This is a genomic window from Neorhizobium sp. CSC1952, from assembly GCF_030378245.1.
Lineage (GTDB): Bacteria > Pseudomonadota > Alphaproteobacteria > Rhizobiales > Rhizobiaceae > Neorhizobium > Neorhizobium oryzae_A.
This window is the reverse complement of sequence record NZ_CP128416.1, coordinates 3,288,927-3,512,811: the sequence shown is the minus strand read 5'-3', so window position 1 is coordinate 3,512,811 and position 223,885 is coordinate 3,288,927. Positions and strand designations below refer to the sequence as shown.

The following is a 223,885-nucleotide window of genomic DNA, read 5'->3' as shown; positions in this document are numbered from 1 at the left end:
CAACGCGGGCGGCGTCAAGGAGGTGATCGACGATGCCGTCACCCCGGGCGACAAGGATTTCAGTGCGCTCACGACGCGCCTGAAAGCTGAGAATGTCGAGGTCGTCTATTTCGGCGGCTACCATCCGGAAGGCGGCCTGCTCGCCCGCCAGCTCTCCGATCTCGGCGTCAAGGCGACGATCGTCGGCGGCGACGGCCTCTCGAACAGCGAGTTCTGGAATATCGGCACGAATGCCGCCGCCGGAACCGTCTTCACCAATGCCTCCGACGCGACGAAGAACCCCGACTCCAAGGCTGCGGCCGAAGCGCTTGCCGCAAGGAACATCCCGGCGGAAGCCTTCACGCTGAACGCCTATGCCGCCGTCGAGGTCATCAAGGCCGGCATCGAGAAGGCCGGCAGCGCCGATGACGCCGAAGCGGTCGCCGCCGCCATCAAGTCCGGAGAACCGATCAAGACCTCGATCGGCGAGCTCACCTACGGTGAGACCGGCGACCTCACCTCGCCCGCCTTCTCCCTCTTCAAGTGGGAAGACGGCAAGATCGTCGCCGCGGAGTAACATCGGTCGGGCGCCTCTCGCGGGAGGCGCCGGCTTCCGAAACGGAACAGCGACAATGAACCCGAGACCGCCCGTACGAGATTACGGGCGGTTTTGTTTTGCCGGAATGTCCGCTTTCCCTTCCAGACGCTCCCTGGCAAGCTCCATGGCCGTCGCCTCGCTATCGGCGAACAGGATGCCGATCCCCATCGCCGAGGAAACATTCTCGATCGTCTTGCGGATCGGCAGAGCCACGCCGGAAGCCTGCCCGATCAGGATCATGCCGGCGCATAGACGCGCCATCTCGCCCTTGTAAGCCTTGAACATCCTGGCGTGTTCTCTGCGGCCTTCCGGCGTCGTTTCGGCGAGATCGGACGGCCGCGGCATTTTCTCCGCGATGAGGACGAAGCGTTCTCCCCGCGCGAGCAGTTCCAGAAACAGCTTGCGGTCGGCATCATCGTCATGGTCGTCACTGTGGTCGTGTTCCCGCGTCCAGATGATCGGGAAATTTTCTGCATCCAGTCGCATGAGGCCTCCAATTTAACGTTGTTAAACTGCTTAACACTGTTAAATTGGCACCGCAAGGAGATTCGCCATGAACCTCGACCGTCAACGCATCGTCGATGCGGCTCTGGAGCTGCTGGACAAAACCGGCATGGAGGGCCTGACGATGCGCAAGCTCGCCGATGCCCTCGAAGTGCAGGCGCCGGCCCTCTATTGGTATTTCCCCGGCAAGCAGGCGCTGTTCGACGAAATGGCCGAGGCTTTGGTGGCCGGCATTCCCGGCAGGATCACCGTCTCAGGCGACTGCCGGGAGGTGATGATAGACATCGCGACCGAGCTGCGGCTGGCGCTCCTCTCGAGACGGGATGGCGCACGCGTTTTCGCAGGAACGTTCGTCGCCCGTCCGAATGTGCTGCAGGTGGCGGAGATTGCACTGGCGGCCCTGTCGCGCGCCGGGTTCGGTACCAGAACGGCCGCACGAGCGATCGCCTCGCTTTTCTATTTCGTTCTGGGCTTCGTCATCGAGGAACAGGCGCTTGTCGAACAGTCACGCGGCACCGGCGGCACCCACCCGATGGAGGAGAAGTTCAGGGCGTTCTCTGCCTCAGACTATCCTCACCTCACCGCCGCCCTTCCCGATCTTCTGGAAACCGACCAGAACGCCCGCTTCGTCTTCGGCGTCGACCTCATTCTGAGCGGGCTTCTGAACGGAACCGCGCGAAACCGTTGAAGCGGTGGAATGTGGGCGCGGAATGGCACCTTTGCCTCCCCGGGGCCGCCCGCTAGAATGCCGAAAACGGAATCGGAGCCTGCCATGACGACCCGCCTCGAAACCCTCATCGACCAGGGCACCGGCCGCGAACCGGCCGATATCGTGCTGAAAGGCGGAAAATTCTTCGACCTCGTCACCGGGGAACTCGTCGCCTCCGACATCGCGATCTCGGGCGACCGCATCGTCGGCACCTGCGGCACGTATGCCGGCAAGACCGAAATCGACATCTCGGGAAAGATCGTCGTGCCGGGCTTCATCGACACGCATCTGCATATCGAGAGCTCGCTGGTGACGCCGCATGAGTTCGACCGCTGCGTGCTGCCCTACGGCGTGACGACGGCGATCTGCGATCCGCACGAGATCGCCAACGTCATCGGCACCGAGGGCATACAATTCTTCCTCGATTCCTCGCTCGAAACCATCATGGACATCCGCGTCCAGCTTTCCTCCTGCGTGCCCGCGACGCATCTGGAAACGGCCGGCGCCGATCTGGCTATCGATAAGCTCCTGCCCTTTCGCGACCACCCGAAGGTCATCGGCCTTGCCGAATTCATGAATTTCCCGGGCGTCATCCACAAGGACCCGGTCTGCCTCGCCAAGCTCGATGCCTTCTACGGCGACCATATCGACGGCCATGCGCCGCTGCTGCGCGGGCTCGACCTGAACGGCTATCTTTCCGCCGGCATCCGCACCGAGCACGAAAGCACGACGGCCGAAGAGGCGCTCGAAAAGATCCGCAAGGGCATGCACATCCTGGTGCGCGAAGGCTCCGTCTCGAAGGATCTCCACGCTCTGATGCCGATCATCACCGAACGGCTGTCGCCGTTCCTCGCGCTCTGCACCGACGACCGCAACCCGCTCGACATCGCCGAACAGGGCCATCTCGACTACATGATCCGCACGGCCATCGCGCATGGCGTCGAGCCGCTCGCCATCTACCGCGCCGCCTCGATCTCCGCGGCACGCGCCTTCGGGCTTCGCGACCGTGGGCTCGTCGCACCCGGCTGGCGGGCCGATCTTGCCGTCATCGACAGCCTCGAAAACTGCAAGGCCGAGATGGTCTTCTCCGCCGGCCGCAGGGTCACCGACGCGCTCTTCGCCACCCGCAATCCTGTGGCTCCGGTCGGCCTCGACAGCGTCAAGGCGCGCAAGGTGGAGGCCGCCCATTTCGGCGTGCCCGCGACGGAGGGCGAAACGCCGGTGATCGGCGTCATGCCGGGAAAGATCATCACCGAACACCGCCGCTACGAGCTCCCCTCCTCCGGCAACCAGACCGGCGTCGACCTTTCCCGCGACATCATCAAGGTGGCGGTGATCGAGAGGCACGGCAGGAACGGCAACCATGCCAACGGTTTCGTGCAGGGTTTCGGCTTGAAGAAGGGCGCGATCGCCTCGACGGTCGGGCACGACAGCCACAATATCTGCGTCGTCGGCGTCGACGAGGACGACATGGCGCTCGCCGCCAACCGCCTCGGCGAGATCAAGGGTGGCTTCGTGGTCGTCGAGGACGGCAAGGTCACGGGCGAGATCGCGCTCCCCGTCGCCGGCCTCATGAGCCTCGAACCTTACGAAGTGGTCCGCGACACGCTGCATCACTTGAGGAAAGCCGCCTATGCCCTTGGCACGACTCTCGAAGAGCCTTTTCTGCAGGTCGCCTTCCTGCCGCTGCCGGTCATCCCGCACCTGAAGATTTCCGACAGGGGAATGGTGGATGTGGACCGGTTCGCGCTGATCTGAGCTTGCCTATTTCCGATAGCTTGGCGCCTTCATCCAGCCTTCCGGAAGCTCGTCGCCTTCCATGGGCGGATTGTCGGGAACGTTTTCAAGAGACTTCAGGAAGTCTTCCGCTGTCGCATCACCGGCCCGTTTTTTAAGAAATTCCGCCGCTGTTTCGACCGCGCCGATTTTCTGAGCCACAGCCGAAGCGATCCACTGATTAAGCGATACGCCATCTTCCTTGGCGAGCCGCGCAGCAGCAGCCTTGATCGAGGCAGGGAGTTTTAACGGATATGTATTGGTGCTCATGTCCTCAATTCCTCCAACAGCTCGCTTGGCCTCAGAATGCGAAGCTTGAACTCTTTCCTCACCTGATCGAAATCCCGAACATTATGGGTCACCAAAGCATCGGCACGACCGTTTAATGCCGCCTCAAGCACGAGCTCATCCTTCGCGTCCGAAAGCTTGGGCCGCCATTGATAGTGAACATCGACCGCCTCCGCCAGGGTGAGGAAACCAGCCAGAGCTCTATCGATCTCCGCTGATGCCATCCGGTGAACAGCCACATGTTCTGCTCGTTTCAGAACCGCTTCATACTCGATAAACAAGGCGACCGTCACAAGGGGCCGGATCTGCCGAGCCCCGACGGCCTCCAGAAGGGCGAAAGATGCCCCAGTTCGGCTCCGATAGCCGGCAGCGAGGACGTTTGTATCGAGCACGACGCGCTTCATCGAAACAAAAGATAATACATCCCATGGGATGTATCAACACCACGTGTCGTAGCACTCCGCTCCCCACCGAAGCTGCTCGTCACGCCGAAGCCTGATCACACCCGCGCGCAGAACACGTCGAGCGCGTCGAGCCTCACGACACCCTTTTCGAGCCGCGACTCGAAGCCCGGCAGCGAGACCGGCAGGCAGTCACCGAGCCGCCTCGGCAGGGTGAAATCCTGCGGCTCCCGGGTGAGATTGAAGACGAAGAGCAGCTTTTCGCCGCCCTTTTCCCGCACGAAGGCGAGCAGGTCCTGGTTGGTGTCGAGAAAGGTCATGTCGCCGTCGATCAGCGGCGGATGCGCCTTGCGGAAGGCAAGCGTCGCCCGGTAGTGGTTGAGCACCGAATCCTTCAGCCCCTCCTGCGCATCCACGGCACGGGCGGCATGTTCGCGCGGCACCGGCAGCCAGGTCTTGGCACCCGTCGTGAAGCCCGCATGCGGCGCTGCCGCCTCCCACACCATCGGCGTGCGGCACCCGTCGCGGCCCTTGAAGGCCGGCCAGAAGCGGATGCCGTAAGGATCGCGCAGGTCCTCATAGGCGAGCTCCGCCTCCGTCAGACCGAGTTCCTCGCCCTGGTAGAGGCAGATCGAACCGCGCAGCGCCGAGATCAGCGTGATAGAGAGTTTCGCAACCCGGTCCTGCTCGCGGGCATCCTTGGTGAAGCGGGTGACGTGCCGCACCACGTCGTGGTTGGAAAAGGCCCAGCAGACCCAGCCGTTGGTCACCGTGTCCGCGACCGTGGTCATCACCTTGCGGATATAGGCGGCATCGAAAGCCGGCCCCAGGAAGTCGAACGTGTAGCACATGTGCAGCTTGTCGTTGCCGGTCGTGTAGAGCGCCAGCGTCGACAGCGATCGCGGCCCGTCGCCCACCTCGCCCACCGTTGCGCGGGACTCGTAGCTGTCGAGCAGCGCGCGCAGCCGCTTCAGGAAGCCGATATTCTCCGGCTGCGTCTTGTCGTAGAGGTGGTTCTGCATGGAATAGGGATTGGTATCCGTCTCCATGCCCGCGCCGTCGGTGTCGTAGACCATCGGCGGGTTGTTCCTGAGCTGCTTGTCGTGGAAATAGTAGTTGACGGTATCGAGCCGGAAACCGTCCACGCCGCGCTCCAGCCAGAATTTCACCGTGTCCAGCACCGCTTCCTGGACTTCCGGATTGTGGAAGTTCAGGTCCGGCTGCGAAATCAGGAAGTTGTGCATGTAATATTGCTTGCGCACGCCGTCCCATTCCCAGCCCGGCCCGCCGAAGATGGAGAGCCAGTTGGTCGGCACCGTGCCGTCCGGCTTGGGATTGGCCCAGACATACCAGTCGGCCTTGGGATTGGTGCGGCTGGAGCGGCTTTCCACGAACCACGGATGCCGGTCCGACGTATGGCTGATCACCTGGTCGATGATCACCTTCAGGCCCAGACGGTGGGCCTCCGTCATCATCTCGTCGAAATCGGCGAGCGTCCCGAACATCGGATCGACGTTGCAGTAATCGGAAACGTCGTAACCCATGTCGGCCATCGGCGAGGTGAAGAAGGGCGAAAGCCAGATCGCGTCGACGCCGAGCGAGGCGACATGCGGCAGACGCTGGGTGATGCCCTTGATGTCGCCGAGCCCGTCTCCCGTCGTGTCCTGAAAGGAGCGGGGATAAATCTGGTAGATCACCGCGCCGCGCCACCAGTTCTGATCGACTGCCTTTACCGCTTCCGTCGCCATATGTCCTTTCTCCTTTCTTGAATGTTCCAGCCCAACCTAGAGCCGCCCCCGCAAAAGACAACGCAAAAGCAGAGGCTTGCTCCTGCTCTTGCCATAACCCGAACTTCGGCCTATGCGACTTTCGAAAAGCACCGGAGGAACGGAATGGGCGGACGGCTTCTTTCGATCGGCGAATGCATGGTGGAACTGTCGCAGGCGGGCGAAGGCCTGCTGCGCAGGGGCTTTGCCGGCGATACGTTCAACACGGCCTGGTATGCGCGCGCCTGCCTGCCCGCCGAATGGTCGGTGGATTATTTCACGGCGCTCGGCGACGATCCGCTCTCGTCGGAAATGCTGGCGATGATGAAGGATGCCGGCATCGGCACGGGCTTCATCCGCCGTATCGAGAAAGGCACGCCCGGCCTCTACCTCATCACCCTGAAGAACGGCGAGCGCACCTTCAGCTACTGGCGCGATACGGCAGCGGCGAAGAAACTCGCCGATGACGCCGACCATCTGCGCAGCGCGATCGAAGCTGCCGACGTCGTCTATTTCTCCGGCATCACGCTCGGCATCCTGGCGCCTGAGGCGGTCGAGACGCTGCTTGCCGAACTGCGCCGCGCCAAGGCGTCGGGAAAACAGGTCGCCTTCGATCCGAACATCCGCCCGCGTCTCTGGCCGGACAAAGAATATATGCTGGAGACGATCGAGGCCGGCGCCCGCGCCGCCAATCTCGTCCTGCCGAGCTTCGACGACGAGACGACCCATTTCGGCGATGCGGCGGTTGGCGATACGGTCGCCCGCTACCACGCTCTCGGCGTCCGGAACGTCGCCGTCAAGAACGGCGAGGAAGGCATCACCCTGAGCTTCGGCGGCGCGACCGGGCATGTCCCGGCGGTCAGGACCGCGCAGCTCGTCGACACCACCAGCGCCGGCGACAGTTTCAACGGCGCCTTCCTGTCGCGGCTGGTGCGCGGCGCAACGCCGGCGGAAGCCGCGGCCTACGGCGCCGCGGTCGCCTCCGTCGTCATCGGCCACCACGGCGCATTGATCAGCCCGGCGTTGCTGCCGGGGTAATCCGAAACGAAACAGGAAATCCCTTCGTCACGGAATTCGCGACCGTGCACACGTTTCTCGCGCGATCGATCAGAACGCCTGTATCGGTGCCGTCGCTCGACGTGCAGATGACATCCAGATCGGCGCGCGTCGCGACGAGCGGTGTGCCCTCAAGCTGCAAGGTGACGCGGACGGCGATCTCGTCGATCTCGGCACCCATCTCGTGAGCGACATAGCGCAGGTCGTTGCAGAAGCAGCCGCCGATGGCGAGCGCCAGAAGTTGGCCGCCGTTGAAGCCCAGCCCGAGCCCGCCGGCCTTCCCTTCCGGACGATCGACCACGATCGTATGGCCGCCGGCCCAACCCATCGCCGCTTCCGTTCCGGCGACATTGCGAAGCTCGACGATCGAAGAGACCATGATCCACCCTCCCGTGGAGGTTCGATCATCCCACCGATCGGACGCCCGTTCAATCGGCGAGGCTTCGCCCCTTCATCCTCCTGTAACAATCCTTTACGATAGAGGGCCGAAAACGTGTCCGTGAGCGCCGAGTCGCTCAGCGGACCGGCAACCGGGTCCGGCCAATTCATGACCAGAATCACCATCGTGACGGATGCCTGGTATCCTCAAGTGAACGGCGTCGTCCGCTCCATCGAGAACACCAACCGGGAACTCGCCCTGATGGGCGTCGAGGTGATGATGGTCACCCCGCAGGATTTCACCAACGTCCCCTGCCCCACCTACCCGGAAATCCGCCTCTCGGTCGCGACCTATCGCCAGGTGGCCGGCGCGATCGAAGCCTCGCAGCCGACCGCCGTGCATATCGCCACCGAAGGCCCGCTCGGCATTCTGGCGCGCCGCTGGTGCCTCAAGAACCATGTGCCGTTCTCGACCAGCTATCACACCCGCTTTCCGGAATACGTGGCGGCGCGCTTCCCGATCCCGCTCCGCTGGCTGCACGCCTTCGTGCGCTGGTTCCACAATGCCGGCAACGGCTGCATGGTGGCGACGGCGAGCCTTGAGCGCGAGCTTTCGAAGCTCGGCATCAGGAACCTGCTGCGCTGGAGCCGCGGCATCGACCAGACCGTGTTCCATCCGATGGAACTCGACGAGCGCCCGTTCAACCTGCCGCGGCCGATCTTCATGACGGTCGGGCGCGTGGCGGTGGAAAAGAACCTGCCCGCCTTTCTGGATCTCGACCTGCCGGGTTCCAAGGTCGTGGTCGGCGACGGCCCCGCCCGCGCCGAGCTGCAGAAGCGCTATCCGAACGTGCTCTTCACCGGCATGAAGACCGGCGAGGATCTCGCCCGCGCCTATGCGCAGGCCGACGTCTTCGTCTTCCCGTCGAAGACCGACACGTTCGGCAACACGATCCTGGAGGCGCTCGCCAGCGGCGTTCCGGTCGCCGCCTATCCGGTCACCGGCCCGGTCGATATCATCGAGGAAGGGTCCGGCGCCGGCGCGCTGAACGACGACCTGCGCGAGGCCTGCCTTGCGGCGCTGAAATGCTCGCGCGAGAACGCCCGCAAGCTTGCCCGCAACTTCACCTGGGAAGCGGCGTCGAAACAGTTCCTGAACAACGTGCTGATCGCCCAGGGCCGCCTCCCGGCGCTGCCCCGGCCGCGCAATACGAAGCCTTCGACCGCCTGAGAGGCAGCGGGAATGCTCTCGAAATTCCGGGAAAGAAGGCCGGCCTCAATCGGCCTGGCGGTCGCGCCATACGAAAAAGGCGATGCTGCCGATTGCAAGACAGACGGATGCCAGAAGGCCGGCAATGATCATGAATTTCTCCTCCAAGCGCGAACTCCCGACCGCGCGATAATGTCGCAGTCGAGCATGGGCAGGAGAGAAAAGCAAGTCTACCTAATGAATTCGGCGAAGCACTGCCCCTACCGCTTCTTCTTCCGTCCCTCGAACGGGTTCTCGCCGGCCTTGAAATGCACCCGGATCGGCACGCCCGGCATCTGGAAATCGGCGCGCAGCCCGTTCACCAGGTAACGCACATAGCTTTCCGGCAGCGCTTCGGGCCTCGTGCAGGAGATCATGAAGGCCGGCGGGCGGGCCTTAACCTGCGTCATGTATTTCAGCCTGACGCGGCGGCCGGAGACGGCCGGCGGCGGATGCTGGATCTGCACTCCGTCGAGCCAGCGGTTGAGTTTCGCCGTCGAGATGCGCTTGTTCCAGACCCTGTCGGTGTCGATGATGTTCTGCATCAGCTTGTCGAGCCCGTAGCCCGTCTGGCCGGAGATCGGCACGGCGCGGATGCCGCGCGCCTGCGGCAGGAGCCGTTCGGTCTTTTCGCGCAGATCCGCCAGCACCGCCTGGGCATCCTCGACGAGATCCCATTTGTTGAAGGCGAGCACCGCCGCCCGGCCTTCGCGCAGGACCAGGTCGACGATCTGCAGGTCCTGCTTCTCGAACGGGATCGTCGCGTCGAAGACGATCACCACCGTCTCGGCAAAGCGGATGGCGCGCAGCGCATCGGCGACGGAAAGCTTTTCGAGCTTCTCCTGCACCTTCGCCTTGCGGCGCATGCCGGCCGTATCGAACATCTTGATGGTGCGGCCGCGCCAGTCCCATTCGACCGAGATGGAATCGCGGGTGATGCCCGCTTCCGGCCCGGTCAGCAGCCGGTCCTCGCCGAGGAAACGGTTGATCAGCGTCGACTTGCCGGCATTCGGGCGCCCGACGATCGCCACGCGCAGCGGCTTCGTCTCGTCATAGGCGGGCTCGGTCTCGTCCTCCTCCGCCTCGCCTTCGGCGCCGGCGACGGACTCCGATACGTCGACATTCGTCTCCGCTTCCTCGTCCGGTTCCGGAAAAGCTCTCTCCTCGCCGATCGCCTCGACGATCGCATCGCGCAAGTCGAGCATGCCCTCGCCGTGTTCGGCCGAGATCGGCACCGGTTCGCCGAGGCCCAGCGTGAAGGCGTCGTAGAAACCGGCGTCGGAGCCGCGCGCTTCCGATTTGTTGGCGACCAGCACCACCGGCTTGCCGCTGCGGCGCAGAAGCTCCCCGAACGTCTTGTCGAGCGGCGTGAGGCCGGATTTGGCGTCGACCACGAAGAGCGTCAGGTCGGCATCCTCGATCGCCGCTTCCGTCTGCGCGCGCATGCGGCCCTCGAGCGTATCGGGACCCGCCTCTTCGAGACCGGCGGTGTCGATGATGCGGAACTTCAGGTCCACGAGCTTCGCGTCGCCCGGCCGGCGGTCGCGGGTCACCCCCGGGGTGTCGTCGACAAGCGCCAGCTTCTTCCCAACCAGGCGGTTGAAAAGCGTGGACTTGCCGACATTCGGGCGTCCGACGATGGCGACGGTGAAGCTCATCCTGTTTCCTTGAAATCCTGCGGAAAGTTAGGGCGCCTTGCCGGACGCGGTGATGTTGTCGAGCATGATCTGTGCGCGGTTGGCGATGTTGCGCGGTGCTGCCGCATCGCTGGCGATCTGCTCGAACCACTGCTTGGCCTGGGCCATGTTGCCGGCCTTGTAGGCGGCAAGCCCCAGCGCCTCGCGCGCGGAATTGGCAAGCGGATTGCCCTGGTTGGTCATGGCCTGAACCTCCGCCGCCACCTGCTCGTAGGTTCCGGTATCGATCAGCAGCCAGGCGGCACGCATCTTGGCGAGATCGCGCATGGCCTGCGGCGCGCTCGTGTCGTTGCCCGCGGCCTGGAAGCTTGCTATCGCCGCCGCCGTATCGCCCCTGGCCTGCTGCACCGAGGCGGCGCGCAGCCTGGCGAGCAGCGGGTAGGAGCCCGTACCGTCCTTTTCGAGCGCTTCGAAGGCTGCAAGCGCCTCGTCCGGCTTGTTCTCGGAGGCGAGCCTGAGCGCCGCCAGGAACTTGTCGCCCGAGCTGGAGGAATTGCTGTTATCCCACCATTCGTAGCCTTCCTTGGCGATCGCACCGCCGACGATCAGCACGACGATCGCGATTATCAGCGGCCGGAAACGTGTCCATACGTATTTCACCTGGTCGGAACGGAGTTCCTCGTTCACCTCGCGGATAAAACTGTCGTCGTTGTTCGCCATCAAAGTCTCCGGCCCCGGGCGGCCCATTCTCGTAAGGCCCATTTTCGTAAGGGCCCATTCTCGTAAGGAAAGCGCCTTCTAGCCTATTTTCCGGGAGATGTAAGGCCCCTCGCGCAAAACTGAGAAGCTTGTTAACGGGCGGAATGTAGGAATCGGGATTTCAGCTTCTTCAAAGCTTCGCCTTATTCGCCCATCACAACACCGGCTCCTTTTGTCGTGATTCAGGTTTCTTGATGCGTCCGCATGCGTTCTTCGGCCCTCTGGCCCTCGCCCTCTGTCTTTCGCTTGCCCCCGTCGCGGCGAACGCTTCCGGCAAACCGAAGCAGCTGGTGATGATCTCCTTCGACGGAGCAGGCGCCAACCATCTCTGGCAGAGGAGCCGGGATACCGCAAAGCGCGTCAACGCCCATTTCACCTATTTCCTCTCCTGCACGCTGGTGATCGAGCGGAAGAACGCGAAGAGCTATCAGGGGCCGCACCAGAAGGCCGGCAGATCCAATATCGGTTTTGCCCAGACCGCGGATGAAGCCCGCGAAAGGCTCGGCCATATCTGGCAGGCGCACCTAGAAGGACACGACGTTTCCAGCCATACCTGCGGCCATTTCGACGGCAAGGACTGGACCGCCGCCGACTGGAGCGCCGAGTTCGCCACCTTCCACGACGTGCTGACCAATGCCTGGAAGACGGTCGGCGCCGAAGCGCAGGAGCCTGCCGGCTGGAAGGATTTCGTGGCGAACGATATCCGCGGCTTCCGCGCCCCCTATTTCTCCACGAGCCCCGGCATGGTGGAAGCGGAGAAGAAGGCCGGCATGCTCTACGACGCAAGCCTCGTCACCAGGGGACCCGCCATGCCGGAGGAGAAGAACGGCCTGATCCGCTTCGGCCTGCCGCTCATCCCGGAAGGCCCGTCCAGCCGGCCGATCATCGGCATGGACTACAATCTCTTCGTCCGCCATTCCGCCGGCATCGACAATCCGAGCCGTTCGGCCGAGTTCGAGGAGCGCGCCTACTCGGCTTTCAGGGCGGCCTTCGACCGGCAATACGAGGGCGACCGCATTCCCCTCCAGCTCGGCTTCCATTTCGTCGAAATGAACGGCGGCGCCTATTGGCGGGCCATGGAGCGGCTGGTGACGGAGGTCTGCGGCAGGCAAGACGTCGCCTGCGTCAGCTATTCGGAAGCGGTGCGGATGCTGAAAGATCGGGCGAAGGGCGGGGAGACGTCGGGGTTGTAGCCATCTCAAAACCCCTCCCGCCTGCCGGCACCCTCCCCACAAGGGGGAGGGAAACAAGCGGCCAAGCATCGCCTCCTTTATCTGGCACGATGGGACAACTTCTCCGTCGAGGAGGAATGCCGAAGAACGCGGCATATTTCCCTCCCCCTTGTGGGGAGGGTGCCGGCAGGCGGGAGGGGACTATCTCCTTGCTCCGAAAAATTCTCCCTCCGCTTTTCAACCGGTTAACCCCTCCATCTTCCCCCTCCCATCCCCGCCCCCGGGCCTTGCGCGATAATCCTCCCCGTCATCGGAAAGGAAACCGGGTTCGCGAACCGGCCTCCTCATCTGGCTCGAAGGGCGCGGTTCCGGTGATGGTTGCGAAGCGATCGACGAGGGCCTGGAAATCCTCCGAAGATCGCCGAAGCGATCGGGGCAGGCGGAAAGCCTGAATACCCAATACCCTTGAAATACCCCGCCTGCCCATTCCCGGCGGCATCGGCCCGAAGATCGGTCCTGGTTTTCGCAAGGCCCGATGCGTTTCAAAGCAAAACCGCGCCGGAGTGACGATCCGGCGCGGCCAAAGGTGTTGCTTCGAAAAGACGGATCAATACGGCCGGTCGGCCGCAAGTTCCCCGCCTTGCGCCTCGCGGTCCAGATAATGCTGGTCGATCTCCGGCAGCGGCTGGTCGTCGATCGCCGCTTCGAAGGCGACGAGACGCTTGTGGATGGAAAGCAGTTCGATGATCGTCGACCAGTAGTTCACGAGATACTGGAACGAATTGCTGACCTCGCCGAAGGCGGTGGCGATCTGCTGCCAGGTTCCCATGGTGATGCGGCCGGCCACGATGGTCGGAATGAGGATGAAGTTCAGGAAGATCGCGTCGACCTGGCCATAGGTGTAACGCGCGATGTTGAAGTAGCAGTAATGCCAGTACATGCGGAAATAGTTGCGCCGCACATTGGAGAAAAGCTCGCGCACGGTGATCGGCTGGGCGCGGTCCGCATGGTCCTCGCCATAGACCAGCTCCTTGCGGTATGCCGCCTCGACGCGCTGATTGCGGAACTGCAGGCCCGGCAGCTTGATGCCGGCCACGGCCAGAAGTGCGGTGCCGAACAGCGACCAGATGATCGCCAGCCAGAAGAGCGCATGCGGAACGGCGCCGATCACCGGCAGGTCGCCCACCTGTTCCGACATGCGGAAGAGCAGCGGCAGGAAGACGACGAGCGTCATGACCGAGTTGATGAGCGTTACGCCGAGCCCTTCCAGGATATTGGCAAACCGCATCGTGTCTTCCTGCACACGCTGCGAGGCACCCTCGATGTGGCGCAGCTTCGGCCACATGGACATGTAGTAGTCGTTCATGGCGGTGCGCCAGCGAAAGACGTAATGGTTGGTGAAGAATGCCGTTATGACGTTGAGGGCCACGCCGACCATGCCGATTTCGAGGAAGTTGATCTGCAGCGCGTAGAGCTGCCCCGCCGTCACGCCCCCCTGCTTCGACAAGGCCGCCTGGAAGAGGTCGAAGAACGGCCCCCGCCAGTTGTTGATGGCGACCGACACCTGCACCGCGAAATAGGCGATGAAGACGATGAAGGCCGAGCCCCAGATCGACCAGTTCGTCCAGGGATGATCCCTGGCGATGATCTTCCATATTCCCCCGAAGATCAGCACGAAGATCGTAAAGTATAGATAGAACCAAAGATTGTCCGGCGTGAAGAAATAGGCAAGCCCGACCGGCGGCGTTTCGCCCGGAGCAAGCGGCGGAAGCCCGATGGCGGCTCCGAGCTGCGGGCCGACAGTATACCAGACGACGATGCAGACGAGCGTCCAGATCGCGGCCGATGTGAAGAATAGTTTCGGTCGGGGGAAGAAGGAGTGGAACACGGAGCTTTGGCTTTCCTGAGTTCGAGAGCTCTGAAGGTCGGGAACGACTTTAGAGCGCGAAACTACGGCAGTTCCAAGGGGGCGGCAATGGCCGCATTTCATCGTTACGCAATTGTAACCGCGGGTTTATCCCGCGGTAATGAAATCAGCTCTGCCGGCGCGCAAGCGGCAGAGCCAGCAGGACGCAGACGGCAAGCATGCCGGCCGCGAGTACCGTCGGCAGCGTGAAACTGCCGCTCCCCTCCGCCACCCAGCCCGCCGCCAGCGGGCCGATGATCTGGCCGGTGCCGAAGGCGGCGGTCATGGAAGCGAGCGCCCGGCGCGGGCTTTCCGGCGAAAGCGCCCGGCCGATCTGCAGCCCGTAGGCGGTGATCACCATGAAGGTCCCTCCGAGCAGCAGCCCGCCGCCGAGCGCGCCGGCCGTGGGCGGCAGCATGACCGAGCCCAGCACGCCCGCCGCCTCGACCAGAAGTGCGGCGATATAGGCCTTCGCAAGCCCGAACCGTTTGACCGCCGGGCGCCAGAAGATGAGCGAGACGGCCGCCGCCGTGCCGGTCAGGAACCAGGCCAGGAACTCGACGACCGGCCCTGCGGAACCCATGCGGGCGATGGCGACGAGGAAGGTCGCGGTGATCACGTAGCCGAAGCCGAAAAGCCCGTAGGAGAGCGTCAGCAGCACGATCGGCAGGCGCCATCGGAGCGGCGGCTCCACGGCCGAGCCGGTGCCGAATGTCGGCCGCGGCAGGAGCCACGCGACGGCGGCAAGCGCGGCGAACACGATCGCCGCGCCGGCAAGCCAGTTCAGCCGCCAGCCATGCGCCCAACCGAGCGAATTGGCTCCGGCGATCGCGTTGACGCCAAACACCAGCGTCGAGGAGAGCGCGATGCCCGCTCCCACGCCGCCGAAATGCAGCGCGTTCACATTGTCCCGGCCGACCGCATGGGGCAGCACGATCGACGAGGTGAAAATCATGGCGAACGCGCTCGCGATGCCCGCCAGGAAGCGGATCACGGTGAAGGCGAAGACGGATGTCGTCGCCGCCATGGCGGCAAGCAGGATCGCGGTCGCCAGAAGCCCGCCGAGCGCCACCCGCCGCTCGCGCCCGGCCGCCCAGCCATAGGCCGACAGGATGGCCCCGGCGAGATAGCCGGCGAAATTGCCGGCGGCGATGTAACCGGCATCGGCGGCCGAAAGCGGTATGCCGCTCATCATGCCGGGCAGGATCGGCGTGTAGAAGAAGCGCCCGAAACCCATCGCGGCGGCCATGGCGACCGCGCCGGCAAAACCGATCAGCAGGGGGCGGCTGGAATAGTCCGTGTTCATCTGCAGCATGAAGCGGTTATCGCAGCCGCGGATGCGGCCGACAAATGAGGAATTGTCATTGCTGCAATGAATGCCGCTGATGATCCGGCACGCCGTTCACGCCGCTTCACGCAGGTGCCGCGACGATTTGATGCGGCGCATGATGGGAATTGTCTTGCTGCTGTCACGAATGGGGGCCACTCTCCCTTCCATCGTCATCGGGCCAATCGTCATCGGGCCAATCATCGGGACGGTGGAGGTGAGCCATGAAACAGGACCTGACCGTATCGGAAGTGCTTGTCGATCCTCTGATCGCACAGTTGCGCAAGGCCGATGCCGTGGGTTACGCCGCCTTCGCCCAATTGATGCAGAGCGCGGCCCGCGTCCATACGCGCCAGCTTCTCGGCCAGCTGCATGCCGAGCGCGTCGACGCCTTCTATCGCCGTGTGGATGACGTGTCGGAGAAGAGCAAGCTGAGCTGAGTTTCCGTCAGCCGATAAATCTTCATTGCTAAATGGCAGTTTTGGTAGGCTTCGGTCTGCAGCTTTCCTGATGCAGGAAACATGCCGAGGCGATGCCCCTCGACTTGCGCGGTTGGACGCGAAGAGAAGCCCTACCGGTGTGGGGGCAAAACCCAAGTTCTAGCGGTGCTGAACAAAGTGGCGATAGGCGAACATGCCGCCAACGATGGCCAATCCGATCAGCGGCGTGACGAGATAATAGATCTCAAACTGGCTCATCGTTTTTCCCTTCGGCTTCGTCGTCCTCGACCATGAATGTGGTGAGGTAGAAGTTGGAGCCTACCATATGGATCGCCCAGCCCAAGAAAAGCCAGAAGATACCGCTGACGATAATAGGGCCGGTCAAGTCCTCTTTCAAGGCGCGCTGAATGAACGGCAGGGACCCCGCCACGACAACGGCTGTCGCCAACTGGTTCGCCCAGGCGGCACGATGTTTGATGATCTCGTTATGCGCACCGACCTCGCGCTTTTTTCGGGAAACTTCAGATATCTCAACCATGCCTTGAAGATAGACCGGACAGCATTAAGACATTCCGAATTGTCGACGGATGGTGGGCGATTCACGCCGCCAGCGTCAGGATCAACGGGCCGTTGCGGGTGGCCACCACGGTGTGCTCGTATTGCACGGTCGGCGCCTTCGGGTCGCTGTAGAGCGTCCAGGGATCGCCGTTGCCGCCGTCCTCGGCCCAGTTGGCGCCGAGCGAAAGGAAAGGCTCGACCGTGAACACCAGCCCCTCCTCCATCGTCCGGGTCTCCTGCCGGTCCGGCCAGGTCGGGATCTCCTTCGGCTCGTCATGCAGCGTCAGCCCGATGCCGTGGCTGGAAAGATTGGTGATCAGCGTATAGCGGTTCTTCTTGGCGAAGGCGCCGATCGCGTTGCCGATGCCGGCGATGGGCCTGCCGGTCTTCACCTGCTGCAGCCCGGTCCAGAGCGCCCGGCGGCCGTCGCGGCAGAGCCTTTCGATCTCGCGCTTCACCGGCGGCACCGCATAGGATGCGCCCGTATCCCCGAAGAACCCGTCCTTCACCGCCGAAACGTCGATATTGACGAGATCGCCCGCCTGGATGACCCGGTCGCCCGGAATGCCGTGCGCCACTTCCTCGTTGACGCTGATGCAGGTGGCCGCCGGAAACTTGTAGCAGGCCTCCGGCGCCGATTGCGCGCCGTTGTCTTCGAGTATCCTGCGGCCGATATCGTCCAGTTCGCGGGTGGTGATGCCGGGCTCCAGCGCCTTGGCCATGGCCTCCATCGCCTGCGCGCAAAGCCGGCCGATCTCTTTCAGCTTCGACAATTCGTGTTCGGTGGAGATGACCATGATGAGCCTTGGGTGGGTATTGCGCCAAGCCGCCGGTTTCGCGCCATCGGCCCGGCCCGTCAATTCTTTTCTGACGTCCCGAGTTCTTTTCTGACGATGGGCGCGACTTTCGTGCCGTAAAGCTCGATGCCGCGCATGACCTGATCGTGCGGCATCGGCCCGATCGCCATCTGCAGCAGGAAGCGGTCCATGCCGAATACCTTGTGGGCGGCGACGATCTTTTCCGCCACCAGTTCCGGCTCGCCGACGAAGAGATTGCCGAGCGTCGAGCGCGACTGATCGAAATGCGCCCGGTTGGTCGGCCCCCAGCCTCGCTCGCGGCCGATGCGGTTCATCACCTCCGCCTGTGGACTGTAGAACTGGTCGGCCGCCGCCTCCGTCGTGTCGGCTATGAAACCGTGCACGTTGATGCTGGTCTTCAGCGTCGCGGGATCGTGGCCCGCCCGGCGCGCCGCCTCGCGATAGAGATTGAAGAAGGGCGCGAAACGCGGATATTCGCCGCCGATGATGGCGACTGCCAGCGGCAGGCCGTAGGCCCCCGCCCGCGCCACCGACTGCGGCGTGCCGCCGACCGCGATCCAGACCGGCAGCGGGTCCTGCAGCGGGCGCGGATAGACGCCGCGGCCGTGGATCGGCGCGCGCTTCCCGCCTTCCCAGGTGACGATCTCCTGGTCGCGGACGGCAAGCAGCAGGTCGAGCTTCTGCTCGAAAAGCTCATCGTAGTCGCCGAGGTCGTAACCGAACAGCGGGAAGGATTCGATGAAGGAGCCGCGGCCGGCCATGATCTCCGCCCGGCCGTTCGAGATGAGGTCGAGCGTCGCGAACTCCTGGAAGACCCGCACCGGATCGTCCGAACTCAGAACCGAGACGGCGCTGGTCAGGCGGATGTTCTTCGTGCGGGCGGCGGCTGCTGCAAGCACGGTTGCGGGCGAGGAAATCACATAGTCGGGGCGATGGTGCTCGCCGAGGCCGAAGACGTCGAGGCCGACCTGATCGGCAAGCTCGATCTCCTCGAGAAGGTTTTTGATGCGGCGCGCGCCTTCCGCGCCCTTGTCGGGCGCCGAGGCATCCACATCGCCGAAAGTATGCAGTCCGAGTTCCATCGTGAGAAAATCCGTTGGGTGATGTCCCATGAGATAGTGAGTGACCAGCCGGCACGCAAAGGCGAATCTTTCGAAGGATTCGATCGAACATTTGGATGGAAAGCGATGCGGCGAAGGATTTATCCGGAACAAATGCCCGTTGCCCGGCGTTCTGCTCGCGGCTCGGTCCGAGCGCGTGAGGGTGGATAGCCGGCAGATCCGGTTTCTCGTTCCTGCTTTTCGCGCGGGAGCTCTGCTGTGCGGCATCGGGGGAGAGCGCGAAGAATGACAGTATTTTCGAAAGCACGCTGATGGTGGAAGAACAGGACGTCTACGCCATCGGCGACGCTCTTCAACACGTTGCTGTTGCCGACCCGCTGGCCGCTCTCGATTTCGGGTTCGACGCCAAGCATCTGCGTCAACTGCTGGATGCCCTGCCGGTCGCGGTCTATACGACGGATGCCGCCGGACTCGTCACGTATTTCAACCAGGCTGCAGCCGATCTGGCCGGGCGGAGGCCCGCTCTCGGAACCGACGAGTGGTGCGTTACCTGGAAGCTCCATCTCCCCGACGGTACGCCGCTCGCGCACTCGGAATGCCCGATGGCGATAGCGCTGACGGAGAACCGTAGCGTCCGCGGCGTCGAGGCGATTGCCGAGCGGCCGGACGGAACGCGGGTTCCCTTCATGCCGTTCCCCACCCCCTTGCGTGACGAGAACGGCGAGCTCGTCGGCGCCGTCAACATGCTGCTCGACATCAGCGAACCCAAGAAGGCCGAACGGAGGCTGCGGCAGAACGAGGCCTGGCTCGCCGGCCAGAAGGAGGCGTTCCAGGCGGCCATGAACGGCGCGCCGCTGGAAAAGTCGCTCGGCATCCTCATCGAGACCGCGATGAAGCAGGCGGAAAGCGAACGCCGATGCGCCTTCTACATCGCCAATCCCGAGGGCACCGAACTGCGGCATGTCGTCGGCATGCCGGACGGCTACGTCAAATGCGTGGACGGCTTGGAAATCGGCCCCGGCTCGCTGCCTTGCGGTCTTGCCGTCCACCGCGGCGAACCGGTCATCATGCCCGATGTCCTGGAGGAACCCGTCTGGGAGCCCTGGGCGTGGCTCGCACGGGAATTCGACTTCCGCGGCTGCTGGTCCTTCCCGATCGAAACGGCCTCGGGCAAGGTCGTCGGCTCCTTCGCCATGTATTTCAAGGAGCCGAACGGAGCGGCCGACCGCGACCGGGAACTCGCCGCCGCCCTTGCCCACACGGCATCGATCATCATTTCCCGGCATCAGGAAAGCCTGGAGCGGGAGCGGATCAGCCAGGCGCTGCGGGAATCCGAGAGAAACCTCGCCGCCGAACTTGCCGCCGCGCGGCACCTGCAGAGCATCAGCACCTCCCTCATCCGGGAAGGCGACGTGGAGGCGCTCTATGCCCAGATCGTCGAGGCAGCCGGCGAGGTCATGCATTCGGACATGGCGAGCATCCAGGTGCTCGATCATGAGAATGACGCACTCCGCCTGATCGCCCACAAGGGGTTCGACGCTGAGGCCGAAGCCACGTGGCGCTGGATCGAACACGACGACGCGACCAGTTGCGGCCATGCCCTGAAAACGAAGACGCGGATCGTGGTTCCCGATATCGAGGCGGACGAATTCATGGCCTGTACGCCCGCTCAGGAACAATACCGCAAAGCCGGCATCCGGGCGGTGCAGTCCACTCCGCTCGTCGGCCGTGCGGGCCACTCGCTCGGCATGATCTCGACGCACTGGCGCATGCCGCATGAACCTTCCGAACGGGACCTGCGGATCTTCGACGTTCTGGCGAGGCAGGCGGCCGATCTCATCGAGCGCAAGGAATCGGAAGATGCCCTGCAGCGCCGGGCGGCGCAGCTGCGCCTGCTCCTCGACGAACTCAATCACCGGGTCAAGAACACGCTCGCGACGGTCCAGTCGATCGCGCACCAGACGTTGCGGCACGCCCCGACGATGGCGGAAGGCCGAAAGTCGCTCGATGCGCGCCTGATCGCGCTTTCCAGGGCGCACAACGTGCTGACCCGCGAGCACTGGGAGGGCGCGAACCTGCGCGAACTCGTCGCCGAGGCCCTGGCGGCCTATTCGAACGGCAGCGGCCCCCGCCGCTTCGACGTTTCAGGCAACGACATCAGGTTGCTTCCGAAGGCCGGGCTGGCGATCTCCATGGCCCTTCATGAGCTCGCCACCAATGCGGTGAAATACGGCGCCCTGTCCAACGAGAACGGCCATGTCAGAATCCGCTGGGGAGGAGGAGAGGATGCGCAGCTCTTCCGTCTCGAATGGAGCGAGATCGACGGACCGCCGATCGAACAGCCGCGCAGGCTCGGCTTCGGATCGCGCCTGATCAAGCATGGGCTTGCCCAGGATCTGGGCGGCGTCGTCGAACTCCATTTCGAGCCGGACGGTCTGGTCTTCGCGATCGACGCTCCCTTGAAGGAATTGTGCGGCGGCGACGACAAACCGCATCCGCGGCCCCTGGACGATCGATGGGAGAGGTAGAGAATTGCCGGCCGCGGAAAGCAGATTGACGGGCAAGCGCGTATTGGTCGTCGAGGACGAGGCATTGGTCACGATGCTTCTGGAAGAAGGGCTGATCGACATGGGCTGCGAGATCGCCGATACGGCATCGCGGCTGGATGATGCCCTGGAAAAGGCGAACTCCCTGCTCTTCGACGTCGCGATCCTCGACGTCAACCTGCACGGACAAAAGACGTTCCCGATCGCCGAGGTCCTGAGCAGCCGAGGCATACCTTTCGTATTCTCGACGGGCTATGAGGCCTCCAGCCTCCCCCTCTCGCTGCAGCAGGCGCCTGTTCTCCAGAAACCGTTCCAGCAACAGGACCTGGAGCAGGCGCTCGGCACCGCGCTCGGCGTGTAGCGCCGTGCCCGCCGGGACAGGCGCCGCATTGAATCGAAAACCGAGGAGATGTCCCCATCCCCTCGGAAAGATTCGCATTTCGAACGTTCAACTGGGATGCGCCTCAGAACGTCTTGGCGACCTCTTCGAGCTGGCCGGCGACGATGCCCCAGCCCTCATGGAAACCCATGTCCTCGTGGGCTTTCTTGTCTTCCTCCGTCCAATGGAGCGCCGTCGCGGTATATTTCGTGCGCCCGTTGCCGAGATCCTCAAACTCGACGATCGCCGTCATGAACGGCTTTTCGGAAGGCACCCAGCCTGCGGTATACGCATCGGTGAAGACGAGTTTCCTGTTCGGCACCACTTCCAGATAGACGCCGTAATTGGGAATCTTCTCGCCGTTCGGCCCCTCCATCAGGATGTAGCTCTCACCGCCGGGACGAACGTCGGAACGGGCATCGGTGACCTTCCAGGGCTTCGGGCAGAACCATTCGCCCATGCGCTCCGGCGTGGTCCAGGCCTTGTAGAGCTTTTCGGCGGGAACATTCATCTCACGCACGAGCTGCAGCGAGTGGGTGGCGGTGTTGGCAGTCATTTTCCTGTCTCCCTTGAGTTTTGAGCAACATCTCATCCGATGTTGCCCCAAGGACGCGCGGCCGGCATCGAATCCGACAACGGTCCGAATTTTTTCCCGTCATTCCACCGGAGAGGCGACGGCGCCGAGCTTGTCGATCTGCTGGCGGATATGGGCGCATTCGGCCGGCGAGTTGGCGAGCGCGATCGCCCGGTCGAAGGCCTCCCGCGCCTGCCTGTTGCGGCCGCCCTGCATCAGCAGCCCTCCCCTGACGCCGTGGAAATAGAAATAGCCGTCGAGCTTTTCGGCGAGCGGGGCGATCAGCTCCAGGGCCTTCTCCGGACCTTCCAGCTTGGAGACCGCCACCGCCCGGTTGAGCGTCACGACCGGCGACGGCTGGATGCGCTCCAGGAGACCGTAGAGCATGTCGATCTCCCTCCAGTCCGTCTCCTTGGACGTCGCGGCCCGGGCATGCAGGGCCGAGATCGCCGCCTGAACCTGGTAGGGGCCGGGCCGGCGGTGACGGATCGCCTTGTCGAGCAGCGCCAGCGCCTCGTTGATCAGTGCGCGGTTCCACAGGCTCCGGTCCTGGTCTTCGAGCAGAATGATCTGGCCGTCCTTGTCGAAACGCGCTTTCGCCCGGGAATGCTGCAGCAGCATCAGCGCGGCGAGCCCCATGATTTCCGGCTCGGCCGGGAAGATGCGCAGAAGCAATCGCGCGAGCCTGATCGCCTCCTCGCAGAAGGCGGCATTGTCCGGATTGGTGATGCCGGAGGAATAGCCCTCGTTGAAGACGAGATAGATCATCGAGGAGACGATGCCGAGGCGCTCGGCCCGTTCCTGCGCGCCCGGCGTCTCGAAGGGCACGCCGGCTTTCGCCACGCGCGCCTTGGCGCGGGTGATGCGCTGCTCCATGGCCGCTTCGCTGACGAGGAAGGCGCGGGCGATCTGCGGCACGCTGAGGCCCGAGACGATCCTGAGCGCCAGCGCGATCTGCTGGGTGTTCGGCAGGTCCGGATGGCAGCAGATGAACATCAGGCGAAGGATGTCGTCGCGATAGTTGGAATTGTCGAGCCGGTCGGCGATGTCGGTCTCGGCATCGGAAAGATCGGAGAGCACCTCCTCTTCCGGCAGCGGATCGTTCTTCGAGCGCTTGCGGACCGCATCGATGCCGCTGTTGCGGCCGACGAAGATCAGCCAGGCGGCCGGATCGCGCGGCGGCCCCTTGTCGGGCCAGGTGCGGATGGCGCGCAGGCACGCTTCCTGAAAGGCCTCTTCCGCGGTGTCGAGATCGCGGAAATAGCGCAACAGCGCGCCGAGCGCCTGCGGCCGGGCCGCCGTCAGCGCAAGTTCGATCCAGGCAATGTCCGTCGTCATGTTTTGATTTCCCCCGGATGGAAGACGTAGAAGGGCCGTATCTCGTAGGAGGTAGACCCGGGATTGACCTTGGAAAGCTCCTTCGAAAAGGCGACCGCCTCTTCGAGCGTCTCGACATCGACCGTATAGAAGCCGAGCAGCACTTCCTTGGTCTCGGCGAAGGGACCGTCGAGCACCAGAGGCTCGTCCTTGCCCTTGCGCACGGTGGTGGCGGCGGTCGTCGGCATCAGCCGGCCGGTGGGACCGAGCTTGCCGGCCCGCGCCATCGGCTCCTGGACCGCGTAGAGCTTGGCCATGACGGCATCCTCCTCCTCCTTCGACCAGGCGAAGACGGTTTCCTCATGGGCGTAGCAAAGGATGGCATAAAGCATGTCTGTCTCCTTCTCCTGTGAAAGACGAAGGAGTAGCGGTCTTCCCGACAGGACGCATCAAAAAATCTCAACCGTCGGCGTCTGGCGCATCTCGCAATGGCGGCTATAGTCGCGCCCGAACGAATGCCATCACCAAGGACATCCCATGGCCGATCTTTCAAGCTTCCCCATCGCCTCCAAATGGCCCGCCAACGATCCGAACGTCCTGCAGCTCTATTCGACGCCGACGCCGAACGGCGTGAAGGTGTCGATCATGCTGGAGGAGATCGGCCTGCCCTACGAGCCGCATTTCATCAATATCGGCGCCGACGAGACCTGGGGGCCGGAATATCTGTCGCTCAACCCGAACGGCAAGATCCCGGCGATCATCGATCCGGACGGCCCCGGCGGCAAGCCGCTCGGCCTTTTCGAATCCGGCGCGATCCTGCTCTACCTCGCCGAAAAGACCGGCAAGCTGCTGCCGGCCGATCCGGCCAAGCGCTACGAGACGATCCAGTGGGTGTTTTTCCAGATGGCCGGCATCGGCCCGATGTTCGGCCAGCTCGGCTTCTTCCACAAGTTCGCCGGCAAGGATATCGAGGACAAGCGCCCGCGCGACCGTTACGCCAAGGAATCGCACCGCCTCATCCGCGTCATCGAAACGCGGCTTCAAGGCCGCGACTGGATCATGGGCGACGAATACACGATCGCCGACATTTCCATGCTCGGCTGGGTGCGCAACCTGATCGGCTTCTACGGCGCCGGCGATCTCATTGAATACGATCAGCTGAAGCTCGTGCCGCAATGGCTGGAACGCGGCCTCGCGCGGCCCACCGTACAGCGCGGCCTCGACATTCCGAAACGCCCCTGACGAAACGCCCCTGACGAAACGCCGTAGCGGCCCTATCTTTTCGGGAAAACAGAGGTATCAGATGCCCAAGCCCACGCTCCCCATGGAAGGCGGATGCCGCTGCGGACAGGTCCGCTTCAGGATCAGCGCGGCCCCCATCCTCACCATGGCCTGCCATTGCACCGGTTGCCAGAGGATGACTGCCAGCGCTTTTTCGCTCTCCGCTGCGATCCCCGCCGCAGGCTTCGAGATCATAGAGGGCGAACCGGTGATCGGCGGCCTGCACGGCGCGGACGCTCATCACTATCACTGCCCTCATTGCAAGAGCTGGATGTTCACCAAGCCGAGAGGCATGGACTGGTTCGTCAATATCCGGCCGACCATGCTCGACGATGCAAGCTGGTTCGTGCCCTTCATCGAGACCTACACCTCGGAAAAACTCCCTTGGGCGGCCACCCCTGCGGCCCATTCCTACGAGGGCTTCCCGCCCTTCGAGACCTACGAGGCGCTCGTGAAGGAATTCGCGGAAAGAGCCTGACGCAATCCGGCGGATCAGCCGAGCCCTCTGACGTCCGAGAGGTTCGCGACGTCGACGGCCTGCTGCCCCGCCATCGTGTCTCGGTCGAGAAGTTTCCCGTCGAAGACCACGCCCGCCTTCGATGCGATCTCCGTGAGCGGCACCTGATGGCGCTTGAAGCGGCCGGGTCCGAAGCGTTCGATGCCGAACCGGTCGACCACGGTCTTCTGGCTGAGGATGAAGCCGAAGACTTTCAGCTGCTTGGCGCCCTTCGGGCCTTCCGCGACGCAGACGATCTTCCAGAACTCGATCGGATACTGGATCTCGCCGCGGCCGAAATCGGCGGAAGGGTCCTCGCCCGACAGGATCGGCCCTGCCAGGATGCATGCCTTGGTGTCGCCGTCCTTGCGGCTCTGCTGGATATGGTTCTCCAGCGCCCCCCACAGGCCCTCCATCCCGGCGTAGGACCGATTGTATGCACCGGGCGTGGACTGGTTGAAGGCCTCGTGCTGCGGCGTGCAGTTCGTCCAGTGGAACGTGTCGGAATTGGCGAACTCGATCTCCAGCTCCGTCTCGCCCCAGGCATTGTCCTGGCGCCGGACCATATGGCCGCGGTCGATATTGCCGGCCGGCTTGTAGAAATCCGCGTCGAATATCTGCACCGCCGCGGGAATGCGCGGATCGGGAATCCAGCGGTCCCGCCCGAACTCCTCGCGGTTCTTTTCGGATTTGTATCTGGGATCGTAATCGACGTTGACGGCCGACCACATCTGCAGCCGGCGCGGCTTGTTCATCATCAGCTCGAAATGATGGTATCTCAGGACCAGCGGCTTGCCGTCCTCGTCTTTCAGGATTTCATGCAGGCGCTCCTCGGCAACCGAGGGCACCGGCACCGAAATGCCGCTGCCGAGGAAATCCGGATCGTATCCGCCGCGGCTGTCGTAATCGGGATCGAAGCGGATCGATTTCTCCTCCGCTTTCGGCAGTTCGGGCGCTGTGACGGGAAGCGGCGCGGCGAGGACGGGACCGCCGCCCGCGTTCACGTTGATCGTCACCGGTCCGGTGAAGGTGAATTGCACGCCCCCCATGATGCTTTCCCCCTGTGGCACACCCTGTGCTGTCCCCTGCGCTGCCGATCCTGCTCCTGAAACGCCGATATTGACGGTCTGAACCGTTTCCTGGCCGCCGACGGCGTCCATCGCCTCCTGGACCGGATCGGTCGTGGTCGCCAGGAGGCCGTTCAATATCTGCTGTCTGGCGGTATCCTGCAGGGTCATGGCCGAAAGCCGCCTGACGATCGCGCTGACGCGGGCGCCCTCGTTGGCGATCCAGTGGACCTTGTCGTCGCCCATGTTCTTGGTCCAGAAGCTGCCGTCGCGGGCGACCACGCGCCCGTTGCGCATCTGCGGAATGGAGGCGTGGTGCAGGGCGACCAGCTCCCAGTTCTCGCTGAAGGCCGGCGAGCCGGACGAACCTTCCAGCGTATCGGTCTCGTAATGGAGAAAGCCTTCCGCATCGAGGATGTCGACCAGCCGGTTCTGCGAAATGGCGTATTGCTTCGGCCCGCCTTCCGGATGCTGGATGATGTTGACCGGATCCCCCTTGAGGATCTTCGGCGTCGCCTCGATCAACGTGTTCTGTCCGAGATCGGCAAGCGCCTCGCCGGTGATGGCCCTCGGCTTCACGGCGACGATGGCGAAATCGAGCTTCTGGTCGGTCACATAGAAGCGGTCGGCATCGATCTCGAAGACGATGCCGCGCTCGAGGCCGCGTTCCGTCTTCTCGTACAGGAAGTTCGCGGCGCAGTTCCGGCAGTCCGCCTCGCTCGGGAACACGTGCCAGTTCGTCATCAGCAGGCCCGGCGCGACGATGAAGCCCGTGGCGAACCCTTCCAGCTCGATGTCGCTGCCGCCGAAGGCCGCGATCCGGGCGACGGACCGGCCGGCCTTGCGGGCCGTGTCGCTCGGCACGACGTCGACGAAATCCAGCGTCGCGCCCATCTTGCGCTCGATGCCGAACGGCAAAGGTGCCGCACCCGACCGCAGCCGGTTGATGCACGAAACGCGCCGGCGAAACGTCATCTGGCGTTCGGGACTGTCTGCCGCACCCGGCCCGTTCTCGGCGATCCGCCGCTTGTTTTCCTCGCGCTCGGCGGTGCGCTGCTGATAACGCTCCACCGCGGCGCGCTGCACGACGAGACGCGCCTCCCGCAGTCGATCCAATCGCGCCATTCCCGCCCCCCAAAGTACAGCTGGATTTCACGACTATAGATGGAATACGTAACAGTTCAATGGCAGCTTCAGGCTGCACCAATACTTTCCATTCCCTTCGTTTTTTTTAATCGGCGCCTGTCGGAATTGGGTCGCGGCATCCGTCCTTGGTGAGGTTCGATCCGGACCTCGATTGAAGAAGGAGGGCGTTTCCATGAACGCGACAACTCAGACGAACGAAAACCAGGCGCAAACGCCGGTCCGCGGCGGACTGGTCGCCTATCTGCAGGTCGACGGTGCGATGAAGGCGGCCGAATTCTACAAGGACGCCTTCGGCGCGACGATCGAATCCTTCCATCCGCTCGACGAGCAGGGACGGACGATGCACATCCATCTCTACATCAACGGCAGCTCGCTGATGCTGGGCGATCCCTATCCGGACTACGGCTATCCGCTCGAAAAACCGCAAGCGTTCACCATGCTGCTGCCGGTCGACGACATCGATTTCTGGTGGAAGCGCGCCGTCGATGCGGGGCTCACCGTCACCATGGACCTGCAGGTGATGTTCTGGGGCGACCGCTACGGCCAGCTCCGCGATCCGTTCGGCGTCTCCTGGGCGATGAACGCTCCGGTGAAGGGTTGAACGTCGCGATCAATCCATCGTGACTGCTGCCTCGCGGGTTGCCGGAGAAAATTAACCTTCCGGCAACCCTCGCCGACTTCAATGCCGGGCAGCCAGCCGGACCGCCCGGCCGCTCGTCAGTCTCGTCGGATCAATGAAGCTCAGAACCCTCGTCCCCTCGGCGCTTGCCGCACTTGCCTTCCTCTTTCCCGTTGCCATGGGCCAGCCCCTGCAGGCCAAGCCCGCCTTCAACGAAGGCTGGAAGAAAGGCAGGGAAACCGGCTTTCCCATCCCCCGCTTCGTCTCGCTGAAAGCCGCAAGGGCGCATATGCGCGTCGGCCCTTCCACGGATTACCCGACGGCCTGGGTCTATTCCGCGCGCGGGCTGCCGCTCGAAATCACCGAGGAATACGGAAACTGGAGACGGGTACGCGACCACGAAGGCAATACCGGATGGATGTACGCGCCCTTGCTGTCGGGCAATCGCACCGCCGTGGTGGGGCCATGGGTGAGGCAGCCCATCCCGCTCCGCACCGCTCCTTCGCGAAGCGCCCGCATCGTCGCACGCCTCTCGCCGGAAGTCCGGCTGGACCTGATCCATTGCGATGGAAGCTGGTGCCGGGCCTCGCTGCAGGAGAGACGCCTCAGCGGTTTCGTCGAACAGGGGTCGCTCTGGGGCGTCTATCCCGGCGAGACGATCGAATGACGCGGCGAATGACGCGGCGCTATCGCACCACGAAGCAGCTCATCGACTTCGCCTGTAGGGCGGAGCAGGCGCGCGTGGCCGCATCCCGGTCCGCAAAGCCGACGAAACGTGCCCGGAAATACTCCCTTCCGCCATCCGCGTAGCTCTCGACGCTCGGAGCGACCGGGCCGAAACCTTCCGGAAGCAGCGGCAGCGCCCTCTGGAGCAGGGCCGAGGCCGCCTCGCGGCTGCCGGCGGCGGCGATCTGGATGCGCCAGAGCGGTCCGACGGGTTCCGGGGGCGTCGGGCCGAGGCTGGCGACCGCCGTTCCGGCGGGAGGATTGGCGAGCGTGATCTCCTTGCGCGGGGTCGTGAACGGCAGCGGCACCGTGCCCTCGCCAGGCCGCTTCTGCTGTTCGAAGGCGATGAGGCCGCCGGGCGCCGCACCGGTTCCGGGGACGTATTGATCCAGAAGCTCCGCCATCCGGTCGTCGCGCTTACGCGCGGTCTTGCCGCCGAGGACGACGCCGATCACCCGTCTCCCGTTCACGTCGACGGCACTGGCGATGTTGTAGCCGGACGCGTTGATATAGCCGGTCTTGATGCCGTCCATGCCGGGATAGCGGTACATGAGGTTGTTGTGGCCGGATATCCTCCTGCCGCGGAACTCGAAAGAGCGCAGCGAAAACAGCTGGTACTCCCTCGGGAAGTCGCGGATGAGCGCCAGCGCCAGCATCGCCATGTCGCGGGCCGTCGTCACCTGCGCCTTGTCGGGCAGGCCGGAAGCGTTGCGGAACACCGTCCGCCGCAGGCCGAGCGCCCTCGCCTTCTTCGTCATCATCGCGCCGAAGCGCTCCTCCGAACCGCCGAGATGGTCGGCCATCGCCGCCGCGGCGTCGTTGGCCGAGCGCACCGCCATGGCATACACCGCCTCGCGCACGGTGATCGTCTGCCCCGCCGGCACGCCGAGCTTGAAGGGGATCTTGCGCGCTGCGTTCGGCGTCATGACGATCTCCTGGTTCCATCCGAGCCGTCCGTCGCGCAGCGCCTCGAAGGTCATGTAGAGCGTCATCATCTTGGTGAGCGATGCGGGATGGTTGAGCGTATCGGCGTTTTCCGAAGCCAGGACCCGGCCGCTTCTCGCGTCGTAGATGAAGTGCGCGTATCCCGCCTCGGCCGTCCGGCTGATCAGGAAGAAGGCGTTCAAAAACACCAGGAAGGCCAGAACAGGCGGAATTCTCAGCATTGCTACCCTCTCCAAGTCGCGACGAAGATAAGGCAAGGAAGGTGGTGCGAACATGGCGCTTTCGAATTTAATTCAAATTCTCGGCCGATGGTTAACCGGAAATAAAGGATCAACCCTCGGTCAGCGTCCTTTTCACGGCGTCCTTCCAGCCGCGGATTTTCGCCGCGCGCGTCTTTTCGTCCATCTCCGGCTCGAAGCGGCGCTGCCGGGCCCAGCTCTTGGCGAAAGCCTTCCGGTCGGGCCAGACGCCCGCCTTCGAGCCCGCCAGCCAGGCAGCTCCAAGCGCCGTGGTCTCCAGGATCGTCGGCCGGTCGACGGGCGCGTCGAGCAGGTCCGAAAGCCGCTGCATCGTCCAGTCGGAGGCGACCATGCCGCCGTCGACGCGCAGCACCGTCTCGCCGTTGGAATTCCTCCAGTCCTTCCGCATGGCGTCGAGCAGGTCGCGGGTCTGGTAGCAGACCGCCTCCAGCGCCGCGCGGGCGAATTCCGCAGGCCCCGTGGCGCGGGTGAGCCCGAAGATCGCGCCCCGCGCCTCCGCGTCCCAATGGGGCGCGCCGAGCCCGGTGAACGCGGGCACGAGATAGACTTCCTGCTGGGGATCCGCTTCCCGGGCCAGTTCGCCGGTCTGGGACGCTCGTTCGATGATGCCGAGCCCGTCGCGCAGCCATTGCACCGCAGCGCCGGCGATGAAGATCGACCCTTCAAGCGCATAGGTCGTCTCGCCGTTCAGCCGGTAGGCGATGGTGGTCAGCAGCCGGTTCTTCGAACGGCACATGTCCTTGCCGGTATTGAGAACCGCGAAGCAGCCGGTGCCGTAGGTGGATTTCAGCATGCCGGGTTCGAAGCAGGCTTGGCCGATCGTCGCCGCCTGCTGGTCGCCGGCGACGCCGAGGATCGGGATCGCCGCGCCGAACAGGTTCTTGTCGGTGATGCCGAAATCGTCGGCGCAGTCCTTGACCTCCGGCAGCATGGCGGCGGGAATGCGCAGGGTTTCGAGCAGGTCCTCGTCCCAGCGGTTGTCGGCGATGTTGTAGATCAGCGTGCGGGACGCATTGGTTGCGTCGGTGACGAAGCTCTTTCCGCCGGTGAGCCGCCAGATGAGGAAAGTGTCTATCGTGCCGAAGCAGAGTTCGCCCTTCGCCGCCCTCGCCCGCGCGCCTTTGACGTTGGCGAGCATCCAGGAAAGCTTCGTGCCGGAGAAGTAAGGATCGAGCAGCAGGCCGGTACGGCGGTTGAAGAGCTTTTCGAGCCCCTGCCGCTTCAGCTTGTCGCAATAGCTTGCGGTGCGGCGGTCCTGCCAGACGATGGCGTTGTGGATCGGCTTGCCCGTTTCGCGCTCCCAGACGACGACCGTCTCGCGCTGGTTGGTGATGCCGATCGCGGCGATGCCGGAGGCTTCGATGCGCGCTTCCTTCAGCGCCTGGCGGACGGTCCACAGCACGCTTTCCCAGATCTCCTCCGGATCGTGCTCCACCCAGCCGGGCTTCGGAAATATCTGGGTGAATTCCTTCTGGCCGATGCCGGCGATCTTCATTTCACCGTCGAAGACGATCGCCCGCGTCGAGGTCGTCCCCTGATCGATCGCCAGAACATAACCCGCCATGCCGCTCCTCCCTCGCTCATGCGATGCAACTCGGGCCACGGTTTGAGCAGAAGCCGGGAAAGCCTGTCAAACGAAATTGGTCGGAACGGGAATATCCGGCAGGATCGGCATGCTTGCGGGCCACTTGACTTTCTTTTTCCAATGATCTTGCAAAGAGCGGTTGTCCTCCCGCGACAATGATGATCAAAGCCGCTGACAGCTCTTGACGTCGGATGATTGCGAATCCGGCGCTACCGACGCCAACCAGGAACGGAATTCATGGCAGATGTTTTGGCCGCGAGCGGCGGCGTAAAACAGGTGATTTGCATCAATTGGGGTACGAGATACGGCCCGCCCTTCATCAACCGCCTCTACGCAATGGTGAAGCGCAACATCACGCCCCCCTTTACCTTCACCTGCTTCACGGACAGCAGGGCCGACCTGAACCCGGAGATCCTGTGCGAGGACCTGCCGCCGCTCGACGTGCCCAACATGCCGGTGAAGACCAAGGGCATCTGGCCGAAAGCGCGGCTATGGGGACCGAAGCTCGGCAACCTCCAGGGTCCGGTCCTGTTCCTCGATCTCGACCTGGTCGTCACCGGGTCTCTGGACGATTTCTTCGAGGTCGGCGATGCGAACGACGTCGTGATGGCGCGCAACCAGACGACGCCGTTCGAACGGCTTGGACAGACTTCCGTGTTCCGGTTTCCCGTCGGCAAGCTCGTATCCCTGCAGGAAAAGTTCCGCGCCGATCCGCAGGGCGTGGCCGACAAATATTCCTTCGAACAGCGCTTCGTGACGCGCAACGCGCCGGGCGGCATCAAGTTCTTCCCGCGGCGCTGGGTCCTGCATTTTCGGCAGGATTGCCGTTGGCCGGTGCCTTTGAACTACTTCCTGGCGCCAAGGCTGCCTGCGAGCGCCCGGGTCGTCCTCTTTCCCCGCGGCTTCTATCCGCAGAATGCCGTGGAAGGGAAATTCGGCAAACTGGGCCGGGCGGCAACGCCGCTCGAACATATCCTCGGGGTTTTCGATGCGGAGCGGCGGGACAAGAAATCGCCGCTGACCTATCTGCGCCACTACATCCGCCCGACCCCTTGGGTTGCCGAGCATTGGCGGGAATAGAAGGCAGGCCGTTCTTCCCGATTGCCACTTCACCTGATTTGCGCATAACCTGCGGGACATGCTGCGGCGCAGAAGAAGGCGGCATTTCAGGGAGATAAGCGGATGAGCAGAACCGTCGTCGTCACCGGCTCCACGAGCGGCATCGGGCTCGGCGTCGCAAGGGCATTTGCGACGGAGGGCGCCAATGTCGTCATCAACGGTTTCGGACCGGCGGATGCGATCGAGGCGACCCGCAGGGAGCTCGACGGCTTGAGCTCCGGCACGGTGCTCTATCACGGCGCCGACATGACGAAACCAGCAGAGATCGAGGACCTGATCGCGACGGCGGCGAGGAATTTCGGCACGATCGACGTGCTCGTCAACAATGCCGGCATCCAGCACGTGGCGAAGATCGAGGAATTCCCGCCGGAAAAGTGGGACCAGCTCATCGCCATCCTGCTCTCCTCCGCCTTCCACACGATGCGCCACGCGATTCCTCTCATGAAGAAGGCGGGTCATGGCCGCATCATCAATGTCGCCTCGGCCCATGCGCTTACGGCATCGCCCTTCAAATCCGCCTATGTCGCCGCAAAACATGGTATTTTAGGCCTGACGAAGACGGCAGCCTTGGAACTTGCCGAATTCGGGATTACCGTGAACGCGATATGCCCGGGTTACGTGCTGACCCCGCTGGTCGAGAAGCAGATCCCCGATACCGCCCGCGAGCGCGGCATCTCGGAGGCCGAGGTCAAGAGCGAGGTGATGCTGAGGCTTCAGGCCACGAAGGAATTCGTCTCGATCGAGGAGGTGGCGGCCGCCGCCATCTATCTGGCGAGCGACGCGGCGCGAAGCATCACCGGCACGCATATCTCGATCGACGGCGGCTGGACGGCTCAATGAGGGCCGGTGGCCCGGAAGGTGAATGAACAGAAGCCGGAAACGGCGGACGAAGGAGACAAATGAGCGAAGCCATCCGCTTCATCCTGAACGGAGAAGAGGTCACCCTTGGAAATTTCGGGCCGACGGAAACCCTTCTCGACTATCTGCGCCTGAGGCGGCGGCTGACAGGAACCAAGGAGGGTTGTGCGGAGGGCGACTGCGGCGCCTGCACCGTGCTGGTCGGGCGGTTGACGGAACAGGGCCTGCGCTACGAAAGCGTCAACGCCTGCATCCGCTTCCTGGGTTCCCTGCACGGCACCCATGTGGTGACGGTCGAACATCTTGCCGGGCGCGACGGGGAACTGCATCCGGTGCAGCAGGCGATGGTCGATTGCCACGGCTCGCAATGCGGCTTCTGCACGCCCGGTTTCGTCATGTCGCTCTACGGCTTGTGGCTTTCGAACGGCGAGCCGACGCGGGCCGATATCGAGAGCGCGCTGCAGGGCAATCTCTGTCGCTGCACCGGCTACGAGCCGATCGTGAAGGCGGCCGAGCAGGTTTCCCGAAACCGGCCGAGCTCGCTCTTCGATCCGCTGGAGCGCGACCGCATCCAGATCATGGCGAGGCTCTGGGCCATCCATGCGGAGGTCGATACGATCGTGGTGGAAAAGGACGGCGCGCGCTCGATCGTGCCCGCCTCCGCCGCAGCCTTCGCCGACATTCTGGCCGAAGAGCCCGAAGCGACGATCGTCGCCGGCGCCACGGATGTCGGTCTCTGGGTCACCAAGCAGATGCGGCAGCTCGATCCGGTGATCTTCATCAACCACCTCGCCGAACTGCAGTCCGTCACGGCGGACGAGACCGGCATCACCATCGGCGCCGGGGTAAGCTACACGCAGGCTTTCGATGTGCTGTCGGAGGAAATCCCGCCGCTCGGCCGGCTGATCGACCGGATCGGCGGCCAGCAGGTGCGCAACATGGGCACGATCGGCGGCAATATCGCCAACGGCTCGCCGATCGGCGACACGCCGCCGCCGCTGATCGCGCTGGGCGCGGAACTGACGCTGCGCACCCATTCCGGCCGGCGCACCATTTCCCTCGAGGACTTCTTCCTCGCCTATGGCAAGCAGGACCGGCTGCCGAGCGAATTCGTCGAGAAGATCTTCGTGCCGCGCCCGGCCGAAGGCAGCCATTTCGCCGTCTACAAGATCTCGAAGCGGCGAGACGAGGACATTTCGGCGCTCTGCGGCGCCTTCAACCTGACGCTCGACGGCGACGGCAAGGTGGCGAAAATCCGCATCGCCTTCGGCGGCATGGCGGCGACGCCGAAACGGGCGAAGCATGTGGAAGAGGCGCTTTTCGGCCAGGTCTGGAGCTGGGGCGTCATTTCCGCGGTGCGCGACCTCTTCGACGAGGACTACGCGCCGCTCACCGACTGGCGGGCGACGGCGGAATACCGCAGCCTGACGGCCAAGAACCTCCTGACCCGCTTCTTCCTGGAAACCGCCGGCCAGAGCCACGAACTGCGCCGCTTCGAGCTGGAGGAGGCGTGATGGCCAGCATATCAAAAAAGTTCCCCTCTGGCCTGCCGGCCATCTCCCCCACAAGGGGGGAGAAAACCCGTTGCACGACCTTCCTGCAAAAGCTGCGGGTGAGCATGGCGGTCAAGCCCCTCCCCCTTGTGGGGAGGGGTTGGGGAGGGGTTTTGACCCGCAACGCAGGAGGTCTCCTCTGATGGACAAGTCGACCTTCGAAACCAAACCCGTCATCGACGGCCGGATGCATGTCGCGCTGAAACATGATTCGGCGCATAAGCACGTCACGGGACAAGCCGAATATATCGACGATATTCCCGAACCCGCCGGCACGCTCCACGGCGGCCTCGGCCTCTCCGACCGGGCGCATGCGGAAATCGTCTCGCTCGACCTTTCCGCCGTGAAGGCCGCGCCCGGCGTTCTCGCCGTCATCACGGCGGACGACATTCCGGGCTTCAACGACGTCGCCTCGACCGGCCAGCACGACGAGCCGCTGCTCGCCACCACCGAGGTGCAGTTCCACGGCCAGCCGATCTTCGCCGTGATCGCCGAGACCCGCGACCAGGCCCGCCGGGCGGCAAAACTCGCGCATGTCGAATACCGCGACCTGCCCCACTGGACCGATATCGACGGCGCGCGCGAGAACGGCGCCCCCTTCGTCGTCGAGCCGATGACGCTGAAGCGCGGCGAGCCGGAAACGGAGATCGACAAGGCGCCGCTGCGGATCCAGGGCCACATGTATATCGGCGGCCAGGAGCATTTCTATCTCGAAAGCCATGTCGCCATGGCGATCCCCGGCGAGGACGACGAAGTGACCGTCTGGTCCTCCACCCAGCACCCGAGCGAGGTGCAGCACATGGTGGCGCATGTGCTCGGCATCGCCAACAATGCGGTGACGGTGATGACGCGGCGCATGGGCGGCGGCTTCGGCGGCAAGGAGACGCAGGGCAACCAGTTCGCAGCCCTTGCGGCGGTCGCCGCCAAAAAGCTGAAGCGCGCGGTGAAATTCCGCCCCGACCGCGACGAGGATATGTCGATCACCGGCAAGCGGCACGATTTCCGCGTCGATTACGACGTCGCCTTCGACGAGGACGGCCTGATCCATGCGGTCGACGCGACCTTCGCGGCGCGCTGCGGCTTTTCCGCCGACCTTTCCGGCCCGGTGACCGACCGCGCCCTCTTCCATGCGGATTCCAGCTATTACTATCCGCATGTGCGCCTCACCTCGCAGCCGCTGAAGACCCATACCGTCTCCAACACCGCTTTCCGCGGTTTCGGCGGGCCGCAGGGCATGCTGGGCGGCGAGCGGATCATCGAGGAGATCGCCTATGCGACGGCCAAGGACCCGCTCGACATCCGCAAGCTGAATTTCTACGGCCCGCGGGGCTCCGGGCGGACGGTGACGCCCTATCACCAGGAGGTCGAGGACAATGTCGTCGCCCGTATCGTGGACGAGCTGGAGGCGTCGTCCGACTATCAGGCCCGGCGCCGGGCGATCCTCGACTTCAATGCCGCAAGCCCGGTGATCCGCAAGGGCATCGCGCTCACTCCGGTGAAATTCGGCATCTCCTTCACCATGACCGCCTATAACCAGGCGGGTGCGCTGGTGCACATCTATCAGGACGGCTCGATCCACCTGAACCATGGCGGCACCGAAATGGGCCAGGGCCTCTATACCAAGGTGGCGCAGGTCGTGGCCGATACGTTCCAGGTCGATATCGACCGGGTGAAGATCACCGCGACGACGACCGGCAAGGTGCCGAACACGTCGGCGACGGCGGCCTCCTCCGGCTCAGACCTCAACGGCATGGCGGCCTACGACGCCGCCCGCCAGATCAAGGAACGGCTGATTGAATTCGCCGTGCGGCAATGGAAGGTGGCGCGCGAGAAGGTGGAATTCCTGCCGAACCGGGTCAGGATCGGCGGCGAGATCGTGCCCTTCGACACGCTCGTCAGGGCCGCCTATTACGACCGCGTGCAGCTTTCCGCGGCCGGCTTCTACAAGACGCCGAAGATCCATTGGGACCGCAAGGCCGGGCGTGGCCGACCCTTCTATTACTTTGCCTATGGGGCGGCGGTTTCGGAAGTGGCGATCGACACGCTGACCGGGGAATATCTGGTCGAGCGCACCGACATCCTCCACGACGTCGGCAAGTCGCTCAACCCGGCGATCGACATCGGCCAGGTGGAAGGCGGTTTCGTGCAGGGCATGGGCTGGCTGACGACGGAGGAGCTCTGGTGGGACGACCGGGGGCGGCTCAGGACCCACGCGCCGTCCACCTACAAGATCCCGCTCGCCTCCGACCGGCCGAAGGTCTTCAACGTCAAGCTGGCGGAATGGTCGGAAAATGCCGAACCGACGATCGGCCGCTCCAAGGCGGTCGGCGAACCGCCCTTCATGCTGGCGATCTCGGTCTTCGAGGCGATCTCCATGGCGGTCGCGAGCGTGGCCGACTACAAGATCTGCCCGCGGCTCGACGCGCCGGCGACGCCGGAACGCGTTCTGATGGCGGTGGAGCGGCTGAAGGCGATGTGATGGCAGCGATCGCGGCATATGCAGGTGTTTGGAAAGAACACCCCCTCTGGCCTGCCGGCCATCTCCCCCACAAGGGGGGAGAGACCAGGAGGCAAGGCCCCGCTTCTAAAAACAACATGGAAAGCTGCCGAGGCTTCTCTCTTATCGGAAGGGAAGAACGGTGCGGCATATTTTCTCCCCCCTTGTGGGGGAGATGGCCGGCAGGACAGAGGGGGACTTGCTTGGGAGACACGACCCGCCATGCCTGACCTTCCCCTCCCCGCCTTCCTCGCCGCCCACCCCCGCATGATCCTCATCGAGATCGCCGAGGCCAAAGGCTCCACCCCACGCGAGGCCGGTGCGTTCATGATGGTGACGGAAAACGCCATCTGGGGCACGATCGGCGGCGGGCAGTTCGAATATATGGCGATCGACAATGCCCGCGCCATGCTTGCAGGCGGCGGCGATGGCATGATGGACATTCCGCTCGGCCCGGAGATCGGCCAATGCTGCGGCGGACGCACGCTGCTGAGTTTCCATCTCATGACGCCGGTGCTCGCGGAAAAGCTGGAAAGCCGGATGAGGAGCGAAGAGGAAGATCGGCCCGCCGTCTATCTCTTCGGCGCCGGCCATGTGGGCCGTGCGCTCGCAAGGGCGCTCGCCCCCCTGCCCTTCGCGGTCACCGTCGTCGAAACCCGTGCCGAAGCGCTTGAGGACCTGCCTGCGGAAGCGGAAAAGCACCTGACCGCCATGCCGGAAGCCTCTGTGGACAAGATTCCGGCGAACGGCGCCGCAATCGTCCTCACCCACGACCACGCGCTGGATTTCATGATCGCCGGCCGGGCGCTGGCGCGGACCGACCTCGCCTATGTCGGCATGATCGGCTCGGCGACGAAACGCGCCACCTTCGCGCGCTGGCTGAAACGCGAGGGCGGCGAAGAGGCGATGCTCGCCCGCCTCGTACTGCCGATCGGCGGCTCCACGGTGAAGGACAAGCGTCCGGCGGTGATTGCCGCACTTGTCGCAGCCGAATTGCTTGCCGCCTATGCCGCGCGACAGGACCAGCCGTCAAAGCGGCAGGTCCCGAGCGCCTGATCGGCGCCTCTGCTGCCAGAAGGCTTCCGTGCGGCTTTCCGGCGGGGCCTCGGGGAGCCCAAGATCACCCCGCAGATCGTCCGGCAAAGTCGGAACCCGCGGCCGCGCGGGCCTGAGGAGACGGAAAAACCGGAGAAGCCCGCGCCGGAAGAAGCCCGGACGGACGGATTTCAACGGCATAGGAAAAGCGTTTGCGGACAGCATGATCGCTCCACATCGACAGGAAGGTTGAATGGATACGGTGATGAATGCAGCCGATTGCCGGGGAATTCCAATTCAAATACAATCGGCCGCGATCAAGAGAGCTTATCGATGAAATTATCGCGCCGGTTTCCGCTCAATGCGCTTCGGGTCTTCGAGGCGGTCGCACGCCTGGAAAATTTCACCCGTGCGGCGGAAGAACTTGGCATGACCCAGACGGCGGTGAGCTATCAGATCAAGCTTCTGGAGGATCATCTTGGCGACACCGTCTTCCTGCGCAAGCCGCGGGCGCTGCAACTGACGGAAACCGGCCGTCGTCTGCTGCCCAAGGTGACGGAGGCATTCACGCTGCTTGGCGACGCCGTGCAATCGGCCCGCAGCATCGCCGACGAAACCCTCGAAATCCATTCGCCGCCGACCTTCGCCTCTCATTGGCTCTCGCCGCAGCTGCTCGCCTTCCAGGCCCGGCATCCGCAGATCGCGGTCCGCCTCTTGCGCCAGATGGACGGCACCGACCAGCACCGCACGGCACCCGACGTCGCCATCCACATAGCCTCCGAGCCTCTGGAGGGCATGATCTGCCATCCCATCCTGCGGCTCGAATACTCCCCCATGCTGGCGCCCCGGCTGGCCGAAAACCTGGACGGCCTTCGCGAACCGGCGGACCTTTTGAGGCTGCCCTGGATTTCCGACACCAGAGGATGGTGGCGCGAGTGGTTCGAAGCGGCGGGGATCGATCCCGCGCCGATCAGGCGCACCAGCCTCAACGCCCTCGGCGCGCTCGAACTGGAGGCGAAGGCCGCGATCGCGGGCCATGGCGTGGCCATGCTCAGTCCGTTTTTCTTCAGCGACGAGTTGGCGTCGGGGCGGCTCGTCCAGCCGTTCGATCTCTGCGTGGGCGACGGCAAGACCTATTGGCTCGTCTATCAGCCGGCGCGACGCAACGCGCCGAAGATCAAGGCCTTCCACGCCTGGATCGAGGATGCCCTCGCCCATGATCTGGCGACGAAGGCCGTCAGGCCGGTCGAGACGCCACCCGCAGCGTGAGGCACGGCGTTAGCACCTAAAGATTCCGCTGCGAATAGATGAGCCGGGCGGCGCGGAAGGCACCCTCCTCCGCCGGGCAGCGCCGGTCGCGGCCGTCCATCAGGCCGATGTCGCGCTGCCAGGATTCCGGCATTTCCTCGATGTCGAGATCGTTCCGGCGCACCGTCAGCCGCCGGCGGATCACGTCCGCAAGAGCGAGCCTCGGCAAAAGCCGGTCAACGACGAGATTGACGTTCGAAAACATCACTTGTCTCCTCGGGATACCCCGTTTTCATTTGATCGATATGGAGGTAATTTGCGCCCTTAAACATCGGTAATCCAATCGAATTACCGTCTCTATGGATCAAGAGAGATTATCCATGAAGATGTCGAGGCAGTTCCCGCTGAATGCGCTGCGCGTGTTCGAATCCGCCGCCAGGCAGATGAGTTTCACCAGGGCTGGAGAGGAGCTGGGCCTGACCCAGACGGCGGTGAGCTACCAGATCAAGCTCCTGGAGGATACGATCGGCGAACAGCTCTTCCTGCGCCGGCCGCGGCAGGTTTCATTGACCGAAGCGGGCGAGAGGCTGGCGCCCAAGATCGCGGAAGCCTTCTCGATCATCGACGAAGCCGTCACCAATCTGAACGACACGTCGGAAAGCACGCTGATCATCCATTCGACGGCGACATTCGCCTCCCGCTGGCTGGCGCGCTATCTCGGAACGTTCCAGCTGGAGAATCCGGGGATCGCGGTGAGGCTTGAGACCTCGCAGGAAGTCATCGATTTTTCGAGAACCGAAGCCGACGTGGCGATCCGCACCGGCAAGGGAGAGTGGCCGGGCCTGCGCGTTCATTTCCTGATGAAGAGCCATTTCACGCCGATGCTCAGTCCCGGCCTGGCGGCAACGATCGGCGGGGTGAAGACGCCTGAAGATATTCTGAAGCTCCGGATCATCGATCCCGGCGATCCCTGGTGGCGCATCTGGTTCACGGCCGCGGGCATGCCGGATGTCGATCTCGGCGGTCGTCCCAGCAGCCGGTTCGGCGCCCAGGCTTTCGAGGCGGCGGCGGCCGTTGCCGGCCAGGGCGTCGCCATCCTGAAGCCCGAGTTCTACGCCGACGATGTGGCGCTCGGGCGGTTGATCCAGCCGTTCGACCTGTTGAGCGACGACGGCACCGATTATTGGCTCGTCTATCCCGAAGCCCGAAGGAATTCCAAAAAGATTCGCGCCTTCCGCGATTTCCTGCTGAAGACCATACCGGCGGTCGGCAACTGACAGTCAGTTTTCTATCCGTCGCATTTCCGAAGGGAAAGCTGACCGGCTGTTTCCGATGCAGCCCTTAGTAACTCATGTCCGGCGCATAAAAGCAGCGGAGCGTATCCTCGGTCGGATAAAGGCAGAGATGATATTCCTCGTCCTGGCTGCGCCGCGCCTGGCTTTGAGGCAGCGTGAAATGGTGCGGGCGGGTGATCAGCCTGTGATCGCCCGGGGCAAGCGAAATTTCGTAACCGCCCTTGGTGACCTTGACGTTCTTGGTCGAGATCATCTGGCAGTCGCCGCTATGGTTGTCGCCGTTGCAGCAGAAACCATCGTATTTCCATGTTACGCCAGTGGGGCTGTGGGCTTCATGGGCTTTGGCCGAACCGATAGATACGCAAGACGCATACGCGATCATCACACCTGTCAGAATACCACGCATGAGCTTAGTCTCCGTTGATGATGCCATCCCCGGCGAGCTTTTCACGCAATACCCGGACTTTCGCCGGTTGACTTGCATTTGTCACAATACGTGAGTCGCCTTAGCCGGCTAACCCCCAACTGTTGCAATGCACAAGTAAGCACATTCTACATTTGTGAAATTGGAGGATCACGGGCAGTTGAACTCGAAGGGATGAGGATCGGTTCCGCGGGGGAACAAAAATCTACCCGGCGATAATCCCTTTCCTCTTGTCGGTTTTTTTCGCAGAGTGACGAGTCGGGGGGCAAAAAGGGGAAGATTGAATGTATGAATATGCCGTCGCCTGGGAATGGCTGAGTTTTGCCGCCCGCTGGTTCCATGTCATCACCGGGATAGCCTGGATCGGTTCGTCCTTCTATTTCATCGCGCTCGATCTCGGGCTCGTGAAGCGCCCGCACCTGCCGCCAGGCGTCAATGGCGAGGAATGGCAGGTGCATGGCGGCGGCTTCTACCATGTCCAGAAATACCTGGTGGCGCCGGCCGAGATGCCCGAGCACCTCACCTGGTTCAAATACGAGAGCTACTTCACCTGGATTTCCGGCTTCCTGATGCTCTGCATCGTCTATTACGGCGGCGCGGACCTCTTCCTGATCGACCGGACCGTGATGGATCTCACGCCCTTGCAGGCGATCGGCATTTCGCTCGCGTCGCTGGCGCTCGGCTGGGTGATCTACGACCAGCTCTGCAAGTCGCCGATCGGCCGGAACACCTGGGGGCTGATGATCGTGCTCTATATCGTGCTGGTCGCCATGGCCTGGGGCTATACGCAGGTCTTTTCCGGCCGCGCCGCCTTCCTGCACCTCGGCGCCTTCACGGCGACGATCATGTCGGCCAACGTCTTCTTCATCATCATCCCAAACCAGAAAGTGGTGGTGGCGGACCTGATCGCCGGCCGCACGCCGGACCCGAAATACGGCGTCATCGCCAAGCAGCGCTCGCTGCACAACAACTACCTGACGCTGCCCGTCATCTTCTTCATGCTGTCGAACCATTATCCGCTGGCCTTCGCGACCTATTTCAACTGGGTGATCGCAGCCCTCGTCTTCCTGATGGGCGTGACGATCAGGCACTGGTTCAACACGACGCATGCGCGGAAAGGCCGGCCCACCTGGACCTGGCTTGCGACGGTCGTCCTCTTCATCGTCATCATATGGCTTTCGACCGTGCCGAAAGTGCTGACGGGCGAGACGGAAACCTCCATGACGCCGATGCAGCAGAAATTCGCGGGCAATGCCCATTTCGGTGCGGCGCGGGACGTGATCCAGGCACGCTGTTCCATGTGCCACGCGGCCGAACCCGTCTATGAAGGCGTCACCTTCACGCCGAAATCCGTGAAGCTGGAGACCGACGGGGAGATTGCCGCGCATGCGCGGGAAATCTATATCCAGGCGGGACTGAGCCACGCCATGCCGCCCGGCAATGTCACCGGCATTTCGCCGGAGGAGCGCAGGCTCATCACGGCCTGGTATGAAAGCGCGATATCCGAATGACCGAGAAACTGATCCCCAACAAGCTGATCCCCAACAAGCTGATCAGGGGACGATTGCTCTCCTTCAAGCGGGCGCCGCTCAGCCTGACCGATACGGACAGCTACAGCTACGAGCACGACGGCGCGCTGCTGGTGGCGGACGGCAGGATCGCCGCCTCCGGCGACTATGCAACCGTCAAGGCCGGGGCGCCGGAAGAGGTCGAGGAGATCGATCACAGGCCGCATCTCATCCTGCCGGGCTTCATCGACATGCACCTGCATTTCCCGCAGATGCAGGTGATCGCCTCCTACGCCGCCGACCTCTTGGAATGGCTGAACACCTATACCTTCCCCGAGGAATGCCGTTTCGTCGAAAGCGGGCATGCGGCGCGCATCGCCACGCATTTCTACGACGAGCTCCTGCGCCACGGGACGACGACGGCGGTCGCCTATTGCTCCGTCCACAAGGCATCCGCCGACGCCTTCTTTGCCGAGGCCTTGAAGCGCGGCATGTGCATGGTCGGCGGCAAGGTGATGATGGACCGCAACGCGCCGCAGGGCCTGCTCGATACGCCGGAGATGGGCTATGACGAGACGCGCCAGGTGATCGCAGACTGGCACGGCAAGGGGCGCAACCACGTGGCGATCACGCCGCGCTTCGCCATCACCTCGACGCCGGCGCAGATGAAGGCCGCCCAGGCGCTGGCGGAAGAATTCCCGGACCTCTTCATCCAGACGCATCTTTCCGAGAACCACGAGGAGATCCGCTACACGCTGGAACTCTATCCGCAGGCGAAGGACTACACGGACATCTACGCCCATTACGGATTGCTCGGGCCGAAGACGCTGCTCGGCCACGCGATCCATCTTTCCGAGCGCGAGGCGGACGCCCTCTCGGAAACCGGCGCCGTCGCGGTCCACTGCCCGACCTCCAATCTCTTCCTGGGCTCCGGCCTCTTTCCGATGAAGGCGCTGATGCGGCGGGAAAAGCCGGTGCGCGTGGCGGTGGCGACCGATATCGGCGGCGGCTCGAGCTATTCGATGCTGAAGACCATGGACGAGGCCTATAAGATCCAGCAACTGCTGAGCGAGCGGCTGAACCCACTCGAAAGCTTCTACCTGATGACCCGCGGCAATGCCGAGGCGCTGTCCATGACAGACAGGATCGGCACGCTGGAGCCCGGCACCGACGCCGACCTCACGGTGCTGAACGCCGCGGCCACGCCGGCCATGCGGCTCAGGATGAAGACGGTAAAAACCCTGCCCGAAGAGCTCTTCCTGCTCCAGACCATCGGCGACGACCGCGCCGTGGTGGAGACCTATGTGGCGGGGGAAGCGATGAAGAACGGGCTGGAGCAATCTGCCGCCTGAAATTTCCGGCCGTGCATGCAACTGGATGAATCCGCTGGCGATATGCCTTGGATGTGGTAGTTCTCCGACGACATTCCGGAGGAAAACGATACGATGTCCAAGCCGCTGACCATTGCCGACCTGAAGACCCTTGCACGGCGTCGTGTGCCGAAAATGTTCTTCGACTATGCCGATAGCGGCGCCTGGACCGAAGGAACCTACCGGGCGAACGAGGAAGACTTTTCCAGGATCAAGCTGCGGCAGCGCGTGCTGGTCGACATGACCAACCGTTCGTTGGAAACCACGATGATCGGCGAGAAGGCTTCGATGCCCGTGGCGCTCGCCCCGACCGGCATGACCGGCATGCAGCATGCAGACGGCGAGATGCTGGCCGCCAAGGCCGCGGAGGAATTCGGCATTCCCTTCACGCTCTCGACCATGAGCATCTGCTCGATCGAGGACGTCGCCGCGGTGACGACCAAGCCCTTCTGGTTCCAGCTTTACGTGATGAAGGACCGCGGCTTCATCGAGCGGCTGATCGGCCGCGCCAAAGCGGCGAAATGCTCGGCCCTCGTCGTCACCGCCGACCTGCAGATCCTCGGCCAGCGCCACAAGGACATCCGCAACGGCCTGTCGGCGCCGCCGAAGCCGACCCTGAACGCCGCCCTGCAGCTCATCACGCGCCCGCGCTGGTGCCTGGAAATGCTCGGCACCAAGCGCCGCGGCTTCGGCAATATCGTCGGCCATGCGAGCAACGTCTCCGACCTTTCCTCGCTGGGCGCATGGACGGCGGAGCAGTTCGACCCGAAGCTTTCCTGGGACGACATCCGCTGGATCAAGGACCTCTGGGGCGGCAAGATGATCATCAAGGGCATTCTCGACGAGGAGGATGCGCGCGCCGCGGCCGATACCGGCGCCGACGCGATCATCGTCTCCAACCACGGCGGCCGGCAGCTCGACGGCGCGCCGTCTTCGATCAGCATGCTGCCGAAGATCGTCGAAGCCGTCGGCGACCGGATCGAGGTGCATGTGGACGGCGGCATCCGCTCCGGCCAGGACGTGCTGAAGGCGGTGGCGCTCGGCGCGCGCGGCACCCATATCGGTCGCCCCTTCCTCTATGGCCTCGGCGCCATGGGCAAGGATGGTGTCACGACGGCCTTGGAAATCATCCGCAACGAACTCGACATCACCATGGCGCTCTGCGGCAAGCGGGACATCCAGACAATCGACCGCAACATTCTCGCGAACGCGCCGTTCTGACTTTGGTCCTAAGGCGGCCGAGCTGCCGTGTCAGCACCAGCCGCCTTTCGCTCCCGGTTTGCGCGCGAGACCTTCGCGAACGAGAACATCCGACAGCGAGATGCCGTTCCGCGTCACCTGCCTGAGCTTGTGGCCGTCGATTTCCGCGTCGTTGCCCTGCCAGGTAACGAGCTCGAACGGCCCGGAATCGAGGAAGGCGCGCACGCGCAGTTCCGCATCGCTCGCCTTGATCCGCTCTTCCTCGCAGGCCGGTTTCTTGATGTTCGGCACCTCGATGCCGACGAGACGGATTTTCTGGCCGTGGAAGACGAAACGGTCCGCCGCGACGACGCAATCATCCTGCTTGGCCGAGCCGCAGAGATAGAATTTCGCTTGGTAGGCACCGGCAAGCTTCTCATCCGCTCCCGGTGTTTCGGCCGGCTTGGAAACCGCGTCCGCGATCGGCTTGCCGATCGGCGCCGGGGGAATGATCGCAGCGGTATGGCTCTGATCGGGCAGCATCGCCGGCTTCGGCGTCACCGGGCGGTGAGCGGCGGAGGCTACGGGCTTCGGCGGAACCGGCCTTTCGGGAGCAGATGCCGGCTTCGCGGCGACCTGCACCGGCTTTCCGGCCGTCAGGCCCGCCACGAACCGGCGCGCGGCGGCCGAATTGTCATAGAGCGCGATACCCCCGCCGATCACGCCAAGTATGGCGAGCCAGGGCAGGAGCGACGAATTGGAGCCGCCCGACGACCGCTTGCCGCTTTTACGTCGTGAGCGTGATTTTCCGCGCGATTGGGCCATGGGAATCTCTCCTGTCGAATCGAGGAGAAGTATCGAGCCCAAGGATTTCCGAAAGGTTTCTTCCGGCCGACGTCGAACTTGATGTTGTGTATTGATGTGTATAAATTCAAGCCATGAAAAGTGCCGAGGTGATCGCGCTGCTGCGCAAGGACGGCTGGACGGAAGTGGGCCAGAAAGGTAGCCACGTTCAATTCAAGCATCCTCACAAGCCAGGGCGCGTTACCGTTCCCCACCCGAAGCGCGATATTCCGCTCGGCACGCTGCGGAGTATAGAGAAGCAAGCCGGGCTGAAATTGAGGTGACAATGAGCAACTATATCGGCCTTATCCATAAGGAAGCGGACAGCGATTACGGCGTGTCCTTTCCGGATTTCCCTGGCGCCGTGACGGCAGGCTCGACGCTGGACGAGGCCCGTCGGATGGCCGAGGAGGCGCTCGCCTTTCATGTGGAAGGCATGATCGAGGATGGCGAGACCATTCCCGAGCCCTCAAGCCTCGAAAGCGTGATGGCAGACCCGGATAACCGTGACGCGGTAGCGATCCTTGTCAGCCTGAAGACGCAAGCCGCAAAGGCCGTGCGCATCAACATCACGCTGCCGGAGGATATCCTGCAGCGGATCGACAGGTTTGCGGAGGCGAACGGCCTCTCCCGCTCCGGTTTTCTGGCGCGTGCCGCGCGGCGCGAGATCGAGCGGAATACGACGCCTAACTAACCAACCCTGCCCGTCGCCAGCGCCGATGCCCAATCGGGTCGGCCGTTTTCGGCTGCAAGCCGCGACATCGCCATGTGATCGTAGGCCACATGCCGGAACTGGGGCACCCAGCCCCTCCCCGTCTTTTCGAGCACCGCATAGCAAGCCATCGCATGGCCGGTCTCGACCTTGTGGAAGACCGGCTGTTCGTCGTCATAGGCCTGGCAGCCGACGCTTCCGGGATTGACGATCAGCCGTCCGTCGGAAAGCTGCACGACCCGCGCAATGTGGCTGTGCCCGCACAGGATCAGCGGCTGCTCTATACCCTCCGCCATGGCCTCGATTTCCTCTTGGCGCCTCAGGCATACGTGGCCTTCGGGAGAAACCTTCTCCAGCCAATAGAGATTGTCGTCCGCGGGCGTCGCATGGCAGAGAAAGACGTCGTCGCGATAGACCATGCTGGCGGGCAGTTTGCGCAGCCAGTCGAAATGCCGCGGCGCGAGCTGCCGATGGGCATGCGCATCGGAGGCACCGAGCGCGGCGGCGGGCATTTCGAGAAGATAGCGGTCGTGATTGCCGCGCACCGTCCGGGCCGCCTCCATGTCGAGAAGCAGCATGAGATCGGCGGTACGGCCGGCCTCCAGAGGGCCGCCGAAGCAATCGCCGAGATTGACGATGTCGCGGATGCCGAGCGCGGCGATGTCGGCCAGCACCGCTTCCAGCGCTGCGCAGTTTCCATGCACGTCTGCGATCGCGGCAAAGCGCATCAGCTCCCCCGGTAAGTGGAATATCCATAGGGCGAGAGGAGCAGCGGCACATGGTAATGGGCCGTGACATCCGAAATGCCGAAACGGATCGGGATCGTGTCGAGGAAAGCGGGCTCCGCGAGCGTGACGCCGCGGGCGCGAAGATAATCCCCGGCATGGAAGACCAGTTCGTATTCTCCGACGGTAAAGGTCTCGCCGACCAGGATCGGGCCTCCGTCGACGCGCCCGTCGCTGTTGGTGGTGACGGATTTGATCTTCTCGCGCCCGTCGCCCGCCAGCCTGTAGAGGTCGATCGTCAGGCCTTGCGCGGGCGTGCCGCTCGCCGTGTCGAGGACATGGGTGGTGAGGCCTGTCATGGGCGGGGCTCCGCGATGAAGTAGGTTTTCTCGAAAAAGAATTCTTCGTAGTTTTCCGGCGGGTTGTCCCTGTCCACCACGAGGAAATCGCTGACGGCACCGAGCGCCATCAGGGGGTGGTGCCAGACATCGGGAAAATAGTTGACGCCCTGGTGCGGCTGGACGAGGAAGACCCTGGGCTTGCCGGGCCTGCCTCCTTCGTCGTCCGAGACGGCGGCGAGGAACGGCCGGCCGGACAGGGGCGTAAAGCTCTGGCTTGCGAAAGGGTGCCGCTCCATCATGGTGACGGCATAGGGGAATTGCCTCGGCTGGCTGCGGAAGATGTTGAAGATCAGGCGCACGGGTTCGCCCGTCACGACCGGTTCCGCCAGTGCGTGGTAGCGTTCCGTCGTGCCGCCGTTGATCAGCCGCATGGTCGAAGGATCGGCCTCGATGACATCGCCATAGGGTGCGAAGGCTTGCTTGGTCAGCGGCAGGATTTCAAGATATTCGGTCACGTCATTCTCTTTGTTCATTCGCCCTGGGCACGCCAGTTGCGCAGGGAATCGAGTTGGGAAACCAACATCGGCAGAGAGGTTTTCACCGTATCCAAAACGATCGGGAGTTCCAGTTCGTAATAGTCATGGATGACGAAATTGCGCATGCCCTTGATCTTCGACCATGGGATTTCAGGATGATCGACGGCGAAATCGGGATGATGGATCATGATCCTCGAAGCGCTCTCGCCGATCAGGACCAGAGCCATGCCGACAGCCATCTGCGTGCGTACGTCGGAGAGAAATGCATCCTGCTCCATGCCGGCCGCAAATTCGCAGGCCAGGAGTGCCGCAGATCGCATCTGATCGAGATATTCCTTCAGGCGATCCGCACTCATATGGCTGTAGCTTCCGACAGAATCCGCTCGCGCATGGATTTCCGGATACCGCCCGACGTCACGAGATCGACCTTCACCTGGAGGAGCGTTTCCAACGTGTCTTGCAGACCGCCGAGGTCGAACAGGGTTGCGCCGGGTAGCGCGTCCACCAGAATGTCGATATCGCTGTCCGGGCCGTCTTCGCCGCGGGCCACCGAACCGAAGACGCGCGGGTTCGCCGCGTTGAAGCGCTTCGTCGCTTCGCGGATCGCTTCCCGGTTCTGCTCCAAGACTTCCGACGGTTTCATCGCGGCGTCACTCCTGATGCCCGTCAATATAAGCGACGGAACGTGGTGAGGAAAGAAGCGGCCTCCTCAGCTTCGGATCGAAGCGAGCTGACCTACTAACTCCGGTATATTTGTCGTCACCGTACGCCAGACGGTGTCAATATCGACTTCAAAATACTGATGTGCAATGCGATTTCGCATGTTCCGGATATCCCGCCAGGGAATTTCCGGATGTTCGACGACGAAATCCGGGAACCGCTCCATGATCTTCGTGGCGCATTCGCCGATCGCCATGATGTTCGCGATGACGGCATCCTGCTTTATTTCATCAAGGACGAATGCATCCCGGCCCATGCCTGCGACATAGCGCATGGCCTTGCTTCCCGTGACGATCATCCGATCGAGATAGGCGTCGAGGCGCTCCACATTCATATAGCGGCGGCTTCCGCGATGATGCGTTCCCGTACCTTCGGCGGGAAATCGCCCGGAACCTTCACATCGACCGGCACTCCAAGCGCCTCTTCCAGATCTCCCTGAAGCCCGCCGAGCGTGACAAGGGATGTCGTCGGTGACGGGTCGACCAGAATGTCAAGGTCACTATCCGGCCTGTCTTCCCCGCGCAGCACGGAGCCGTAGACGCGGGGATTGGAGACCTGTCGGCGGGCGACGATCTCCCTGATGATCTCCCGGTTCTGCTCCAAGACTTCCGACGGTTTCATCGCGGCGTCACTCCTGATGCCGCCAATATAGGCGACGGAACGTATCGAGGAAAGAACTCACGCCTTCGTCCCGTAGAGCCGCAGCCGCATCGTGCCGCCGTCGGGATGCATGGCGTAGCGAACATGGGTGACGGGGCCGATATCGGCGACGGTGCCGGGGCCGTATTCGTGGGCATGGTCCATCTCAAGCTTCTGGCGCGGTAGGATCGGCTTCCAGCTCTCCGACGCGGCGATCTCGGCCTCTGTCAGCGTGTCGCCGAGTTCCGGCAGATAGGCGCCGAGCAGCTCGCAGGTATCCGGGAAATTGCCCTTGAAGAAGTGGGTATCCACGACCGCGCGCCGGATCGCGCCCGGATGGCCGAGGCGGATCACCGCCCAGTCGTGGCCGGGCCCCCGGCGGCGCTTGGTCTCCCAGCCGTCGCCCATGTTGAGGCCGCGGCCCGGCCCCAGCATCTTGTCGGGATGGCCGTAATGGGCGTCCGACCAGGCGAGCGCCTTGGCGCCGTGGAAGATATAGGCAAGGTCGATCTCCTCGCTCGGGCCGACCTTTTCCCAGTCGAAATGCGCAGAACCGTAGACGCGCAGGCGTGCTATGCCGCCGTCCGGATAGATGTGCAGGCGAAGATGCGTCCAGACCTTCTCCTTCCCCGCATTCTCGAAGAAGTGGTGCGCGCCGGGTCCGAGCGCCGATTTGCCGAGGATTTCCGTCCATTGGGTGGCGTCGGTCGGATCGCCGTTTTCGACGAACGCGGCCTCGATCGAGCAATGGGGCGGATAGTTGCCGGTGAAATAGCTGGTATCGACGTCGAAGCCGAAGATCCGGCCCGGCATGGCGAGCTTGATTACCGAGAAGTCATGGCCGGGAACGCGCTTGCGGCGGCTTTCCCAGCCGTCCATGTATTTGCCGTTGTCGTCGTAGAGGTCCGGGTCGAAGCTCGCCGGCGCATCGTTGAGCATGCGTTCGAGCGGCGCGAAGAACTCGTCGGTCGCATAGAGACCCCTGGCGCCGAGACGCGCCGACGCGAGGTTGATCGCGCCGATTGCGAAGGATGGCAGGGTGTTATCGGTCGTCTCGGTCATTCAATTCTCCGGAAGTATGGATTGCAGGCGCAGAAGCGCGATTTTCTCCACCTGGGCGGTGGCGGTCTCGAATTCCTCCTCGGCACCGTTATGGATGCGCTTTTCGAAGGCGGCGAGGATGTCTTGCCTGTCGAGCCCCTTTACCGCGATGATGAAGGGAAAGCCGAATTTTTCCGTATAGGCGGCGTTGAGCTCGGTGAAACGGGCATGTTCTAATGGCGTGAGGCGGTCGAGCCCGGCGCCGGCCTGCTCTTGCCTGCTGTCTTCGGTGAGCTCGCCCGCGATCGCGAGCCTGCCGGCGAGATCGGGATGGGCGCGGAGCACGCCGAGCCGTTCTTCGCGGCTCGCCTTCCGGAAGATCGAGACCAGCGCGGCATGCACGCCCTTTGCCGTCAGCGGCACGAGGATGAGGCCTGCGTCATAGGCGCGCTCGGCGATGAACGGCGAATGCTCGAACACGCCGCCGAATTTCTCGATGAAGTCGCCCCGCGCGCTCAAAGCTCACCTGCCGGCTTGTGGTTCTCGTGCCAATGATTGGCGATCTCGATGCGGCGCGGCACCCAGACCTTGTCGTGGGAGAGCACGTATTCCATGAAGCGGCGCAGCGCCGCCACCCGGCCCGGACGCCCGACGAGACGGCAGTGGAGACCGACCGACATCATCTTCGGACTGCCCTCCTTGCCCTCCTGATAGAGCGTGTCGAAGGCGTCTTTCAGATAATTGAAGAACTGGTCACCTGCATTGAAACCCTGCGGCGTCGCAAACCGCATGTCGTTGGTTTCGAGCGTGTAGGGGATGATCAGGAAAGGCTTGCGGTCGAGGCCCGGCACCCAATAGGGCAGATCGTCCGCATAACTGTCGGAGGAATAGAGGAAACCGCCCTCCTCCATGACGAGGCGCAGCGTATTGTCGGACGGCTTTCCCTGGTACATGCCGTAGGGCCGCTCTCCGACGAGCTCGGTATGCAGCCGCACGGCCTCGCGGATATGCTCGCGTTCCTTCTCCTCCGGAAAATCCCTGTATTCCAGCCAGCGATAGCCGTGGCTGGCGATCTCCCAGCCGGCTTCCTTCATGGCGGCGACCGCTTCCGGATTGCGCGCCATGGCGAGCGTCACGCCATAGACGGTCGCCTGGACTTTCAGCCCGGTGAACAGCCGCCAGAGCCGCCAGAAGCCGGCGCGCGAGCCGTATTCGTAGATCGACTCCATGTTGAGGTTGCGCTGCCCCGGCCAGGGCGCAGCGCCGACGATTTCCGACAGCAGGCATTCCGAGGCCGGATCGCCGTCCAGAATGCAGCTCTCTCCACCTTCCTCATAGTTGATCACGAACTGGACGGCGACGTGGGCGCCGCCCGGCCATTTGGGATCGGGGGTGGAACGGCCGTAGCCGACCAGGTCGCGCGGATAGTCTTGTCCCTGCATCAAATCACCTTGAACACATGATGCCGGACGGTAGCGCACCCGTTCCGCCGATGTCGAGACAAAACGCGACCTACATGCCGAGCGCCCGGAGAACGGCCACGCAGGCGACGCCGAGTGCCACGGAAACGAGCATCGGCAGACGGAATGCCGCAAAAGCGGTCACCGCGCAGGCGATTGTTTCGGCAATGCCGGTGGCGAAGGCGGTCGGCGCGACGACGGCCATCAGGACGGCGGGCGGGATCGATTCGATCGCCTTGCGGCGGCTGCCTTCGAGCGAGACGTAGCGGATGAGGAAGAGGCCGCCGACGCGGGTCAGCATCGTGGCGGCCGCCATGGCGAGGATGGCGGCGAGCGTGGCGAAGTCGATGCTCATGACGCCGCCTCCACGCTGCGGCGGCTGCCGGCGGCGACGGCGGCGAGAAGGCCGGCGAGGGCGCCCGCCGCGATATACCAGACCCCCGGCACGAAATGCTGCGTGAGGACGGCGGCCGCACCGCTGGCGAAGAGTACGGCGCCGGTTTCCGGCCCCTTCCAGAAGCCCATGACCAGCACGATGAAGACAGCCGGAAAGGCGAAGTCGAGCCCGAGCACGACGGGATCGCCGAGAAAGGCGCCGAGGGCGGCGCCCGCGACGCCCGACACAATCCAGGCGAGATAAAAGGGAGCGACCAGGCCGGCGAACCAGGCAGGCGTCAGCCTTGCCGCCTTGGCCCGGAATTCGGCCATGGCCCATATCTCGTCGGCGAGGAAGAGCATGGAGAGATAGCGCGAGCCCGGACCGAAGGCCTGCATCCTCGTACCGAGCGACGCGCTCATCAGGACATGCCGGATGTTGACGAGCAGCGCAGCGAAGCCGACGCCCGTCCAGGACGCCGGATGCGTCCAGATATCCATTGCCACGAATTGCGAGCCGCCGGCAAAGACCAGCGCGCTCATCAGGCCCGCTTCGGCCGGCGTGAGGCCCTTGGTGGCCGCCACCGCGCCGAAAACGAGGCCGATCGGGATCACCGCGGCGATCAGCGGCGCGATCGCCCGCATCCCGCCGAGGAAGTCTAGCAGTCTTGCATTCTCATTCACGTCGAAAACCTTTGATTTCATGTCCAAGCACGTCGCCCCCTCACCCGGCCTCCGCTCCGCTCGGCCACCAACCGGGGACGGGTCGACGGCCCCGTCCCGTCCTCCGGACCCCCGAGGGGAGAGGAGGATCGGAGACGCCGCGGCAACTCCCCTTCTCCCCTCGGGGAGAAGGTGCCGGCAGGCGGATGAGGGGGATGCCTAGAGCGTATGGTATCTGCCGTCTTGAACGAAAGTGACGCCAGCAAGCAAGGCGGCGGCAAATGCCACCGACCGGAGACAAACGCTACCGCGCCCGGTATTGCCCCGGCGTCAAACCCGTGCGCGCCTTGAAATGGCGGGTGAAATGCGCCTGGTCGGAAAAGCCGCATTCGAGCGCGATCTCCGCCGGCAGGCCGCCTTCGCGCAGCCGCCTGCGCGCCGCCCTGATGCGGATATCGGTCAGGAAGGAATGCGGCGTGATGTGGAATTCCCTGCGGAAGGCACGGATGAGATGGGCGCGGCTGAGCCCCGCCACGACGGCGAGTTCCTCCAGTCCCACATCGGTGGCATAGCGCTCGACCAGGTAGTCCCGCGCCCGGCGGACGGCGGATCGTTCCGCGGTGTCGGTCGGCACGAGGATGGAGCTGCCGTGCCGGCGGAACATGGCGTCCAGCACCAGGAACATGGGCTGGCTCGTCTCCAGCGCCCCGCCCCCCTCCTCCAGCGTGCGATGCGCCTCGTGAAACGCGTCGGCCAGTTTCCGGTCGTGGAGGATCTGCCTGCCGAAAGCGGGCGTGCCGTGGAAGGGCTTGCCGGTGACGTCCTCGAGAATCTCGCGGAAGAGCGACAGGTCCGGGTAGATCATCCGGTAGCGGTAGCCGCCGCGCGAAGGCGCGCCGTCGTGGGTCTCGCCGGGATTGATGAGGTAGAGATCGCCGGGACCGGAAGCCTCGCGCGTGCCGCGGATCGTCGCCACCTGACTGCCGCTTTCGATCGCGCCGATGCTGAACGTATCATGCGCGTGCGGGGCGAATTCATGGGTCAGGAAGGTGGCCGTCAGGCATTCCATGCCGCCGAAACGCGTATCGCGCCAGAAGCGGGTGGTTTCCGCCTGCGCCAGCGGCATGTGATCGGCGGCCTGTTCCTGGGAGATGTTCTGCATCTCCCCGATATAGCATTCGGGTGCGCTGTTTTCTTGAACAAAAGTGACCGCCTGCCGTCGCCTTGAAGCCGTACCCGCTTCCGGGTTGGCTTCAAGCGATCTTCCGCGCCGCCACCCGGCCCATCGGATGCAGGGAATGCACCTGGAAGGGCGCGCCGGGCTCCTCCTCCACGAAAAGCGCCAGATTGGCGACCTCGACCGGCTTCCTCAGATAGGGATCGAAATATTCCCTGAGCGCCAGTTCGAAACGCGGCATCTCGACGGGCGAGAGCGGTCCCGTCAGCGTCATGTGGAAGCGGAATTCGTCCATCACGTAAGGGTTGCCCCAGCGGTGGAGATTGGCGAATTGCGGCGCGGAGAGGTCGCCGGTATCGCTCCGCTCCAGCTCGGCTTCCGTGAGCGGCGCGCGGAAGGCGTCGAACTCCTGCACCACGGAGGCGGCGAGGAAACGCATCGCCTCGCAGGGAATGACGGGCGCAAGGCCGAAGAAATTGCCGAGCCGGACGACTTCGAGTCTCGGCAATTCGAACGGATCATGGGCGCCTGCAAACCGCATCAGGTGGCGCAGCAGCATGGGTTCTGTGACGTCGGAGGCGAGACGGAAGGGCGCCTTCAGCGTCGCATGGAAACCGTTGCGGCGTGGCAGCGCGGTATTGAAGGCGATGTCGTGGAGGCCGATGCCGCGGATCGCCGGAGGCTCCATGGCCTCGCCGGAAAAGGCGTTGCGGCCGAGCCACTGGGCCGCCGCAAGCGTCAGCGGATCATGAGCCGGGGGCGTGAAATGAATGGCATAGCGCATGCGTCACCTTCTCGTGCTTCCTTTCCCGGCCCTGATGTTTACGCATTGCTCAACAATCCCTGCGGAGGGGGTTAAGTGATTTGCGTGACAGATTGACGACGAAAGGTTGAGCGTTTCGCGCTTAACGCGAAGCGGCAGACAGGTGATTTTGAAGCGTGAATGACGCCGGAAGCCGTATTTCACCGGACTTTACGGCGCCGAGCGCCGCATCCGAAAGCCTGTGGGCGAGCCCGAAGCTGACTTTGAAACCACCTGTGAGGGCAATCACGTGCGGGTGATCGGGATGCGGCCCGACCATCGGGTCGCGGTCGATCGCCTTCGGGCGCAGGCCCGCCCAGCGCTCGACGACCGGTGCCTGCCCCAACGCGGGCACGAGCGCCCTGGCACGGACGATGAGATCGTCGAGCCGTGAATCGGTCGAAAAGGCATCCTCGAAAGCGTCCTCGCTGGTGCTGCCGACCGCGACGTGGCCGCCCTCATGCGCGACGACGTAAAGTCCGTTGAGGAAGATCACCGGCAGCGAGGGATCGACATCTGCCCTGAGCAGCGCCGCCTGTCCCTTGACCGGCTGGCCGATCGGAAGCGGCAGGGCCGGCGAGATGGCTTCCAGCAGCGGAAAGGAACGATGACCGGCCGCGACGATGGCATGGCCGAAGGCGATGCCTTCGCCGCTCCGGAAGACGACCCTGTTGCGCGCGGGGTCGATCCGCTCCGCCTCGAGGCCTTCGACAATCCGGACATGCCCGGCAGAACGCAGGAAGGCGGCGAGCACCGAAACGAGGCTGCGGGGCGAGACGCGGGCGGCAAAGGTATCGTGGACGAGGCCGGCCTCGGCGAAGGAGGCGTCCGGCCAGCCATCGTCCGGCGGGCGATCGATGACATGCCAGTGGAAACGGCGGCCGCCTTGCCGCCAACGGGTTTCGGCATCCGCGGAATGGCGGAGCGCGATCGTCCTCAAATGCGGCTTCGGCAAGGGGATCAGCCGGCCGGAACGGCGGTAGCCGCAGGCGATGCCGGTCACCGCCTCGATATGGGCGATCTCGTCTTCCAGTGACAGGAGAGCATCGAACTGGAACTGCTTCTTGTCGTTCCACTTGTCCGGCATGTGCGGCATCAGCGCGCCCAAGAGCCCGCCGCTCGCCCCCTGCCCCGGCCGGCCGGCATCGACGAGCACCGTTTCGATGCCGTGGCGCTCCGCCTTCACCGCCGCCCAGAGACCCATGATGCCGGCGCCGAGGATGACGAGGTCGGCCCGCGCGGGAAGAGCCGGAGATTGGCCGCGAGAACCCGATTGACCCCGGGGGTCGGCAGGATTATCCGCATGTCCCATGAGCGACCGTGATCCCGACATTCTTGCAACCGCCGGCCGGACGCCGGACCGCCAGCCTCTCGACTGGCACGACGGCGATATGCCCTATTCGCAAAAGTTTGGCGATCACTTTTATTGCCGCACCGACGGGCGGCTGGAATGCGGCCATGTCTTCTTGGCCGGCAACGGCCTGCCCGAACGGTGGTCACCGGGCGGAGACTTTCGGATCGGCGAACTCGGTTTCGGCACCGGACTGAACTTCTGCGAGACATGGCGGCAGTGGAAGCTTTTCCGCAAGCCCGGCGCGCTGTTGCATTTCATGTCTTTCGAACTCTATCCGATGAAAGGCGATGAAATCGGCCGGGCGCTCTCCCGCTGGCCGGAGATCGAGGCGGAGCGCAAGGCGCTGACGGCCGCATGGCCGGACGAGCCTGCCGGCATGGTCGATCTTCAGATGGACGGGCAGACGCGGCTGACGGTCGTCTGTGGCCCGGCGCCGGAAGGCGTCGCCAATGCGCAACCCGGTTTCGACGCCTGGTTTCTCGACGGCTTCGCGCCGTCGCGCAATCCGGACATGTGGTCGCCCGAGCTGATGCAGGCGATTTACGGGAGAACCGTGCGGGGCGGAACGTTCGGCACCTATGCCGCCGCCGGCTTCGTGCGTCGCAACCTCCAGGCCGCAGGTTTTACCGTCGAACGCCGGCCGGGTTTTGCCGGAAAGCGCGAGATGCTGTGCGGGAGAAAACCGGAACCGGCCGAGTAACATCTTAGAGCGCCGTGCGTCCGAACGGACGCACGGCGCTCTAACTTATTGAATCTACGCATCGTGCTTACCGAAAATCGATTCCGATTTTCGGGCCGATGCTGTAGCCGTCGTCAAGGCAGCCGTATGAACGACGGCCTTGACGACGGCTTCATGCGGCTCTGTCAGCTCGACCGGACGATATCCCGATCAAGCTTGCGGATTTCCCGTTGCAATTGCTGATAGTTCCGGCCGGGAATCACCCCGTCGTGCCGATCGGCCACCGCCATCGCCTGGGCGCGGATATCCGCTTCCTCGTGCCTGGCCGAATTCGCCGCTACGGGCCTCAGCCTGTTGATCCTGCGATCGTAGACGCGCAGTTCCGACAGGACATGCGTCAGCCGCGGCCTTTCGGCCATGGTGCGATGGATGCTCGATGTCGTCATGGGAGCCATGCGCGGGATCGGGGGATTGAGCGCATCCGCATGCGGATCAATTCCTTCATAATAGTCACCGGAACTGTCGTCGATGCCGCCGCTCGCCGCGAAGGCGCCGCCGACCAATGTTGAGAGCATGAGAGCGGAAAAGACGGTTGTCTTGATGAAACTGCGCATGGCGCGTCTCCTTCAAAAAACGGAAGCGGGCTTCCGAAAGGCTGTCTCAAGCCGTCGCGTCGCGGCAATTGCCGCCGGCGGCATTCAGCCTGCTTGAAGGTCTAGCGCTCGCCGCCAGCCCCGTCACGTTAAAGTAAAGTAATTTCCCCGCAGCCGACTTTGCCCCAATAAGGCCTGATTCCGGGAGGTGCGGGCATGTATGGGGCGAGCGCGGAATACCCGCACGGAAAACTAGAAGAGGACGTGCCCGGCCTCGCTCAGAAAAAGCCGTGAGCGCTCGACATCCGCAGTCTTGATCAGCAGATAGTCCGTGTCGAAGGTGGATACGAGAAAAATGCCGACGCCCTTCTCCGAAAGCGGCCGGATGACCGCAAGCGCGATACCCGTTTCGCTGAACGCGAATGGCCCCTGGAACTTGAAACACGTCCAGCCTCGGTCCTGCCTGACATCGACAGGGACACGCTCCTCGCGGCAAACAACCGACAGTTCGTCCTCCGTCCGGCTGATGCTGAGAAAACCGGCACCATCGGCCCAGTCGGGAATGGGACTGTCCGGTGGCTGCCGGGCGATCGCGTGACGTCCCGCAAGCTGCTTCAGCGTGATGCTCACCGGGGTCAGAGTCCTCCCCGGACCACCACCGCGCCGCCGAGCCAGGTGCGGATCTTGGCTTCCAGCGCCTCGGGGCTGATCGGCTTGGAGAGATAATCGTCCATGCCTGCCTGGAAGCAGAGTTCCCGGTCGCTTTCGAGCGCATGCGCCGTGACGCCGATGATCGGCGTATGGGTGCCGGTTTCCTGTTCCATCTCGCGGATCTTCCGGGTCGCCTGATGCCCGTTCATGACCGGCATGGAGACGTCCATGAGGATCACCGCCGGATCGTGTTCCTTCCAGGCGTCGACCGCTTCCGCGCCGTTCTTGACGATCTGGAAGAGCCAGCCGGTCGTCTGCAGGATCTGGGTGAAGACGATCTGGTTGACCTCGTTGTCCTCGGCGACCAGCACGTCGAGCGTCGCCGCCGGGCGGACCGGCAGCGTCGAGGACGGTTCTTCGGCAAAGATCGGCGTCGAGACCACCGGAGCGGGAACGGCAGCCGGAGCGGGCGTCGGGAGCTGCGTGGCAGCCGGAACGGCTGCGGCAGGCTGCGGCCGGGCGGCGGCCGGCAGGTTTTCAAGCGCGCGCCGTTTGGTGCGGATCGAACGGACGACGTCGATGATCGTGCTGCGCAGGAGATTGGCGCGGGCGGGCTTCATCAGATGGGCGTGAATGTTCAGGGCGGCGAACGTGCTGTCGTCGCCCGCCATGTCCATGGAGGTCAGGAAGACGACGCCGGTGCCGTCGAAGCGCGGATCGCGCCGCATCTGCCTTGCGAAATCCAGCCCGTTCATTTCCGGCATGTGATAGTCGAGCACGATCACGTCGACCACGACACCGATGCGGGCGGCCTCCCGGATGATCGCCAGCCCCTCCGCGCCGCTTTCCGCCGCGACGGTATCGAAACCCCACATGCTGAGCTGTTCGGTGAGGATGCGGCGGTTGACGGCGTTGTCGTCGACGACAAGGATGCGCGCGCCGCTCGTATTGATCGGCAGCGCCGTCTGGACGTTGCGCTCGCTGACCACCTGGAAGGGCAGATGGACGGTGAAGACCGAGCCGCGGCCGAGCTCGCTTTCCACCTCGATGTAGCCGCCGAAAAGCTCCGTCAGCCCGGCGGTGATGGCGAGCCCGAGGCCGGTGCCCTCGTGGCGGCGGGTGGAGGACGTGTCCACCTGCGAGAATTTTTCGAAGACCGATTTCAGCTTCTCGTCCGGAATGCCGAGCCCGGTATCCTCGATGCGGACCGACAGCATCATCTCGCCCGGACCGGTCGGTTTCGAGATGAGGTCGATGAAGACATGGCCCTTTTCGGTGAACTTCACCGCATTGCCGACGAGATTGGTGATGATCTGGCGGAAGCGGCCGGCATCGCCCATCACCGTCTCGCGGATCGAGGCGTCGCCCCGGACGATGAGCTCGATATCCTTCTCGGCGGCGGAAGAGGAAAGCAGCGTCGCCACGTCCTCGATCGCCTCGACCGGATCGAACGGCGCCTTGCGGAGCTTCATCTGGCCGGCATCGATCTTGGAGAAGTCGAGGATGTCGTTGATGATGGTGAGCAGCGCGTTGCCGGATTTGACGATGATGTCGATGAACGTCTTCTGGCGGGTGTCGAGATTGGACTTGGCGAGCAGTTCCGCCATACCGAGCACGCCGTTCATCGGCGTGCGGATCTCGTGGCTCATGTTGGCCAGGAACTCGGACTTCGCCCGGTCGGCCGCCTCGGCGCGCTGCAGGAGCCGCGTCAGCTCCTCCTCGCGGCCCTTCATCTCGGTGACGTCGGTGAAGACCGCCAGCCAGTGATCGCTGCCGGTGAGGTTCGCCTCCACCTGGATCCATTTGTGCCCGTCGATGCGGAAGGACGCGTGCACCGGCCTGCCGGCCGCGACATTCTCCTCCCACGCCCTCAGCGTTTCCGCCGCCTCCTCGGGCGTGCCGAGATCGCCGCGTTCGACGCAATGGCGGAAGATGTCCCGCCACAGGCTTCCGGTCGCCACCATCCCGGCCGGGATGTCGAGCATGGCCGTCAGCGCATCGTTGGAGAAGATGACCGTGCCGTCATGCAGGATGAGCAGCCCCTGCGACATGGCGCTCGTCGCATCGCGCATCAGCGCGCCGTGGCTTTCGAGCGCGGCGCGGGCCTCGTGCACTTCCTGCTCGCGCTTGCGGATCGCGGTGATGTCCATATAGGTGAGCAGCGTCTTGTCGCCGGAAAGCCGGGTGCCTGAGATTACCAGGGTCCGGCCGTTGCGGCTCCTCACCTCGATCGGCGGCTGATCGATGTCCTCCCTCAGCGCGGCGATGCGTTCGTCGTAGATCTGCTCGAAGCTCCGGGCCGAGCCGGAATAGATGCCGTGCTCGAAATTGACCTTGAGGAAGTCGCGATAGGAGCGGCCCGGCAGATCGAACTGCTCGCCGGCGTCCCAGAAATCGTAGAAACTCGGATTGGCGTATTCGAAATCGAACGCGGCATTGAGAATGGCTATCCCGACCGGGATGGCATTCAGCATCGTCTCGAGGTCCTGGCTGAGCTTCTCCGCCTTGTTCTGCGCCTCCTTGATGAGGGAGACGTCCGTGCGCGATCCGACGAGATGATGGGCGCCGTCCTCTGTGGTGATGCGGCGCAGGCGCGTGATCACCGATACGACCGAGCCGTCGGGGAAGGCGACGTCCTCCGACTTGTCGATCTCCTCGCCGTCCATGACGCGATCGTTTTCAAGGCGGTAGCGTTCGGCCGCATCCGGGAACATGTCGCTCTCGGTCTTGCCGAGGAACTGCGCGCGCGGGGCACCCAGCATCGCCTCGTAGGCGGCATTCGCATAGGTGAGCTGGCGGTCGCCGTTGCGGACGAAGACCGGCACCGGCAGGTCTTCCAGAACCGCGCGGAGAAGCCTGGTCTCCGAGATCTGCGTGCGCAGGAGCGTTTCCTGCTCCTTGAATTCGGTCACGTCATGCCTGATGGCGATCAGCAGGCCGTTTTCCAGCCGCTTGTTCACGCTCCTGAGCCATCGCCCGTCCGCAAGTTCGTCGATGCTTTCCGAATAGGGAAGCTCGAAGGGCTTCATCCGCTGCGCGATCCACGCTTCCTTGTCCGGCACGTGAGGCCCGAAGCTTTCCGGCGACAGGCGATGCCGCCGGTCATAGGCGTGCCCCAGGATTTCCCGGAGCGTGATGCCGGGCTTGAGATCGACCGAGATGGACGAGAAATAATCGATCAGCTGCGAATTGCAGTAGAGCAGCGCGTTGTTCTTGTCGTAGATGCCGATGCCCATTTCGAGCATGTCGAGCGCGTCGTCGAGAAGAGTGCTGTTGAAAAGCGAGATCGGCCCCGACTTGGTAGCCACGGCAGGCCCGGCCTCGCTGCCGGCTTCGGCAGCGGCGCCGAGGTCCGACGCCGATACGAAGGACCCGAAGAGATAGGTGTGATCGTCCTCTGTGAGGAAGCGCTCGATGCGGATCTCATGGCGAATGACGCCGGAACGGTCGAAGCAGAACGCCGTCTCGTCCGTGCCGAACACGATCGCCCGGCACTCCTTCTCCTTGCGGTCGGCATCCTCCGGCGCGCCCGACAAACCGCGGCTGGACTTGCCCACGAATTCGTCCGGCTGCATGCCGAAAAGGCGCGCATAAGCCTTGTTCACCGCCACGTAAGTGAGGGCGCTGTCCTTGATGAAGGCAGGCTCCGTGAGATCGTTGATCCGCTCGCACGCCGTTTTCAAGAGTTCGCTTTCCGTCTCCACAGTCCCCCGCTTCACCGCTCCGGCCGATTGCCGCTTCGATTCGTTTTGTCCCCCAATTAATTGATGAAACCATGGCGGGCGTTAACAACGTGTTGTTGAAACCGGGCAAAGGTTCGCAATTCAGGCGGCTCATCCGACTTTCGGCGCGGGACTGCGGGAACGCACTCGTCGGACCGATGCCGCCGGTCGATGAGAACGGGGCACGTGGACGAGCGCGCCGAAAGTCACGCGGGCATGTTTTCAAGGCTGCCCGAATTCCTCCTCACCGTTGCCGCATTCCCGCCGCAATATCGATTGGCGATTGTCTTGCCTCGACGGAAATCAACCTCAGACGGCATCAAGCTGAACAGCCGTTCAGACAGAGCCATTGCCGGTCTCCATCAATCCGCCGCCTTTCCGCACGACGCTTTCTGCGTGCCCTTGATCGACAAAAGGGGAAAGGAACACGACCATGTCCGTAATGAAAAAGACCCTATCGGCAGGCCTCATCGCATTGTCCGTCGCAGGCGCCCTGACGGCGACTGCCCCCGCGGCCGAGGCCCGCGACCGCCACCACGACGTCTGGCCGGGTGTCGCAGCCGGTCTCGCAGGCGGCCTCATCGGCGGCGCGATCATCGCCGGATCGCAGCGGCCCGTCTATGTCGAACCGGAATACGAATACGTCCCGCCGCCGCCTCCGCCGGTCTATCACCGCACCTACTACCGCGCTGAATACGTGCCGCGCTGCCATTACGAGTGGGTGGAGAACGAATGGGGCGAGGCCTACCGCGCCCGCGTTTGCGACCGCTATTGATCTGATTTGATCAACCATCTCAAAACCTGCTTCCGAAAACCCGGAGGCAGGTTTTTTGCATTTCAGTAATGGATGAACTGGCCGTGCGGCGCGAGTTGCTGGATGAGGTCGAACTCGTCGCGATTGCTGGTCAGCACCGGCAGGCCCGCCTTCGCTGCCGTCAGGAAGATCAGCGCGTCGTTCAGACATTCCTTGCGTTGATGCGGTTTGAAATTTTGCGTGCGCGCCAGCGTGCCGGCGATCAGCCCGGCTTCGGTCCAGATTTGCGGATCGGGCGTGAGGAGGCGGACGGCGGGGATGGTTGTGACGAAATGGCTGTAGTGGTCGCGAAGCTCCCGCCAACCAGGATGATATGGGTCTGCGTTCGCAATGCCTGTTGCCAGTTCCGAAATACAAACAGAACAATGGAATGCAAGACTTTCAAGCATGAGCGCTAGGACCGGCAACGGAAGAGAGCCCGCGGCAAAGCGTATATAGACATTCGTGTCCGGCACGATTTTCGCCGGCGTATCGGCGAGATATTCCGATGCGGAAAGCAGCGCCCCCATCGGGCGGGGCCTCAACTGGCTTCGCCTTTTCTCAGGCTTAATCCGTCGGAGGCCGGCTGAGAAATCAATAGTCAAGCGTGTGATCTTTGCCAAGCCTGCCGTAATTTTCAAAAAGGAACTTCACGGAGGGATCGGGCTTGGCCAGCATAGCGAGCGCTATCCTGACGAGTTCGGTGGGCTTGTCCGTGCCGGCTTCCAGCTTGGCGGCATCGACCAGTGCTTTGGGCAGGCGCACGCTCAGGTGTTCCGTCGCCTCGCCGTCGAGCAATCCGGCACGGCGTGCGTCCTCCATCACCACGGCCGCGCGGGAGATCGGCCGGACAATATGATCCGTCTCGGCCGAGGTAACGGTCTTTCGGGCCTTGCGTGCGGTCATGGCGAAACTCCTTTGTGTGCAGAATAAAGCAAAACCGCACACAAATCCAGAAAGCCTGCCCGTCGTCCTTCGCTTCGCAGTTGCGAAACATTCACTTGACTTTTGCCCTGAAACCTACCAAATGCGCTTCAGCTTTCACCTTCCGGCCGCCGCGTGAGCTGGCCCCGCGTCAATAGAACCGCGAAGAAGGAACAAGGCGCACAGATAGATCGCCCTCGCCCGAGGGTTCAGCGCTGGAAAGCGATTTCCAACTTACAAGTTCCCACTTCACGCGGGGTTCTTGACGCCAAAGGCAAGCCGGACAGCATGGTGCTGACCCGGGCGATGGCTTTTGGCGCCCCCGAAAAGGTATTCGACTTGACGAATTTCCATGAGCTTGGCCTCGCCAAGCAGATCGTAGCCACCCTCTCGCAGCTTGGTTACGAAACGCCGACGCCGATCCAGGCGCAGGCGATCCCCGAACTTCTCAAAGGCCGCGACATGATCGGCCTTGCCCAGACCGGCACCGGCAAGACCGCCGCCTTCGGTCTCCCGATCATCGAAATGCTCCTGAAGGAAGGCAAGCGTCCCGAGAACCGCACCACCCGTGCGCTGGTGCTGGCTCCGACACGCGAACTGGTCAACCAGATCGCCGTCAACCTCAAGAACTTCATCCGCAAGACGCCGCTGAAGATCAACACGGTCGTGGGCGGCGCCTCGATCAACAAGCAGCAGTTCCAGCTCGAACGCGGCACCGACATCCTGGTCGCGACGCCCGGCCGCCTGCTCGACCTGATCAACCGCCGCGCCGTTTCGCTCGGCCAGGTGACCCATCTCGTCCTCGACGAGGCCGACCAGATGCTCGACCTCGGCTTCATCCACGACCTGCGCAAGATCTCGAAGATGGTGCCGGCCAAGCGTCAGACGCTGCTTTTCTCCGCCACCATGCCGAAAGCGATCGCCGATCTCGCCTCCGACTACCTCACCGATCCGGTGAAGGTGGAGGTCACCCCACCCGGCAAGGCTGCCGACAAGGTCGAGCAATACGTCCATTTCGTCACCGGCAAGAACGACAAGACCGAGCTTCTGAAGGACTCGCTGACCGAGAATCCGGATGGCCGCGCGATGGTCTTCCTGCGCACCAAGCATGGCGCCGAAAAGCTCGCCAAGCATCTGGAACACCTCGAATTCGAGGTCGCCTCGATCCACGGCAACAAGAGCCAGGGCCAGCGCGAGCGGGCTCTCAAGGCGTTCCGTGACGGCGATATCCGCGTGCTGGTGGCGACGGACGTCGCGGCCCGCGGCATCGACATTCCGGGCGTCACGCATGTCTTCAACTACGACCTGCCGGAAGTGCCGGACGCCTATGTCCACCGCATCGGCCGCACGGCGCGCGCCGGCCGCGACGGCATCGCGATCGCCTTCTGCGCCCCTGACGAGACCGGTCTGCTGCGCGACATCGAACGCCTGATGGGCATCGAGATCGCCACCGCCTCCGGCGAGCGCCCGGAAGGGCTGAGCCGTCCGTCGCGCGGCGGCGGCAACCGGGGCGGCAATCGCGGCCGCGGCGGCAATGGCCAGGGCCGCGGCCGTGGCGAAGGTCGCGGCAACGGCGAAGGCCGTCCGGAACGGCGCGAGCGGCCGGCCCGCCGCAAGCACTTCGACGCGGACGTCATCGAACTGGCGACGCAGCCGGAAGAACGCGGCGAACGTCAGGACCGTCCGTTCCGCGCAGAACGGCCCCAGCGGCCGGAGCCTCGGAACAACGAACATCGTGGTGAAGGACGCCCGCATGGCGAGCGCCCGCAGCGCGAAAACCGCCGTAACGAGGATTTTCGCGGCCAGCGCCGCGGCGAGGAGGCACCTCGCTTCGAAGCCGACAACGATCTCGACTTCGCCTCGGATTTCCGTCCCAAGAAGCAGTTCGGGCCCCGGAACGGCGAAGGCCGTCCGCATCAGGCTGACAACCGCAATGGCGGCCAAGGCAAGGGTCATCAAAACCAAGGCCATCAAGGGGGCAAGCGCGAGCATGCTGCCCATGGCGCCCACGAAGCCGGCAACCAGCGCAAGGCGCATAATGCCAGTCAGGGTCGTCCGCAGCATGGCAGCGGCCAGAAGCAGGGTGAAAACCGCGGTCCGGTGAGGTTCGGCAGCGACAATCGCTCCGGTGGCCAGCAGGGCCGCAAGCGCAGCCGGGCGTAAATCAGGCCATCAACGACGACGGGAAGCGGCCGGGGTCAGATCCGGCCGTTTTCGTTTTCGGAATGCCGGCAAAGCCTTTTCGCCCAGTCGTGGCCAGGATGGATAGCGTCGAGACACGCTTTCAGCCAGTCCCGCTCCGCCGCCGTCAGCTTCGCAGACGCATTTTCGAAATCGGCCTCGTCCTTCGAACGCTGATACTTCGCCTTGAACAGGAGGATCGCGGCGGGCTTGAGGTAGGGAATGCCGTCGGCTGTTGCACCGACCATCTCCGCACGGGGCAGAGCAATGGACGCGTCTCTTTTGTAGATCCAGGTGTCCGGCGTTCCCGGCTCGATCATCATATCCACCCGCCAGCGTCTTGCCACCGTGTCCTGACACCATATCTGCGAGATATGCGTCGGCGGCTCGGCATCCGCAGGCAAATATTCCACGATGCCATTCCCGACCGTGTAGAACCGCATGCCGTCGAGGCAGCGGCGGAAGGCACTGAAATCGCTCCGCAGGATGGTGAATTCGAGGTCCTCGTGCTCGCGGGTCTGGTACCCGTGCCAGAGGTCGAGAGCCCAGCCTCCGACCACGCACCAGGGCTTCGACATGGTGCCCAGCCGGCGTGCCAGCTCGGCCGGATGCCAGGCGGACCACGCGCCGTGATCGGGCGGCGGGTATGGTGGCATGATTCCGGTCTCCATCTATCGTTTGCAGCCCTTGGCAGAGCGCCCCTACCCGGCCGTTTCCGTTTTCGCCTTCCTGTTCACCATATAGACGCCCGCCACGACAATGACGGTGCCGACGATCATCGGCAGCGTCAGCGGTTCGCCAAAGAGGATCGCCGCCTCGATCGCCACGACCGGCGGCATGAGATAGATGAGCGAGGCGGCCCGCGACACCTGCCCGCGGCGGATGAGATAGAGCAGCAGGCCGACCGCCCCCATGGAAAGGCCGAACACCGACCAGGCCATGGCGAGCAAAGCCTCATGCGTCCAGTCGAAACGCAGGTTTTCGAGCGCGAGCGCCAGCGGGATCGTGACGATCAGCGCGCCGACGAATTGCAGCGTGGCGATCGAGAAGAGATCGCCTTCCTGCAGGTGGCGCTTCTGGTAAAGCGTTCCGTAGGTGACGGAGGTCATCGCCACCAGATTGATGATCACGGGAAAGCCGAGCCCCGCCAGGCCGCGGTCGAAGACGTCGAGAAGCTGCGGCGAAATCGCGATCAGGATGCCCGCAAAACCCAGCACGAGGCCGAGCTTCTGCGCAGGCCGGAGACGCTCGCCGAGGAACAGCGGTGCGACCATGGCCGTCAGCAGCGGCTGAAGCCCGGCGATGATGCCGGAGAGACCAGCCGGCACGCCCTGCCCGATCGCATACCAGACGCCGGCGAGATAAAACCCGTGGAGAAACACGCCGGAGATGATCGCATGGCCGATCTGCCCCCCGCTCCTCGGCCACCTCGCCCGCACGACCAGGCAGACGATGAAGAAGGCGACCGCGGCCAGCGCATGCCGCGCGGCCAGGAAGGTTATCGGATCGGCATGGGGCGCCGCATATTTCGCGACGATCCAGCCGGTAGACCAGAGAAAGACGAAAAGGGCCGGAGCCAGACGATCGAGCATGAGGGGATTTCCGGCTGATTCTGCGGGAGACAGGCCGCGCTTCTCTATGCCCAGCCGGTTTGATGGTCAAAGCAGAAAAACTGATCGCTGCGTTGAACGCAGCTTGATGAGAGCTTGGGCAGTTGATGGTTTTGGAGGCAGCAACGAGGCGCACTCCGCCTGGAAGCCGAATGCCTCCGCGCCGCCGACGGCGGTGGATTTACGTCCGGGGAAGGAGATTTTCCGATATGCCGGAATCTGCTCAGGCAACTGCGCACGGTTCTTGCATTGCTATCTGCGTTGTACTCTTATGGTCAAAAACCGGGGAACGCGCCTTTGGCATTTGATGAAATGTTAACTGCGGAAAACTTTCCGCGACCGCCATACAAGACCTACCACGAGTGGTACACCAGCCAGGATGCCGCCCACCTGATCCGCAAGACCCAGGATGCGGAAAACATCTTCAGAAAGACTGGCATCACCTTCGCGGTCTACGGACACGCGGACAGTTCCGAAAAGCTCATCCCCTTCGACATCATCCCCCGCATCATCTCCGGCCGCGAATGGCGCAAGCTGGCACAAGGCATCGAACAGCGGGTTCTGGCGCTCAACGCCTTCCTCGACGACATCTACCACAAGCAGGAGATCATCAGGGCGGGGCGGATCCCGCGCGAGCTGATCGAGAAGAATACCGCCTTCCTGCCGGAGATGATCGGCTTCAAGCCGCCGGGCGGCGTCTACACCCATATCGTCGGCACCGATATCGTGCGCACCGGCGAGGACCAGTTCTACGTGCTGGAGGACAATGCCCGCACGCCCTCCGGCGTTTCCTACATGCTGGAAAACCGGGAAACCATGATGCAGATGTTCCCGGAACTCTTCACGCTGAACAAGGTGCAGCGCGTCGAGGACTATCCGCGCCTGCTGCGCCAGTCGCTCGCCTCCCTGGCACCGCCCGGCTGCAAGGGCAAGCCGCGCGTCGCGGTGCTGACGCCCGGCATCTACAATTCCGCCTATTACGAGCACTCGTTCCTCGCAGACCAGATGGGCGTCGAACTGGTGGAAGGCGGCGACCTGCGCGTCATCGACGGGCGCGTGAAGATGCGAACCACGCGGGGATACGAGGCGATCGACGTGCTCTATCGCCGCGTCGACGACGATTTCCTCGACCCCCTCACCTTCCGGCCGGATTCGGCCCTCGGCATCCCCGGCATCATGGACGTCTATCGCGCCGGCAACATCACCATAGCAAATGCACCCGGCACCGGCATTTCCGACGACAAAGCGATCTATTCCTACATGCCGGAGATCGTCGAGTTCTATACCGGCCGCAAGGCGCTCCTCGAAAACGTGCCGACCTGGCGCTGTTCGGAACCCCAAAGCCTCAAATACGTGCTGGAGCACATCGAGGAGCTCGTCATCAAGGAAGTGCACGGCTCAGGCGGCTACGGCATGCTGGTCGGCCCGACCGCGACCAAGAAGGAGCGCGCGGATTTCGCGGAAAAACTCGCCACCAAGCCGGGCAACTATATCGCCCAGCCGACGCTCGCCCTTTCCACGGTGCCGATCTTCGTCAACAAGGGCATCGCGCCGCGGCATGTCGACCTCAGGCCTTATGTGCTTGTTTCCGACAAGGTGAAGATCATTCCCGGTGGCTTGACCCGCGTGGCGCTGAAACAGGGCTCGCTGGTGGTCAATTCCAGCCAGGGCGGCGGCACCAAGGACACCTGGGTCCTGGAAGATTGATTGAGGTCGGAACCATATGCTCGGAAGAACTGCAAACGGCCTCTACTGGATGTTCCGCTACATCGAGAGAGCCGAGAACATCGCCCGCCTCGTCGATGCCGGCCTGCGCGTCTCGCTGACCCGCGCCGGCTCCTCCGACGAGGACTGGCACGGCGTGCTGGAAAGCGCCGGCGTGCGCGAGGCCTATTCGGAAGTGCATGCCGAACTGACGGCGGTGGACGCGATCGATTATCTCCTGCGCGACCGGTCCAATCCGTCGAGCGTCATGTCCTGCATCGAATGGGGGCGCAACAACGCCCGCATGGTGCGCACGGCGCTGACGCGCGAGACCTGGGAAGCCACCAACGAGGCCTGGATCGACCTGAAGGCCCGGTTTGCCCGCAAGCTGAAGCCCGCCGACCTGCCGGAACTGATCGACGTCATCAAGCATCGCTGCGGACTGATCCGCGGCGCCTTTCACGGCTCGATGCTCAGGAACGACCTCTACAATTTCTCGCGCATCGGCACCTTCATCGAGCGGGCGGACAACACGAGCCGCATCCTCGACGTGAAATATTACGTGCTGCTGCCGTCGGTGAGCCAAGTCGGCTCGACGCTCGACAACATGCAGTGGGAATCGATCCTGCGCTCGGTTTCGGCGCAGCGCTCCTACGGCTGGGTCTATGATGGCGAATACCAGGCCGCCAATATCGCCGATTTCCTGATCCTCAAGGTGCAGATGCCCCGCTCGCTCGCCTATTGCTACGAGAAGATCGTCAGCAATCTCGGCTACCTCGCCGAGACCTACGGCGAACGGCTGAAGGCGCACGAGACGGCCGACGCCATCCACTCCACGCTCAGGCGCGGTTCGATTGCCGACATCATGGACCAGGGCCTGCACGAATTCCTGGAGGATTTCGTCAGCCGCACCAACCAGCTCAGCATCGAGATTTCCGAAGGCTACCGTTTCTATCAGTAGGCCAGAGACTGGCAGAAAGACGCACATGCGGCTGAAAATTTCCCACACGACGGAATATCTCTATGACGAACCGGTGCCCTATTCGCTGCAGCGCCTGCGGCTGACCCCGCTCGACGGACCGGGTCAGAAGGTGGTGAACTGGACGATCGCGATCGACGGCGCCAGGATCGAGGCGGGTTATGCCGACCAGTACGGCAACCGCACGGAACTCGTCTCGGTGGAAGGTGCCGAGCATACGATCCGCATCGTGGCCTCCGGCGAGGTGGAGACGCAGGACCGGGCGGGCGTCTATGGCCCGCATCAGGGCTTTTGCCCGCTCTGGCTCTTTCTGCGCGAGACCTCGCGAACGAAACCCGGCAAGCTTATCAAGGAACTGGCAAGAAGTCTTAAAGGCGACAGCGAACTCGCGCAGATGCACGCGCTGATGGAGGCGATCCACGAGACGGTCGCCTATACGCCCGGCACGACAGATACCGAGACGAGTGCCGAAGAGGCGCTGTCGGCAAAGACCGGGGTCTGCCAGGATCATGCGCATATCTTCATTTCCGCTGCCCGGCTGCTCGATGTTCCCGCCCGCTATGTCTCCGGCTACCTGCTGACGGAGGGGACGGCCGAACAGGTGGCGACCCATGCCTGGGCGGAAGCGCATCTGCCCGGCCTCGGCTGGGTCGGTTTCGATGCGGCGAACAAGATCTGCCCCGACGACCGCTATGTTCGCATCGCCTCCGGGCTCTGCTACCGCGACTGCGCCCCCGTTTCCGGCATGCGGATCGGCCGCGGGAGCGAAAACCTCAAGGTTTCGCTGACGGTGAAGCCGAGCCAGGGCCAGACACAGAGTCAAGGTCAGCAGAGCCAGTCTCAGGGGTGAGGAGCGATCCGGCGAAGATGTAACCTTCACGGAGCTCAAGACCTAAAACTTCCCTGATGGCCTCCCATTCCATGGGATCGATTGCGGGTTCGAACGGATTTTCATAGTGGAGGACGGAGCCTTTCATAAGGCCCCACAAGCTCTCGATAGGCTTATCTTTGTCAGACACTTGCGCTCTCCTTGAACAATCGAAGGTAGCATAGCTTTCGTAGTCGTGGAAATGAGGGCAAGCCGGTATGGCAAGCTCCCTCTTCTCCCCAGCGGGGAGAAGTGCCGAGCGAATGCGAGGCGATGAGGGGGTGCATACGACGGCAAGCTCCGGTGCTTTCTATCTGGCTCCGCCCCCCTCATCTGCCTTCGGGCATCTTCTCCCCGCTGGGGAGAAGAGGGAGCAGCCTCGCAAGCCCTGCGCCACCTCCGCATGTTCTCCTTCCGCCTCACGACAAGAGGTGAGGCATGCTGTTCGGACAATCGGTCTTCCAGTCGGTGCTGACGCGCCTGAGGGAAGAACAGGGCGAGGAAGAGGCCGAAGGAACGGAACCGAGCTTCCGCATCAAGGGGCTTGGCCTGGGTTTCGTCGCGCCGACGGATGAAGGGCCTTCCGCTATAGGCGGCGATACCGAAGCCTATTTCGCCTTTCTGCCCGAACTCTCTGAGATGGAGCCACCCTCACCCGACGAGGAAGAGCCGCCGGCGGCGCCTCCGATCCCCTCTCACTTGCTTCTGCTGACGGTGGAGGAAATCGCAGAGGAGCTTGCAATCACGGCAGCCGACACCGAGGCGACGCTCGCCGAAAAACGCCGGCGCTTCGCGAGAGCCAATCACCCCGATGGGGTGGCCCCGGAATTTCGCGACAATGCCAACATCCGCATGAAGACCGCCAACCTGCTGATCGACACGGCGATCAAGGGGCTTTTCTGGCGCTGACCGCCGCGCGGCGGCAAAGCGCTATCTTCCGGCTACTCCTTCTGCTCATCGGCGGGCTTCGAGACCGGCGGCTTTCGCTTTTCCATGAACAGCTTGTAGGTGGCGTAGATCCCCATGGCGCCGACGATGATCGCCCAGATCGGCTCTCCCGCATAAAGCTCGAACACCGCCCAGACGGCGCAGACGACCGGAATCAGCAGCCGCCGCCAGAGCGGCTCGTAGAAAGGATGGTTCGGATCGATCATGACGTCACTCCCCGGCCGCCTGCATATGCGGCCTCGAAGCGATAATATCCTGATCGATGATGGAAAACGCAAGATTGAGATGGCCTTCGAACACCAGCGAGGGTTCGTCCGGCACGACCAGCAGGCTCGGCATGCCGCCGAGCCGCACGACCTGGGTCTGCGAGAGCCCCTCCTCCATGCCCGCCTGCAGGAGATCGTAGTGCCGGGTCCCGGGACCGGTGATGAAGACCGGCATGTGCCCGTGCAGGCTCAGCAGCCGGGACAATCCGTTGCCGAGCGCCACGCCCGCGTGGCGGAAGGCGAGCTGCGCCATGCGGTTGCCCTGCCGGGCGCCTGCGGCGATCTTGTCGATCTCGGCGATCGGCACGAATTTCGCCGGGATCGTGTCCATCGGCACCTCGAAGGCGGTGCGCAGAATGGCGTAGAAGCCCGCATAGGCCTCGATGCAGCCGCGCGCGCCGCAGCGGCAGAGCCCGCCGTTCGGCATGTGCAGCATATGCCCGAAATTCGGCGCGGATATCTCCGGCAGGCCGGCGCCTCCCCGCCTGGCGATCCCGAGCCCTATGCTGTGACCGAGCGAAAGCGCCGCGAGCGCCGGTTCGCCCTCGCCCTTCCTCTTCGCCTCGCGCTCGAGAAGCGCGCCGGCGACCAGCAGCGTCTCGTTGTTGAGGATGACCTTGGCCGACCAGCCGTCGGTCAGCGCCTGGGAAAAATCCACCGGCTGGGCGCCGAAGACAGGCGACCACACGAGCACCGGAGCGGCCGGGTGCGCGAGCCCCTTGCTGCTGATCGAGACGAGCAGCACTCTGGCCGGATCGATGCGCGAACGGGTGGACGCGCGGGTCAGCGCCGCCGAGATCGCGGCGAGGAAGGCCGCGGTCCCTCCCTCGCCGCGCGGCTCCGTGAAACGGTCGAGCAGCGTGCCGGCATAGTCCACCAGCGAATACTGGATCGAATCGGAGGATATGATGATGGTGACGAGATAGCCGCAACCGCGCCGCTGGCTGAAGAGCACGCGCGGCCGGCCGCGGCCGGAAACCGCCTGCTGCTCGCTCTTCTCGATGATGCGGGCGCGCTCCAGATCGGCGGTGATGGCGGAGACGGTGGCCGAAGCCAGCCCCGTCGCATCCGAAATTTCCGTATGCGCGAGCCGGCCATGGCGGCGAAGCGCCGACAGAACCAGCGCACTGTTCTGCTGCCGGACCAGTTCCGTGCTCGATTTCGCCAGCATTCCGCTTGCCGCTCCTCCTCGCTCCTCCTGTCGATACGGCAGTGCCTTCTCCTCCACAAGTGCCGATTGACAGCCTTTCAAATCTCTGACATGTCATTTCTCGACTGTCGAGAAAAAAGCTTGGAAGCTTTCTACGGCAGGCCATCCGGCGGGGGGAGAGCACGGAGGCTTGTGGCCCATCCGCCGTCACTCGGGAGGACAATTATGAGATCGTTCGTAAAGCTGATGGCCGGCGCGGCCATCCTCGTTTCCATGCATACCGCAGCCATGGCGCAGCAGGTCGTCGTCGGCGTCTCCTGGTCTAACTTCCAGGAAGAGCGCTGGAAGACCGACGAAGCTGCGATCAAGAAAGCGCTCGAAGCCGCCGGCGCCAAATATATCTCCGCCGACGCCCAGTCTTCCGCCGCCAAGCAGCTCACCGACGTCGAGGCGCTGATCGCCCAGGGCGCCAATGCGCTGATCGTGCTCGCCCAGGATTCCGATGCGATCGGCCCGGCGATCGAGAAGGCGAGCGCCGAAGGCATTCCGGTCGTCGGCTACGACCGCCTGATCGAGAACCCGGACGCGTTCTACATCACCTTCGACAACAAGGAAGTCGGCCGCATGCAGGCCGAAGGCGTGTTCAAGGTGAAGCCGGAAGGCAATTACGTCTTCATCAAGGGCAATTCGGCGGACCCGAACGCGGACTTCCTGTTCTCGGGCCAGATGGAAGTGCTGAAGGCAGCGATCGACGCCGGCAAGATCAAGAATGTCGGCGAAGCCTATACGGACGGCTGGAAGCCGGAAAACGCCCAGCGGAACATGGAGCAGTTCCTGACCAAGAACAACAACAAGGTCGACGCGGTCGTGGCTTCGAACGACGGCACCGCCGGCGGCGCGATCGCGGCTCTCGACGCCCAGGGGCTGGCCGGCTCCGTCCCGGTCTCCGGCCAGGATGCCGACAAGGCGGCGCTGAACCGCGTGGCGCTCGGCACCCAGACCGTCTCCGTCTGGAAGGACAGCCGTGAGCTCGGCAAGAATGCCGCCGAGATCGCGCTTGCCCTCGCCTCGGGCAAGAAGATGAGCGAGATCCCGAACGTCCAGACCTTCACCGGCGGTCCGAAGAAGCAGGCGATGCAATCGGTCTTCCTGAAGCCGCAGCCGATCACCAAGGACAACCTGAACCTGGTCATCGACGCCGGCTGGATCAGCAAGGCCGAAGCCTGCCAGGGCGTCAAGGCCGGCACGGTCGCCGCCTGCAACTGAGCAAGGGCCATTCCGGATCGACAACAGTCCGACGCCGCAGCATGTCTGCCGCGGCGTCGGTTTTCGGCGTAAGATGATGCGGCCGCCGAATGCGGCGAAGCGTCATCGGAGGCAGGACCGGCCAGTGCCGGGCGCAGCGCCTCAAGACAAGGTGGAGAACGGCAGCACATGGCCGACACGATTAATTCCACGACATCGGACAATTCCGCGACGTCGGGAGGCGCCGGACGGGCGGAGGGCAATCTCGTGGCGCGCTTCTTCCGCGCGACCGAGATCGACACGCGCCTGCTCGGCATGATCGGCGCGCTGCTGGTCATCTGGGTCGGGTTCCACATCCTGACCGGCGGTCTTTTCCTGACGCCCCGGAACCTGTGGTTTCTCTCAGTGCAGACCGCATCCGTCGCCGTCATGGCGACCGGCATGGTGCTGGTCATCGTCACCCGCAACATCGACCTTTCGGTCGGCTCCATCCTCGGGTTCACCGGGATGATCATGGGCGTTCTGCAGGCGCAGCTGCTGCCCCAGGTGCTCGGCTTCAACCATCCCGCCACCTGGGCGATCGCGCTAGCCGGCGGCCTCGTCGTCGGCGGGCTGATCGGCGCTTTCCAAGGCGCGATCATCGCCTTCCTGAACGTCCCCTCCTTCATCGTCACGCTCGGCGGCCTGCTCGTCTGGCGCGGCGCCACCTGGTTCGTGACGAGCGGCCAGACGGTCGCGCCGATGGACGCCAACTTCCGCCTGATGGGCGGCGGCACCGACGGCTCGATCGGCGCCACCTGGAGCTGGATCGTCGGCATCCTCGCCTGTCTCGCGATCGTCGCCGCGATCGTCAACGGCCGCCGCCAGCGCAAGCGCTTCCACTTCCCCCGCCGGCCCATCTGGGCCGAATACGTGCTGGCGGGGCTCGGCTGCATCATCGTGCTCGGCGTCGTCTCGATCGCTAACGACTATTACTGGCCGGTCAACATCGCCCGCCGTTATGCGGAAGCCAACGGCATTGCCTGGCCGGAAGGTGGCCTCTTCATCTCCCACGGCATCGCCGTGCCGGTGCTGATGGCGATCGCCGTCGGCATCGTCATGACCTTCATCGCGACAAGGCTCCGCTTCGGACGCTACGTCTTCGCGATCGGCGGCAACCCGGAAGCGGCAGAGCTTGCCGGCATCAAGACCCGCTGGGTGACGGTGAAGATCTTCGCCCTGATGGGCATCCTCTGCGCCATCGCCGCGGCGATCTCGACGGCCCGCCTGAACGCCGCGACCAATGCGCAAGGCGAGCTCGACGAACTCTATACGATCGCCGCGGCCGTCATCGGCGGCACCTCGCTTTCCGGCGGCGTCGGCACGATCGCCGGCGCCATGCTCGGCGCGCTTCTCATGCAGTCGCTGCAGTCCGGCATGGTGCTGCTCGGCATCGACACGCCCTTCCAGCGCATCGTCGTCGGCGCCGTGCTCGTGCTCGCCGTCTGGCTCGATACCGTCTACCGCGCCAGAGCCAAGTGACAGCAAAGATAGGAGTTTTCATCGTGACGGAACACACCACTCCGCTCGTGGAAATGAAGAACATTTCCATCTCCTTCGGCGGGCTTCACGCGGTCGAGAACGCCTCGGTCGATCTTTTTCCCGGCGAGGTGGTGGCCCTTCTCGGCCATAACGGCGCGGGCAAATCGACGCTGATCAAGATTCTCTCGGGCGCCTACAGGCGGGACGAAGGCGAGATCCTGATCAATGGGGAGCCGGCCGACATCCGCAACCCGCGCGACGCCAAGAAATACGGCATCGAGACGATCTATCAGACGCTCGCCGTCGCCGACAACGTCGATGCCGCCGCCAACCTTTATCTCGGCCGCGAGCTCCGGACGAAATGGGGCACGCTCGACGATGTCGCCATGGAGGCCAGCACGCGCGAGGTGATGGGACGCCTCAACCCCAATTTCAGGCGCTTCAAGGAGCCGGTGAAGGCGCTTTCGGGCGGCCAGCGGCAATCGGTGGCGATCGCCCGGGCGATCCTGTTCGACGCGCGCATCCTGATCATGGACGAGCCGACCGCGGCGCTTGGGCCGCAGGAGACGGCGCAGGTGGGCGACCTGATCAAGCAGCTGAAGCGCGAGGGGATCGGCATCTTCCTGATCAGCCACGACATCCACGACGTCTTCGACCTCGCCGACCGCGTCTTCGTGATGAAGAACGGCAAGGTGGTGGGCCATGCGCGCACCGGGGACGTCACCAAGGACGAGGTGCTCGGCATGATCATTCTGGGCAAGGTGCCGCCTGGCGCGACGCCGGGTCCGGGCGCCATGAAAGTGGCGTGATCGCCTGGAAAAGTCGAACGGTGCCCACTCTTTACGATCCGCCGTCGTCGAGGGTGCGCCAGGGCGGAACCGGGCTTTCCCCGGTTCCGCTCATTCCCCTTGAAATCGGCACTCCTTGAAATTGCCGATTGATGCGGCCGTCATCCTGGGTTAAGAACCTGCCATCGGACGAGGCGAGTCACCATCGCCTTTGCGGTTAGCACCCGTAGCTCAGCTGGATAGAGTGTTGGATTCCGATTCCAAAGGTCACAGGTTCGAATCCTGTCGGGTGCGCCAAATTCCGCCGATTGCCCTCTACACTACGCTATAACCGCCGAAGGTACTCCTTTGCATCAAGGTAGTGGGCAACCTATATGCAGAAAAGCGTAGAATCGGCGGTGTTTGGCGGTAACAAGTTCGAATCGTCTCCGGTCAATTAGGATGCTTGTTCTACAAAGGCCTCGCGTTTGGAGCTTTGTATGACCGCTACGTGCCTTCATATCGGTGATTGAGCAATCTTCCGCTAAGCCCGAAGTAGCCATTCGGCTGACGCACATACCCGCCGATGGTATCGCTCCGCTATTTAAGGGCGCTTATCTTAGCTCAACTCCTATTTAAGCCAAGCGCCAATTGCTTAAATAACGCTGCGCCTGCATAATTGGGCATGTCCGAATCAGCTTCCAACCTTCGGCTAGGCCGCTTCGTCGAGACCCCTGTGGCGGGCGAAATCGTGCGCGCCTTCGTGCCGCCCCCACTGCCGCCTGAACCATCGATCGACGTGCTGGCCCTGCTGGAAAGGCTGAGCCTAGCCGAACGGGCCTTGGGGCGTCTGGACGGCATCACCATGCTGCTGCCGCGTCAAGAACTGTTCCTCTATATGTATGTGAGGAAGGAAGCCGTGCTCTCGTCTCAGATCGAGGGCACGCAATCGACTCTTTCGGACCTGCTCCGCTTCGAAACTGAGGCGCAAGCCGGCCAGCCGATCGACGACATCCGCGAAGTCTCGAACTATGTCGATGCGATGATGTATGGGCTGGAGCGGCTGGAAGACCTGCCGCTATCGCTCCGTCTGATCCGCGAGATGCACCAACGGCTGCTACAGAGCGGGCGCGGCGGCACGAAAAATCCCGGCGAGTTTCGGCGGTCTCAGAACTGGATCGGTGGTTCACGTGCAGGCAACGCACTATTCGTGCCGCCGCCGCCGACCGAGATGGAGGTCTGTCTCGATGCGCTGGAGCGCTTCATGCACGAGGACGCCTCGCGTCTACCCGCCCTCATCAAGGCCGGTCTCCTGCACGTCCAATTCGAGACCATCCACCCGTTCTTGGATGGTAACGGCAGAATCGGTCGCTTGTTGGTGACGCTGTACCTGTGCGTCAACGGCGTGCTGCGCAAGCCGCTGCTCTATCTGAGCCTCTACCTTAAAACGCATCGCGCCGACTATTACCGCCTGCTTCAGGAGGTGCGCGAGCACGGGGCATGGGAAGCCTGGCTCGATTTCTTCCTTGCCGGTGTTGCGGATACGGCGAATCAGGCATTCGAGGCCGCTACCCGGATTGTCGATTTGTTCAAGGAAGACCGCGAGCGGATTACGACAGAGAGTGACCGGGCAGGCTCCGCGCTGCGTATCCACGATCTGTTTCAGCAAAACCCATTCCTGACGGCCAACCAACTCGTTCAGCAAACAGGTCTCTCAGCCCCTACGGTCAATGCGGCGCTCGCCGATCTGGAACGGTTCGGCATCGTCGAAGAAATCACCGGGCGAAAACGGGGGCGCGTGTTCAGTTACCGGCGATATCTCGCCATCTTGAGCGAGGGAACCGACCCGCTCCCCACGACGGCTTAAAAGGGGGAGTCCGTGCCGATAAAAACTATATCCGCCGCACAATTCGCGACCGCCTTCGATCTCAGGCCAAATCTCGTGGCATGGTTCCTCGGTGCTGGTGCATCGGCCGCCTCCGGCATTCCGACCGGCTATGCCATGATCCGCGATTTCAAGGCGCAAATCTTTTGTCGCGGGACAAACCTGTCAAAGCGGGAGATCGATACGGCTGATCCGATCTGGATCGACAGGATCGATGCCTTTTTCCGGCAAACGTCACTGTTGCCGCCTGACGGCGACCCTACGGAATATGCCAAGGCCTTTGAAGCGGTCTATCCAGAGGCCCGGCATCGCCGACAGTATATCGATGATGCGATCTCAAAGGGCAGTCCCTGTTTTGGACACAAGGTACTTGGCAGTCTGATGGCTGCCGGCAAGGTCGATTGCGTTTTCACGACGAACTTCGATCCGCTCATCGAGGAGTCGGCGCATTCGGCAAATGGGATTCTGCCAATAGACGACCAGAACCGCCCGACTGTGGCGGCGATCGATTCCGCCGACCGTGCCATGCGGTGCCTCAATGAATCGGACTGGCCGTTGGTCGCTAAGCTCCACGGTGATTATCAGTCGATCACGATTAAAAACACGGGATCGGAACTAGAGGAACAGGACGCCCGGATGCGTCATGTGCTGGTGGAATCCGGCAAGCGCTTCGGAATGATCTTCGTCGGCTATAGCGGACGCGACGCTTCGATCATGGAGGCGCTGAACACGGTTCTCGATGCGCCGTCGCCATTTCCGAATGGACTGTACTGGCTCACCTCGCCAGCTTCGCGCTTACTGCCCGCAGTGATCGAATTCCTAGAGCGCGCCGGAGCGGCTGGTGTGGACGTGGCCGTCGTTGAGTGCGCGACGTTCGACGAACTGGCTGCCGATATCATCAAGGTAGCCAATATACCCAAGCCGCTTCTTGATCGGGTGATGGAAGGGCGACCTACGCCGCGTCTCGTACCCGTTCAGATTCCAAATGCCAAAGCGCGCGCATTTCCGGTGCTGCGCTATTCGGCAATTCTGCTGCAATCGATGCCGACCTCGGCCAGGCGCATCAGGTTGAGCCAACCAACAACATCGGCAGAGGTGCGCGAGATCTTCAAGGCGAAGGGATGTCGGGCGACGGCGGCCGCTTTGGGGCGTGAGCTAGCGGTGTTCGGGCGGGACCAAGAAATCCTGGATGCCTTGGCTCCGCTCGGCCCATCGCTCGCTGGAACGATCAACCTAGATCCAGTCGCCGATAGCTGGGCGATGGGATTGCTCTACGACACGCTCGTGCGATCTCTCGCCCGACAGCGCCCGCTCATCCCACGCTACAGGCGCTCGGGCCATTCGCTCGTCGTTGCAACACCGCGCGACGGCGATGATCCTGACCGAACGCGGCGTCAGGAACAAACCCTATCCCGTCTGCGCGATGCCTACGGCACCAGTCTGCTTGGCACAGTGCCCAAGCTTGGCTTCCCGTTTCAGGAGGGTGTCCACCTCAAGCTGGAACAGGTCGATGGAAAGTGGTGGTGCGGCTTTGAGCCTTACACGTTCGTCCAGTTGCCCCGACAAGACACTCCACAAACAGAAGGTGCGGAGGATCTGGTCGCGCAAGAAGCTGCGGCTGAAGTGGGCATGCAAGCCGAGCGACGAGGTGATCCTGCCGGTGACTGGCGCCGCGAACGATGGGCTCCGCGCTATAATACGAATTGGGCCAGCATTATTGGGGCCTGGGCCCAGCTTTTGACCGAGACCGGCGGCACGACTCGAAGCGCGTTCGGCCTCGAAGATGGCACTGGCATAGATGCCGTGTTCAAGGTGTCACCCGTCACAGGGTTTAGCCGACCGTCGCATCACCACACCTACTTCGATAGGAGCAAATGATGGCAACAGCCCTCACCGAGCTGCCGCCATTCACGCTCTTGGATGAGCCTTACCTGTCGTTTTCGCCATCCGACGCCACCCAGGTAGATGTCCATCCACTGCGCGGCCTCCTGAACTTCGGGCCGTATTCGAAAGGATCGTTTAGCGGATACACTCCCCGCGTTCGAATCGCGACTGTTGGCCCGGAGGGCGCTTTCCATCGTCGTGGCGATCTGATGAAGCTGTTGCGCGGCGTGCATCGGCCTTCCGACCGATCAGAATATGTGCCGGAATATCCTGGTTTTGAGCACTTGTTCCGCGTGTCGCTCGATCCCGCGCCCGCGAGCGCGCACATCAAGTGGCCTGAACACCTCGACCAGTTGCCAGGTGACGGCAACGCGCAGCATCGCCTATATCTTGCAATGGATGCCGCGCTCCGCCGCCTCGACGCTGTTCGCAACGAGTTCGACGTTGTGCTGGTCCACTTTCCCGACAACTGGGACACGGCGACACGCGGACAATTCTTTGACGCACACGACGTGCTGAAGGCTCTGGGCGCCAAGTATAATATTCCGACCCAGGTTCTGAATGATCGCGTCTTCACCTTCAGCTTTAAGGCCTCGCTCGCGTGGCGTCTTTCAACCGCACTGTATGTGAAGGCTGCGGGCACACCATGGAAGCTCGCGCCGCTGAAGGGTGTGCCGGCGGACACCGCCTACATCGGGTTGGCTTATGCCCTGCGTGGTGACCAACAAGATGCGCATTATGTGACGTGCTGCTCCCAAGTCTTCGACATGGACGGCGGCGGCATGCAGTTCGTCGCGTTCGAGGCGCAAGACCCGGTGGCCGACGTGGCCGAAGCCCGCCGGAACCCCTTTCTAAGTCGCGACGACATGCGCGCGGTCCTCGCCCGTAGCCTGGAACTCTATCAGGGGCGCAATGGCGGTAACCTACCAAAACGCATGGTCATTCACAAAACGACCGCGTTTAAGGAAGCTGAAATCGAGGGCGCGTTCGATGCGCTTACCGGCGTAGCGGAAATAGAGTGCGTCGAGGTCAGCTCGGCGTCGTGCTGGCGCGGCGTCTGGCTTATCAAGTCGGGAGTAGACAAGCCGCCGTCAAAACCGTCGAGGTTTCCAGTACCGCGCGGGACGATGGTGATCCGCACGGGCAATTCTGCCTTTGTATGGGTGGCGGGCAATGCTCCCGAGGTCTCAACCAAAGGCGATTACTATCAGGGCAAGAAGAGCATCCCCCGGCCGCTGCAACTGATCCGTCATGCCGGTAGCGGGCCACTTGAACTCACAGCCCATGAAGCGTTGGCCCTCACGAAGATGGATTGGAATAACGACGCGCTCTACGACCCAGTGCCGGTTAGCATTCGCTATTCGCAGAAACTGGCCCGCACGATAGCGAATGTCCCCGACCTACCTCGGAGTGTTTATCCTTATCGGTTGTTCATGTGAGAAGGTTTCTGAAAATTGAAAATGAACCGAAGCGACGGTATTGCTAAGAACTAATTCTGAAATCTGAATTCAATTATACCGTGTAAGAGACGTGCGCATTCTGCATTGCAAAGATGGCTTCGAATCTACGCCATATTATTTATCGGCCTTGGGGGAGGCATACTGTGACGGCACCGAGCTATCTGAAATGGCTGGTCGATACTGGAGAGCGTCAGGCAACGGCGTGTGGCCGTGAAATCGAGATATGGGAACTAAATCCGCAGGATGACGCTGAAATCCTCTCAAACTGGGCCCGGCATTTCCGCAACCACTACATCGCCGATGCCGATTTACCGTTCATGGCTGGCGGAACGGGACTCGGCCATCCCGATTATCTAAGGACCATTCTCTTCCCCGATGCGAAGGTGGCACCCGGACCGAGCCTCCGGTCGGGAGACTTTGGCGAGATCGTCGTCGCCGACTTCATCGAATATTTCCTAGGATATTGGTGCCCACGCGAACTGCGCTACCAGGATCGCTGGAACCGAAATGACTCGACAAAGGGTTGCGATGTTATCGGGTTCAAGTTCGCGAACGAGGACAACCCCAGTCCGGCCGACGAGCTTTTTATCTTCGAGTCCAAATCTGGCATGTCTGCGTCCGGCGCGAACCGGCTCCAGGATGCGATCGATGACAGCGTAAAGGATAGACTTCGCGAGGGCATGAGCCTCAATGCCATTAAGCGCCGTTTCTTCGATCGGGGCGAAATGGGCGATGCCCGGAAGGTCGAGCGCTTTCAAAACGAGGCCGACCGACCCTTTCGCCGCATCAACGGAGCGGCCGCCATTCTCGACGAGGCCGTCTTCGCCGAGACCGATATGGCGGCGACCAACGGTGCGGTGCATTTTAACCAAGAGAATTTGCGCCTTCTGGTTATCCGGGGACCGTCACTGATGAAGCTCGTGCATACGCTTTACGAGAGGGCAGCCGATGAGGCCTGAGGAGACCGCGCTCACCATCCTATCCACCGCGCGAGCACGGGCAAAGATGCACGAGTTCCGCGTCGCGCCAGCGGACTTCAATGCGTTGCCACGCGACCCCTCGCTACTCTTCTCATTGGCGATCGGCATCTTGGGAGATGTTGCGGCCGCCGTCGCAGATACGCTCGAAGGTGCAGGAGTCGCACCGGACGCGCTTCCTCAACCGCCCGGCTGGGACGAGTTGGATGAGGACCCGCAAGATGTGCTACGCTTTTCCTCAGTTTTCTTCGATGCGTATTTGAACGCGCAGCTCGATGCCGACTTAGACAACGAGTTTTCCCTCCTGTGCGCAGCGGCATATTACATCGCCGGGAATGTCGGCAGCGCGACGGTAATCATTCGGCACATGACGGAGCCGGGCCTCGACCTCGCGGGCGGGCTTGGTCATCTCGTATACAGCATCCTCAAGAACAGCTTCGCTCCGACCGAGGCGGCCCATGCTCATCAAGCGGCGACGACTGAGCTTCTCCAGGCGCTAGCCGGCTATTTCAACTTCGAGGCCGAGGCGGATGGCATTGCCGAAGCGTGCCGCAGAATCCGCGAGTATTTCCACCGATCCGGCTCACCGCGCGAATTGCTCTACGCCGACATTGCTGGCGCCTTGTGTGCGCTCAAGCTCAGAAATTCTGCCCGGACGATCCTGCCAACAGCATCAGGCTTGGCGCCGGACGCGTGGCGCCTAGCGCTCGCGAAGTCGCATTTTCCGATCGAACTCTGGCCTGCTCAGCAGCGGATCGCGGATGCTGGCGTGTTCGCTGGACGTTCCGTAGTCATTCAGATGCCGACCAGTGCCGGCAAGACTCGCGCCACCGAAATCATTATTCGATCGGCCTTTCTATCCGGTCGAGCGCACCTTGCAGTGATCGTCGCACCCTATCGTTCGCTCTGCCACGACATCCGGGGCGACCTGGCAACGGCCTTTGCCGGTGAGAATGTGCGTCTGGACGAAGCATCAGACGCCTATCAATTCGACCTCGCACTCGATGCGCTGTTCGCCGAAGACTCGGTGCTCATCGTGACGCCCGAAAAGCTCCTCTATATGCTGCGCCGGGCTCCGGACCTCGCCCAGAGGATCGGATTGGTGATCTATGACGAAGGACATCAATTCGACGGAATGACCCGGGGACCGACCTACGAACTCCTCCTCACTTCGCTGCGCATGTCGCTCCCCGCTGAAACCCAGATCATTCTCATCTCTGCCGTGATCGGCAACGCGCCAGATGTCGCTGCATGGCTGATCGGCGATGCCGATGCGGTTGTCGGCGCCGAGGGTCTGCTACCGACGACTAAAAGCATCGCCTTTGCGAGTTGGCAGGACCAACGCGGGCGACTCGAATATGTAAAACCGGAGGATCCGGCCGAGCGAGAATATTTCGTGCCTCGCATTATCAGCGACATCGCTCTGCCTCTCCGCGGCAAGGAAACTGCCCAGCGCAGATTTCCTGAGAAAACCGGCGGTGACGTCGGTCTGTTCCTCGGCCTGCACGTCGTGCGCAACGGCAGCGTTGCGATCTTCTGCGGCCGAAAAGACAGCGTGACGAAGATCTGCTCGCGCGCCGTCGAGATCGTCGATCGCGGCGTCGCCCTCGAATGGCCGATTGAAACCTCGGACGCCCCCGAGGTGGAGAAGATCCGAGCGCTTTGCGAAGTCGAGCTCGGAGCCGGCGTGTCAGCGACCCGCGCGGCAGCGCTTGGAATATTCGCCCATCACGCCGACACGCCGCACGGCATTCGCCTCGCGATCGAACACGCCATGAAAGAAGGTATGGCGAAATTCGTCATTTGCACCTCGACCCTGGCGCAAGGAGTCAATTTTCCGCTCAAATATCTGATCATCACATCGACGCGCCAAGGCGGCGAACAAATCTTGGTGCGCGACTTCCACAATCTGATGGGTCGTGCCGGTCGCGCAGGGATGCACACCGAGGGCAGTGTCATCTTTTCGACCCCGTCCATCTATGATCAACGGCAGCAATTTCGCGGCCGGTGGACGTGGAACCGCGCAACCGAACTCCTCGACGCTCGAAACTCTGAACCCTCTCGCAGCTCGATCCTTGCCTTGTTCGATGCGTATCAGCAGCGCCAGCCGCCGATCGTCCAAGAGATTCCGCCCGAATGGCTCGATCTCGCCTTCGCCGATGCCGCCCGGATCGATGAGGTCGTTGCCGCAGCGCTCGCGGCGCAACCTAATATCAGCGAACGGGAATTCCGCCGGTTCATCGAAGGCCGCGCCCGCGCTGTCCAGAATATCGCCGCCTTCCTCGTTGCCAACATGACCTTTGCCGAAGGGGAGGACGCCGCAGCGCGAACCGGTGAACTTGCGGCTAATACGTTGGCTCATCACCTCGCTGACGAGGAGACGCGGGTTCGTCTTGTCGAAGTGTTTCGGTCGATTGGGGAGTCGATCGCGGCCAACACCGATGGCGACCAGCGCGCGCTTATTCGACGCTCGCCCCTGCCACCGGCGGCGGTTGCCGAACTCAAAACTTGGCTGACTGAGAACCTGGAAACCCTGCAGACCGCAGTGCAAGAGAACCGGCTGTTCGCCGAAATCTCTCCGTTGGCACTCCGTTTCACCACGTCCCGCGCGATCCAGGCGATTAGCGATCAGAATTTAGTTTCACGGTCTCTTGAGGAGTGGGTGGCGGGCAGATCCTATGCCGTGATCTTCGACATATTGGCTGAGGCAAGAGTTCGGGTCGGGCGTGACCATGTCACCGTCGAAGATGCTGTTGCGCTGTGCGAGAGCGGCTTCGGCTACGATGTTGCGATGATCGTTGCATCGATAGCGGACCTGACCGAGGACTTGGACGACGCACTGCACACGGGTGTCAGCCTGCTGCAAAAGCAGATTAAATACGGCCTGACTGATCGCGCGGCGATTGCGTTTCACGAGGCCGGGTTCGCGGATAGGCATGTCGCGAGCCTTCTCGGTCTTGTCTGGGGAAATGTCGTCGACCGCGGCGGCGTCCGCGCAGCCTGCCAGCAAGAGGAGATTGTACGCGCGGTGCTCGCCCACATTCCGAGTTATTTCGTAAAGGTCGCTGCTGAGCTTGGAGGATGGGCTTAACGCGTATCATGCCAGGTAGGTCGATTGGAACGCACATCCAATGTCAGCTTCCCCTCATTCCTATTTTGGAGGGCAGAGAAGGCTATAGAGGAGACATAGTTCTCATCGCAATCTTGTATGGCCCGCCGCCGATTTCCCCGCGGCACACCACCATGCGATATAGCGGACCGCCGTTTCCACGCTATTGTTCGATACTTGCGTGTCCGGGCCAGCAGTGCGGCGGCTTTCGACCCTCACTAAGCGGCTGCGAGTGTGCGGGCGACTGCCGACATGCAAATCAGTGCAGAGGCAATGCCCAGAACCTATTTTTCGGGTGCGAAAGCAGGCCAGAAACAGGGATCCAAAAACCACTGTGACAGAGACCAAAGAATCGGCGTCAAAAAGTGCCGTGTAAGCCATTGATTTATAACAGACCACGACGCGCCTTGAAAAATGAGGGGCACAAGATAGTTGAATTAATAAATTAAGTAGTGTGACATGCCCTATGATCAGCGTTGCGCAGTATCTTTCCGAGCATGGTCCCTCACGTTCCTCACGGATCGTTGAGGCACTTGTCGCATCTGGTTTATCCGCAGAGGCAGCGCGTCAGCGCGTATCGCGAGCCAAGCCGCCGATCCGCAGCTTTCCTGTTCCGCTGCTGCCTAAGCGGGAGGCGTTCCTTTATCTGGAGAAGGACCGTAACGGGGAACGGTTCTGGCAAAATTTCCTGCGCGATCTCCGCGAAACCAATTCGATTACGGCGGCGGCTATCGACGGGGTGATCGCTCGAGGCGGCATAATTCCTGCCGAGCAATTCGCGGTTGTAAGCGGTGCGACGGTCAGGCCTAAGACCGGGCAAGTCCCGGCTGATACGGTCGCCAACCGTCTCATAAAGTCCGACTTCCTCAAGGAATTCCACGACCCGGAATATGGACGCTGTTTCCACACGGCTCCGAGCTTGGCCATGGGCACACCCGCTGCCATGCGGGCGCGGGACATTACGGAACGTGTCTTGCTGGATGGCCTACGCGAATGGTGCCGAAAAATTGGTCTCGCGAGCTACAACGCTATCCGCATCCGCGGCGACGAAGATTTGAAGCCGATCGGGCCTTTCGCATTCGATCTTGCCGGGCCGAGCTATCTCCTACCGTTGCAGGGATCGGCAAACAAACCGGGCTTCGTTGTGGCGGACGTTTTCGCCGAAGGCATTTTGACCATCCATGAGATTCAGTTTTTCATCCGCAAAGCTCGCGTTCTCAAAGCCAGCTTCAAGGATATCGGCATTCTGTCGATCATCGTTGCGGAAGGCTTCACGGGCGAAGCAATCACCGCAGGACATGCGGCGGGCGTTATGCTGGCAACCCCCAAAGACCTGTTCGGGAAGCGTGTCGGGGAGGCAATCGCCTCGCTCTGCGAAGTGCTCAAGAATGCCGCGAAATATGCGTCATCGAGCCCCGAACGCCTCACCATGCTGTTGAACAACCTGTTCGATATCGAAGGGCGCAACAAGAACCTTCGGGGCATCCTGTTCGAGATGGTGACGGGCTATCTTGCAAGGCGCACAGCCATGACGATGGATATGGGCGTCATCGCCAAAGACCCGAGCACCGGGAAGACAGCGGATATCGACGTTCAGACGATCACCAACCAGAACGCAGTCGTCACGGCCATTGAATGCAAAGGTAAGGAGCCGGGCGGTGTGTTGAGTCTGGCAGAGGTGGAGGAATGGCTCGCAAAGATTCCCACATTCCGCGCTCATTACGCTCAGCACGGGTATTTGCGCGAGGCAGAGCAGCGCTTCGAGATCTGGACGAGTGGCAGCATCGCACCTGATGCGCTGGCGAAGCTGGAAGAGGAACGGGTCCGCCGCGTAAAGGCGAAGATCGACTGGAAGAACGGCGATGCCGTTCTGGCGCTGGCGAGGGCGGGCAAAGAAAAGGCGCTTGCCGATGCTCTCAACCAGCACTTCTTCCGTCATCCGCTTGCCGAAGTCGCCAAGCAATTCGAAGCCGACGAGGCCACAGGAAAAGTGCCGTCATGGATGGCTCCCATGAAATCTAACATTCCTGAGTTCCAAGGCCCGGCGATTGAAGTCGCCCCGTCGGATGGCGAGTTGGACGCCGCCGAGACCTAGCGCCCTAATTTAGGATCGCGGGTTTGCCCTTGGTTTGCCTGCTCAGGCGTTGCGGTATCGGGAGGTTGATTCAGGAACGCCGCGAAGCGCCGGGCGTGCCGCACATGATCCTGACATGTATGAGATCCCACTCCGCGCATGACCGAGGCGAGCAGATTCAAGGAGCGGATGCATAGGGGGCCACCAGCGGGAGAAACGAAATACCCCGTGAAGTGTCCGAAATTGCCGCCATTAGCCATCTAAATGCCGCTGAAAACCGCCGTCGGGCACTACCCGCCACGAGCCGTTCCGTAGTGGAGTGTGCGGGATTCGATCCGACTTAAAGGAGGGCTATAGCGTAAAAGTAGTTATCATCTTCACCCGGCGCGGCGCGCCAAATACCGCCGATTGCCCTCTACAGCGCGATATTGCCGCTGATCACCGCACACCCATCAACCGGCATGCGAAACCGCCGACTCCACGCTACAGCCCGATAAAACTCGAATGCCAGCAAACGGCAACTCCCGACCCCATTGTGGTCATTCAAAGGGCTTAACAATACATATGAAAGCCGACACTCGAATGGGCGGGTAGTCGCTGAATGCCTTAGTAGTCGACGGTTGATGTCTGGCGATGTCTCGGGAATGCAGGGTAAACTTTCGGCTGCGTTCGATACCAGGGGGGTCATCCGCTCTCTGGTTCCACGATTAGTTGCGGTTCTCCGTCCGAGGTTCGCCGATGTGATCGGCCGTGTTCGTTGATCGTGCTGTTGATCTGACGGCGCAGGTTCGTGAAACTCTCGAACCTGACCACATCAACCGGCGTATCGAAGCGGATCGAAATCTGGCGATAGTGCGCCGGACCAGAAATGCCGATGATCTGCCCGGTAAAAGGCTGACCGAGATAGCGGCCGCGCACCCGGTCGCTCAGGGCCAGGTCTGGAGGCGCATTGCGCCGTGCCAACCGGGCGTGGAGCGTGTTCCAGTCCCTTGCGCCGTGCTGTTTGGCTATCATCTCCAACGACTGCGCATGGCTGATCGCAGTTCCTTGCGCCTGAAGCGCCGCGCGCAGGGCTTTGGCCTGCGCTTTTGCGTCGTCAATCGTCATACCCCTTTCTCCGCATCAACAGCTGGGCTTCCAGTGGGGTGAAGAACGTTGCGCCCTATGACCACGGCGATCATCAGAATGATCGCGTCCGCAATCGGAAAGGCCAGCCAGATGCCCGACACGCCGAAGCCGGAAGAAAGAGCCAATATAAGCAGCGGCGTCAGAAGCCAGGGCTTCACCAAAGTCAGTGCGGCCGTCCGAAGGGGTTGCCCGAGAGCCTGGAAAAATAGCGCCAGGACGAGGATTGGACCGGATGACGCGTAAAGCAGCATCATGGGCCGCAGGATCTCCGCAACAGAAGCGATCACGGCGGGGTCGTTGCTGAACCAACTGCCAAGAGTAGTGCCCGCAAAAATGCCGATCAACACCACCGCCAGGCACCAGAGTAAAGCGGCCCCCATCGCCAGTCGCAACACGGCGCGCGCCCGGTCACTCCTTCCCGCACCGGCATTGTTTCCGGCAATGCTTTGCGTGGCCAGCGCGATCGCCATCTGCGGCAGAAAGGCGAAGCCCAATAGCCGGGTTACGACACCGTACGCTGCAACCAGCGCGTCATATTCCGTGCCGGCAGAAAACTGCAGGGAAAGGATCAAGATACTGGCGACCACCGCGATGCCGATGAAGCTCAAGCATAGCGGCATGCCCAGCCGCAGGATCCGTGACCACCCTCCAAACCAGCTTTGCGAGCCCAGAACCGAGAGTGGCAGAAGCGTCTTGCTACGTGCTCTCACGTAGACCACCAGCACCAACCCGAGGGCTTGGGCCGCAACCGTGCCGAGGGCGGATCCGGAAATCCCCAGTTCGAGCACGACGATCCCCAGCCAGTTTGCACCGATATTAAACAGGTTGACGAGCACGGACAGGGCGGCAATCAATCCGGCACGACCTTCGTTGCGCAGAGCATCGGCGTGAACGCCAAGCATCAACTGTGCGGGCGCGCCTAGGATCATGATCCTCAGATAATCCTGCGCCAATCCGGCGACCTCTGGATTGCCCAGGGCTATGGTTTGAACCAGCGCGGTGCCGGCCACCGTCCATAGCGCGACGAGGCCGACCGAAATTGCCAGCACCAGTCCGTGCGCCTCGGCAAAGATCTGCCCGGCGGCAAGGCGATCCCCGGCACCCAGATACCGGCCCATCAGGCTCGACATCCCGCCGCCAGCAAGGGTGGTCAGCGCCGAAAGCATCATTGCGATCGGAAAGGCCAGGCTTACCGCAGCGAGCGCGTCGACCCCGATAAAGTGGCCGACGAAAATCCCGTCGACGACATTAAGAACGCCGCCCATCGACATGACTACGGCCATGGGAAGGGCGTTCGACAGAAACAGCCTACCGATAGGGGCGGCCAGAAAGGGATTAGCGTGTTGGTCAGCGTGCCGCGTAGACATCGCTCACTCCTCTTGTGAGGCATTTCAAAGTGGAATGGGGGCCTGCATTGCCCACCGCGCGAAATGCTTCGAGGGTGAGGGTGTCTTGTCTAGCCGGACTTCACCGTGGCTTGTGCCGCAGGCGGCAGGTGCCGGAACCTTGCGCGAGCGTGTAGAGGATTTGGAGCCACCCCGTCAATCAAAATTGCGACCGCGCGATCGTCCGTTGAGATGACGCTTTTGGCAGCTTCCACCGGCAATCAATCTCAAAGCCGACCATCCGCAAACCACCCCATAGGAGCCATTCGCTCGTGCCTAGATTTAGAGGGCTATGGCGTAGACATAGTTCTCATCATCACCCGGCGCGGTGCGCCATTTTAGTGGGATTTCGGACGCGACCGAAAAATCTCAGCCCTCGCCTGGCTGCGGCTGCAGTTGGGATTTCCTGATAAGGCCTAGAATATGGGAGCGCAGCTCACCGAACCGGTGACTTTCGCGTGTCGTCAACTGGTCCCGCTGGGCTCCAAGATCGACCGAAACGATCTCCTGCACTGACGCAGGATTCTTGGACAGGACGACGACACGGTCAGACAAATAGACGGATTCGTCGATGTCGTGAGTTACGAGGACGACCGTCATGGCCCGCGATCGCTGCAAAGATAGAGTCAAATCTTCCAGCTCCATCTTCGTTTGCGCATCGATCGAGGCGAACGGCTCGTCCATGATGAGCACCTCCGGCTCGGTCACCAGGGCGCGCGCAATGGCAACGCGCTGTTGCATGCCGCCCGACAACTGCCAAGGGTAGCGGGCCTCGGACCCTGCCAGTCCGACGCTCGCCAGCGCCGCGCGGCAGCGCCTTGTTTCCTCCGCTGACGAAAGTTTTAGATTGTAAAGCGCTAGCGCAACGTTCTTTTCTGCCGTCATCCAGGGCATCAGGGAGCGCGTGTATTCCTGGAAAACGACGGAGATCTTGGAATTCGGACCGGTCAGGACATTCCCGTCGAGCAGTATCTCGCCGGATGTCGCCGGCATGAGTCCGGTCAGGCATCGGAGTAGCGTGGTCTTGCCGGCACCCGAAGGTCCGACGAGACACACGAATTCACCCTCATGCACCTCGAAAGAAATATCCTTCAGGACTTCATGCCCTGCGCCGATTGGACCGTAAGTCTTGGAGAGCCCACGGATGGCCAATCGGGATTTGGTTGAGTTATTAGCCACTTGGGCGACAGCATTCAAGGTTTGCATCCTTTGCCTTATCGGGATCGAGCCATTGCCCGGGACTGGATATGCCAATGCAGCAACCGGTCGCGGACTGCGTTGGAAACTGCGTTCAGAAGAAATCCGAGGATCGCGAGCAGGATGATACCGGCCCATACGCCTTCGGAATCGAAGGTCAGCTGCGCCTGCATCGTTATGAAACCGAGCCCCCTGTAGGCTGCGAGCATCTCGCTCGCCACCATCAGTATGAAGGCGACCTGCAACCCAGTCTGGGCGCCGCCAACGATCGACGGAGCGGCGGACGGGAGCCAAACGACCGTCAACTCCTTCCACCACGGGAGCCTCAGGCTGCGGCTGACGTCGAGCAAAGCTGGGTCTGTCCGTTTGAGACCGTCGATCGTGGCAAGCGCGATCGGAAAGAACGTACCGAGTGTGATGATCGCCAGTTTGGACGTGTCGCCGATCCCGAGCGCCAGCACGAAAGGCGGGATCAGCATGATGATCGGGATCGAACGCGCGAAGTCGAGCAGAGGGGAAAAAAGCACCCGCAACAACGGTAGCCGCCCGAGCGCCAGCCCGGCAGCGAATCCGAGAACGCAGGCCATCGCGTAGCCAAGCAGCAGGTTCCGCAGGCTCGGCAGCACGTCCGAAAAGACCCGGTCGAAAAGCCAGAGCTCCCGGAACTTCTGGAGGATTGTCAGAGGTCCCGGGAAGAACGGATTGGGGCTGAGCGTGGTCCAGATCGCATAGACAATGATCAGCGCGATCGGAACCAAAGCGCCAAGAAAGTTGCGCGACGGGATCATCATGCATGCTCCTCAAGTGGGCGGCGGCCACGCAGAATAGCCTGTTCGAGCCAGTTCAGCGCTTGGGCGAACAACGTACCGATGACGCCGCTCCAGAGGATGAGGCCGAAGGCGAGATCCGACTGCAGCGCTTCCTGCGCAATTAAGATCCGGCGCCCCAGCCCCGGCGCTCCGCCGAGCAGGCCGGCCCCGATGGCCAGCAGGAGCGCGAAGGTCGCGCCGATCCGGATGCCGGTGATGATGAAAGGCGCGGCGCTCGGAAGCACAATCGACGTCTGCACCTTATGCCATGGCAGATTCATCGCCCGAGCTGTTTCCAGCATGACCGGATCGACGTCGCGGATACCGATCTGCACCTGCAGAACGATAGGCCAGATCGCCCCGAAAGCCGCCAGCGCTATACCGAAGTTCCAGGTCGGCCCGAGCACCATCAGGAGCAGAGGCAGGATGACGATCGGCGGCAGCGGCCGCAGGAACTGGATCGTCGGGTCCAGTGCGGCTCGGACCGGCTCCCAGACGGCCGTGGCCAGTCCCACGGTCACGCCAAGAAGTATGGCCAGGCCAAGTCCCATCAGGGCCATGCCGAGGGTCTGTCCGATGGCGACCCAGAAATCCGGATCACGAACGACCCGCAAGCCCTCGCCCACCGCGTCGGACATGGTGGGAATGCCCGACACGCCCGCCAACGGCCCCACTGTGGTCAAAAGCTGCCAGATCGCGAGCCAGATAGCAAATCCGGCAACACCACCGGCGAGCTTGCCGGTGATGGTTGAGGCAATGCGCGCCATGACTATTGCTGCAAGAGCGCTTGCGGGATGACCAGCGTATTGATGTCCAGCTTTCCGGTGACGAAACCCGCCTCGGTCTGGATCTTGTAGAAACGCTGAAGTCCCGCGATGTCGATCGACGAGTAGAAGTACGGCACCACCGATCTCGCCAGCGTCGATGGATCGACCTTTTGCCGCTCGGCGGTCGTCCTGCGCAGAAGATCTGGATCGGACTGCGCCAGCGCCGCGGCTTCGCGTATGACGCAATTCATGCGCGCCACGGTGTCGGGGTTCTTGGCGATGAATGCGCTGGTCGCGACGATCGCGCTGGTCGGCCCCTCCTCCAGGGCCTCCACGCCGGGCCACGAGATGATCTTGTACCCCGCAGCTTCGGCCTTCTGAATCTGCGGATCGATCGAAAGGGCCGCGTCGACTTGGCCCGCCATCAGTGCGTTGATGGAGTCCGTGTAGTTCATGACGACATACTTGACCTTGTCCGGGTCGCCGCCGTGCTTGCGAATGACGGCTCGCGCCGTCAGATCGAACTGGCCCTTGGAGTCCGGAAGGGCCAGTATCTTGCCCTCGAGATCGCCGGGATTGTCGATGCCGCTCTCTCCGCCGACGAGTATCGCTGTAATCTCCCGAGTGTAGCCCGGTTCGCCGGCCTGCATTTTCTTCCAATATCCGGGCGCCATCCCGGCAAAGGGCGCGACGAAGACGAGGTCGATGCCGCGCTCGGCGGCCTGGAAGACATTGAATGTGCCGGTGAAAGCGAAATTGACCGCGCCGCCCTGCACCGCAGAGATTGTCGGCGGCAGGCTGCCCAACATGGTGAAGTCGACCGATAGGCCATGCTTGGCGAAAATGCCGAGGTCGTCTGCCGCAAACATTGCGGCATTGCTGACGATCGGCAGCGCTGCAACGCTGATCTTGGCCATCGTGCCGGCATTCGGCCGGGCGCAATCGTAATCGACGGCCGCCATCGCCGTCTGGGCATCGGTCGGCGACGATTGGGCCTGCACCCCGGTGGCGAGAGGCAGGCTGAACATCGCATAGCCTGTCAGTGCGATGGCGAGTGATCTGGTCAGCGTAGCTGTCATGGAGCTCTTCCGGTTGAATGATCGGGTTTTCATTTACTTTGACGTCGACTGAATGCGCATGACTCGGAAACGCCGGTTCGCGAGACTTGGGTTTTGTTGGCGAACCTCATCGACTCTGCCTTTGAAGATGTCGACGGTTCGCGTTTCAGGCGCTTCCCCAAGGCTGGCCAGCACTTCGCCTGACGGATCGACGATCATGCTCGTTCCGAAGGAACCAGGAGCCGAGGAATTGGAAGCTACGACATATGCCGTGTTCTCGATGGCTCTGGCTCTTATCAGTGTCGTCCAGTGGTCGAGCTTTTGGGGGCCGGTCGCCCAAAAGGACGGCAGAAGAATTACGTCGACGCCGACGTCCACAAGCGCACGCGCGCTCTCGGGAAAGCGCACGTCGTAACAGGTGATGATTCCGAAGCACAATTCCCCGTATCGAAAGACCACCGCGTCCGGGTCCGGAGAAGGAATGATGTTATCGGATTCCCTCAATCCGAAAGCTTCCATCAGGTGAACCTTGTGGTACTTCGCTATCTCATTCCCGGCGCTAGACGTAACGTAGACCGTATTGTACGCCCTTAATCTGTCGCCCACCGCTTCATGCATGCCGACCGCGATGGCAATTCCGAACTTCCTGGCGAGGTTGTCTATGGCTCGCGTGAATTCGCCCGGGATAGCCTCGGCCGCCAGCAGCCCTGCCCCAAGGTTCGCCATGTCGAAGAGCATGGCAAATTCCGGGAACACGATCAGCGAGGCTCCTGACTTCGAAGCGGCCTCAACTGCCGAGCAAATCGATTCGAGATTGGTAGCCTTGTCAGGCGTGACTGCGATCTGGCCAATGCTGATCTTCATGCCTGCATCCCGTGATCAAAAAATTTCTGCTGGTGTGTAGATAAATATTCGCAGCAAAGGCCAGGTGTGTGTCTCCTTAGCGTGCTGAACTCATGGTGACCTCCGTACTTCGCCAAATCAAGCGGAGGCTTGGACCAATGAAAGACTTGGTTTGGTCCTCTACGCTGATTTGACGTTCCAGCTGATCGAAGGCGGACGCCGGCAGGACACGTGTGGAGAACGCCTCAATCTTGGGCTCTTGATTGAGATCGCGTCGCAAGCGCGCAGCAAGCTGATCCCGCGCGTCACATAGCGCGAACGCGATCCGGGCCACGCTCAAAAGCGTATACCAATGATGGAATTGGCTTAGTCAGCTTATTGCCGGAAACTTCCCGGGGCGCGTACTCTGTCGGGAAGATTGAATGCCAAGGTCGCAAAATTTCGTGGGCAGCGACCGGGCGGGCTTTACCGTGCTGCTTTGACGGCGCGGTGATCGGGCATGTGCCTCTTTGGCGGCGCATTTATGGATGTCCTCAAGGAGGTCTGATGGACGATATGACTGATGATCTGAACGGCGCGATCAGTGCTTCGGGCCTGGTGGAGAAGGCCCGGCAGGCCGTCCCGTTCCTGCGTGAACGGGCCGACGAGGCCAACGCGCTGCGCCGCCCTCCGGAGGACGTCAGGGCGTTCATGAAGGCAAGCGGCTTCTCCCGCCTGTGGATGCCCCGGCGCTACGGCGGTGCGGAAGGCCGGCTGCGCGCCGGATCCGACATGCTGCGCGAGCTGGCCCATGGCTGCGGCTCGACCGCCTGGATCACCGTCCAGAACGCGCTGCACAACCTGATGCTGGCCAACTGGCCGGCCGAGGCGCAGGAGGATGTCTGGGGCAGGACGCCCGACGTCCTGGTCAGCGGCATCCTCATTCCCGGGATCGGCAAGGCGACGAAGGTTGAGGGCGGCTACCGGCTGTCCGGACGCTGGCCCTTCGTCAGCGGCGTCGAGGTCGCGGACTGGGTCATCTTCACCGGCGACTGCACCGGTGCCGACGGCAAGGCGGAGGAGCTGCATTTCGTCGTCCCGAAGGACGAGATCGAGGTTCTCGACACCTGGTACACGATCGGGCTGAAGGCCTCCTCCAGCCAGGACGTCAAGGTGAACGACGTCTTCGTGCCGGAGCACCGCACCGTCACCGACGCGGCCCTCAAGGGCGGCGCCACCAGCCCGGCCGCCGCCCGCTACGAGGGCGCCTGCTACAAGGTCCCGCCCTATTCGATCTTCGGCTGCTTCATCGGCAGTGCGGCGCTCGGCATCGCCGAGGCGGCGGTCGACCACTACATCGCCAATGCGCGCAAGCGCGCCGCGACGATGGCGGGCGGCACCAGCATCGCGAGCTACACGACACAGCAGGTCAAGGTCGCCGAGGCACAGTCGGCCGTCCTTGCTGCGCGCCAGTTGATCTACTCGGTGCTGGACGAGGCCGAGCGGCTGGCGACAAGCGGCACGCCCACGACCGAGGAGGACCGCACCCGGTTCCGCGCCCTGGCCGCCTATGCCAACAAGCTGGCCGCAGCAGCAGGCGCCACCGTGCTCGAGGCCGGCGGCGGCGGCGTGATCTACGAGCGCAACCCGGTCGCACGCTGCATCTCGGACCTCACCGTCACCAACCGCCACATCACCCAGAACTGGGACGTCAACGCTTCAACCTACGGCCGCGCACTCCTCGGACTGCCTATCGAAAACCCAATGCTCCAAGACTGACTTCGGTCTCCCTCTCCGTGAGTGCGCATTTACAGATAAAAGAGAGCAGATTGTCCCACGAGACCACAATAGGCTTTTCGCCTGATCAACTCGATGCCCATCTTGAAAAGAGCGGCCTGGATGCCGTCTGCATAACCTCAAAGCACAATGTGCAATATCTGCTTGGCGGGCACCTGTTTGAATTCTTCCGCAATTTCGACGCGATCGGTATCAGCCGGTACCTCCCGGTTCTGATCTATCCCCGCGGCCGCCCGCAAGACGCAGTATATCTCGGCAACGCTCAGGAGAATTCCGATGTTGAGAACGGGCGCATCTGGTGCCCGACCATCGAGACCCGGTTCTGGGGAAGCTTGGACACCATGGCGGCGGCTGTACAGCACATCAGGCGTCTGGGCTTGGACCACGGCCGGATTGGCGTTGAGATGGGGTTCATTCCCGCCGACGCCATGGATTTCCTTCGCGACAATCTGCCCAGCGCGCAATTTGCGGAGGCGCTCTGGCCACTCGAGCGCTTGCGTGCAGTCAAGGAACCAGCCCAGCTGGCGTTGATCCGCAAGGTTTCGGAGGATGTCGTGGACGCGATGCTCGCGACTTTTGCCACCTCCAAAGCCGGAATGTCCAAAAAGGCGGTCAGCGACCGGCTGCGCTACGAGGAAACGTGCAGGGGCCTACGCTACGACTGGTGCCTCATTGCGTCCGGTACCTCGATGAACCGTGCCTCAAACGACTATGTTCTCAAACCGGGCGATGTTCTTTCGCTGGACAGCGGCGGCAGCCGTGACGGGTATTTCGGTGACCTGTGCCGCATGGGAGTCGTTGGCGAACCGGACGCAGAGCTGAAGGAAATGCTGTCATTCGTCGACGACATCCAGCTTCGCGCCCGGGAACCCGTTCGCGATGGAAACATCGGCAAGGCCATCTACGACCGCGTTCTGCCGATGATCGAGGCGCATCCCTTGCGGGACCGGATCGACTTTACTGCGCATGGCATGGGTGTGATTGGACACGAAGCCCCACGTCTGACCGACAAGGGACCTGTGACCTATCCGGCGGACGATGCCGATCAGCCCCTCCAGTCGGGCATGGTCCTCTCGATAGAGACGACGCTGCGTCACCCGCGCGGCCTGATCAAGCTGGAAGACACCGTCGCCGTGGAAAAAGACGGCTGTACCGGCTACGGCGATCATGGGCGTGGCTGGAACATCATTGCGAGTTGAACCGCACACCCCATCACGGCCTGCAAGATGAAAATCAAGATCGACTACTGCAGCTGATCATCGTGTCGGTCATCGCCGGGTCGTATGGCCGGCGTGCGTTGACAGAAACCGGCGCTTGAGCAGGCGACGCGAGCTTTTCGCTTTGCTTCCGTCGTCGTCAAAGACTTGTCTGCTATCGAAAGCGGCGTAGCCATCCCAGCGATTCCTCGGTCGAACCGTCGGGCCTGTATTCCGCACCGAGTGGCTTGGCCCAGGCGAGTTCTTCAAGGACGGCAAAAACCTGCGTGTAGTCGATTGAACCTCGCCCGGGCGGCCCGCGGTCAGGCACCGATGCAAACTGGATATGTCCGATCCAGGGGAGCAGGGCATGCAGCTCTTCTATTACGCCGCCGCCACTGCGGCCGACGTGATAGCAATCGAACATCAGCCTGGCATTCGGGGATGCGAGACTGTCCAGAATACGAACGGCCTGCTCGGAACTGTTCAGGTAATAGTTCGGCCAATCGTGCGGATTGAGCGGTTCGAGCAAGAGCATCATGTCGTCGGGCGCATTGGCGAGCGCGTATCGGATATTGGTCAAAAAGACCTCATCCGCCTCCGGCCCATGGCCAAATCCGGCCATAAGGTGGATCGCTTCCGTTCTGGTGGTCACGGCATAGTCGATCGCCTCGTCGATCGCAGCCCGGGCGTCCGCCTCGCGTCCCGGCAAGGCCGAAAGACCGCTTTCCCCGACACCGCCCTTTCGCGTATTCAGGCACAGCATGCGCAGTCCTGTTTCGTCGAGGGCAGCCTTCACGTCCAAGGCCGGTGTCTCATATGGCCAGTGGCATTCGACGGCCTGAAACCCAGCCTCGGCGGCGCGGCGGATGGCCCTGGGAAGTTCAAGCTCCGGCCAGAGGAAGCCCAGGTTCGCGGAGAACTGCGTCAACATCAACTCCTGGAGCATGATCCGGAAAAGTTGCAGACTTTTCTGACAAGATCATGCTTCAAAAACAAAAGCTCAGAGCGAGATAGCGATTCCAGTGAAAGCCCTCGCTTCATGATCTTGCGAGGTCGAGCGCGACGTCGACGATCATGTCTTCCTGCCCGCCAACCATCTTGCGGCGGCCCAGCTCCGCCAGGATCGTCCTGGAGTCCACGTTGTAGATTTTCGACGCTTTCTCGGCGTGGCGCAGGAATGAGGAGTAAACCCCGGCGTAACCAATGGTCAGGGTTTCCCGGTCCACCCTGACCGGCCGGTCCTGCAAAGGACGCACCAGATCGTCCGCGGCGTCCATCAGCTTATAAAGGTCGCAACCATGGTCGAGGCCAAGACGATCCGCCACGGCGATGAACACTTCAAGCGGAGCATTGCCCGCTCCAGCGCCCATGCCTGCCAAAGAAGCGTCTACGCGGACGGCTCCTTCCTCGATCGCGACGACCGAATTCGCGACTCCGAGCGACAGGTTGTGGTGTGCGTGAATGCCGACCTCGGTTTCGGGAGACAGGGCCTGGCGCAAAGCACGGACCCTGACGCGCGTCGTTTCCATCGTCAGCGCACCCGCGGAGTCGGTAACGTAGACGCAATGCGCACCATAGCTTTCCATGAGCCGGGCCTGCTTGGCCAGCGATTCCGGGTCGGTCATATGCGCCATCATCAGGAAACCGGAAACGTCCAGCCCCAGGTTGCGGGCCGTCTCGATGTGCTGCGCGGACACGTCTGCCTCGGTACACATCGTCGCGACACGGACTGACTGCACACCGCAGGCCTGCGCGCGCTTGAGATCCTCGATAGTGCCGATGCCGGGAATCAGAAGGGTCGTCAAACGCGCATTCTTCACGACGCCGGCGACCTCGGAAATCCATTCTTTGTCGGTGTGCAGTCCGAAACCGTAGCTGAAACTCGATCCGGACAGGCCATCACCATGAGACACTTCCAACGCATCGACTCCAGCCTGGTCCAAGGCTCTCGCGATGTCCCTCACGGCCCCCAGGCCATATTGATGGAGGACCGCATGCATTCCGTCGCGCAGGGTCACGTCCTGAACAAATAGCTTGCCGGTCATATTGCGAGTTCCTTCCGTGCCTGGACAATGTGCTCGGCGGTGCGCAACGCTGCCGAGGTCATGATGTCGAGATTGCCGGCGTAGGCCGGCAGATAGTGAGCCGCGCCCTCGACCTCGAGGAACACCGTCACCTTGATCATCGCCGCGTCACCTGCAGCGCCAAGTTTTACTGCGGTCTGCCCGCCAACGTCGTCGAACTGCACATCCTGTTTGAGACGATAGCCAGGGACGTATTTCTGCACCTCCTCGACCATGCTCTTGACGGATGCGCGCACCTTTTCCTCCCGGCCCGCCTCCATCAGCGCAAAGACGGTGTCGCGCATCATCAGCGGCGGTTCGGCCGGGTTGAGGATGATGATTGCCTTTCCCCGCCGTGCGCCCCCGACGACCTCGATGGCATGCGACGTCGTTTCGGTAAATTCATCGATGTTGGCGCGTGTGCCGGGACCGGCCGAGCGTGACGATATGGACGCCACGATCTCCGCATAGGGGACCGGGGCAACGCGGCTGAGAGCGGCCACGATCGGAACCGTCGCCTGCCCCCCGCATGTCACCATGTTCACATTTTGAGAGGAAATGTGCTCGTCGATATTGACCGACGGGATCACGAACGGCCCAACCGCCGCCGGTGTAAGATCGATCGCGATCTTGCCGTCAGCGGCCAGCTTTTCCGAGTGCTTCTTGTGGGCGCCGGCAGAGGTCGCGTCGAAAACGACGCCGATGTCGGCATAGTCGCGCATGCGGCGCAGCCCATCGAGACCCTCGGCGGTGGTTGCCACATCAAGGCGCCCAGCGCGCGCCAGACCGTCGGATTTCGGATCGACCCCGACCAGCGCGGCCATTTCCAGATCGCCTCTGGAGCGCAGCACCTTGATCATCAGATCGGTACCGATATTTCCGGATCCCATGATCGCTACTTTCGTTTTCGTCATTGGTTTTTACCCTCGATTTCCAGCCTTGAGTGGCAGCAGCGGCGGCTTTTCCCCGTGCTCATCTGCGGCGCTCGCGCAGGGCGACCACGGCCCCGAGGATCACCAGCCCATAAACGATGGAACGGGTCGAGGTCGGAAGCGTCGTGCCCGCCAGAAGCGTCTGGAGGGTCGTCAGCAACAGGACACCGCCCAACATGCCCACATAAGCCCCACGCCCGCCGGTGATCAGGGTTCCGCCTATGACAACCGCTGCGATGGATGGCAGCAGGTATTCGTCGCCCATGCCCAAGCTCGCCTGCCCGGCAAGGCCGCTCAGCAGGATGCCCACAAGCGCGCCGCAGAAACCCGACAGAACGTAGACCCACAGGATCGTCGACTTGACGTTGATGCCGGAAAGGATCGCCGCCCTCTCGCTGTTGCCGATCGCATAGATCCTGCGGCCGAACGCAGTCCTCGTGGTCAGCAGGATTGCGAAGACGACAAATATCGCGATGAAGAGCACAACCGGCGTCACGCCCAATACCCTGGCGCTCATGAAATGGCGCAGAGCCGGTGCCGCAAAGCCATCCGGCGTTCCGTTCGAATAGAGCAGCGCTGCGCCTTGCAGAATACCGTTCATCGCAAGGGTCATTACGAAGGGCGACAAGCCCAGGAACACTATTCCGGCTCCATTCAGGAGCCCGACGGCGCACCCCGCCGCAAGCGCGACAGGCACGGCGAGGAGAAGCGCCTCGTTTGACCCAGCCGACAGACTGCTCACGAGGATGCCGGAGAGCGCGATCACCCAAGGCAGCGACAGGTCGAGACCGCCTGTCAGGATCACGCACCCCTGGCCGAGCGCAAGAACGGCGAGGAACGACGACAGCACCAGTACCGTGTTGTAGTAATTGCCGTTCATCAGCGTGCGGCCGAGGACCAGCTCCGTCACGATCACGACGGCAACGACGGACAAGTAGGCTGGAAGCGCGAGCATGATGGCTGCCCGGTTCCGCGAGAACCATTCGGAGAACGAGACGCGGACGGCAGCCATCGTCTTTCCCTCGAACATCGGCAGCGCAAGCGCCTTGCGGGGTATCGTGAGCTGCGAGACGAGACTACCCTCGCGCCAGGCCCGGATACGCGATGTGAGACGAAAGAGGTTCTGAGCCGCTACCGACCTGCGATGAATTGCACCCAGCAGGACGGCCAGCAACAGAATCGAGCTTTCGGCGATCGTCGAGTAGTAGGCGGAGACATTCAGGATCAGCAGGATGTTGACCGTCAACACGAGGACGAAGGCCCCAACGACGCTTCCGGTCAGCCCGCCTCGCCCCCCGCCCAGGAGCGTCCCTCCCACGACCACTGCGGCAAACATCTGGAGCAGCATGGGATTTCCGACCAGAGGATCTCCCGCCCCCGTCTGTGCGCTGATGCAGACCCCTGCCAGACCATAGAAAGCGCCGGCCAGGACATAGGTCGCAAAAATGATCCGCGACGACTTCAATCCGGACGAATACGCGCTTTCCGCATCCCCACCCACGGCATAGACCGCAAGGCCGAAAGGCGTGCGCCGGAGCCAGTACCAAAACGCGAGGCAGACAAGGATGACCGCCCCGGACATGGGCAGCAGGCCGGGAATGAGGTCGGAGAAGAACCAGTTGCCGAGCGACCCGTCGATAATGCCCCCCGGCGTCGGCATGATCAGGAGCGTTATGCCCTGCAGGATAAACATCGTCGCGAGGGTCACCACGATCGGCTGCAATCTCAGGTAAGCCACGAAGAAACCGTTCACGATTCCGACGGCGATGCCGATTCCGATCCCGATCATGCCCAGAACGACTGGAGACGTGACGGCCCCGACCGGCAGTGAAGCAAGGCTCACATTGACCAGCGACACCGTAGCGGCGGCTGACAGGTCGAAGCCTCCGGTCAGGACGACAAGGGTCTGCCCCATCGCCAGTAAGCTGATCGTGGTGCCGCTCGTGATGATTTGCGCAACGTCGTAGTAGCTGAGAGCATTCGCGCTGACGCTCATGACGATAAATACGAGAACGACGAGGACCGCGAGGCCGGTGATCAAGCCGCGATGGCGAACGACGCTCACCCTGGCCGGGGTTTCGTGCAACGAAACAGTAGTTGTGGCGTCCATTTCGTGCCCCTAAATTGCGGTCTTGGCCGGCGCTGACCCAAGGGCCGAGGCGAGGATATTTTGTTCCGTCAGCGCGTCGCCGGAGTGCTCCGCCGCGACCCTGCCGCTGTAGAAAACGATCGTTCGATCGGACAGGTGCACGAGTTCGGGGATTTCGGTCGAATAAAACAGGACCGCTCCGCCAGCCTCGGCGTACCGCAGAAGTATCTGGTAGATTTCGTTCTTTGTGCCGACATCAACTCCACGCGTCGGATCGTAGACCAAGAGTACGGAGGCCTGGGTCATCAACCATTTCGCGATTGCGATCTTCTGCTGGTTTCCGCCCGAGAACGTCTGAGCAGGGGACCATTCGGCCCGCTCGACAAGGTCGATCTTGTCGAAGGCCCGGCGGACCTCTGCGGATTCCCTCTTTCGGTCTATCAGCCCGAAGCGTGTGAACCTGTCGATTATCGGAATTGTGGCGTTATGCGTTCCGCTCAGCCTAAGGAAAAGGCCTTCGGTCTTGCGCTCTTCCGGGACTAGGCTGATGCCGATCCTGGCGCTGATCCCATCGCGCGGAGAGGTCAGAACTACACGCTGGCCGCCGATCCGCATCGCGCCATGTCTCAGAGGCTTGTCTCCGAAGATGGCGAGGAACAGGTCATGTTGACCCATGCCTTGCAAGCCGGCGACCCCCAGGATCTCACCCTCGCGAAGACTTAGGCTGATCTCCTTGAGTTTGCCGTCGGTTCCGGCGCTCTCAAGCGTCAGAATTTCGGCACCAAGCGCGTGCCGCGTCTGAGCACGCGGGGGAAACGAATGGACGAGTGAGCGGCCCGCGATCATGCTGATCACATTCTCATCCGAGAAGTCCGCGACGTGGCCGGTACCGATATGTCGTCCGTTGCGCAGGATGGTCAGGTCGTCGCAGAAATCGCGCACCTCCGACAACCTGTGCGAGATGAAGATTATGGTGGTTCCGCGCGCCTTCTCGCGTCTGATAATCCGACCCAGCCACTCGACGTCCGGCCCGGAGAGCGACGATGTCGGCTCATCGAGAAGCAGGACGCGCGGCTTGCGGTAAATGGCGCGAGCGATCTCGATCTTTTGCCGAAGAGCAAGCTCAAGATCGCCGATCTCATCGTTCAGATTGACCTCTGACAGCCCGAGTTCGGCAAAGTGACGGGAAATGTCGGCCTTGGCCTGGGACCGCCTGATGACGCCGGAGGCTGCGACCGGTGCCCTGGGAATAAGCATGTTGTCCAGCACGGTCAGGTTGCGCAGGAGCGTCATCTCCTGGAACGCGGTCTGTATGCCGAGCCGATGCGCCGCACCCGGATCGACCAGCTTCACGCTTTCGCCGAAAACGCTCACTTCGCCCCGGTCGGGCGCGACGAGTCCCGACAGAAGTTTCACGAACGTGGACTTCCCGGCACCGTTTTCGCCGAGCAGCGCATGCACCGTACCGCTGCGGACGACCACGCTTACATCGTCGAGAGCGACGGTCGGACCATAGGTCTTCGTTACGGCGGATACGCGAATGGCGTCGAAAGTATCTGTCATCACTCGTCCCCGTCGCAGCAGACTGGTCCGCGTTTAACGGGCCAGTCCGCCGGCTCCGATTACTCGGGCTGGCCCACGAGAGCGGCCGCCAGGCCCACCTCGGGCGTCAGTTCCGAGTAGATAGAGGCGAACCACCCAGGGTTCGGAACAATGGAGGGTTGAAAGACATTGCAGCCTTCCGACATCTCCTTCCAGGTTCCTTCCTTGCAGAGTTTGATGTTGTCGTTGGTGATGGCCGGATTGGGCACAATGACTTCAGCGGGGACCTCAGCCCCTTCGAGCTTCTGGACCGCAAGCTTCAGCGCATAGGCACCCGTATAGTTGGCTGAACCGGCCGACCACCGTTTTGCGCCCATTGGGCGGTAATTGCCGCTGGCGCCGTCAACCTCGGCGTCAACGGGAAGCATTTGGATACGCCCACCGTTCGAGGCCTCGCCGGCGCATGGCCGTAGGTCGCTTTCGGCAATTCCCGCCTCGATCTGCAGCGAGTTGGCGGTGTAGCAGCCGACCTGCATCCAAACGCCGTCAACTTCATCCCAGCTCTTCGTCGCAAATATCTTGGACAGTTCGGTTCGGCCGACTGCCTGGCTCCACATGCCATTGGCCTCGGCGATGACCTCGATTTCCGGATGTTTGGCGAACACGCTTTTGGCGCCTGCAGTGCGGTCGGCATCGGTTGTGGTGCCCGGGACGCCGTTGATCATGACAACCTTCCCCTTGCCGCCCATCTGCTTGACCAGCCATTCCGCCGACTCCACGCCCCAGGCCTTCTGATCGACATGCACCTGATGCGCGCAGGGTTCCGTCACGACGCCATCATAGGTAAAGATCGCCACGCCCTTGCTGCACGCGTTCTTGATGGCGCCATTCAGCGCGGTCGGCGAGATCGGATAGATCACGATCGCCTTTGCACCAGCCTGCACCATCGAGTTGATCTGCTGGATCTGCTTCTGCGCATTGGGCCCAGCCACCTGAACCTGAAGATCGACTTTGTCGATCAGGCCGGGGCTGATCGCCATCGCGCGGACCATGTTGGCGGACTCAGTCTGCCAGTCGTTGCCGATATAGCTCATGCTGAGAAATATCTTGTGCTTTTCCTGAGCCGACGCCCCGCCGGCCATGCCGCCGCCCAAGATTGCCGCACCGGCAAGTGCGCCTAAAAGTCTTGAGTTATAGAATCTTTTCATGTGAGTTCCCCTTCTCGGTCTGATGCCAAGGTTTCAAAAGGTCATTGCGAGCGCTCTGCCCATCCGTCGGAAGTTTCGGATTCAGGCGTTGGGCGCATGCGATGGAAATCCGTACAAGCGGTTCCAGTATAAAAGCGGACGTTTTTCTTCCGTCTTGATGTTGGTTACCGCCCCGATGAAGATGCAGTGAGAGCCGGCATCGATTATCGATTCGATTTTGCATTCCGCTGAAATGGACGCGCCGTCCATCAACGATTCCCGGCCGTCGCCCTGGTCCAGCCACTCGACGCAGGAAAAGTCATACGCGTCTCCGTTTTGAGGTCGGCCGGCAAAAATGTCCGCGACCTCGGACTGCGTATCGGCCAGGACATGGACCCCGAATTGGCCGCTGGATTTCATCGCCCCGCACATTCTGCTTTTTTGGTTCACGCAAACGGACATCAGTGGCGGATCCGCCGAAACCGACAGAAAGGACCCGACCGTCAGCGCCATGCGTCGATCATCGACGGTGGTCGTAATCACCGAGACCAGGGATGCGGCCTGTCTCATTGCCAAAAGGAACTCTTCCCGGCTGACGCCGGTGAAGTCATGCGGCAGGGTCAGAGAAGTCGGCGATTGATCTCGTTTCGTCATCCGGATGGCCTCCTATTCTACCGTTGGCCGGCGCCCTATCCGGCGGCCGGTCAAAAACAATTGGGTCAGTCTTGGAGCATTGGGTTTTCGATAGGCAGTCCGAGGAGTGCGCGGCCGTAGGTTGAAGCGTTGACGTCCCAGTTCTGGGTGATGTGGCGGTTGGTGACGGTGAGGTCCGAGATGCAGCGTGCGACCGGGTTGCGCTCGTAGATCACGCCGCCGCCGCCGGCCTCGAGCACGGTGGCGCCTGCTGCTGCGGCCAGCTTGTTGGCATAGGCGGCCAGGGCGCGGAACCGGGTGCGGTCCTCCTCGGTCGTGGGCGTGCCGCTTGTCGCCAGCCGCTCGGCCTCGTCCAGCACCGAGTAGATCAACTGGCGCGCAGCAAGGACGGCCGACTGTGCCTCGGCGACCTTGACCTGCTGTGTCGTGTAGCTCGCGATGCTGGTGCCGCCCGCCATCGTCGCGGCGCGCTTGCGCGCATTGGCGATGTAGTGGTCGACCGCCGCCTCGGCGATGCCGAGCGCCGCACTGCCGATGAAGCAGCCGAAGATCGAATAGGGCGGGACCTTGTAGCAGGCGCCCTCGTAGCGGGCGGCGGCCGGGCTGGTGGCGCCGCCCTTGAGGGCCGCGTCGGTGACGGTGCGGTGCTCCGGCACGAAGACGTCGTTCACCTTGACGTCCTGGCTGGAGGAGGCCTTCAGCCCGATCGTGTACCAGGTGTCGAGAACCTCGATCTCGTCCTTCGGGACGACGAAATGCAGCTCCTCCGCCTTGCCGTCGGCACCGGTGCAGTCGCCGGTGAAGATGACCCAGTCCGCGACCTCGACGCCGCTGACGAAGGGCCAGCGTCCGGACAGCCGGTAGCCGCCCTCAACCTTCGTCGCCTTGCCGATCCCGGGAATGAGGATGCCGCTGACCAGGACGTCGGGCGTCCTGCCCCAGACATCCTCCTGCGCCTCGGCCGGCCAGTTGGCCAGCATCAGGTTGTGCAGCGCGTTCTGGACGGTGATCCAGGCGGTCGAGCCGCAGCCATGGGCCAGCTCGCGCAGCATGTCGGATCCGGCGCGCAGCGGACCTTCCGCACCGCCGTAGCGCCGGGGCATCCACAGGCGGGAGAAGCCGCTTGCCTTCATGAACGCCCTGACGTCCTCCGGAGGGCGGCGCAGCGCGTTGGCCTCGTCGGCCCGTTCACGCAGGAACGGGACGGCCTGCCGGGCCTTCTCCACCAGGCCCGAAGCACTGATCGCGCCGTTCAGATCATCAGTCATATCGTCCATCAGACCTCCTTGAGGACATCCATAAATGCGCCGCCAAAGAGGCACATGCCCGATCACCGCGCCGTCAAAGCAGCACGATGCAACCTCCGGCATCCGCCCGGTCGCTGCGGCCCCTCCCCTTCGGGGGCTTTGATAAATCAGCTGCGATGTTTATTGACGCAGATCAGCTATCGCTGAACCGACCTTTTTCTGTCGCGGCGTGGGTATTTACGGAAACTATTCTTCCTATTGTTGATACTGAAACGGTGGTCGTCGGGCAATCGACGGCCTGTACCAATTAAAAAATTGGAGTACTCTATTCTCGTGCTGGGCTTGGCAGACCATCGCGATAGGATGAAAGTATCTCAGCAAAGCCGGGGAGAATTCAGCTGATGTCCAAATTGCGCGAGTCGGTCGCAGAAACCCTGGCTGAATGGATTGCTTCGGCTCGGTATCCAATTCACAGCCGCCTCCCCGCCGAACGGGACCTTGTCAAAATGCTCGGCGTTTCCCGCGGAACTCTCCGCGATGCCCTGGAGCAGCTTGAGTCGGAAGGCATCGTATGGCGTCAGGTCGGTATCGGTACCTACGTAGGCAGCCGCCCCGCGTCCATCGTCGGAAGCCTCCAAGTACTCTCCGTCTCTACTACCCTTGCGGAAATTCTTGAGGCTCGCCTGTCCTTTGAACCGATCGTTGCACGCTTCGCAGCGGTTCGCGCTCAGGATCAGGAGTTGGCGATGATGAGCAAGTATCTCGCCGACGGGTGTGAAGCTCAAACCTGGGGCGACTGGGAAAAGTGGGATGAGCTCTTCCACCGGGCGGTGACCGAAGCATCCGGCAACGGCATTCTCATCAAGACAATCGATCAAATCTTTCGTATCAAGACGCACGCGCGATGGACGGTCAAGACAACGTCGGAATTCGATCCACGTCTAGTTCGCCGGTATTCGCGGGAACATGAGAAGGTCCTGGAGGCCATCAAGTCACGGGACCCGGATTCGGCCGAGCAGGCGATGAAGGCTCACATCAAGGCGTTGACGCTGACAATCGGTCCGGTCATCGCCAGAGGGCATTGAACCGCGCATCAGGCCGCGTGTCCGCAGGTTCGCTTTCAGCCTCTGCCCAGATATGGCATGGTCGTTGCGGTGACGGTGATGAAAGGTACGTTCGCGTCGAGCGGCAAACGATCCATGAACAGAACGGCCTCGACGACATTGGCCGTATCCATCGTCGGTTCTGTGCGGATGGTTCCGTCCGCCTGAAGCATTCCCGTGCCCATGCCCGCAGTCATGGAGGTTGCCGCATTGCCAATGTCGATCTGGCCGCACGCAATCCCATGGGCACGCCCTTCCAGGGAAATTCCCTTGGTTAGGCCGGTGATAGCGTGCTTGGATGCCGTGTAGGCGATGGCATTCGGCCGTGGGACCTGTGCCGAGATGGAGCCGTTGTTGATTATCCGTCCGCCGGCAGGACTTTGCGACTTCATCTGCCGGAACGCCGCTTGGGCGCAGTAGAACGCGCCATTCAGGTTCACGTCGATCATTCGCCGCCATTCTCCAGCCTCGACCTCGTCCAGCGGCGTGGCTCCGCTGAAGGCACCGGCGTTGTTGAACAGCAGGTCGACGCGGCCGGCCCATGACACGGCCGACTGGAAAAGCTTTTCGACGGCTTCCGGGTCGGTGACATCGGTGGGGGCGACCAGCACGTTCCGTACTCGGCCGCTTTCTTCCGCAAGGGCCTGCAGCTTGTCGCGCGACCGGCCTGCGATAACGACCCGGTAGTCATGCGACAGAAGGCCGAGGCTGACGGCTCGACCGATCCCCGACCCTGCACCAGTGACAACAGCGACCTTGCCTGTATCCGTTCGTGCCATGTTGTCCCTTCTCGATGTAGGCTCTGCCTACTGCATCGGCCCGAAAACCGGAAGTGGTTTTCGAAAGCACGATGCAGCCGATTCAATGCATCAGAGCGTCCTTAATGCGTCCAGTTGGACGCACGGCACTCTAAGTAATTGTTTTTACGCAATTCCGGACGGAAAACCGTTACACACTTTTCCTGGAATTGCTCTAATGCGCGTTCTGTGAAACCTTCGCGCCCCTTCGACCGACGAGGAAGTCGAAATCCGCTCCTTTTTCGGGCTGAAGGACGTGGTTCATGAACAGCTGCTCGTAACCGCCTCCTGAATGCCGTGGTGGTTCCGGCAGTTCGGCACTTCGCTCGGCCAGAACTCCGTCATCGACATCCAGCACGAGGCGCCTGCCTTCGACATCGAGCTCGATCATGTCGCCATCCCGCACCAGCGCCAACATCCCGCCCATCGCGGCTTCGGGGGACACGTGCAGGATCACCGTTCCATAAGCCGTGCCACTCATTCGGGCATCCGATATCCGCACCATGTCCCGGACACCCTTTTCGAGAAGCTTGGTCGGCAACGGCATGTTGCCGACCTCCGGCATCCCGGGAAAGCCTTTCAGACCGACATTGCGCATGACGAGAACGGAGTCCTCGTCTACGTCCAGGTCCGGATCGTCGATCCTTGCCCTCAAGTCCTCCAGGCTATCGAAAACCACGGCCTTTCCTCGGTGCTGGAGCAGTTTCCCGGAGGCTGCGGACGGCTTTATGATCGCCCCGTTCGGCGCCAGGTTCCCGCGCAGCACCGCGATGCCTGCTGCCGCCCGCACAGGGTTGTCAAGCGACCGGATAACTTTGCGGTCCCAGCACTCCGCATCTGCAATATTCTCGCCGACCGTCCTGCCGTTGACCGTCTTCGCATCGCCATCCAGAAGTCCGCCCATCTCGCGCATCAGCGCCGGCAATCCACCGGCGTAATAAAAATCCTCCATCAGGAACTGGCCTGAAGGCATCAGGTCTACCAGGAGTGGAACCTCCCTGCTCCATGCGTCGAAATCGTCGAGCGAAAGGGGGATCTCCATACGGCCTGCGATTGCCAACATATGGATCACGGCATTGGTCGATCCGCCAATTGCCGCGTTGACCTTGACCGCGTTCTGCATCGACCTGCGATCCACGACATCGGAAATACGCATTCCCTTGTGAACCATGCCGACGATCTCGCGCCCCGAGTTCTGGGCCAGTTCGTAGCGGCGCGCGTCGACCGCCGGGATGGCTGCGTTGTGCGGCAGGCTAAGTCCGAGCGCTTCGACTATGCTCGCCATGGTGGAGGCTGTACCCATCGTCATGCAATGTCCGGCAGAGCGCGACATGCAGGCCTCGGCACCGACGAAATCGTCCACGCTCATGCGCCCGGCGCGTACATCCTCGCTCATCGAGAAAAGGTTTGTGCCCGACCCGATGTCCTTGCCCCGAAACTTGCCGTTCAGCATCGGACCGCCCGAGACGACGATCGTCGGGATGTCGCAGCTGGCCGCGCCCATGATCAGTGCCGGTGTGGTCTTGTCGCAACCGCAGAGCAGCACCACGCCGTCGATCGGGTTGGCCCTGATGGATTCCTCGACATCCATGCTGACGAGGTTCCGAAACAGCATCGCCGTCGGACGCAGCAGGGTTTCGCCCAGCGACATCACCGGGAATTCAACCGGAAAACCTCCAGCCTCAAGAACACCGCGCTTGACCGCCTCGGCAATCTGCCGGAAGTGCGCGTTGCAAGGCGTGAGTTCGGACCAGGTGTTGCAGATGCCGATGACGGGGCGGCCATCGAACATTCGCTGCGGTGTGCCCTGATTTTTCATCCATGACCGATGCATGAACCCGTTACGGTCCCTCGATCCGAACCAGGCACTCGACCTCAACGTTTCCGAGATCGAGTCAGGTATTTTCGGTCCTTTTGTTTTCATAGCCCGGCGCTTTCAAACAGGTCTGTTGTCGCGGCAAAAATGTGTCGCGCACGAGAGCGCCGTGCGTCCGAACAGCCGCACGAAGGACGCTCTAACTTATTGAATCTACATGCTTACCGAAATCGATCCCGATTTTCGGGCCGATGCTGTGGTCAAGCCGCCTCGCCACGGAAACGCGGCAAGGCATTCGTAGTGGAGGGATCACGCGCTCAACGCGCTGCGCCAACGGCCATGACGTACATGGCGTAAAGGGAGGAAGTACCGCAGATGAACAGACGGTTCTTCTTCTTGCCGCCGAATGTGAGGTTTCCGACAGGCTCGGGGATGCGGACTTTGCCGATCAGCGTGCCATCGGTGTCGATGCAATGCACACCGTCTGCGGCACTGGTCCAGATACGCCCCAGGGTGTCCAGCCGGAAGCCGTCGAACAATCCCGCCGTCGAGGTCGCGAACACTTCGCCCCCCGAAAGGGTGCTGTCGTCGTTCACCTTGAACTTTCGAATGTGAGCCGGTCCATTCGCCACATGCGTAACCCCGGTGTCGGACACGTAGAGATGCTTCTCGTCCACCGAAAACGCGAGCCCGTTCGGCCGAACCATGTCGGTGGTTCGCTGCTCGACCGCGCCGGTTTTCGGATCCACCCGGTAAACATGGCAGCCGTCCTGCTCGCTCTTGGCCTGATCACCTTCGTAGAAATGATCGATGCCATAGCTCGGATCGGAAAACCAAATCGATCCGTCCGACTTCACGACAACGTCGTTGGGTGCGTTGAGACGCTTTCCGTTGTAATGCGAGGCTATCGTCGTGATGCTGCCGTCGTGTTCGGTGCGCGTCACGCTTCGCGTCAGATGCTGGCATGACACCAACCGGCCCTCGAGGTCGACGGTATTTCCATTGGAATTGTTGGACGGATTGCGGAACTCCGAAACCGATCCGTCAGTCTCGTCCCAACGCAGCATCCGGTTGCCCGGGATGTCGGACCATATGAGATAACGACCCGCAGGAAACCATGCCGGCCCTTCGCTGAACCGCGCCCCCGTCCATAGCCGCTCGACGCGGGCATGAGATGTGCACGACTTGAACCGCTCGTCGATCACCTCGAACCCGGTGCCTTCGATTTCTCCGAACATCATTCAACTCCAAAAGTGGTTTGCGATCGTCGGCTGACCAAGCCGAACCGAACTCGACACCGAGCAGTTGAAGCGTCAAACAGCACCACTCAAAGAGCGGCGATAAGGCCGCTTCTCGAAGAGAAATTCCTGAGCGTTTCCTGGTATTTCAGAGCACTTTTCTTCGCTTGGCGCGCTCTGGTGCTTTCTTTTGACGTCTGCTGGTTTGTAACTTGGTAAAAGGACGTTCGAATTCTCGCAATAAGCGGATTGAACCAACCAAGACATTGGTCCAGCGTTGTGCGACAGCGCTCGATGAGGCCAGGTATGGCGGAACGGTAAGCCTGTGTCCCGCACGCCTGCAAGGCGGCGGGGCATCTCCGGCAGCACAGAAAGAATTCTTGTTTTGTAGCTGTCGGCAGCGCATCAAAACCTGTGACATCCGACAGGACACCGGCTTCTGCTCAGCTCGAACAAAACCGGTCTGGATTCAGGTCGACTGTCCCGCTTTGAACAACTCGTAACGAGCCTTGGTCTCCGCGTTCATTGGATAGAGGCCCGGCAGCGGCGTGCCCCGCCCGACCTCCTGCATGATCCACGCCTCCATCCGCTCCTGCTCCGGCGCTTCAGCCAGGACATCTGCCAATAGAGAAGCAGGAATCACCACGGCTCCGTCATCATCGACCACGATGATGTCATCGGGAAAGACCGCAACGCCTCCGCAGCCGATAGGCTCCTGCCAATTCACGAAGGTGAGCCCCGCCACCGACGGTGAGGCCGCCACGCCGTTGCACCACACGGGGAAATCGACGCTGAGGACGCCCGCGAGATCGCGGACGACTCCGTCCGTCACCATGGCGACCATGCCGCGCTTGGCCATACGCGAAACGAGGATGTCGCCGAACACCCCTGCGTCGCTCACGCCCTGGCCGTCTATGACGGCTATCGAACCTTCCGGCATCGCTTCAATGGCAGCCCGGGTGGAGATAGGAGAACCCCACGACGCAGGTGTCGCCAGATCCTCGCGGGCAGGCACGAAGCGGAACGTGAAGGCGGTTCCCACGCAACGCGGCTGCCCGGAACGGAGAGGCTTTGTGCCGCGCATCCAAACGTTGCGCAGACCCTTCTTGAGAAGGACCGTCGTAAGCGTCGCGGTGGAGATGTCCTTCAAGATATTGACGGAGCCGGGATCGAGGGCCATGCGCAATTTTCCTTTTAGATTGATTGGATCAGGCCACCGTCAACCCGGATGACTGAGCCGGTAATGTAGGTGGCACGCTTGCTTGCAAGAAACGCTACTGCGTCGGCGTATTCTTCGGGTTTGCCGTAGCGTCCGACAGGGATGCTCGAAGTACTCTCGGCCGAAACCTCCTCCACAGTGCGGCCCTCCCGCTTGGCCTTCTGCTCATCGAGAAACGTGATGCGCTTCGTGGCGATGCGACCCGGAAGGACGATGTTGCTGGTAATACCGTCGCGTCCTACCTCACGCGCCAACGTTTTCGACCACCCGACCAGGCTCAGACGCAGCGCGTTGGAGAAACCCAGATTCGGGATCGGGGCAATTACGCCCGAAGAGGTTGAGGTGACGATCCGGCCCCAGCCGGCGGAGCGCATGCCAGGCAATATCCGGTCAGTGATGGCGATCACGCTGAGCACCATCGATTGGAAATGCTGCTGCCACGCCTGCGGATCCTGGTTCGACACGGGTGCCGGCGGGGGGCCGCCTGTGTTGTTCACAAGGATATCGACTTTGCCGCAAAGGCGCTCGATAGTGGAAACATGACGATCGATCGACGACAGATCGGCGAGGTCCCACCGCAATTCGGTCGCCTTTCCACCCTCCGACACGATTGAATTTGCCGTAGCCAAGGCGGACGCCTCATCGATGTCGGCAACGACGAGTTCGGCGCCTTCCGCAGCCAACGTCTTCGCGATTGCGCTCCCGAGCCCTCCGCCTGCGCCAAAAACGAGCGCTACTTTACCCTGAATTCCGAGATCCATACGCTTCTCCCTCGATAGGGCAACGATGGCTCACTGGAACCATAACGAAAAGCGATGTGATTGCGTGTTCAGACGTTACATTTAGTAGGGTTCACCGTCCGCCCGCTGCATCGGCCCGAAAACCGGAGTCGGTTTCGGAAAGCACGATGCAGCAGATTCAAAGTGTTAGAGCGTCCTTTGTGCGTTCAATTGGACGCACGGCGCTCTAATCGGAAAGGACTTCGAGGAAGGCTCTGATCAAACTGATGCGAGGACTGCCCCGCCCCCACACAAGCTGAATCCGGCGTGTGATTGAATATGTCGGGAGCGGCAATTTCGCGAGAGATAGCCCTTCCGGCCAAGGAGAGGCCCAGTCCGGAACGATGGCAATTCCCAGCCCCTGGTGGACAAATGTCGCGATCGCATCGAGGGCATCAAGTTCGTAACGCTCGTGTGGGACTATCCCCGCCGCTTCCAGCCACCGCGTCGCCAGCATGCCGCCCCAGGTCGAACGGTCGTACCGGATGAACGGAAGGCGACCCAGGAGTGCCACAGGATCGGCGCCGGCAAACTCGGGCTGCACGAGAAGGACCAGGTTCTCCTCTCGCGCTACTCTGTAATCGCAGGTCTTCGATAGCCCGAAAGGCGGTTCGATAATGAGGGCTGCATCCAAGTCACCCTTCAGGACTCTGTCGTAAAGATCCTGGGAGGTCCCCGGGAGTATATAAGCTTCAACACCTGGATACCTGGTCGCCAGCCGTCCGAGGACGGGCGGAAGCAAACCCGTCGTGGCGGTACTCATGGCACCGAGGCGTAGCGTCCCGCGAAGCGGGTCCGTTGTTATCCCGTCGCCGAGGCCGCGGACCTCGTTGAGCAGTGATCGAGCTTTGTCTGCGACGCTGATACCCAGCTCGGTCGGCCTGACCGTCCGCCCTACGCGTATGACGAGAGGTTGCCCGATTTCGGCCTCGAGCGCTCTGATGCGCTGCGTGACCGCGGCCGCACTCAGGTTCTGGTGTCGGCCAGCTTCCGCTATTGAGCCCCGTTCGAATACGGCAATCAGGGTCTCCAGAAAACGCGTGTCCATAAGATTTTATCAACGCTTATCGCTTCATCGGCCGGCATAATAAGACATAATAAGATAAGTGATCCAATCTCCAATAAATGACCGGGCAGCCTGAGCGCCGGGCATTCATGCGCACTCCAACAACCAATTGCAAAACAAGATCAGTCGAGCTATCCTGCGACCGATTGCATAACGCAATCGGAACCGCGCAGGTGCGTATGTGAGGAAAGGAGGCGGGTATGGCCAAGCTCGTGTTCGGAATGAACCAGTCCCTGGACGGCTACGTCGACCATATGGCGTTTGCGCCAGGCCCCGCGCTCTTCCGCCATTTCATCGAGGAGGCTCAGGCGCAGGCGGGCAGTGTGTACGGTCGCCAAATGTATGAGATCATGCGCTACTGGGACGACGATCATCCCGAATGGGGTGCAGAGGAGCACGCCTTCGCGGCCGCGTGGCGGAAGCAGCCGAAATGGGTCGTTTCGCGCTCGTTGAAGTCGGTCGGCCCCAACGCCACGCTTGTCGGGGATGATCTCGAGGGTGCGATCCGTGAGCTGAAAGCCGGGCGCGCCGGAGAGATCGAAGTCGCTGGCCCGAACCTGGCCCGAAGCCTCACCGAGCTTGGCCTGATCGATGAGTATCGCATCTACCTGCACCCCGTCGTGATCGGTCACGGCAAGCCGTATTTCGCCGGCCCCCGGCCGCCGCTCCGCCTTGTCGGCAGTGACCGGATGGGTGAGGATGTGATCCGGTTGACCTATGTTCCCGCTTGATCTCGCGACCCGCCGGATGAAATCGGCCTGTCCGTCCGATCAGACCATCAGCCGCTCATAGGCCGTTCGGGGTGGCGTCTTGGCGGATTTCGAACTTACGCCGCGCTGCTTCTGGTGATTTTCAGGAGAAAATCCACGACGGCACGGACCTTGGCAGGCGTGCGCCGGTTGGCGGGGAAAACGATCGCGATCGGGTCCGCCTCGATCTCGTATTCCTCAAGGAGAGGCACCAAAAGGCCCCGCCGCATCTCGTCGCGAAACAGCCACCACGTCGCCTGGGAGATCCCGAGCCCGGTCATTGCGGCTTCACGCAGGATGTCGCCGCTGTCGGTCGTCAGGCACCCGGAAACACGGATCACCTCGTCGCCCCCGTCCACCCCGCGAAAATGCCAATTCGGCCCGAAAGCACCGACAATACAGTTATGGCGGTCGAGATCGGCGGGCGTTTCCGGTTTTCCGTAGCGCTCGATGTAACTCGGCGCCGCCACCGTCTTCTGGGCGCCGCGCACGAGGATGCGGTTGATGAGACGGGAATCGGCAAGCCGTCCGGAATGGACGACGAGGTCGAAGCCCCCTTCGATCGGATTGGCCGTCTGGCTCTTGAGGCAGAGGTCGAGAACGACATTCGGATAGCGTTCGTAGAACTCCGGCAGCGCCGGAATGACCGTCATGCGGCCGAACGACGGCGGCAGCGCGATCCGCACCTGTCCGCTCGGCGCGATATTGGCCTCCCGGATCGACCCCTCCGCTTCATCGAGATCAATGAGGATCTGCCGGCAGCGCTCATAATATTCGGCCCCGTATTCGGTGAGGTGCATCCGCCGCGTCGTCCGGTGCAAAAGCTGCACGCCGAGGCCTTCCTCAAGTCGCGTCACGCTCTTGGTTACCGCCGACGTGGAGGAGGAAAGCGCCTTGGCCGCCGCGGTGAAGCCGCCGAGCTCGGCTACCCGTACGAACGACAATATGTCCTGGAACCTGTTCACTGCGGGTCGTTCACTGCTCACATCTTGTGCATCTTGGCACGCCGTCGATCAGGAGCTTACGCATTGGAAGAGCAATCGCAAGCCGGCATGTTGAAGCAGCAATTTGCATGCCGCCCCGCCAACCGGCCCGGAAGGCCTTTCGGAAAATGATTTTTTCCAAAACGATGTATTCCCCTTCGCCTTGAGCTGGGAACACTAGGGGCCAAGGATGCCAAAAGGCGCCGGGGAACGCATCGACTGGAAGATCTGTGCCGGGATACTGGTTCGATAACGCCATATGCTTGACGGAAAAGGCCGGCCGCTTCGAGGCGGAACGGCGGTCCATCGAGGTCGTCGGCGGCAGCATCGCCGCGCTTCATCCTCCGGGCGGGCCGAAGCCTCCCCGGCTGGAATTCATCGATGCTTCCGGCCTGATAGCCGTACCGGGCTTCGTCAACTGCCATAGCCATTCCCCGGACAATCTCGCGCGTGGAACCGCCGCCGATCTTCCGCTCGAACTTTGGTCTCTCACCTCTTCCGCCCTACGGGAAAGACGCAGCCAGAGGGAAATCTACGTCTCGACCATGCTGGGCGCGATCGAGATGATGCGGTCGGGAACGACGGCGGTCCTCGACCACGTCCGCATCTCGCCCGATATCGACGGAGAAGCGCTCGATGCGGTCGCCTCGGCCTGGCTGGACAGCGGCATGCGGGTGATGATCGCCCCGATCGTTTCGGACAGGAGCGTCATTGAAACGCTTCCTTTCGACGAGGACGATCTCGCCGGGCTCGATCTTTCCGCCTATGGCAGCCGCGCGCCATTGCCCGCCCGGCAACAGATGGCGGTCGTGGAAGCCTTCTTCCGTCGCTGGCATGGAGAAGCGGATGGGCTGATCAGCGTGGGGATCGGCCCGTCCGGTCCGCAACGATGCTCGGACGAACTCCTCGCGGCCGCGGGCGATTTCAGCCGGCGGTACGACACCATCCTGCACACCCACGTGCTGGAAACGAGGCTGCAGAGGGAAATGGGCTTCCGGCTCTACGGCCGCGGCATGATCGCCCATCTCGACGGTCTCGGCCTGCTGACGCCGCAGACCAATCTCGTCCACTCAATCTGGCTGGAGCCGGATGACATCGAACGGATCGCTGCCGCCGACGCCGCCGTCATCCACAATCCCGTTTCCAATGCGCGGCTGGGCAGCGGCCATTGCCGGCTTTCCGATCTGTTGAAGGAAAACATCCGCGTCGGCCTCGGCACGGACAGCGCCTGCTGCAACGACGGCGCCAATCTCCTCGAAACGATGAAATGGGCGGCACTTCTGCACAATCTGCGCTCCGACGACGAGAAGACCTGGATCGGTCCGCAGACCGCCCTGCGCCTGGGAACGTCGAGCGGAGCCGACGCCATCGGCCTGCCCGACACGGGCCGGCTCGCCGCCGGATGTGCCGCCGACATCACCTTCTTCCGCTCCCAGGCTCCGGCATTCCAGCCGTTGAACGATACCGTCCGCCAGCTCGTCCTTTCCGAAAGCGGGAGCGCGATCGACAGCGTGATGATCGGCGGCCGGATCGTTGCATCCGGCGGCCGATGCACGACCATCGACGAAGCAGCGATCTGGGAGGAGGCGCAAGCCTTCGCAGACCGGCGGCGTATCGACGGCGTCGCCGCTCAGGCTGCTGCCCATGCTCTGGAAAAGCCGATCCGCAGGATGCGGCAGCGATACGGCAAGCTGTGGGCCGCCGGAGGATGCGCATGTCGGTGACCTCCCCCCTGGCCTGGACGAAGCGCCCGCTGCGCTTCTTCCAGCACCTCCTGCGCGAGAGCGACGGCGCGAAATCGAGCATCGGCCAGTTGATCGGCGAGATCAGAAGCGTCGGCGCCAATGCCTGCATCGTCATGGGCGGCGGCTTTTCCGCCTGGTACCCGACCCGGCTCTCTTCCCAGACGATCAACCCGCATCTCAAAGACGATTTCCTCGGCGACTTCCTCAAGGCAGCGAAGGCGGAGGATATCCGGGTACTGGTAAGGATGGATATCTCCAAGGGCCGCGAGGGCATGGAGGAAAAACATCCCGACTGGTTCGTCCGCAGGCCGGACGGCGCGGTGAGCAGCACCTGGGCCATGCCGCAGATCTGCGCGACCGGCCCCTTCTGGCAGACCCAAGTCTTCTCCATCCTCGACGAGATCCTCGGCCGCTATCCCGCCGCAGACGGCTTCTTCTTCAACTACCTCCATGTGCCGCGCTGCCATTGCGAGCGTTGCCGGGGCATCGTCGAGGTGGCGACCGGCAAGCCGGTTCTCCAACCGGATCGCCGCGAACCGGCCTACGAAGCATGGCGGCAGGGCTTCCTTGCAGATTACATGGGTCGGGTCCGCCGCCATGTTCAGGGACGCAATCCCGGCGCGGCGATCGTGCCCTATCATCACGTCCATGACGGCTGGGATATCCGCCGCATGGCCGAGGTCAGCGACATCATCGGCTCGCAGGTCTCCAATCCCGTCATGCCAAACCCGATCGATCCGCAGCCGATCTGGAATCTCTGGGCTGCCGAGGAGACGCTGACGGCACGCGCGCTCAAGCCTGGTCAGCCGCCGCTACTGATCCAGACGACGTCGGAAGTCTTCGCCAGCCGGCAGTCGGCCATGCCCGAGGCGCGGCTGGTTCACAACCTCATCCAGGCAGCCGCGCATGGCGCGAGCACCGCACCCGCGGTCAACGGTCTGCTGGATGACGAAGACGCGCGCTTCGTGCCGGGACTGCGAAAATTCGGCGCCTATATCGAGAAGAACGCCCGCTGGTATGAAGGCCTGGCGAGCCTCGCCCGGATCGCAGTCCTCCGGTCGGAAGACAGCAGACTCTGGGGCGAGGACGCCGGCCGCATGGCCGGCGCTCCCGATGGGAGCGGACATGTCGCGGAATTCCGGGGCGTCTGCGAAATGCTCTCCGACCTTCGCCACCCCTTCGACATCGTCGTCTCGCCGGGCCTCGAGCTGGCGGACCTGCAGCGCTTCGACCTCGTCCTCCTGCCGGCTGCGAGCTGCCTGTCCGATGCCGATGCGGCGATTATCGACGCCTATGTCGAACGGGGCGGGAAGATCATCGCCACGGCCGATCTGGCGGCAGCGAACGAGACCGGTCAAGGGCGCAATGCCCCTGCCCTGCGCTGCCTGCCGGCTCTGCCCGGCAAGGCCTGGTCGGCTGTCGGTGCCTATTTTGCCCTCGGCCGGGCGGACTTGAGGAAAGTCGTCGGAGGTATCCGGCATGTCCCCGCCGCCGGTCCGTTTTGGGCACCCTTCAACGAAGGCGAAACGCAAGACGACTTGCGGATCATCGGCCCCTTCGCCAACAATGCTCCGGAATTCACGACCGTCGAAGGCAGCGGCAAGGAACCCGGCCTGATCGAACGCAGGTTCGGAAAGGGCCTGGCAACCTGGCTGCCCTGGCGGATCGGCGCGCTCTATCACCGGTATTCGATGCCCGAATATCGCCCGATCCTCGGCGCTCTGGTCGAAAGCCAGGCCGGCGCCCCGCCTGTCCACACGACGGCATCGAGCGGCGTGGAGACCATTCTCTACGGCCATCCGGACGGCATGGTCCTGCATCTTCTAAACGCCGCCGCCCCGCAGACCAAGGGCCTCACCGAACTGACGCCGCTCGCCGGCTTCGAGGTCGCCGTCGAGACGGACGTCGAAATCGCGCTTTCATTGCACGACGATACGGAACTGCCCGTCACAAGGGCAGGCAAAATGATGGTCCTGCGCATCGAGCGCCTGGATCACTTTGCGGCCGTGGCTCTGGTAAAGGGTCAGGCCGGGAGGAAGAAGGCTTGAGGAAGACGACCGATCCATCCCGATGGCTGCGTGCCGTCGAAGAACAGAAAAGGGTGAACAGATGAGAGATATCCTGAGACGGCATTTCGTGGCCGGCGCGCTGGGCGTCGCCGCGCTCGCGCTTCTTCCGCTCGGCGCAGCAGCCCAGAACGCCTCGGCGATCGTGGTCGCGCAGGCGGCCGACGCCTATTCGATGGACCCCGCCAAACATTCCGCCTTCCCGACGGCCAACATCCTTTTCCAGATCTACGACGGCCTCGTCAGCCAGGACGAAAAGGGCGACATCGTCCCGGCGCTGGCAACGTCCTGGAGCAATCCGGACCCGTTGACCTGGCGCTTCAAGCTGCGCGAGGGCGTGAAATTCCACAATGGGGAGCCCTTCAACGCCGCAGCGGTCAAGTTCACGTTCGACCGGGCGCTCGATCCGAATTTCAAGGCGCCCTACTATTCGCGTATCTCGCAGATCAAGTCCGTGACGGTCGTCGACGACTACACGGTCGACATCAAGACGGACAAGCCGTTCCCGACCATGCTGCTGTCGCTCTACGAGGCAAGCTTCCCGGCGCTGATCGTGCCGCCGTCCTACACCGCGCAGAACAATGGAGCAGACCTCGCCGCCAAGCCGGTCGGCACCGGCCCTTATCGTTTTGTCGAGTGGAAGAAGGACGAACACGTCGTGCTCGAAGCCAACCCGGACTACTGGGGTGGCAAGCCGGCGATCGACAAGGTCGTCTTCCGTCCGATCAAGGAGACGCGCACGCGCATCGCCGAGCTCAAGAGCGGGGGCGTCGACATCGCCGTCGACGTGCCGCCGGAAGACATGGCATCGCTTGAAGGCGGCGATACGAAGATCGCGACGGTCGCCAGCGATTCGCTTTATTTCCTCGCCTTCGACACGACCCGCGACACCCCCCTGAAGGACAAGCGTGTCCGGCAGGCGATCAACTACGCGGTGGATGTCGATGCCATCCAGCAGGCGCTCCTGAACGGCATGGGCACCCGTATCGCGCTGACCCTGCCCGCCAATGCCTTCGGCTACGATCCGGCCTGGAAGCCCTATCCCTACGATCCAGCCAAGGCCAAGGCGCTTCTGGCGGAAGCAGGTTATGCGGACGGATTCACGGTCCCGCTGATGACACGCAAGGGCCGCTACATGAAGGACAGCGAGATCGTCGAGGCGACCGCCGGCTTCCTCGCCAAGGTCGGCATCAAGGTCGATATCCAGTATCTCGAGCCGGGCGTCTGGGGTCAGGTCTCGGAAAAGAAGGGCCGCGAGGGCATCACCTTCCCCGGCTGGAGCGGCCGCGATCCGAACCTCGTCTGGCAGCCGTTGCTGCACACCGGCCAGTACCAGAGCTACTACAGCAATCCTGAATTGGACGCGCTGCTCGATGCCGGCGCCGGCACGATCGACCAGGCGGAACGCAAGTCTATCTACGAGAAAGCGGCCGCCATCATCAAAGACGATGCGCCGCACCTGCCGATGATCCAGCCGCCGCTGATCTACGGTCTCGATGCCAAGCTTACCTGGGCACCGCGCCCGGACGGCATGATCGACCTGCGCAAGGCGCATTTCTGACAGAACCGGCATCCGCGGCCGGCATCGGACCCGGCCGCGGATGACAATTTTTCGACGGAGCGAAGCAGGTCTTGGCCAATTTCCTGATATCCCGACTGCTCTATGCCGCGGCGGTGCTGCTCGGCGTGTCGGTTGCCGTATTTTTCCTGATCCGGATCGGCGGCGATCCTTCCGCGCTCTTCCTGCCGCCCGAAGCCTCGATCGAGGACATCCAGCGCTTCCGGCACCTCATGGGCTTCGACCGGCCGCTGATCGTCCAGTACTGGGATTTCCTGAGCCGCGCCGTCCGCGGCGACTTCGGCATGTCGCTCCGCTACGAGCAGCCGGCGATGCAGCTCGTCCTGGAGCGCGTGCCGGCAACGCTCCAACTCGGCGGCGCCGCCTTCCTGCTGTCGATCGCCCTCGCCATTCCTCTCGCGATCCTCGCCGCGGCCAACCGCGGATCGCTCGTCGATCGGGCAAGCCTGCTGATCTCCCTGATCGGCCAGAGCTTTCCGGCTTTCTGGCTGGCGATCATGCTGATCCTGCTTTTCTCCGAAACCTTCCAGGTTCTGCCGCCTTCCGGCCGCGGAAGCTGGCAGAACCTCGTCATGCCGGCGATCGTGCTCGCCACCTATTCGACCGCCATCATCACCCGCCTTCTGCGTTCGTCCATGATCGAGGTCTTGCAGTCGGACTATGTCCGCACCGCTCGCGGCAAAGGCGTGCGCGAAAGCCGCATCATTCTCTCCCATGCGCTGCGCAATGCGGCGATCCCGACGCTGACGGTGATCGGCCTGCAGATCGGCGCCCTCCTCGGCGGCGCGGTCATCACCGAGGAGGTCTTCGCCTATCCCGGCATCGGCCGGTTGGCCATTCAGGCGATCGCAAACCGCGATTTCACGGTGATCCAGGCCTTCGTGCTGTTCATGGCCGCCGTCATCGTCACCATCAACCTCCTCGTAGACCTCTCCTATGGCCTGCTCGACCCGCGTCTGAGGAGAAGCAAATGATGGCCTTCCTCAAGCGATATGCGGCAAGCCACCTGGCGGCTGCCGGCCTCGTTATCGTTTTCGTCGCGCTTTTCGCCGCTCTCTTCGGCCCCTGGCTCGTGCCTTACGATCCGGGCGCTCAGGATATCCTGCAGCGACTGAAGCCGCCGTTGTGGCAGGGGTCGGAAGGCATCCACCTGTTCGGAACGGATGCGCTCGGCCGCGACATCTTCAGCCGCATCGTCGTCGGCGCCCGCGTCTCCATGCTGGTCGGCGTCAGCTCCGTGGTGATTTCCGGCGCCGTCGGCGTCACGTTCGGCCTCATCGCCGGCTACGAGGACAAATATGCCGGCCGCGTGCTGATGATGCTGACCGACATCCAGCTTGCCATTCCATTCCTCGTCCTGGCGCTGGCCGTCGCCGCCGTCGTCGGTCCGAGCCTGTGGAACATCATCGCCATCCTCGGGCTGACCAACTGGGTGCAGTACGCCCGCGTGGTGCGTGCCGAATGCCTCGTACTGCGCGAACGCGAATTCATCCAGGCGGCGCACATGATGGGTATTTCCTCGCTCCACATCCTGACGCGCCACCTGCTGCCCAACGTCATGTCCTCGGTCATCGTCATCTCCAGCCTGCTGGTCGCCAAGATGATCCTGTTCGAATCCTCGCTGAGCTTCCTCGGGCTTGGCGTTCCACCGGAAACGCCGACCTGGGGCACGATGATTTCCGAAGGGCGCAATTACATCGGCAACGCCTGGTGGGTTGCCACCATTCCAGGCTTTGCGATCTTCGTCACTGTTGTCGGCACCAACCTCGTCGGCGACCGGCTGCGCGATCTGCTCGATCCGCGCCTTCGGCAGATGGAGGGTTGAGGCTATGCCGAACCTGGCCTCATACGACGTTCTGATGCCCGGCTTTCCGGGCCGCGGTTCACGCGGTTTCCTCGGATGGAGCACCATCCTGCTGCTGAAGACCCGTGATGGTTACGCGCTTTTCGATACCGGCGGCAGCGGCGACCGGCCGGGCCTCATGGCGGCGCTCGCCGAACGCGGCATCGAACGGCAGGACATCCGTACCGTCATCCTGTCTCACCTGCATTTCGACCACATGGCCAATGCCGAGTGTTTTCCGAAGGCGGAGATCGTGCTGCACGAAAGCGAGTTCGCCTATGTGCAGGATCACATGAACGACGATCCGGCCATTTCGCGCTTCCAGGTCGAGGGCCTGCTGCGCAGCCCGCAGCTCACCCTCGTCTCCGGCGAACTGGAGGTACTGCCCGGCATCAGGATGATCCGCACGCCGGGCCACAGCGGCGGCCATGTCTCGCTGGTGACGACGGTCGCCGGAAAAACGACGGTGCTCGCGCAGGATGCGATCAAGCATCGCGGTGAGATCGAAAGCGGCCTCTCCGCCGGCGCCTTCGACGAAGAGGCGGCGCGCGCCAGCATTCGCCGCATCGTCGCCATGGCCGATGTCATCGTTCCCGGCCACGACGGTCCGCTCACGATGGAGAACGGCCGCATTGTCGCCGCGTCTTCCGTTTCGGCCGAGATCAGCCTGACGCTCGACGGCCGTCGTTTTTCGCTGGAGGTCTGAGCATGCTGACGCTGCTGCACAATATTTTTCTCTGCACCGGCCTGCCCGGCGGCTTTCACAAGGACGGCGCCGTCCTCATTCGTGGTAGCAAGATCGTCTGGGCAGGTCCGCTGGCCGAGATGCCGCCGCAGCCGGAATTCGCGGCGCGCAAGGATCTCGGCGGCCGCGTCGTCATCCCCGGCCTTGTCAACACGCACGCGCATGGCGGGCTTTCGACCCATCGCGGCTGCTGCGACGAGGGCGATCTCTTCGAATGGGCGGCGGCGCTCGCGCCTCATACCTCCCCCCTCACGGTCGAGGACAATCGGCGCGGCTGCTACCTCGCCGTCATGGACATGGTGAGGAACGGCATCACGACGGCCTGCGACTGCACCCGTTACGGCGCCGGCGTCTTCGCCTCGGTGGCAAGCGAAATCGGCATGAGGTCGCTGAGCGGCGCGCTCGCCAACTCGCCGGAGCTGCGCCGCAACGGCCGGCCGAACTGGCCGCTGGCACTGGAGGAAACCACCGAAGCGATCGAAATGCACAAGGACAATGGTCTCTGCCGCTTTTATCTTGGCGGCCATTCGCCCTATAGCTGCACACCTGCCCTGCTCAAGGAGATCAAGCGGGAGGCCGACCGCCTCGACCTGCCCTTCGTCATCCATGTCGCGGAGAACCGACGCGAGAACGAGATGGTGATGGAGCAATACGGCCGGTCACCGACCGCATGGCTCGATGGCCTCGGCGTGCTCGACAGCCGTGCCGTGCTCGCTCACTGCGTCTGGGTCGACGAGAACGACATGGACATTCTCGCAAGCACCGGCGCCGGCGTCGCCCACAATCCGGCGAGCAATGCCAAGCTCGCGAGCGGCGTCGCGCCCGTGCCGGAGCTGCGTAAGCGCGGCGTGCCTGTGGGGCTGGGCACCGACAGCACGCTCAGCAACAACTGTCTCGATCTCTTCCAGGAAATGAAGCTCTCTGTGCTCCTGCAGCGCGCCACGAGCCTGGACGGAAAGATCATGGGAGCGCAAGACGCCTTGACCATGGCGACGCTGGAAGGCGCCCGCGTCCTCAACTGGGATGCCGAGATCGGCAGTCTGGAAGCAGGCAAGGAGGCCGATCTGATCATCCTCGATCTCAGCCATCCGCTGGGACTGACCGCCGAGCGCGTCCTTTCCGATATCGTCTACCATGCCGGTCCTCAGCACGTGCGCGGCGTCATGGTGGCCGGCAGCATGATCGTCGAGGACGGCCGGTTGCTCAATGTCGACGAGCCGGCCATCCGCCACTCCATCCACGAATACTACAGACATCACGGGTAAAGGACCAAGACCATGACGGACGCACCTGTCGGGCTCATCACCAGCGCAGCCTCCGACAACCTTCTGAAAGACCGCCGCCTGGAAACGGTCTCCACGCCCTGGGGTGAAGCCCCGGTGCTGATCGGCAGCATCGGCGGGCGGCAGGCTGCCGTTATCCTTCGCTACGGCGAAAAGCTGACGCTGCCCAGCCACAAGATCAATTACCATGCCAATATCTGGGCCCTGCGCGAGCTCGGGGTCGAGTCGGTGATTTCCCAGAACGCCATCGGCTCGGTCAATCCGGCGATCCGGCCGGGCGATATCGTCATTTCCGACGATTTCCTCGACAAGACCAAGGCCCGGGCACAATCGCTGTTCGATGAGAGCGAATGCTGGGTGCGCGTCGATTTCACCGATCCCTTCTGCCCGCGCCTGCGCGCAGACCTCATCGCCGCCGCCAACAGGCACAGCAACCGCGTCATCGAGCGGGGCACCTTCGTCTGTACCGAAGGCCCCCGGTTTGAGACGCCGGCGGAGATCCGCGCCTATGCCCGCGAAGGTGGAGACATCGTCGGGACGCCGCTGGTGCCGGAAGTGATCTTCGCCCGGGAAGCGGAGATGTGCTTCGCCTCGATCGCCCCCGTCATCAACTTCGGCGCCGGCATGGCTCCGGCCGTGGTCCATTTCGGTCCCGGCAGCATGAACGAGATCTACTACAAGGAAGGCCTGCACGACCTGATCGAGAAGACGCTGATCGACGCGATCTCCGGCATTTCTTCCGAACGGGCCTGCAATTGCGGCCACGCCCTCGACGGCGGCTTTCACGGCCATCCGCCGGCATGGCTGAAACGCCGCGCGTCCTAACGCGTTAGCGTGATCCGATCGCCGGGATTGTCGACAGATCGTCGCCTGCCCCCGGCGCCGGAACTGGCCGGGGCTTATAGCCCTTGCCCCTCCGCCAGCCGGAGCCGCATGCGGCCCGCCAGCGTTTTCCCCGGCCCAAGCCATTCGACATCGCCATAGGCGGCCAGGTCACGCCGATTGTGCACATCCGGGACATGGCTTACCGGCTCGACGCAGAAGACCGGTAATGTGTCCGGGACGTAGACATGGAGATTGCGGAGCGCACCATCTCCCGAAATCTCAAGCATCACGCCCTGCCTTCTCCATTCGAGGATGGCCCGGCGCGATGTCCACCCGGAAAAATGCCCGTCGAACCAGGGCATTTTCGACACCTCAAGCCCGGCCGAGAAATCCGGCCCGTGCGAGGCCGGCATGGGTACGGTCGGGAAGCCGCGCTCGTCGCGGCCGAAGCCGGTTTCGGCCTTGAAGGTCAGCCAGGTTTCACTTTCCTTGCGGAACCAGGGGTGGAAACCCATGCCGTAGGGGAGTGTCCGTTCGGCGGTGCTGGTCAGGCTCAGGGACATCTCGACCCCATCCGGCCCGATCGAGATTGCCTGCGTCAGGCGATAACGGAATGGAATGCCGTCATCGGCAAAATCGTCCACCAGAACGAGCGTGTCGTCCGCCGCCTCGACCACCCGCCATGCGCGGTCCCGCGAAAAGCCGTGTACGGCCATTTTCTGTTCCGAGCGATTGAGCGGCACTTGAACCACCCCATCGTCGGTCTCGAACCGGCCGCCGTCGAGGCGGTTGGCGAACGGCGCCATGACGAAGGACCCGCCGCTCCGTGCAACCTCCCCCGGCGGGCACGGATGCAACACCTCGAACCATTCGCCATCCGGCTTTCGCCATTTCAGCGAGGTCAGGCTCGCGCCATGTGCGGCATCGACCGCGACGGCATAACCGTGTGCATTCAGGCAGAAGATATTCGCTTCAGTCATCGGGATCGGCAGCCTATCGAACGACCGTATCCATCGCACAATAGGAGCCGCCCTGGAATCGTTCGGTGACGGGATCGCCGGTGGGGCCGGCCACCTTTCCGGCGAAGGCTTCCGCATTGTCGGCGCGCCTCACGCCGAGGCGGCCGGAATCGTCCTTCGCCCACCAGGTGCGGGTATTGGCGGAAGCGCCCCAGAGAACGGCGAACTCCGTGCGCTCCGCTTCGATGGCGGCCACCACCATGCCGAAGAGGTCCGGCAGGGAAAGCCAGGTCGAAAGATGGCGTTTATCGAGCGGCTCCGGCAAAGCGGAGCCGATCCTCAGATGCACGCTTTCGACACCGTGCTTGTCGAAATAGAGGCGGCCGATATTCTCGCCGAAAATCTTCGAGACGCCGTAAAAGCTGTCCGGGCGCGTCGGCGTATCGATGTCGAGCGTCCGGCTCCGCTCATGGAAGCCGATCGTGTGGTTCGAACTGGCGAAAACCACGCGGGCGCCGTTCCGGCGGGCACCCTCGAAGATATTCACGACGCCGACGATATTCGCCGGCAGGATCGTTTCGAAGGATTTTTCGGTGCTGACGCCGCCGAAATGCAGGATGACCGCAGCATCTTCGCAGATGGAAGCCATGGCTTCCGCATCGGCGATATCGGCGCGGACGAAGCGTGCATTCGCGGGAACCGTCTCCGGAAAGTCGGCGATGTCGGTCAGCACGACGTTCTCGTAGCGCTCCGCGAGCGCCTGCGTCAGGAACCGGCCGAGATTGCCGGAGGCACCGGTCAGAACGATCTTGCGGGTCTTGTCGAAGCTCACGGATCAAAAACCTTTCATGCGGTGCGCCGGCGTGCCGGCCACCGGAGACGGCGTCAGGAACACGCTGCCTGCCAGGGGATATCGGTCGAGGACCTCGGGCGAAAGATACCGATGCGATGTGACAAGCAGCGTCTTCAGGTCCGTCCCGCAGAAGCAGGGCATGGTCGGCGATGGCGCCGGAAGCGCGTATTTGCCGATCAGCCGGCCATCCGGCGCATAATGGTTGAGACAGCCGGCCGAGACTCCGGCGCTCCAGTAATTCCCCTCGATATCGGCCGCCCCGCCGTCCGGCCGGCCTTCGGCTTCGCCGGGTTCGGCGATCCGCAGCCCCTCGCCGATCCCGCCGGTCGCGGGATCGAACGCATGCCGCTCTATCCATTTGCCGCCGGAATCGGAGTGGTACATGGTGCGGCCATCCGGCGACCACGCAAGCCCGTTCGAGATGAAGAGCCCGTCCTTCTTGGCGACCATGCGGCCGTCGGGGCCGACCCGATAGAGCGAGCAGACGGCCTGCCGTTCCGCCCGCTGGTCCATGGTGCCGACCCAGAATGCGCCGTCCGGGCCGACCTTGCCGTCGTTGAGGCGATTGGTCTCAAGTTCGTTCTCAAGTCTGGCGAGCGTCTCACGGCTGCCGGTATCGGGATCGAAGACGATCAGCTCGCGGGTCAGCGAGACGATCAGCCGGCCGCTTTCGCACAGCCCGAGCGAGCAGACATTGGTTCCCAGCACCCACTCCCGGACAAGGCCCTCCCCCAGCCGGATGGCCAGAAGCCTGCCGGTCGGGATGTCGCAGAGGAAAACGAGCCCGCGCCTGTCGTCCCAGACCGGGCTTTCGCCGAGGCCGAGGCTCAGCCCGTCGAGCGCCTCGAAACGCATCAGAGGTCGCCGCTCGCCGTGGTGCGGCGGATGACGTCCGGGTTGTCGAGCACGTAGTCGCTGAGTTCCAGCCCGAGGCCCGCGCCTTCGAACGGATAGATCCTGCCGTTCTCGATCCGCGGCATGACGGTGACGAGGTCACGGTACCACGTCGAATAATAGGCGCGAACCGACTCCTGAAAGACCGCATTCGGCGCGTTCAGCGACAGATGGATCGAGGCGGCGAAGACGACCGGGCCGGTGCAGTCATGCGGCGCGATCGGCCGCTGGAAGGCTTCCGCCATGGCGGCGATCTTCTTCGCCTCGCTGAGGCCTCCGCACCAGGAAATGTCGAGCATGACATAATCGACGGCGTTCTTGCGGAGCAACTCGACGAACTGGGCGCGGGTCGCCAGCGTCTCGCTGGCGCAGACCGGCAGGCCGGAACGCTGCGCATAGACGGCCAGCGCCTCGGTGTCCTGCATCTTGATCGGGTCTTCCATCCAGAACGGCCGGAATTCCTTCATCTCGCGGGCGATCGCCAGTGCCGAAGGCAGGTCCCACATGGAATGCAGCTCGACCATCACTTCCATCTTGTTGCCGACCGCGTCGCGGATCCGGCGGAAGGCTTCGAGGCCCTTGTCGAGATCGTCGCGATGGATGAAATTGCCGCCGCTTGCGACCGCGTAAGGGTCGAGCGGCCAGATCTTCATGGCGGTAATGCCTTCGGAAAGCAGGCTTTCCGCCAGCGCTCCGGCATCGTTGGTGAAGGCCACCTGATCGTCATAAGGCCCCTGCGGCTTGTCCGCACTGCCGATATAGCGGCGCGAGCCCTGGCTGTTGTAGGAATAGCCTGCACAGGTGTTGTAGGTGCGGATCGACGGGCGCGAGAGACCGCCGAGCAGCTGATGAATCGGCTGGTTCGTAACCTTGCCGAAAATATCCCAGAGCGCGATGTCGACGGCGGATGCCGCCCGGATTTCGACGCCCGAGGAGCGGAAGCCCACATAGGTTTCGGTCAGAAGCTTGGAGATGCGGTCGATCTCCAGCGGGTTCTTGCCGATCAGCGCCGGCGCCACTTCCGCATGCAGGTAGGTCGCCACGGCATCGGCGCCGCGAAAGGTCTCGCCAAGCCCGATGATGCCTTCATCGGTATGGATTCTGAGCCAGATGATGTTGTTGAGGCTGGGGAGCTGGACGGTTTCAAGCGCGGTGATTTTCATCGGATCTTCCGGATAAACGCGAAACGGACCGGCGGACTTTCCCGCCGGCGCGGAGGCAATTGCGGATCAATGGGCGGCGGACGACTGGTTGCCGCGCGCCACGATCTGGGTCGGGTTGACGAAGCGCAGCGCGACCAGCAGCCAGACGAGCGTCGAGACCATGTAGATGACGGCCATGGCGTCGATCGACTGGACGGCGCGCACGCCGGAGGCGAAGACCGCGTAATAGAGCGAGACGACGAGCGTCTGGCTGGTCGGGCCGGCCGTCAGGAAGGTCAGCTCGAACATCGCGACGGTGCGGACGAGGACCAGAAGCAGGGCCGCCAGTATGCCGGGGATCAGCATCGGCATCAGCACGTAGACGAAGAGCTTGAACGTCCCGGCACCGAAGACGCGCGCCGCGGCCTCCACCTTCGGATCGATCTGCTCGATGAAGGGGATCATGACGAGGATGACGAAAGGCACGGTCGGCACGAGATTGGCCAGCACCACGCCCCAGAACGTCCCGCCGACATTGAACTGGTAGAGCACGGTCGCGAGCGGAATGCCGAAGGTGATCGGCGGCACGAGCAGCGGCAGCAGGAAGAGGAGCATGATGAGCCGCTTTCCCGGAAAGTCGCGACGCGCCATCGCATAGGCGGCCGTCACGCCGAGGAGACCCGACAGCGCGACGACGGTGAAGGCGATCTGGAACGTGACGAACAGGACCGGCCCGAGCTGGAACTCGCGCCAGGCCGATGCATACCAGTTGAAGGTGAAGGCGTTCGGCAGCCAGGTGCCGAGCCAGCGCGTGCCGAGCGACGAGACGATGACCGTCGCGATGATGGCGAGCACGTTGAGCACGAAGAAGATCGTGACGGCCCAGACGGCGGTGATCCAGAGCTTGGCTCCGATGGAAGTATCGCGGATCACGGCTCAGCCTTTCCCGCCACTGGTGGCGCCACGGTAGAAGAGGTTTCGGACGACGAGGACGATCAGCACGATGCAGAGCTGCACGACGCCCATGATCATGGCGATCGCCGAGGCCATGGTGAAATCGTACTGTTCGAAAGCGGCCTGTGCCGCGGCGATCGAGATGACGCGCGTCGGCCCGGATGGCGCACCGAGCAGCACGGCGGAGGGGAAGACCGCGAAGGCCTGCACGAAGGTGAGGCAGAAGGCGATCGCCAGCCCCGGCACCAGCAGCGGCAGCATGACGTGCCGGAAGCGCTGCCAGCTCGAGGCGCCATGGGTGGCGGCCGCCTTTTCGAGCGCCGGATCGATGCCGGTCACATAGGAAAGCGTCAGCAGGAAGGTGAAGGGGAAGACCGTGACCACCAGCGACAGGAAGACGCCCCAGTAGTTGTTGGTGAGCTTTACCGGCGAATCGACGAGGCCGATCAGCATCAGGGTGCGGCTGAACCAGCCCTGCGGGCCGAGGTAGTTCAGCATGCCCTGCGCCACCAGAACCGTGCCGAGCGTGATCGGCAGGACGAGGATGGTGGTCAAGAGCCGCTGACGTTTCATCAGCCGGACGCGCATGGCGACCGGCACGGCAAAGGCGACGCTGAGGATCGTCACCGGGATCGCAAGCCTGAGCGTCGCGCCGATCGTGTTGTAGAGATAAGGATCGGAGAAGAAGGCGGCGTAGTTGGCAAACATGCCGCCTTCCCGCATCGGCGAGAAGGACAGCATCAACCCGTAGAAGAACGGGTAGATGAAGATCGCCAGCACGAAGATCACCGACGGCAGCACGAGCAGCGTCACGCCGTCGATGCCGCGCAGCGCGAGCTTCTGGCGAAGCGATTTGGCTTCCATCGGGGTGGAGTTGGACATCGCCATATCCTCAAGCTCCGAAGATCAGCGCGCGGGCAGGATCGATCGACAGCGCAACCGCGCCCCCCTGCGCCGGCGCGCGATCCGCATGGAAGACGATCTCGACGCCGTCGCCGGTGCGGGCGATGCCGACATATTCGCGGCCGCGATATTCGATCGTATCGACCGTGACCGGAACGCCGCCGGAAGCCTGTTCCGCGAGCATCACGTCGTCGGGGCGCACGGCGAGCACGGCCGAAGCTCCCGGCTGAAGATCGCCGACCACCGTTCCGGAAACGGAGAAGGAGCCGGCGGAAACCGTGGCGCGATCGCCTTCCCGGGAAATGACCTTGCCGGCGAAACGGTTGCGGAAGCCCATGAATTCGGCGACGTCGAGATGCGCCGGCTTCTCGTAAAGCTCGTGCGGCGTGCCCACCTGGCGGATGACGCCGTCGCGGAGAACCACGATCCGGTCCGCGAGCGACAGCGCCTCGTCCTGGTCGTGCGTGACGTAGATGGTGGTCGCCTTCATCTGGTTGTGGATGCGGCGGATTTCGGCGCGCATCTCGAGGCGCAGCTTGGCGTCGAGGTTCGACAGCGGCTCGTCCATCAAGACCAGCGGCGGCTCGATGACGATGGCGCGGGCGATCGCCACGCGCTGCTGCTGGCCGCCCGAAAGCTGGCCGGGAAGCTTGTCCGCATGGCCCTGCAGACGCACCAGCGCGATCGCCTCCTCGACCTTGATGTCGATCTCGGATTGCGGACGGCCGCGCATCTTCAGGCCGAAGCCGATATTCTTGCGCACGCTCATATGCGGGAAAAGCGCGTAGTTCTGAAAGACCATGCCGAAACCGCGATCCTCGGGCTTGAACTGATCGATCCTTTTATCGTCGATATAGATGCCCCCGCCCGTCGTGGAGAGCAGGCCGGCGATGCAGTTGAGAGCGGTCGACTTGCCGCAGCCGGAAGGCCCGAGCAAGGCGATGAATTCGCCCTTCCTGATGGACAGAGTGATTTCGCGCAGCGCGTTCAACGCCCCGAATGCACGGCTCATTCGGTCGAGACGGATTTCATTGAATGGCATGGATGCGAGCTGCATCGATCGACCTCATCATGGAGAAGGGCATGGCCACGCTTCGAGCGGAGGCCATGCCTGTCTTGGATATCGGGTTGGTTACTTCGCGACGGCTGCGACTTCTTCGTCCCAGCGGCGGAAGGCGGCGACGAGCGCATCCGGCTCGAGCGGCAATTCGACCGGGTTGTTCTTGATCCAGTCTTCGTATTCCGGACGGCCGAATTCGGCGATCGCGTCCTGGCTGGCCTTCGGAGCCATGGAGAGCGGCACGTCCTTCACCGCCGGACCCGGGTAGAAATAGCCCTGGTCATAGGTGTAGGCCTGCTGCTCCGGCTTCAGCATGAAGGCGATCATGTCGAGAATGACGGCCAGCTTCTCGTCCGAGACCCCCTTCGGAACGCTGAGATAATGCGCGTCGCAGACCCAGTGGAAACCTTCGAGCGTGCCGACCGCCGCCTCCTTCGGCACGACGCCGAGAACGCGCGGGTTGATGTCCCAGCCCGTCGTGGTGACGGTCATGTCGCGGGTGCCTTCGCCGAATTCCTTCATCAGGGCGCCGGTGCCGGCCGGGTAGTACTCGATGTTCTTGTGCAGTTCCTTGAGATAGGCCCAGGTCTTGTCCCAGCCCTTGACCGGATCCTTCGGATCGCTGTCTTTCAGAAGATAAGGCAGGCCCATCAGGAAGGTGCGGCCAGGCCCCGAGTTCGCCGGACGCGCATAGATGAACTTGTTCGGGTTCTGCTTCGTCCAGTCGAGCAGTTCCTCGGCGGTCTTCGGAACGGTCTTCACCTTCGACGGCATGTAGCCGATCAGCGGGCCGGACGGATAGTAGCTGATCGTGACGCCCCGCCCCTTGGAGAGTTCCTGCATACGGTATGCCGGCTCGAGATAGATGGACTTCAGGTCCGGCAGGCCGGTGTCCTTCATGGAGGCGATATCGATCCACATGTCCTGCGCAAGACCGGCCGAGAGAGCGTCCGGACCGATGATGACGAGATCGATGTCGAGGCGCTTTGCGGTCTGCTGGGCCTTGATCTTGCCCGGCAATTCCGGCGAGGTCGCCTTGTTGAAGGTCATGCGCGAAACGAGGTTCGGCTTTGCGGCGGCATAGGCGTCGAAGGCCGGCTGCGTCAGCGCGAGATTGCCGGCGGCATCGACGATGTTCAGCGTCACCGGCGACGTCGGCAGGGGCAGGCCCGCCGCCATGGCACGGACGGACGACAAGGTCATTGCGGCAGTACCGGCTGCGGCTACGCCGAGGAAGCCGCGGCGCGAGAATTTCGGATTCATTTTCAAGCTCCTCCACTAGGTGCCTGGCTTCATCTATCCGGCGCAGGCCTGCCGGCATTCGCGGGGTCTACCTTTGCCCCGTTAAGCGGCGACCGGCTCCCAGCCCTTCAGGATCTGTTCGAGATACTTGCGGTCGGCGGCATCGAGCGCCGGCAGGCCCGGCAGCCGGACGGGACCGACATTGTCGCCCCGCAGCATCAGAGCTTCCTTGACGACGGTGACGTTGGCGCCGTTGTTGAACTTGGTGCGCAGCATTTCGAAGCCGGCGATCTCCGCGACGAGCGCCCGTGCCGTGGTATAGTCGCCCGCCTCAAGCGCCTTCCAGACAGCCATCGAGCGGGCCGGATCGACATTGACGAGGCCTGACGTGAAGCCCTTGGCGCCCAGCGCATAGAAGGGAGCGGCCCAACCTTCCGCCAGTCCGCAGATCCAGACCGCATCCGTGCCTTCGGTCGCGCGCACGCATTCGGAGAAGAGCATCATGTCGGTCGAGGCGAATTTGACGCCGGCGATGTTCGGGTGGGTCGCGATGCGCGCCAGATCGCCGACGGCGATCGCGTTGGAGCGTACATAGGCGACGAGCGGCAGTTCGGAGGCTTCGGCGATCGAGATGAAATAGTCGGCCTGCGCCTTCGGCGCCGCGAACGGATCGAGCGGATGATGCACCATCACGCCCTGCGCGCCTTCGCGCTTGGCGGACTTGGCCGTGGCGATCGCCTCGCCGATCGAGCGGCCGGCTGCGGCGGTGACCACCGTCCTGCCCTCGGCGGCGGCGACGCAGATCGCCTGCAGGCGAAGCACCTCTTCATGCCGGAGGCTGTAGAACTCGCCGGTATTGCCGCCGGAGACGATGTTATGGATGCCCGCATCCGCAATGCGGCGGACAATCTTGCCCGTCAGCTGAGGATCGATCGCGCCGGATTGGTCGTACGCCGTCACATGGACGCCCGAAATGCCCGTGAGGACGCGCTTGTAGTCGCGGATATTCATGTCCGTTTCCTTAATTCCCGGCTTGAGACACGCGGACGAGATGCTTCTCGCCCGAGCGGATCACGTGATCACGCATCAGCCGCTCGGCGAGATCCGGCTCGCGGGCGGCGATGGCGCTGGCAATGGCCTCATGCTCTTCGACCGCCAGGAAGCGCTCGCGCTCCTCCGACAGCACGCTGAGACGGGCCGTGTGGTTGTAGATGTTCTGGCCGCTCTGCAGGCGGCGCAGGTAATCGCAGCCGGAAGCTTCGTGGATGACGTTGTGGAAGCGTTCATTGAGCGCGATGAGCTGCAGCACGTCGACGGTTTCCAGGCCGGCACGCATGTCGACGAGCAGTGCGCGCATGCGGGCGATCTGATCTTCGTTGACGCGCTTCGCGGCCTGGCGGGCGATCATGCTCTCGATCGCCGCCCGCGCCAGCATCATCTCTTCCGCCTGAGCCGCATTGAAGGTGACGTAGATGCCGCGGCGCGGCTCGGAACGGACGAGCCCTTCGGCCTCGAGCACCCGCAGCGCCTCCTTGAGGGGAGTGGTGCTGATGCCGAGCTGGCTCGCAAGCTGGCGCTCGTTGAGCTTCTCGCCACCCTTCAGCCGGCCCGACACGATCGCATCCCGGACGAGACTGTAGACATGGTCGCGCAGGCTTTTCAGAAACACCGGCTCGACTGGCAGAAGCGCGTCCTCGCCGCCCATCCATTCCCTCCATCTCTTTGTTGGCCGGTTGTCTAACACCTGAAATCTGATATATCAAGCTGGAAATCTGAAATTTGATATATCAATATCGGAGGAGGAAGTTTAAGTTCACGGCCGGTTGGAAGGAGGTCCAACTCGGCGCTCCTCGTGGGTCGCACGTCGTCAGGGCAGGAAATCTGGAAACTTCAGCATGACAAAAGCAGCAGCCAGTCTCCGCAGCGCGCGTTGGTTCGCGCCGGATGATCTTCGTTCGTCGGGACATCGCTCCCGCATGATGCAGATGGGTTATGACGAGAAGGATTGGGGCAGGAAACCGATCATCGCCATCCTCAATACCTGGTCGGATCTCAATGCCTGCCATGCTCACTTCAAGGATCGCGTCGAGCATGTGAGGCGGGGCGTGCTGCAGGCAGGCGGCTTCCCGGTCGAGCTGCCGGTGCAGTCGCTCTCCGAAAGTGCGCTGAAGCCGACATCGATGCTCTACCGCAATTTCCTCGCCATGGAGGCCGAGGAACTTCTGCGCGCTCATCCGGTGGATGGCGCCGTGCTGATGGGCGGTTGCGACAAGACCACCCCTGCCCTCGTCATGGGCGCGATCAGCGCCGGTTTCCCGATGATCTTCCTGCCGGCCGGCCCGATGCTGCGCGGCAATTACAAGGGTGAGTGGCTGGGCTCCGGCTCGGATGCCTGGAAATACTGGGATGAACGCCGCGCCGGCACGATCTCCGAGGAACAGTGGACCGGCGTGGAGGAAGGCATCGCCCGCTCCTACGGGCACTGCATGACCTTCGGCACCGCCAGCACGATGACGGCGATCGCCGAGTCGCTCGGTCTCACGCTTCCCGGTGCGAGCTCCATCCCCGCCGCCGACGTCAATCACATGCGCATGAGCACGCGCTGCGGCCGCCGCATCGTCGAAATGGTCTGGGAAGACCTGACGCCGAACAAGATCATCACCCCGCAGGCCGTCCACAACGCGACGACCGTCGCCATGGCGACCGGCTGTTCCACCAATGCCGTCGTGCATCTGATCGCCATGGCCCGACGCGCCGGCGTGCCGCTGTCGCTCGACGACCTGGACCAGGCCGGCCGCACCACCCCGGTCGTCGCCAATATCCGCCCGTCCGGCGACAAGTACCTGATGGAGGACTTTTATTACGCCGGAGGCCTGCGTGGGCTTATGGCCGAGATCAAGGACCTCCTGAAGCTGGATGCCATGACGGTGAGCGGCTTGCCGCTCGGCGAGACGCTGAAGGGTGCGGAAGTCTACAACGGCGACGTCATCCGGCCGCTATCCAATCCGATCTACCCGGAAGGTTCGCTCGCGGTGCTGAAGGGCAACCTCGCGCCTGACGGCTGCGTCATGAAACCGTCGGCCTGCGAGCCGCGCCTGCGTGTCCACGAAGGCCCTGCCCTGGTCTTCGACAGCTATCCCGAGATGAAGGCGATGATCGACCGCGAAGACCTCGACGTCACCGCCGACCACGTGCTGATCCTTCGCAATGCCGGCCCCAAGGGCGGCCCCGGCATGCCGGAATGGGGCATGCTGCCGATCCCGAAAAAGATCCTCAAGCAGGGTTACCGCGACATGCTGCGCATTTCCGACGCCCGCATGTCCGGAACGAGCTATGGTGCCTGCATCCTGCACGTCGCGCCCGAAGCCCATGTCGGCGGTCCGCTTGCGCTGGTGCGCACCGGCGACCTCATTCGCGTCGATCTGCCGAACCGCTCGATCAACATGCTGGTCGACGAAGAGACGTTAGCCCGGCGGCGGGCCGCCTGGAAGGCGCCGGCCGACAAGTACGAGCGCGGCTATGGCTGGATGTTCTCGAAACATATCAAGCAGGCCAACGAAGGATGCGATTTCGACTTTCTCGAAAGCCAATTCGGCGCAGCCGCCGGCGAACCCGACATTTTCTGACTGGAGACCCTATGACCGACTACGTTCTTTCCGACGCGACGCGCAAGAAATACGAGGGCGTCAGCTGCGCGACGATCTGCACGGCGCTGTTCAAGCGGGGCCTCCGCAACCAGTTCATCCAGGATGTCCGGCCGCTTTCGCGCAAGACCAGAACGATGGTCGGCCAGGCCTTCACCCTGCGATACATTCCGGCCCGCGAAGACCTCAATCAATTGTCGGTCTTCCAGGATCCCAAACATCCCCAACGCGCCGCGATCGAGCAGTGCCCGCCGGGCCATGTGCTGGTGATGGACAGCCGCAAGGATGCCCGGGCCGCCTCGGCCGGCTCCATTCTCATCTCGCGCCTGATGGTGCGGGGGGCGGCCGGCGTCGTCACGGACGGCGGTTTCCGGGACAGTCCCGAGATCGCCGAACTCGATATCCCCGCCTACCACAGCCGGCCGTCCGCGCCGACCAATCTGACGCTGCACCAGGCCCTCGACATCAATGTTCCGATCGGCTGCGGTGACGTTGCGGTGTGGCCGGGTGATGTGGTCGTCGGCGACAACGAGGGTGTCGTCGTCATCCCCGCACATCTTGCCGAAGAGGTAGCCGACGAAGCGGTGGAGATGACAACATTCGAGGATTTTGTAACCGAGCAAGTGCTGAACGGCCGCTCGATCATCGGCCTCTATCCAGCCACCCGCGACGAGACGAGATCCGATTTCGCCGGCTGGCGAAAGACCAAAGGGCGCTAAGAGCCGGCCCCGCGTCTTCGGGTGCCCCTCGACGATGACGGTCTTTCGGGTTTGTGAAACTTCACGGAAGAAGAGGCGGACGCAGTCAACTCCGCCCGCCTCGATGAGTATCAGAACTCCATTTCGTCGCCGCCGAGATCCATGTCTTCGGCCGGTTCCTCCGCTTCCGGCGCGGCCGCCTGAGCTTCATCGCCGCCGAACATGCCCATGATGGCATTGCCGAGCAGCACGCCGCCCGCAACACCCATGGCTGTCTGCGCAGCCCCGGCGAGGAACCCGCCACTGCCGCGATTCTGCATCGGCGGCATGGCGTTCTGGTTCTGCGCATTCCAGGGGGACGGACGGCCGTAGGATGACGGCGCGGCACGCTGCGGCGCGGCACCGCCGCCGAACATGCCGGAGAACAGGCCGCCGCGCTGCGGTTGGGCCGCAGCCTGCGCCTCCAGTTCCTCGATGCGGCGCTGCGCTGCCTCGAGCGCCTGTTCCTGCACGACGATCGTCTGCGCCATGAAGTAGGGCGCGCCCGGCTGCTGGCCGATGCGGTCCTGGATGTAGCGGTCGGCCTCCGCGTCGCGCGAAGGAGCCTGGCGCTCGACATTGGCGAGCTTGGAGAACAGTCCTTCGATGGCCTGCTGATCGTTGCGATCCATGAAATATCTCCCCTTTGCCGACCGTTACTCTTCGCGCTGCCCGGTGAAATTCAGCAGGAGCTGGAAGATGTTGACGAAGTTCAGGTAGAGCGACAATGCGCCGAAGACGGCAATTTTCTGCTGGGATTCCTGGTCGAAATTCTCGGCATACTGTTCCTTGATGTTCTGCGTATCCCAGGCCGTCAGGCCGACGAAGACGACGATGCCGATCACGGAGATTGCGAACTGCAGCGCGCTGGAGCCGAGGAAGATGTTGACGATCGAGGCGATGACCACGCCGATCAGGCCCATGATCAGGAAGGAACCGAACTTCGACAGATCGCGCTTGGTGACATAGCCGTAAAGGCTCGTCGCCCCGAACATCGTGGCGGCGATGAAGAAGGTTCTGGCGATGCTGGCCCCGGTGAAGACGAGGAAGACCGAAGCGAGCGACAGGCCCATGACGGCGCAGAAGGCCCAGAAGGTCATCTGTGCGGTCGATGCCGACATCGTCTGGATGCGGAACGAGAAGAAGAACACGAAGGCGAGCGGAGCCAGCATCACCACCCACTTCAGCGGCGTGGAGAAGATCGGCACGTAGAGCGCCGGCGTCGTGCCGACGATGAAGGCGACGATGCCCGTCACCACGAGGCCGAGGCCCATGTAGTTGTAGACGCGCAGCATATGGCGGCGAAGGCCCTCGTCGAAGACGGCGGCGGATGCCTGACTGTAGCCGCCGAAGCGGTTTTGGTTCTGAAACATGAAAATCTCCCTTGATGATCAGTAGAGTGAGTTCTTGAGAAGTTCGGCCTCGTCGGAGAGACCGGTATTGGGCGCGCTCGAAATGATGGCGTACGCGACTTCGCCGAGTTGCCACCACGCAGCTTCCGCATCGGCGAGATTGAGATTCTTCACCTGCTCGACCGCAAAATGGCCGGGCCTTACGGCAAACAGCGAAATCTGCGTGCCGTCCCTGGTCCGGATGCTCGTCTCGACGCTCGGGCCGTATTCGGAGGGGAATATCTGGACATCGGCGACCTGCCAGTCCTTCGGCAGTTCCGGCATGACGATCGCGGTTGCCGCACGGATGTCTTCGCGATCATACGTCTTCACCTCCGGCTGCGAGGGCATGCCCGCCCGCACGAGCGAGGTCTGATGCGCGCGTACCGCCTCCTCGACGAAAACGGGCGGATGCACGGAGGCCACCACCTCACGGGTTCCCAGGGACGAATTGGCAAGCCATCCGGCCGATACCAGAACAGCGACGGCTGCGGCGCGCTGCAGGGCGGCCCACATGCGCCGGCCCGCAAGAGCGGATGAGAGGCGACGGGCAGCCTCGCGCGTCTCGGGACGACCCGATGCAGGCTGCGGGGCAAGCGCAAGCCTCAGCATCGTGCGCATCTCGAGATCGGCCATCACCCGTGCGGCTTCGGCAGGATGCCGCGCGAGATAGGATTCGACCCGAAGACGACCCGCCACATCGAGCTGATTGTCGACATAGGCATCGAAATCGGTGGCGAGAATGGTATCGATGTCAGTCATCGTCGCCTCTCACAAGCCTCAAATGGTTTGGTTGCTTTCCCTCGGCTTCGAAGGCGCGCAGGCTCGCCCGTGCACGCGAGACACGCGACATCAAGGTTCCGACGGGAACCCCGAGCGTATCGGCCGCTTCCTGATAGGAAAGGTCTTCCACGGCAATAAGATGCAGGGCTTCGCGCTGGTCCTCCGGCAATGCCATGAAAGCTTCCCGGACCTGGCGGAGCCTGACTGCATGCTCCTGGTCGCCGGGGTACGAAACTTCCGCCTCCAGAGCCGCCGCGTCATCGCGGCGTTTGCGCGCAAGAGTGCTTCTGATCCTGTCGACATGCGTGTTGTGGACGATCGACAGCAACCAGGTGCGCAGGTTTGCGCCCTTTCTGAACGTCACGCGGCGCTCGTAGGCTTTTACGAGCGCATCATGGACGAGATCCTCGGCCTCCGCCGAATCCCGGACAAGGGAACGGGCATAGCGCCTCAGCGCTCCAAGCTGTCCGATGACGTCGAAAGATCTCTTTTCAGCATCCATAACCGCATATACGGAGCCGACACGGATTCTTTTCCATCCCCAACTGAAAAAAAATTCGAACGCTCAGGCCGCGGCCTGTTCTCCCGAGCTGGAATGGGGCCGCACGCGGGATGGACGGCATTCGTCGAACCGGGTGCCAACCCGAATTGCGACTTTCGATCCGTTCTCCTGCACCCTCGAAGGCTGATAGACAAAAACAGCAACAGCATTCAATCTGTCCTGCTCCGTTTGTAAGGAGAGCCTGATCAATGATCAAATCGATGTGCCAGCTCACGCTGGCCGGCGTTGTCGCTTTTTGGGCACTTCAGGTCAACGCCGCCGAAAACAGGTGCGGATGGTACCAGATGCCGACCCCCGGAAACCTCTGGCTCACCGACAGGGACGCGACCTGGAGCATAACCTCGCAAGGAGAAGCCGCCGGTCCGGATGCGGTCGATGCCGAAAAGGCGCCGGACTTCGACGGCAGGCAGTTCGTCGAAACGAATGTACCCGGTGCCGGCTACGGTTATGGGTGCGCCTGCATGCGGGTCGATACCGACGCCAAGGCGCAGCGCATCACCAGGGTATATTCCGGGAAAATTCGCCCGCTTTCCGCCTGCAGGAACGACAAGTCGCTGCCGGCGCCACAGGACTGAGGCACCGTCTCTCCCTGTCTTTTGAAAGCCAAGCCAGCGAACTCCCTTCGGCGAGGCCCCGCCGATTCCCCTATCCTCAACGCCTTGAAAGGGCCGGCACGAGTTCATATCTGCCGCCCGACCGAGGACGACCCAGGGGAGAGCAATGTCCGAATTCTTTGAGACGACGTTCGGACCAGCGGAGCTGGAGATCCTGGAATCCGCGCTGGAACAATGGTGCGACGAACGCCAAGTGTCGAAGCACTCGGCAGATGCAACCCTTGCAGCCGAAATATTCATCAACCTCTTCCGTGAAGGCAACAAGACCCTGCCCGACCTGCAGCAAGCCGCCTCCCGTCACAAATGGCTCGCAGAGGGAAGCGTCGGCGCCTGACTGGCTTTTGTCGACAGGAAAGAGAAGGCTGAAATCCGTTTCCAGACTTTCCCATCATCTGCCGCCAGGCCGAAGCCTGAGAACGCATCGGCGACGGCTTGAGACCGCCATCTGCCGAACGCGGAACAGGCTTGCGGCCTGAGCGTTCCGTCCAGGAGCACCAATTTTCGGAGGACCGCAAATGGCTGAGGACAAGAAGGCACGGGAAGCGGTGGAACATGCCGGCAAGACAGGCGGAGCTTCAAGACCGCCGGCCGGGCCGCATGCCAAGGAACACCTGATCGACCGCGACAAGACGCCGGGCACGGGCTCCCTTCCCGAACCCGATGCGAAGGAAGCGGACGCCGGACCGGATTGATACCCACCCTACGCCGAAAACCGCTTCAGACGGCGCAAGCCATGCGACGCCTTGGCGCTTGCCCGAATTGCCGGGTGCCGCTAACACCGCTTGAAGAAACAGGTCGGGCAAGCGGGAATGGCAGGCGAGACAATCACACTCTATGAGGCGATCGGTGGCGACCCCACGGTGCGCGCGCTGGTGAAACGCTTCTACGAGCTGATGGACACGCTGCCGGAAGCCGCCCGCTGCCGCGCCATCCACCCGGCAAGCCTCGAAGGTAGCGAGGCCAAACTTTACGACTATCTGACCGGCTATCTCGGCGGTCCGCCGGTCTATGTCGAGAAATACGGCCACCCGCGGCTGCGTTCGCGCCATTTCGGCGCGGCGATCGGCCCCGCCGAACGCGACGAATGGATGCTCTGCTTCCGCCGCGCCATGCAGGAAACGATCGACAACGAAAAGCTGCGCGAGATCATCTGGCCGCCGATCGAGCGGCTCGCCTTCCACATGCAGAACAGGGAATAGGGTTTTGGAAAGACTCGGATATCTGAGGCCGTTGATTCTGTTTGTGAGCGGATTGATGGGGGCCGCAGGCGTCGCCCTTGCAGCAGCCGCGAGCCATGGCGGCGATACGCTCTTCCTGGGCTCCGCGTCCGCCATGTGCCTGGCGCATGCCCCCGTCCTGCTGGGCCTCTATCTCGGCCAGACGTTCTTCCGGACTGCTACCCTTGCGGCGCTGGTATTGGGGCTCGGCACGATCGTCTTCGCGGGCGATCTCGTGTCGCGGCACTATCTTGGCGACCGGCTGTTTGCGATGGCGGCTCCCGCGGGCGGCACGCTGATGATGCTCGGATGGCTGCTTGTGGCTGCGGCGGCGTTTTTCCGAACGAAAGAAGTCTAACCCCCTGGCCTGCCGGGCGGAGGGATTGTCAGCGCCGGAAAGCCAGCACCCTGCCCTCTCCGGCCGGCAGCATTCCGGAAGCGTGAGATTTCAGGTCGGCCGGAAAGGTCACCACATTGGTCATATCGGAAGCCATGTTGGCGGCCGCCTCCGCACGCGCCGTCAGCAGCGCGTAAAGTTCCGGCACCAGTCCGTCGCCATTCTGTTCGGCAAGCTTGTGCAGGCCGATGAAAAGGCCGACGTCACGACGTTCTTCGTTCATCATTTCGTTCCTTCATCGTCTGGAGCGCCCGCTCCAGACTGGATTTCGAGCCGTTGCGCAGGGGCACGAAGGCGACGCCGAACTTCTTGCAGCCGGTCTTCACCCTCAGACACGCATCGTGGCTGATACAGTCGATGGGGCAGAAGACGCAGTCGACCGAGGGCAGCACGGTGTCGATGCGCGAGACGGCTTCACGCAAACCGCCGTCGTGATGGATAAGTTCCGCCCCGTAATTGCTGGCGATCTCACGCAGATGCGCCACCTGACAGTCACGCCCCCCGACATAGAGGAAACTGCGGATGTCGATGGCGCCGCCGTCACCGCGTGCCGGAGCCTTGGACGCCTCTTCCGCGCCGCTGTTGCCGTTCTTCCGCTTCTGCTTCTTGGCCATCGTGCTCCCCGTCCGGCTCTCGGGGTCGGAACCCCTTGCTGGAGCGCACCATAGTAAAGTTGATTTTCGGAGTAAAGATTAAAGTCGACTCTTTTTATCAGGATATATTCGACGGCCTGACAACGGCTTCTCTCTCAAAATTTTACCGTTTGATAAATTTTTTCGCTGTGGTACCCTTCGGCCATAGTTGTCCATGAATCCGATAAAAGAGGGAACATAAGATGGATCGACTGGGAAACGGCCAGATGGCCGGGATTTCGGCTGGGCGTCTTTCGCAGGCTCAGTACGAGACGAATTTCGCCGACCTCCACCCGCGTCTCGACAGGCATGAGGCGCTGGTCGCCGCCGACCGCTGCTATTTCTGCTACGACGCGCCGTGCATGACGGCCTGTCCCACCTCCATCGATATCCCGCTGTTCATCCGGCAGATATCGACAGGCAATCCGATCGGTTCGGCCAAGACCATCTTCGACCAGAACATCCTGGGCGGCATGTGCGCCCGCGTCTGTCCCACTGAGACGCTGTGCGAACAGGCTTGCGTGCGCAACACCGCGGAGGACAAGCCGGTCGAGATCGGCAAGCTGCAGCGTTACGCGACCGACATCGCCATGGAACAGGGCCGGCAGTTCTACAGCCGCAAGGCACCGACAGGAAAGACGGTCGCCGTGGTCGGCGCCGGCCCCGCCGGGCTTGCCGCCGCGCACCGGCTCGCCATGCACGGCCATTCCGTCGTGATCCTCGAAGCGCGCGAAAAATCGGGCGGCCTCAACGAATACGGCATAGCAACGTATAAGGCGGTCGACGATTTCGCGAGCCGCGAAGTGGATTACGTCACCGCCATCGGCGGCATCGTGGTCCAGAACGGCCAGGCGCTGGGCCGCGATTTTTCGCTCTCGGATCTCACATCCAGATATGACGCCGTCTTCCTCGGCATGGGGCTTCAGGGCGTCAACGGCCTCGGCATCGAGGGCGAGAACCTCGTCGGCGTCGAGGATGCGGTCGATTTCATCGCCGCACTCCGCCAGGCGAAGGACAAGGCGGCGATCCCCGTCGGCAGGCGGGTCGTCGTGCTCGGCGGCGGCATGACCGCCATCGACGCCGCGATCCAGTCCAAGCTGCTCGGCGCCGAAGAGGTGACGATCTGCTACCGTCGCGGCAGGGAGAACATGAACGCCTCCGGTTACGAGCAGGACCTCGCCACCGCCAACGGCGTCATCATCCGTCATTGGCTGGCGCCGAAAGCCATCATCGGCAAGGACGGCACGGTGCGCGGCATCGAGGTCGAATATACCGCGGTGAAGGACGGCAGGCTCGTCGGCACCGGCGAAACGGGCATCATTGCCGCCGACCAGATCTTCAAGGCGATCGGCCAGAACTTCTCCGCTTCCGGCCTCGGCGCGCTGCAGTTCGAGAAAGGCAAGATCCTGGTCGATGCCGAAGGCCGCACTTCGGTCGAGGGCGTCTGGGCCGGCGGCGACTGCATCGGCATCGGCGAAGACCTCACCGTCTCGGCGGTCGCGCAGGGCCGCGACGCCGCCGAAAGCATCAACCGTGCCCTGGCTGCCGGTTCGCAGCCGGCCACGGCAGTGGCCTGAGGGAGGATTGGACAATGGCTGATATCCGCAACGATTTCGTCGGCATCAAATCCCCCAACCCCTTCTGGCTCGCCTCCGCGCCGCCGACCGACAAGGCGTACAACGTCGAGCGCGCCTTCAAGGCGGGCTGGGGCGGCGTGGTCTGGAAGACGCTCGGGGAGGAAGGCCCGCCGGTCGTCAACGTCAACGGCCCGCGCTACGGTGCGATCTGGGGCGCCGACCGCCGCCTGCTCGGCCTGAACAATATCGAGCTCATCACCGACCGCGACCTCTACACCAACCTCACCGAGATGAAGCAGGTGAAGAAGAACTGGCCGGACCGGGCGATCGTCGCTTCGATCATGGTGCCCTGCACCGAGGAGGCCTGGAAGGCGATCCTGCCGCTCGTCGAGGAAACCGAGGTCGACGGCATCGAGCTGAACTTCGGCTGTCCGCACGGCATGTCCGAGCGCGGCATGGGTTCGGCCGTCGGGCAGGTGCCGGAATATATCGAGATGGTGGTGCGCTGGTGCAAGCAATATACCCGCATGCCGGTCATCACCAAGCTGACGCCGAACATCACCGATATCCGCAAGCCCGCCCGTGCTGCCAAGGCCGGCGGCACCGATGCCGTCTCGCTGATCAACACGATCAACTCGATCGTTTCCGTCGATCTCGACAATTTCGCGCCGAATCCCACGGTCGGCGGCAAGGGCTCGCATGGCGGCTATTGCGGCCCGGCCGTGAAGCCGATCGCCCTCAACATGGTGGCCGAGATCGCCCGCGATCCGGAAACCTACGGCCTGCCGATCTCCGGCATCGGCGGCATTACCACCTGGCGGGATGCGGCTGAATTTTTAGCGCTGGGCGCCGGCAACGTGCAGGTCTGCACGGCGGCGATGACCTACGGCTTCAAGATCGTCCAGGAGATGATCACCGGCCTCTCCGACTGGATGGACGAAAAGGGCCACCGCACCCTCGGCGACGTCATCGGACGTGCCACCCCCAACGTCACCGACTGGCAGTACCTCAACCTCAACTATATCGCCAAGGCGCATATCGACCAGGACGCCTGCATCAAATGCGGCCGCTGTCACATCGCCTGCGAGGACACCTCGCACCAGGCGATCACCGCGATGGTCGACGGTGTTCGCCGTTTCGAGGTGATGGAAGAGGAATGCGTCGGCTGCAATCTCTGCGTCAACGTCTGTCCGGTCGAGAACTGCATCACGATGGAGCCGCTCGCGGCAGGCGCGCTCGACAGGCGCACCGGCAAAGTGGTCGAGCCGACCTATGCCAACTGGACGACCCATCCGAACAATCCGATGGCGAGACAGGCCGCGGAGTAATTTCCACCTGTAGCAATCGTCATCCGTAAAGCGACACTTTACGGATGACGATTTCATGCTTATATATCCCCATGAGGATCCGAAACATCGTCCACAAGGGGTTGCGCCGCTTCGTTGTCGACGATGATCCGACGGCGCTGCAGCCGGCGGTGGTTCCGAAGCTGCGGCGCATGATTTCCTTTCTGCAAGACATGGAAACCGAAAGCGAGCTGCGGACGGTGCCGAGTTGGAAAGCCCATCAATTGACGGGCGACCGAAAAGGGACGTGGAGCCTGTTCGTTACCAAGAACTGGCGGCTGACGTTCCGGATCGAGGCCAGGGAGATCGAAATCGTCGATCTCGACTACGAAGACTATCACTAGGAGCGACCAATGGCTGAAGCACCCGGCATTCGCATGAAAAACCCGGCGCATCCCGGGGATTTCCTGAAGCATGAGGTTCTCGAGGAATTGCAGATATCGGTCACCGAAGCCGCAAGGGTATTGGGTGTTACGCGCCCGGCCCTCTCCGCTCTGTTGAACGAGCGATCCTCGCTCTCGCCGGAAATGGCTCTGCGGTTCGAAAAGGCTTTCGGGCTCTCCATGGACACGCTGATGCGGATGCAGAGCAGTTTCGATATTGCCGAAGCACGTCGTCACGAGGGGGATATTCACGTTCTCCCGTACAAGGCACCGCCGCCCGTAAACGCCGCGAAATAGCGCTGTGCCCCACTACGGGGCATCTCACGACAGGACGCCCGGTCAGCTTGGCCGGGGCATTTTCGACCGGGCGCTGCGGATCAGGAAGGTCATGCGGTCCCGCGAGAGTGCCGCCTTCTCCCGTTTGGCATGCTCGCTGAAGGCGATGGAGCCGGCCGGCGTGCTGAGCAGGCAACGGTATTGCGGCCCGCCCTCCCCGTCATCCTCCTCCTCGATGACCGGCGACGGCAGGCGATCGGGATCGATATGCTGCTCGTCATGAGTCCAGAGCCAGCGGCGGGTGACCAGCCAGTCGCCCGCTCCGTTCTGCCAGACCGAAACCACCGGCCGGGCAAAGGCGCGGATTGCGAACCAGCATCCCGTACCCCAGAAGAACAGGATGACGATCATCCGGAACGGATCGGCGGCAATACCGCCGTCACGGACGAAAACCGAAGTCACGAACAGGAGAATGGCGAACCAGGCAATGACGAAAAGCCAGCCGTAAAGTGGCCGCAGGTTTCTAAAAAGCAGTCTTTCCATGGCCGATGCCTCCCAAGACTTCTTTTCAACGCCGGCATTATATCACGATTTATGGAATGGCGAACGTGGAAGGCTCGCGCCGCGCCGCCGGGGCGCGAGCCGGACTGTCAGAACTCTATGACGATCTTGCCGAAGGCTCCGCGATCGAGATGCGCGAAAGCCTCCGCCGCCTCCTCGAAACGATAGCGCCTGTCGATCACCGGCTTCAGGCCTGCCGCATCGACGCCGCGGACGAAGTCCTCGAGCGCCCGGCGATGGCCGACGGAGATACCTTGAATGGTCGGCGCCTTGAGAAGCAGCGGCAGGGCGGGGCCGGAGACGTCGAACCCCTCGAAAACGCCGATGACCGAGATGCGGCCGCCGACCGCCACCGCCTGCAGGGAGTTTGCAAGGCCGGGACCGCCGGCGATTTCGAGGATGTGGTCGGCGCCGTAATCGCCGGTGATCTCATGGACCCGCTCCACCCAGCCGTCGCGCGGCAGAAGATGGTCGGCGCCGAGCGACCGGGCGCGTTCGAGTTTTGCCGGGCTGGACGAGGTGATGAAGACTTCCGCGCCATGGGCCTTGGCGATCTGGAGCCCGAAGAGAGCGACGCCGCCCGTTCCCTGGATGACCACCTTGTCGCCGGCCTTCAACCTGCCCGCCTCGATCAGCGCGAACCAGGCGGTGAGCCCGGCGCAGGGCAGCGTGCTTGCCTCCGCCGCATCGAGGGTCGCCGGCGCCGCCACGAACCAATCCTCTGGGAACGTGACGTATTCGGAAAGCACCCCGGGGAAATAGCCGCCCAGCGTCTTGTAGGGCGGGTGGCGGGCGTCTCCCAACCCGCCGCCTTCGATGCGGCCCGGCGAGAAGGTCGAGATGACCCTGTCGCCCCGCTTGAAGCGCGTGACGCCGGAGCCGACCGCTTCCACCACGCCCGCCATGTCCGAGGCGGGCACGAAGGGAAATTTGAGCGGCAGGTCCATGCCGGTTTCCAGCACCAGCTTATCGCGAAAGTTCAGCGATACCGCCTCTGTCCGTACCAGCACTTCTCCGGCGGCCGGTTCGGCGATCTCGGCTTCGCGGATGCGAAAATCCTGCGGCCCGGGCGCGGTCATGCTCCATTGCTTTGCCGTTCTCATCATATTGCTCCTTCAAAGTTGCGATGAGGCGAGCATATCGTTGAAAATTCGTCCGCAGTTGCGATAGTATCTCTCCACAATGGTTCCCGAATGGATACAAAATGGAGCAGCTCAACGGTATTCCGGTCTTTGTCGAGGCGGTCGAAGCGGGCGGCTTTTCCGCCGCGGCGAAGAAGCTCAACCTCACCCGGTCGGCGGTCGGCAAGACGATCGCCAGGCTGGAGGAAAGGCTCGGCGTCCGCCTCTTTCACCGCACGACGCGCAGCCAGAGCCTGACTGAGGAAGGCCGCTTCTTCTATGAACGGTGCCTGCGCGCGGTGGAGGAGATCCGTTTGGGCGAAGCCCTGCTCGAATCCGGGCGCCGCGAGGTCCGGGGCAAGCTGCGCGTCACCATGCCGGTGATCTTCGGCCGCCAATGTGCCGCACCGATCCTCATCGGGCTTCTGGAAAAGCACCCCGGCCTGGAGCTCGATCTCTCCTTCAGCGATCGCGTCGCCGATCTCCTGGAGGACGGTTTCGACCTTGCCGTCCGCAACGGCCCGCTGAAGGACGAAGCCGACACGATGACGCGCAGGCTTGCGACCCAGCGCCTGACGGTCTGCGCCTCGCCGGCCTATCTGGAAAAACACGGAGAACCGCTGAGCCTTGACGAGCTGCCCGAGCACGAAGGCATCATCTACGGCAAGCGGGACAACCACCGCACGTGGGTCTTCCCAACACCGGACGATCCGTGGAGAGCCGTTCTGCCGCGATCGCGGCTGCGGCTCGACGATCTCGATGCGATAAGGGATGCCGCCTGCGACGGCGTCGGCCTCGCCTGGCTGCCCTGCTGGATGGTCCGCGACCACGTGGCGGCCGGGAGGCTGCGGCAGGTGTTGAAAAACGTCACGCCCGTGGTCTTCGACACCCACGCCGTCTGGCCGAAATCGCCCGTCATGCTGCCGAAGGTGCGGCTGGCGATCGATACCCTGGCAAGAGAACTGCCGCCCCTCATGGAGTAGCCTGGACCGCCCGATTGCGATCTGCCCTCTCCGGGAAAATGGAAGAGAGCCCGGTCAAGCCCCGTCTTCCGGCTCGTTCAGAAGGTCGAGCATGGCGTTGAGCGCGCGGGTGACGTGCCGTTCCGCATGGTAGAGCGCCGAGAACTGCCGAAGCGGCATCGGGAAATCGGCCACGTGCAACCGGCCGGAGGAGGAATGGGACGCAGCCGCGCGGCTGGAAAGCACCGTCGCCGCAAGACCCGCTTCGACCGCCGCCATGGCAGCCTCGTTCGAGGGCATTTCCATGACCACGGAAAGCGACTGCGGCTCGATCCCGAGATTGACGAGCTGCGCCTCGAAGGCGGAGCGCGTGCCCGACCCCTTTTCGCGCATGATCCAGTTGGTTTCGGGAAGATCGCTGGACCGGATCCTGCGCCCGTCCGCCCAGGGATGACGGCTGCCCACCACCAGAACCAGCCGGTCCTCGGCAACCCTGCGGCGCCTGAGCCCTTCCAGGAAAACCTCGCCCTCGACGACCGCCAGTTCGGCCGCCCCCGTCAGGACCGCTTCGGCCGCGCTCTGGGTATTGCCGACGGTCAGCCGCACGTCGACGCGCGGAAACCGCTCGTGATAGCTGACGAGGCGCGCCGGCAGCCAATAGCTCGCGACCGTCTGGCTGGCATGCACGCGCAGCACGCCGGAGGCCGAACCGCCGAGGTCGGCGAGCGTATGCTCCGCCATCCTCGCCCTTTCCAGCACGGCGCGCGCCTCGGGAACGAAAAGACGGCCTGCTTCCGTAAGCTCGATCCGCCGTCCCACCCGATTGAAGAGGATTACCGCATGCCGCGCCTCCAGTGCCGAGATCGCCGCACTGACTGCGGACTGGGTAAGGTTCAGCGCCTCCGCCGCGCGGGTGACGTGTTCGCGGGCCGCCACTTCCAGAAATATCCTGAGCTGATCCAGGGTCATTCGCCGATCAATCGCCTTATACGAACAATATGAGAAAACTTATCAATTGGATTTGTCTTTTTGCAAGATGGAGAATGATTTTCGAAAAATTTGCAATCCTATGGAAAAATCATGAAGCCGGTTCATTCGATAGCGGAACAGCAACCCTCCCCCTCCCTTGCTTATCTGTCCGCTGCCGTCCAGCTTCTTCCCGGGCTTCTCCTCACCGCCGCGGTCGCCTGCGCGGCACTCGCCGTCCGCAATCTGACGGGATGGACGACCCTCAGTCCGCTCATCCTGTCGATCGTCTTCGGCATGCTGATCCGAAATGCCCTGTCCGTCCCGGCGGCGGTCGAGCCCGGCATCGGATTCTCGCTCAAACGGATTCTGCGCTTCGGCATTGTGATGCTCGGCCTGCAGGTGACGGCGGCGCAGATCCTCTCGCTCGGCGGCGCCGGCCTTTTGATGGTGGCGCTGACGCTCACCGCAACCTTCACCGCCATCCGCATCGCCGGCCGCCTGATGGGCGTCGACCGGTCGCTGACCGATCTGATCGCGGCGGGAACTTCGGTCTGCGGCGCCTCCGCGGTGATCGCCGCCAATACGGTCGTGCGCGGCAAACAGGAGCATGTGGCCTATGCCGTCGCCTGCGTCACCCTGTTCGGCTCGCTCTCGATGCTCGCCTATCCGCTGCTGGCGTCGGCGCTCAGCCTCGACGCCCGCGGCTATGGCCTATGGACGGGCGCGACCATTCATGAGGTCGCCCAGGTCGTGGCGGCGGCCTTTCAGGGCGGCGATATTGCCGGACAGTTCGGCACGATCTCCAAGCTCGCCCGCGTCGTCATGCTGGCTCCGCTCATCATGACCCTGGCGCTCGCCATGCGCTCCGGCACCGGAGGCGCGACGAAGGCCTCGGCGCCGATGCCCTGGTTCGTGCTGGGCTTCGTGGGGATGATGCTGGTCAACAGCGCCGTCGCCATTCCGGCGGACACCAACCAGATGCTCGCCGCGTTCACGAGCTTCCTGCTTTCCATGGCGCTTGCGGCCATGGGGCTGCAGACCGATATCCGCAAATTAAGGGCGGAAGGCTGGCGGCCGCTCGCCCTCGGCGCCTTCGGCTGGCTCTTCATCGCGGCGTTCGGCTACGCGATGCTGAAACTCTTCGCGTTCTGAGAAGAAGAACCGCAGGACAAGGCCGCCTGCCGGAAGAGGCGGCTTTTGCGGCTCAACAGGGCTTGGGCTTGTCAGCCGCCTTCGGGGCGTCGTCCTTGACGGCCTCGTCATGATACCAGCAGTCGTCGACGACGCTTACGGACATCTCATAGATGCTGGCCGAGGCAGTCCTGCCGTTTTCCAGGCGCCGCCGCGGGCGGACCGGAAACTGATAGATCGTTGCAGTCTCACGACGGATGTCTGTGGTCATCCCATCGTCTCCTAACTTCCAGAGTGCATTCAAACACACACCGAGCACAAATCTGCACATTTTTTGTGCTTATTGCATTATTTTACATCAATATCGCCCTTCGCGCTAGGGCATTCGTTAGAGTGAGCCGAATGCCGGGAGATGAATTTTGCTCCCGGCACCGACTGCGGAGAAACGTGTGCCCGGCGCTGCGGTTCCGCGAGAAGCGTCACGGAAGCTTCAAAAGGCAGCCGTTTGCGTCAGCCGACCCTTGTTTCTTCATCTCCCTCCGCCGCACGCATCGGACTTTTTCCACCTTTTTAGCAGGCAATGGCGGCAGGGCCACCAAACTGGCACGGGAAATGCGTTCGCTAAAATATCCCGGAGGGGCGGCTTCCTCGAAGCTGCTGTCCTCAGGATGGCTCAACCATGGAACTTCACGGCCTGAGAGATAAAAAATGACCAAGTATAAGCTCGAGTACATCTGGCTCGACGGGTACACCCCAGTACCGAACCTGCGCGGCAAGACGCAGATCAAGGAATTCGACAGCTTCCCGACGCTGGAACAGCTTCCCCTGTGGGGCTTCGACGGTTCGTCGACCCAGCAGGCCGAAGGCCGCTCCTCCGATTGCGTGCTGAAGCCCGTCGCCCTTTACCCGGACCCGGCCCGCACCAACGGCGTGCTCGTCATGTGCGAAGTCATGATGCCGGATGGCGTCACGCCGCATCCGTCGAACAGCCGCGCAACCATTCTCGACGACGAGGACGCCTGGTTCGGTTTCGAGCAGGAATACTTCTTCTACGAAAACGGCCGTCCGCTCGGCTTCCCGGAAACCGGCTACCCGGCTCCGCAGGGCCCTTATTACACCGGCGTCGGCTACAAGAACGTCGGCTCGGTCGCCCGTGAGATCGTCGAGGAGCATCTCGACCTCTGCCTCGCTGCCGGCATCAACCACGAAGGCATCAATGCCGAAGTGGCCAAGGGCCAGTGGGAATTCCAGATTTTCGGCAAGGGCTCCAAGAAGGCCGCCGACCAGATCTGGATGGCGCGCTACCTGCTTCTCCGCCTCTGCGAAAAATACGGCATCGACATCGAGTTCCATTGCAAGCCGCTCGGCGACACCGACTGGAACGGCTCGGGCATGCACTGCAACTTCTCGACCAAGTTCATGCGCGAAGTCGGCGGCAAGGCCTATTTCGAAGCGCTCATGGCGCAGTTCGACAAGAACCTGCAGGCCCATATCGACGTTTACGGTCCGGACAACCACATGCGTCTGACCGGCAAGCACGAAACGGCGCCGTGGAACAAGTTCTCCTACGGCGTTGCCGACCGTGGCGCTTCGATCCGAGTCCCGCACTCGTTCATCAAGAACGACTACAAGGGCTACCTCGAAGATCGCCGCCCGAATTCCCAGGGCGACCCCTACCAGATCGCTTCCCAGGTTCTGAAGACGATCTCGGAAGTGCCGACCTCCGGCTTCGCCTCTGCCGCAGCCTGATCGATCGGACGACCTTACAAAACGGAAACGCCGGCCTTACCGCCGGCGTTTTCCGTTTCCGATCATGAAACGGTCAGGTATTGCGGACCCGCAGCCCGTCCATGAAGAGCTGTTCCAGGAACCGCGCAGCGTCTTCGAACCGCCCGTCCCCGGCATAGTCCTGGCCGAGCACGGCGCGCACCTGCACGTCGAAATCCGCGTAATGCTGCGTCGTCGACCAGATCGAGAAGATCAGGTGATAGGGATCGCATCTGGCGATCTTGCCCGCCCGCGCCCAGGCGCGGATCACCTCCGCCTTCTCGTCGACGAGATCCTTGAGCGGGCCCTTGAGCTCGTCTTCGATACGCGGAGCGCCCTGCAATATCTCGTTGGCGAAGAGCCGGCTCTCCCGCGGATAGTCGCGCGCCATCTCCAGCTTGCGGCGGATATAGGAGCGGATTTCCGCTTCCGGATTGCCGTCGGCATTGAACGCCCTGAGCGGCTCCAGCCAGGTGAACAGCACCCGGTCGATGAGCTGGCGGTGGATCGCCTCCTTGGTGCGGAAATAATAGAGAAGATTGGGCTTCGACATGCCCGCCGCATCGGCGATCTGGTCGATCGTGGCCCCCCGGAAGCCGTTTACGGAAAAGACGTCCAGTGCCGCCCCGAGGATGCGCTCCTCCTTCTCCTCCTGAATGCGCGTGCGCCTCTGTGTCTTCGCCGCCCTCGGGATGGCCATCCGTTTTACCCGCCCCTCTTCCGCGCCCGCTCAACGCCCCAGAAATTCCTCTGGATTTTTCGTGATTTTCGTCTTGAGTGACGGCGCGGAAATTGTAATGTTTTACCAACCGGTCAAATTATCGACGACAAGCGGAACAAACGCAATGCCGATCTTCAAGTGCTTGAGCGCGTGAAGGACCGAGGGGAACGAAAAGCATGCCGTCCGAAAAGGCGGAGCATAAAACTGGCGAGGATGGAAAGATGGTGGCAGCACCCGGCGAGAACTTGCGCGTCAATGGCGATCGTCTCTGGGACATGCTCATGGAGATGGCGAAGATCGGCCCCGGCATTGCCGGCGGCAACAACCGCCAGACGCTGACGGACGCGGACGGCGAAGGCCGCCACCTCTTCAAGACATGGTGCGAAACCGAAGGCATGACGGTCGGCGTCGACAAGATGGGCACCATGTTCGCCACCCGCCCCGGCACCGATCCGGACGCCCTTCCCGTCTATATCGGCTCGCATCTCGACACCCAGCCGACCGGCGGCAAGTTCGACGGCGTGCTGGGCGTGCTCGGCGGCCTGGAGGTCGTCCGCACGATGAACGACCTCGGCATCAGGACGAAGCATCCGGTCGTCGTGACCAACTGGACCAACGAGGAAGGCGCGCGGTTCGCGCCCGCCATGCTGGCCTCCGGCGTCTTCGCCGGCGTGCATTCGATAGATTACGCCTATGCCCGCAAGGATCCGGAGGGCAAGACCTTCGGCGACGAGTTGAAGCGCATCGGCTGGGTGGGCGACGAAGAGGTCGGGACCCGCAAGATGCATGCGTATTTCGAATATCATATCGAGCAGGGTCCGATCCTGGAGGCCGAGGACAAGCAGATCGGCGTCGTCACCCACTGTCAGGGCCTCTGGTGGCTGGAATTCACGCTGACCGGCAGGGAAGCGCATACCGGCTCGACGCCGATGAACATGCGCGTCAATGCCGGGCTTGCAATGTCGCGCATCTTGGAGATGGTGCAGGAGGTGGCGATGAGCGAGCAGCCGGGCGCCGTCGGCGGCGTCGGCCAGGTGTTCTTCTCGCCGAACTCCCGCAACGTCCTGCCGGGCAAAGTGGTCTTCACCGTCGACATCCGCACGCCCTCCCAGGAGAAGCTCGACCGGATGCGGGCGAGGATCGAGACACAGGCCGCGGAGATCTGCGAGAAACTCGGCGTCGGCTGTTCGGTCGAGGCCGTCGGCCATTTCGATCCGGTGACGTTCGATCCGGTGCTCGTCGGCCGTGTGCGCGAGGCGGCGGAAAAGCTTGGGCTAAGCCACAGGGACATCATTTCCGGCGCCGGCCACGATGCCTGCTGGGCGGCGAAGGTGGCACCCGCAACGATGATCTTCTGCCCCTGCGTCGGCGGGCTTTCGCACAACGAAGCGGAGGACATTTCCAAGGAATGGGCAGCCGCAGGCGCCGACGTGCTCTTCCATGCCGTGCTGGAGACCGCGGAGATTGTGGAGTAGGCCGATGGCCGTATCGGTGAACACCCCCTCATCCGGCCCTTCGGGCCACCTTCTCCCCGCTGGGGAGAAGGAAGGTTGTGCCGCACCGCCATCCGATCAACAACCGATGGGATGGCGTCCATCTCACGCCATCGGTACGGCATATTCCTCCTTCTCCCCGGCGGGGAGAAGGTGGCCCGAAGGGCCGGATGAGGGGGTGTACGCAATGCCGAGTGACGACATCACCAAAAGACGGCCAGGGAAGACGACACAAGCACGCCGCCTCCGCCAAAACGAGACGGAGGAAGAGTACCGTCTCTGGAGCGATCTGAGAAATCGCCATCTCAACGGCTACAAGTTCGCCCGCCAGGTTCCTCTCGGTCCTTACGTGGTGGACTTTCTTTGCCGGGAGGAAAGGCTGATCATCGAAATCGACGGTTTCCACCACGAAGAAAGCTGCTCCGATGAAGCGCGAACGCACTGGCTTAACCGGACCGGCTACTCTGTGCTTCGGTTCTGGAACCACGAAATCACCCGCGAACGTCGCGCCGTACTAGATACCATTCTTGCGGCCCTTACTGGGCGAATGACCGACCGCTGCGACGTGACCCGCTTTCATCCGGCCAGCACCGAAACTCACAAGACAGGGGAACAACCATGACCACAGTCATCAAGGGTGGAACCATCGTCACCGCCGACCTGACCTACAAGGCGGATGTCAGGATCGACGGCGGCAGGATCGTCGAGATCGGCCCGAACCTCTCGGGCGACGAGGTGCTGGACGCGACGGACTGTTACGTCATGCCGGGCGGCATCGACCCGCACGTGCATCTCGAAATGCCCTTCATGGGCACCTATTCCTCCGACGATTTCGAAAGCGGGACGCGTGCCGGCCTTGCCGGCGGCACGACCATGGTGGTCGATTTCTGCCTGCCCGAACCCGGCCAGTCGCTGCTCGATGCCCTGAAGCGCTGGGACAACAAGGCGACCCGCGCCAATTGCGACTATTCCTTCCATATGTCGGTCACCTGGTGGGGCGAACAGGTCTTCAACGAGATGAAGGCGGTCGTTCTGAACCACGGCATCAACACCTTCAAGCACTTCATGGCCTATAAGGGCGCCCTGATGGTGAACGACGACGAGATGTTCGCCTCGTTCCAGCGCTGTGCCGAACTCGGCGCCCTGCCCCTCGTTCACGCGGAAAACGGCGATGTCGTCGCCGCCATGCAGCAGAAGCTGATGGACGAGGGCAATAACGGGCCGGAAGCGCATGCCTATTCGCGACCCGCCTCCGTCGAAGGCGAGGCGACGAACCGCGCCATCATCATCGCCGACATGGCGGGCGTGCCGCTCTACGTCGTCCACACCTCCTGTGAACAGGCGCACGAAGCGATCCGCCGCGCCCGCCAGAACGGCATGCGCGTCTACGGCGAGCCGCTGATCCAGCACCTGACGCTCGACGAGAGCGAATATTTCAACAAGGACTGGGACCACGCCGCCCGCCGGGTGATGAGCCCGCCCTTCCGCAACAAACAGCATCAGGATTCGCTCTGGGCGGGTCTTTCCTCCGGTTCGCTGCAGGTCGTCGCGACCGACCATTGCGCCTTTACGACCGACCAGAAGCGCTATGGCGTCGGCGACTTCCGCAGTATCCCGAACGGCACCGGCGGGCTCGAGGACCGCATGCCGATGCTCTGGACCTATGGGGTGGCGACCGGCCGCATCACCATGAACGAGTTCGTGGCTGTCACCTCCACCAATATCGCGAAAATCCTCAACATCTATCCGAGGAAGGGCGCGATCCTGGTGGGCGCCGATGCGGATATCGTCGTCTGGGACCCGAAGCGGTCGAAGACGATCTCGTCGAAAACCCAGCAGTCCGCGATCGATTACAACGTCTTCGAGGGCAAGGAGGTCACCGGCCTGCCGCGCTATACGCTGACCCGCGGTGTCGTGGCCGTCGAGGATGGCGCGATCAAGACCCGCGAAGGCCATGGCCAGTTCGTCAAGCGCGAACCGTTCCAGGCGGTCAACAAGGCACTGTCGACCTGGAAGGAGCTGACCGCGCCGCGCAAGGTGGAGCGCACCGGCATTCCTGCAAGCGGGGTGTGACGTGAGGGCGATGCGGGGACGGATCGAAAATACCCCCCTCTGTCCTGCCGGACATCTCCCCCACAAGGGGGGAGATCGGCAAGACGCGGAGACTTCCCGAAACGTCAAGTTTGTGCTGCACAGCAGCGGCAGTTTCAAAGCTGAATTGGAGGCGATGCCGATCTGCTATCCGATCTCCCCCCTTGTGGGGGAGATGTCCGGCAGGACAGAGGGGGGTGAAGCCGCAAAGGCGTCAGCCCGGCGTTTCCACCAATCCATCCAGCTCCGGCAGAAGCACGACGCTTTCCTGCTCGTTGGGATCGGTGCGGGCGATCACCGCCGTGCAGGGCGTGCTGGAAAGATTGGCCGGCAGATGCGGCACGCCCGCCGGGATGTACATCAGCTCGCCCGCATGCAGCACGACATGGTTCTCCAGCCGGTCGCCGTACCACGTATGCGACGAGCCGGAGAGCATGTAGATCGCCGTCTCGTGGGTTTCGTGCAGATGCGCCTTTGCCTTCACGCCCGGCGGAATGGTCAGGAGGTGCATGCAGATGCCTTTCGAACCGACCGTCTCGGCGGCAATTCCTTGAAAGTAACGCAGGCCCTGCTTGCCGTCGTAGGCGGCATCAGGCTTCACGATGCGGCAGGTGGGTTTTGACGCGGTATCCATTGCCATCTTCCTCCGTAAGGCGGGATCTTTTTCCAGGATACCACGATCCGGGGACTTCCGGTGATAGACTGAAGCCAGGAAAAACCATCGGCCTCCCGAACGACGTTCAATATGGACCTCACGCGCAATGTCATTGAGCCCTCCCCCCTTTTCCGTCGTTTCCGCCAGAAAGCTGGGGCTGACCTTCGAGACCAATGACGGGCCGGTGCATGCGCTCTCGAATGTCGACCTGGAGGTGAGGAAAGGCGATTTCGTCTCCTTCATCGGCCCCTCCGGCTGCGGCAAGACGACGTTTCTGCGCGTCATCGCCGATCTGGAAAAGGCGACGGCGGGGGAGATCACCGTCAACGGCATGACGCCCGAGGAGGCGCGAAAATCGCGCTCATACGGCTATGTCTTCCAGGCGCCGGCCCTCTATCCCTGGCGGACGATAGAGAAGAACATCGCCCTTCCCCTTGAAATCATGGGCTATTCTGCCGCCGAACGCAGGAGCCGCATCGAGCGCACGCTCGACCTCGTCAATCTCTCGGGCTTCGGCAAGAAATATCCCTGGCAGCTTTCCGGCGGCATGCAGCAGCGCGCCTCGATCGCCCGCGCGCTCGCCTTCGATGCCGATCTTCTCCTGATGGACGAACCCTTCGGCGCACTCGACGAGATCGTCCGCGACCATCTGAACGAGCAGCTCCTGAAGCTCTGGGCGCGGACGGAAAAGACCATCTGTTTCGTCACCCACTCCATTCCGGAGGCGGTCTATCTTTCGACGAAGATCGTCGTCATGTCGCCGCGCCCCGGCAGGGTGACCGATGTCATCGAATCGACGCTGCCGGCCGAGCGGCCGCTCGAAATCCGCGAGACGCCGGAATTCCTGGAAATCGCCCAACGGGTGCGCGAGGGGCTGAGAGCGGGGCATAGTTATGAGGAACAATAGCCTGCGTTTGTGGGATACCCCCCTCTGTCCTGCCGGACATCTCCCCCACAAGGGGGGAGATCAGAGAGTAGTAAGGTCTCGCTCACAGTTTGACACCGAGATTGCCGCTCTCGTTTTGAATGCGCTTAAGATTTCGGGAAATCGGTGCCACTTGCCGATCTCCCCCCTTGTGGGGGAGATGTCCGGCAGGACAGAGGGGGGTAACTTTAGCCTGGCCCTGAGGGGAAGAGCCCCATGAAACCCGACACCCTCACCCAACGCATGCTCCCGGTCGTCACCATCCTCCTCGTCATCGTGGCGGTCTGGTATGTCGCGGCCGTGTTCATGAACGCGCCTTTCCAGCGCGATCTCGACCGGCGCGGCAATGTCGCCGCCTCGAAGCCCGTGGATTTCATCGAGAGGACGCTTTCCCAGCCGAAGCCGGTGCTGCCGGCGCCGCACCAGGTGGTGAGCAACGTCTTCGAGAACACCTTCCTGCGCCGCGTCACCAGCAATCGCAGCCTCGTCTACCATGCCTGGGTGACGCTTTCGTCCACCGTCGTCGGCTTCACCTTCGGCACGGTGCTCGGCATCCTGATCGCCGTCGGCATCGTGCATGTGAAGGCGCTCGACCGCAGCCTCATGCCCTGGATCATCGCCTCGCAGACCGTGCCGATCCTGGCGATCGCCCCGATGGTGATCGTCGTGCTGGCGGCGGTGAACATCACCGGCCTCATCCCGAAGGCGCTGATCTCGACCTATCTCTCCTTCTTCCCGGTCGCGGTCGGCATGGTCAAGGGCCTGCGCTCGCCGGAACTCATCCAGCTCGACCTGATGCGCACCTATCATGCCAGTGCTGCGCAGACCTTCTGGAAACTGCGCGTGCCGGCGTCGATCCCCTTCCTGTTCACCTCCATGAAGGTGGCGATCGCCGCGAGCCTGGTCGGCGCGATCGTCGGCGAAATGCCGACCGGCGCGGTGGCGGGAATCGGCCGGAAACTTCTGGACGGCTCCTATTACAGCCAGACGATCGACCTCTTCGCGGCGCTGATCGCGGCCTCCGTGCTTGCCGCAACGCTCGTCACCATCGTCGGTCTCGCCGCGAAGATCGTCGACCGCGCCATGGGCGGGAGGTCTGCATGAGCCCGATCTTCCGTTCCTGGCAGGGAGCGACCGCGCTTCTCCTCTGTCTCGCGGCATTGGCTTCGCTGCCCCTGCTTGCTGCAGATGCACCCTCACCCTTCGGCGGCGGCGCCGCTGCCTTGATCTTCGTTCTGGTGGCGGGAGCCGCCCTCGCCTCGTTCGCAAACATTTCCGCGCCGCTTCTCGCGACGATCCTCTTCGTCTGCGCCCATCTCGCCGCCTGGCTTCTGATCGGAGGACTGTCCGGCAACGAAGGCAAGGCGACGTCTGCCTTCTTCCTGATGATCGCCGCCGCCTGGCTCCTCGCATGGCGCTGTGTCACGGTTCTATCCGGCATCCGTGCAAAATCCCGGGCCGCCGATACGTTCCTGCGGCTCCTCATCCCGGCGCTCTTCGGCGCCTGGATCCTGATCCTCTGGGAGGCGATCACCCGCGGCGCCGGCATTCCCTTCATCCTGCTCCCGCCGCCGAGTGCCATCGGTGCGCGGCTTGCCGGCTCGATCCCCATCCTCTGGGCCGACGTGCGGCAGACGATCTTCAAGGCCGTGCTGTTCGGTTATGTCGTCGGCTGCGCCTGCGGCTTCGTCGTGGCGATCCTCGCCGACCGCGTCGCTTTCCTGCGCCGGGGGCTGCTGCCGATCGGCAACCTGGTCTCGGCGCTCCCGATCATCGGCGTGGCGCCGATCATGGTGATGTGGTTCGGCTTCGACTGGCAGTCGAAGGCAGCCGTCGTCATCATCATGACCTTCTTCCCCATGCTGGTGAACACGGTTGCGGGCCTTGCGGCGGCCGGCAGCATGGAGCGGGACCTGATGCGTTCCTATGCCTCGGACTACTGGCAGACCCTTTTCAAACTGCGCCTGCCCGCCGCCATGCCCTTCATCTTCAACGCGCTGAAGATCAATTCGACGCTGGCGCTGATCGGCGCGATCGTGGCCGAATTCTTCGGCACGCCGATCGTCGGCATGGGATTCCGCATCTCCACCGAAATCGGCCGCATGAATGTCGACATGGTCTGGGCCGAAATCGCTGTTGCGGCGGTTGTCGGTTCGGTTTTTTATGGTGTCGTGGCGCTTGGCGAAAGAGCGACGACGTTCTGGCATCCGTCTAACCGTGGGGGTTAGATGCTCAAATCCGACTCCACCTTAACGAGATCGGCAACCACAGAGGGAAACAAAATGAAAAAGATCATGATGACATTGATGGCGGGCGCGTTTTCGCTCGCCGCAGCCCAGGCGATGGCCGCCGACAAGGTCACCCTGCAGCTGAAATGGGTCGCGCAGGGCCAGTTCGGCGGCTATTACGTCGCCAAGGACAAGGGCTTCTACGAGGAGGAAGGCCTCGACGTCGAGATCAAGCCGGGCGGCCCCGACATCGCCCCGGAACAGGTGATCGCCGGCGGCGGCGCCGACGTGATCGTCGACTGGATGGGCGGTGCGCTTGTCGCCCGCGAAAAGGGCGTGCCGCTGGTCAACATCGCCCAGCCCTACGAGAAATCGGGCCTGCAGCTCATCTGCCCGAAGGACGGGCCGGTGAAGACCGAGGCCGATTTCAAGGGCCATACGCTCGGCGTCTGGTTCTTCGGCAACGAATATCCGTTCTTCGCCTGGATGAACAAGCTCGGCCTTTCGACGGATGGCGGCGCCAACGGCGTCACCGTGCTGAAGCAGAGCTTCGACGTGCAGCCGCTGATCCAGAAGCAGGCCGATTGCATCTCGGTCATGACCTATAACGAGTACTGGCAGGCGATCGATGCCGGCTTCAAGCCGGAAGATCTGATCGTCTTCAACTACACCGCCATGGGCAACGATCTGTTGGAAGACGGCCTCTACGTGCTCGACACCGAGCTCAAGGACCCGAAATTCAAGGAGAACATGGTCAAATTCGTCCGCGCCTCGATGAAGGGCTGGAAATACGCGATCGACAATCCCGAGGAAGCCGCCGAGATCGTCATGGACAATGGCGGGCAGGACGAAAACCACCAGAAGCGCATGATGGGCGAAGTGGCCAAGCTCATCGGCACCGGCACGGGCAAGCTCGACACGGCCACCTACGACCGCACGGTGAAGGCGCTTCTCGACCAGAAGATCATCACCAAGCAGCCGGAAGGCGCCTATACGAGCGAGATCACCGACGCGGCATCGAAATAATAATCGCCGCCGCTTCACTTGAAGAGAACGCGCGGCTGCAGGTCGCGCGTTTTTTTAGAATTTTCTTACGTAAAGCATAACCAAAACTCATCCATGCCATAACGTATGCGGATTGATTTGTGCAGCGCAAACACGTAAAAGTGCAGCGTTGACGAATCTTTCGCTGCCGGTCTTGCAACCGTTTTGTGCGGTCACCACCTTCAAGCGGGATGCCGCGCGCGGAGGGGGCGCGGCGAGACGGGATCTGCCCCGAGCGGAATATTTGCCCCTTACCTTCAGTCGGAAGTTAGTCGCATGTTTCGCAAGTTCCCGAAGTCTGCCGGTCTCGCGGCTCTCTTGATCTCGCTTGCTGCGAGCACGGCGCCCGCGCAGGAACCGGCTCAGCCGGCCCCGGCTCAGACCGAAATCAAGCTCCCGTCCATCGTCGTGACCGAAGCGGTGACGAAACCCCTCGTCGATCGGGTGATCGCGACCGGCACCGTCAAGCCGGTGGACGAGGTCTATGTCCAACCGCTGGTCGACGGCCTGTCGATCAAGACGCTCAACGCCGATGTCGGCGACGAGGTGAAGGCCGACAGCGTGCTCGCCACGCTGAACGACGACGCGCTCCTGCTGCAGAAGAGCCAGTACGAAGCCAACAAGGCCAAAGCCGAGGCGGCTGTCGCCCAGTACAAGGCGCAGGTGATCGAGGCGGAGGCCAATCTTGCCGACGCGACCCGCCAGCGCGACCGCACGAAGCGGCTGAGCCAGAGCGGCACGAGCACGGTTTCCCAGCTCGAGCAGGCGCAAGCGCTGGTGGACGTATCCGAGGCGCGGCTGAATGCCGCCAGGCAGGCCGTCAGCGTCGGCGAATCCGACATCAAGGTGGTCGACAGCCAGATCGAGGACGTCGATCTGAGGCTTGCCCGCACCGGTGTGAAGACACCGGTCGCCGGCGTCGTTTCGGTGCGAAACGCCAAGGTCGGCGCGATCGCCACGGGCGCGGGCGATCCGCTCTTCACGATCATCAAGGACGGCGCGATCGAGCTCGTCGCCGATCTTTCCGAATCCGACATCCAGAAGATCAAGGCCGGCCAGAAGGCGATCGTGACGATCGCCGGCGGCAGGACGAAGATCGAGGGCAAGGTGCGGCTCGTCTCCCCGACGGTCGACGCCACGACCCGGCTCGGCTCCGTGCATATCGTCATCGACGACGAGAGCGGTGCCCGCGCCGGCATGTATGCGAGTGCCGAGATCATCGTCGCCGAGACCGATGCGCTGGCGCTCCCCCTGTCTGCCGTCACCACCGGCCGCGAGGGTTCCACCGCCCGCAAGGTCGAGGACAATGTGGTCAAGCAGGTGAAGATCGAAACCGGCATCCAGGATGGCGGTTTCGTCGAGGTCGTCAGCGGCCTCGAAGCAGGTGACGTGGTTGTTGCGAAGGCCGGCGCCTTCGTCCGGGACGGCGACAGGATCGCTCCGGTCCCGGCCGAGCCCGGCACTGTTTCCAACTGAGGCCAGAACGAGGTAAGCCCGCATGAACTTCTCCGCCTGGTCGATCCGCAATCCGATTGCGCCGCTGCTCGGCTTCGCCCTGCTGCTCTATGTCGGCATCCAGTCGTTCTACGCCCTGCCGATCACCCGTTTTCCCAATATCGACGTCCCGGTCGTCTCGATCACCGTCACCCAGAGCGGCGCATCGCCCGCCGAGCTGGAAATGCAGGTGACGAAGGAGATCGAGGATGCGGTCGCCTCGATCAGCGGCATCGACGAAATCCAGTCGACGGTGACCGACGGCCAATCGCAGACCGTCGTGCTCTTCCGCATCGAAAAGCCGACCGAAGAGGCCGTGCAGGACACCAAGGACGCGATCGACAAGATTCGCAGCGACCTGCCCGCCGGCATCGAGGAACCCGTCGTCACCAAGGTGGACGTTGAAGGCCAGGCGATCCAGACATTCGCCGTCTCCTCGCCGGACATGACCCTGGAGGAAATCTCCTGGTTCGTCGACGATACGGTGAAGCGCGCCCTGCAGGGCCAGCCGGGGATCGGCCGCATCGACCGCTACGGCGGCTCCGACCGCGAGATCCGCGTGTCGCTGAACCCTGCCAAGCTGGATGCCTACGGCATCACGGCCGCCGACGTGAACCGGCAGCTTCGCGGCACCAACGTCGATCTGGGCTCCGGCCGCGGCCAGGTGGCCGGCAACGAGCAGACGATCCGCACGCTCGGCGACGCCCGCAACGTCCAGCAGCTCGCCGACACGACGATCACTCTGCCGAACGGCCGCTTCGTCAAGCTGACCGAGCTCGGCACCATCACCGATACCTATGAGGAGCCGAAATCTTTCTCGCGCTTCAACGGCGCCCCCTCGGTCACCTTTGCCGTCTTCCGCGCCAAGGGCGCCAGCGAAGTCTCGGTCGCCGAGACGGTCGCGGAAAGCCTCGACCAGGTGCGCCAGGCCAATCCGAACGTCTCGATCGAGATGGTCGACGACTCGGTCTATTTCACCTACGGCAACTATGAAGCCGCCCTCCACACGCTGATGGAAGGCTCGATCCTCGCGGTCATCGTGGTGTTCCTGTTCCTCAGGAACTGGCGCGCGACCCTGATCGCGGCCGTCGCCCTGCCGCTCTCGGCGATCCCGACCTTCTGGATCATGGACATCATGGGGTTCTCGCTGAACCTCGTGAGCTTCCTGGCCCTGACGCTCGCGACGGGTATTCTGGTCGACGACGCGATCGTCGAGATCGAGAACATCGCGCGGCACATCAAGATGGGCAAGACGCCCTACCGGGCGGCGCTGGAGGCGGCCGACGAGATCGGGCTTGCCGTCATCGCCACCAGCTTCACGATCATCGCGGTCTTCGTGCCGGTCTCGTTCATGCCGGGCATTCCGGGCCAGTATTTCATCCAGTTCGGCCTGACGGTCGCCTTCTCCGTCTTCTTCTCGCTGGCGGTGGCGCGTCTCATCACCCCGCTGATGGCCGCCTACCTGATGCGCGCCGAAGACGCGATGGACGACCATCACGACAACGACGGCCGGCTCATGAAGGCCTATACGCGCCTCGTCACCGGCACGACCCGCAAATGGTACTGGCGCTATACGACGCTGCTGGCCGCGATCGCCTTCCTTATCGGCTCCGTGATGCTGCTCAGCCAGGTTCCCGGCAGCTTCCTGCCGCCGGACGATTCCTCGCGCGTCGTGCTTTCGGTCGAACTGCCGCCGAACGCGACGCTGGACGAGACAGCCGCCAGCACCGACGTCATCTACGATGCCGTGCGCAATATCGATGGCGTGGAGAGCGTCTTCATCCTGGGCGGCGCCTCGCCCAAGGGTGACCTCGAATTGCGCCGCGCGACCGTCCGCATCATCCTCGGAAACATCGACCATTCGCTGGTGAAGACCCTGGTCAACAAGGGCCTCGGCTCCATCCCGCTCATCGGCGACTATATGCCGAAGATCAAGGAGAACGGCCGCACCCGTCCGCAATGGGACGTGGAGAAGGATATCTTCGCCGCCGTCCGCTCCATCCCGGACGTGCGCATCTCCAAGGTCAACGACCGCGCCGAGCGCGAGCTTTCGTTCAACTTCCTCTCGACCAACGAGGCGGATCTGAACGAGGCGGTCAGCATCCTGGAATCGAAGCTGCGCGCCTCGCCGATCCTCGTCAACGTTTCGTCGGAAGGCGCGCTGCCGCGGCCGGAACTGCAGATCCGTCCGCGCATGGACGAGGCCTCGCGCCTCGGCATCACGCCGCAGCAGATTTCGGAAACCGTGCGCGTCGCCACCATCGGCGATGTCGATGCGAACCTCGCCAAGATCTCGCTCGACGACCGGCAGATCCCGATCCGCGTCCAGGCCTCGCTCGATGTCCGCCGCGATCTCGCCGCCATCCGGGCGCTGAAGATCAAGACGGCGGCAGGCGCCAGCGTGCCGCTCTACAACGTCGCCGACATCGACTATTCGGAAGGTCCGAGCTCGATCAAGCGCAATGACCGCAACCGCGTCGTGTCGATCGGTTCCGACGTGCCCTATGGCACGGCACTTGACACCGCGACCGCCGAATTCAAGCGCATCGTCGACTCGACGGAGTTCCCGAAGACGGTTCGTCTGGCCGAGAGCGGCGATGCCAAGGTGCAGGCGGAAATGACGCAGAGCTTCGGCAACGCCATGCTGCTCGGCCTGATGCTGGTGCTGGTGGTGCTGATCCTGCTCTTCAAGGACGTGATCCAGCCCTTCACCATCCTGTTCTCGCTGCCGCTCGCGATCGGCGGCGTGGCGGCGGGGCTGATCGTCACCCAGAACGCGCTCTCCATGCCGGTCCTCATCGGCATCCTGATGCTGATGGGCATCGTGACGAAGAACGCCATCCTGCTCGTCGACTTCGCGATCGAGATGAAGCGCCACGGCCTGGAACGCGTCCACGCCATGGTGGAGGCTGGCCGCAAGCGCGCCCGGCCGATCATCATGACCTCGATCGCCATGTCCGCCGGCATGCTGCCCTCCGCACTCGGCGTCGGCGAAGGCGGTTCCTTCCGTGCGCCGATGGCGATCGCGGTGATCGGCGGCATCATCGTATCGACGGTGCTCTCGCTCGTCGTCGTGCCGTCCTTCTTCCTGATCATGGACGACCTGTCGCGCCTGCTCGGCAAGCTCTTCGGCCGCATGGTCGGCAAGAAGGAAGAGGAGGATCTCGGCCTCTCCAACGAGGAACTCAGCCAGGAGACGCGCAAACAGGCGCAGTCGATCGCCTCGCTGGAAGAGCGCCTCAACCAGATCGAACGGCAGACCGGCGCCAACGACGACCGCTCGCCGGGCACGCAGGCGGGCAACAAGGTGCTCCGCCTGCCGCCGATGGCCGCGGAATAAGCTCCGTCTCCAGCCGCATTTCGAAAACGCCGGGCCTTCGGGTCCGGCGTTTTTTATTGCCTGCGCAAAAGAGTGCGGGTTTGATCGACGTCAAACCCGCCTTCGTGAAACTGATATTCCAGCGCCGGATGTCCTCTCGCGGGTCTTCTCCGCGCTTCGCAAGACGGGCGTCACCGTGCGCGGCCGGATCATCCAGGTGGGCGACATCAGGGCTCTTCGCGAGATCCAGCCGCCGAACGTCGCCGGCAAGGCTCAGAGACCGCCCTGCTCCTTCAGAAACCGGACCACATGATCGACGCCTTCGCCGCGCTTCAGATCCGTGAAGACGAAGGGTTTGGCCTCACGCATGCGGTAAGCGTCGCGGTCCATCACATCGAGGTCCACGCCGACATAGGGCGCAAGGTCCTTCTTGTTGATGACGAGAAGGTCCGAGCGGGTGATGCCCGGTCCGCCCTTGCGCGGGATTTCCTCGCCCTGGCAGGTGGAGATCACATAGATGGTGATATCGGCGAGATCGGGCGAGAAGGTCGCGGCCAGATTGTCGCCGCCGGATTCGATGAAGACGACGTCGAGATCCGGAATGCGCTCATTCAGCCCGGCAATCGCCTGCAGATTGATGGTCGCGTCCTCGCGGATGGCGGTATGCGGGCAGCCGCCGGTTTCGACACCGACGATACGGTCGGAGGAGAGCGCCTGCATCCGGACCAGCGCCTCGGCATCCTCCTTGGTGTAGATGTCGTTGGTGACGACCGCGACGGAATAATCCTCCCGCATCGCCTTGCAGAGTTTCTCCGTCAGCGCCGTCTTGCCCGAGCCGACGGGGCCGCCGATGCCGACGCGCAAAGGTCCGTTCGCCGATTTCATGAGATGTCCTTTCAATCTTTCAATGACAGCTTAAGCCCGCCTTCAGGAGCGGAAAAGCCGCGAATGCTGCGTTTCGTGCCGGAGCGAGGCGATTTCCGCCTGCACCGCCGCGCCCCCGAGATCGGCAAGCGTCGTCTGCGCCGCGCGCTCTGCCGTCTCGGCAATCAAGTCCTCCAGATCGGCCAGGATCGCCACGCCTTCCGTCTGGCCCGCGACCCCGAGCCGGATACCCGCCGAAACCGATTGCGAAACGGCGGCATGCAGATAGGCGGCGAGCGCCTTTTCCGCAGGAACGTCATGCGCGGCGGCTACCGCGCCCACCGCAACCGGAAACGGCACGTCCGGCGGCAGGCGCTCCAGCACCGCATCCGGCCAGGCTGAGGCTGCGGCAACGAAGGCCTTGCCGAGCGACAGGGTTTCCGTGAAGCGCTCCGCCGAGCCCGCCAGGGCCAATCCCAGTTCCGCCGCCTCTTTCAGCATCGCCTCGTTTGCGGATTGCCGCCAGGCTTCCGCAAACAGAACCGCATCGTTCCATAGCGCCCCGTGCCCCAGGATTGCCGAAAGCCAGTCCTTCAAACCTGCGGCATTCGTCAGCAGCCGGTCGAACACCGCGCGCTCCAGCCCTCCGGACCAGGCAAAGCCGCCGATCGGAAAGGCCGGCGACAGCCAGGCCATCAATCGAAGCAATGCCTGCGTGTCGAGGCCTCGGCTCATGCGAACTCAATCATGATGGTGGCCGTGCTCATGGCCGTGCCCATGGCCATGATCGTGGGAATGTCCCCCATGGGAATGCCCGCCATGAGAATGATAGGCGCCGCGCGCCGGCTGGAACGGTTCCTCGACCTCCGCCACCGTGGCGCCAAGCCCCTCCAGCATGGCCCGGATCACATGATCGCGCAGGATGAGGATGCGCCCTTCCTCGATCTGCGCGGAAAGATGCCGGTTACCGAGATGCCAGGCGAGTTCGATCAAATGCAGCGTATCGCGCGCCTTCACCTCGAAGAGTTTTTCCGGCGCCGCCTTCACCTCGACCGTGTCGCCGCTGTCGAGCACCAGCCGATCGCCGTGATGGAAGAGCACCGCCTCCTTGAGGTCGAGCATCACCATGTCTCCGTTCGAAAGATGCAGCAGCTTGCGGCGAAGATGCCGGAGATCGTGCGGCAGGGTGACGGTATCGACCGGCGGATCGGTAATCTCGCCGGCGGGGCGATAGGAATGAATGTGTTGCACGTCGAAAACCCTCGGAAATAGTGTGCCTTAACGGCTGGAAAGCGCCATGGAACCGCCGGATGCGATGAGGACACCGCCGACCAGCCGGTTGAGATAGACGAATATCCGCTCCGAGCGGAGCGCCTTGCGCAACAGGACGCCGGCAACGACGTACAGCGCGACTGCTCCCACCTCAAGCAGAAGAAACACGGTGCCCATCGCCGCAAGCTGGCTCCAGGCCGGTTGAGAGGCATCGATGAACTGCGGAAAGAAGGCCGTGAAGATGGCGATCGCCTTGGGATTGCTGATCGCAAGCGTGAAGTCGCGCCGCATCAGGGCCTTGAGGCTGGCGTCGGTGGACCGCATGGAGGCCAGCGCCCGCGCCTTTCGCCAGAATTGGATGCCGACATAGATGAGGTAGACGGCGCCCGCGAACTTGATGACGGTGAAGGCGACGGAGGATGCCGCCAGGACCGCTCCAAGACCCAGGATGGTGATCAGTATCAGGAAGGCGAAAGCCGGCATCCGCCCGAGGCCGCCGAGCAGTGCGGGCGTCGCGCCGAGCCTCGCCGCATTCGAAAAAGCCAGCATGTTGTTAGGCCCCGGCGCGCAGTTGAGCGCGAAGCAGGCAGGAACGAATATCGACCATGCGATCATGACAAGCCCCCTTGGGCGGCAGAACGGCAACGGCCGCCGTCGTCCGGTTAGAACAGGAAATAGCGCTGCGCCATGGGCAGCACGGTGGCCGGCTGGCAGGTGAGCAGCTCGCCGTCGGCACGGACCTCATAGGTTTCCGGATCGACCTCCACATGCGGCGTAGCCGAATTGTGCATCATCGAAGCCTTGGAAATGCCGCCGCGGACATTCTTCACCGCCACCAGCTTCTTGGCAACGCCGAGCTTGTGGGCAAGGCCGGCATCGAGCGAAGCCTGGGAGACGAAGGTGACGGACGAATTCGTGCGCAGCTTGCCGTAGGCGGCGAACATCGGCCGGTAGTGCATCGGCTGCGGCGTCGGTATGGATGCGTTCGGATCGCCCATCGGCGCCGCGGCGATCGAACCGCCGAGCAGCACCATGTCCGGCTTCACGCCGAAGAAAGCGGGATTCCAGAGCACGAGATCGGCGCGTTTTCCCACCTCGATTGATCCGATCTCGTGGGAAATGCCGTGAGCGATCGCCGGATTGATCGTGTATTTGGCGATGTAGCGCTTGACCCGGAAATTGTCGTTGTCGCCGGTTTCTTCCTTCAGCTGACCCCGCTGACGCTTCATCTTGTCGGCCGTCTGCCAGGTGCGGATCGCGACTTCCCCGACGCGGCCCATGGCCTGGCTGTCGGAGGAGATGATCGAGAAGGCCCCGATATCGTGCAGGATGTCTTCCGCCGCGATCGTCTCCTTGCGGATGCGGCTTTCGGCGAATGCGATGTCTTCGGGGATCGACGGCGACAGGTGATGGCAGACCATCAGCATGTCCAGATGCTCGGCCAGCGTATTGACGGTGTAAGGGCGCGTCGGGTTGGTCGACGACGGTATGACGTTCGGCTGGCCGCAGACCTTGATAATGTCCGGCGCATGGCCGCCGCCCGCCCCTTCCGTGTGGAAGGCATGAATGGTGCGGCCCCTGATGGCAGCGACCGTATCCTCCACGAAGCCGCTCTCGTTCAGCGTATCGGTGTGGATCATCACCTGCACGTCGTACTCATCGGCGACGGTGAGGCAGTTGTCGATCGCGGCAGGCGTGGTGCCCCAGTCCTCGTGCAGCTTGAGGCTGGAGGCGCCTGCAAGGATCATCTCCTCGACCGGCGCCGGGAGCGAGGCATTGCCCTTGCCCGCAAGCGCAAGGTTCATCGGAAAAGCGTCAAAACTCTCGATCATCCGCTCGATATGCCAGGCGCCGGTGCAGGTGGTGGCAAGCGTGCCGTGTGCCGGCCCCGAACCGCCGCCGAGCATGGTCGTGACGCCGCTCATCAGCGCCTCCTCGATCTGCTGGGGGCAGATGTAATGGATATGCGCGTCCATGCCGCCCGCGGTCAGGATCTTGCCCTCGCCCGCGATCGCCTCCGTCGACGGCCCGACAATGATCGTGACGCCCGGTTGCGTATCCGGATTGCCCGCCTTGCCGATCGCATAGATACGGCCGTCCTTCAAACCGACGTCGGCCTTGTAGATGCCGGAATGATCGACGATCAGCGCATTGGTGATGACGGTATCGACCGCGCCTTCGGCCCTTGTCGCCTGGCTCTGCCCCATGCCGTCGCGGATCACCTTGCCGCCGCCGAACTTCACCTCCTCGCCGTACGTGGTGAAATCCTTCTCCACCTCGATGAAGAGCTCGGTATCGGCAAGGCGAACCTTGTCGCCCACGGTCGGGCCGAACATGGAGGCGTAAGACGCGCGGGACATCTTGTAGGGCATGGCTCAGGCTTCCTGCGAAAAAAGGACGAATGGCGGATTTTTAGAGGCTCGGTGATCCAGCGTGATAGTCGGTGACGCACCGGCGGCCTCATTGAGTTCGGCGATGAGATAGTCGGCGAAACCAGCGCTTCCCACCTTGAAAGAGGCAAGCGCCTGTTCGACAGCGGCGGCTTCACCGACGACAAGAACATCCGAGGAAAGAAGACCGTCTACGATAGCGGCCAACTTAGTTCGATTGTAGCCTGGTTTCCGGCGCAATATCCAAACCAACTCGACCAGTGTGATTGGATTGATATAGCCCGGTTTCTGGACCGAGAGTTGCGTTTCAAGAAACTGCGAAACCCGCTGCGACCAGTGCGGGTCATCGTCAAGTATGTATCGGGCCAGAATATTGGTATCGAGCCCGATCAAGGGTCATCCTCCGTGCGACCTGGCGCCGTGCGCCTTGCAACCGTCTCCATGATCGCTTCGTCGAGATCCAGCGGCAGCCCTTCGTCTTTCTCGAAAATGCCGCGCAGGTGGGAAAGGCCCCTTTTCTTCGCAACGACGGTAACCTTGCCGTTATCATCCACGATAAACTGCACGGACCCGCCGGGCGGCAGCCCCAGGGTCTTGCGGACCTCGATGGGAATCGTCGCCTGTCCTTTCATTGAAGTCTTTGCTTCGAACCGGCTCATCACAGCCTCCATGAATTCCTACTTTCTCAGAAATCCATACTTAACATAAAATTCCCTACTTTTCCATGGACCCCCTACAGCGCACCCATGATCTTCTGCTGGAAACCGTAGACCTCGCGTTTTCCCGACAACGGGATCAGCGTGACCGAACGTGTCTGGCCCGGCTCGAAGCGCACCGCCGTGCCGGCGGGGATATCGAGCCGCATACCGCGCGCCTTCTCGCGATCGAAGGAAAGGCCGTTATTGGTCTCGAAGAAATGATAGTGGCTGCCCACCTGGATCGGCCGGTCGCCGGTGTTCGAAACCTCGACCGTCACCGTCGGCGCGCCGGAATTGAGCTCGATTTCGCCTTCTGCGGCAATGACTTCGCCCGGAATCATGAATCAACCTCCCAGAGACTTAACGTATCGGTTCATGCACGGTGACGAGCTTGGTGCCGTCCGGAAACGTCGCTTCCACCTGCACGTCGTGGATCATCTCGGCAATGCCTTCCATCACCTGGTCGCGGGTGACGACATGCGCGCCGGCCTCCATGAGATCGGCGACGGAGCGGCCGTCGCGGGCGCCTTCGACGACGAAATCGGTGATCAGAGCGATCGCCTCCGGATAGTTGAGCTTGACGCCGCGCTCCAGACGGCGGCGGGCGACGATCGCCGCCATGGCGATCAGGAGCTTGTCTTTTTCTCTAGGCGTCAGGTTCATGGGAATCCCGCAGTGAATTTCAGGTATGGCAAAATCAGATGTTCCAGACTTTCGGCACCGGCGCGCCGTTACGCAATACGGAAATTGCCGGTACCAGGATTTTTCTCAAGTCGAAGCCGGTGGGCGCCGCGAGACGGGCGACCAGCTTGCCATTCCAGTGGCTTGCTCCCCCCAAGGTGCCTTCGACACACTGCCTGAGCTTCGGGAAAAGTGCCTCCGCGAGCGGACCGGTATAGAAGAGCGTCGCAAAGGCGACCTGGCCGGAGAGCACGGCGGCCGCCCGGGAGAGCTGCTCGATTGCGCCGTCGAACCGCATCTCCTCCGCATGGATCAGCCTGCCCGCGCGCCGCACGCGCCAGCGGTCGCGGAAGAACCCGTGCGTGACCGCCTCGCCCATCGCCTTGCGGCCGAGCAGCACGGCTTCGACGGCGAGAAATTCGGAGTTTTCGGCAAGATCGACATCGAGCCGCCGCGTCAGCGAGGCCCGGTCGAAGAGAATGGTTTCCTGGGGAAGCCAATGGACGGAAGCGCCCTTGCCGACCGTGATATGGGTGGAGAGGGAGGCCGTGTCGGCAGCCGCCTTGTAGATCTTCTCGTTGGCCTGGGTGGTGATGGTGAGTTTGGTGGAAGCCGCGGCGGCGACGGACCATTCGATCGCGTCGCCGCCCGTCAGTCCCCCTGACGTGTTGATGAGGATCGCCTCCATTTCAGGCGAAAACGTCTCCGGAAGGCGTATTTTTGCGCAACCTTCCTGAAAGAATTCGGCAAGCCTGGTGCGCCCGCCGAACGTCTTGGTCACAAGGCGTCCTGCACCCCTTGCCCGCTGCGGCGCGTATCGATCGGCTGGCTGCTGCTGCACGTCGTTCCCTGAATTCCGGTTTCGGTCGTGCAGTCCGATGCAATGCCCGTGCCAGACTTCGGCTTTGCCGGAGCAGCGGTGGCGATGACATCGGTGCTGTCGGCCCTGCCGAAGAACTCCCACATCCGCGAGGCCGGATCAACATTGGGATCGAAGGCGGGCTTTACCGCTGCGACGGTCGTCACCTTGGCCACGCTTGCCGTCTCCTTGGCGGCGGCGATCACCGCTTCCGTCGCCGCGGCCGGCTTCGGCCAGTCGTGCGTGCCGTTGGCAAAGACATAGGAAGCGATCCGCGCACCGCTCTTGCAGGTGCCGTAAAGGCTGAAGGTCACGCCTTCGACGGTTTTCGGATCGCCGTTGCCCTTGCAGCCGTCAAGCTCGGTCCAGCGCTCGACGGCGATCTTGAACCCGTATTGCCAATAGGCGCTCCCGCCGCCGCCATAGGGATTGGACGTGTCCTTCACGCCCGCGAAAGCCATGATGGAGACCGGCCGGGCGGGGCTGCAGTTGCCGTCGTCGGGTTCCCATTTGCCGTTGATCTCCACCGGCCGGCCGGCGCGCAGCGAATGCACGAAGCCGGCAGCGGCGAAATCATCGTGGCCGGAGCAGAGATAGGCCGACAGCATGCGCCCGCCGCCCGAGTAACCGGAGGCGTAGATGCGTGCTGGATCGACGCAGAACGTCTCTTTCACGGTCTTCAGGGACTGCCGGATAAAGGCGATCTCGTCGAGGCCGCCTTCCTGCCGGGTCACGAAAGGCACGTTCCAGGCATAGGTGCCCGCCGTCTTGCCGGGCAGGCTGCCCTGCGGCGCCAGAACGATGAAGCCGTTCTTCTCGGCAATCTTGTCCCAGGAGCTCCGGTTCAACTGCCCCTGGGGACTGCTGTTGCTGCCGTGGAAATCGAAAACCACCGGAACCTTGTCGTTGCCGGTGTAGGAAGACGGGACGAAATAGACTGCGGAGCGGGCAACGCCGCCGGTTTCGATGGCGATCGGATGACGTCCCGGCTGCATCGGCTGACCGCATCCGGCATAGGCTCCATCCGAAGCCAGGCAAGCGGCCAAGAAAAAAGCCCCTACCGCGGTCGCGCGAGTAAGAGCAGGACTGGAGAAGGAACCGGCAATGCGAACAAAATCCATCAGCGCCTCATCATGAGTGCAGGAGTGGTATCAACAATGTGCGGGGTCTGCCCTGGCACCCGGTTGGTAACACATCCCGGATCACGATGAAACGCACGAAATGCTGCGTCGGGATACAAACATTCATCAGTAAAAGGCTGGTTTCAAACAGTAAGATGCCGCCTTGCTTCTGCCGTATCCAGTGTTTCGGCCGGCCCTTCGTGCACGATCTCGCCACGATCCATGATATAGACTTGGTCCGCGAGCTCCCGGCAGAAATCGAGATATTGCTCCACGAGCAGGATGGCCATCCCGGTGCTGTCTCGAAGATACCGGATCGCCCTGCCGATATCCTTGATGATCGACGGCTGAATGCCTTCGGTCGGTTCGTCCAGCACGAGGATCTTCGGGCGGGTGACCATGGCACGGCCGATCGCCAATTGCTGTTGTTGTCCGCCGGACAGATCGCCGCCCCGCCGGCCGAGCATCGACTTCAGCACCGGAAACAGGGAAAAGATCTCGTCCGGAATGAACCGGTCCTTGCGCGCAAGCGGTGCGTAGCCGCTTTCAAGGTTTTCCTGCACGGTCAGAAGCGGGAAGATTTCGCGCCCCTGCGGCACATAGCCGATCCCGTGTTTGGCGCGGGCATAGGGCGGCAGGCCGTTCAGCACTTCGCCCTCGAAGCTGATCGTGCCGGCGCTGACGGGATGCTGGCCGGTAACGGCGCGGAGAAGAGAGCTCTTCCCCACGCCGTTGCGCCCCAGCACGCAGGTGATCTTGCCCATCTCGGCCGTGACCGAGACACCGCGCAGCGCCTGTGCCGCGCCGTAGTGAAGGTTGACGTTGTTGACTGTCAGCACGTTGCACCTCTCTTGGCGCGATGGTGGGAGACATCACCCCCCTCTGCCCTGCCGGGCATCTCCCCCTCAAGGGGGGAGATTGATCCGGCGCAAGCCTTTCCCGCAAACAACAGCCGTTCACGGAAAAGGAAATGCCGAGCAGCACGAGAGAAACAAGGAAGCCGCAGCTTGCCGATCTCCCCCCTTGAGGGGGAGATGCCCGGCAGGGCAGAGGGGGGTGTCAACGACATATTATTCATTTCACCGCCCCAGATAATTCTCGATCACCTTCGGATCGTTCGAGACGAAGTCGATCGAACCCTCCGCCAGCACCGAACCTTCGGCAAGGCACGTCACCTTGACGCCGAGGTCGCGGATGAAGCCCATGTCGTGCTCGACCACCACGACCGAACGGGTCTTGGCGATTTCCCTCAGAAGCACCGCGGTTTCGGCCGTTTCCGCATCGGTCATGCCGGCGACGGGTTCATCGACCAGCAGAAGCTTCGGCTCCTGGGCGAGCAGCATGCCGATCTCCAGCCATTGCTTCTGGCCGTGCGACAGGTTGGCGGCATACTCGTCCTTGCGGTGCGTCAGCCGGATCGTCGAAAGGATTTCCTCGATGCGCGCCTTGTCTTCGGGCGTAAGTGTATAGAACAGGGTGGCGAAGACGCCGCGGTCGCGGTTGAGCGCCAGCTCCAGATTGTCCCAGACGGTATGGCTTTCGAAGACGGTCGGCTTCTGGAATTTCCGGCCGATGCCGAGCTGGGCGATGTCCGCCTCGTCCTTCTTCGTAAGATCTATCTCGTCCTCGAAGAGCACCGTGCCGGTATCCGGCCTCGTCTTGCCGGTGATGATGTCCATCATCGTCGTCTTGCCGGCACCGTTCGGGCCGATGATGGCGCGCAGCTCTCCAGGCTCGACCACGAAGGACAGCGAATTGAGCGCCTTGAACCCGTCGAAGGAGACGGAGACGTTTTCGAGATAGAGCAGGCTTTTCTGTCGCGTCTCGGCAATCGTGTTCATGATCTTGTGCCCCGCCCCTATTCCGCCGCCTGCGCGGCCTGCACCACGGTCTGTTCGTTCCCCCTGCCCTTCTCGGCCTCCGCCGCGGCCTTCAGAGCTTTGCGCGCCTTGAAGCCGTGCTGGATCGTGCCGACGATGCCCTTCGGCAGGAAGAGCGTGACGGCGATGAAGAGGCCGCCCAGCGCATAGAGCCAGAATTCCGGAAAGGCGCCGGTGAAGAAGCTTTTGCCCGCATTGACCAGGATCGCGCCGATGATCGGGCCGATCAGCGTGCCGCGGCCGCCGACCGCCGTCCAGACGACTACCTCGATCGAGTTGGCGGGCGCGAATTCGCCCGGATTGATGATGCCGACCTGCGGCACGAAGAGCGCGCCGGCAATGCCCGCCATCATCGCCGAGACGACGAAGGTGAAGAGTTTTATGTTCTCCACGCGGAAGCCGAGGAAGCGCACCCGGCTTTCCGCATCGCGCACGCCGACCAGCACCTTGCCGAACTTCGAGCGGGTGATGGCCGACGCGATCAGGAGGCAGAGCGCCAGCATGATCGCCGACATGGCGAAGAGCACAGCGCGCGTACCATCCGCCTGGACCGAAAAGCCGAGAATGTCCTTGAAGTCGGTGAGGCCGTTATTGCCGCCGAAACCCATGTCGTTGCGGAAGAAGGCGAGCATCAGCGCGTAGGTCATCGCCTGGGTGATGATCGACAGATAGACGCCGTTGACACGGGAGCGGAAGGCGAACCATCCGAACACGAAGGCGAGCAGGCCGGGAACGAAGAGCACCATCAGCATGGCGAAGCCGAACCAGTCGAAGCCGTACCAGAACCAGGGCAGTTCCTTCCAGTTTAGGAAGACCATGAAATCGGGCAGGACCGGATTGCCGTAGACCCCGCGCGAACCGATCTGCCGCATCAGGTACATGCCCATCGCATAACCCCCGAGCGCGAAGAAGGCGCCGTGGCCGAGCGAGAGGATGCCGCAATAGCCCCAGACGAGATCGAGCGCCAGCGCCAGCAGCGCATAGCAGAGATACTTGCCCATCAGCGCCATGATATAGGTGGGGATATGCAGGGCGCTGTCCGGCGGGGTCAAAAGGTTGAGCGCCGGCACGAGGATCGCGATGCCCAGCAGGATGGCTGCCGCGATGACGATCTTTCCTTCGAGCGCGCGGAGGATGAAGCCCGTGATCATGCTTCCACCGCCCTTCCCTTGAGCGCGAACAGGCCGCGCGGACGTTTCTGGATGAAGAGGATGATCAGCACCAGCACGAGGATCTTGCCGAGCACGGCGCCGACGGAAGGTTCGAGGAACTTGTTGAGCACCCCAAGCGAAAGGGCGCCGACCAGCGTGCCCCAGAGATTGCCGACCCCGCCGAAGACCACGACCATGAAGCTGTCGATGATATAGCTCTGCCCGAGGTTCGGCGAGACGTTGTCGATCTGGGAGAGCGCCACGCCGGCGATGCCCGCGATGCCCGACCCCAGGGCAAAGGTGAGCGCATCCACCCACGGCGTCTTGATGCCCATAGAAGAGGCCATGCGGCGGTTCTGGGTGACGGCGCGCATGTTGAGCCCGTAGGCCGACTTCTTCATCACGACGAGAAGCGCCACAAAGATCGACAGCGAGAAGAGCACGATCCACATGCGGTTCCAGGTAATCGTCAGGCCGCCGAGCGCAAACGAGCCGGACATCCAGGACGGATTGCCGACTTCCTGGTTGGTCGGGCCGAAGATCGAGCGGATCGCCTGCTGCAGGATGAGCGAGACGCCCCAGGTGGCGAGCAGCGTTTCGAGCGGGCGTCCGTAGAGGAAGCGGATCACGCCGCGTTCGATGACGAAGCCGACCGCGCCGGTGACGAGGAAGGCGACGGGCAGCGCGATCGCCAGCGACCAGTCGAACAGGCCGGGCGCATTGGTGCGGATCGCCTCCTGCACCACGAAGGTGGAATAGGCGCCGAGCATGACCATCTCGCCATGCGCCATGTTGATGATGCCCATGACGCCGAAGGTGATGGCGAGCCCGATCGCCGCAAGCAGCAGGACGGAGCCGAGCGAAAGGCCGTACCAGACGTTCTGGGCCATGTCCCAGAGCTGCAGTTCGCTTTCAATCGAGGAAATGGCGTGGTCGAGATCGGGCTTCAGGCTCTCGTCGATCGAGCCGGAAACGGAGCGCAGGATGCCGATCGCATCACGGCCGCCGAGATTGCCGATGGTCTCGATCGCCGCGCGCTTCTCGTCCACCGAACGGTCCGACGAAAGCAGCGAGACGGCGCGCGCCTCTTCCATGCGAGCCTTGACCTCGTCGTCGGTCTCCTTGGCAAGCGCCGCCTCGACGAGCTCGAGGTTTTCCGGGCTCGGAGAACGGAGCACGGCATCGGCGGCCTGCAGCCGGACCGCGCGGTCGGGGCTCAGGAGCGTCAGGCCGCCCATGGCGGAACGGATGACGCGGCGGAGATTGTTGTTGACCCGGACCTTGGTGACGGCACTCTTCGGCGCCTCACCGGCGGAAGCCCCCGTCAGCGGGTCGATCAGTTCGAGATTGGAGCCGGCGGCCTTGGCGATGAAGACCAGATTGTCGGATTTGCGGAAATAGAGATCGCCGTCGACAAAGGCCTGGAGGGCGGGAACGACACGCGGATCGCCGGTTGCGGCGATCTGGCCGATCAGCTTCTCCGCCTCGTTGAAATCGGCTTTGGCGAGCTGATCGAACAAGGATTTCGGATCGCCTCCTGCACCGGATTGCCCGAAAGAGGGCGCGGCGAAGGAAAAAACAAGAAAAATCAAACAAACAAAACGGATGAGCATGCTTTTGTCCCCCGGATCGCCAGATCGCTCGGAGCTTCGAGCCCCTCATCCGGCTGCCGCCACCTTCTCCCCGCTTGCGGGGAGAAGGACGTTTGCCGCGCTCTCTCCATATGCACCAGCGCTTGGCATGGCACGTCCCCTCTCCCCGTCTTTACGGGGAGAGGGTTAGGGTGAGGGGCGATTTGCCCGGGCTCTATCAGCTGCCCTTGCCGCCGCATTTCCCGGTGGCGACGTTGAAGTTGCCGCAGGACATCGGCTTGCGCCAATCGGAGATCAGGTCCTTGCTATCCGGCAGGTAATCGGACCATTCGTCGCCGACGACGGCCGGCGTCTGCTGGACGATCTCGAACTGGCCGTCGGCCTGGATTTCACCGATCAGCACCGGCTTGGTGATGTGGTGGTTCGGCATGACGGTGGAGGTGCCGCCCGACAGGTTCGGAACGGAAACGCCGATGATCGAATCGAGCACCGCATCCGTGTCCGTTGTGCCGGCCGCCTCGACGGCCTTCACCCAGGCGTTGAAGCCGATATAGGCGGCTTCCATCGGGTCGTTCGTCACGCGCTTGTCGTTCTTGGTAAAGGCATGCCACTGTTCGATGAACTCGGCATTGACCGGGGCATCCACGGACTGGAAGTAGTTCCAGGCGGCAAGATGCCCGACGAGCGGTCCGGTATCGAGGCCCGCGAGTTCCTCTTCGCCGACCGAGAAGGCGACGACCGGAATGTCTTCCGCCTTGATCCCCTGGTTGGCGAGTTCCTTGTAGAAGGGAACGTTGGCGTCGCCGTTGATGGTGGAGACGACGGCGGTCTTCTTGCCGGCCGAGCCGAACTTCTTGATGTCGGAGACGATCGTCTGCCAGTCGGAATGACCGAACGGCGTGTAGTTGATCATGATGTCTTCCGACTTGACGCCCTTCGATTCCAGATAGGCCTTCAGGATCTTGTTGGTCGTCTGCGGATAGACGTAGTCGGTGCCGGCGAGAACCCAGCGCTCGACGCCTTCGGTATTCATCAGGTAGTCCACGGCGGGGATAGCCTGCTGGTTCGGCGCGGCACCCGTGTAGAAGATGTTGCGGGAGGATTCCTCGCCCTCGTACTGGACCGGGTAGAAGAGGATCGAGTTCAGCTCTTCGAAGACCGGCAGGACGGACTTGCGGGAAGAGGACGTCCAGCAGCCGAAGACGGCGGCGACCTTGTCCTGGCTGATGAGCTGGCGGGCCTTTTCGGCAAACAGCGGCCAGTCGGAAGCCGGGTCGACGACGACCGCTTCGAGCTTCTTGCCGAGCACGCCGCCCTTCTTGTTCTGCTCCTCGACGAGCATCAGCATGACATCCTTGAGCGTCGTCTCGGAGATGGCCATGGTGCCCGAAAGCGAGTGGAGAACGCCGATCTTGATCGTGTCCTCCTGGGCGAAGGCGCCGTGAAACGCCGTCGTCGACAATATGGCGGCGATGAGCGCCCCGCCAAGCTTTGCCTTGAATGTCATTGGTTCGAACCCCTCTTCTCGTTCGTCCGCAACGAAGACCTTAACCGTTGCTTAAGCGACTATCGGTTGCTGCATCGCAAAACCGTATACGTAAAATGACGTACGGGAGGGGGCGAAAGGGGCAGGAAGGCCGGCGCCGCATTCTAAGCTCCTTTACCTCCGAAGTAATCGACCCCGTGCTTCGGCGGGGTTATCCCGGAGGAAACAAGAGAGGAAAAAACATGGCCGTCACCTATGTCATCCGGTTCGACATCCGCCCCGACCAGCGGGAACGATTCATGACCCTGCTCACCGGCGTGCTGGACGCCATGCGCCACGAGCCGATGTTCCACGAGGCGGTGCTGCATGCCGATCCCGGCAACGAGAACCGCATGATGCTCTATGAAACCTGGGAGGATCATGCGGACGTGCTGGAGGTGCAGGTGAAGCGCCCCTATCGGGACGCGTGGCACGCCGCACTGCCGGAACTGCTCGCAAGCCCGCGCGACATCTCTGTCTGGCATCCGGTGCGCAGCGACCGATCCGGATGGGGCCGAAGTGGCGGTTGACGAGCCTCTCGGCAGCATTTGCGACTCGTTCCGGAACATTTTCGCCGCTGAACTATTGCCTCCCCGGACCTGCCGAATGCCCGAGGTGCCCCCGCCGTGATCAACGATCTCTGGTACAAGAACGCCGTCATCTATTGCCTGTCGGTCGAAACCTTCATGGACGCCAACGGCGACGGGGTCGGCGACTTCCAGGGGTTGCAGCGCCGGCTCGATTATCTTGCCGGTCTCGGCATCGACGCCATCTGGCTGATGCCGTTCCAGGCCTCGCCGCAGCGCGACGACGGTTACGATGTCACCGATTATTACAATATCGATCCCCGTTACGGGACGCTCGGCGATTTCGTGGAATTCACCCACGGCGCCAAGCAGCGCGGGATCCGGGTTCTCATCGATCTCGTCGTCAATCACACGTCGGACCATCATCCCTGGTTCCAGCAGGCCCGCAACGATCCGAATTCCGTCTATCGCGACTGGTACGTCTGGTCCGGAAAGAAGCCCGCCAATGCCGATGAAGGCATGGTCTTTCCGGGCATACAGAAGACGACCTGGACCTATGACGAGAAGGCCAGGCAATATTATTTCCACCGCTTCTACGAGTTCCAGCCGGACCTCAACACGGCGAACCCGCACGTACAGGCGGAGATCCTGAAAATCATGGGGTTCTGGATACAGCTCGGCGTTTCCGGCTTCCGCATGGATGCCGTGCCTTTCGTCATCGCCGAGAAGGGGGCGGACGTCAAAAGGCTCAGCAAGCGCTACGAGATGCTCCGCCGGTTCCGGGAGTTCCTGCAATGGCGGCTGGGGGATTCGATCATCCTCGCGGAAGCCAATGTGGTGCCGAAGGAGAACCTCAAATATTTCGGCGAGGACGGCGACCGCTTGCAGATGATGTTCAATTTCCACGTCAACCAGGCGCTGTTCTATGCGCTTGCAAGCTCGGATGCACGCCCGCTCATCAAGGCGGTGGAGGCGACGCGGGAACGGCCGGCGACCGCCCAATGGGGGATTTTCCTGCGCAATCACGACGAGCTCGATCTCGGCCGGCTGGGGGAGAAGCAGCGCCGGAAAGTTTTCGAGGAATTCGGGCCGGACAAGGGCATGCAGCTTTACGACCGCGGCATCCGGCGGCGGCTGGCGCCGATGCTGGATGGTGATCGGCGCCGGCTCGAGCTCGCCTACAGCCTGATGTTCTCGCTCCCCGGCACGCCGGTGCTCCGCTACGGCGACGAGATCGGCATGGGTGACGACCTCTCGCTTCCGGAACGCAACTGTGCCCGCACGCCCATGCAATGGTCGGCGGAGCCGCATGGCGGCTTCACCAAGAGCAGGAGGCCTGTCCTGCCGGTCATCAGCGGCGGCCCCTTCGGCTTCGAACACCTGAACGTCGCCCAGCAGCGGCGCGATCCGGATTCCCTGCTGAACTGGATGGAGCGCCTGATCCGGATGCGCAAGGAAGTGCCCGAGATCGGCTGGGGCGATTGCGTGCCCCTCAATACCGGCGATGATGGCGTATTGGCGCTACGCTACGACTGGCGCAACAATTCGGTGCTGGTGGTCCACAATCTGCATTCGCGGCCCGTGGAAGTAAGCTTCGTGGCCGGCGTCGGGGAACACGGCAATCTCCTGATCGACATCGCCGACGGCGCCAGCAGCGATGCCGACGCCAACGGCCGGCACCGGCTGCTTCTGGATGCCTACGGCTATCAGTGGTTCCGCGTCGGAGGGCTGGATTATCTGCTGAGACGTCGCGAGATTTGAGAGGGGCCTCGGACAAGCCGAGTTTGGGCTGGCGGAATGCTCGCCTTTCCGCAAAGATGGCCGGACACGGAGGGGATCGGCAGATGCAGATGGATGTCACGACGATCGGCTTCACCAAGACGACGGCCGAGGATTTCTTCGGCCGCGTCAAGGCGGCGGGCGTGAAGCGCATAATGGACGTGCGGTTGCACAACACCTCGCAGCTTGCCGGCTTCGCCAAGTCCGACGATCTCGCCTTCTTCCTCAAGACGATCTGCGGCGCCGGCTATGTGCACGAGCCCCTGCTCGCGCCGACCGAGGAGATCATGACCGCCTTCAAGAAGGAAAAGGGCGACTGGAATGTCTTCCAGAACGATTTCATGGGTTTGATGGCGGAACGCCGGATTGAAAACCGCCTGAAGCCCGAGGCCTTCGACGGCTCCTGCCTGCTCTGCTCGGAGGACAAGCCGCATCATTGCCACCGCCGGCTTGTCTGCGACTACCTGAACGGCAAATGGGGCGGCAGGCTCAGCGTCCGCCATCTCTGAGCCGGCCGCGCGAGCCGATCAGCCGTTCGCCCCCGGGCGGTTGCGCCATGCTTCGGCCTGGGCGTAGAACTTCTTTTCCCATTCCTTGTGGTTGTCCAGGCCCTCCTTGATGAAGGGCGTAAAGATCGCCAGGTTCATCAGCATCCAGTTCACCAGCCGGGCCGGGAATTTCAGCGGCTTGACGAAGTCGACGAACAGAACCACGCGGGTCTTGTCCGTATGGTTCCAGGCCTCGTGCTCATAGGCATCGTCGAAGATCAGCACCTTGCCCTCTTCCCAATGGCATATCTGATCCTTGACCCGGATCGCCAGCTTGTCGCGCGGCTCCGGCACGATGAGGCCGAGATGCAGGCGCAGCACGCCGTTATAGGGGCCGCGATGGGCCGGCAGGTGTTTGCCTGGCTCGAAGATCGAGAACATCACGGTCGTGAGGCCGGGTATCTTCTGCATCGCCTTCCAGGTCTCGGGGCATGCCTGGATGTTCTGCTCCGACTTCACGCCGAATCCGAGCAGGAAGAACGTCTTCCAGCCCTTGTCGGTCGAGATCGTCTTCACGTCGGTGGAGATGTCCTGGAAAGTCGGCAGCTCGTCCTTGCGCAGCAGAATGCGGTCGAGTTCCGCGCGGATGGCGGGCGCCGCCTTCTCGATCTCGGCCGCCCAGGGGAAGGTCGCATTGTCGTAGACCGGCGGGTTGCCGAGCCTGGCATATTTGAAATTCAGCCGCTCCGCCCAGGCGACGATCGACATGAAGAAGCGGGTGGCGGCACTCGGGCGATCCATCGGTGCGAGGCCGGTGGTGCCGAAGCTCTGTTCGGGTTCGGGAGATGACGGGTTCACGGGAGAAGCGCCTGATAACTATGGTTGATCCGCCGTGAGAGCAGATGCGATATCGCGCCTGCTACGGCTCCTTCTGAGATGGAGCGCCTTTCATGAGCTTGCAAGTCCATATTTTAGGAGTGTTCCCATTCGGGAACAGGATTGTTGCCGGCTTGCAATCCGGCTCTTGCGGAGAAGGAGCGGGGATGAACAATGGAAGGCAATGCAAAACTCCGTTGCGCGATTGTTTCGCAACAGCGAAAGCGCGCTTGCAAAACCCCGCGCCGCAGTTGAAAGTGCCTAATCGACAGTCTTTCCTTGCAAGGTGCTAGAAATTAGGCATGGCAGCGCGGCAACGCATCATTCCTGTCCGGCGTGAATACAACCGTTGGGTCGCCAACCAGACGCTGGAGGACTATGCCCTTCGCTTCACGGCCAAGAGCGCACGGCGTTTTTCCTCGAGCCGCATTTCCCAGACGGCGATCGGCGCGATCTCCTTCCTGGCGCTGGAGGCGATCGGCGGAACGATCACCCTCTCCTACGGCACGACCAACGCTTTTTTCGCGATCTGCGCCGCCGCCGTCGCCATGCTCGCCATCGGCCTGCCGATCAGCCGTTATGCGATCCGCCACGGCGTCGATATAGACCTGCTCACCCGCGGCGCGAGCTTCGGCTATATCGGCTCGACGATCACCTCGCTGGTCTATGCGAGCTTCACCTTCATGCTGTTCGCGATCGAAGCCTCGATCATGACCGGCGCGCTGGAGCTTGCCTTCGGCATTCCGCCCTGGATCGGCTACATCATCAGCGCCGCCGTCGTGATCCCGCTGGTCATCTACGGCGTGCAGCTCATCTCGCGATTCCAGCTTTTGACCCAGCCATTCTGGATCGTGCTGAATATCCTGCCCTTCGTCTTCATCGCCTTTCTGGACTGGGAGAAGTTCGACCTCTGGCGCGCCTTTGCCGGTGTCAACCATTCGAACGCGGAAGTTGGCGGCGCAGCCCCTTTCGATCTCGTCGAGTTCGGCGCGGCTTCCGCCGTCATCCTGGCGCTGATGCCGCAGATCGGCGAGCAGGTGGATTTCCTGCGCTTCCTGCCGCCCGAAGGCCAGCGCAAGTGGCGCCACCGGCTCGCCGTCTTCCTCGCCGGCTCCGGCTGGGTCGTGGTCGGCGTGCCGAAACTGCTCGCCGGTTCGTTCCTCGCGGTCCTGACGCTCTCGACCGGCGTGCCGGTGCGGGAGGCCGCCGATCCGGCGCATATGTATCTCGCCGCCTTCGGCTACATGATCCCGAACGAGACCGCGGCGCTGCTGCTGATGGCCGCCTTCGTGGTCGTCTCGCAGCTCAAGATCAACGTGATGAACGCCTATGCGGGCTCGCTCGCGTGGTCGAACTTCTTTTCGCGATTGACCCACAGCCATCCGGGCCGCGTCGTCTGGCTGGTCTTCAATGTGGTGATCGCGCTGCTCCTGATGGAGCTCGGCATCTACAGGCTGCTGGAAGCGACGCTCGGCATCTTCTCGATCATCGCCATGGCCTGGCTCTGCACCATCTCGGCCGATCTCTTCATCAACAAGAAGCTCGGCCTGTCGCCTGAGGGCATCGAGTTCAAGCGCGCCCACCTCTACGACGTCAACCCCGTCGGCCTCGGCTCGATGCTTGCTTCGGCCGGTGTGGCGCTTGCCGCCCATTTCGGCCTGTTCGGAGAGCTGTGGGCCTCGCTCGCCACCTATGTGACGCTGATCGCCTTCCTGATCTCGCCGGCCATCGCATTCGCCACGCGCGGCAAATTCTATCTTGCCCGCAAGCCTCGCCAGAGCTGGAAGAGCCTCGGCTCGATCACCTGCTCGATCTGCGAACATCCCTTCGAACACGAGGACATGGCCTGGTGCCCGGCCTATGCCGCGCCGATCTGCTCGCTCTGCTGCTCGCTCGACAGCCGCTGCCACGACATGTGCAAGCCGCATGCGCGGCTGAACGCCCAGGTCGGCACGGTCGCCCGCTCCTTCCTGCCGGAGAGCGTGATCACGCGGCTCACCACCCGCCTCGGGCGATATGCGATCACGGCCGTCCTGGCGATCTCGGTCATCGGTACGATCCTCGCCATGATCGCCTATCAGGTCGGGCGGGCCACGCCCGCCAATGCCGAAGTGATCTACGGCACGGTGCTCATCGTCTTCTTCGTCTTCGCCATCATCGCCGGCATCGTCTCCTGGTTCTACGTGCTCGCCCATGACAGCCGGGTCGTGGCGGAGGAGGAATCCTCCCGCCAGAACACGCTGCTCCTGAAAGAGATTTCCGCCCACAAGAAGACCGACGCTGCCCTGCAGGAGGCGAAGGAGACGGCCGAAGCCGCCAACCGCGCCAAGAGCCGCTATGTCGTCGGCCTCAGCCATGAACTCCGCACGCCGCTCAATGCCGTGCTCGGCTACGCGCAGATCCTCGAACGGGACGAGACGATCCCCGCGCCGCGCCAGTCGGCGATCAAGGTCATCAAGCGTTCCGCCGACCATCTTTCCGGCCTGATCGACGGGCTACTCGACATTTCCAAGATCGAGGCGGGCCGCCTGCAGGTCTATTCCAACGAGATCAACATCCAGGATTTCCTCGACCAGATCGTCGAGATGTTTTCCCTGCAGGCGCAGGCGAAGGGCTTGGAATTCGAGCATGAGCGCGCCCACGCCCTGCCCCGATATGTCCGCACCGACGAGAAGCGCCTGCGCCAGATCCTCGTCAACATCCTCTCCAACGCGATCAAGTTCACCGACGAGGGCAAGGTTCGCTTCGAGGTCGCCTATCGCAGCCAGGTCGCGACCTTCACCATCTCCGATACCGGCCGCGGCATCGCCGAGAAGGACCTCGCCCGCATCTACGAGCCGTTCCAGCGCGGCGAGGCCGACAGCGTGCGGCCGATGCCGGGCCTCGGCCTCGGCCTCACGATCACCCAGCTTCTCACCAACACGCTCGGCGGCGAGATCGCCGTCGCCAGCACCAGGGGCGAAGGCTCTGTCTTCAAGGTGCGTCTGATGCTCTCGGCGGTCGAACGGCCGAATACGGCGCCGGCGGCGGAAAAGAAGATCGTCTCCTATACCGGCCCCCGTCGCACCATCGTCGTGGTGGACGACAACGAGGACCATCGCGACCTGATGCGAGAAGTGCTGGCGCCGATGGATTTCGTCGTGCTGACGGCAAACAGCGGCCCCGATTGCCTGACGCTGATCGAGGGCGTGGTGCCGGATCTCTTCCTGGTCGATATTTCCATGCCCGGCATGAGCGGCTGGCAGCTCGTCGCCAGGCTGCGCGAGATCGGCCAGACGGCGCCGATCATCATGCTGTCCGCCAATATCGGCGATGGGGCCGCAGCCCATTCCGGCGACGAGGGTCATAGCGACACGATCGCCAAGCCGGTCGATATCCGCCGCCTCGCAGACAAGCTCGCCGCCCATCTCGGGCTCGTCTGGATCTACGAGAACGAGACGGCGCTGCCCTCCCCCGTCGGTCCGAAGAAACCGATCAAAAGTCCGGGGATGAACCATGTGCAGGACCTTTTGCGGCTCGGCGAAATCGGCTACGTGCGCGGTATCGAGGCGAAACTTGCCGATCTTGCCAAGGATGAGGAAAACCGGGCGTTTACCGACGAGCTCGGGGCCTACGTGCAGGCTTTCGATCTCGCCGGCTATATGAAATTCCTGACCCGCCTGGAGGAGAGGACGAGTGATGGCTGAGATCGCCCTGCCGCGCGACATCGTCCTCCTGGTGGACGACAGCCCCGAGGCGCTCGGTTTCCTGACCGAGGCGCTGGAGAAATCCGGCTTTTCCGTGCTCATCGCCACATCCGGTCAGGCGGCGCTCAACATCGTCGAACGCATCACGCCCGATCTCATCCTGCTCGATGCGGTCATGCCCGGCATGGACGGGTTCGAAACCTGCCGCAAGCTCAAGACCAATGCCGCCGTGGCGCAGGTGCCGGTGATATTCATGACCGGGCTTACCGAGACCGAGCACGTCGTGAACGCGCTCGATTCCGGCGGCGTCGACTACCTGACGAAGCCGATCAATATCGACGAGCTGCGCGCCCGCATCCGCGTCCATCTCTCCAATGCCCGCTCGGCCCAGAGCGCCCGCGTGGCGCTCGATGCCGCGGGTCGCCATCTGCTGGCCGTGAAGGCAAACGGGACGATCCACTGGTCGACGCCGCAGGCAACCCGGCTCATCAATGCCGCGACGGGAAGCGACGACGGGCTCGATATCGTTTCCCGCCGCATTGCCGCCTGGATGGCGGACCGCAACAAGCCGGGCTTTGTCCGCGACGCCGCCTTCTCGCTGGATCAGAACGGTCAGGCGAGCCTGCAATTCACGTTTCTCGGGGCGATCGGCGCCGACGAGCACCTCTTCCGCCTGACGGCCGCCAACAGGCGTCCCGACGACGAGGTGCTGCGCCAGCATTTTCCGCTGACCCAGCGCGAATCCGAAGTGCTGCTGTGGATCGCCAAGGGCAAGTCGAACCGCGACATCGGCGACATCCTGGGTCTCTCGGCCCGCACGGTGAACAAGCATCTCGAGCAGATCTATGTGAAGCTCGGCGTCGAAAACCGCGCCTCCGCAGCCGTCAAGGCCGCGCACGTGCTGCATGGTGAGGAGCGGTCCGCATAGCGGATGAAACGATCCAGCGAATCGTTTCGAGCGACGAACGCCGCGAGCCAAAGCGAGCGGCCGCCAAGGAGCGGTCCGCCTAGCGGACGAAACGATCCGGCTAATCGGTTGCAACACCCCCGGTGATCCGGCCGGAACCGTTTGGACGGATATTTGCCCTATTGTTTGCTTAGGGTGACGTTAATTCGAAGTGTGCCAGACTTCGCGGCCGGATTTCATGGGCGGCCGATATCCTTAATTCCTTGAACGCGAAGCCGAAACGGCACGAAAGTATAGAGTAACATGAATTTCATTGCGCTTCTGCCGGACACACGTTTCGTGCGTGCTGGACAAGACCGCTCGGCCGATATCGTCAGGAAGAGAGTGGTATTGCACTTTCCGGGTTTCGAACCCCTCGATGCGCGCCTGCATCACGCCAGATATCAGCGATCGGCAGCCGAGAGCGCGAAGACCTGGGACTTGGCGGTCAATGTCGGTCAGCTGCATCAGGCAGGATCGGCAGCCTATTTTGACGTTTCCTCCGGGAACGCCGATCATCTCACCGAAAGCCGCATCTACTGTTTCGACCATTCCTCGTTGGTGACCAGTCTTACCAGCAAGCCGGTTCTGAGCCGCGTCCTCTCAGGCTACGCAAGTGCATGCCGCGTTGTCATGGAAGGCGGGCTTACCGGATATTTCCGGCATGCCTGGCGGTTCGGCCTGTTTTTCCTGTCTCCGTTTCTTCTGCTGATGCTCGCGGTCCTGTCGAGCCCGACCATAGCCAGCCTGCCCTTCACGCTTCGGATCGAAGTCTGGAATTATCTGTGGAGCCTGCCGCTTGCGCTGGCAGTCTTCCGGCTGGTCTTCGTGCCGCTCTTCGGGAGGCTTCATACGCTGCATCTGTTTGCCGACTGGGAACTTGCCGTCGCGATGGCAAGGCTCGATCGCCCCGAAGTCAATCGGTGGATTGAAACCTGCATGGCCGACATCAGGAACGCACTGAAAGACGAAGCGGACGAGTACGTCATCAGCTCCCACAGCATGGGGTCGACCGTGGCAGCCCATACGATCGGCATGCTGCTGGCCGAAGATCCGGACATCTTCAAAGGAAAACGGGTAACATTCGTCACGCTCGGCGGCGCCATTCTCCAATGTTCATTGCTGCGTTCCGCGGCAGTCCTGCGGGCCTGCGTCGGCAGGATCGCGCGCGCACCTGAAGTGTTTTGGCTGGAGGTCCAATGCCTGACCGACAGCATCCATTTCTACAAAAGCCGCGTTGTCAGCCTGGCCGGGCACCCCGATGCGCCGCAGGCCCGGATCGCCTTCGTACGCGTAAAGCAGATGGTCTCCCCGGAGCGCTATAAGAGGATCAAGTTCGATCTGTTGCGGGTCCATCGGCAATATGTGCTTGGCTCGGACAGCAGGTCCAATTTCGACTTCACGCTGATGACCGCCGGTCCGCTGCCGGCCGCGCGGTTTGCGAATTTTCAGCCTCGGGATCTTCATGATCGCCGGAAGCATGCCGATCTCGAAGACGTGATCGCAATGCCGGGCGTCCTCATGGACGCGCAAAGGACATTCTGACTGATCAAATCCACGCGGCCATGCTTTCCGAAGATCGCTTCCGATCTTCGGGTGGAGGCGATGGGAAACCGACGGTTCATCATTCCCAAACGCAAAGAAGCCCGGCAATGCCGGGCTTCCAGAATGCGGTGGAGATGAGGCTCAGCTGCCCTGCTGGAAGTAGCTGTAGCGGCCGTCCGGGCCCTTCTTCCATTCGTACATGACATAGCCCGGAAGCTTGGGGTCGCCCTTCTCGTCGAAGGAGATGTCGCCGAGAACCGTCGGGAAGGAGCCCTTCTTCATGGCTTCGGCAACCGCCTGCGGGTCGGTGGAGCCTGCGGCCTTCGCGGCTTCCGCGATCGTCTGCAGAGCGGCGTAGGAGTAGAGCGTGTAAGCTTCCGGGTTGAAGCCGGCAGCCTTGAACTTCTCGACCAGTTCCTTGTTTTCCGGGCGCAGCGTCGGGTCCGGACCGAAGGTGTTGAGGGTGCCTTCGACGGCGTCGCCGGCGATCGAGGCAAGCTCGTTGGAAACGATGCCGTCACCCGAGACGAGGACTGCCTTGAGGCCCTGGTCCTTGGCCTGGCGGATGATCAGGCCGGCTTCGGTGTGGAGACCGCCCCAGTAGATGACGGAAACGCCGGCTTCCTTCATCTTGGAGATCAGCGCGGAGAAGTCCTTGTCGCCGACGTTGACGCCTTCGCGGATGACTTCCTTGAGACCGGCTGCGTTGGCCGCCTTCTTGGTTTCTTCGGCAAGGCCCTGACCGTAAGGCGTCTTGTCGTCGATGATGGCGATCTTGGCATCCTTGAACTTTTCGGCCAGGTAGGCGCCGGCAATGCCGCCCTGCTGGTCGTCACGGCCGCAGGTGCGGAAGGTGTTCCAAAGGCCGCGTTCGGTGAAGACCGGGTTCGTCGCGGCGGGGGTCACCTCCAGGATGCCGTTTTCCGCATAGACTTCCGACGCAGGAATGGACACGCCGGAGTTGAAGTGGCCGACCACGAACTTGACGCCGTCGGCAACGAACTTGTTGGCGACCGAAATCCCCTGCTTCGGGTCGGAAACGTCGTCGCCGAGCACGATCCTGATCTGCTCGCCGTTGATGCCGCCGGCCGCGTTGATGTCGGCGGCGGCCTGCTCTGCACCCTTCTGAAGCTGTGCGCCGAAGGCTGCGTTCGGGCCGGTGAGCGGGCCACCGACGCCGACGAGAATTTCGGCCCATGCGCTGCCGCTGAAAGCGACCATGGCCGTCAGCGCAACAGCGGAAAGAAGAGACTTCTTCATTGATTTACTCCCAGTTCTTTGAAGCGGGTTGGGTTTGAAAAGCCGGCGCGACACCCACCATGACCGTACCGGAATTGTTCCACTCTAGGTTCTATTAGAGGATTGACCTCAAGCAATCTGAGGACAGTTTCACCTGCCTGTCAATCTTTCTTCTTCCAGGAAAAAGCCGATGTCGGCTCGTAGAGCCAGTAGTAATTCTGCACCATCTGACGCGTCCTGCGCAGGCGGAATCCGGCGATCGAGAAAACGAGCAGAAGCACCACGTCTATGACATAGTAAAAGGCGCTGATGAACGGCCCCTGGAACAGCGCGTAATGCAGGAAGCGCATCACGATGCCGAGCAGAAGCGTGTAGACGATAACTGTCGGAAGACCGCTCCAGCCTTCCGCGACCGCCTTCCCGGTGCGCCATGCGGTCCAGAAGCCGATCAGCACGACGAGAAAGCGCAGGACGTAGCGGACGCCGGTATCGTCTTCGAAGAAAAGTCCCTGCATGTCAGTCCCCTTAATGCCTTCCGCCTTCGAGATAGGCGGCGCGCACTTCCGGATTGGCGAGAAGTTCCCTGCCCGACCCGCTCATGGTCACCTTGCCGTTGACCATGACATAAGCCCGGTCCGAAAGCTTCAGCGCCGCGAACGCGTTCTGCTCGACGAGGAAGACAGTCAGCCCCTCCTCCTGGTTGAGCTTCCTGATCGCCTCGAAAATGCCCTTGACGATCAACGGCGCGAGGCCGAGCGACGGCTCGTCGAGAAGCAGAAGCTTCGGCCGCGCCATCAGCGCGCGCCCGATCGACAGCATCTGCTGTTCGCCGCCCGAAAGCGTGCCGCCGCGCTGGCTCTGGCGCTCCTTGAGCCGCGGAAAGAGCGCGAAGATCTTCTCGACGTCTTCCTTGAAATGCTTGAGGTTATCGAGACCTGCGCCCATCTGGAGATTTTCGAGAACCGTCATGCGCGGAAAGATGCGCCTGCCCTCGGGCGACTGGGCGATGCGGCGCCGCGCGATCAGATGCGTCGGCAGCCGGGTAATGTCCTCGCCGTCGAAGACGACCTGCCCGTTCCGGGCCTGCGGGCTGCCGCAGATGGTCATCATCAGCGTCGACTTGCCGGCGCCGTTGGCGCCGATCAGGCTGACGATCTCGCCCTTGTTGACCTCGACGTCGACGCCTGCGAGCGCGCGGATATTGCCGTAATAGGTCTCGACGCCCTGGACTTTCAGAAGGGTTTCACCGGCCATCAGTGCGCCCCTCCTTCGAGTTCTTCCGCAATCACCTCATGCACCTCGTCATCCTCGACGCCGAGATAGGCGGCGATCACCTTCGGGTCGTTCTTCACATGGTCCGGCGTGCCGTCGGAGATCTTCTGGCCGTATTCCAGCACCACGACATGGTCGGAGATTTCCATGACCACCGACATGTCGTGCTCGATGAGCAGGATCGACACGCCCTCGTCGCGGATCGAATGCAGCAGCGTGTTGAGCGCCGCCGATTCACGCGGATTGAGGCCGGCCGCCGGCTCGTCGAGGCAGAGCAGTTCGGGGCCGGTGCACATGGCGCGGGCGATTTCGAGCCGCCGCTGCGCGCCGTAGGGCAGATCGCCGGCCGGGTCGTCGGCGCGCTCGATGAGATCCGCCTTTTCGAGCCAGTACTGCGCCTTCTCGGTCGCAGCCCTTGCCGCGTTGCGATAGGCCGGCAGTCCGAGAAGACCGAGGATCGTGTAGCCCGAAGCCTTCATCAGCACGTTATGCTGCGCGACCAGCAGGTTTTCCAGAACGGTGAGGCCGGAAAACAGGCGGATGTTCTGGAAGGTGCGGGCGACCTTGGCGAGCTTGGTGATCTCGAAATCCCTCAGCCGCTCCAGAAGGTGCTCCTTGCCGTCCCCCTGCCTCAGCGTGATCATGCCCATGGTCGGCTTGTAGAAGCCGGTGATGCAGTTGAAGACGGTGGTCTTGCCGGCGCCGTTCGGGCCGATCAGCGCGGTGATCTCGCCGCGCCGAGCCTCGAAGGAGAAGTCGTTGATGGCCATCAGACCGCCGAACTTCATCGACAGATGCTCGACCTTGAGGATGGTGTCGCTCGTCATTGCGTTTGTCGTATTCGTGTCCTGGAGGGTCATCAGCCGTGCCCCTCCTTGGTGAAGCTGCCGGAGACCGCCTTGCGTTCCTTCAGGAAGGCGGTCGGCTCTCTGCTGCCGACGAAACCGCGCGGCTTGAAGAGCATGACGACGATCATCGCAAGGCCGAAGAGCAGCATGCGGTAGAGCTCCGGCGTGAAGTCCGGGCCGAAGACCAGCTTCAGGAACTCCATTTCGCGGAGCAGCTCGGTACCGCCGACCATGAGCACCGCGGCGATGGCGATCCCGGTGAGCGAACCCATGCCGCCGAGCACGACGATCGCCAGGATCACGGCCGATTCCAGGAAGACGAAGCTTTCCGGCGAGACGAAACCCTGGCGGGTGGCGAAGAAGGAGCCGGCGAAACCGCCGAACATCGCGCCGATCGCAAAGGCGGTGAGCTTGGTCGTCACCGTGTTGATGCCGAGCGAACGGCAGGCGATCTCGTCTTCGCGCAGCGCCTCCCAGGCGCGGCCGATCGGCATGCGGCGCAGGCGGATCGTCACGTAGGCCGTCAGCAGGCAAAGCGCCAGAATGACGTAGAAGAGGAAGATCTTGTACCAAGCGGACGAGGTCGCCAGGCCGAACGCCTTGGGAAAGTAATTCGCCGATCCGACATCGAAGCTCCAGATGCCGAAGACCGAAGCCTTGGGAATGCCGGAAATGCCGAACGTGCCCCGGGTCACGTCCGTCCAGTTGATGAGGACGAGGCGGATGATCTCACCGAAAGCGAGCGTCACGATGGCGAGATAGTCGCCGCGCAGGCGCAGCACCGGAAAGCCGAGGATGACGCCCCAGCACGCCGCCAGAATCCCCGCGAGCGGCAGGAGCAGCCAGAAGGACAGGCCGAGATGCTGCGCGAGCAGCGCATAGGAGTAAGCGCCGACCGCATAGAAGGCGACGTAGCCGAGGTCGAGCAGGCCGGCGAGGCCCACGACGATGTTCAGTCCCCAGGCCAGCATCACGTAGATGAGGATCTGGATGCCGAAATTGTCGACGTATTTCAGCGAGCCCTGCGGTCCGAACAGCATCACCGAGACCGGCGGATAGAGCAGCAGGGCGATCAGCGCGATCTTGAGGAAATGCGTGCGCAGAAAGCCCTTTTCCTCGGAGATCTCCAGAATGCCGCTTTTCGCCTTGGCGAGCTTGCGGCGGTCCAGATGCGGCTTGATGAAGCCGACCGTCAGGAAGCGGGCGACCGCGGCGACGATCACGAAGATTGCGAGCAATCCCCAGCGCGTGCGCCAGACGAGCCGGTTGTCGATGTTCTGATATGTCTCGATGCCGACATAGAGAAGGAACATGCCGAAGGCGATGACGCCCGCGAAAATGCCTTCCCGGACGGCCTTGGCCATCAGTCCGGGGGTTCCGGTTTCGGAAGAGTTCGTCATTTCAGACCTTCTCCACTTCCGGACGGCCGAGAATGCCGGTGGGCTTGAAGATCAGCACGAAGGCAAGAATGGCAAAGGTCGCGACATCCTTGTAGGCGATGGTGAAATAGGCCGACCAGAGGGATTCGATGAGGCCGATCAGAAGCCCGCCGAGGACGGCGCCCGGCAGCGAGCCGATGCCGCCCAGAACCGCCGCGGTGAAGGCCTTGACGCCCGGGATGAAGCCGTCGTTGAACGAGGCGACGCCGTAATACATGAGATACATGCACCCGGCGACCGCAGCGAGCGCCGCGCCCATCACGAAGGTGATCGAGATCGTCCGGTCGACGTCGACGCCGAGGAGAGCCGCCATCTTGCGGTCCTGCTCGGTCGCCCTCTGGGCGCGTCCGAGCGGCGTCTTGTTGACGATGTACCAGAACGCGAAGAGCAGCACCGCCGTGAGGATGACGATGATGATCTGCTTCAGCGAAATGGTGATTGCGCCCAGATGATAGACATCGGAAACGAGCTGCGGGATCGGCTTGTTGCGCGGCCCCTGCGTCACCTGGATGAAGTTCGACAGGACGATCGACATGCCGATCGCGGTGATGAGCGGCGCCAGCCGGAAGGAGCCGCGCAGCGGCCTGTAGGCGACGCGCTCGATCGTCCAGTTCCACAAGCCCGTCATCAGCATGCCGACGATCAGCATGACGAGCAGAAGCAGCGCCACGGGAATGCCGGCGAAGAAGGACGTGAGGATCAGGAAGATGATGAGAGCGGCAAAGCCGCCGAGCATGAAAATGTCACCATGGGCGAAGTTGATCATGCCGATGATGCCGTAAACCATCGTATAGCCGATTGCCACGAGGCCATAGATGGATCCAAGAGTCAGCCCATTGATGAGCTGCTGGATAAAATACTCCATATACTTTCCCCCGGATGCGATCCTGGATCGGCCGCATCTCTTGTATATTCGTCCCTTGCGGGTTCTTGCGTTGTTTTGGGCAATCCATAACGGTTTCGTAAGAAATGTGAAGACAAAAAGCCGAGAGGCGGTCCAAAAGGCGGCGTTTCTCAACAATTTGACGCGACAAAGATCATAAATTCCAAAAAATCGGCAATTCCTGTCAAAAAATTAGCCAGACACGCCCCTCGAGGACGGTTCGCGGCGCGCTCCCGTCGATGCGAAAGACAGGATGAAGGACCGGCCGTGGATCGAAGGCCCTTCACCGGCGCGTCCGGTTTCGCATCGCCGGCATAGGCTGCGTCGCCGCTGCCGTTTCAAAGCGCGGCCGCCGAAAGCGGGTACGATTCACCCATGCCGCATAAGATTTATCAATGACTTGGCCTGCCCCGCCTCCCCGCTCCTCCCGTGGACCTTAGACTCGCTGCCGACTTAGGAACGGAGCGAACCATGGCCGAGACGACCGCCAATTTGAAAATGCCCTTCATCCTGCCCTCGCAGGCGCAGAAACACGTGACCCACAACGAGGCGCTGCTGAGGCTCGATGCGCTGGTGCACCTGACGATCGTGGCGGAACAGGCCGCCCCTCCCGCCTCGCCGGCCGAGGGCGCCTGTTATCTTGTCGCTCCCGCTCCGAGCGGCGGCTGGACCGGCAGGCAGGGACGCATCGCCTGCTGGCAGGATGGCCATTGGGCCTTCGCCGAACCCCGCACCGGCTGGCGGGCATGGTTCCTTGCGATCTCGAAACTGAAAGTGTTTTCCGGAACGGAATGGCAGGACATTCCCCTGCCGGAAAGCGGCAGCCTCGGCGAACTCGGCATCAACGCCACGCCGGACCCGACGAACCGGCTCGCCCTCTCCTCTCCCGCGAGCCTCTTCAACCATGCCGGCAACGGCCACCAGATCAAGGTCAACAAGGCCGCCGCCGCCGATACCGCCTCGCTGCTCTTCCAGTCGAACTGGACCGGCCATGCGGAAATGGGCCTTGCCGGCAGCAACGACTTCTCGATCAAGGTCAGCAGCGGCGGCACGTGGAATACGGGGCTTTCGATTTCCCCCGCCGGCCATGTTTCCCGGCCGAGCCAGCCGGCGGTGCGCGCCCACAGGACAGGTACGAGCTTTGCGCCCGCGGCAGGCCAGCAGAGCGGCTTCACGACCCTCGCCCTCAATCAGGGCGGCTTTGCGCTCGGCGCGGCGGCGCCAGGCGGCGGCAACCGGATCGTCGTGCCCGCGGGCGGCCTTTATCTCCTCGGCCTCAACGTCTCCGTCCTGACCTCGTCCGGCCATACGACCAGCCTGATGCTGAACGGATCACAGACGCTCATTTTCATGAACGGTGTTGCCGGAGGAGCACAAATACAGTCCGCAACTGGAATTTTTTTCCTGTCCTCGGGCGATTTCCTCACCCTGGGCCATGCCGGCACGGCACAACTGGAGCTCGGCGTTGGAAAAACTGAATTATTTTTGACAATGCTTTAATACCGCAGTGCAAGAAAGATTATCTTTATCGTTAACCAGATCTTAACTTGCCTGATGACTCGCGTAACAAGGTGTTATATTAGGGAACATCACTGGTTGGCAGGGGCTCCAGGGTATAATGCGGGTGACCGGTTTGAGCGTTTCTGATCTGCATAACGATACCGCCTATGCGCCGATGAGCGGTGGGGATGTGAGCCTGCTCGTGTCGGAGGTTCAGGGGCCGGCCTCCCGCCACGGCCGGCGCCGCTCTCTTCGGATGCAGCTCGCCGTCAAACGGACGATCGATATCGGCGTCTCGCTCACCGCTCTCGTCGTACTCCTGCCGCTGATGCTGGTGGTCGCATTGCTGATCCGCCTCGACAGCACCGGTCCGGCGCTCTTCACGCAAGTCCGCTGGGGCAAGGATCGCCGCGAGATCCGGGTCTACAAGTTCCGCTCGATGCGTACCGATCTCGGCGACGCCACCGGCATCACGCAGACCGTCAGGAACGATCCGCGCGTCACCCGTGTCGGCGCCGTCATCCGCAAGACCAATATCGATGAACTTCCCCAGCTCCTGAATGTCCTGAAAGGCGACATGTCGCTGGTCGGCCCCCGCTGCCATGCGATCGGCATGCTGGCCGCCGGCATCCCCTATGAGGATCTGGTTCCGGACTATCATCGCCGCCATTCCGTGAAGCCGGGCATGACCGGTTTGGCACAGATGCGCGGCCTCCGCGGCCCGACCGACCGCCCGGGAAAGGCGCGTGCGCGGATCGCCTGTGACCTCTATTACATCGACAATTTCTCGATCCTGCTCGATCTGCGCATCATGTTCGGCACCGTGCTCGCCGAGCTCCGCGGCGGCAAAGGCTTCTGATTCCTCGGTTTTTCTGCGGCGCGGGCCAAGCAAGCACCGATTTCCGATATCGCTTTCGAAAGGAAGGGATGGGTGTCGCGCGCCCTGGAAGAGGCGATGCAATTATTCAGCGATCTCCGAAGAAATGCCCCTTCCTGTTTAGTCAAATGTTAAAACTGGGGCGCTAGGCTGCCCGACGTGGTCTTGTGTAGTGTAGAGAGTCCAATGACCGAAATGATACGTCCCCGAGTGAAATATGTCATCGGCCCCGATGGCAGCCCCTTGACGATCGCCGATCTTCCGCCGGCCAATACGCGCCGCTGGGTGATCCGGCGCAAAGCCGAGGTGGTCGCCGCGGTCCGCGGTGGCCTGTTGAGCTTGGAAGAAGCCTGCGAGCGCTATACGCTCACCGTCGAGGAATTCCTCTCCTGGCAGTCCTCCATCAACGACCATGGCCTGGCAGGCCTGCGCACGACGCGCATCCAGCAATATCGCCACTAGGAGCAGTTCCGGAAGGCGGGAACCGGATTTTCCTCCGGAATTATCTCGAACCGAGCACGAATTCGCGGGTTCCGCCCGCACAAGGAAAAAGGTGCCGCTGCGAAAGACGCTGCGGCACCTTTTAATTTGTGTCTGCGTCAGACATTTTCGGCCCGATCCGGGTGAGCGACGGCAGGAGCCCGGCAATCACCGCCGACGCGGCGTAGAACCAGAGGCCCGGCTGCGAGACCGCCACCGCCAGACCGCTGCTTTTCGCCGCCACGATCACGATCGCCACGAGCATCACATCCATCATCGACCACTTCGAAAGATGCGGCATGGCGCGGCGGAAAACACCCGCCTCGCCGGCCCGGCCGGACAGCTGCAGGGCAAGTCCCGCAAGTTTGGCGATCGGGAACACGATCGAGAACAGCCCGACCACCAGCGAAAGCGCCACGTCTCCCTGCCGGAAAAGCGCCGCGACCAGCTCGACGAGCGATGGCGTCTCGCTGAAGAAATAAAGGCGCTCGAAACGGATGATCGGCAGGAGCAGTCCGAGCGTCAGAAAGATCGCGGCGAGCATGAGAAGAACAGGCCGCAGCCAGCTCATCGCTTTTTCCCGTTGACGATGTGTCACCCTTCGGAACGCCTCCCGGCTATTTCCCTTCGACCTCTCCCGTATTACATCATCGGGCAAAGGATAGAAGCGGAGCGATCATGAATATCACGCATGAAGAGACGCGATCGGGCGGACGTTACCTGGCGGAACTCGACGGCCATTTCGCGGAAATGACCTATTCGCGGGCCTCGCCGCAGCTCGTCATCATCGATCATACGGGCGTGCCCGATGCGCTGCGTGGCAAAGGGGTCGGCCAGGCGCTGGCGCGGCATGCCGTCGAGGAAGCCCGCAAGGGCGGCTGGAAGGTCATCCCGCTCTGCCCGTTCTTCAAATCCCAGGTGGAGCGTCATCCCGACTGGCAGGACATCCTGCGATAGCGGATGAGCGGACCGCCGCGACGCGGTTACGTTTAAAGGATGCTGAAAACGGAAATGGGGCGCAGGCGCCGTGGCGCCGCCCCGCATTGAAACATTCCGTCATGTCGGTCGCCCGGCTTTATTAAGCCCGGGCGCGCATTCCGCTGTCGCGCTCTTCGAGCGCCGAAGCCTTGGCGAGCTCGCCTTCCGCTTCTTCAAGTGCCAGTTCGGCACTTTCCTGCTGGCCCCTCAGCTCCCGGATCGAGACCTGAAGATTGTCCGCCCGCTGGCGGGCCGCCTTGGCGAACGTGGGATAGGCGAAGTGATTCGGGTCCGTGATTCCGGACTTCTTCTCTTCCAAGGTGATCTGATGTTCGAGCTCCTTGGCCATTCGCTCGAATTCGGCCATCATCATCTGCAACTGCTGCAACTGGCGGCGCTTTTCGTTAACCTGAAATCCTTTCAGGCGAACCAGGCTGTCACGCGACTTCATACGCAATACTCCGTGGATAGCGAGACCCAGACCCGTGTATCCGGCTTGTAACACTCCGGATCAAAAAATTTCCGCGACGTTAATAGATTTGCCTTCGCGTTAACTTTTCATTTACGGGCATCATTAATGATAAGCCCGATCGTTTAAGGGTCGGTAAATGCCAAGGCCGAAAGTGCCGCGACAATGTCTGAGTCGCATGAATCACTTAGCGGAGTTTCCTCATCCGCTGGTTCAATCTTGGTGATGGCCGATCCTCAAGGGAAATCAGGTTGCTACTATTTTTGCTTAATGAATTGATGCGCCTTGCCAGGTTGAATCATAATTTGTTAACCATTTAGTGGCAGCTTCCAAATCAGGCTCAGTCTGGATCCGTAGCGAGTAAGGGGGCAAAAGGTACCTTACGCGGCGGTAAAGGGGAAAAATATGCGGGTTCTACTCATCGAAGATGACAGCGCGACTGCCCAGAGCATCGAGCTGATGCTGAAATCGGAAAGCTTCAACGTCTATACCACCGATCTCGGTGAAGAAGGCGTCGACCTCGGCAAACTCTACGACTACGACATCATTCTCCTCGACCTGAACCTCCCCGACATGTCGGGTTACGAAGTGCTCCGCACGCTGAGGCTCTCGAAGGTCAAGACCCCGATCCTCATCCTGTCCGGCATGGCCGGCATCGAAGACAAGGTCCGCGGCCTGGGCTTCGGCGCCGACGACTACATGACCAAGCCCTTCCACAAGGATGAGTTGGTCGCGCGCATCCACGCGATCGTCCGCCGTTCCAAGGGTCACGCCCAGTCGATCATCATCACCGGCGAGCTGATCGTGAACCTCGACGCCAAGACCGTCGAAGTCGGCGGCCAGCGCGTCCACCTGACGGGCAAGGAATACCAGATGCTGGAGCTTCTCTCGCTCCGCAAGGGCACCACGCTCACCAAGGAAATGTTCCTGAACCATCTCTATGGCGGCATGGACGAGCCGGAGCTGAAGATCATCGACGTCTTCATCTGCAAGCTGCGCAAGAAGCTCGCCAACGCCGCCGGCGGCGCCAACTATATCGAAACCGTCTGGGGCCGCGGCTACGTGCTGCGCGAGCCGGACGGCAACGACTACGCCGAAAGCGCCTGAGCCTTCGCGCTTCCCCTTTTCGAACGCCCGCTCGGGTTCCCCCGGCGGGCGTTTTGCTTTGAGGTCTGAGGCTTACTTCGGCCGGCGGATCGCCCGCACCTTCCCGCTGTTTCCGCCGCCGCAGAAGAAACGGTCGCCACCGTCTGATTCCAGACCCGAAACGCCCACACCCGAAGGCATCTCCAGCGTCTCCAGTACCTTTCCGGTCGCGGGATCTATCCGCCTCACATCGCTTTCGTCGCCTTCCCAGGTGCCGTGCCAGAGTTCGCCGTCGACCCAGGTGACCCCGGTGACGAAGCGGCTGCACTCGATGGTGCGCAGGATCGTGCCCGTTTCGGGATCGATCTGGTGAATCTTCCGCTCCCTGTACTCTCCCACCCAGAGGGCGCCCTCCGCCCAGGCAAGTCCCGAATCGCCCCCGTTGCCGGGCGCCGGGATCGTCGCCAGTACCTTGCCGGTTTCCGGATCGATCTTCTGGATGCGCGCCTCGGCGATCTGGAACAGGTGCCGGCCGTCGAAGGCCGTTCCCGCATCGGCGGCGACATCGATCGAGCGCACTGTCTTGCGGATATCCGGATCGAAGGCGTTCAGCTTGTCTCCTGCCGCGAACCAGACGTGACGGCCGTCGAACGTGACGCCATGCACCTGTTCGGCACCGGGAAACGGTCCGTATTCATCGAGAATTTCGGCTGCAGATCTTTTCATGGTTTTTATCCCTTCTGTTGACGATCCAAGCCTAACCGCTCGGCAGCGGGCCTGTGAGTAACAAGACTGTCGGGAATCCCGGCACCGGCGGCGTCATCCAGCGACGCGCCCGGCCGCGGCCGAACGACTGCACCCTGCCCGCCGCCGAAAGCTGCTCGAGCGCCCGTTGCACGGTGCGCGGACTCGCCCCCAGCGCGATCGAGAGCGCCGAGCTCGACCACGCCTCGCCGTCGGCAAGAAAGGCGAGCACCGCCGCATGCGGCTCTTCGACGGGTGGGGCCAGCACGACCACCTCGCCTGCCTGGCGTGGCGCCAGCGCAAAGCCGCGCGCCGTAGCCCTCACGTCCGCAAGCGTCTTGAGTTCCGCGCGAAGCCGCCCGATCTCGACCCGCAGCCGGGCGCGGTGCGATTCGTCGGCATGCTTGCCCCGGAAGGCGCGCGCGATCAGCACGCTCCTCGGCACGTCGCCGGGCCAGGCTTCACCGAGCGCGGCGAGCAGCGCGAACAGGACCGGCCGCGTCGTGAGCGGCACGAGCACGTCGCCTTTCCGAGCCACATGGCGGCACGCGTCCACGACCAGCACGCCGGAAGCCAGGAGCGCTTCGACCTCCTCGAGCAGCAGGAAACGCATTTGCCCCCGTGCGACCAGGCGCGCCGCGGGCGTCTTCAGGATGAGGGACGCGTTCTCGACCTCGGCCATCAGCGCCGGGATGTCCGCTTCGCGCGAGGCCTGCCCGGCCCGGGCGAGCGCATCGCGTGCCGCCTTCGTCCTGATGCGCCGGATGGCGATTCCCGCGGCCGCCAGCTCGTGAGCTGCCCTCAATGCAGGCGGAAGCGGTGTGGCGTCGAACTCGGAAAGCAGGCGCTCCGCCTCGTCGAGACGGCCGATCAGGAGCAGGCGCCGGATCTCGATGGTGCGCGCATGCGCGGCGTTGACGCGATCGCCATGCGCTTCGAGCACCGCCCGCGCAGTATCGAGCGCCTTGGCAGGCCAGGTGAGGTCGCGGGAGACGAGCGCGATCTCGGCTTCGGCGACGATGCACCTGGCGCGGGCCATGGCCTCTCTCTGACTGAAGGCGCGCACGGCACTCTTGAGGAGCGCCTTGGCCCGGACGAGGTCGCCGAGCTGCGCCATCGCGATGCCGCGGAGCGCGAGCGCAGGCGCGTCGTCCCGCAGGGCGATCCGTTTCAATGCGCCGAGCGGATCGCCTGCCGCGAGCGCGCGCGCCGCAGCGGTGATCAGCGAGTCCATCGGAATCCCGTCACACTTGTAACTCCCGTCATCTCGATAACCGGTCCTAATCTATGCACGACCAAGCAACACGTCGCGCCAAAAATGGGCGGCGGACAGCCGAAGGAGAAGAACCATGACGGCACATGCAACCGGTACACGCCAGGACTGGCTGACGGCGCGCCTTGAACTGCTCGAAGACGAGAAGGAGCTGACGCGGCGCAGCGATGCGCTGGCGCTGCGCCGCCAGGATCTGCCCTGGGTCCGGATCGACAAGGAATACCGGTTCGAAACCGATGAAGGAAGCGCCTCGCTCGCGGACCTCTTCAAAGGGCGCTCGCAGCTCCTCGTCTACCATTTCATGTTCGGCCCCGACTATACGGCCGGATGCCCCTCCTGCTCGGCGATCGCGGACGGGTTCAACGGCATCGTCGTGCATCTGGAGAACCACGATGTCGCCTTTTCGGCCGTGTCGCGTGCGCCGCTCGCAAAGCTGCAGGCATACAAGCGGCGGATGGGATGGACCTTTCCCTGGGCGTCCTCGTCCGGCAGCGACTTCAACGGCGATTTCAGCGTCTGGTTTTCCGAGGAACAGCAGCGCCGGGGCGGTATCGAATACAACTATCGCCGCGAGCCGCCGATGGCGGGGCCTCCAAGAGGCCAGACCGTTCAGGAATGGCAGCAGAGCGGCGGCGAAAGCCCGATCGCCCAGATCGCGGCGTCGACAGGAACCGACATCCCCACCTATACGCGCGACCGTCCCGGTCTCAGCGCCTTCGTGCTCGAAGACGGCGCCATCTATCATGCCTATTCCAGCTATGCCCGCGGGCTGGACGGCATCTGGGGCATGTACCAGTGGCTCGATCGCGCTCCGAAGGGCCGCAACGAACAGGGCATCTGGTGGCGCCGCCACGACGAATATGCCCGGGGGTGAGATCGCCATGTCGCTTCACCCCGGACAGGAGAAGATAACGGCCGCAGGCAGCGAACCCGCCTGCGGCGCGGGTCGCAGGGCCGCTCACCGCGCCGCCGATTGGCTGTCGCTTGCTGCCGCGCCGACATTTGCGGTCATGGCGCTGCTGACCGCCGTCAACGGTCCCGCGGACATGATCTGCGCCCACATGGAGGAGGGTTTCCCGCTGAGCGGCATGGCGCCGATGTACCTCCTGATGAGCGCGTTTCATCTGACACCGTGGCTGAGGCTTGCCTCCCGCCGGGCGACCGTTTGAGAAGCGGGTAATCCCCTCGCGTGGCGGGCACGCCCGGGATCAGGCTGCCCGCGAAAGGCCCGAGAAGACGGAAGTCAGGATCTTCCGGTCGAACGGCTTCAGCAGGAAATCGTCGGCGCCGGCGCGCTTGCCCGCCATCATCTTCTTCAGGTCCGCCTCGATGACGCAATAGAAGATGCGCACGTTGCCGCCGTTCGGCGTGGCGCGGACGGCGGCGATGAGATCGAGCGCACCGTCGAGCGCCGCGTCGACGATCAGGAAATTCGGCAGCTCCGCCCGGCAGCGCGTGAGCGCGTCACCTGCGCTGCCGACCTCGGCAACGAGAAAGCCCAATTCGGAAAGTATCCGCTTGCCGACCTTGCGGACCACGTCCGAGCCGTCGGCAATCATCAAACGCTGCATCGTCTTCCCCCTGATGCCGGCCGCCCACCAGGGCTGCGAACATCCATCATTAGGGAGACGGCGCTAAAGATTGGTTACTTGCCGCATCGGCCTGAAAACCGGAACCGGTTTTCGGAAACGCACGATGCGCAGGTTCGATGACTTGGAATGTCCAGGCGCGGATCGTCTCAGGCAACCGCGGTTTCGGCGATGAAGACGATCTTGTCTTCCGAAACCACATATTTCAGGTCCATGCCGCATTCTTCCGCCAGGAGCACCGTGTAATAGGGCTGGATGGAATGGGCATCGACCGCCTCTTCCAGCGTACCGCTGGCGATCTCGATGAATTTCGGCGGCAAGCGCATCATCCGGCCCTTGATGGTGATGATGAACTTCGCGTCATATTCCGGGTTTTCGAGCGTCACGTCCACCGAACCGCCGCGCGGAATTCCGCCATAGGCGACGAGGAAAAGGTTGAGCAGCAGCTTGACACGGTTCTTGGCGATGATCGCCCGCGGACCGTTCCAGCTGACCTCGGTCTTCTTTTCGGCGATGGCATAGTCCTTCGCGGCCTTCTCCGCCTCGCCCGTGTCGATCGAGGCGCCGACCGAACCGGACGCGCCGAAGGCGAGCCGGGCGAATTTGAGACGCACCGAAGCGTTGACGGCCGACGTGCGGATGAGATCGAGCGCGTCGCTGTCGGCGGCGCCCTCGTCGAGAAGTTCGAGACCGTTATTGATCGCACCGACCGGGGAGATCACGTCATGGCAGACCCGGCTGCACAGAAGCGCCGCAAGATCTGGCCCACTGAGGGTGAGATTCGGATTCTTCGGCATTCATGTCTCCTGATATGCAAGTGCCCCGATCATCTTCTGCCACCTTAAGATTGCGCGGAGATGGAGCAACGTTCGCAGCCATAATGACACCATATTTGGTAAACCGATTGTTAAGACGATAGCTCCAAAATGGTCCGGCCTTAAGCATGATGCGAGAGGCGTGGCCCCTGAATGACACAATCGATGGATCTGACAATGCGCATCCGCACATCTTCCGCCCTCGCCCGCTTCGCCGCGACGGTGTTTGCCGTGATCGCAGCCGCACTTCTCTGCGCCAGCCCGGCCGCCGCCCAGCAGGGTTCCAGCCAGTATTCGGCGCAGGAGATCATCGACGCCGGCCATGGTTTCTTCGGGTCCGCGAGCGGCGGGCTTGCAAAGGTTGTGGAAAATGCCTTCCAGAAATACGGCCTGCCGAACGGCTACATTCTGGGCCAGGAAGGCTCTGGCGCCTTCATCGCCGGCCTCACCTATGGCGAAGGCGAGCTCTACACCAAGAATGCCGGCCAGCACCCGGTCTTCTGGCAGGGTCCCTCGCTCGGCATCGACTACGGCGGCCAGGGCACCCGGGCGATGATGCTCGTCTACGACCTGCCGGCCGTCGACAGCCTGTACGCCCGCTTCGGCGGCGTCTCGGGCTCGGCCTTCGTGGTCGCCGGCGTCGGCATGACGGTGCTGCGCAACAACAACGTTATCCTGGTGCCGATCCGCACCGGCATCGGCGCCCGCCTCGGCATCAACGTCGGCTACCTGAAGCTCACCCGCTCCCCGACCTGGAACCCTTTCTGAGCGGCTGCATCGTCCTCCGTCCGGAGGACCTTTCCATGGACGTCGTCCATAACGGTAGATCGCCCGCAAGAAGCTTGCGGGCCGCATGCGCCCGTGTTTAAACAGCCTGCGCATGTCCATTCAGCCAGCGAAACGGCCCCGTCGTGATCCAATTTGCTCTTTTGTTCGGCTTGGGTTTCTTGAGCGCCGCACTCCTGGTGATGCTGGTCGCGCCGGCGATCCATGGCCGCATCGTGCGCTACACGGAAAACCGCATCAAGGCGACGCTGCCGATCAGCCCGCAGGAAGTGCGGGCCCAGCGCGACATGGCGCGCGCCGTCTATGCGGCCGAGAATGCCCGAACCAAGCAGGAACTGGTGCAGGAGCGCGAGAAGACGGTCTCGCTGCAGATCAGGAACGATGCGCTCACCGAGGAAGCCAGGCGCCTGCAGGGCGAGGCCGCCGAGCTGCGCGCACAGATCGACGACATGGATGTCGAAGCCGCCGACGCACGCTCGCGCCTGCGCCAGGAGGAAAGCCATGTCCAGCAATTGAAGGCCGCCATCGAAGCCCTGGAGGAAGCGGCGGCCGCCAAGGATCTGGAGATCGAAAACCTGCAGCAGCGCCAGCTTCGGCTGGCCGCCGACGCCGATAATTTCCGCATCGATCTTTCCACCCGCGACACCGAATTGGAAAACCTGAAATTCCGCATGACGGCGCTGCGCGACGAGCGCGATACGCTGCGCAACGACCTGCGCCTGCAGACCACCCGGGCCAAGGATGCCGAAACGCGGCTCGCCCAGGAGGAGAACCGGGTTCAGCGCCTCGAGGACAAGCTGGCTCGCGAAATCGCCGAACGCGCCGACAGGGAGAACGCGCTGGAACGCCGCCTGGCCGAGATCGGCAGGCTCAGGGAAAAGCTCAAGGCGGCGAATGCCGAAGCCCGGGAAGCAAGCCGTGCGCTACGGGATGCGATGCCCGGCCGGCCGGGCGTGAAGGCGGCGGTACAGCGAAAGAAACCCGCTCCGGAGGATATCACCCTGCGCGAACTGTCCCATGCCCCGCCGAAACCGGCCAGGACGCCGCCGGAAGCCGATGTCGCTCCGCTGGTGGCGGAGATGACGGACGAAGTCCATAACCGCGCGATCGCGCTCTCCGAGCGCCTGCAGAACGGCGACGGCGGCGATGACGAGGCGATCCGCCAGGAACTCGCGTCGATCGCCGCCGACATGGTGGCCCTGACGGCGATCACCGAAGGCTCCTCTTCGCCGATCCACAAGATCCTGTCGGGAAAATCCGGAAGCGGCAAACGGGAAAGTCTGGCCGAGAAATCCAGGAAGACGCTCGCCGCGGCCAAGGACGCAGCCGAATAGGCTGCTACAATCTTCCCTGCGCCATGGCGATCTCGTAAAGCGCGATGCCCGTGGCAGTCGCCGCGTTCAGGCTGTCGAGCCCCGGCGCCTGGGCGATCCGCGCCGTTTGGATGCGGGACAGGATGTCCGGCGGCAGCCCCTCGCCCTCTGTGCCAGTGATCAGCGCCATGCGGCCGGAAGCCGGAACGTCGCGGATCTCCAGGGCGCCCGACGGCGAGAGCCCCCACACGGCAAAACCGCTGCCGGTCAGGGCGGCAAGGATATCGTTCATCGTGCCGCTCCGGACAAAGGGTACGGAAAGCACCGCCCCGACCGAGACGCGCAGCGCCTTGCGGTAGAGCGGATCGCAGCACGCCTGGTCGAGCAGCACCGCATCCGCACCGAAGGCGGCGGCGTTGCGGAAGATCGAGCCGACATTGTCGTGATTGGAAATGCCGAAGGCGGCGACCACAAGCGCCTTTTCCGGCAGGCCGGCGATCAGGTCCGCGGGACTTCTCTCCTGTCTGCGCCGCCCGAGCGCCAGCACGCCGCGATGCAGGTGGAAACCGGCGATCCGATCCAGCACCTCGGCCGAGGCCACGTAGACCGGCACGTCGTCCGGAAATCCGGCGAGGACTTCCCTGAGCCCGGCGACGCGGTTTTCGAGCAGCAATATCTTTTCCGCTACGAAATCTCCGCCCTTCCGGTGGGCGCCGGCGAGCATCCGCAGCACCACCGTCCCCTCGGCGATGAAGCGCCCTTCCCGCCCCGTCAGGTCGCGTTCGCGGATCGACCGGAACTCGGCGATCCGCGGATCGCCCGCCTCGGCGATGCGGACCGGTTCCATTATCGCGGGATGCCGACCGTCACATCGGCAACGATGCGGCCGGCGGCGAGGTCGAAGACGAAGGCCTTCTGGTCGCCGTCGAGCAGACCGTAGAACAGGATCTGGCTGCCGGAGAGCGACACGGACTGGATCTGGAACCCGGCCGGCAGCTCGGCCGTCGCGGCAAGCGGCTGGCCGGCCGGCACGGAGAACCCGCCGGTGGAGGCAACCGGTGCCGGCGCGTCGGGCCGCTGTGCGACCTTGTAGACAACCGCTGCGAGGACGGCCATAAAGCAGACGAACAAGATCCCGCCCGAAACGAGCTGCAGGAGCACCATTTTCCGGCGGATTCTCTCCATCGCCGGATCAAGCGGCTCTTCCTGTTCCTCGATATCGGGTTGGGGCATGGGAGTTCCTTGCTTCGGATTGCTGTCGGAATGATTGAATGAACGATCCCTTTAACGAGATAGAGCGCCCGAGGAAAGTGCTTACCGCCTCCGATGACGCGGGCGGACGGCTGGACGCCTGGCTGACCTCCGTGCTGGAAGGCGAATTCTCGCGCAGCCGCATCAAGGCTCTCATCGAACAGGGCGCGGTCGCGCTGAACGGCAAGCCGGTCACCGAACCGAAGAAGAAGGTCGCGGCGGGCGACACGGTCGAGATCGCGCTTCCCGAACCGGAGGACCCGGAACCGAAGGGCGAGGACATCCCGCTCGACGTGCTCTACGAGGACGACGACCTGATCGTCATTGCCAAGCCGGCCGGCCTCGTCGTGCATCCCGGCGCCGGCAACTGGACCGGCACGCTGGTCAACGCGCTGATCCATCATTGCGGCGCGAGCCTCTCCGGCATCGGCGGCGTCAGGCGGCCCGGCATCGTCCATCGGCTGGACAAGGAGACGAGCGGCGTCATGGTCGCCGCCAAGAACGACATCGCCCACCGGCACCTCGCAGACCAGTTCGCCGATCACGGCCGCACCGGGCCGCTGGAGCGCGCCTATCAGGCGGTCGTCTGGGGCCGCCCGGCCGGCCTGCGCGGCACGATCGACGCGCCGCTCGGCCGATCCGGTTCCGACCGCACCAAGCGCGCCGTCAAGCGCGAGGACAGCGACGATGCCCGCGAGGCGGTCACCCATTACGAAGTGATCGAGCGCTTTCACGAGAAGCAGGACGCCACCGCGCTCGCCTCGCTGGTCGAATGCCGGCTGGAGACCGGCCGCACCCACCAGATCCGCGTCCACATGGCCCATATCGGCAATCCGCTGATCGGCGATCCGGATTATTCCGCCGGCTTCAGGACCAAGGCGAACCTCCTGCCGGAGCCGGCGAAGAGCGTCGTCAGCCGTTTTCCCCGCCAGGCGCTGCACGCCTACCTGCTTGTCTTCGAACATCCCCGCACCGGCGAGGTGATGGAATTCGAGGCGCCGATGCCGCAGGATATGGAAGAGCTTGTCGAAGCGCTGAAGGCATGAATCGGGTGGCCCGGGAGGCCGCGGAAGAGTATATACCTCTGCAACGACCCCGAGGACCTCATGAGCCAGTTCGCCGTCCAGAAGCTGCTCGATACCGACCTTGTCAAGGTCCGCGACGTCGTGTGCTGCGGCGAATGCCGGCACCGGAGCGATGAGGAATGCTCCCATGCGACAAGCCTCGTCTTTCCCTATCGCGGCGTCTTCATGCGCCATGTCGGCCGCGACGATACCGTCGCGGAGGCCAACCAGGTGCTCTTCTTCAACTGCGACGAGGGTTACCAGATCAGCCATCCCGTGGAAGGCGGCGATTCCTGTCTCAGCATGGACGTGCCCGAGCCGATGCTGGAGGAACTGGTTCCGAAGGCTCACCACAATCCGAAGGGCTCGCGTTTCGTCTTCAACAAGCAAAGGCTGCGGATCGATGCCCGCGCCCAGGCATTGGTGGCGCTCCTGCGCCACAGCCTGATGCGCGGCACCGCCGAGACGCTGGAGGCGGAAACCCTCGCCATGACCCTGGTGCGCCGTGCGGTCGGCGAACGCACCGCGCGCGCTGCGACGGCAAGCGCCGGCCGCCAGAAACTGGTCGATCGGGCGAAGCTCGCGCTTTCCTCCGATCTCGCCCGCCGCTGGACGCTGGCGGAAATCGCCGGGGAGACGGGCGTCTCGCCGGTCTATCTCACCCAGGTCTTCCAGCAGGTGGAGGGTACGCCCCTCTACCGCTATCAGCTTCGGCTGAGGCTCGCCCGGGCGCTCGACCTGCTCGGCAGCTATGACGACCTGACGCAGCTCGGCCTCGAACTCGGCTTTTCGAGCCACAGCCATTTCTCCGCCGCCTTCCGCCAGGCCTACGGCCGCACGCCGGCGGAGTTCCAGCGTTTCGCCGGCCTCCGCTAGAGCGCGGTGCGTCCGAACGGACGCACAAAGGACGCTCTAACTTATTGAATCTCCGCATCGTGCTTACCGAAAATCGATTCCGATTTTCGGGCCGATGCTGTAGCAGCCTCGAAACCGCAAGCCGGAGACGCCGAGGAGAAAGTCGCTAAAGATTCTGACAGCGGGCAAGCCCGCCGTCGTGCTTTTCTTCTCTCGCAATCAGTCAATACCGGGAGATGACACCATGAAAGAGAATACCTGTGCAGCCTGCGACTGCGAACTCGATGCAACGCGGATTGCGGTCAAGATCGGCGGAAGGACCGTCGAGGTCTGTTGCGAGGAATGCGCCGTGGCGCTCCGGGAAGCGGAAGCCGCCGCCCGCGCCTCGGACATATCGACAAGTAATCCAGGAACCAAGTAACCCCAGCAACCCAGGAACCCAGGAACCCAGGAACCCAGGAACAAGGAGGCAGGCGCCGGACGTCCGCCCGTGACGCCGGTCGCTGATCGACCGGCATCCTTTCAGGAGATGAAACCATGAAGAATGAGAACCGGGCGGTCTTCGACCGCACTTCGGAACCATATGATTTGCCCTTCCATCTGCCCTTCGATCTGCCTCCCGCAGGTGACCCGCCCGCAGCGGGCAAGGAAGGGTTCCTCGAACCGCCTGCAAAAGGATCGTTCGTCGAGCGGTTGATCGCGCTGGTCGCCGGAAAACTTCGTGAACGCCGCAATCGTCTGGCGCTTTTGGAGTTGAACGATGACCAATTGAAGGACGTCGGCATTTCGCGCAGCCAGGCTTACAGCGGCGACTACAGTCGCTACCGCCGGAACGGCTCCCATGAACTGGAGCAGAAGTGCCGGTGAGACGATTGCCGGCGCCTGAAAAGAAGAAGGAGTTTCATACCGATCTACCCCGCCACCGTCGACCTCCCCATTCTAGCTTAAAATGCCGCAACACTTTCGCTTTATTTTCAAAAATATTATAATATCTGCGAAAAAGCGCCGACTACCAAATTAAAAACCTGCAGAAAATTTGCACATCGGGCGTTTTATTTAAGCCGGCGGATAGTTCCTGGGGAGGTAAGACGCCAAAGGTATGAATTCGGCCCTCCGAAAGTTCATCTTTCACGATCTGCAGACGGTCGAGGGATATATCGATCCTCCCGATGCTTTGGTCTTCCTGTCGCTTCTCGCGGCGCAGAGGGAAGCGGGATTTGACGGAGGCATTGCGGAAGTCGGCGTCTTTTACGGCCGCACCTATTTTCTTCTCAGGAAGATAAGCGGGGACAGGGACAGGATACTGGCGATCGACCTCTTCGATATCGAGCAGGAGGCGGGCGGAGTAGCGACGCAGTACGGTCGCTTCATCGAGAACGGCCGCCGCCTCGGCCTTCCCGTCGATGAAGACCTGATGATCAAGGGAGACAGCATGCGCGTAGAGGCGGAGGAGATCATCGGGAAGGTCGGGCGCGTTCGTTTCTTCAGCATCGATGGCGGCCACATGCTCCGCCATGTCGCCGCAGACAGCAGGCTTGCGGCGGGCAGCCTCGCCGATCACGGGGTCATCGCCTTCGACGACACGTTCAATCCGGCCTGGCCGGAAGTGACCGTCGGGGTGGCCGATTTCCTGCGGGAACAGGGAGGCATGTTTTCGGCCTTCTGCATGACGAAGTACAAGACCTACGTCTGCCGAAGCCGCTTCTATGATTTCTATTGCAAGGTGATCGGCGAGGCTCCGGACCTGCGCGCCTTCGGACACGTGGAAACGCAGTTCCTCGGTTCAAAAGTCGCAAGATTGCACAATCCGATGCGCCGTCGAATACTGTATGAATTGATGATGCGGTCGGGTATGAGCGCCCTTTCGGAGCGCGCCTACCGGTGAGGGTTCCGGCGCGGAATACATTACAATACCGTAATGATATAACGCATCCGTGATCACTTGAATCACGGTTCTGCCGTACTTATTTGTTAGCTGGGTCGGTGCGGGGTCGGAAATGACCCGTGCCATTCGGTTCGCCTTCAGCAATGCATCGCCAGACTTAAGAGGGAACCGACAACGATCGGAAAGGGGTGCTTTATGGCCCGCAATACTCTGCCTTCCATTACCGCCGGCGAAGCCGGCCTCAACCGTTATCTCGACGAGATCCGCAAGTTCCCCATGCTGGAGCCGCAGCAGGAATATATGCTTGCGAAGCGCTATGCCGAACATGGGGACCGTGACGCGGCCCACAAGCTGGTGACGAGCCACCTGCGTCTCGTGGCGAAGATCGCCATGGGCTATCGCGGCTATGGCCTGCCGATCGGCGAGGTCGTGTCCGAGGGCAATGTCGGCCTCATGCAGGCCGTCAAGAAGTTCGATCCGGAACGCGGCTTCCGCCTGGCGACCTACGCCATGTGGTGGATCAAGGCCTCGATCCAGGAGTATATCCTGCGGTCCTGGTCGCTCGTGAAGATGGGCACGACTGCCAACCAGAAGCGCCTCTTCTTCAACCTGCGCCGTCTGAAGGGCCGGATCCAGGCGATCGACGAAGGCGATCTGAAGCCTGAGCAGGTGGCCGAGATCGCCACCAAGCTGAACGTCTCGGAAGAGGAAGTGGTCTCCATGAACCGCCGCCTCTCGGGCGACGCTTCGCTGAACGCTCCGATCCGCGCCACCGAAGGCGAATCCGGCCAGTGGCAGGATTGGCTGGTGGACGATCATGACAGCCAGGAAGAGGTGCTGATCGAGCAGGACGAGCTCGACACGCGCCGCCGCATGCTGGCCAAGGCCATGGGCGTGCTGAACGATCGCGAGCGCCGCATCTTCGAAGCCCGCCGCCTGTCCGACGAGCCGGTGACGCTGGAAGAACTCTCCGCCGAGTTCGACATCAGCCGCGAGCGCGTGCGCCAGATCGAGGTCCGCGCCTTCGAGAAGGTGCAGGAAGCCGTGCAGAAGGAAGCGCTTGCCCAGGCAAACGCCCTTCGCGTGGTCGACGCCTGATCCTTCGCGAAACGGAACATGAAAAAGGGGCTGCCTCGGCGGCCCCTTTTCTTTTGCGATGAACCGCCGTGTTGTGGTCGGGCGTCTTCTGCGAGACGCGCTACCCGGTACGGCGTACCCCTTGGCTGCCAGAACCGTCCGCAAGACCTGTCAGCCCCCAGCGCACGAGATCGACCAGCACGAAAACGATCAGGCTCGCGCCCATCAGCGGCAAGGCCACCCCGAACCCGGCCGCCAGCACGGCGAGGAAGAGCTTGCTCGGCAGGGTCAGATAGGAGAAGGCGCGGACCAGCGTCTTGGGCGAACCGCCGGGAGCAGGCCTGCGCGACCACCAGATGACATAGCCGTAGACGATCATCGCCATCAGGGCGATGCCGAGCGCCGCCATGACGATCTGGTTCGCCACCCCGAACAGGATGCCCATATGCGCGTCGATCCCCCAGCGGATCAGCTTCGCGACGATCGGGAAGGTCTCGAAATCCGCCCGGCTCGTGATCGCCATGGTGCCGGGATCGATGGCGATCGTATCGACCTGGGTCGGCCATCCGCGATCGTACTCGCGCACCATCCACGCTTTGCCGGCAGCGCGCGGCGGGCGGATTTCGACCATGGGGGAATCGATCCCGCCGGCACGCGCTGCGGCGAGAACCTGATCCATCCGGCCGATCACATCCGCCTCGGAGATCGCTGACGAAGGCGTGGGGGCGGTTGCCGCACCATGCCCCTGATGTTCCGCATGTTCCCCACCGGCCGCGACCGCTCCCGGCCCGAGATCGAGCGACACCGAAGGCGTGACCCAGCCGACCTCCGAGCGGAACCGGTCGATGTGATCGCCGGCCCAGCGCGACCAGGTCAGCCCCGTCGCGGACAGGAAGAGCAGTCCGGCCGCGATGATCACGCCGATCCGGCCGTGCAGCCGGCGGGCTGAAGCCCCCCTCGCGGCGGACGACTTTGGGACTCCGCCCCGCCAGAACCACAGGAGCACGCCGCCGAATACTGCCACCCAGAGCCAGGAGGCGGCAAGCTCGCTGTAATGGCGCCCGAAATCGCCGAGCAGCAGGTTGCGGTGCAGGTAGTCGATCGTCGTGCGGAAGAGCAGGATGCCGCTCGTGCCGTAGACGATCAGGTCGCCTTGGACGGCAAGCGAAACCGGATCGACGAAGATGGCGCGGTTTTCCGAATCTCCGAGCCCCGGTTCAGTGAACATCACACGGGTCGTGTATCCGTCCGCAGTCGCCGGACGAACCGCGAAGAGCTTCGGCTCATCGCCGACGGCGGCACGCGCCGCACCGATCTGTGCCGCCAGGGACTGCGGCGTTCCGGTCGAGGCCGTCTGCAATTGATCGTGATAGATCAGGCTCTCGATCTGCGGCGTCAGGACGTAGAGCGTACCCGTGAGCGCGGCGATGAAAATGAACGGACCGACGAACAGTCCGACATAGAAATGCAGGCGCGTTATGAAAAGCCTGAAGGCCGACGAAGACGCGCCGGTTGAGGAACGGTCGGTCACGGCGTGCCTCCTTCGGGAAGGTGCGGGCGCGTGGCCGGGTTCGTCGCGCATGCCGGCGTGCGGGCGCGTACCGCCGCAGCGGATCGGAAAGAAAGCATGGAAATATCTCCATCGATGACGGTGAGACCGGCCGGAGGCCGGCCGGCAAACGGATGACGTCAGGATCGGATGGAGGATGTCGGAGGCGCGCGCGCTTCCCGTGCGAGGCCGAGCGCATGCGGCGCCGAAACGGTCCCCACCGGAGTGCTTGCCGTTGCGGCCTCGACGAGCAGCGGCGCCCTGAGCGAAGGCCCTTTGACGGGCAACAGGGATGAAAGCGAAGAAAGCGCCTGGCAACCTATGCCGCAACAGGTCGGCCAGGACTTGCCGGAGGGTCCCTCAGGCGTTGACGCATCGGCGCCGTGCTCGGTGCAGATGACGCCGGCATCGGCATGGGACGATGCCATTCCGGCTTGTGCATACCCGCCGATCGCGCCTTGCAGCAGCAGCATCACGGCGATCAGGGCGGAGAGGACCCCGCCGCTCATGGAATCGTCGATGATCTGCCGGATGAAGCGCATGTCCGGTCATCGCGACCCGCGCGGCCAGTGTCAACGCGTCATTTTGTCGGGACCCGCCATCCGGCTCCTCCGGGATCGTTCCTCTTCCAGGCAGCCGTACCGGAGGCAATGAAAAATCCGCCTGAGGATCGCCCAGGCGGATTGTCGCAGGATCAAACCTCGAAAGCGGTTACTGCCCGCTGGCCGTCGTGCCGAGCGTGCCCCATTCGCGGATCGCCTCGTTGAAGACCCGTTCGCCCTCCGGCCCCTTCTGGAGGGTCAGCAGAGCCCGGCGGCCGTTGCGGTAGGCGACGGGAATGTCCATCCAGTTGCGGCTGCGCAGGAGCTCCAGATTGGTCGTGCGCGCATCGGGGAAATCGTTGAGCGCGATCATGTGGAAGTCGTCGGTGATCTTGGCGGGCACCGCGATCAGCGCGTTGCCGCGATCCTGTTCCGTCTGCTTCATGGCGATGCGCTGCACGCTGTCGATCGCCCCGCCTTCGAAATCCGGAGGAACGGCGAAGACGATCTCGATCAGGTGGCTGGCCGGCAAGGACGGATCCGTATTGCGCTTGAGGGTCACGAGCGCGGTCAGCCCCCTGCCCGGCACGTTGATGCGGCCCTGGATCACCGGCTCCTGCTGGCCGTTCGCGCCGGCCTCGCGCTGCAGCGACCAGGAAACCGCGCCGTCGATCGCCGTCGGCGCCGTCTGGCCGATCCGCTCCTCGTAGAGGAACATCTTCTCGCCCGCGAGCGCCGGCGCATCCGCCGGAGTGGCAGCCGGGGCATTGGGAGCCGGCGACGCTGCATTCGGCACGGCGGCGTTGGCACCCGCGGCCGGCGTGTCCGACGCCGGCGCGCTCGCGGCAGGCGCCTGTTGAGCCGGCGGCGTGGCGGGCGGAGCGTTGAGCTCGGCGACCGACTGGCCCTCCGCGTTCTGCGCCAGGTCCCCGGTGCTGCCCGGTCCCTCATCCGTTTCGCTGCCGTCCGGCATCAGCCGCTGCGTGAACTTCGTGCCGGCCACGGAGCCGTCCGCCGGGCCGGGCGCGGCCGGAGCTGCCGGGTTTGCGGCATTGTTCTGCGGCGCGGGAGCGGGCGTCGAGGGCGTTGCGCCGGGTTGCGGCGTGGCGGGCGCCGGAGCCGTCGCCTGGTTGTCCGCCTGCTCGGCCGTCTGGCTGGCCGGCAGGCTCGATTGAATGAGGCCGCCCACCATGTCGTTCAAGGAATCGCGGTTGAGCCAGATCGCATAACCGCCGGCGCCGACCAGGGCGAGGCCGATGATGGCGAGCACGATGCCGGCATAGTTGCGCTTGCGGACCGGCGTGACCCGGTAGGGCCGGGCCGGCGCGGGCATCAGGTCGTCCGCATCGGCATCGGTATGCATCGCGTTGCGCGACGAATCGCCCTGCGTGGCATTCTTGTTGAAACCGATCAGTTCCTCGAGATCACCCCAGGGGTCGCTCTCCGCCGGCTTGCCGTTGGCCTTCTGCGGCTCGGCGTAATCGGCGAAAGGATCGGCGTTTGCCGTTGCGGCCTTTGCCGGCGACGGCGGAAGATCGGGAAGATCCGAGACCGAAGGCATCCGCACCGCATCGGCCGCGGCATGGGTCTCGGTGCCGAAATGCGCATCGGCCGCTTCGGCTTTCGCGCCGTGGTCGATCGGCACGACCGGGCCGGCCGGGGTAAGTTCCGGCACGTCGTTCCAGACTGCCGCCGCGGCATTCGCCTCGTGACCGGATGCGGGTCTTTCCCAGCCCCAGTCCCCCGCAGGCCCCGGCGCGTCCGCAGGCTGCTGCTCCCCGTCCGGTTCGGGAGCGCCCCAATGGGCCGTAGCGGGTTCGGGCGTGACGGGATCGGAAGCGGATGCGGGTACCGCCTGTTCTGCCCCCTCACCGAAGGCTTCAGCGGGTTCCTGCCGGTCGTAGGCCGACGAAGCCGCCTCCGGCTCTTCCGGCGGGAGGTCGTCGCGCCAGTCGCCATATTTCGGCGGGGCCGGCTCCTCGGGAACGGGAGCGGCCTCCTCGTGAAAGACGGCTGGCTCCGGCTCTGCAGCCTCGGCATGGACATCGGCCTGCACAGGCTCTTCATGACGCTCGTCGTGGTGGAGGGGTGCGGTCTCTGCCTCGACCGGTTCCGGCTCGTGAGTCTCCGCCGTCTGGTCGGGAGCGGCCTCCTGCTCTTCCACGTGAGGCTCTGCGGCTGCCTGTTCCGGAGGCTCTTCGGATACCGGCTCTTCTGCGGCGTGCCCGGCAGCCGGCTCCTCCGCATGATGCTCGGCAGGCGCCTCCTCGGCAGGCTGCGGGATGGCGGCAGCCTCTTCCTCGGCCAATGGCTCCAGCGCCTCGGCGTGCTCGCTCTCCACGTCCATGATCGCGGCTTCGAGCTTTTCCATCTGCCGGCGCAGCATGTCTTCGGGCGGGCGCGGCTTCATGTTCTCGAGCTGCCGCTGCACGGCGCCACGAGCCTTGTCATACACCTTCGCGCGCATCTCCGGCGTATTGTTCGCCAGTCCGTCAACGGCGCGGCGGATCACCGCAACAAAATCAGCCATCAGCACTTTCTCATGATCGCCGGCCCGAAGGCCGGCCGAATGGTAACCAATTCTTGACTTTAGTCTTCAAACGGGTCGGTCACAAGTATGGTGTCGTCCCGCTCCGGGCTGGTGGACAGCAGCGCCACCGGCGCGCCGATCAGCTCTTCCACCTGTCGGACATATTTGATCGCCTGGGCCGGCAGATCGGCCCATTTGCGGGCGCCGACGGTCGATTCCTTCCAGCCTTCGAGGGTGACGTAGATCGGTTCGACGCGGGCCTGAGCGCCCTGGCTTGCCGGAAGGTGGTCGATCTCCTCACCGTCCAGCTTGTAGCCGACGCAGATCTTCAATTCGTCGAGACCGTCTAGGACATCGAGCTTGGTGAGCGCGATGCCGGTGATTCCATTGGTGGCGACCGACTGGCGCACCAGCGCCGCGTCGAACCAGCCGCAACGGCGCTTGCGGCCCGTCACCGTGCCGAATTCATGCCCCTTCTCACCGAGGAACTGGCCGATCTCGTCCTTGAGCTCGGTCGGAAACGGCCCTTCGCCGACGCGCGTCGTATAGGCCTTGGTGATGCCGAGGATATAGCCGAGCGAGCCCGGCCCCATGCCCGAACCGGCGGCCGCCTGGCCGGCGACCGTGTTGGACGAGGTGACGAACGGATAGGTGCCGTGGTCGATGTCGAGAAGCGAGCCCTGCGCCCCTTCGAAGAGGATGCGCGAACCCTTGCGGCGTTCCTTGTCGAGCAGTTCCCAGACGGTTTCGCGGAAGGGCAGCACGCGTTCGGCGACCGAGGTCAGCTCCTGCATGATCGCGTCGTGAGAGACTTCCTTTTCACCCAGACCGCGGCGCAGCGCGTTGTGATGGGTGAGGATGCGGTCGACCTTGCCCGGCAGCGTCTCCATGTCGGCGAGGTCCATCACGCGAATCGCGCGGCGCCCCACCTTGTCCTCATAGGCCGGGCCGATACCGCGGCGGGTGGTGCCGATCTTGGTGCCGCTGTTGGAGGCAGCATCCTCGCGCATGCCGTCGAGCTCGCGATGCAGCGAGAGAATCAGCGTCGCATTGTCGGCGATGCGCAGGTTCTCGGGCGTGACCTTCACGCCCTGGCCTGCGAGCTTGTCGATTTC

Annotated in this window: 219 protein-coding genes, 1 tRNA gene and 3 pseudogenes (2 of these 223 only partly in view); 99 read left to right on the top strand and 124 right to left on the bottom strand. The window is 62.9% G+C overall.

Annotated elements, in window-relative coordinates; genetic code table 11:
* Positions 1–556, top strand: partial view of a branched-chain amino acid ABC transporter substrate-binding protein gene (locus tag QTA58_RS17105; protein WP_289669734.1) — the 3' portion only. The gene continues 551 nt to the left of window position 1, outside the view; only the last 556 of its 1,107 coding nucleotides appear in the window; its start codon lies beyond the left edge, outside the window; the stop codon is at positions 554–556.
* 81 nt (positions 557–637) lie between these two features.
* On the opposite strand, the gene QTA58_RS17100 is transcribed toward QTA58_RS17105, so the two are convergent.
* Positions 638–1,063, bottom strand: coding sequence for a hypothetical protein (locus QTA58_RS17100; protein ID WP_289669733.1), 426 nt, complete (start codon positions 1,061–1,063; stop codon positions 638–640).
* 67 nt (positions 1,064–1,130) lie between these two features.
* Between QTA58_RS17100 and QTA58_RS17095 the strand changes: the two genes are divergently transcribed.
* Both QTA58_RS17095 and ade read left to right on the top strand, forming a co-directional pair.
* Complete coding sequence (locus QTA58_RS17095) at positions 1,131–1,769, top strand: TetR/AcrR family transcriptional regulator C-terminal domain-containing protein (protein WP_289669732.1); 639 nt, start codon at positions 1,131–1,133, stop codon at positions 1,767–1,769.
* Between the two features lie 84 nt (positions 1,770–1,853).
* A complete protein-coding gene (gene ade, locus QTA58_RS17090) occupies positions 1,854–3,548 on the top strand; it encodes an adenine deaminase (protein ID WP_289669731.1) in 1,695 nt (564 codons plus the stop codon).
* A gap of 6 nt (positions 3,549–3,554) precedes the next feature.
* Here the strand turns inward: ade and QTA58_RS17085 are convergent, their stop codons facing one another.
* From QTA58_RS17085 to QTA58_RS17075, 3 genes are all read right to left on the bottom strand, one after another.
* Positions 3,555–3,836, bottom strand: coding sequence for a toxin-antitoxin system HicB family antitoxin (locus tag QTA58_RS17085; protein ID WP_085424992.1), 282 nt, complete (start codon positions 3,834–3,836; stop codon positions 3,555–3,557).
* On the bottom strand, positions 3,833–4,246 hold the full coding sequence (locus QTA58_RS17080) for a putative toxin-antitoxin system toxin component, PIN family (RefSeq protein WP_234811330.1): 414 nt from the start codon (positions 4,244–4,246) through the stop codon (positions 3,833–3,835). Before QTA58_RS17080 ends, QTA58_RS17085 begins: the two co-directional genes overlap by 4 nt.
* 107 nt (positions 4,247–4,353) lie before the next feature.
* A complete protein-coding gene (locus tag QTA58_RS17075; RefSeq protein WP_289669730.1) occupies positions 4,354–6,003 on the bottom strand; it encodes an alpha-glucosidase family protein in 1,650 nt (549 codons plus the stop codon).
* Between the two features lie 144 nt (positions 6,004–6,147).
* On the opposite strand from QTA58_RS17075, the gene QTA58_RS17070 reads away from it, so the two are divergent.
* Positions 6,148–7,059 carry a sugar kinase gene (locus QTA58_RS17070; protein ID WP_289669729.1) on the top strand — a complete coding sequence of 304 codons (912 nt, stop codon included), beginning with the start codon at positions 6,148–6,150 and terminating at the stop codon, positions 7,057–7,059.
* Here QTA58_RS17070 and QTA58_RS17065 read toward each other — a convergent pair.
* Entirely contained in the window at positions 7,034–7,456 is a 423-nt protein-coding gene (locus QTA58_RS17065; RefSeq protein ID WP_085424996.1) for an OsmC family protein, read from the bottom strand. The genes QTA58_RS17070 and QTA58_RS17065 overlap by 26 nt on opposite strands.
* Positions 7,457–7,624: 168 nt before the next feature.
* Here QTA58_RS17065 and QTA58_RS17060 point away from each other — a divergent pair, with 168 nt between their 5' ends.
* Complete coding sequence (locus tag QTA58_RS17060; RefSeq protein WP_289669728.1) at positions 7,625–8,686, top strand: glycosyltransferase family 1 protein; 1,062 nt, start codon at positions 7,625–7,627, stop codon at positions 8,684–8,686.
* 239 nt (positions 8,687–8,925) lie between these two features.
* Here QTA58_RS17060 and der read toward each other — a convergent pair whose 3' ends face one another.
* The gene (gene der / locus QTA58_RS17055; RefSeq protein WP_289669727.1) at positions 8,926–10,362 is read right to left on the bottom strand and encodes a ribosome biogenesis GTPase Der; all 1,437 of its coding nucleotides are present in this window, start codon (positions 10,360–10,362) and stop codon (positions 8,926–8,928) included.
* A 27-nt stretch (positions 10,363–10,389) separates the two neighbouring features.
* Entirely contained in the window at positions 10,390–11,061 is a 672-nt protein-coding gene (locus QTA58_RS17050) for a tetratricopeptide repeat protein (RefSeq protein WP_085424998.1), read from the bottom strand.
* Positions 11,062–11,294: 233 nt separating this feature from the next.
* On the opposite strand from QTA58_RS17050, the gene QTA58_RS17045 reads away from it, so the two are divergent.
* The gene (locus QTA58_RS17045; RefSeq protein WP_289669726.1) at positions 11,295–12,293 is read left to right on the top strand and encodes a polysaccharide deacetylase; all 999 of its coding nucleotides are present in this window, start codon (positions 11,295–11,297) and stop codon (positions 12,291–12,293) included.
* A gap of 586 nt (positions 12,294–12,879) precedes the next feature.
* Here the strand turns inward: QTA58_RS17045 and sbmA are convergent.
* Together sbmA and QTA58_RS17035 are read right to left on the bottom strand one after the other, a co-directional pair.
* A complete protein-coding gene (gene sbmA / locus QTA58_RS17040; protein WP_085425000.1) occupies positions 12,880–14,160 on the bottom strand; it encodes a peptide antibiotic transporter SbmA in 1,281 nt (426 codons plus the stop codon).
* Positions 14,161–14,305: 145 nt separating this feature from the next.
* Positions 14,306–15,493 carry a YbfB/YjiJ family MFS transporter gene (locus QTA58_RS17035; RefSeq protein ID WP_289669725.1) on the bottom strand — a complete coding sequence of 396 codons (1,188 nt, stop codon included), beginning with the start codon at positions 15,491–15,493 and terminating at the stop codon, positions 14,306–14,308.
* A gap of 236 nt (positions 15,494–15,729) precedes the next feature.
* Here QTA58_RS17035 and QTA58_RS17030 point away from each other — a divergent pair, with 236 nt between their 5' ends.
* The gene (locus tag QTA58_RS17030) at positions 15,730–15,945 is read left to right on the top strand and encodes a hypothetical protein (RefSeq protein ID WP_085425002.1); all 216 of its coding nucleotides are present in this window, start codon (positions 15,730–15,732) and stop codon (positions 15,943–15,945) included.
* Between the two features lie 244 nt (positions 15,946–16,189).
* Here QTA58_RS17030 and QTA58_RS17025 read toward each other — a convergent pair whose 3' ends face one another.
* From QTA58_RS17025 to QTA58_RS17015, 3 genes are all read right to left on the bottom strand, one after another.
* A complete protein-coding gene (locus QTA58_RS17025; protein ID WP_085425003.1) occupies positions 16,190–16,483 on the bottom strand; it encodes a hypothetical protein in 294 nt (97 codons plus the stop codon).
* Positions 16,484–16,544: 61 nt separating this feature from the next.
* A complete protein-coding gene (map, locus tag QTA58_RS17020) occupies positions 16,545–17,300 on the bottom strand; it encodes a type I methionyl aminopeptidase (RefSeq protein WP_289669724.1) in 756 nt (251 codons plus the stop codon).
* 59 nt (positions 17,301–17,359) lie between these two features.
* Complete coding sequence (locus QTA58_RS17015; protein ID WP_289669723.1) at positions 17,360–18,403, bottom strand: LLM class flavin-dependent oxidoreductase; 1,044 nt, start codon at positions 18,401–18,403, stop codon at positions 17,360–17,362.
* A gap of 386 nt (positions 18,404–18,789) precedes the next feature.
* Here QTA58_RS17015 and QTA58_RS17010 point away from each other — a divergent pair.
* The 3 genes and pseudogenes from QTA58_RS17010 to QTA58_RS17000 all read left to right on the top strand — a co-directional run.
* A pseudogene (locus QTA58_RS17010) lies at positions 18,790–19,647 on the top strand (GAF domain-containing protein); the annotation flags it as partial.
* A 147-nt stretch (positions 19,648–19,794) separates the two neighbouring features.
* Positions 19,795–20,910, top strand: a complete 1,116-nt coding sequence (locus QTA58_RS17005) for an HWE histidine kinase domain-containing protein (RefSeq protein ID WP_272937867.1) — start codon at positions 19,795–19,797, stop codon at positions 20,908–20,910.
* Between the two features lie 25 nt (positions 20,911–20,935).
* Positions 20,936–21,289, top strand: coding sequence for a response regulator (locus QTA58_RS17000; protein WP_234811331.1), 354 nt, complete (start codon positions 20,936–20,938; stop codon positions 21,287–21,289).
* A 103-nt stretch (positions 21,290–21,392) separates the two neighbouring features.
* Here QTA58_RS17000 and QTA58_RS16995 read toward each other — a convergent pair whose 3' ends face one another.
* From QTA58_RS16995 to QTA58_RS16985, 3 genes are all read right to left on the bottom strand, one after another.
* Positions 21,393–21,863, bottom strand: coding sequence for an SRPBCC family protein (locus QTA58_RS16995; protein WP_289669722.1), 471 nt, complete (start codon positions 21,861–21,863; stop codon positions 21,393–21,395).
* A 99-nt stretch (positions 21,864–21,962) separates the two neighbouring features.
* Positions 21,963–23,219 (bottom strand): RNA polymerase sigma factor, encoded by a 1,257-nt coding sequence (locus tag QTA58_RS16990; protein ID WP_289669721.1) that lies wholly within the window; start codon positions 23,217–23,219, stop codon positions 21,963–21,965.
* Positions 23,216–23,590 (bottom strand): YciI family protein, encoded by a 375-nt coding sequence (locus tag QTA58_RS16985; protein WP_085425010.1) that lies wholly within the window; start codon positions 23,588–23,590, stop codon positions 23,216–23,218. The genes QTA58_RS16990 and QTA58_RS16985 overlap by 4 nt, the downstream gene beginning before the upstream one ends.
* A 145-nt stretch (positions 23,591–23,735) precedes the next feature.
* Between QTA58_RS16985 and QTA58_RS16980 the strand changes: the two genes are divergently transcribed.
* Together QTA58_RS16980 and QTA58_RS16975 are read left to right on the top strand one after the other, a co-directional pair.
* Entirely contained in the window at positions 23,736–24,440 is a 705-nt protein-coding gene (locus QTA58_RS16980; RefSeq protein ID WP_289669720.1) for a glutathione S-transferase N-terminal domain-containing protein, read from the top strand.
* Between the two features lie 61 nt (positions 24,441–24,501).
* Positions 24,502–24,957, top strand: coding sequence for a GFA family protein (locus QTA58_RS16975; RefSeq protein ID WP_085425012.1), 456 nt, complete (start codon positions 24,502–24,504; stop codon positions 24,955–24,957).
* 14 nt (positions 24,958–24,971) lie between these two features.
* Here QTA58_RS16975 and QTA58_RS16970 read toward each other — a convergent pair whose 3' ends face one another.
* Positions 24,972–27,167 (bottom strand): DNA/RNA non-specific endonuclease, encoded by a 2,196-nt coding sequence (locus tag QTA58_RS16970; RefSeq protein WP_289669719.1) that lies wholly within the window; start codon positions 27,165–27,167, stop codon positions 24,972–24,974.
* Between the two features lie 193 nt (positions 27,168–27,360).
* Between QTA58_RS16970 and QTA58_RS16965 the strand changes: the two genes are divergently transcribed.
* Positions 27,361–27,789: a glyoxalase/bleomycin resistance/extradiol dioxygenase family protein gene (locus QTA58_RS16965; RefSeq protein WP_289669718.1), complete on the top strand. Its 429-nt coding sequence runs from the start codon at positions 27,361–27,363 to the stop codon at positions 27,787–27,789.
* 133 nt (positions 27,790–27,922) lie between these two features.
* Complete coding sequence (locus QTA58_RS16960) at positions 27,923–28,474, top strand: SH3 domain-containing protein (RefSeq protein WP_289669717.1); 552 nt, start codon at positions 27,923–27,925, stop codon at positions 28,472–28,474.
* Between the two features lie 19 nt (positions 28,475–28,493).
* On the opposite strand, the gene QTA58_RS16955 is transcribed toward QTA58_RS16960, so the two are convergent.
* Both QTA58_RS16955 and glpK read right to left on the bottom strand, forming a co-directional pair.
* Positions 28,494–29,699, bottom strand: a complete 1,206-nt coding sequence (locus tag QTA58_RS16955; RefSeq protein ID WP_289669716.1) for a D-alanyl-D-alanine carboxypeptidase — start codon at positions 29,697–29,699, stop codon at positions 28,494–28,496.
* A gap of 109 nt (positions 29,700–29,808) precedes the next feature.
* The gene (glpK, locus tag QTA58_RS16950; RefSeq protein WP_289669715.1) at positions 29,809–31,302 is read right to left on the bottom strand and encodes a glycerol kinase GlpK; all 1,494 of its coding nucleotides are present in this window, start codon (positions 31,300–31,302) and stop codon (positions 29,809–29,811) included.
* Between the two features lie 258 nt (positions 31,303–31,560).
* On the opposite strand from glpK, the gene QTA58_RS16945 reads away from it, so the two are divergent.
* The 6 genes from QTA58_RS16945 to QTA58_RS16920 all read left to right on the top strand — a co-directional run bounded on the left by QTA58_RS16945 (position 31,561) and on the right by QTA58_RS16920 (position 39,654).
* Complete coding sequence (locus tag QTA58_RS16945) at positions 31,561–32,403, top strand: glycosyl transferase (RefSeq protein ID WP_289669714.1); 843 nt, start codon at positions 31,561–31,563, stop codon at positions 32,401–32,403.
* Positions 32,404–32,505: 102 nt separating this feature from the next.
* On the top strand, positions 32,506–33,282 hold the full coding sequence (locus tag QTA58_RS16940) for a 3-hydroxybutyrate dehydrogenase (RefSeq protein ID WP_289669713.1): 777 nt from the start codon (positions 32,506–32,508) through the stop codon (positions 33,280–33,282).
* Positions 33,283–33,341: 59 nt separating this feature from the next.
* The gene (gene xdhA, locus QTA58_RS16935; protein WP_085425020.1) at positions 33,342–34,814 is read left to right on the top strand and encodes a xanthine dehydrogenase small subunit; all 1,473 of its coding nucleotides are present in this window, start codon (positions 33,342–33,344) and stop codon (positions 34,812–34,814) included.
* 181 nt (positions 34,815–34,995) lie between these two features.
* Positions 34,996–37,332, top strand: coding sequence for a xanthine dehydrogenase molybdopterin binding subunit (xdhB, locus tag QTA58_RS16930; RefSeq protein WP_289669712.1), 2,337 nt, complete (start codon positions 34,996–34,998; stop codon positions 37,330–37,332).
* Positions 37,333–37,572: 240 nt separating this feature from the next.
* Positions 37,573–38,406, top strand: coding sequence for a xanthine dehydrogenase accessory protein XdhC (xdhC, locus tag QTA58_RS16925; RefSeq protein WP_289669711.1), 834 nt, complete (start codon positions 37,573–37,575; stop codon positions 38,404–38,406).
* A gap of 312 nt (positions 38,407–38,718) precedes the next feature.
* Entirely contained in the window at positions 38,719–39,654 is a 936-nt protein-coding gene (locus QTA58_RS16920) for a LysR substrate-binding domain-containing protein (protein ID WP_289669710.1), read from the top strand.
* 16 nt (positions 39,655–39,670) lie between these two features.
* Here QTA58_RS16920 and QTA58_RS16915 read toward each other — a convergent pair whose 3' ends face one another.
* Positions 39,671–39,898 carry a hypothetical protein gene (locus QTA58_RS16915; RefSeq protein ID WP_289669709.1) on the bottom strand — a complete coding sequence of 76 codons (228 nt, stop codon included), beginning with the start codon at positions 39,896–39,898 and terminating at the stop codon, positions 39,671–39,673.
* A 115-nt stretch (positions 39,899–40,013) separates the two neighbouring features.
* Here QTA58_RS16915 and QTA58_RS16910 point away from each other — a divergent pair, with 115 nt between their 5' ends.
* Entirely contained in the window at positions 40,014–40,910 is an 897-nt protein-coding gene (locus QTA58_RS16910; protein WP_289669708.1) for a LysR substrate-binding domain-containing protein, read from the top strand.
* A gap of 64 nt (positions 40,911–40,974) precedes the next feature.
* Here QTA58_RS16910 and QTA58_RS16905 read toward each other — a convergent pair whose 3' ends face one another.
* Positions 40,975–41,334: a hypothetical protein gene (locus QTA58_RS16905; RefSeq protein ID WP_289669707.1), complete on the bottom strand. Its 360-nt coding sequence runs from the start codon at positions 41,332–41,334 to the stop codon at positions 40,975–40,977.
* 302 nt (positions 41,335–41,636) lie between these two features.
* Between QTA58_RS16905 and puuD the strand changes: the two genes are divergently transcribed.
* The 3 genes from puuD (at position 41,637) to QTA58_RS16890 (ending at position 45,451) form a co-directional block, all read left to right on the top strand.
* Complete coding sequence (gene puuD / locus QTA58_RS16900) at positions 41,637–42,863, top strand: urate hydroxylase PuuD (RefSeq protein WP_289669706.1); 1,227 nt, start codon at positions 41,637–41,639, stop codon at positions 42,861–42,863.
* A gap of 26 nt (positions 42,864–42,889) precedes the next feature.
* Positions 42,890–44,212, top strand: a complete 1,323-nt coding sequence (gene guaD / locus QTA58_RS16895) for a guanine deaminase (RefSeq protein WP_289673195.1) — start codon at positions 42,890–42,892, stop codon at positions 44,210–44,212.
* A gap of 93 nt (positions 44,213–44,305) precedes the next feature.
* Entirely contained in the window at positions 44,306–45,451 is a 1,146-nt protein-coding gene (locus QTA58_RS16890; protein WP_289669705.1) for an alpha-hydroxy acid oxidase, read from the top strand.
* A gap of 30 nt (positions 45,452–45,481) precedes the next feature.
* Here QTA58_RS16890 and QTA58_RS16885 read toward each other — a convergent pair whose 3' ends face one another.
* Entirely contained in the window at positions 45,482–46,234 is a 753-nt protein-coding gene (locus QTA58_RS16885) for a hypothetical protein (protein ID WP_289669704.1), read from the bottom strand.
* Between the two features lie 113 nt (positions 46,235–46,347).
* On the opposite strand from QTA58_RS16885, the gene QTA58_RS16880 reads away from it, so the two are divergent.
* Together QTA58_RS16880 and QTA58_RS16875 are read left to right on the top strand one after the other, a co-directional pair.
* The gene (locus QTA58_RS16880; protein ID WP_289669703.1) at positions 46,348–46,536 is read left to right on the top strand and encodes a type II toxin-antitoxin system HicA family toxin; all 189 of its coding nucleotides are present in this window, start codon (positions 46,348–46,350) and stop codon (positions 46,534–46,536) included.
* Positions 46,537–46,538: 2 nt separating this feature from the next.
* On the top strand, positions 46,539–46,946 hold the full coding sequence (locus QTA58_RS16875) for a type II toxin-antitoxin system HicB family antitoxin (RefSeq protein ID WP_289669702.1): 408 nt from the start codon (positions 46,539–46,541) through the stop codon (positions 46,944–46,946).
* Here QTA58_RS16875 and QTA58_RS16870 read toward each other — a convergent pair.
* From QTA58_RS16870 to QTA58_RS16800, 15 genes are all read right to left on the bottom strand, one after another.
* On the bottom strand, positions 46,943–47,692 hold the full coding sequence (locus QTA58_RS16870; protein WP_289669701.1) for a metallophosphoesterase family protein: 750 nt from the start codon (positions 47,690–47,692) through the stop codon (positions 46,943–46,945). The two genes, QTA58_RS16875 and QTA58_RS16870, sit on opposite strands and share 4 nt — an antisense overlap.
* The gene (uraH, locus tag QTA58_RS16865) at positions 47,692–48,048 is read right to left on the bottom strand and encodes a hydroxyisourate hydrolase (protein ID WP_289669700.1); all 357 of its coding nucleotides are present in this window, start codon (positions 48,046–48,048) and stop codon (positions 47,692–47,694) included. Before uraH ends, QTA58_RS16870 begins: the two co-directional genes overlap by 1 nt.
* Positions 48,045–48,545 (bottom strand): ureidoglycolate lyase, encoded by a 501-nt coding sequence (locus QTA58_RS16860; RefSeq protein ID WP_289669699.1) that lies wholly within the window; start codon positions 48,543–48,545, stop codon positions 48,045–48,047. Before QTA58_RS16860 ends, uraH begins: the two co-directional genes overlap by 4 nt.
* 14 nt (positions 48,546–48,559) lie before the next feature.
* Positions 48,560–48,922 carry a HepT-like ribonuclease domain-containing protein gene (locus QTA58_RS16855; protein WP_289669698.1) on the bottom strand — a complete coding sequence of 121 codons (363 nt, stop codon included), beginning with the start codon at positions 48,920–48,922 and terminating at the stop codon, positions 48,560–48,562.
* Positions 48,919–49,209, bottom strand: a complete 291-nt coding sequence (locus tag QTA58_RS16850; RefSeq protein ID WP_085425036.1) for a nucleotidyltransferase family protein — start codon at positions 49,207–49,209, stop codon at positions 48,919–48,921. The genes QTA58_RS16855 and QTA58_RS16850 overlap by 4 nt, the downstream gene beginning before the upstream one ends.
* A 66-nt stretch (positions 49,210–49,275) precedes the next feature.
* Entirely contained in the window at positions 49,276–49,620 is a 345-nt protein-coding gene (locus tag QTA58_RS16845; protein WP_085425037.1) for a DUF86 domain-containing protein, read from the bottom strand.
* Entirely contained in the window at positions 49,617–49,907 is a 291-nt protein-coding gene (locus QTA58_RS16840; RefSeq protein ID WP_085425038.1) for a nucleotidyltransferase family protein, read from the bottom strand. Before QTA58_RS16840 ends, QTA58_RS16845 begins: the two co-directional genes overlap by 4 nt.
* A 57-nt stretch (positions 49,908–49,964) precedes the next feature.
* Positions 49,965–50,987: an allantoicase gene (gene alc / locus QTA58_RS16835; protein ID WP_085425039.1), complete on the bottom strand. Its 1,023-nt coding sequence runs from the start codon at positions 50,985–50,987 to the stop codon at positions 49,965–49,967.
* Positions 50,988–51,485: a 2-oxo-4-hydroxy-4-carboxy-5-ureidoimidazoline decarboxylase gene (uraD, locus tag QTA58_RS16830; protein ID WP_085425040.1), complete on the bottom strand. Its 498-nt coding sequence runs from the start codon at positions 51,483–51,485 to the stop codon at positions 50,988–50,990.
* Positions 51,482–52,408 carry an allantoinase PuuE gene (gene puuE / locus QTA58_RS16825; RefSeq protein ID WP_085425041.1) on the bottom strand — a complete coding sequence of 309 codons (927 nt, stop codon included), beginning with the start codon at positions 52,406–52,408 and terminating at the stop codon, positions 51,482–51,484. The genes uraD and puuE overlap by 4 nt, the downstream gene beginning before the upstream one ends.
* A gap of 70 nt (positions 52,409–52,478) precedes the next feature.
* Positions 52,479–52,781, bottom strand: coding sequence for an AzlD domain-containing protein (locus QTA58_RS16820; protein ID WP_085425042.1), 303 nt, complete (start codon positions 52,779–52,781; stop codon positions 52,479–52,481).
* Entirely contained in the window at positions 52,778–53,506 is a 729-nt protein-coding gene (locus QTA58_RS16815) for an AzlC family ABC transporter permease (protein ID WP_085425043.1), read from the bottom strand. Before QTA58_RS16815 ends, QTA58_RS16820 begins: the two co-directional genes overlap by 4 nt.
* Positions 53,507–53,768: 262 nt before the next feature.
* Positions 53,769–54,626, bottom strand: coding sequence for an AraC family transcriptional regulator (locus QTA58_RS16810; protein ID WP_289669697.1), 858 nt, complete (start codon positions 54,624–54,626; stop codon positions 53,769–53,771).
* Positions 54,627–54,717: 91 nt separating this feature from the next.
* Positions 54,718–55,425, bottom strand: a complete 708-nt coding sequence (locus QTA58_RS16805; protein WP_085425045.1) for a DUF1045 domain-containing protein — start codon at positions 55,423–55,425, stop codon at positions 54,718–54,720.
* A 121-nt stretch (positions 55,426–55,546) separates the two neighbouring features.
* The gene (locus tag QTA58_RS16800; RefSeq protein WP_289669696.1) at positions 55,547–56,755 is read right to left on the bottom strand and encodes an FAD-binding oxidoreductase; all 1,209 of its coding nucleotides are present in this window, start codon (positions 56,753–56,755) and stop codon (positions 55,547–55,549) included.
* Between QTA58_RS16800 and mnmD the strand changes: the two genes are divergently transcribed.
* Positions 56,754–57,497 carry a tRNA (5-methylaminomethyl-2-thiouridine)(34)-methyltransferase MnmD gene (gene mnmD, locus QTA58_RS16795; protein ID WP_289669695.1) on the top strand — a complete coding sequence of 248 codons (744 nt, stop codon included), beginning with the start codon at positions 56,754–56,756 and terminating at the stop codon, positions 57,495–57,497. The genes QTA58_RS16800 and mnmD overlap by 2 nt on opposite strands.
* 164 nt (positions 57,498–57,661) lie before the next feature.
* Here the strand turns inward: mnmD and QTA58_RS16790 are convergent, their stop codons facing one another.
* From QTA58_RS16790 to QTA58_RS16780, 3 genes are all read right to left on the bottom strand, one after another.
* Positions 57,662–58,090, bottom strand: a complete 429-nt coding sequence (locus QTA58_RS16790; protein WP_289669694.1) for a hypothetical protein — start codon at positions 58,088–58,090, stop codon at positions 57,662–57,664.
* 231 nt (positions 58,091–58,321) lie between these two features.
* Positions 58,322–58,708, bottom strand: a complete 387-nt coding sequence (locus QTA58_RS16785) for an ACT domain-containing protein (RefSeq protein ID WP_289673193.1) — start codon at positions 58,706–58,708, stop codon at positions 58,322–58,324.
* On the bottom strand, positions 58,705–62,403 hold the full coding sequence (locus tag QTA58_RS16780) for a response regulator (RefSeq protein ID WP_289669693.1): 3,699 nt from the start codon (positions 62,401–62,403) through the stop codon (positions 58,705–58,707). Before QTA58_RS16780 ends, QTA58_RS16785 begins: the two co-directional genes overlap by 4 nt.
* Before the next feature lie 472 nt (positions 62,404–62,875).
* Between QTA58_RS16780 and QTA58_RS16775 the strand changes: the two genes are divergently transcribed.
* A complete protein-coding gene (locus QTA58_RS16775) occupies positions 62,876–63,217 on the top strand; it encodes a hypothetical protein (RefSeq protein ID WP_289669692.1) in 342 nt (113 codons plus the stop codon).
* A 62-nt stretch (positions 63,218–63,279) separates the two neighbouring features.
* On the opposite strand, the gene QTA58_RS16770 is transcribed toward QTA58_RS16775, so the two are convergent.
* Both QTA58_RS16770 and QTA58_RS16765 read right to left on the bottom strand, forming a co-directional pair.
* On the bottom strand, positions 63,280–63,765 hold the full coding sequence (locus QTA58_RS16770) for a type II toxin-antitoxin system VapC family toxin (RefSeq protein ID WP_289669691.1): 486 nt from the start codon (positions 63,763–63,765) through the stop codon (positions 63,280–63,282).
* Positions 63,766–63,829: 64 nt separating this feature from the next.
* Positions 63,830–64,141 carry a hypothetical protein gene (locus QTA58_RS16765; protein ID WP_085425052.1) on the bottom strand — a complete coding sequence of 104 codons (312 nt, stop codon included), beginning with the start codon at positions 64,139–64,141 and terminating at the stop codon, positions 63,830–63,832.
* A gap of 324 nt (positions 64,142–64,465) precedes the next feature.
* On the opposite strand from QTA58_RS16765, the gene QTA58_RS16760 reads away from it, so the two are divergent.
* Entirely contained in the window at positions 64,466–66,322 is a 1,857-nt protein-coding gene (locus QTA58_RS16760) for a DEAD/DEAH box helicase (RefSeq protein WP_289673191.1), read from the top strand.
* Positions 66,323–66,357: 35 nt separating this feature from the next.
* On the opposite strand, the gene QTA58_RS16755 is transcribed toward QTA58_RS16760, so the two are convergent.
* A complete protein-coding gene (locus QTA58_RS16755; RefSeq protein WP_289669690.1) occupies positions 66,358–66,996 on the bottom strand; it encodes an amino acid transporter in 639 nt (212 codons plus the stop codon).
* 45 nt (positions 66,997–67,041) lie between these two features.
* The gene (locus QTA58_RS16750) at positions 67,042–67,932 is read right to left on the bottom strand and encodes a DMT family transporter (RefSeq protein WP_289669689.1); all 891 of its coding nucleotides are present in this window, start codon (positions 67,930–67,932) and stop codon (positions 67,042–67,044) included.
* Positions 67,933–68,247: 315 nt separating this feature from the next.
* On the opposite strand from QTA58_RS16750, the gene QTA58_RS16745 reads away from it, so the two are divergent.
* The 4 genes from QTA58_RS16745 (at position 68,248) to QTA58_RS16730 (ending at position 72,410) form a co-directional block, all read left to right on the top strand.
* Positions 68,248–69,657 (top strand): circularly permuted type 2 ATP-grasp protein, encoded by a 1,410-nt coding sequence (locus QTA58_RS16745; RefSeq protein ID WP_289669688.1) that lies wholly within the window; start codon positions 68,248–68,250, stop codon positions 69,655–69,657.
* A 16-nt stretch (positions 69,658–69,673) separates the two neighbouring features.
* On the top strand, positions 69,674–70,615 hold the full coding sequence (locus QTA58_RS16740; RefSeq protein WP_085425056.1) for an alpha-E domain-containing protein: 942 nt from the start codon (positions 69,674–69,676) through the stop codon (positions 70,613–70,615).
* A gap of 25 nt (positions 70,616–70,640) precedes the next feature.
* Positions 70,641–71,483 carry a transglutaminase family protein gene (locus QTA58_RS16735; protein WP_289669687.1) on the top strand — a complete coding sequence of 281 codons (843 nt, stop codon included), beginning with the start codon at positions 70,641–70,643 and terminating at the stop codon, positions 71,481–71,483.
* 456 nt (positions 71,484–71,939) lie between these two features.
* A complete protein-coding gene (locus QTA58_RS16730) occupies positions 71,940–72,410 on the top strand; it encodes a hypothetical protein (RefSeq protein ID WP_289669686.1) in 471 nt (156 codons plus the stop codon).
* Positions 72,411–72,442: 32 nt separating this feature from the next.
* Here the strand turns inward: QTA58_RS16730 and QTA58_RS16725 are convergent, their stop codons facing one another.
* Positions 72,443–72,655: a hypothetical protein gene (locus tag QTA58_RS16725; RefSeq protein WP_085425059.1), complete on the bottom strand. Its 213-nt coding sequence runs from the start codon at positions 72,653–72,655 to the stop codon at positions 72,443–72,445.
* Positions 72,656–72,659: 4 nt separating this feature from the next.
* Positions 72,660–73,886 (bottom strand): ROK family transcriptional regulator, encoded by a 1,227-nt coding sequence (locus QTA58_RS16720; RefSeq protein ID WP_289669685.1) that lies wholly within the window; start codon positions 73,884–73,886, stop codon positions 72,660–72,662.
* Positions 73,887–74,090: 204 nt separating this feature from the next.
* Here QTA58_RS16720 and xylF point away from each other — a divergent pair, with 204 nt between their 5' ends.
* The 10 genes from xylF to QTA58_RS16670 all read left to right on the top strand — a co-directional run bounded on the left by xylF (position 74,091) and on the right by QTA58_RS16670 (position 88,808).
* Entirely contained in the window at positions 74,091–75,131 is a 1,041-nt protein-coding gene (gene xylF / locus QTA58_RS16715) for a D-xylose ABC transporter substrate-binding protein (protein ID WP_085425061.1), read from the top strand.
* A 168-nt stretch (positions 75,132–75,299) separates the two neighbouring features.
* Positions 75,300–76,631 carry a sugar ABC transporter permease gene (locus QTA58_RS16710; RefSeq protein WP_289669684.1) on the top strand — a complete coding sequence of 444 codons (1,332 nt, stop codon included), beginning with the start codon at positions 75,300–75,302 and terminating at the stop codon, positions 76,629–76,631.
* A gap of 23 nt (positions 76,632–76,654) precedes the next feature.
* Positions 76,655–77,440 (top strand): ATP-binding cassette domain-containing protein, encoded by a 786-nt coding sequence (locus tag QTA58_RS16705; protein ID WP_085425063.1) that lies wholly within the window; start codon positions 76,655–76,657, stop codon positions 77,438–77,440.
* A gap of 199 nt (positions 77,441–77,639) precedes the next feature.
* Positions 77,640–77,716: transfer RNA gene (locus tag QTA58_RS16700), tRNA-Arg, on the top strand.
* Between the two features lie 367 nt (positions 77,717–78,083).
* Positions 78,084–79,265 (top strand): Fic family protein, encoded by a 1,182-nt coding sequence (locus QTA58_RS16695; RefSeq protein WP_289669682.1) that lies wholly within the window; start codon positions 78,084–78,086, stop codon positions 79,263–79,265.
* Positions 79,266–79,277: 12 nt separating this feature from the next.
* A complete protein-coding gene (locus tag QTA58_RS16690; RefSeq protein ID WP_289669681.1) occupies positions 79,278–81,161 on the top strand; it encodes an SIR2 family protein in 1,884 nt (627 codons plus the stop codon).
* Complete coding sequence (locus QTA58_RS16685; protein ID WP_289669680.1) at positions 81,161–82,606, top strand: nuclease PIN; 1,446 nt, start codon at positions 81,161–81,163, stop codon at positions 82,604–82,606. Before QTA58_RS16690 ends, QTA58_RS16685 begins: the two co-directional genes overlap by 1 nt.
* A 164-nt stretch (positions 82,607–82,770) precedes the next feature.
* Positions 82,771–83,586 (top strand): Hachiman antiphage defense system protein HamA, encoded by an 816-nt coding sequence (locus QTA58_RS16680; RefSeq protein WP_289669679.1) that lies wholly within the window; start codon positions 82,771–82,773, stop codon positions 83,584–83,586.
* 46 nt (positions 83,587–83,632) lie between these two features.
* Complete coding sequence (locus QTA58_RS16675) at positions 83,633–86,695, top strand: DEAD/DEAH box helicase (RefSeq protein WP_289669678.1); 3,063 nt, start codon at positions 83,633–83,635, stop codon at positions 86,693–86,695.
* 484 nt (positions 86,696–87,179) lie between these two features.
* Complete coding sequence (locus QTA58_RS16670; protein WP_289669677.1) at positions 87,180–88,808, top strand: hypothetical protein; 1,629 nt, start codon at positions 87,180–87,182, stop codon at positions 88,806–88,808.
* A 663-nt stretch (positions 88,809–89,471) separates the two neighbouring features.
* On the opposite strand, the gene QTA58_RS16665 is transcribed toward QTA58_RS16670, so the two are convergent.
* From QTA58_RS16665 to QTA58_RS16635, 7 genes are all read right to left on the bottom strand, one after another.
* Positions 89,472–89,894: a glyoxalase superfamily protein gene (locus QTA58_RS16665; RefSeq protein WP_289669676.1), complete on the bottom strand. Its 423-nt coding sequence runs from the start codon at positions 89,892–89,894 to the stop codon at positions 89,472–89,474.
* Positions 89,891–91,198 carry an MATE family efflux transporter gene (locus QTA58_RS16660; protein ID WP_289669675.1) on the bottom strand — a complete coding sequence of 436 codons (1,308 nt, stop codon included), beginning with the start codon at positions 91,196–91,198 and terminating at the stop codon, positions 89,891–89,893. Before QTA58_RS16660 ends, QTA58_RS16665 begins: the two co-directional genes overlap by 4 nt.
* Before the next feature lie 471 nt (positions 91,199–91,669).
* On the bottom strand, positions 91,670–92,506 hold the full coding sequence (locus QTA58_RS16655; RefSeq protein ID WP_289669674.1) for an ABC transporter ATP-binding protein: 837 nt from the start codon (positions 92,504–92,506) through the stop codon (positions 91,670–91,672).
* An 8-nt stretch (positions 92,507–92,514) separates the two neighbouring features.
* On the bottom strand, positions 92,515–93,288 hold the full coding sequence (locus QTA58_RS16650; RefSeq protein ID WP_289669673.1) for an ABC transporter permease: 774 nt from the start codon (positions 93,286–93,288) through the stop codon (positions 92,515–92,517).
* A complete protein-coding gene (locus QTA58_RS16645) occupies positions 93,285–94,073 on the bottom strand; it encodes an ABC transporter permease subunit (RefSeq protein ID WP_289669672.1) in 789 nt (262 codons plus the stop codon). The genes QTA58_RS16650 and QTA58_RS16645 overlap by 4 nt, the downstream gene beginning before the upstream one ends.
* 2 nt (positions 94,074–94,075) lie before the next feature.
* Positions 94,076–95,152 (bottom strand): ABC transporter substrate-binding protein, encoded by a 1,077-nt coding sequence (locus tag QTA58_RS16640; protein WP_289669671.1) that lies wholly within the window; start codon positions 95,150–95,152, stop codon positions 94,076–94,078.
* A gap of 33 nt (positions 95,153–95,185) precedes the next feature.
* On the bottom strand, positions 95,186–95,995 hold the full coding sequence (locus tag QTA58_RS16635; protein WP_289669670.1) for a carbon-nitrogen hydrolase family protein: 810 nt from the start codon (positions 95,993–95,995) through the stop codon (positions 95,186–95,188).
* Between the two features lie 525 nt (positions 95,996–96,520).
* Here QTA58_RS16635 and QTA58_RS16630 point away from each other — a divergent pair.
* Both QTA58_RS16630 and QTA58_RS16625 read left to right on the top strand, forming a co-directional pair.
* A complete protein-coding gene (locus QTA58_RS16630; RefSeq protein WP_289669669.1) occupies positions 96,521–97,732 on the top strand; it encodes an acyl-CoA dehydrogenase family protein in 1,212 nt (403 codons plus the stop codon).
* A 50-nt stretch (positions 97,733–97,782) separates the two neighbouring features.
* Entirely contained in the window at positions 97,783–98,949 is a 1,167-nt protein-coding gene (locus QTA58_RS16625) for a Xaa-Pro peptidase family protein (RefSeq protein WP_289669668.1), read from the top strand.
* 172 nt (positions 98,950–99,121) lie between these two features.
* Here QTA58_RS16625 and QTA58_RS16620 read toward each other — a convergent pair whose 3' ends face one another.
* The 8 genes from QTA58_RS16620 to QTA58_RS16585 form a co-directional block, all read right to left on the bottom strand.
* The gene (locus QTA58_RS16620) at positions 99,122–99,880 is read right to left on the bottom strand and encodes a TIM barrel protein (protein WP_289669667.1); all 759 of its coding nucleotides are present in this window, start codon (positions 99,878–99,880) and stop codon (positions 99,122–99,124) included.
* A gap of 106 nt (positions 99,881–99,986) precedes the next feature.
* The gene (gene dmpG / locus QTA58_RS16615) at positions 99,987–100,994 is read right to left on the bottom strand and encodes a 4-hydroxy-2-oxovalerate aldolase (RefSeq protein WP_289669665.1); all 1,008 of its coding nucleotides are present in this window, start codon (positions 100,992–100,994) and stop codon (positions 99,987–99,989) included.
* Complete coding sequence (locus QTA58_RS16610) at positions 100,991–101,926, bottom strand: acetaldehyde dehydrogenase (acetylating) (RefSeq protein WP_289669664.1); 936 nt, start codon at positions 101,924–101,926, stop codon at positions 100,991–100,993. Before QTA58_RS16610 ends, dmpG begins: the two co-directional genes overlap by 4 nt.
* Before the next feature lie 58 nt (positions 101,927–101,984).
* On the bottom strand, positions 101,985–104,054 hold the full coding sequence (locus QTA58_RS16605) for an ABC transporter permease (RefSeq protein ID WP_289669663.1): 2,070 nt from the start codon (positions 104,052–104,054) through the stop codon (positions 101,985–101,987).
* 9 nt (positions 104,055–104,063) lie between these two features.
* Positions 104,064–105,596: a sugar ABC transporter ATP-binding protein gene (locus tag QTA58_RS16600; protein WP_289669662.1), complete on the bottom strand. Its 1,533-nt coding sequence runs from the start codon at positions 105,594–105,596 to the stop codon at positions 104,064–104,066.
* A 59-nt stretch (positions 105,597–105,655) separates the two neighbouring features.
* Positions 105,656–106,783, bottom strand: coding sequence for a sugar ABC transporter substrate-binding protein (locus QTA58_RS16595; RefSeq protein ID WP_289669661.1), 1,128 nt, complete (start codon positions 106,781–106,783; stop codon positions 105,656–105,658).
* An 81-nt stretch (positions 106,784–106,864) separates the two neighbouring features.
* Positions 106,865–107,416, bottom strand: coding sequence for a flavin reductase family protein (locus QTA58_RS16590; RefSeq protein ID WP_289669660.1), 552 nt, complete (start codon positions 107,414–107,416; stop codon positions 106,865–106,867).
* A 65-nt stretch (positions 107,417–107,481) separates the two neighbouring features.
* Positions 107,482–108,693 carry an acyl-CoA dehydrogenase family protein gene (locus QTA58_RS16585; RefSeq protein WP_289669659.1) on the bottom strand — a complete coding sequence of 404 codons (1,212 nt, stop codon included), beginning with the start codon at positions 108,691–108,693 and terminating at the stop codon, positions 107,482–107,484.
* A gap of 371 nt (positions 108,694–109,064) precedes the next feature.
* Between QTA58_RS16585 and QTA58_RS16580 the strand changes: the two genes are divergently transcribed.
* Positions 109,065–109,748 carry a FadR/GntR family transcriptional regulator gene (locus QTA58_RS16580; RefSeq protein WP_289669658.1) on the top strand — a complete coding sequence of 228 codons (684 nt, stop codon included), beginning with the start codon at positions 109,065–109,067 and terminating at the stop codon, positions 109,746–109,748.
* A 35-nt stretch (positions 109,749–109,783) separates the two neighbouring features.
* Here QTA58_RS16580 and QTA58_RS16575 read toward each other — a convergent pair whose 3' ends face one another.
* The 6 genes from QTA58_RS16575 to QTA58_RS16550 form a co-directional block, all read right to left on the bottom strand.
* The gene (locus QTA58_RS16575) at positions 109,784–110,545 is read right to left on the bottom strand and encodes an SDR family oxidoreductase (RefSeq protein ID WP_289669657.1); all 762 of its coding nucleotides are present in this window, start codon (positions 110,543–110,545) and stop codon (positions 109,784–109,786) included.
* Between the two features lie 193 nt (positions 110,546–110,738).
* Positions 110,739–112,487 (bottom strand): IlvD/Edd family dehydratase, encoded by a 1,749-nt coding sequence (locus QTA58_RS16570; RefSeq protein WP_289669656.1) that lies wholly within the window; start codon positions 112,485–112,487, stop codon positions 110,739–110,741.
* 209 nt (positions 112,488–112,696) lie between these two features.
* On the bottom strand, positions 112,697–113,617 hold the full coding sequence (locus QTA58_RS16565) for an SMP-30/gluconolactonase/LRE family protein (protein ID WP_289669655.1): 921 nt from the start codon (positions 113,615–113,617) through the stop codon (positions 112,697–112,699).
* Positions 113,618–114,086: 469 nt separating this feature from the next.
* On the bottom strand, positions 114,087–114,797 hold the full coding sequence (locus QTA58_RS16560) for a ribonuclease activity regulator RraA (protein WP_289669654.1): 711 nt from the start codon (positions 114,795–114,797) through the stop codon (positions 114,087–114,089).
* Positions 114,798–114,811: 14 nt separating this feature from the next.
* On the bottom strand, positions 114,812–115,597 hold the full coding sequence (locus QTA58_RS16555) for an SDR family oxidoreductase (RefSeq protein ID WP_289669653.1): 786 nt from the start codon (positions 115,595–115,597) through the stop codon (positions 114,812–114,814).
* Positions 115,598–115,802: 205 nt separating this feature from the next.
* Positions 115,803–116,663, bottom strand: coding sequence for a LysR family transcriptional regulator (locus QTA58_RS16550; RefSeq protein ID WP_289669652.1), 861 nt, complete (start codon positions 116,661–116,663; stop codon positions 115,803–115,805).
* Positions 116,664–116,881: 218 nt separating this feature from the next.
* On the opposite strand from QTA58_RS16550, the gene QTA58_RS16545 reads away from it, so the two are divergent.
* Entirely contained in the window at positions 116,882–117,412 is a 531-nt protein-coding gene (locus QTA58_RS16545) for a dihydrofolate reductase family protein (protein WP_289669651.1), read from the top strand.
* A gap of 95 nt (positions 117,413–117,507) precedes the next feature.
* Here the strand turns inward: QTA58_RS16545 and QTA58_RS16540 are convergent, their stop codons facing one another.
* Positions 117,508–118,395, bottom strand: coding sequence for a LysR family transcriptional regulator (locus QTA58_RS16540; protein WP_289669650.1), 888 nt, complete (start codon positions 118,393–118,395; stop codon positions 117,508–117,510).
* A gap of 281 nt (positions 118,396–118,676) precedes the next feature.
* Between QTA58_RS16540 and QTA58_RS16535 the strand changes: the two genes are divergently transcribed.
* The 8 genes from QTA58_RS16535 (at position 118,677) to QTA58_RS16500 (ending at position 128,499) form a co-directional block, all read left to right on the top strand.
* Complete coding sequence (locus tag QTA58_RS16535; RefSeq protein WP_289669649.1) at positions 118,677–120,137, top strand: amidohydrolase family protein; 1,461 nt, start codon at positions 118,677–118,679, stop codon at positions 120,135–120,137.
* On the top strand, positions 120,128–122,206 hold the full coding sequence (locus QTA58_RS16530) for an alpha-amylase family protein (RefSeq protein WP_289669648.1): 2,079 nt from the start codon (positions 120,128–120,130) through the stop codon (positions 122,204–122,206). The genes QTA58_RS16535 and QTA58_RS16530 overlap by 10 nt, the downstream gene beginning before the upstream one ends.
* A gap of 61 nt (positions 122,207–122,267) precedes the next feature.
* Positions 122,268–123,785: an ABC transporter substrate-binding protein gene (locus QTA58_RS16525; protein WP_289669647.1), complete on the top strand. Its 1,518-nt coding sequence runs from the start codon at positions 122,268–122,270 to the stop codon at positions 123,783–123,785.
* Between the two features lie 71 nt (positions 123,786–123,856).
* Complete coding sequence (locus QTA58_RS16520) at positions 123,857–124,777, top strand: ABC transporter permease (protein WP_085419963.1); 921 nt, start codon at positions 123,857–123,859, stop codon at positions 124,775–124,777.
* Positions 124,774–125,628: an ABC transporter permease gene (locus QTA58_RS16515; RefSeq protein WP_289669646.1), complete on the top strand. Its 855-nt coding sequence runs from the start codon at positions 124,774–124,776 to the stop codon at positions 125,626–125,628. The genes QTA58_RS16520 and QTA58_RS16515 overlap by 4 nt, the downstream gene beginning before the upstream one ends.
* 4 nt (positions 125,629–125,632) lie before the next feature.
* Entirely contained in the window at positions 125,633–126,352 is a 720-nt protein-coding gene (locus tag QTA58_RS16510; RefSeq protein ID WP_289669645.1) for an MBL fold metallo-hydrolase, read from the top strand.
* A 2-nt stretch (positions 126,353–126,354) separates the two neighbouring features.
* Positions 126,355–127,656 (top strand): amidohydrolase, encoded by a 1,302-nt coding sequence (locus QTA58_RS16505; RefSeq protein WP_289669644.1) that lies wholly within the window; start codon positions 126,355–126,357, stop codon positions 127,654–127,656.
* Positions 127,657–127,668: 12 nt separating this feature from the next.
* Positions 127,669–128,499: an MTAP family purine nucleoside phosphorylase gene (locus QTA58_RS16500; protein WP_289669643.1), complete on the top strand. Its 831-nt coding sequence runs from the start codon at positions 127,669–127,671 to the stop codon at positions 128,497–128,499.
* Between the two features lie 74 nt (positions 128,500–128,573).
* On the opposite strand, the gene QTA58_RS16495 is transcribed toward QTA58_RS16500, so the two are convergent.
* From QTA58_RS16495 to QTA58_RS16450, 10 genes are all read right to left on the bottom strand, one after another.
* A complete protein-coding gene (locus QTA58_RS16495) occupies positions 128,574–129,479 on the bottom strand; it encodes a hypothetical protein (RefSeq protein ID WP_289669642.1) in 906 nt (301 codons plus the stop codon).
* 13 nt (positions 129,480–129,492) lie between these two features.
* On the bottom strand, positions 129,493–130,290 hold the full coding sequence (locus QTA58_RS16490; protein WP_085419969.1) for an NAD(P)-dependent oxidoreductase: 798 nt from the start codon (positions 130,288–130,290) through the stop codon (positions 129,493–129,495).
* A gap of 3 nt (positions 130,291–130,293) precedes the next feature.
* A complete protein-coding gene (locus tag QTA58_RS16485; protein WP_085419970.1) occupies positions 130,294–131,166 on the bottom strand; it encodes an SMP-30/gluconolactonase/LRE family protein in 873 nt (290 codons plus the stop codon).
* Entirely contained in the window at positions 131,166–132,368 is a 1,203-nt protein-coding gene (locus QTA58_RS16480) for a mandelate racemase/muconate lactonizing enzyme family protein (RefSeq protein WP_289669641.1), read from the bottom strand. The genes QTA58_RS16485 and QTA58_RS16480 overlap by 1 nt, the downstream gene beginning before the upstream one ends.
* Before the next feature lie 66 nt (positions 132,369–132,434).
* Positions 132,435–133,280: an ABC transporter permease subunit gene (locus QTA58_RS16475; RefSeq protein WP_085419972.1), complete on the bottom strand. Its 846-nt coding sequence runs from the start codon at positions 133,278–133,280 to the stop codon at positions 132,435–132,437.
* A gap of 3 nt (positions 133,281–133,283) precedes the next feature.
* Positions 133,284–134,183: a sugar ABC transporter permease gene (locus QTA58_RS16470; RefSeq protein WP_289669640.1), complete on the bottom strand. Its 900-nt coding sequence runs from the start codon at positions 134,181–134,183 to the stop codon at positions 133,284–133,286.
* Between the two features lie 10 nt (positions 134,184–134,193).
* Positions 134,194–135,261, bottom strand: coding sequence for an ABC transporter ATP-binding protein (locus QTA58_RS16465; protein ID WP_289669639.1), 1,068 nt, complete (start codon positions 135,259–135,261; stop codon positions 134,194–134,196).
* A 75-nt stretch (positions 135,262–135,336) separates the two neighbouring features.
* Positions 135,337–136,527, bottom strand: coding sequence for an extracellular solute-binding protein (locus QTA58_RS16460; protein ID WP_289669638.1), 1,191 nt, complete (start codon positions 136,525–136,527; stop codon positions 135,337–135,339).
* A gap of 81 nt (positions 136,528–136,608) precedes the next feature.
* Positions 136,609–137,517 carry a dihydrodipicolinate synthase family protein gene (locus QTA58_RS16455; protein WP_289669637.1) on the bottom strand — a complete coding sequence of 303 codons (909 nt, stop codon included), beginning with the start codon at positions 137,515–137,517 and terminating at the stop codon, positions 136,609–136,611.
* Between the two features lie 10 nt (positions 137,518–137,527).
* Entirely contained in the window at positions 137,528–138,211 is a 684-nt protein-coding gene (locus QTA58_RS16450) for a GntR family transcriptional regulator (RefSeq protein ID WP_289669636.1), read from the bottom strand.
* Between the two features lie 190 nt (positions 138,212–138,401).
* On the opposite strand from QTA58_RS16450, the gene araD reads away from it, so the two are divergent.
* Together araD and QTA58_RS16440 are read left to right on the top strand one after the other, a co-directional pair.
* Positions 138,402–140,132: an L-arabinonate dehydratase gene (gene araD / locus QTA58_RS16445; RefSeq protein ID WP_289669635.1), complete on the top strand. Its 1,731-nt coding sequence runs from the start codon at positions 138,402–138,404 to the stop codon at positions 140,130–140,132.
* A gap of 11 nt (positions 140,133–140,143) precedes the next feature.
* On the top strand, positions 140,144–140,869 hold the full coding sequence (locus tag QTA58_RS16440) for a ribonuclease activity regulator RraA (RefSeq protein WP_289669634.1): 726 nt from the start codon (positions 140,144–140,146) through the stop codon (positions 140,867–140,869).
* Between the two features lie 110 nt (positions 140,870–140,979).
* Here QTA58_RS16440 and QTA58_RS16435 read toward each other — a convergent pair whose 3' ends face one another.
* Genes QTA58_RS16435 through QTA58_RS16420 form a run of 4 tightly spaced genes read right to left on the bottom strand, consistent with a single transcriptional unit; the run spans position 140,980 to position 143,563 of the window.
* On the bottom strand, positions 140,980–141,519 hold the full coding sequence (locus QTA58_RS16435) for a DUF2076 family protein (protein ID WP_289669633.1): 540 nt from the start codon (positions 141,517–141,519) through the stop codon (positions 140,980–140,982).
* A 24-nt stretch (positions 141,520–141,543) separates the two neighbouring features.
* Entirely contained in the window at positions 141,544–142,260 is a 717-nt protein-coding gene (locus tag QTA58_RS16430) for a Bax inhibitor-1/YccA family protein (protein WP_085419980.1), read from the bottom strand.
* Between the two features lie 18 nt (positions 142,261–142,278).
* Positions 142,279–143,040 carry an anti-sigma factor gene (locus QTA58_RS16425; RefSeq protein WP_085419981.1) on the bottom strand — a complete coding sequence of 254 codons (762 nt, stop codon included), beginning with the start codon at positions 143,038–143,040 and terminating at the stop codon, positions 142,279–142,281.
* A complete protein-coding gene (locus tag QTA58_RS16420; protein WP_085419982.1) occupies positions 143,033–143,563 on the bottom strand; it encodes a sigma-70 family RNA polymerase sigma factor in 531 nt (176 codons plus the stop codon). Before QTA58_RS16420 ends, QTA58_RS16425 begins: the two co-directional genes overlap by 8 nt.
* 248 nt (positions 143,564–143,811) lie before the next feature.
* Here QTA58_RS16420 and QTA58_RS16415 point away from each other — a divergent pair, with 248 nt between their 5' ends.
* From QTA58_RS16415 to QTA58_RS16395, 5 genes are all read left to right on the top strand, one after another.
* A complete protein-coding gene (locus tag QTA58_RS16415; RefSeq protein ID WP_289669632.1) occupies positions 143,812–144,198 on the top strand; it encodes a DUF4087 domain-containing protein in 387 nt (128 codons plus the stop codon).
* A gap of 145 nt (positions 144,199–144,343) precedes the next feature.
* Positions 144,344–144,571 carry a hypothetical protein gene (locus QTA58_RS16410; RefSeq protein WP_085419984.1) on the top strand — a complete coding sequence of 76 codons (228 nt, stop codon included), beginning with the start codon at positions 144,344–144,346 and terminating at the stop codon, positions 144,569–144,571.
* A 181-nt stretch (positions 144,572–144,752) separates the two neighbouring features.
* The gene (locus tag QTA58_RS16405; RefSeq protein ID WP_200814011.1) at positions 144,753–144,929 is read left to right on the top strand and encodes a hypothetical protein; all 177 of its coding nucleotides are present in this window, start codon (positions 144,753–144,755) and stop codon (positions 144,927–144,929) included.
* A 117-nt stretch (positions 144,930–145,046) separates the two neighbouring features.
* Positions 145,047–145,436, top strand: a complete 390-nt coding sequence (locus QTA58_RS16400; protein ID WP_085419985.1) for a group II truncated hemoglobin — start codon at positions 145,047–145,049, stop codon at positions 145,434–145,436.
* 55 nt (positions 145,437–145,491) lie between these two features.
* Complete coding sequence (locus QTA58_RS16395) at positions 145,492–145,812, top strand: DUF423 domain-containing protein (protein ID WP_085420750.1); 321 nt, start codon at positions 145,492–145,494, stop codon at positions 145,810–145,812.
* A 28-nt stretch (positions 145,813–145,840) separates the two neighbouring features.
* Here QTA58_RS16395 and QTA58_RS16390 read toward each other — a convergent pair whose 3' ends face one another.
* Positions 145,841–146,074 (bottom strand): hypothetical protein, encoded by a 234-nt coding sequence (locus QTA58_RS16390; protein WP_289669631.1) that lies wholly within the window; start codon positions 146,072–146,074, stop codon positions 145,841–145,843.
* On the bottom strand, positions 146,055–146,465 hold the full coding sequence (locus QTA58_RS16385; protein ID WP_085419986.1) for a DUF2325 domain-containing protein: 411 nt from the start codon (positions 146,463–146,465) through the stop codon (positions 146,055–146,057). Before QTA58_RS16385 ends, QTA58_RS16390 begins: the two co-directional genes overlap by 20 nt.
* Before the next feature lie 221 nt (positions 146,466–146,686).
* On the opposite strand from QTA58_RS16385, the gene QTA58_RS16380 reads away from it, so the two are divergent.
* The 4 genes from QTA58_RS16380 to QTA58_RS16365 all read left to right on the top strand — a co-directional run bounded on the left by QTA58_RS16380 (position 146,687) and on the right by QTA58_RS16365 (position 150,086).
* The gene (locus QTA58_RS16380) at positions 146,687–148,060 is read left to right on the top strand and encodes an NAD(P)-dependent oxidoreductase (RefSeq protein ID WP_085419987.1); all 1,374 of its coding nucleotides are present in this window, start codon (positions 146,687–146,689) and stop codon (positions 148,058–148,060) included.
* A gap of 14 nt (positions 148,061–148,074) precedes the next feature.
* Entirely contained in the window at positions 148,075–149,388 is a 1,314-nt protein-coding gene (gene preA, locus QTA58_RS16375) for an NAD-dependent dihydropyrimidine dehydrogenase subunit PreA (protein WP_085419988.1), read from the top strand.
* A gap of 71 nt (positions 149,389–149,459) precedes the next feature.
* Entirely contained in the window at positions 149,460–149,750 is a 291-nt protein-coding gene (locus QTA58_RS16370) for a type II toxin-antitoxin system RelE/ParE family toxin (protein WP_085419989.1), read from the top strand.
* Between the two features lie 9 nt (positions 149,751–149,759).
* Positions 149,760–150,086: a HigA family addiction module antitoxin gene (locus tag QTA58_RS16365; protein WP_085419990.1), complete on the top strand. Its 327-nt coding sequence runs from the start codon at positions 149,760–149,762 to the stop codon at positions 150,084–150,086.
* Positions 150,087–150,128: 42 nt separating this feature from the next.
* Here the strand turns inward: QTA58_RS16365 and QTA58_RS16360 are convergent, their stop codons facing one another.
* Positions 150,129–150,608 (bottom strand): hypothetical protein, encoded by a 480-nt coding sequence (locus QTA58_RS16360; RefSeq protein ID WP_085419991.1) that lies wholly within the window; start codon positions 150,606–150,608, stop codon positions 150,129–150,131.
* 107 nt (positions 150,609–150,715) lie between these two features.
* Positions 150,716–151,729, bottom strand: a complete 1,014-nt coding sequence (locus QTA58_RS16355) for an NAD(P)-dependent alcohol dehydrogenase (RefSeq protein WP_085420752.1) — start codon at positions 151,727–151,729, stop codon at positions 150,716–150,718.
* 101 nt (positions 151,730–151,830) lie between these two features.
* On the opposite strand from QTA58_RS16355, the gene QTA58_RS16350 reads away from it, so the two are divergent.
* Entirely contained in the window at positions 151,831–152,730 is a 900-nt protein-coding gene (locus tag QTA58_RS16350) for a LysR family transcriptional regulator (RefSeq protein ID WP_085419992.1), read from the top strand.
* Between the two features lie 54 nt (positions 152,731–152,784).
* Here the strand turns inward: QTA58_RS16350 and QTA58_RS16345 are convergent, their stop codons facing one another.
* A complete protein-coding gene (locus tag QTA58_RS16345) occupies positions 152,785–153,678 on the bottom strand; it encodes a LysR substrate-binding domain-containing protein (RefSeq protein WP_289669630.1) in 894 nt (297 codons plus the stop codon).
* Positions 153,679–153,789: 111 nt separating this feature from the next.
* Between QTA58_RS16345 and QTA58_RS16340 the strand changes: the two genes are divergently transcribed.
* Positions 153,790–154,830, top strand: a complete 1,041-nt coding sequence (locus QTA58_RS16340; RefSeq protein WP_289669629.1) for a YeiH family protein — start codon at positions 153,790–153,792, stop codon at positions 154,828–154,830.
* Positions 154,831–154,882: 52 nt separating this feature from the next.
* On the opposite strand, the gene QTA58_RS16335 is transcribed toward QTA58_RS16340, so the two are convergent.
* On the bottom strand, positions 154,883–155,080 hold the full coding sequence (locus tag QTA58_RS16335) for a DUF2735 domain-containing protein (protein WP_085419995.1): 198 nt from the start codon (positions 155,078–155,080) through the stop codon (positions 154,883–154,885).
* A 437-nt stretch (positions 155,081–155,517) separates the two neighbouring features.
* Between QTA58_RS16335 and QTA58_RS16330 the strand changes: the two genes are divergently transcribed.
* The gene (locus QTA58_RS16330; RefSeq protein WP_289669628.1) at positions 155,518–156,558 is read left to right on the top strand and encodes a glutamine synthetase beta-grasp domain-containing protein; all 1,041 of its coding nucleotides are present in this window, start codon (positions 155,518–155,520) and stop codon (positions 156,556–156,558) included.
* A 73-nt stretch (positions 156,559–156,631) separates the two neighbouring features.
* Here the strand turns inward: QTA58_RS16330 and QTA58_RS16325 are convergent, their stop codons facing one another.
* Positions 156,632–157,276, bottom strand: coding sequence for a TetR family transcriptional regulator C-terminal domain-containing protein (locus QTA58_RS16325; RefSeq protein ID WP_085419997.1), 645 nt, complete (start codon positions 157,274–157,276; stop codon positions 156,632–156,634).
* A gap of 245 nt (positions 157,277–157,521) precedes the next feature.
* On the opposite strand from QTA58_RS16325, the gene QTA58_RS16320 reads away from it, so the two are divergent.
* The 3 genes from QTA58_RS16320 to hydA are packed head-to-tail and all read left to right on the top strand — an operon-like array spanning position 157,522 to position 160,863.
* A complete protein-coding gene (locus QTA58_RS16320; protein WP_289673189.1) occupies positions 157,522–158,772 on the top strand; it encodes a Zn-dependent hydrolase in 1,251 nt (416 codons plus the stop codon).
* Positions 158,773–158,776: 4 nt separating this feature from the next.
* Positions 158,777–159,412: an endonuclease domain-containing protein gene (locus QTA58_RS16315; RefSeq protein ID WP_289669627.1), complete on the top strand. Its 636-nt coding sequence runs from the start codon at positions 158,777–158,779 to the stop codon at positions 159,410–159,412.
* Positions 159,409–160,863 carry a dihydropyrimidinase gene (gene hydA / locus QTA58_RS16310; protein ID WP_289669626.1) on the top strand — a complete coding sequence of 485 codons (1,455 nt, stop codon included), beginning with the start codon at positions 159,409–159,411 and terminating at the stop codon, positions 160,861–160,863. The genes QTA58_RS16315 and hydA overlap by 4 nt, the downstream gene beginning before the upstream one ends.
* 232 nt (positions 160,864–161,095) lie before the next feature.
* Here hydA and QTA58_RS16305 read toward each other — a convergent pair whose 3' ends face one another.
* On the bottom strand, positions 161,096–161,515 hold the full coding sequence (locus tag QTA58_RS16305; protein ID WP_085419999.1) for a cupin domain-containing protein: 420 nt from the start codon (positions 161,513–161,515) through the stop codon (positions 161,096–161,098).
* A 127-nt stretch (positions 161,516–161,642) separates the two neighbouring features.
* Here QTA58_RS16305 and QTA58_RS16300 point away from each other — a divergent pair, with 127 nt between their 5' ends.
* From QTA58_RS16300 to QTA58_RS16270, 7 genes and pseudogenes are all read left to right on the top strand, one after another.
* On the top strand, positions 161,643–162,443 hold the full coding sequence (locus QTA58_RS16300) for an ABC transporter ATP-binding protein (RefSeq protein ID WP_085420000.1): 801 nt from the start codon (positions 161,643–161,645) through the stop codon (positions 162,441–162,443).
* A gap of 234 nt (positions 162,444–162,677) precedes the next feature.
* On the top strand, positions 162,678–163,565 hold the full coding sequence (locus tag QTA58_RS16295) for an ABC transporter permease (RefSeq protein ID WP_289669625.1): 888 nt from the start codon (positions 162,678–162,680) through the stop codon (positions 163,563–163,565).
* Complete coding sequence (locus QTA58_RS16290; protein WP_289669624.1) at positions 163,562–164,689, top strand: ABC transporter permease; 1,128 nt, start codon at positions 163,562–163,564, stop codon at positions 164,687–164,689. The genes QTA58_RS16295 and QTA58_RS16290 overlap by 4 nt, the downstream gene beginning before the upstream one ends.
* A 54-nt stretch (positions 164,690–164,743) precedes the next feature.
* Positions 164,744–165,715, top strand: coding sequence for an ABC transporter substrate-binding protein (locus QTA58_RS16285; protein WP_289669623.1), 972 nt, complete (start codon positions 164,744–164,746; stop codon positions 165,713–165,715).
* 294 nt (positions 165,716–166,009) lie between these two features.
* The gene (locus QTA58_RS16280; RefSeq protein ID WP_289669622.1) at positions 166,010–167,209 is read left to right on the top strand and encodes an efflux RND transporter periplasmic adaptor subunit; all 1,200 of its coding nucleotides are present in this window, start codon (positions 166,010–166,012) and stop codon (positions 167,207–167,209) included.
* A 22-nt stretch (positions 167,210–167,231) separates the two neighbouring features.
* Complete coding sequence (locus tag QTA58_RS16275; protein ID WP_289669621.1) at positions 167,232–170,567, top strand: efflux RND transporter permease subunit; 3,336 nt, start codon at positions 167,232–167,234, stop codon at positions 170,565–170,567.
* 121 nt (positions 170,568–170,688) lie between these two features.
* Positions 170,689–170,793, top strand: a pseudogene (locus tag QTA58_RS16270) (Crp/Fnr family transcriptional regulator); the annotation flags it as partial.
* A 26-nt stretch (positions 170,794–170,819) separates the two neighbouring features.
* Here the strand turns inward: QTA58_RS16270 and ureG are convergent.
* The 16 genes from ureG to urtA form a co-directional block, all read right to left on the bottom strand.
* On the bottom strand, positions 170,820–171,431 hold the full coding sequence (gene ureG, locus QTA58_RS16265; protein ID WP_085420006.1) for an urease accessory protein UreG: 612 nt from the start codon (positions 171,429–171,431) through the stop codon (positions 170,820–170,822).
* A 42-nt stretch (positions 171,432–171,473) separates the two neighbouring features.
* Positions 171,474–172,145 (bottom strand): urease accessory protein UreF, encoded by a 672-nt coding sequence (locus QTA58_RS16260; protein WP_289669620.1) that lies wholly within the window; start codon positions 172,143–172,145, stop codon positions 171,474–171,476.
* Between the two features lie 6 nt (positions 172,146–172,151).
* Positions 172,152–172,661, bottom strand: a complete 510-nt coding sequence (gene ureE / locus QTA58_RS16255; RefSeq protein WP_289669619.1) for an urease accessory protein UreE — start codon at positions 172,659–172,661, stop codon at positions 172,152–172,154.
* Between the two features lie 27 nt (positions 172,662–172,688).
* Positions 172,689–173,297: a LysE family translocator gene (locus tag QTA58_RS16250; RefSeq protein WP_289669618.1), complete on the bottom strand. Its 609-nt coding sequence runs from the start codon at positions 173,295–173,297 to the stop codon at positions 172,689–172,691.
* A 47-nt stretch (positions 173,298–173,344) separates the two neighbouring features.
* Positions 173,345–175,054, bottom strand: coding sequence for an urease subunit alpha (gene ureC, locus QTA58_RS16245; RefSeq protein WP_289669616.1), 1,710 nt, complete (start codon positions 175,052–175,054; stop codon positions 173,345–173,347).
* A gap of 3 nt (positions 175,055–175,057) precedes the next feature.
* Entirely contained in the window at positions 175,058–175,465 is a 408-nt protein-coding gene (locus QTA58_RS16240; RefSeq protein ID WP_085420011.1) for a type II toxin-antitoxin system VapC family toxin, read from the bottom strand.
* Entirely contained in the window at positions 175,462–175,731 is a 270-nt protein-coding gene (locus tag QTA58_RS16235) for an AbrB/MazE/SpoVT family DNA-binding domain-containing protein (protein WP_143531470.1), read from the bottom strand. Before QTA58_RS16235 ends, QTA58_RS16240 begins: the two co-directional genes overlap by 4 nt.
* A 74-nt stretch (positions 175,732–175,805) precedes the next feature.
* A complete protein-coding gene (locus tag QTA58_RS16230; RefSeq protein ID WP_085420013.1) occupies positions 175,806–176,111 on the bottom strand; it encodes an urease subunit beta in 306 nt (101 codons plus the stop codon).
* Between the two features lie 19 nt (positions 176,112–176,130).
* Positions 176,131–176,433 (bottom strand): urease subunit gamma, encoded by a 303-nt coding sequence (locus QTA58_RS16225; protein WP_085420014.1) that lies wholly within the window; start codon positions 176,431–176,433, stop codon positions 176,131–176,133.
* Positions 176,434–176,467: 34 nt separating this feature from the next.
* Positions 176,468–177,292 (bottom strand): urease accessory protein UreD, encoded by an 825-nt coding sequence (locus tag QTA58_RS16220; RefSeq protein WP_085420015.1) that lies wholly within the window; start codon positions 177,290–177,292, stop codon positions 176,468–176,470.
* Complete coding sequence (locus QTA58_RS16215) at positions 177,229–178,305, bottom strand: PHB depolymerase family esterase (protein WP_289669615.1); 1,077 nt, start codon at positions 178,303–178,305, stop codon at positions 177,229–177,231. The genes QTA58_RS16220 and QTA58_RS16215 overlap by 64 nt, the downstream gene beginning before the upstream one ends.
* A gap of 269 nt (positions 178,306–178,574) precedes the next feature.
* Positions 178,575–179,270: an urea ABC transporter ATP-binding subunit UrtE gene (gene urtE / locus QTA58_RS16210; RefSeq protein ID WP_289669614.1), complete on the bottom strand. Its 696-nt coding sequence runs from the start codon at positions 179,268–179,270 to the stop codon at positions 178,575–178,577.
* A 240-nt stretch (positions 179,271–179,510) separates the two neighbouring features.
* A complete protein-coding gene (gene urtD, locus QTA58_RS16205; protein ID WP_085420018.1) occupies positions 179,511–180,272 on the bottom strand; it encodes an urea ABC transporter ATP-binding protein UrtD in 762 nt (253 codons plus the stop codon).
* Positions 180,273–180,289: 17 nt separating this feature from the next.
* On the bottom strand, positions 180,290–181,462 hold the full coding sequence (urtC, locus tag QTA58_RS16200) for an urea ABC transporter permease subunit UrtC (RefSeq protein WP_289669613.1): 1,173 nt from the start codon (positions 181,460–181,462) through the stop codon (positions 180,290–180,292).
* On the bottom strand, positions 181,459–183,075 hold the full coding sequence (gene urtB, locus QTA58_RS16195) for an urea ABC transporter permease subunit UrtB (RefSeq protein ID WP_289669612.1): 1,617 nt from the start codon (positions 183,073–183,075) through the stop codon (positions 181,459–181,461). The genes urtC and urtB overlap by 4 nt, the downstream gene beginning before the upstream one ends.
* 196 nt (positions 183,076–183,271) lie before the next feature.
* Entirely contained in the window at positions 183,272–184,561 is a 1,290-nt protein-coding gene (gene urtA, locus QTA58_RS16190) for an urea ABC transporter substrate-binding protein (RefSeq protein ID WP_085420021.1), read from the bottom strand.
* 221 nt (positions 184,562–184,782) lie between these two features.
* On the opposite strand from urtA, the gene QTA58_RS16185 reads away from it, so the two are divergent.
* The 3 genes from QTA58_RS16185 (at position 184,783) to QTA58_RS16175 (ending at position 187,394) form a co-directional block, all read left to right on the top strand.
* On the top strand, positions 184,783–185,109 hold the full coding sequence (locus tag QTA58_RS16185; RefSeq protein WP_289669611.1) for a putative quinol monooxygenase: 327 nt from the start codon (positions 184,783–184,785) through the stop codon (positions 185,107–185,109).
* Between the two features lie 96 nt (positions 185,110–185,205).
* Complete coding sequence (locus QTA58_RS16180) at positions 185,206–186,867, top strand: alpha-amylase family protein (protein WP_289669610.1); 1,662 nt, start codon at positions 185,206–185,208, stop codon at positions 186,865–186,867.
* A gap of 89 nt (positions 186,868–186,956) precedes the next feature.
* Positions 186,957–187,394 carry a DUF488 domain-containing protein gene (locus tag QTA58_RS16175; protein WP_289673187.1) on the top strand — a complete coding sequence of 146 codons (438 nt, stop codon included), beginning with the start codon at positions 186,957–186,959 and terminating at the stop codon, positions 187,392–187,394.
* Between the two features lie 18 nt (positions 187,395–187,412).
* On the opposite strand, the gene QTA58_RS16170 is transcribed toward QTA58_RS16175, so the two are convergent.
* Positions 187,413–188,174 (bottom strand): aspartyl/asparaginyl beta-hydroxylase domain-containing protein, encoded by a 762-nt coding sequence (locus QTA58_RS16170; protein WP_085420024.1) that lies wholly within the window; start codon positions 188,172–188,174, stop codon positions 187,413–187,415.
* A gap of 377 nt (positions 188,175–188,551) precedes the next feature.
* On the opposite strand from QTA58_RS16170, the gene QTA58_RS16165 reads away from it, so the two are divergent.
* From QTA58_RS16165 to QTA58_RS16155, 3 genes are all read left to right on the top strand, one after another.
* Positions 188,552–191,935, top strand: coding sequence for an ATP-binding protein (locus QTA58_RS16165; RefSeq protein WP_289669609.1), 3,384 nt, complete (start codon positions 188,552–188,554; stop codon positions 191,933–191,935).
* The gene (locus tag QTA58_RS16160) at positions 191,928–192,863 is read left to right on the top strand and encodes a response regulator transcription factor (RefSeq protein ID WP_289669608.1); all 936 of its coding nucleotides are present in this window, start codon (positions 191,928–191,930) and stop codon (positions 192,861–192,863) included. Before QTA58_RS16165 ends, QTA58_RS16160 begins: the two co-directional genes overlap by 8 nt.
* 318 nt (positions 192,864–193,181) lie before the next feature.
* Positions 193,182–194,426: a hypothetical protein gene (locus QTA58_RS16155; RefSeq protein ID WP_289669607.1), complete on the top strand. Its 1,245-nt coding sequence runs from the start codon at positions 193,182–193,184 to the stop codon at positions 194,424–194,426.
* Positions 194,427–194,567: 141 nt separating this feature from the next.
* On the opposite strand, the gene QTA58_RS16150 is transcribed toward QTA58_RS16155, so the two are convergent.
* The 6 genes from QTA58_RS16150 to QTA58_RS16125 all read right to left on the bottom strand — a co-directional run bounded on the left by QTA58_RS16150 (position 194,568) and on the right by QTA58_RS16125 (position 200,089).
* Entirely contained in the window at positions 194,568–195,686 is a 1,119-nt protein-coding gene (locus tag QTA58_RS16150; RefSeq protein WP_085420027.1) for a branched-chain amino acid ABC transporter substrate-binding protein, read from the bottom strand.
* 140 nt (positions 195,687–195,826) lie between these two features.
* A complete protein-coding gene (locus QTA58_RS16145; protein WP_085420028.1) occupies positions 195,827–196,180 on the bottom strand; it encodes a DUF6867 family protein in 354 nt (117 codons plus the stop codon).
* 10 nt (positions 196,181–196,190) lie between these two features.
* Positions 196,191–196,919, bottom strand: coding sequence for an ABC transporter ATP-binding protein (locus tag QTA58_RS16140; RefSeq protein ID WP_085420029.1), 729 nt, complete (start codon positions 196,917–196,919; stop codon positions 196,191–196,193).
* The gene (locus QTA58_RS16135) at positions 196,919–197,764 is read right to left on the bottom strand and encodes an ABC transporter ATP-binding protein (protein WP_200814012.1); all 846 of its coding nucleotides are present in this window, start codon (positions 197,762–197,764) and stop codon (positions 196,919–196,921) included. Before QTA58_RS16135 ends, QTA58_RS16140 begins: the two co-directional genes overlap by 1 nt.
* A gap of 32 nt (positions 197,765–197,796) precedes the next feature.
* Complete coding sequence (gene livM, locus QTA58_RS16130) at positions 197,797–199,185, bottom strand: high-affinity branched-chain amino acid ABC transporter permease LivM (RefSeq protein WP_085420031.1); 1,389 nt, start codon at positions 199,183–199,185, stop codon at positions 197,797–197,799.
* Position 199,186: 1 nt separating this feature from the next.
* Positions 199,187–200,089, bottom strand: a complete 903-nt coding sequence (locus QTA58_RS16125) for a branched-chain amino acid ABC transporter permease LivH (protein ID WP_085420032.1) — start codon at positions 200,087–200,089, stop codon at positions 199,187–199,189.
* Positions 200,090–200,578: 489 nt separating this feature from the next.
* Between QTA58_RS16125 and QTA58_RS16120 the strand changes: the two genes are divergently transcribed.
* The 3 genes from QTA58_RS16120 to QTA58_RS16110 all read left to right on the top strand — a co-directional run bounded on the left by QTA58_RS16120 (position 200,579) and on the right by QTA58_RS16110 (position 202,946).
* Positions 200,579–201,607, top strand: coding sequence for a DUF2793 domain-containing protein (locus QTA58_RS16120; protein ID WP_289669606.1), 1,029 nt, complete (start codon positions 200,579–200,581; stop codon positions 201,605–201,607).
* Between the two features lie 133 nt (positions 201,608–201,740).
* Positions 201,741–202,466, top strand: coding sequence for a sugar transferase (locus tag QTA58_RS16115; RefSeq protein ID WP_289669605.1), 726 nt, complete (start codon positions 201,741–201,743; stop codon positions 202,464–202,466).
* A 204-nt stretch (positions 202,467–202,670) separates the two neighbouring features.
* Positions 202,671–202,946, top strand: a complete 276-nt coding sequence (locus QTA58_RS16110) for a DUF1153 domain-containing protein (protein ID WP_018327815.1) — start codon at positions 202,671–202,673, stop codon at positions 202,944–202,946.
* Between the two features lie 121 nt (positions 202,947–203,067).
* On the opposite strand, the gene QTA58_RS16105 is transcribed toward QTA58_RS16110, so the two are convergent.
* Positions 203,068–203,535 (bottom strand): paraquat-inducible protein A, encoded by a 468-nt coding sequence (locus QTA58_RS16105; RefSeq protein WP_289669604.1) that lies wholly within the window; start codon positions 203,533–203,535, stop codon positions 203,068–203,070.
* Between the two features lie 107 nt (positions 203,536–203,642).
* Here QTA58_RS16105 and QTA58_RS16100 point away from each other — a divergent pair, with 107 nt between their 5' ends.
* Positions 203,643–203,921 carry a GNAT family N-acetyltransferase gene (locus QTA58_RS16100; protein WP_289669603.1) on the top strand — a complete coding sequence of 93 codons (279 nt, stop codon included), beginning with the start codon at positions 203,643–203,645 and terminating at the stop codon, positions 203,919–203,921.
* A 121-nt stretch (positions 203,922–204,042) separates the two neighbouring features.
* On the opposite strand, the gene QTA58_RS16095 is transcribed toward QTA58_RS16100, so the two are convergent.
* Complete coding sequence (locus tag QTA58_RS16095; protein WP_085420036.1) at positions 204,043–204,393, bottom strand: flagellar export protein FliJ; 351 nt, start codon at positions 204,391–204,393, stop codon at positions 204,043–204,045.
* Positions 204,394–204,816: 423 nt separating this feature from the next.
* On the opposite strand from QTA58_RS16095, the gene ctrA reads away from it, so the two are divergent.
* Positions 204,817–205,518 (top strand): cell cycle two-component system response regulator CtrA, encoded by a 702-nt coding sequence (gene ctrA / locus QTA58_RS16090; RefSeq protein WP_085420037.1) that lies wholly within the window; start codon positions 204,817–204,819, stop codon positions 205,516–205,518.
* Between the two features lie 72 nt (positions 205,519–205,590).
* Here the strand turns inward: ctrA and QTA58_RS16085 are convergent, their stop codons facing one another.
* Positions 205,591–206,223, bottom strand: a complete 633-nt coding sequence (locus QTA58_RS16085) for a PQQ-binding-like beta-propeller repeat protein (protein ID WP_085420038.1) — start codon at positions 206,221–206,223, stop codon at positions 205,591–205,593.
* Positions 206,224–206,254: 31 nt separating this feature from the next.
* Positions 206,255–207,475, bottom strand: a complete 1,221-nt coding sequence (locus QTA58_RS16080) for a helix-turn-helix domain-containing protein (RefSeq protein WP_085420039.1) — start codon at positions 207,473–207,475, stop codon at positions 206,255–206,257.
* A gap of 115 nt (positions 207,476–207,590) precedes the next feature.
* Here QTA58_RS16080 and QTA58_RS16075 point away from each other — a divergent pair, with 115 nt between their 5' ends.
* Together QTA58_RS16075 and QTA58_RS16070 are read left to right on the top strand one after the other, a co-directional pair.
* Entirely contained in the window at positions 207,591–208,388 is a 798-nt protein-coding gene (locus QTA58_RS16075) for a thioredoxin family protein (protein ID WP_085420040.1), read from the top strand.
* A gap of 7 nt (positions 208,389–208,395) precedes the next feature.
* Positions 208,396–208,683, top strand: coding sequence for a hypothetical protein (locus QTA58_RS16070; protein ID WP_234810853.1), 288 nt, complete (start codon positions 208,396–208,398; stop codon positions 208,681–208,683).
* Positions 208,684–208,722: 39 nt separating this feature from the next.
* Here the strand turns inward: QTA58_RS16070 and QTA58_RS16065 are convergent, their stop codons facing one another.
* Positions 208,723–209,085: a response regulator gene (locus QTA58_RS16065; protein WP_289669602.1), complete on the bottom strand. Its 363-nt coding sequence runs from the start codon at positions 209,083–209,085 to the stop codon at positions 208,723–208,725.
* Between the two features lie 167 nt (positions 209,086–209,252).
* Positions 209,253–209,900, bottom strand: coding sequence for a histidine phosphotransferase family protein (locus QTA58_RS16060; protein ID WP_289669601.1), 648 nt, complete (start codon positions 209,898–209,900; stop codon positions 209,253–209,255).
* Between the two features lie 195 nt (positions 209,901–210,095).
* Here QTA58_RS16060 and QTA58_RS16055 point away from each other — a divergent pair, with 195 nt between their 5' ends.
* Entirely contained in the window at positions 210,096–210,686 is a 591-nt protein-coding gene (locus QTA58_RS16055) for an EipA family protein (RefSeq protein WP_085420758.1), read from the top strand.
* Positions 210,687–210,829: 143 nt separating this feature from the next.
* The gene (locus QTA58_RS16050; protein WP_289669600.1) at positions 210,830–212,038 is read left to right on the top strand and encodes a hypothetical protein; all 1,209 of its coding nucleotides are present in this window, start codon (positions 210,830–210,832) and stop codon (positions 212,036–212,038) included.
* Between the two features lie 4 nt (positions 212,039–212,042).
* Here QTA58_RS16050 and QTA58_RS16045 read toward each other — a convergent pair whose 3' ends face one another.
* Complete coding sequence (locus QTA58_RS16045) at positions 212,043–212,864, bottom strand: RNA methyltransferase (RefSeq protein WP_289669599.1); 822 nt, start codon at positions 212,862–212,864, stop codon at positions 212,043–212,045.
* The gene (locus tag QTA58_RS16040) at positions 212,864–213,250 is read right to left on the bottom strand and encodes a hypothetical protein (protein ID WP_085420046.1); all 387 of its coding nucleotides are present in this window, start codon (positions 213,248–213,250) and stop codon (positions 212,864–212,866) included. The genes QTA58_RS16045 and QTA58_RS16040 overlap by 1 nt, the downstream gene beginning before the upstream one ends.
* A gap of 38 nt (positions 213,251–213,288) precedes the next feature.
* Between QTA58_RS16040 and QTA58_RS16035 the strand changes: the two genes are divergently transcribed.
* The 5 genes and pseudogenes from QTA58_RS16035 to rpoH all read left to right on the top strand — a co-directional run bounded on the left by QTA58_RS16035 (position 213,289) and on the right by rpoH (position 218,170).
* Positions 213,289–214,314: an RluA family pseudouridine synthase gene (locus QTA58_RS16035; protein WP_289669598.1), complete on the top strand. Its 1,026-nt coding sequence runs from the start codon at positions 213,289–213,291 to the stop codon at positions 214,312–214,314.
* A 60-nt stretch (positions 214,315–214,374) separates the two neighbouring features.
* On the top strand, positions 214,375–215,208 hold the full coding sequence (locus tag QTA58_RS16030) for an AraC family transcriptional regulator (protein WP_085420048.1): 834 nt from the start codon (positions 214,375–214,377) through the stop codon (positions 215,206–215,208).
* Positions 215,209–215,895: 687 nt separating this feature from the next.
* A pseudogene (locus QTA58_RS16025) lies at positions 215,896–216,054 on the top strand (DUF1127 domain-containing protein); the annotation flags it as partial.
* 232 nt (positions 216,055–216,286) lie between these two features.
* On the top strand, positions 216,287–217,072 hold the full coding sequence (locus QTA58_RS16020; RefSeq protein ID WP_289669597.1) for a class I SAM-dependent methyltransferase: 786 nt from the start codon (positions 216,287–216,289) through the stop codon (positions 217,070–217,072).
* Positions 217,073–217,267: 195 nt separating this feature from the next.
* The gene (gene rpoH, locus QTA58_RS16015; RefSeq protein WP_085420051.1) at positions 217,268–218,170 is read left to right on the top strand and encodes an RNA polymerase sigma factor RpoH; all 903 of its coding nucleotides are present in this window, start codon (positions 217,268–217,270) and stop codon (positions 218,168–218,170) included.
* Positions 218,171–218,270: 100 nt separating this feature from the next.
* Here rpoH and QTA58_RS16010 read toward each other — a convergent pair whose 3' ends face one another.
* From QTA58_RS16010 to QTA58_RS15995, 4 genes are all read right to left on the bottom strand, one after another.
* On the bottom strand, positions 218,271–219,680 hold the full coding sequence (locus tag QTA58_RS16010; RefSeq protein ID WP_289669596.1) for a PepSY-associated TM helix domain-containing protein: 1,410 nt from the start codon (positions 219,678–219,680) through the stop codon (positions 218,271–218,273).
* A gap of 158 nt (positions 219,681–219,838) precedes the next feature.
* Complete coding sequence (locus QTA58_RS16005; protein ID WP_289669595.1) at positions 219,839–220,240, bottom strand: DUF2946 family protein; 402 nt, start codon at positions 220,238–220,240, stop codon at positions 219,839–219,841.
* 169 nt (positions 220,241–220,409) lie between these two features.
* The gene (locus tag QTA58_RS16000) at positions 220,410–222,770 is read right to left on the bottom strand and encodes a hypothetical protein (RefSeq protein ID WP_289669594.1); all 2,361 of its coding nucleotides are present in this window, start codon (positions 222,768–222,770) and stop codon (positions 220,410–220,412) included.
* 59 nt (positions 222,771–222,829) lie between these two features.
* Positions 222,830–223,885, bottom strand: the 3' portion of a protein-coding gene (locus QTA58_RS15995) for an adenylosuccinate synthase (RefSeq protein WP_085420055.1). It continues 243 nt past the right edge of the window; only the last 1,056 of its 1,299 coding nucleotides appear in the window; the start codon falls outside the window, past its right edge; the stop codon is at positions 222,830–222,832.

Excerpts from the sequence above, each read along its gene's own strand:
- QTA58_RS17100 (WP_289669733.1), bottom strand. The coding sequence starts at position 1,063 with ATGCGACTGGATGCAGAAAATTTCCCGATCATCTGGACGCGGGAACAC.
- QTA58_RS17095 (WP_289669732.1), top strand. The coding sequence starts at position 1,131 with ATGAACCTCGACCGTCAACGCATCGTCGATGCGGCTCTGGAGCTGCTG.
- ade (WP_289669731.1), top strand. The coding sequence starts at position 1,854 with ATGACGACCCGCCTCGAAACCCTCATCGACCAGGGCACCGGCCGCGAA.
- QTA58_RS17085 (WP_085424992.1), bottom strand. The coding sequence starts at position 3,836 with ATGAGCACCAATACATATCCGTTAAAACTCCCTGCCTCGATCAAGGCT.
- QTA58_RS17075 (WP_289669730.1), bottom strand. The coding sequence starts at position 6,003 with ATGGCGACGGAAGCGGTAAAGGCAGTCGATCAGAACTGGTGGCGCGGC.
- QTA58_RS17070 (WP_289669729.1), top strand. The coding sequence starts at position 6,148 with ATGGGCGGACGGCTTCTTTCGATCGGCGAATGCATGGTGGAACTGTCG.
- QTA58_RS17065 (WP_085424996.1), bottom strand. The coding sequence starts at position 7,456 with ATGGTCTCTTCGATCGTCGAGCTTCGCAATGTCGCCGGAACGGAAGCG.
- QTA58_RS17060 (WP_289669728.1), top strand. The coding sequence starts at position 7,625 with ATGACCAGAATCACCATCGTGACGGATGCCTGGTATCCTCAAGTGAAC.
- der (WP_289669727.1), bottom strand. The coding sequence starts at position 10,362 with ATGAGCTTCACCGTCGCCATCGTCGGACGCCCGAATGTCGGCAAGTCC.
- QTA58_RS17050 (WP_085424998.1), bottom strand. The coding sequence starts at position 11,061 with ATGGCGAACAACGACGACAGTTTTATCCGCGAGGTGAACGAGGAACTC.
- QTA58_RS17045 (WP_289669726.1), top strand. The coding sequence starts at position 11,295 with ATGCGTCCGCATGCGTTCTTCGGCCCTCTGGCCCTCGCCCTCTGTCTT.
- QTA58_RS17035 (WP_289669725.1), bottom strand. The coding sequence starts at position 15,493 with ATGCTGCAGATGAACACGGACTATTCCAGCCGCCCCCTGCTGATCGGT.
- QTA58_RS17030 (WP_085425002.1), top strand. The coding sequence starts at position 15,730 with ATGAAACAGGACCTGACCGTATCGGAAGTGCTTGTCGATCCTCTGATC.
- QTA58_RS17025 (WP_085425003.1), bottom strand. The coding sequence starts at position 16,483 with ATGGTTGAGATATCTGAAGTTTCCCGAAAAAAGCGCGAGGTCGGTGCG.
- map (WP_289669724.1), bottom strand. The coding sequence starts at position 17,300 with ATGGTCATCTCCACCGAACACGAATTGTCGAAGCTGAAAGAGATCGGC.
- QTA58_RS17015 (WP_289669723.1), bottom strand. The coding sequence starts at position 18,403 with ATGGAACTCGGACTGCATACTTTCGGCGATGTGGATGCCTCGGCGCCC.
- QTA58_RS16995 (WP_289669722.1), bottom strand. The coding sequence starts at position 21,863 with ATGACTGCCAACACCGCCACCCACTCGCTGCAGCTCGTGCGTGAGATG.
- QTA58_RS16990 (WP_289669721.1), bottom strand. The coding sequence starts at position 23,219 with ATGACGACGGACATTGCCTGGATCGAACTTGCGCTGACGGCGGCCCGG.
- QTA58_RS16985 (WP_085425010.1), bottom strand. The coding sequence starts at position 23,590 with ATGCTTTATGCCATCCTTTGCTACGCCCATGAGGAAACCGTCTTCGCC.
- QTA58_RS16980 (WP_289669720.1), top strand. The coding sequence starts at position 23,736 with ATGGCCGATCTTTCAAGCTTCCCCATCGCCTCCAAATGGCCCGCCAAC.
- QTA58_RS16975 (WP_085425012.1), top strand. The coding sequence starts at position 24,502 with ATGCCCAAGCCCACGCTCCCCATGGAAGGCGGATGCCGCTGCGGACAG.
- QTA58_RS16970 (WP_289669719.1), bottom strand. The coding sequence starts at position 27,167 with ATGGCGCGATTGGATCGACTGCGGGAGGCGCGTCTCGTCGTGCAGCGC.
- QTA58_RS16965 (WP_289669718.1), top strand. The coding sequence starts at position 27,361 with ATGAACGCGACAACTCAGACGAACGAAAACCAGGCGCAAACGCCGGTC.
- QTA58_RS16960 (WP_289669717.1), top strand. The coding sequence starts at position 27,923 with ATGAAGCTCAGAACCCTCGTCCCCTCGGCGCTTGCCGCACTTGCCTTC.
- QTA58_RS16955 (WP_289669716.1), bottom strand. The coding sequence starts at position 29,699 with ATGCTGAGAATTCCGCCTGTTCTGGCCTTCCTGGTGTTTTTGAACGCC.
- glpK (WP_289669715.1), bottom strand. The coding sequence starts at position 31,302 with ATGGCGGGTTATGTTCTGGCGATCGATCAGGGGACGACCTCGACGCGG.
- QTA58_RS16945 (WP_289669714.1), top strand. The coding sequence starts at position 31,561 with ATGGCAGATGTTTTGGCCGCGAGCGGCGGCGTAAAACAGGTGATTTGC.
- QTA58_RS16940 (WP_289669713.1), top strand. The coding sequence starts at position 32,506 with ATGAGCAGAACCGTCGTCGTCACCGGCTCCACGAGCGGCATCGGGCTC.
- xdhA (WP_085425020.1), top strand. The coding sequence starts at position 33,342 with ATGAGCGAAGCCATCCGCTTCATCCTGAACGGAGAAGAGGTCACCCTT.
- xdhB (WP_289669712.1), top strand. The coding sequence starts at position 34,996 with ATGGACAAGTCGACCTTCGAAACCAAACCCGTCATCGACGGCCGGATG.
- xdhC (WP_289669711.1), top strand. The coding sequence starts at position 37,573 with ATGCCTGACCTTCCCCTCCCCGCCTTCCTCGCCGCCCACCCCCGCATG.
- QTA58_RS16920 (WP_289669710.1), top strand. The coding sequence starts at position 38,719 with ATGAAATTATCGCGCCGGTTTCCGCTCAATGCGCTTCGGGTCTTCGAG.
- QTA58_RS16915 (WP_289669709.1), bottom strand. The coding sequence starts at position 39,898 with ATGTTTTCGAACGTCAATCTCGTCGTTGACCGGCTTTTGCCGAGGCTC.
- QTA58_RS16910 (WP_289669708.1), top strand. The coding sequence starts at position 40,014 with ATGAAGATGTCGAGGCAGTTCCCGCTGAATGCGCTGCGCGTGTTCGAA.
- QTA58_RS16905 (WP_289669707.1), bottom strand. The coding sequence starts at position 41,334 with ATGCGTGGTATTCTGACAGGTGTGATGATCGCGTATGCGTCTTGCGTA.
- puuD (WP_289669706.1), top strand. The coding sequence starts at position 41,637 with ATGTATGAATATGCCGTCGCCTGGGAATGGCTGAGTTTTGCCGCCCGC.
- QTA58_RS16890 (WP_289669705.1), top strand. The coding sequence starts at position 44,306 with ATGTCCAAGCCGCTGACCATTGCCGACCTGAAGACCCTTGCACGGCGT.
- QTA58_RS16885 (WP_289669704.1), bottom strand. The coding sequence starts at position 46,234 with ATGGCCCAATCGCGCGGAAAATCACGCTCACGACGTAAAAGCGGCAAG.
- QTA58_RS16880 (WP_289669703.1), top strand. The coding sequence starts at position 46,348 with ATGAAAAGTGCCGAGGTGATCGCGCTGCTGCGCAAGGACGGCTGGACG.
- QTA58_RS16875 (WP_289669702.1), top strand. The coding sequence starts at position 46,539 with ATGAGCAACTATATCGGCCTTATCCATAAGGAAGCGGACAGCGATTAC.
- QTA58_RS16870 (WP_289669701.1), bottom strand. The coding sequence starts at position 47,692 with ATGCGCTTTGCCGCGATCGCAGACGTGCATGGAAACTGCGCAGCGCTG.
- uraH (WP_289669700.1), bottom strand. The coding sequence starts at position 48,048 with ATGACAGGCCTCACCACCCATGTCCTCGACACGGCGAGCGGCACGCCC.
- QTA58_RS16855 (WP_289669698.1), bottom strand. The coding sequence starts at position 48,922 with ATGAGTGCGGATCGCCTGAAGGAATATCTCGATCAGATGCGATCTGCG.
- QTA58_RS16850 (WP_085425036.1), bottom strand. The coding sequence starts at position 49,209 with ATGAAACCGTCGGAAGTCTTGGAGCAGAACCGGGAAGCGATCCGCGAA.
- QTA58_RS16845 (WP_085425037.1), bottom strand. The coding sequence starts at position 49,620 with ATGAATGTGGAGCGCCTCGACGCCTATCTCGATCGGATGATCGTCACG.
- QTA58_RS16840 (WP_085425038.1), bottom strand. The coding sequence starts at position 49,907 with ATGAAACCGTCGGAAGTCTTGGAGCAGAACCGGGAGATCATCAGGGAG.
- alc (WP_085425039.1), bottom strand. The coding sequence starts at position 50,987 with ATGACCGAGACGACCGATAACACCCTGCCATCCTTCGCAATCGGCGCG.
- puuE (WP_085425041.1), bottom strand. The coding sequence starts at position 52,408 with ATGCAGGGACAAGACTATCCGCGCGACCTGGTCGGCTACGGCCGTTCC.
- QTA58_RS16820 (WP_085425042.1), bottom strand. The coding sequence starts at position 52,781 with ATGAGCATCGACTTCGCCACGCTCGCCGCCATCCTCGCCATGGCGGCC.
- QTA58_RS16815 (WP_085425043.1), bottom strand. The coding sequence starts at position 53,506 with ATGAAATCAAAGGTTTTCGACGTGAATGAGAATGCAAGACTGCTAGAC.
- QTA58_RS16810 (WP_289669697.1), bottom strand. The coding sequence starts at position 54,626 with ATGCAGAACATCTCCCAGGAACAGGCCGCCGATCACATGCCGCTGGCG.
- QTA58_RS16805 (WP_085425045.1), bottom strand. The coding sequence starts at position 55,425 with ATGCGCTATGCCATTCATTTCACGCCCCCGGCTCATGATCCGCTGACG.
- mnmD (WP_289669695.1), top strand. The coding sequence starts at position 56,754 with ATGAGCGACCGTGATCCCGACATTCTTGCAACCGCCGGCCGGACGCCG.
- QTA58_RS16800 (WP_289669696.1), bottom strand. The coding sequence starts at position 56,755 with ATGGGACATGCGGATAATCCTGCCGACCCCCGGGGTCAATCGGGTTCT.
- QTA58_RS16790 (WP_289669694.1), bottom strand. The coding sequence starts at position 58,090 with ATGCGCAGTTTCATCAAGACAACCGTCTTTTCCGCTCTCATGCTCTCA.
- QTA58_RS16775 (WP_289669692.1), top strand. The coding sequence starts at position 62,876 with ATGTCCGTAATGAAAAAGACCCTATCGGCAGGCCTCATCGCATTGTCC.
- QTA58_RS16770 (WP_289669691.1), bottom strand. The coding sequence starts at position 63,765 with ATGGGGGCGCTGCTTTCCGCATCGGAATATCTCGCCGATACGCCGGCG.
- QTA58_RS16765 (WP_085425052.1), bottom strand. The coding sequence starts at position 64,141 with ATGACCGCACGCAAGGCCCGAAAGACCGTTACCTCGGCCGAGACGGAT.
- QTA58_RS16760 (WP_289673191.1), top strand. The coding sequence starts at position 64,466 with ATGGCTTTTGGCGCCCCCGAAAAGGTATTCGACTTGACGAATTTCCAT.
- QTA58_RS16755 (WP_289669690.1), bottom strand. The coding sequence starts at position 66,996 with ATGCCACCATACCCGCCGCCCGATCACGGCGCGTGGTCCGCCTGGCAT.
- QTA58_RS16750 (WP_289669689.1), bottom strand. The coding sequence starts at position 67,932 with ATGCTCGATCGTCTGGCTCCGGCCCTTTTCGTCTTTCTCTGGTCTACC.
- QTA58_RS16740 (WP_085425056.1), top strand. The coding sequence starts at position 69,674 with ATGCTCGGAAGAACTGCAAACGGCCTCTACTGGATGTTCCGCTACATC.
- QTA58_RS16735 (WP_289669687.1), top strand. The coding sequence starts at position 70,641 with ATGCGGCTGAAAATTTCCCACACGACGGAATATCTCTATGACGAACCG.
- QTA58_RS16730 (WP_289669686.1), top strand. The coding sequence starts at position 71,940 with ATGCTGTTCGGACAATCGGTCTTCCAGTCGGTGCTGACGCGCCTGAGG.
- QTA58_RS16725 (WP_085425059.1), bottom strand. The coding sequence starts at position 72,655 with ATGATCGATCCGAACCATCCTTTCTACGAGCCGCTCTGGCGGCGGCTG.
- QTA58_RS16720 (WP_289669685.1), bottom strand. The coding sequence starts at position 73,886 with ATGCTGGCGAAATCGAGCACGGAACTGGTCCGGCAGCAGAACAGTGCG.
- xylF (WP_085425061.1), top strand. The coding sequence starts at position 74,091 with ATGAGATCGTTCGTAAAGCTGATGGCCGGCGCGGCCATCCTCGTTTCC.
- QTA58_RS16710 (WP_289669684.1), top strand. The coding sequence starts at position 75,300 with ATGGCCGACACGATTAATTCCACGACATCGGACAATTCCGCGACGTCG.
- QTA58_RS16695 (WP_289669682.1), top strand. The coding sequence starts at position 78,084 with ATGTCCGAATCAGCTTCCAACCTTCGGCTAGGCCGCTTCGTCGAGACC.
- QTA58_RS16685 (WP_289669680.1), top strand. The coding sequence starts at position 81,161 with ATGGCAACAGCCCTCACCGAGCTGCCGCCATTCACGCTCTTGGATGAG.
- QTA58_RS16675 (WP_289669678.1), top strand. The coding sequence starts at position 83,633 with ATGCACGAGTTCCGCGTCGCGCCAGCGGACTTCAATGCGTTGCCACGC.
- QTA58_RS16670 (WP_289669677.1), top strand. The coding sequence starts at position 87,180 with ATGATCAGCGTTGCGCAGTATCTTTCCGAGCATGGTCCCTCACGTTCC.
- QTA58_RS16665 (WP_289669676.1), bottom strand. The coding sequence starts at position 89,894 with ATGACGATTGACGACGCAAAAGCGCAGGCCAAAGCCCTGCGCGCGGCG.
- QTA58_RS16660 (WP_289669675.1), bottom strand. The coding sequence starts at position 91,198 with ATGGCCGTAGTCATGTCGATGGGCGGCGTTCTTAATGTCGTCGACGGG.
- QTA58_RS16655 (WP_289669674.1), bottom strand. The coding sequence starts at position 92,506 with ATGCAAACCTTGAATGCTGTCGCCCAAGTGGCTAATAACTCAACCAAA.
- QTA58_RS16650 (WP_289669673.1), bottom strand. The coding sequence starts at position 93,288 with ATGATGATCCCGTCGCGCAACTTTCTTGGCGCTTTGGTTCCGATCGCG.
- QTA58_RS16645 (WP_289669672.1), bottom strand. The coding sequence starts at position 94,073 with ATGGCGCGCATTGCCTCAACCATCACCGGCAAGCTCGCCGGTGGTGTT.
- QTA58_RS16640 (WP_289669671.1), bottom strand. The coding sequence starts at position 95,152 with ATGACAGCTACGCTGACCAGATCACTCGCCATCGCACTGACAGGCTAT.
- QTA58_RS16635 (WP_289669670.1), bottom strand. The coding sequence starts at position 95,995 with ATGAAGATCAGCATTGGCCAGATCGCAGTCACGCCTGACAAGGCTACC.
- QTA58_RS16630 (WP_289669669.1), top strand. The coding sequence starts at position 96,521 with ATGGACGATATGACTGATGATCTGAACGGCGCGATCAGTGCTTCGGGC.
- QTA58_RS16620 (WP_289669667.1), bottom strand. The coding sequence starts at position 99,880 with ATGTTGACGCAGTTCTCCGCGAACCTGGGCTTCCTCTGGCCGGAGCTT.
- dmpG (WP_289669665.1), bottom strand. The coding sequence starts at position 100,994 with ATGACCGGCAAGCTATTTGTTCAGGACGTGACCCTGCGCGACGGAATG.
- QTA58_RS16610 (WP_289669664.1), bottom strand. The coding sequence starts at position 101,926 with ATGACGAAAACGAAAGTAGCGATCATGGGATCCGGAAATATCGGTACC.
- QTA58_RS16605 (WP_289669663.1), bottom strand. The coding sequence starts at position 104,054 with ATGGACGCCACAACTACTGTTTCGTTGCACGAAACCCCGGCCAGGGTG.
- QTA58_RS16600 (WP_289669662.1), bottom strand. The coding sequence starts at position 105,596 with ATGACAGATACTTTCGACGCCATTCGCGTATCCGCCGTAACGAAGACC.
- QTA58_RS16595 (WP_289669661.1), bottom strand. The coding sequence starts at position 106,783 with ATGAAAAGATTCTATAACTCAAGACTTTTAGGCGCACTTGCCGGTGCG.
- QTA58_RS16590 (WP_289669660.1), bottom strand. The coding sequence starts at position 107,416 with ATGACGAAACGAGATCAATCGCCGACTTCTCTGACCCTGCCGCATGAC.
- QTA58_RS16585 (WP_289669659.1), bottom strand. The coding sequence starts at position 108,693 with ATGGACGATATGACTGATGATCTGAACGGCGCGATCAGTGCTTCGGGC.
- QTA58_RS16580 (WP_289669658.1), top strand. The coding sequence starts at position 109,065 with ATGTCCAAATTGCGCGAGTCGGTCGCAGAAACCCTGGCTGAATGGATT.
- QTA58_RS16575 (WP_289669657.1), bottom strand. The coding sequence starts at position 110,545 with ATGGCACGAACGGATACAGGCAAGGTCGCTGTTGTCACTGGTGCAGGG.
- QTA58_RS16570 (WP_289669656.1), bottom strand. The coding sequence starts at position 112,487 with ATGAAAACAAAAGGACCGAAAATACCTGACTCGATCTCGGAAACGTTG.
- QTA58_RS16565 (WP_289669655.1), bottom strand. The coding sequence starts at position 113,617 with ATGTTCGGAGAAATCGAAGGCACCGGGTTCGAGGTGATCGACGAGCGG.
- QTA58_RS16560 (WP_289669654.1), bottom strand. The coding sequence starts at position 114,797 with ATGGCCCTCGATCCCGGCTCCGTCAATATCTTGAAGGACATCTCCACC.
- QTA58_RS16555 (WP_289669653.1), bottom strand. The coding sequence starts at position 115,597 with ATGGATCTCGGAATTCAGGGTAAAGTAGCGCTCGTTTTTGGCGCAGGC.
- QTA58_RS16550 (WP_289669652.1), bottom strand. The coding sequence starts at position 116,663 with ATGGACACGCGTTTTCTGGAGACCCTGATTGCCGTATTCGAACGGGGC.
- QTA58_RS16545 (WP_289669651.1), top strand. The coding sequence starts at position 116,882 with ATGGCCAAGCTCGTGTTCGGAATGAACCAGTCCCTGGACGGCTACGTC.
- QTA58_RS16530 (WP_289669648.1), top strand. The coding sequence starts at position 120,128 with ATGTCGGTGACCTCCCCCCTGGCCTGGACGAAGCGCCCGCTGCGCTTC.
- QTA58_RS16525 (WP_289669647.1), top strand. The coding sequence starts at position 122,268 with ATGAGAGATATCCTGAGACGGCATTTCGTGGCCGGCGCGCTGGGCGTC.
- QTA58_RS16515 (WP_289669646.1), top strand. The coding sequence starts at position 124,774 with ATGATGGCCTTCCTCAAGCGATATGCGGCAAGCCACCTGGCGGCTGCC.
- QTA58_RS16510 (WP_289669645.1), top strand. The coding sequence starts at position 125,633 with ATGCCGAACCTGGCCTCATACGACGTTCTGATGCCCGGCTTTCCGGGC.
- QTA58_RS16505 (WP_289669644.1), top strand. The coding sequence starts at position 126,355 with ATGCTGACGCTGCTGCACAATATTTTTCTCTGCACCGGCCTGCCCGGC.
- QTA58_RS16500 (WP_289669643.1), top strand. The coding sequence starts at position 127,669 with ATGACGGACGCACCTGTCGGGCTCATCACCAGCGCAGCCTCCGACAAC.
- QTA58_RS16495 (WP_289669642.1), bottom strand. The coding sequence starts at position 129,479 with ATGACTGAAGCGAATATCTTCTGCCTGAATGCACACGGTTATGCCGTC.
- QTA58_RS16485 (WP_085419970.1), bottom strand. The coding sequence starts at position 131,166 with ATGCGTTTCGAGGCGCTCGACGGGCTGAGCCTCGGCCTCGGCGAAAGC.
- QTA58_RS16480 (WP_289669641.1), bottom strand. The coding sequence starts at position 132,368 with ATGAAAATCACCGCGCTTGAAACCGTCCAGCTCCCCAGCCTCAACAAC.
- QTA58_RS16470 (WP_289669640.1), bottom strand. The coding sequence starts at position 134,183 with ATGTCCAACTCCACCCCGATGGAAGCCAAATCGCTTCGCCAGAAGCTC.
- QTA58_RS16465 (WP_289669639.1), bottom strand. The coding sequence starts at position 135,261 with ATGCAGCTCGCATCCATGCCATTCAATGAAATCCGTCTCGACCGAATG.
- QTA58_RS16460 (WP_289669638.1), bottom strand. The coding sequence starts at position 136,527 with ATGAATCCGAAATTCTCGCGCCGCGGCTTCCTCGGCGTAGCCGCAGCC.
- QTA58_RS16455 (WP_289669637.1), bottom strand. The coding sequence starts at position 137,517 with ATGAATATCCGCGACTACAAGCGCGTCCTCACGGGCATTTCGGGCGTC.
- QTA58_RS16450 (WP_289669636.1), bottom strand. The coding sequence starts at position 138,211 with ATGGGCGGCGAGGACGCGCTTCTGCCAGTCGAGCCGGTGTTTCTGAAA.
- araD (WP_289669635.1), top strand. The coding sequence starts at position 138,402 with ATGACAAAAGCAGCAGCCAGTCTCCGCAGCGCGCGTTGGTTCGCGCCG.
- QTA58_RS16440 (WP_289669634.1), top strand. The coding sequence starts at position 140,144 with ATGACCGACTACGTTCTTTCCGACGCGACGCGCAAGAAATACGAGGGC.
- QTA58_RS16435 (WP_289669633.1), bottom strand. The coding sequence starts at position 141,519 with ATGGATCGCAACGATCAGCAGGCCATCGAAGGACTGTTCTCCAAGCTC.
- QTA58_RS16430 (WP_085419980.1), bottom strand. The coding sequence starts at position 142,260 with ATGTTTCAGAACCAAAACCGCTTCGGCGGCTACAGTCAGGCATCCGCC.
- QTA58_RS16425 (WP_085419981.1), bottom strand. The coding sequence starts at position 143,040 with ATGACTGACATCGATACCATTCTCGCCACCGATTTCGATGCCTATGTC.
- QTA58_RS16420 (WP_085419982.1), bottom strand. The coding sequence starts at position 143,563 with ATGGATGCTGAAAAGAGATCTTTCGACGTCATCGGACAGCTTGGAGCG.
- QTA58_RS16415 (WP_289669632.1), top strand. The coding sequence starts at position 143,812 with ATGATCAAATCGATGTGCCAGCTCACGCTGGCCGGCGTTGTCGCTTTT.
- QTA58_RS16410 (WP_085419984.1), top strand. The coding sequence starts at position 144,344 with ATGTCCGAATTCTTTGAGACGACGTTCGGACCAGCGGAGCTGGAGATC.
- QTA58_RS16405 (WP_200814011.1), top strand. The coding sequence starts at position 144,753 with ATGGCTGAGGACAAGAAGGCACGGGAAGCGGTGGAACATGCCGGCAAG.
- QTA58_RS16400 (WP_085419985.1), top strand. The coding sequence starts at position 145,047 with ATGGCAGGCGAGACAATCACACTCTATGAGGCGATCGGTGGCGACCCC.
- QTA58_RS16395 (WP_085420750.1), top strand. The coding sequence starts at position 145,492 with ATGGGGGCCGCAGGCGTCGCCCTTGCAGCAGCCGCGAGCCATGGCGGC.
- QTA58_RS16390 (WP_289669631.1), bottom strand. The coding sequence starts at position 146,074 with ATGAACGAAGAACGTCGTGACGTCGGCCTTTTCATCGGCCTGCACAAG.
- QTA58_RS16385 (WP_085419986.1), bottom strand. The coding sequence starts at position 146,465 with ATGGCCAAGAAGCAGAAGCGGAAGAACGGCAACAGCGGCGCGGAAGAG.
- QTA58_RS16380 (WP_085419987.1), top strand. The coding sequence starts at position 146,687 with ATGGATCGACTGGGAAACGGCCAGATGGCCGGGATTTCGGCTGGGCGT.
- preA (WP_085419988.1), top strand. The coding sequence starts at position 148,075 with ATGGCTGATATCCGCAACGATTTCGTCGGCATCAAATCCCCCAACCCC.
- QTA58_RS16370 (WP_085419989.1), top strand. The coding sequence starts at position 149,460 with ATGAGGATCCGAAACATCGTCCACAAGGGGTTGCGCCGCTTCGTTGTC.
- QTA58_RS16365 (WP_085419990.1), top strand. The coding sequence starts at position 149,760 with ATGGCTGAAGCACCCGGCATTCGCATGAAAAACCCGGCGCATCCCGGG.
- QTA58_RS16360 (WP_085419991.1), bottom strand. The coding sequence starts at position 150,608 with ATGGAAAGACTGCTTTTTAGAAACCTGCGGCCACTTTACGGCTGGCTT.
- QTA58_RS16355 (WP_085420752.1), bottom strand. The coding sequence starts at position 151,729 with ATGAGAACGGCAAAGCAATGGAGCATGACCGCGCCCGGGCCGCAGGAT.
- QTA58_RS16350 (WP_085419992.1), top strand. The coding sequence starts at position 151,831 with ATGGAGCAGCTCAACGGTATTCCGGTCTTTGTCGAGGCGGTCGAAGCG.
- QTA58_RS16345 (WP_289669630.1), bottom strand. The coding sequence starts at position 153,678 with ATGACCCTGGATCAGCTCAGGATATTTCTGGAAGTGGCGGCCCGCGAA.
- QTA58_RS16340 (WP_289669629.1), top strand. The coding sequence starts at position 153,790 with ATGAAGCCGGTTCATTCGATAGCGGAACAGCAACCCTCCCCCTCCCTT.
- QTA58_RS16335 (WP_085419995.1), bottom strand. The coding sequence starts at position 155,080 with ATGACCACAGACATCCGTCGTGAGACTGCAACGATCTATCAGTTTCCG.
- QTA58_RS16330 (WP_289669628.1), top strand. The coding sequence starts at position 155,518 with ATGACCAAGTATAAGCTCGAGTACATCTGGCTCGACGGGTACACCCCA.
- QTA58_RS16325 (WP_085419997.1), bottom strand. The coding sequence starts at position 157,276 with ATGGCCATCCCGAGGGCGGCGAAGACACAGAGGCGCACGCGCATTCAG.
- QTA58_RS16315 (WP_289669627.1), top strand. The coding sequence starts at position 158,777 with ATGGCCGTATCGGTGAACACCCCCTCATCCGGCCCTTCGGGCCACCTT.
- hydA (WP_289669626.1), top strand. The coding sequence starts at position 159,409 with ATGACCACAGTCATCAAGGGTGGAACCATCGTCACCGCCGACCTGACC.
- QTA58_RS16305 (WP_085419999.1), bottom strand. The coding sequence starts at position 161,515 with ATGGATACCGCGTCAAAACCCACCTGCCGCATCGTGAAGCCTGATGCC.
- QTA58_RS16300 (WP_085420000.1), top strand. The coding sequence starts at position 161,643 with ATGTCATTGAGCCCTCCCCCCTTTTCCGTCGTTTCCGCCAGAAAGCTG.
- QTA58_RS16295 (WP_289669625.1), top strand. The coding sequence starts at position 162,678 with ATGAAACCCGACACCCTCACCCAACGCATGCTCCCGGTCGTCACCATC.
- QTA58_RS16290 (WP_289669624.1), top strand. The coding sequence starts at position 163,562 with ATGAGCCCGATCTTCCGTTCCTGGCAGGGAGCGACCGCGCTTCTCCTC.
- QTA58_RS16285 (WP_289669623.1), top strand. The coding sequence starts at position 164,744 with ATGAAAAAGATCATGATGACATTGATGGCGGGCGCGTTTTCGCTCGCC.
- QTA58_RS16280 (WP_289669622.1), top strand. The coding sequence starts at position 166,010 with ATGTTTCGCAAGTTCCCGAAGTCTGCCGGTCTCGCGGCTCTCTTGATC.
- QTA58_RS16275 (WP_289669621.1), top strand. The coding sequence starts at position 167,232 with ATGAACTTCTCCGCCTGGTCGATCCGCAATCCGATTGCGCCGCTGCTC.
- ureG (WP_085420006.1), bottom strand. The coding sequence starts at position 171,431 with ATGAAATCGGCGAACGGACCTTTGCGCGTCGGCATCGGCGGCCCCGTC.
- QTA58_RS16260 (WP_289669620.1), bottom strand. The coding sequence starts at position 172,145 with ATGAGCCGAGGCCTCGACACGCAGGCATTGCTTCGATTGATGGCCTGG.
- QTA58_RS16250 (WP_289669618.1), bottom strand. The coding sequence starts at position 173,297 with ATGATCGCATGGTCGATATTCGTTCCTGCCTGCTTCGCGCTCAACTGC.
- ureC (WP_289669616.1), bottom strand. The coding sequence starts at position 175,054 with ATGCCCTACAAGATGTCCCGCGCGTCTTACGCCTCCATGTTCGGCCCG.
- QTA58_RS16235 (WP_143531470.1), bottom strand. The coding sequence starts at position 175,731 with ATGAGCCGGTTCGAAGCAAAGACTTCAATGAAAGGACAGGCGACGATT.
- QTA58_RS16230 (WP_085420013.1), bottom strand. The coding sequence starts at position 176,111 with ATGATTCCGGGCGAAGTCATTGCCGCAGAAGGCGAAATCGAGCTCAAT.
- QTA58_RS16225 (WP_085420014.1), bottom strand. The coding sequence starts at position 176,433 with ATGAACCTGACGCCTAGAGAAAAAGACAAGCTCCTGATCGCCATGGCG.
- QTA58_RS16215 (WP_289669615.1), bottom strand. The coding sequence starts at position 178,305 with ATGCAGCCGGGACGTCATCCGATCGCCATCGAAACCGGCGGCGTTGCC.
- urtD (WP_085420018.1), bottom strand. The coding sequence starts at position 180,272 with ATGAACACGATTGCCGAGACGCGACAGAAAAGCCTGCTCTATCTCGAA.
- urtC (WP_289669613.1), bottom strand. The coding sequence starts at position 181,462 with ATGATCACGGGCTTCATCCTCCGCGCGCTCGAAGGAAAGATCGTCATC.
- urtB (WP_289669612.1), bottom strand. The coding sequence starts at position 183,075 with ATGCTCATCCGTTTTGTTTGTTTGATTTTTCTTGTTTTTTCCTTCGCC.
- urtA (WP_085420021.1), bottom strand. The coding sequence starts at position 184,561 with ATGACATTCAAGGCAAAGCTTGGCGGGGCGCTCATCGCCGCCATATTG.
- QTA58_RS16185 (WP_289669611.1), top strand. The coding sequence starts at position 184,783 with ATGGCCGTCACCTATGTCATCCGGTTCGACATCCGCCCCGACCAGCGG.
- QTA58_RS16175 (WP_289673187.1), top strand. The coding sequence starts at position 186,957 with ATGGATGTCACGACGATCGGCTTCACCAAGACGACGGCCGAGGATTTC.
- QTA58_RS16170 (WP_085420024.1), bottom strand. The coding sequence starts at position 188,174 with ATGGATCGCCCGAGTGCCGCCACCCGCTTCTTCATGTCGATCGTCGCC.
- QTA58_RS16165 (WP_289669609.1), top strand. The coding sequence starts at position 188,552 with ATGGCAGCGCGGCAACGCATCATTCCTGTCCGGCGTGAATACAACCGT.
- QTA58_RS16160 (WP_289669608.1), top strand. The coding sequence starts at position 191,928 with ATGGCTGAGATCGCCCTGCCGCGCGACATCGTCCTCCTGGTGGACGAC.
- QTA58_RS16150 (WP_085420027.1), bottom strand. The coding sequence starts at position 195,686 with ATGAAGAAGTCTCTTCTTTCCGCTGTTGCGCTGACGGCCATGGTCGCT.
- QTA58_RS16145 (WP_085420028.1), bottom strand. The coding sequence starts at position 196,180 with ATGCAGGGACTTTTCTTCGAAGACGATACCGGCGTCCGCTACGTCCTG.
- QTA58_RS16140 (WP_085420029.1), bottom strand. The coding sequence starts at position 196,919 with ATGGCCGGTGAAACCCTTCTGAAAGTCCAGGGCGTCGAGACCTATTAC.
- QTA58_RS16135 (WP_200814012.1), bottom strand. The coding sequence starts at position 197,764 with ATGACGAGCGACACCATCCTCAAGGTCGAGCATCTGTCGATGAAGTTC.
- livM (WP_085420031.1), bottom strand. The coding sequence starts at position 199,185 with ATGACGAACTCTTCCGAAACCGGAACCCCCGGACTGATGGCCAAGGCC.
- QTA58_RS16125 (WP_085420032.1), bottom strand. The coding sequence starts at position 200,089 with ATGGAGTATTTTATCCAGCAGCTCATCAATGGGCTGACTCTTGGATCC.
- QTA58_RS16120 (WP_289669606.1), top strand. The coding sequence starts at position 200,579 with ATGGCCGAGACGACCGCCAATTTGAAAATGCCCTTCATCCTGCCCTCG.
- QTA58_RS16110 (WP_018327815.1), top strand. The coding sequence starts at position 202,671 with ATGACCGAAATGATACGTCCCCGAGTGAAATATGTCATCGGCCCCGAT.
- QTA58_RS16105 (WP_289669604.1), bottom strand. The coding sequence starts at position 203,535 with ATGAGCTGGCTGCGGCCTGTTCTTCTCATGCTCGCCGCGATCTTTCTG.
- QTA58_RS16100 (WP_289669603.1), top strand. The coding sequence starts at position 203,643 with ATGAATATCACGCATGAAGAGACGCGATCGGGCGGACGTTACCTGGCG.
- QTA58_RS16095 (WP_085420036.1), bottom strand. The coding sequence starts at position 204,393 with ATGAAGTCGCGTGACAGCCTGGTTCGCCTGAAAGGATTTCAGGTTAAC.
- ctrA (WP_085420037.1), top strand. The coding sequence starts at position 204,817 with ATGCGGGTTCTACTCATCGAAGATGACAGCGCGACTGCCCAGAGCATC.
- QTA58_RS16085 (WP_085420038.1), bottom strand. The coding sequence starts at position 206,223 with ATGAAAAGATCTGCAGCCGAAATTCTCGATGAATACGGACCGTTTCCC.
- QTA58_RS16080 (WP_085420039.1), bottom strand. The coding sequence starts at position 207,475 with ATGGACTCGCTGATCACCGCTGCGGCGCGCGCGCTCGCGGCAGGCGAT.
- QTA58_RS16075 (WP_085420040.1), top strand. The coding sequence starts at position 207,591 with ATGACGGCACATGCAACCGGTACACGCCAGGACTGGCTGACGGCGCGC.
- QTA58_RS16070 (WP_234810853.1), top strand. The coding sequence starts at position 208,396 with ATGTCGCTTCACCCCGGACAGGAGAAGATAACGGCCGCAGGCAGCGAA.
- QTA58_RS16065 (WP_289669602.1), bottom strand. The coding sequence starts at position 209,085 with ATGCAGCGTTTGATGATTGCCGACGGCTCGGACGTGGTCCGCAAGGTC.
- QTA58_RS16060 (WP_289669601.1), bottom strand. The coding sequence starts at position 209,900 with ATGCCGAAGAATCCGAATCTCACCCTCAGTGGGCCAGATCTTGCGGCG.
- QTA58_RS16055 (WP_085420758.1), top strand. The coding sequence starts at position 210,096 with ATGCGCATCCGCACATCTTCCGCCCTCGCCCGCTTCGCCGCGACGGTG.
- QTA58_RS16045 (WP_289669599.1), bottom strand. The coding sequence starts at position 212,864 with ATGGAACCGGTCCGCATCGCCGAGGCGGGCGATCCGCGGATCGCCGAG.
- QTA58_RS16040 (WP_085420046.1), bottom strand. The coding sequence starts at position 213,250 with ATGCCCCAACCCGATATCGAGGAACAGGAAGAGCCGCTTGATCCGGCG.
- QTA58_RS16035 (WP_289669598.1), top strand. The coding sequence starts at position 213,289 with ATGAACGATCCCTTTAACGAGATAGAGCGCCCGAGGAAAGTGCTTACC.
- QTA58_RS16030 (WP_085420048.1), top strand. The coding sequence starts at position 214,375 with ATGAGCCAGTTCGCCGTCCAGAAGCTGCTCGATACCGACCTTGTCAAG.
- QTA58_RS16020 (WP_289669597.1), top strand. The coding sequence starts at position 216,287 with ATGAATTCGGCCCTCCGAAAGTTCATCTTTCACGATCTGCAGACGGTC.
- rpoH (WP_085420051.1), top strand. The coding sequence starts at position 217,268 with ATGGCCCGCAATACTCTGCCTTCCATTACCGCCGGCGAAGCCGGCCTC.
- QTA58_RS16005 (WP_289669595.1), bottom strand. The coding sequence starts at position 220,240 with ATGCGCTTCATCCGGCAGATCATCGACGATTCCATGAGCGGCGGGGTC.
- QTA58_RS16000 (WP_289669594.1), bottom strand. The coding sequence starts at position 222,770 with ATGGCTGATTTTGTTGCGGTGATCCGCCGCGCCGTTGACGGACTGGCG.